This is a genomic window from Cellulomonas sp. WB94, from assembly GCF_003115775.1.
In the GTDB taxonomy this organism is placed as follows: domain Bacteria; phylum Actinomycetota; class Actinomycetes; order Actinomycetales; family Cellulomonadaceae; genus Cellulomonas_A.
Genome location: NZ_QEES01000002.1, coordinates 961,503 through 1,189,036, shown reverse-complemented (window position 1 = coordinate 1,189,036; position 227,534 = coordinate 961,503). Strand labels below are relative to the sequence as shown.

General features: G+C 71.8%; 211 protein-coding genes, 2 tRNA genes, 1 other RNA gene, 5 pseudogenes and 2 riboswitches (2 of these 221 cut by a window edge). Of the genes and pseudogenes, 113 read left to right on the top strand and 106 right to left on the bottom strand.

Features of this window, described 5'->3' with window-relative positions; translation table 11 throughout:
* Window positions 1-6, bottom strand: partial view of a DUF1801 domain-containing protein gene (locus DDP54_RS06660; protein WP_109131088.1) — the beginning only. It extends 369 nt beyond the left edge of the window; the window shows 6 of its 375 coding nt (coding positions 1-6); its start codon is at window positions 4-6; the stop codon falls past the left edge of the window.
* A gap of 204 nt (window positions 7-210) precedes the next feature.
* Between DDP54_RS06660 and DDP54_RS06655 the strand changes: the two genes are divergently transcribed.
* The 3 genes from DDP54_RS06655 (at window position 211) to DDP54_RS06645 (ending at window position 3,307) form a co-directional block, all read left to right on the top strand.
* Window positions 211-1,008, top strand: coding sequence for a PhnD/SsuA/transferrin family substrate-binding protein (locus tag DDP54_RS06655; RefSeq protein ID WP_109131087.1), 798 nt, complete (start codon window positions 211-213; stop codon window positions 1,006-1,008).
* A gap of 170 nt (window positions 1,009-1,178) precedes the next feature.
* Complete coding sequence (locus tag DDP54_RS06650; RefSeq protein WP_109131086.1) at window positions 1,179-2,738, top strand: long-chain fatty acid--CoA ligase; 1,560 nt, start codon at window positions 1,179-1,181, stop codon at window positions 2,736-2,738.
* Between the two features lie 101 nt (window positions 2,739-2,839).
* Window positions 2,840-3,307: a DUF4825 domain-containing protein gene (locus tag DDP54_RS06645; RefSeq protein WP_158274470.1), complete on the top strand. Its 468-nt coding sequence runs from the start codon at window positions 2,840-2,842 to the stop codon at window positions 3,305-3,307.
* A 138-nt stretch (window positions 3,308-3,445) separates the two neighbouring features.
* Here DDP54_RS06645 and DDP54_RS06640 read toward each other — a convergent pair whose 3' ends face one another.
* Window positions 3,446-4,642 (bottom strand): TIGR04053 family radical SAM/SPASM domain-containing protein, encoded by a 1,197-nt coding sequence (locus tag DDP54_RS06640; RefSeq protein WP_242448261.1) that lies wholly within the window; start codon window positions 4,640-4,642, stop codon window positions 3,446-3,448.
* A complete protein-coding gene (hemG, locus tag DDP54_RS06635) occupies window positions 4,639-6,093 on the bottom strand; it encodes a protoporphyrinogen oxidase (RefSeq protein ID WP_109131084.1) in 1,455 nt (484 codons plus the stop codon). Before hemG ends, DDP54_RS06640 begins: the two co-directional genes overlap by 4 nt.
* A gap of 100 nt (window positions 6,094-6,193) precedes the next feature.
* On the opposite strand from hemG, the gene DDP54_RS06630 reads away from it, so the two are divergent.
* The 13 genes from DDP54_RS06630 to DDP54_RS06570 all read left to right on the top strand — a co-directional run bounded on the left by DDP54_RS06630 (window position 6,194) and on the right by DDP54_RS06570 (window position 18,616).
* Window positions 6,194-7,126: a phosphoribosylaminoimidazolesuccinocarboxamide synthase gene (locus tag DDP54_RS06630; protein ID WP_109131083.1), complete on the top strand. Its 933-nt coding sequence runs from the start codon at window positions 6,194-6,196 to the stop codon at window positions 7,124-7,126.
* 141 nt (window positions 7,127-7,267) lie between these two features.
* Complete coding sequence (locus DDP54_RS06625) at window positions 7,268-8,341, top strand: iron-siderophore ABC transporter substrate-binding protein (protein WP_109131082.1); 1,074 nt, start codon at window positions 7,268-7,270, stop codon at window positions 8,339-8,341.
* An 8-nt stretch (window positions 8,342-8,349) separates the two neighbouring features.
* Window positions 8,350-9,396 carry an iron ABC transporter permease gene (locus DDP54_RS06620; RefSeq protein WP_242448260.1) on the top strand — a complete coding sequence of 349 codons (1,047 nt, stop codon included), beginning with the start codon at window positions 8,350-8,352 and terminating at the stop codon, window positions 9,394-9,396.
* Window positions 9,393-10,424, top strand: coding sequence for an iron chelate uptake ABC transporter family permease subunit (locus DDP54_RS06615; RefSeq protein WP_242448259.1), 1,032 nt, complete (start codon window positions 9,393-9,395; stop codon window positions 10,422-10,424). The genes DDP54_RS06620 and DDP54_RS06615 overlap by 4 nt, the downstream gene beginning before the upstream one ends.
* Window positions 10,403-11,245: an ABC transporter ATP-binding protein gene (locus DDP54_RS06610; protein ID WP_109131081.1), complete on the top strand. Its 843-nt coding sequence runs from the start codon at window positions 10,403-10,405 to the stop codon at window positions 11,243-11,245. The genes DDP54_RS06615 and DDP54_RS06610 overlap by 22 nt, the downstream gene beginning before the upstream one ends.
* Window positions 11,246-11,314: 69 nt before the next feature.
* Window positions 11,315-12,172: an AraC family transcriptional regulator gene (locus DDP54_RS06605; protein WP_109131080.1), complete on the top strand. Its 858-nt coding sequence runs from the start codon at window positions 11,315-11,317 to the stop codon at window positions 12,170-12,172.
* 170 nt (window positions 12,173-12,342) lie between these two features.
* Entirely contained in the window at window positions 12,343-13,122 is a 780-nt protein-coding gene (locus tag DDP54_RS06600; RefSeq protein WP_109131079.1) for an electron transfer flavoprotein subunit beta/FixA family protein, read from the top strand.
* A complete protein-coding gene (locus DDP54_RS06595) occupies window positions 13,122-14,057 on the top strand; it encodes an electron transfer flavoprotein subunit alpha/FixB family protein (RefSeq protein ID WP_109131078.1) in 936 nt (311 codons plus the stop codon). The genes DDP54_RS06600 and DDP54_RS06595 overlap by 1 nt, the downstream gene beginning before the upstream one ends.
* Window positions 14,058-14,067: 10 nt before the next feature.
* Complete coding sequence (locus DDP54_RS18565) at window positions 14,068-15,351, top strand: FAD-dependent oxidoreductase (protein WP_109131077.1); 1,284 nt, start codon at window positions 14,068-14,070, stop codon at window positions 15,349-15,351.
* The gene (locus DDP54_RS06585; protein WP_109131076.1) at window positions 15,348-15,641 is read left to right on the top strand and encodes a ferredoxin family protein; all 294 of its coding nucleotides are present in this window, start codon (window positions 15,348-15,350) and stop codon (window positions 15,639-15,641) included. Before DDP54_RS18565 ends, DDP54_RS06585 begins: the two co-directional genes overlap by 4 nt.
* Window positions 15,642-15,709: 68 nt before the next feature.
* Window positions 15,710-16,867 (top strand): acyl-CoA dehydrogenase family protein, encoded by a 1,158-nt coding sequence (locus tag DDP54_RS06580; RefSeq protein ID WP_109131075.1) that lies wholly within the window; start codon window positions 15,710-15,712, stop codon window positions 16,865-16,867.
* Between the two features lie 53 nt (window positions 16,868-16,920).
* Entirely contained in the window at window positions 16,921-17,769 is an 849-nt protein-coding gene (locus DDP54_RS06575) for an SDR family NAD(P)-dependent oxidoreductase (RefSeq protein ID WP_109131074.1), read from the top strand.
* Between the two features lie 40 nt (window positions 17,770-17,809).
* Window positions 17,810-18,616 carry an enoyl-CoA hydratase/isomerase family protein gene (locus tag DDP54_RS06570; protein ID WP_158274469.1) on the top strand — a complete coding sequence of 269 codons (807 nt, stop codon included), beginning with the start codon at window positions 17,810-17,812 and terminating at the stop codon, window positions 18,614-18,616.
* Window positions 18,617-18,683: 67 nt separating this feature from the next.
* Here the strand turns inward: DDP54_RS06570 and DDP54_RS06565 are convergent, their stop codons facing one another.
* Together DDP54_RS06565 and DDP54_RS06560 are read right to left on the bottom strand one after the other, a co-directional pair.
* Entirely contained in the window at window positions 18,684-19,157 is a 474-nt protein-coding gene (locus tag DDP54_RS06565; RefSeq protein WP_109131072.1) for a DUF5680 domain-containing protein, read from the bottom strand.
* A gap of 69 nt (window positions 19,158-19,226) precedes the next feature.
* Window positions 19,227-20,105: an SDR family oxidoreductase gene (locus DDP54_RS06560; RefSeq protein WP_109131071.1), complete on the bottom strand. Its 879-nt coding sequence runs from the start codon at window positions 20,103-20,105 to the stop codon at window positions 19,227-19,229.
* 80 nt (window positions 20,106-20,185) lie between these two features.
* Between DDP54_RS06560 and DDP54_RS06555 the strand changes: the two genes are divergently transcribed.
* The 6 genes from DDP54_RS06555 to DDP54_RS06530 all read left to right on the top strand — a co-directional run bounded on the left by DDP54_RS06555 (window position 20,186) and on the right by DDP54_RS06530 (window position 25,635).
* Window positions 20,186-21,688 (top strand): amidohydrolase, encoded by a 1,503-nt coding sequence (locus DDP54_RS06555; protein ID WP_109131070.1) that lies wholly within the window; start codon window positions 20,186-20,188, stop codon window positions 21,686-21,688.
* A gap of 185 nt (window positions 21,689-21,873) precedes the next feature.
* Window positions 21,874-22,212 carry a hypothetical protein gene (locus tag DDP54_RS06550; RefSeq protein ID WP_146192376.1) on the top strand — a complete coding sequence of 113 codons (339 nt, stop codon included), beginning with the start codon at window positions 21,874-21,876 and terminating at the stop codon, window positions 22,210-22,212.
* 115 nt (window positions 22,213-22,327) lie between these two features.
* Window positions 22,328-23,383 carry a zinc-dependent alcohol dehydrogenase family protein gene (locus DDP54_RS06545; protein ID WP_109131068.1) on the top strand — a complete coding sequence of 352 codons (1,056 nt, stop codon included), beginning with the start codon at window positions 22,328-22,330 and terminating at the stop codon, window positions 23,381-23,383.
* A 211-nt stretch (window positions 23,384-23,594) separates the two neighbouring features.
* Window positions 23,595-23,861 (top strand): phosphoribosylformylglycinamidine synthase subunit PurS, encoded by a 267-nt coding sequence (purS, locus tag DDP54_RS06540; protein ID WP_109131067.1) that lies wholly within the window; start codon window positions 23,595-23,597, stop codon window positions 23,859-23,861.
* Window positions 23,861-24,556 (top strand): phosphoribosylformylglycinamidine synthase subunit PurQ, encoded by a 696-nt coding sequence (gene purQ / locus DDP54_RS06535; RefSeq protein ID WP_109131066.1) that lies wholly within the window; start codon window positions 23,861-23,863, stop codon window positions 24,554-24,556. Before purS ends, purQ begins: the two co-directional genes overlap by 1 nt.
* Window positions 24,553-25,635 carry a GNAT family N-acetyltransferase gene (locus tag DDP54_RS06530; protein WP_109131065.1) on the top strand — a complete coding sequence of 361 codons (1,083 nt, stop codon included), beginning with the start codon at window positions 24,553-24,555 and terminating at the stop codon, window positions 25,633-25,635. The genes purQ and DDP54_RS06530 overlap by 4 nt, the downstream gene beginning before the upstream one ends.
* 56 nt (window positions 25,636-25,691) lie before the next feature.
* Here the strand turns inward: DDP54_RS06530 and DDP54_RS06525 are convergent, their stop codons facing one another.
* Window positions 25,692-26,738, bottom strand: a complete 1,047-nt coding sequence (locus DDP54_RS06525; RefSeq protein WP_109131064.1) for an LLM class flavin-dependent oxidoreductase — start codon at window positions 26,736-26,738, stop codon at window positions 25,692-25,694.
* Window positions 26,739-26,973: 235 nt separating this feature from the next.
* Here DDP54_RS06525 and DDP54_RS06520 point away from each other — a divergent pair, with 235 nt between their 5' ends.
* Window positions 26,974-27,555 carry an LLM class flavin-dependent oxidoreductase gene (locus DDP54_RS06520; RefSeq protein WP_109131063.1) on the top strand — a complete coding sequence of 194 codons (582 nt, stop codon included), beginning with the start codon at window positions 26,974-26,976 and terminating at the stop codon, window positions 27,553-27,555.
* Between the two features lie 35 nt (window positions 27,556-27,590).
* Here the strand turns inward: DDP54_RS06520 and DDP54_RS06515 are convergent, their stop codons facing one another.
* The 5 genes and pseudogenes from DDP54_RS06515 to DDP54_RS06495 form a co-directional block, all read right to left on the bottom strand.
* The gene (locus tag DDP54_RS06515; protein ID WP_158274468.1) at window positions 27,591-28,313 is read right to left on the bottom strand and encodes an EAL domain-containing protein; all 723 of its coding nucleotides are present in this window, start codon (window positions 28,311-28,313) and stop codon (window positions 27,591-27,593) included.
* A 131-nt stretch (window positions 28,314-28,444) separates the two neighbouring features.
* Window positions 28,445-28,939: pseudogene (locus tag DDP54_RS18560) on the bottom strand (GGDEF domain-containing protein); the annotation flags it as partial.
* A gap of 836 nt (window positions 28,940-29,775) precedes the next feature.
* The gene (locus DDP54_RS06505) at window positions 29,776-30,951 is read right to left on the bottom strand and encodes an O-succinylhomoserine sulfhydrylase (protein ID WP_242448258.1); all 1,176 of its coding nucleotides are present in this window, start codon (window positions 30,949-30,951) and stop codon (window positions 29,776-29,778) included.
* Between the two features lie 103 nt (window positions 30,952-31,054).
* Window positions 31,055-31,480 (bottom strand): rhodanese-like domain-containing protein, encoded by a 426-nt coding sequence (locus tag DDP54_RS06500; protein WP_109131059.1) that lies wholly within the window; start codon window positions 31,478-31,480, stop codon window positions 31,055-31,057.
* Entirely contained in the window at window positions 31,477-31,719 is a 243-nt protein-coding gene (locus DDP54_RS06495) for a DUF1737 domain-containing protein (RefSeq protein ID WP_109131058.1), read from the bottom strand. Before DDP54_RS06495 ends, DDP54_RS06500 begins: the two co-directional genes overlap by 4 nt.
* Before the next feature lie 4 nt (window positions 31,720-31,723).
* A riboswitch (SAM riboswitch) is annotated at window positions 31,724-31,826 on the bottom strand.
* A 116-nt stretch (window positions 31,827-31,942) separates the two neighbouring features.
* Window positions 31,943-32,057: riboswitch (SAM riboswitch) on the top strand.
* A gap of 39 nt (window positions 32,058-32,096) precedes the next feature.
* Between DDP54_RS06495 and DDP54_RS06490 the strand changes: the two genes are divergently transcribed.
* Window positions 32,097-33,491 carry an aminotransferase class V-fold PLP-dependent enzyme gene (locus DDP54_RS06490; RefSeq protein WP_109131057.1) on the top strand — a complete coding sequence of 465 codons (1,395 nt, stop codon included), beginning with the start codon at window positions 32,097-32,099 and terminating at the stop codon, window positions 33,489-33,491.
* Window positions 33,492-33,514: 23 nt separating this feature from the next.
* Window positions 33,515-34,765, top strand: a complete 1,251-nt coding sequence (locus tag DDP54_RS06485) for an APC family permease (protein WP_277949584.1) — start codon at window positions 33,515-33,517, stop codon at window positions 34,763-34,765.
* Here the strand turns inward: DDP54_RS06485 and DDP54_RS06480 are convergent.
* Window positions 34,752-35,123, bottom strand: a complete 372-nt coding sequence (locus DDP54_RS06480) for a hypothetical protein (RefSeq protein ID WP_109131056.1) — start codon at window positions 35,121-35,123, stop codon at window positions 34,752-34,754. The two genes, DDP54_RS06485 and DDP54_RS06480, sit on opposite strands and share 14 nt — an antisense overlap.
* Window positions 35,124-35,348: 225 nt before the next feature.
* Window positions 35,349-36,643, bottom strand: a pseudogene (locus DDP54_RS06475) (integrase core domain-containing protein); the annotation flags it as partial.
* Window positions 36,644-37,536: 893 nt separating this feature from the next.
* Between DDP54_RS06475 and DDP54_RS06470 the strand changes: the two are divergent.
* Both DDP54_RS06470 and DDP54_RS06465 read left to right on the top strand, forming a co-directional pair.
* The gene (locus DDP54_RS06470) at window positions 37,537-38,163 is read left to right on the top strand and encodes a hypothetical protein (RefSeq protein WP_146192375.1); all 627 of its coding nucleotides are present in this window, start codon (window positions 37,537-37,539) and stop codon (window positions 38,161-38,163) included.
* Window positions 38,160-38,462, top strand: a complete 303-nt coding sequence (locus tag DDP54_RS06465) for a hypothetical protein (RefSeq protein ID WP_109131053.1) — start codon at window positions 38,160-38,162, stop codon at window positions 38,460-38,462. The genes DDP54_RS06470 and DDP54_RS06465 overlap by 4 nt, the downstream gene beginning before the upstream one ends.
* Here the strand turns inward: DDP54_RS06465 and DDP54_RS06460 are convergent.
* Together DDP54_RS06460 and DDP54_RS17955 are read right to left on the bottom strand one after the other, a co-directional pair.
* A protein-coding gene (locus tag DDP54_RS06460; RefSeq protein ID WP_109131052.1) for an IS3 family transposase occupies window positions 38,432-39,657 on the bottom strand; the annotation gives its coding sequence in 2 pieces (ribosomal slippage) (window positions 38,432-39,348 and window positions 39,348-39,657; 1,227 coding nt in all). The genes DDP54_RS06465 and DDP54_RS06460 overlap by 31 nt on opposite strands.
* Before the next feature lie 111 nt (window positions 39,658-39,768).
* Window positions 39,769-40,125 carry a hypothetical protein gene (locus DDP54_RS17955; protein WP_146192374.1) on the bottom strand — a complete coding sequence of 119 codons (357 nt, stop codon included), beginning with the start codon at window positions 40,123-40,125 and terminating at the stop codon, window positions 39,769-39,771.
* A gap of 284 nt (window positions 40,126-40,409) precedes the next feature.
* Between DDP54_RS17955 and DDP54_RS06455 the strand changes: the two genes are divergently transcribed.
* From DDP54_RS06455 to DDP54_RS06425, 7 genes are all read left to right on the top strand, one after another.
* Complete coding sequence (locus tag DDP54_RS06455) at window positions 40,410-42,056, top strand: glycoside hydrolase family 13 protein (RefSeq protein ID WP_109131051.1); 1,647 nt, start codon at window positions 40,410-40,412, stop codon at window positions 42,054-42,056.
* Window positions 42,057-42,178: 122 nt separating this feature from the next.
* Entirely contained in the window at window positions 42,179-43,345 is a 1,167-nt protein-coding gene (locus DDP54_RS06450) for an ABC transporter substrate-binding protein (RefSeq protein WP_242448257.1), read from the top strand.
* Entirely contained in the window at window positions 43,342-44,289 is a 948-nt protein-coding gene (locus tag DDP54_RS06445; protein ID WP_109131049.1) for a sugar ABC transporter permease, read from the top strand. Before DDP54_RS06450 ends, DDP54_RS06445 begins: the two co-directional genes overlap by 4 nt.
* The gene (locus DDP54_RS06440; protein ID WP_109131048.1) at window positions 44,286-45,134 is read left to right on the top strand and encodes a carbohydrate ABC transporter permease; all 849 of its coding nucleotides are present in this window, start codon (window positions 44,286-44,288) and stop codon (window positions 45,132-45,134) included. Before DDP54_RS06445 ends, DDP54_RS06440 begins: the two co-directional genes overlap by 4 nt.
* A gap of 11 nt (window positions 45,135-45,145) precedes the next feature.
* Window positions 45,146-46,549, top strand: a complete 1,404-nt coding sequence (locus DDP54_RS06435) for a glycoside hydrolase family 13 protein (RefSeq protein ID WP_109131047.1) — start codon at window positions 45,146-45,148, stop codon at window positions 46,547-46,549.
* Window positions 46,546-47,592: a LacI family DNA-binding transcriptional regulator gene (locus tag DDP54_RS06430; protein ID WP_242448256.1), complete on the top strand. Its 1,047-nt coding sequence runs from the start codon at window positions 46,546-46,548 to the stop codon at window positions 47,590-47,592. The genes DDP54_RS06435 and DDP54_RS06430 overlap by 4 nt, the downstream gene beginning before the upstream one ends.
* A 235-nt stretch (window positions 47,593-47,827) precedes the next feature.
* Complete coding sequence (locus tag DDP54_RS06425) at window positions 47,828-48,448, top strand: dihydrofolate reductase family protein (RefSeq protein WP_109131045.1); 621 nt, start codon at window positions 47,828-47,830, stop codon at window positions 48,446-48,448.
* Between the two features lie 231 nt (window positions 48,449-48,679).
* Here DDP54_RS06425 and DDP54_RS06420 read toward each other — a convergent pair.
* The 6 genes from DDP54_RS06420 to DDP54_RS06400 all read right to left on the bottom strand — a co-directional run bounded on the left by DDP54_RS06420 (window position 48,680) and on the right by DDP54_RS06400 (window position 53,836).
* Window positions 48,680-49,905, bottom strand: a protein-coding gene (locus tag DDP54_RS06420; protein WP_109130919.1) for an IS3 family transposase whose coding sequence is annotated in 2 segments (ribosomal slippage) — window positions 48,680-49,596 and window positions 49,596-49,905 — 1,227 coding nt in all. Because the reading frame shifts where the segments join, the coding sequence is not laid out codon by codon here.
* Window positions 49,811-50,317 carry a hypothetical protein gene (locus tag DDP54_RS17950; protein WP_146192373.1) on the bottom strand — a complete coding sequence of 169 codons (507 nt, stop codon included), beginning with the start codon at window positions 50,315-50,317 and terminating at the stop codon, window positions 49,811-49,813. The genes DDP54_RS06420 and DDP54_RS17950 overlap by 95 nt, the downstream gene beginning before the upstream one ends.
* 229 nt (window positions 50,318-50,546) lie before the next feature.
* A complete protein-coding gene (locus tag DDP54_RS06415) occupies window positions 50,547-50,777 on the bottom strand; it encodes an AbrB/MazE/SpoVT family DNA-binding domain-containing protein (protein WP_109132398.1) in 231 nt (76 codons plus the stop codon).
* Window positions 50,778-50,815: 38 nt separating this feature from the next.
* Window positions 50,816-52,000 (bottom strand): ABC transporter permease, encoded by a 1,185-nt coding sequence (locus DDP54_RS06410; protein ID WP_109131044.1) that lies wholly within the window; start codon window positions 51,998-52,000, stop codon window positions 50,816-50,818.
* The gene (locus DDP54_RS06405) at window positions 52,000-52,917 is read right to left on the bottom strand and encodes an ATP-binding cassette domain-containing protein (RefSeq protein ID WP_109131043.1); all 918 of its coding nucleotides are present in this window, start codon (window positions 52,915-52,917) and stop codon (window positions 52,000-52,002) included. Before DDP54_RS06405 ends, DDP54_RS06410 begins: the two co-directional genes overlap by 1 nt.
* Window positions 52,877-53,836 (bottom strand): EamA family transporter, encoded by a 960-nt coding sequence (locus DDP54_RS06400; RefSeq protein WP_109131042.1) that lies wholly within the window; start codon window positions 53,834-53,836, stop codon window positions 52,877-52,879. Before DDP54_RS06400 ends, DDP54_RS06405 begins: the two co-directional genes overlap by 41 nt.
* A gap of 45 nt (window positions 53,837-53,881) precedes the next feature.
* On the opposite strand from DDP54_RS06400, the pseudogene DDP54_RS18555 reads away from it, so the two are divergent.
* A pseudogene (locus DDP54_RS18555) lies at window positions 53,882-54,148 on the top strand (MarR family transcriptional regulator); the annotation flags it as partial.
* Between the two features lie 231 nt (window positions 54,149-54,379).
* Here DDP54_RS18555 and DDP54_RS06390 read toward each other — a convergent pair.
* From DDP54_RS06390 to DDP54_RS06380, 3 genes are read right to left on the bottom strand one after another with little or no spacing between them, the layout of a single operon-like run.
* Entirely contained in the window at window positions 54,380-56,224 is a 1,845-nt protein-coding gene (locus tag DDP54_RS06390) for a carbohydrate-binding domain-containing protein (RefSeq protein WP_109131041.1), read from the bottom strand.
* A 38-nt stretch (window positions 56,225-56,262) separates the two neighbouring features.
* A complete protein-coding gene (locus DDP54_RS06385) occupies window positions 56,263-57,042 on the bottom strand; it encodes a polyphosphate polymerase domain-containing protein (RefSeq protein WP_109131040.1) in 780 nt (259 codons plus the stop codon).
* Window positions 57,039-57,641 (bottom strand): DUF4956 domain-containing protein, encoded by a 603-nt coding sequence (locus tag DDP54_RS06380; protein WP_109131039.1) that lies wholly within the window; start codon window positions 57,639-57,641, stop codon window positions 57,039-57,041. The genes DDP54_RS06385 and DDP54_RS06380 overlap by 4 nt, the downstream gene beginning before the upstream one ends.
* A gap of 135 nt (window positions 57,642-57,776) precedes the next feature.
* On the opposite strand from DDP54_RS06380, the gene DDP54_RS06375 reads away from it, so the two are divergent.
* The 5 genes from DDP54_RS06375 (at window position 57,777) to DDP54_RS06355 (ending at window position 62,351) form a co-directional block, all read left to right on the top strand.
* Window positions 57,777-59,102, top strand: a complete 1,326-nt coding sequence (locus tag DDP54_RS06375) for an alpha/beta fold hydrolase (RefSeq protein ID WP_109132397.1) — start codon at window positions 57,777-57,779, stop codon at window positions 59,100-59,102.
* Between the two features lie 72 nt (window positions 59,103-59,174).
* Window positions 59,175-59,741 (top strand): TetR/AcrR family transcriptional regulator, encoded by a 567-nt coding sequence (locus tag DDP54_RS06370; protein ID WP_109131038.1) that lies wholly within the window; start codon window positions 59,175-59,177, stop codon window positions 59,739-59,741.
* 49 nt (window positions 59,742-59,790) lie between these two features.
* Window positions 59,791-60,561 carry an ABC transporter ATP-binding protein gene (locus DDP54_RS06365; protein ID WP_109131037.1) on the top strand — a complete coding sequence of 257 codons (771 nt, stop codon included), beginning with the start codon at window positions 59,791-59,793 and terminating at the stop codon, window positions 60,559-60,561.
* Window positions 60,561-61,334: an ABC transporter permease gene (locus DDP54_RS06360; protein ID WP_242448255.1), complete on the top strand. Its 774-nt coding sequence runs from the start codon at window positions 60,561-60,563 to the stop codon at window positions 61,332-61,334. The genes DDP54_RS06365 and DDP54_RS06360 overlap by 1 nt, the downstream gene beginning before the upstream one ends.
* A 78-nt stretch (window positions 61,335-61,412) precedes the next feature.
* Complete coding sequence (locus DDP54_RS06355) at window positions 61,413-62,351, top strand: DNA glycosylase (protein ID WP_109131035.1); 939 nt, start codon at window positions 61,413-61,415, stop codon at window positions 62,349-62,351.
* On the opposite strand, the gene DDP54_RS06350 is transcribed toward DDP54_RS06355, so the two are convergent.
* From DDP54_RS06350 to DDP54_RS18365, 10 genes are all read right to left on the bottom strand, one after another.
* Entirely contained in the window at window positions 62,341-65,820 is a 3,480-nt protein-coding gene (locus DDP54_RS06350; protein ID WP_109131034.1) for a hypothetical protein, read from the bottom strand. The genes DDP54_RS06355 and DDP54_RS06350 overlap by 11 nt on opposite strands.
* A complete protein-coding gene (locus DDP54_RS06345) occupies window positions 65,817-67,037 on the bottom strand; it encodes a family 1 glycosylhydrolase (RefSeq protein WP_109132396.1) in 1,221 nt (406 codons plus the stop codon). The genes DDP54_RS06350 and DDP54_RS06345 overlap by 4 nt, the downstream gene beginning before the upstream one ends.
* Entirely contained in the window at window positions 67,037-68,722 is a 1,686-nt protein-coding gene (locus DDP54_RS06340; RefSeq protein ID WP_109131033.1) for an ABC transporter ATP-binding protein, read from the bottom strand. Before DDP54_RS06340 ends, DDP54_RS06345 begins: the two co-directional genes overlap by 1 nt.
* Complete coding sequence (locus DDP54_RS06335) at window positions 68,719-69,672, bottom strand: ABC transporter permease (protein ID WP_109131032.1); 954 nt, start codon at window positions 69,670-69,672, stop codon at window positions 68,719-68,721. The genes DDP54_RS06340 and DDP54_RS06335 overlap by 4 nt, the downstream gene beginning before the upstream one ends.
* Window positions 69,669-70,649: an ABC transporter permease gene (locus DDP54_RS06330; RefSeq protein ID WP_109131031.1), complete on the bottom strand. Its 981-nt coding sequence runs from the start codon at window positions 70,647-70,649 to the stop codon at window positions 69,669-69,671. The genes DDP54_RS06335 and DDP54_RS06330 overlap by 4 nt, the downstream gene beginning before the upstream one ends.
* Window positions 70,650-70,780: 131 nt before the next feature.
* The gene (locus DDP54_RS06325) at window positions 70,781-72,394 is read right to left on the bottom strand and encodes an ABC transporter substrate-binding protein (RefSeq protein WP_242448254.1); all 1,614 of its coding nucleotides are present in this window, start codon (window positions 72,392-72,394) and stop codon (window positions 70,781-70,783) included.
* A gap of 222 nt (window positions 72,395-72,616) precedes the next feature.
* Window positions 72,617-73,735, bottom strand: coding sequence for a LacI family DNA-binding transcriptional regulator (locus DDP54_RS06320; RefSeq protein WP_109131029.1), 1,119 nt, complete (start codon window positions 73,733-73,735; stop codon window positions 72,617-72,619).
* A gap of 30 nt (window positions 73,736-73,765) precedes the next feature.
* Window positions 73,766-74,176, bottom strand: a complete 411-nt coding sequence (locus DDP54_RS06315; protein WP_158274467.1) for a VOC family protein — start codon at window positions 74,174-74,176, stop codon at window positions 73,766-73,768.
* A 10-nt stretch (window positions 74,177-74,186) separates the two neighbouring features.
* Window positions 74,187-74,846 (bottom strand): DUF1684 domain-containing protein, encoded by a 660-nt coding sequence (locus tag DDP54_RS06310; protein WP_109132395.1) that lies wholly within the window; start codon window positions 74,844-74,846, stop codon window positions 74,187-74,189.
* Between the two features lie 143 nt (window positions 74,847-74,989).
* On the bottom strand, window positions 74,990-75,160 hold the full coding sequence (locus DDP54_RS18365; RefSeq protein ID WP_197711328.1) for a hypothetical protein: 171 nt from the start codon (window positions 75,158-75,160) through the stop codon (window positions 74,990-74,992).
* A gap of 365 nt (window positions 75,161-75,525) precedes the next feature.
* Here DDP54_RS18365 and DDP54_RS06300 point away from each other — a divergent pair, with 365 nt between their 5' ends.
* From DDP54_RS06300 to DDP54_RS06290, 3 genes are read left to right on the top strand one after another with little or no spacing between them, the layout of a single operon-like run.
* Window positions 75,526-77,247, top strand: coding sequence for a cellulose synthase catalytic subunit (locus tag DDP54_RS06300; RefSeq protein ID WP_109131027.1), 1,722 nt, complete (start codon window positions 75,526-75,528; stop codon window positions 77,245-77,247).
* Window positions 77,244-77,975: an HlyD family efflux transporter periplasmic adaptor subunit gene (locus DDP54_RS06295; RefSeq protein WP_109131026.1), complete on the top strand. Its 732-nt coding sequence runs from the start codon at window positions 77,244-77,246 to the stop codon at window positions 77,973-77,975. The genes DDP54_RS06300 and DDP54_RS06295 overlap by 4 nt, the downstream gene beginning before the upstream one ends.
* Window positions 77,972-80,080 carry a glycosyl hydrolase gene (locus DDP54_RS06290; protein WP_109131025.1) on the top strand — a complete coding sequence of 703 codons (2,109 nt, stop codon included), beginning with the start codon at window positions 77,972-77,974 and terminating at the stop codon, window positions 80,078-80,080. The genes DDP54_RS06295 and DDP54_RS06290 overlap by 4 nt, the downstream gene beginning before the upstream one ends.
* Here DDP54_RS06290 and DDP54_RS06285 read toward each other — a convergent pair.
* Window positions 80,029-81,261 (bottom strand): glycosyltransferase 87 family protein, encoded by a 1,233-nt coding sequence (locus DDP54_RS06285; protein WP_242448253.1) that lies wholly within the window; start codon window positions 81,259-81,261, stop codon window positions 80,029-80,031. The genes DDP54_RS06290 and DDP54_RS06285 overlap by 52 nt on opposite strands.
* Window positions 81,262-81,485: 224 nt before the next feature.
* Here DDP54_RS06285 and DDP54_RS06280 point away from each other — a divergent pair, with 224 nt between their 5' ends.
* Window positions 81,486-82,850 carry a solute carrier family 23 protein gene (locus DDP54_RS06280; protein ID WP_109131024.1) on the top strand — a complete coding sequence of 455 codons (1,365 nt, stop codon included), beginning with the start codon at window positions 81,486-81,488 and terminating at the stop codon, window positions 82,848-82,850.
* 161 nt (window positions 82,851-83,011) lie between these two features.
* Here the strand turns inward: DDP54_RS06280 and DDP54_RS06275 are convergent, their stop codons facing one another.
* The 10 genes from DDP54_RS06275 to DDP54_RS06230 all read right to left on the bottom strand — a co-directional run bounded on the left by DDP54_RS06275 (window position 83,012) and on the right by DDP54_RS06230 (window position 94,816).
* Window positions 83,012-83,701, bottom strand: coding sequence for a LytR C-terminal domain-containing protein (locus DDP54_RS06275; protein ID WP_242448252.1), 690 nt, complete (start codon window positions 83,699-83,701; stop codon window positions 83,012-83,014).
* Window positions 83,698-83,994 (bottom strand): type II toxin-antitoxin system VapB family antitoxin, encoded by a 297-nt coding sequence (locus DDP54_RS06270; protein WP_109131023.1) that lies wholly within the window; start codon window positions 83,992-83,994, stop codon window positions 83,698-83,700. Before DDP54_RS06270 ends, DDP54_RS06275 begins: the two co-directional genes overlap by 4 nt.
* A gap of 87 nt (window positions 83,995-84,081) precedes the next feature.
* Window positions 84,082-85,344, bottom strand: coding sequence for a hypothetical protein (locus DDP54_RS06265; RefSeq protein ID WP_146192372.1), 1,263 nt, complete (start codon window positions 85,342-85,344; stop codon window positions 84,082-84,084).
* A 27-nt stretch (window positions 85,345-85,371) separates the two neighbouring features.
* Window positions 85,372-86,100 carry an SRPBCC family protein gene (locus DDP54_RS06260; protein WP_146192371.1) on the bottom strand — a complete coding sequence of 243 codons (729 nt, stop codon included), beginning with the start codon at window positions 86,098-86,100 and terminating at the stop codon, window positions 85,372-85,374.
* Between the two features lie 106 nt (window positions 86,101-86,206).
* On the bottom strand, window positions 86,207-87,289 hold the full coding sequence (locus tag DDP54_RS06255; RefSeq protein WP_109131020.1) for an ABC transporter ATP-binding protein: 1,083 nt from the start codon (window positions 87,287-87,289) through the stop codon (window positions 86,207-86,209).
* Entirely contained in the window at window positions 87,286-88,227 is a 942-nt protein-coding gene (locus DDP54_RS06250) for an ABC transporter permease (RefSeq protein WP_242448439.1), read from the bottom strand. The genes DDP54_RS06255 and DDP54_RS06250 overlap by 4 nt, the downstream gene beginning before the upstream one ends.
* Window positions 88,228-88,333: 106 nt before the next feature.
* Window positions 88,334-89,314, bottom strand: a complete 981-nt coding sequence (locus tag DDP54_RS06245) for an ABC transporter permease (RefSeq protein WP_109131018.1) — start codon at window positions 89,312-89,314, stop codon at window positions 88,334-88,336.
* On the bottom strand, window positions 89,311-90,441 hold the full coding sequence (locus DDP54_RS06240) for an ABC transporter ATP-binding protein (protein WP_109131017.1): 1,131 nt from the start codon (window positions 90,439-90,441) through the stop codon (window positions 89,311-89,313). The genes DDP54_RS06245 and DDP54_RS06240 overlap by 4 nt, the downstream gene beginning before the upstream one ends.
* An 85-nt stretch (window positions 90,442-90,526) precedes the next feature.
* The gene (locus tag DDP54_RS06235) at window positions 90,527-92,191 is read right to left on the bottom strand and encodes an ABC transporter substrate-binding protein (protein WP_109131016.1); all 1,665 of its coding nucleotides are present in this window, start codon (window positions 92,189-92,191) and stop codon (window positions 90,527-90,529) included.
* 90 nt (window positions 92,192-92,281) lie between these two features.
* The gene (locus DDP54_RS06230) at window positions 92,282-94,816 is read right to left on the bottom strand and encodes a glycoside hydrolase family 3 C-terminal domain-containing protein (RefSeq protein WP_109131015.1); all 2,535 of its coding nucleotides are present in this window, start codon (window positions 94,814-94,816) and stop codon (window positions 92,282-92,284) included.
* 97 nt (window positions 94,817-94,913) lie between these two features.
* Between DDP54_RS06230 and DDP54_RS06225 the strand changes: the two genes are divergently transcribed.
* From DDP54_RS06225 to DDP54_RS06185, 9 genes are all read left to right on the top strand, one after another.
* The gene (locus DDP54_RS06225) at window positions 94,914-95,555 is read left to right on the top strand and encodes a TetR/AcrR family transcriptional regulator (protein ID WP_109132392.1); all 642 of its coding nucleotides are present in this window, start codon (window positions 94,914-94,916) and stop codon (window positions 95,553-95,555) included.
* Window positions 95,556-95,616: 61 nt separating this feature from the next.
* Complete coding sequence (locus DDP54_RS06220) at window positions 95,617-96,630, top strand: LacI family DNA-binding transcriptional regulator (RefSeq protein WP_109131014.1); 1,014 nt, start codon at window positions 95,617-95,619, stop codon at window positions 96,628-96,630.
* A 302-nt stretch (window positions 96,631-96,932) separates the two neighbouring features.
* Window positions 96,933-98,630, top strand: coding sequence for a glycoside hydrolase family 13 protein (locus DDP54_RS06215; RefSeq protein ID WP_109131013.1), 1,698 nt, complete (start codon window positions 96,933-96,935; stop codon window positions 98,628-98,630).
* A gap of 10 nt (window positions 98,631-98,640) precedes the next feature.
* On the top strand, window positions 98,641-100,029 hold the full coding sequence (locus tag DDP54_RS06210; protein ID WP_109131012.1) for a sugar ABC transporter substrate-binding protein: 1,389 nt from the start codon (window positions 98,641-98,643) through the stop codon (window positions 100,027-100,029).
* 87 nt (window positions 100,030-100,116) lie between these two features.
* Window positions 100,117-101,082 (top strand): sugar ABC transporter permease, encoded by a 966-nt coding sequence (locus tag DDP54_RS06205; RefSeq protein ID WP_109131011.1) that lies wholly within the window; start codon window positions 100,117-100,119, stop codon window positions 101,080-101,082.
* On the top strand, window positions 101,079-101,990 hold the full coding sequence (locus DDP54_RS06200) for a carbohydrate ABC transporter permease (RefSeq protein ID WP_109131010.1): 912 nt from the start codon (window positions 101,079-101,081) through the stop codon (window positions 101,988-101,990). Before DDP54_RS06205 ends, DDP54_RS06200 begins: the two co-directional genes overlap by 4 nt.
* 147 nt (window positions 101,991-102,137) lie before the next feature.
* On the top strand, window positions 102,138-103,826 hold the full coding sequence (locus DDP54_RS06195) for a glycoside hydrolase family 13 protein (protein WP_242448251.1): 1,689 nt from the start codon (window positions 102,138-102,140) through the stop codon (window positions 103,824-103,826).
* 130 nt (window positions 103,827-103,956) lie between these two features.
* The gene (locus DDP54_RS06190) at window positions 103,957-104,829 is read left to right on the top strand and encodes an ABC transporter ATP-binding protein (RefSeq protein WP_109131008.1); all 873 of its coding nucleotides are present in this window, start codon (window positions 103,957-103,959) and stop codon (window positions 104,827-104,829) included.
* Between the two features lie 238 nt (window positions 104,830-105,067).
* Window positions 105,068-106,054, top strand: coding sequence for a hypothetical protein (locus DDP54_RS06185; protein ID WP_109131007.1), 987 nt, complete (start codon window positions 105,068-105,070; stop codon window positions 106,052-106,054).
* 19 nt (window positions 106,055-106,073) lie between these two features.
* Here DDP54_RS06185 and DDP54_RS06180 read toward each other — a convergent pair whose 3' ends face one another.
* The 5 genes from DDP54_RS06180 to DDP54_RS06160 form a co-directional block, all read right to left on the bottom strand.
* Window positions 106,074-106,442 carry an STAS domain-containing protein gene (locus tag DDP54_RS06180; RefSeq protein ID WP_109131006.1) on the bottom strand — a complete coding sequence of 123 codons (369 nt, stop codon included), beginning with the start codon at window positions 106,440-106,442 and terminating at the stop codon, window positions 106,074-106,076.
* A 175-nt stretch (window positions 106,443-106,617) separates the two neighbouring features.
* Complete coding sequence (locus DDP54_RS06175) at window positions 106,618-107,340, bottom strand: GAF and ANTAR domain-containing protein (RefSeq protein ID WP_109131005.1); 723 nt, start codon at window positions 107,338-107,340, stop codon at window positions 106,618-106,620.
* A 61-nt stretch (window positions 107,341-107,401) separates the two neighbouring features.
* Window positions 107,402-108,127: a GAF and ANTAR domain-containing protein gene (locus DDP54_RS06170; protein ID WP_109131004.1), complete on the bottom strand. Its 726-nt coding sequence runs from the start codon at window positions 108,125-108,127 to the stop codon at window positions 107,402-107,404.
* 59 nt (window positions 108,128-108,186) lie between these two features.
* The gene (locus DDP54_RS06165; protein ID WP_109131003.1) at window positions 108,187-108,804 is read right to left on the bottom strand and encodes a histidine phosphatase family protein; all 618 of its coding nucleotides are present in this window, start codon (window positions 108,802-108,804) and stop codon (window positions 108,187-108,189) included.
* 64 nt (window positions 108,805-108,868) lie between these two features.
* Window positions 108,869-109,828, bottom strand: a complete 960-nt coding sequence (locus tag DDP54_RS06160; protein WP_109131002.1) for a TetR/AcrR family transcriptional regulator — start codon at window positions 109,826-109,828, stop codon at window positions 108,869-108,871.
* A gap of 93 nt (window positions 109,829-109,921) precedes the next feature.
* Here DDP54_RS06160 and DDP54_RS06155 point away from each other — a divergent pair, with 93 nt between their 5' ends.
* Both DDP54_RS06155 and DDP54_RS06150 read left to right on the top strand, forming a co-directional pair.
* Entirely contained in the window at window positions 109,922-110,902 is a 981-nt protein-coding gene (locus DDP54_RS06155) for an ABC transporter ATP-binding protein (protein ID WP_109131001.1), read from the top strand.
* On the top strand, window positions 110,899-111,633 hold the full coding sequence (locus DDP54_RS06150; RefSeq protein WP_109131000.1) for an ABC transporter permease: 735 nt from the start codon (window positions 110,899-110,901) through the stop codon (window positions 111,631-111,633). Before DDP54_RS06155 ends, DDP54_RS06150 begins: the two co-directional genes overlap by 4 nt.
* Before the next feature lie 26 nt (window positions 111,634-111,659).
* Here the strand turns inward: DDP54_RS06150 and DDP54_RS06145 are convergent, their stop codons facing one another.
* Window positions 111,660-112,415 carry a Sir2 family NAD-dependent protein deacetylase gene (locus DDP54_RS06145; protein ID WP_109130999.1) on the bottom strand — a complete coding sequence of 252 codons (756 nt, stop codon included), beginning with the start codon at window positions 112,413-112,415 and terminating at the stop codon, window positions 111,660-111,662.
* Window positions 112,416-112,506: 91 nt separating this feature from the next.
* Between DDP54_RS06145 and DDP54_RS06140 the strand changes: the two genes are divergently transcribed.
* Both DDP54_RS06140 and DDP54_RS06135 read left to right on the top strand, forming a co-directional pair.
* On the top strand, window positions 112,507-113,007 hold the full coding sequence (locus tag DDP54_RS06140; protein ID WP_158274466.1) for a methyltransferase: 501 nt from the start codon (window positions 112,507-112,509) through the stop codon (window positions 113,005-113,007).
* Window positions 113,008-113,017: 10 nt separating this feature from the next.
* The gene (locus tag DDP54_RS06135; protein ID WP_109130997.1) at window positions 113,018-113,521 is read left to right on the top strand and encodes a DUF2231 domain-containing protein; all 504 of its coding nucleotides are present in this window, start codon (window positions 113,018-113,020) and stop codon (window positions 113,519-113,521) included.
* Between the two features lie 12 nt (window positions 113,522-113,533).
* Here the strand turns inward: DDP54_RS06135 and DDP54_RS18125 are convergent, their stop codons facing one another.
* Window positions 113,534-114,139, bottom strand: coding sequence for a hypothetical protein (locus DDP54_RS18125; protein WP_109130996.1), 606 nt, complete (start codon window positions 114,137-114,139; stop codon window positions 113,534-113,536).
* Between the two features lie 124 nt (window positions 114,140-114,263).
* On the opposite strand from DDP54_RS18125, the gene DDP54_RS06125 reads away from it, so the two are divergent.
* From DDP54_RS06125 to DDP54_RS06080, 10 genes are all read left to right on the top strand, one after another.
* Entirely contained in the window at window positions 114,264-114,944 is a 681-nt protein-coding gene (locus DDP54_RS06125; RefSeq protein ID WP_109130995.1) for a response regulator transcription factor, read from the top strand.
* A 29-nt stretch (window positions 114,945-114,973) separates the two neighbouring features.
* Window positions 114,974-116,227 (top strand): HAMP domain-containing sensor histidine kinase, encoded by a 1,254-nt coding sequence (locus DDP54_RS06120; protein ID WP_197711327.1) that lies wholly within the window; start codon window positions 114,974-114,976, stop codon window positions 116,225-116,227.
* Window positions 116,228-116,335: 108 nt separating this feature from the next.
* Entirely contained in the window at window positions 116,336-116,767 is a 432-nt protein-coding gene (locus DDP54_RS06115) for a hypothetical protein (protein WP_109130993.1), read from the top strand.
* A complete protein-coding gene (locus DDP54_RS06110; RefSeq protein WP_146192370.1) occupies window positions 116,760-117,212 on the top strand; it encodes a hypothetical protein in 453 nt (150 codons plus the stop codon). The genes DDP54_RS06115 and DDP54_RS06110 overlap by 8 nt, the downstream gene beginning before the upstream one ends.
* Entirely contained in the window at window positions 117,209-118,210 is a 1,002-nt protein-coding gene (locus DDP54_RS06105) for an FAD:protein FMN transferase (protein WP_109130991.1), read from the top strand. Before DDP54_RS06110 ends, DDP54_RS06105 begins: the two co-directional genes overlap by 4 nt.
* Window positions 118,203-118,943 (top strand): ferric reductase-like transmembrane domain-containing protein, encoded by a 741-nt coding sequence (locus tag DDP54_RS06100; protein WP_109130990.1) that lies wholly within the window; start codon window positions 118,203-118,205, stop codon window positions 118,941-118,943. Before DDP54_RS06105 ends, DDP54_RS06100 begins: the two co-directional genes overlap by 8 nt.
* Window positions 118,940-120,244, top strand: a complete 1,305-nt coding sequence (locus tag DDP54_RS06095) for an NADH-ubiquinone oxidoreductase-F iron-sulfur binding region domain-containing protein (RefSeq protein ID WP_109130989.1) — start codon at window positions 118,940-118,942, stop codon at window positions 120,242-120,244. The genes DDP54_RS06100 and DDP54_RS06095 overlap by 4 nt, the downstream gene beginning before the upstream one ends.
* Window positions 120,241-120,507, top strand: coding sequence for a ferredoxin (locus tag DDP54_RS06090; protein ID WP_109130988.1), 267 nt, complete (start codon window positions 120,241-120,243; stop codon window positions 120,505-120,507). The genes DDP54_RS06095 and DDP54_RS06090 overlap by 4 nt, the downstream gene beginning before the upstream one ends.
* A gap of 123 nt (window positions 120,508-120,630) precedes the next feature.
* The gene (locus tag DDP54_RS06085) at window positions 120,631-122,217 is read left to right on the top strand and encodes an alkaline phosphatase PhoX (protein WP_109130987.1); all 1,587 of its coding nucleotides are present in this window, start codon (window positions 120,631-120,633) and stop codon (window positions 122,215-122,217) included.
* Window positions 122,218-122,380: 163 nt separating this feature from the next.
* Window positions 122,381-123,352 carry an FAD:protein FMN transferase gene (locus DDP54_RS06080; RefSeq protein WP_158274465.1) on the top strand — a complete coding sequence of 324 codons (972 nt, stop codon included), beginning with the start codon at window positions 122,381-122,383 and terminating at the stop codon, window positions 123,350-123,352.
* Here DDP54_RS06080 and DDP54_RS06075 read toward each other — a convergent pair whose 3' ends face one another.
* Window positions 123,353-124,483 (bottom strand): sensor histidine kinase, encoded by a 1,131-nt coding sequence (locus tag DDP54_RS06075; RefSeq protein WP_109130985.1) that lies wholly within the window; start codon window positions 124,481-124,483, stop codon window positions 123,353-123,355.
* On the bottom strand, window positions 124,455-125,126 hold the full coding sequence (locus DDP54_RS06070; RefSeq protein WP_158274464.1) for a response regulator transcription factor: 672 nt from the start codon (window positions 125,124-125,126) through the stop codon (window positions 124,455-124,457). The genes DDP54_RS06075 and DDP54_RS06070 overlap by 29 nt, the downstream gene beginning before the upstream one ends.
* 362 nt (window positions 125,127-125,488) lie before the next feature.
* Here DDP54_RS06070 and DDP54_RS06065 point away from each other — a divergent pair, with 362 nt between their 5' ends.
* From DDP54_RS06065 to DDP54_RS06040, 6 genes are all read left to right on the top strand, one after another.
* A complete protein-coding gene (locus DDP54_RS06065) occupies window positions 125,489-130,936 on the top strand; it encodes an IPT/TIG domain-containing protein (protein ID WP_146192369.1) in 5,448 nt (1,815 codons plus the stop codon).
* 87 nt (window positions 130,937-131,023) lie between these two features.
* A complete protein-coding gene (locus DDP54_RS06060; protein WP_158274463.1) occupies window positions 131,024-132,298 on the top strand; it encodes a multicopper oxidase domain-containing protein in 1,275 nt (424 codons plus the stop codon).
* A 22-nt stretch (window positions 132,299-132,320) separates the two neighbouring features.
* Window positions 132,321-133,619: a multicopper oxidase domain-containing protein gene (locus DDP54_RS06055; RefSeq protein WP_109130981.1), complete on the top strand. Its 1,299-nt coding sequence runs from the start codon at window positions 132,321-132,323 to the stop codon at window positions 133,617-133,619.
* A 9-nt stretch (window positions 133,620-133,628) separates the two neighbouring features.
* Window positions 133,629-136,775 carry a multicopper oxidase domain-containing protein gene (locus DDP54_RS06050; RefSeq protein ID WP_109130980.1) on the top strand — a complete coding sequence of 1,049 codons (3,147 nt, stop codon included), beginning with the start codon at window positions 133,629-133,631 and terminating at the stop codon, window positions 136,773-136,775.
* 65 nt (window positions 136,776-136,840) lie between these two features.
* Entirely contained in the window at window positions 136,841-137,356 is a 516-nt protein-coding gene (locus tag DDP54_RS06045) for a hypothetical protein (RefSeq protein WP_109130979.1), read from the top strand.
* Window positions 137,357-137,370: 14 nt separating this feature from the next.
* Complete coding sequence (locus DDP54_RS06040) at window positions 137,371-139,248, top strand: copper resistance protein CopC (protein WP_158274462.1); 1,878 nt, start codon at window positions 137,371-137,373, stop codon at window positions 139,246-139,248.
* On the opposite strand, the gene DDP54_RS06035 is transcribed toward DDP54_RS06040, so the two are convergent.
* Together DDP54_RS06035 and DDP54_RS06030 are read right to left on the bottom strand one after the other, a co-directional pair.
* Window positions 139,232-139,453, bottom strand: a complete 222-nt coding sequence (locus tag DDP54_RS06035) for a hypothetical protein (protein WP_109130977.1) — start codon at window positions 139,451-139,453, stop codon at window positions 139,232-139,234. The two genes, DDP54_RS06040 and DDP54_RS06035, sit on opposite strands and share 17 nt — an antisense overlap.
* The gene (locus DDP54_RS06030) at window positions 139,450-140,355 is read right to left on the bottom strand and encodes an SPFH domain-containing protein (RefSeq protein ID WP_109130976.1); all 906 of its coding nucleotides are present in this window, start codon (window positions 140,353-140,355) and stop codon (window positions 139,450-139,452) included. The genes DDP54_RS06035 and DDP54_RS06030 overlap by 4 nt, the downstream gene beginning before the upstream one ends.
* 211 nt (window positions 140,356-140,566) lie before the next feature.
* Between DDP54_RS06030 and DDP54_RS06025 the strand changes: the two genes are divergently transcribed.
* The 3 genes from DDP54_RS06025 (at window position 140,567) to DDP54_RS06015 (ending at window position 143,609) form a co-directional block, all read left to right on the top strand.
* Window positions 140,567-141,019 (top strand): GyrI-like domain-containing protein, encoded by a 453-nt coding sequence (locus tag DDP54_RS06025; protein WP_242448250.1) that lies wholly within the window; start codon window positions 140,567-140,569, stop codon window positions 141,017-141,019.
* Between the two features lie 92 nt (window positions 141,020-141,111).
* Window positions 141,112-143,400, top strand: a complete 2,289-nt coding sequence (locus DDP54_RS06020) for a carbon starvation CstA family protein (protein WP_109130974.1) — start codon at window positions 141,112-141,114, stop codon at window positions 143,398-143,400.
* Window positions 143,400-143,609 carry a YbdD/YjiX family protein gene (locus DDP54_RS06015; RefSeq protein WP_109130973.1) on the top strand — a complete coding sequence of 70 codons (210 nt, stop codon included), beginning with the start codon at window positions 143,400-143,402 and terminating at the stop codon, window positions 143,607-143,609. The genes DDP54_RS06020 and DDP54_RS06015 overlap by 1 nt, the downstream gene beginning before the upstream one ends.
* A 72-nt stretch (window positions 143,610-143,681) precedes the next feature.
* On the opposite strand, the gene DDP54_RS06010 is transcribed toward DDP54_RS06015, so the two are convergent.
* Window positions 143,682-143,879 carry a hypothetical protein gene (locus DDP54_RS06010; RefSeq protein ID WP_109130972.1) on the bottom strand — a complete coding sequence of 66 codons (198 nt, stop codon included), beginning with the start codon at window positions 143,877-143,879 and terminating at the stop codon, window positions 143,682-143,684.
* A 17-nt stretch (window positions 143,880-143,896) separates the two neighbouring features.
* Here DDP54_RS06010 and DDP54_RS06005 point away from each other — a divergent pair, with 17 nt between their 5' ends.
* Window positions 143,897-144,544 (top strand): hypothetical protein, encoded by a 648-nt coding sequence (locus DDP54_RS06005; RefSeq protein ID WP_109130971.1) that lies wholly within the window; start codon window positions 143,897-143,899, stop codon window positions 144,542-144,544.
* A gap of 39 nt (window positions 144,545-144,583) precedes the next feature.
* Here the strand turns inward: DDP54_RS06005 and DDP54_RS06000 are convergent, their stop codons facing one another.
* Entirely contained in the window at window positions 144,584-145,672 is a 1,089-nt protein-coding gene (locus DDP54_RS06000) for an RDD family protein (protein ID WP_109130970.1), read from the bottom strand.
* A 211-nt stretch (window positions 145,673-145,883) separates the two neighbouring features.
* On the opposite strand from DDP54_RS06000, the gene DDP54_RS05995 reads away from it, so the two are divergent.
* The 6 genes and pseudogenes from DDP54_RS05995 to DDP54_RS05970 all read left to right on the top strand — a co-directional run bounded on the left by DDP54_RS05995 (window position 145,884) and on the right by DDP54_RS05970 (window position 152,956).
* Window positions 145,884-149,324 carry a hypothetical protein gene (locus DDP54_RS05995; protein ID WP_109130969.1) on the top strand — a complete coding sequence of 1,147 codons (3,441 nt, stop codon included), beginning with the start codon at window positions 145,884-145,886 and terminating at the stop codon, window positions 149,322-149,324.
* 178 nt (window positions 149,325-149,502) lie between these two features.
* Window positions 149,503-149,895, top strand: coding sequence for a cupin domain-containing protein (locus DDP54_RS05990; RefSeq protein ID WP_109132391.1), 393 nt, complete (start codon window positions 149,503-149,505; stop codon window positions 149,893-149,895).
* 146 nt (window positions 149,896-150,041) lie between these two features.
* Window positions 150,042-150,233, top strand: a pseudogene (locus DDP54_RS05985) (ATP-binding cassette domain-containing protein); the annotation flags it as partial.
* Window positions 150,234-150,268: 35 nt separating this feature from the next.
* Complete coding sequence (locus tag DDP54_RS05980; protein WP_158274461.1) at window positions 150,269-150,775, top strand: ABC transporter permease; 507 nt, start codon at window positions 150,269-150,271, stop codon at window positions 150,773-150,775.
* A 72-nt stretch (window positions 150,776-150,847) separates the two neighbouring features.
* Window positions 150,848-151,726, top strand: coding sequence for an ATP-binding cassette domain-containing protein (locus DDP54_RS05975; RefSeq protein ID WP_109132390.1), 879 nt, complete (start codon window positions 150,848-150,850; stop codon window positions 151,724-151,726).
* Between the two features lie 3 nt (window positions 151,727-151,729).
* Window positions 151,730-152,956, top strand: coding sequence for an ABC transporter permease (locus DDP54_RS05970; RefSeq protein ID WP_109130966.1), 1,227 nt, complete (start codon window positions 151,730-151,732; stop codon window positions 152,954-152,956).
* 1 nt (window position 152,957) lies between these two features.
* On the opposite strand, the gene DDP54_RS05965 is transcribed toward DDP54_RS05970, so the two are convergent.
* Window positions 152,958-153,695, bottom strand: a complete 738-nt coding sequence (locus DDP54_RS05965) for a hypothetical protein (RefSeq protein WP_109130965.1) — start codon at window positions 153,693-153,695, stop codon at window positions 152,958-152,960.
* Between the two features lie 163 nt (window positions 153,696-153,858).
* On the opposite strand from DDP54_RS05965, the gene DDP54_RS05960 reads away from it, so the two are divergent.
* The 4 genes from DDP54_RS05960 (at window position 153,859) to DDP54_RS05945 (ending at window position 157,859) form a co-directional block, all read left to right on the top strand.
* Window positions 153,859-154,332, top strand: coding sequence for a hypothetical protein (locus DDP54_RS05960; protein ID WP_109130964.1), 474 nt, complete (start codon window positions 153,859-153,861; stop codon window positions 154,330-154,332).
* A 211-nt stretch (window positions 154,333-154,543) separates the two neighbouring features.
* Window positions 154,544-155,530, top strand: coding sequence for an ABC transporter ATP-binding protein (locus DDP54_RS05955; protein WP_242448249.1), 987 nt, complete (start codon window positions 154,544-154,546; stop codon window positions 155,528-155,530).
* A gap of 20 nt (window positions 155,531-155,550) precedes the next feature.
* Entirely contained in the window at window positions 155,551-156,699 is a 1,149-nt protein-coding gene (locus DDP54_RS05950; protein WP_109132388.1) for an ABC transporter permease, read from the top strand.
* A complete protein-coding gene (locus DDP54_RS05945; RefSeq protein WP_109130963.1) occupies window positions 156,696-157,859 on the top strand; it encodes an ABC transporter permease in 1,164 nt (387 codons plus the stop codon). Before DDP54_RS05950 ends, DDP54_RS05945 begins: the two co-directional genes overlap by 4 nt.
* A 76-nt stretch (window positions 157,860-157,935) precedes the next feature.
* Here DDP54_RS05945 and DDP54_RS05940 read toward each other — a convergent pair whose 3' ends face one another.
* From DDP54_RS05940 to DDP54_RS05920, 5 genes are read right to left on the bottom strand one after another with little or no spacing between them, the layout of a single operon-like run.
* Window positions 157,936-159,093 (bottom strand): aminotransferase class I/II-fold pyridoxal phosphate-dependent enzyme, encoded by a 1,158-nt coding sequence (locus DDP54_RS05940; protein WP_109130962.1) that lies wholly within the window; start codon window positions 159,091-159,093, stop codon window positions 157,936-157,938.
* Window positions 159,090-159,548 carry an MmcQ/YjbR family DNA-binding protein gene (locus tag DDP54_RS05935; RefSeq protein WP_109130961.1) on the bottom strand — a complete coding sequence of 153 codons (459 nt, stop codon included), beginning with the start codon at window positions 159,546-159,548 and terminating at the stop codon, window positions 159,090-159,092. The genes DDP54_RS05940 and DDP54_RS05935 overlap by 4 nt, the downstream gene beginning before the upstream one ends.
* Window positions 159,549-159,558: 10 nt before the next feature.
* Window positions 159,559-160,044 (bottom strand): hypothetical protein, encoded by a 486-nt coding sequence (locus tag DDP54_RS05930; protein WP_109130960.1) that lies wholly within the window; start codon window positions 160,042-160,044, stop codon window positions 159,559-159,561.
* Complete coding sequence (locus tag DDP54_RS05925; protein WP_109130959.1) at window positions 160,041-160,790, bottom strand: NAD(P)H-binding protein; 750 nt, start codon at window positions 160,788-160,790, stop codon at window positions 160,041-160,043. The genes DDP54_RS05930 and DDP54_RS05925 overlap by 4 nt, the downstream gene beginning before the upstream one ends.
* Window positions 160,791-160,831: 41 nt before the next feature.
* Complete coding sequence (locus DDP54_RS05920) at window positions 160,832-161,725, bottom strand: RNA polymerase sigma-70 factor (RefSeq protein ID WP_109130958.1); 894 nt, start codon at window positions 161,723-161,725, stop codon at window positions 160,832-160,834.
* An 89-nt stretch (window positions 161,726-161,814) separates the two neighbouring features.
* Here DDP54_RS05920 and DDP54_RS05915 point away from each other — a divergent pair, with 89 nt between their 5' ends.
* Window positions 161,815-162,465: a hypothetical protein gene (locus DDP54_RS05915; RefSeq protein WP_109130957.1), complete on the top strand. Its 651-nt coding sequence runs from the start codon at window positions 161,815-161,817 to the stop codon at window positions 162,463-162,465.
* Between the two features lie 131 nt (window positions 162,466-162,596).
* Here the strand turns inward: DDP54_RS05915 and DDP54_RS05910 are convergent, their stop codons facing one another.
* From DDP54_RS05910 to DDP54_RS05880, 7 genes are all read right to left on the bottom strand, one after another.
* Window positions 162,597-163,136, bottom strand: coding sequence for a hypothetical protein (locus tag DDP54_RS05910; RefSeq protein ID WP_197711326.1), 540 nt, complete (start codon window positions 163,134-163,136; stop codon window positions 162,597-162,599).
* Between the two features lie 150 nt (window positions 163,137-163,286).
* Window positions 163,287-163,658 (bottom strand): hypothetical protein, encoded by a 372-nt coding sequence (locus DDP54_RS05905; RefSeq protein ID WP_109130956.1) that lies wholly within the window; start codon window positions 163,656-163,658, stop codon window positions 163,287-163,289.
* Window positions 163,659-163,714: 56 nt separating this feature from the next.
* A complete protein-coding gene (locus DDP54_RS05900; RefSeq protein ID WP_109130955.1) occupies window positions 163,715-164,305 on the bottom strand; it encodes an ATP-binding cassette domain-containing protein in 591 nt (196 codons plus the stop codon).
* A complete protein-coding gene (locus tag DDP54_RS05895; protein WP_109130954.1) occupies window positions 164,302-165,099 on the bottom strand; it encodes an ABC transporter permease subunit in 798 nt (265 codons plus the stop codon). The genes DDP54_RS05900 and DDP54_RS05895 overlap by 4 nt, the downstream gene beginning before the upstream one ends.
* Window positions 165,077-166,144 carry an MqnA/MqnD/SBP family protein gene (locus tag DDP54_RS05890; RefSeq protein ID WP_242448248.1) on the bottom strand — a complete coding sequence of 356 codons (1,068 nt, stop codon included), beginning with the start codon at window positions 166,142-166,144 and terminating at the stop codon, window positions 165,077-165,079. Before DDP54_RS05890 ends, DDP54_RS05895 begins: the two co-directional genes overlap by 23 nt.
* On the bottom strand, window positions 166,141-169,329 hold the full coding sequence (locus tag DDP54_RS05885) for an NAD(P)-binding protein (protein ID WP_109130953.1): 3,189 nt from the start codon (window positions 169,327-169,329) through the stop codon (window positions 166,141-166,143). Before DDP54_RS05885 ends, DDP54_RS05890 begins: the two co-directional genes overlap by 4 nt.
* 181 nt (window positions 169,330-169,510) lie before the next feature.
* The gene (locus DDP54_RS05880) at window positions 169,511-170,071 is read right to left on the bottom strand and encodes a TetR/AcrR family transcriptional regulator (RefSeq protein ID WP_109130952.1); all 561 of its coding nucleotides are present in this window, start codon (window positions 170,069-170,071) and stop codon (window positions 169,511-169,513) included.
* 200 nt (window positions 170,072-170,271) lie between these two features.
* On the opposite strand from DDP54_RS05880, the gene DDP54_RS05875 reads away from it, so the two are divergent.
* Entirely contained in the window at window positions 170,272-171,780 is a 1,509-nt protein-coding gene (locus tag DDP54_RS05875) for an MFS transporter (RefSeq protein WP_109130951.1), read from the top strand.
* An 89-nt stretch (window positions 171,781-171,869) separates the two neighbouring features.
* On the opposite strand, the gene DDP54_RS05870 is transcribed toward DDP54_RS05875, so the two are convergent.
* Window positions 171,870-174,110, bottom strand: coding sequence for a 6-phosphofructokinase (locus DDP54_RS05870; RefSeq protein WP_109130950.1), 2,241 nt, complete (start codon window positions 174,108-174,110; stop codon window positions 171,870-171,872).
* Between the two features lie 120 nt (window positions 174,111-174,230).
* Between DDP54_RS05870 and DDP54_RS05865 the strand changes: the two genes are divergently transcribed.
* Window positions 174,231-174,743: a gamma carbonic anhydrase family protein gene (locus DDP54_RS05865; protein ID WP_109130949.1), complete on the top strand. Its 513-nt coding sequence runs from the start codon at window positions 174,231-174,233 to the stop codon at window positions 174,741-174,743.
* A gap of 62 nt (window positions 174,744-174,805) precedes the next feature.
* Window positions 174,806-175,825 (top strand): zinc-binding dehydrogenase, encoded by a 1,020-nt coding sequence (locus tag DDP54_RS05860; protein WP_109130948.1) that lies wholly within the window; start codon window positions 174,806-174,808, stop codon window positions 175,823-175,825.
* A gap of 24 nt (window positions 175,826-175,849) precedes the next feature.
* Here DDP54_RS05860 and DDP54_RS05855 read toward each other — a convergent pair whose 3' ends face one another.
* Entirely contained in the window at window positions 175,850-176,080 is a 231-nt protein-coding gene (locus DDP54_RS05855) for a 4-oxalocrotonate tautomerase family protein (RefSeq protein WP_109130947.1), read from the bottom strand.
* Window positions 176,081-176,250: 170 nt separating this feature from the next.
* On the opposite strand from DDP54_RS05855, the gene DDP54_RS05850 reads away from it, so the two are divergent.
* From DDP54_RS05850 to DDP54_RS05835, 4 genes are all read left to right on the top strand, one after another.
* Window positions 176,251-177,324: an alpha/beta fold hydrolase gene (locus DDP54_RS05850; protein WP_109130946.1), complete on the top strand. Its 1,074-nt coding sequence runs from the start codon at window positions 176,251-176,253 to the stop codon at window positions 177,322-177,324.
* 109 nt (window positions 177,325-177,433) lie between these two features.
* Complete coding sequence (locus DDP54_RS05845; RefSeq protein WP_109130945.1) at window positions 177,434-178,033, top strand: DUF6448 family protein; 600 nt, start codon at window positions 177,434-177,436, stop codon at window positions 178,031-178,033.
* Window positions 178,034-178,043: 10 nt separating this feature from the next.
* Complete coding sequence (lepB, locus tag DDP54_RS05840) at window positions 178,044-178,565, top strand: signal peptidase I (protein WP_109130944.1); 522 nt, start codon at window positions 178,044-178,046, stop codon at window positions 178,563-178,565.
* Window positions 178,562-178,786, top strand: coding sequence for a hypothetical protein (locus DDP54_RS05835; protein ID WP_109130943.1), 225 nt, complete (start codon window positions 178,562-178,564; stop codon window positions 178,784-178,786). The genes lepB and DDP54_RS05835 overlap by 4 nt, the downstream gene beginning before the upstream one ends.
* 73 nt (window positions 178,787-178,859) lie before the next feature.
* On the opposite strand, the gene DDP54_RS05830 is transcribed toward DDP54_RS05835, so the two are convergent.
* Window positions 178,860-179,540 (bottom strand): Crp/Fnr family transcriptional regulator, encoded by a 681-nt coding sequence (locus tag DDP54_RS05830; protein WP_109130942.1) that lies wholly within the window; start codon window positions 179,538-179,540, stop codon window positions 178,860-178,862.
* A gap of 33 nt (window positions 179,541-179,573) precedes the next feature.
* A complete protein-coding gene (locus DDP54_RS05825) occupies window positions 179,574-180,254 on the bottom strand; it encodes a hypothetical protein (RefSeq protein WP_109130941.1) in 681 nt (226 codons plus the stop codon).
* Window positions 180,255-180,546: 292 nt separating this feature from the next.
* On the opposite strand from DDP54_RS05825, the gene DDP54_RS05820 reads away from it, so the two are divergent.
* The 6 genes from DDP54_RS05820 to DDP54_RS05795 all read left to right on the top strand — a co-directional run bounded on the left by DDP54_RS05820 (window position 180,547) and on the right by DDP54_RS05795 (window position 189,153).
* Complete coding sequence (locus tag DDP54_RS05820; RefSeq protein WP_242448247.1) at window positions 180,547-181,584, top strand: LacI family DNA-binding transcriptional regulator; 1,038 nt, start codon at window positions 180,547-180,549, stop codon at window positions 181,582-181,584.
* Between the two features lie 44 nt (window positions 181,585-181,628).
* The gene (locus DDP54_RS05815) at window positions 181,629-183,011 is read left to right on the top strand and encodes an extracellular solute-binding protein (RefSeq protein WP_242448246.1); all 1,383 of its coding nucleotides are present in this window, start codon (window positions 181,629-181,631) and stop codon (window positions 183,009-183,011) included.
* A 70-nt stretch (window positions 183,012-183,081) separates the two neighbouring features.
* On the top strand, window positions 183,082-184,041 hold the full coding sequence (locus DDP54_RS05810) for a sugar ABC transporter permease (RefSeq protein WP_197711325.1): 960 nt from the start codon (window positions 183,082-183,084) through the stop codon (window positions 184,039-184,041).
* Window positions 184,038-184,991 carry a carbohydrate ABC transporter permease gene (locus DDP54_RS05805; protein WP_109130939.1) on the top strand — a complete coding sequence of 318 codons (954 nt, stop codon included), beginning with the start codon at window positions 184,038-184,040 and terminating at the stop codon, window positions 184,989-184,991. The genes DDP54_RS05810 and DDP54_RS05805 overlap by 4 nt, the downstream gene beginning before the upstream one ends.
* A 26-nt stretch (window positions 184,992-185,017) precedes the next feature.
* Window positions 185,018-187,147 (top strand): beta-galactosidase, encoded by a 2,130-nt coding sequence (locus DDP54_RS05800; RefSeq protein ID WP_109130938.1) that lies wholly within the window; start codon window positions 185,018-185,020, stop codon window positions 187,145-187,147.
* Entirely contained in the window at window positions 187,117-189,153 is a 2,037-nt protein-coding gene (locus tag DDP54_RS05795; protein WP_242448245.1) for a beta-galactosidase, read from the top strand. The genes DDP54_RS05800 and DDP54_RS05795 overlap by 31 nt, the downstream gene beginning before the upstream one ends.
* Before the next feature lie 23 nt (window positions 189,154-189,176).
* Here DDP54_RS05795 and DDP54_RS05790 read toward each other — a convergent pair whose 3' ends face one another.
* The 6 genes from DDP54_RS05790 to DDP54_RS05765 all read right to left on the bottom strand — a co-directional run bounded on the left by DDP54_RS05790 (window position 189,177) and on the right by DDP54_RS05765 (window position 195,916).
* Entirely contained in the window at window positions 189,177-190,244 is a 1,068-nt protein-coding gene (locus DDP54_RS05790) for a LacI family DNA-binding transcriptional regulator (RefSeq protein ID WP_109130936.1), read from the bottom strand.
* 120 nt (window positions 190,245-190,364) lie between these two features.
* Window positions 190,365-191,303 carry a carbamate kinase gene (gene arcC, locus DDP54_RS05785; RefSeq protein WP_109130935.1) on the bottom strand — a complete coding sequence of 313 codons (939 nt, stop codon included), beginning with the start codon at window positions 191,301-191,303 and terminating at the stop codon, window positions 190,365-190,367.
* 9 nt (window positions 191,304-191,312) lie between these two features.
* Window positions 191,313-192,323 (bottom strand): putrescine carbamoyltransferase, encoded by a 1,011-nt coding sequence (gene ptcA, locus DDP54_RS05780; protein WP_109130934.1) that lies wholly within the window; start codon window positions 192,321-192,323, stop codon window positions 191,313-191,315.
* 148 nt (window positions 192,324-192,471) lie between these two features.
* A complete protein-coding gene (gene aguA, locus DDP54_RS05775) occupies window positions 192,472-193,569 on the bottom strand; it encodes an agmatine deiminase (RefSeq protein WP_109130933.1) in 1,098 nt (365 codons plus the stop codon).
* A complete protein-coding gene (locus tag DDP54_RS05770) occupies window positions 193,566-195,077 on the bottom strand; it encodes an APC family permease (protein ID WP_109130932.1) in 1,512 nt (503 codons plus the stop codon). The genes aguA and DDP54_RS05770 overlap by 4 nt, the downstream gene beginning before the upstream one ends.
* 209 nt (window positions 195,078-195,286) lie before the next feature.
* Window positions 195,287-195,916, bottom strand: coding sequence for a TetR/AcrR family transcriptional regulator (locus tag DDP54_RS05765; protein ID WP_146192367.1), 630 nt, complete (start codon window positions 195,914-195,916; stop codon window positions 195,287-195,289).
* 278 nt (window positions 195,917-196,194) lie between these two features.
* On the opposite strand from DDP54_RS05765, the gene DDP54_RS05760 reads away from it, so the two are divergent.
* Complete coding sequence (locus DDP54_RS05760; protein ID WP_109130930.1) at window positions 196,195-197,439, top strand: TIGR03862 family flavoprotein; 1,245 nt, start codon at window positions 196,195-196,197, stop codon at window positions 197,437-197,439.
* Window positions 197,440-197,463: 24 nt separating this feature from the next.
* Here DDP54_RS05760 and DDP54_RS05755 read toward each other — a convergent pair whose 3' ends face one another.
* The 4 genes from DDP54_RS05755 to DDP54_RS05740 form a co-directional block, all read right to left on the bottom strand.
* Window positions 197,464-197,898 carry a hypothetical protein gene (locus tag DDP54_RS05755; protein ID WP_242448244.1) on the bottom strand — a complete coding sequence of 145 codons (435 nt, stop codon included), beginning with the start codon at window positions 197,896-197,898 and terminating at the stop codon, window positions 197,464-197,466.
* Window positions 197,899-197,986: 88 nt separating this feature from the next.
* Window positions 197,987-198,265 carry a hypothetical protein gene (locus DDP54_RS05750; protein WP_109130928.1) on the bottom strand — a complete coding sequence of 93 codons (279 nt, stop codon included), beginning with the start codon at window positions 198,263-198,265 and terminating at the stop codon, window positions 197,987-197,989.
* Complete coding sequence (locus DDP54_RS05745; RefSeq protein ID WP_109130927.1) at window positions 198,262-198,930, bottom strand: sigma-70 family RNA polymerase sigma factor; 669 nt, start codon at window positions 198,928-198,930, stop codon at window positions 198,262-198,264. Before DDP54_RS05745 ends, DDP54_RS05750 begins: the two co-directional genes overlap by 4 nt.
* 2 nt (window positions 198,931-198,932) lie before the next feature.
* On the bottom strand, window positions 198,933-199,169 hold the full coding sequence (locus tag DDP54_RS05740; RefSeq protein WP_109130926.1) for a hypothetical protein: 237 nt from the start codon (window positions 199,167-199,169) through the stop codon (window positions 198,933-198,935).
* A 214-nt stretch (window positions 199,170-199,383) separates the two neighbouring features.
* Here DDP54_RS05740 and DDP54_RS05735 point away from each other — a divergent pair, with 214 nt between their 5' ends.
* Window positions 199,384-200,085 carry a hypothetical protein gene (locus tag DDP54_RS05735; protein WP_109130925.1) on the top strand — a complete coding sequence of 234 codons (702 nt, stop codon included), beginning with the start codon at window positions 199,384-199,386 and terminating at the stop codon, window positions 200,083-200,085.
* A gap of 35 nt (window positions 200,086-200,120) precedes the next feature.
* Entirely contained in the window at window positions 200,121-200,588 is a 468-nt protein-coding gene (locus tag DDP54_RS05730; RefSeq protein WP_109130924.1) for a hypothetical protein, read from the top strand.
* Between the two features lie 258 nt (window positions 200,589-200,846).
* Here the strand turns inward: DDP54_RS05730 and DDP54_RS05720 are convergent, their stop codons facing one another.
* The 6 genes and pseudogenes from DDP54_RS05720 to DDP54_RS05700 form a co-directional block, all read right to left on the bottom strand.
* Window positions 200,847-201,236: a VOC family protein gene (locus tag DDP54_RS05720; RefSeq protein ID WP_109130923.1), complete on the bottom strand. Its 390-nt coding sequence runs from the start codon at window positions 201,234-201,236 to the stop codon at window positions 200,847-200,849.
* Between the two features lie 7 nt (window positions 201,237-201,243).
* Window positions 201,244-201,408 (bottom strand): ArsR family transcriptional regulator, encoded by a 165-nt coding sequence (locus tag DDP54_RS05715; protein WP_197711324.1) that lies wholly within the window; start codon window positions 201,406-201,408, stop codon window positions 201,244-201,246.
* A complete protein-coding gene (locus DDP54_RS18120) occupies window positions 201,405-201,572 on the bottom strand; it encodes a hypothetical protein (protein ID WP_158274460.1) in 168 nt (55 codons plus the stop codon). Before DDP54_RS18120 ends, DDP54_RS05715 begins: the two co-directional genes overlap by 4 nt.
* 93 nt (window positions 201,573-201,665) lie before the next feature.
* Window positions 201,666-202,364 (bottom strand): class F sortase, encoded by a 699-nt coding sequence (locus DDP54_RS05710; RefSeq protein ID WP_109130922.1) that lies wholly within the window; start codon window positions 202,362-202,364, stop codon window positions 201,666-201,668.
* Window positions 202,365-202,375: 11 nt separating this feature from the next.
* Entirely contained in the window at window positions 202,376-203,188 is an 813-nt protein-coding gene (locus DDP54_RS05705) for an ice-binding family protein (RefSeq protein ID WP_242448243.1), read from the bottom strand.
* A 533-nt stretch (window positions 203,189-203,721) separates the two neighbouring features.
* A pseudogene (locus tag DDP54_RS05700) lies at window positions 203,722-204,778 on the bottom strand (serine hydrolase domain-containing protein).
* A gap of 306 nt (window positions 204,779-205,084) precedes the next feature.
* Here DDP54_RS05700 and DDP54_RS05695 point away from each other — a divergent pair.
* Window positions 205,085-206,089, top strand: a complete 1,005-nt coding sequence (locus DDP54_RS05695; protein WP_158274459.1) for an HNH endonuclease signature motif containing protein — start codon at window positions 205,085-205,087, stop codon at window positions 206,087-206,089.
* Between the two features lie 132 nt (window positions 206,090-206,221).
* On the opposite strand, the gene DDP54_RS05690 is transcribed toward DDP54_RS05695, so the two are convergent.
* On the bottom strand, window positions 206,222-207,664 hold the full coding sequence (locus DDP54_RS05690) for an ATP-binding protein (RefSeq protein ID WP_242448242.1): 1,443 nt from the start codon (window positions 207,662-207,664) through the stop codon (window positions 206,222-206,224).
* A gap of 548 nt (window positions 207,665-208,212) precedes the next feature.
* On the opposite strand from DDP54_RS05690, the gene DDP54_RS05685 reads away from it, so the two are divergent.
* Window positions 208,213-209,438 (top strand): IS3 family transposase gene (locus tag DDP54_RS05685; RefSeq protein WP_109130919.1). Its coding sequence is split into 2 segments (ribosomal slippage): window positions 208,213-208,522 and window positions 208,522-209,438, totalling 1,227 coding nucleotides; the frame shifts between segments, so codons are not numbered across the junction.
* 178 nt (window positions 209,439-209,616) lie between these two features.
* Here the strand turns inward: DDP54_RS05685 and DDP54_RS05680 are convergent.
* The 5 genes from DDP54_RS05680 to DDP54_RS05660 all read right to left on the bottom strand — a co-directional run bounded on the left by DDP54_RS05680 (window position 209,617) and on the right by DDP54_RS05660 (window position 212,863).
* Window positions 209,617-209,701: transfer RNA gene (locus tag DDP54_RS05680), tRNA-Ser, on the bottom strand.
* Between the two features lie 237 nt (window positions 209,702-209,938).
* Window positions 209,939-210,349, bottom strand: a complete 411-nt coding sequence (locus tag DDP54_RS05675; protein ID WP_109130918.1) for a hypothetical protein — start codon at window positions 210,347-210,349, stop codon at window positions 209,939-209,941.
* An 80-nt stretch (window positions 210,350-210,429) separates the two neighbouring features.
* On the bottom strand, window positions 210,430-211,239 hold the full coding sequence (locus tag DDP54_RS05670; RefSeq protein ID WP_158274458.1) for an LLM class flavin-dependent oxidoreductase: 810 nt from the start codon (window positions 211,237-211,239) through the stop codon (window positions 210,430-210,432).
* A gap of 59 nt (window positions 211,240-211,298) precedes the next feature.
* Window positions 211,299-211,943 carry a GyrI-like domain-containing protein gene (locus DDP54_RS05665; RefSeq protein ID WP_109130916.1) on the bottom strand — a complete coding sequence of 215 codons (645 nt, stop codon included), beginning with the start codon at window positions 211,941-211,943 and terminating at the stop codon, window positions 211,299-211,301.
* Window positions 211,940-212,863, bottom strand: a complete 924-nt coding sequence (locus tag DDP54_RS05660; protein WP_146192366.1) for a MerR family transcriptional regulator — start codon at window positions 212,861-212,863, stop codon at window positions 211,940-211,942. The genes DDP54_RS05665 and DDP54_RS05660 overlap by 4 nt, the downstream gene beginning before the upstream one ends.
* Window positions 212,864-213,048: 185 nt before the next feature.
* On the opposite strand from DDP54_RS05660, the gene DDP54_RS05655 reads away from it, so the two are divergent.
* Window positions 213,049-213,786 carry an AAA family ATPase gene (locus DDP54_RS05655; protein ID WP_109130914.1) on the top strand — a complete coding sequence of 246 codons (738 nt, stop codon included), beginning with the start codon at window positions 213,049-213,051 and terminating at the stop codon, window positions 213,784-213,786.
* A 4-nt stretch (window positions 213,787-213,790) separates the two neighbouring features.
* Here DDP54_RS05655 and DDP54_RS05650 read toward each other — a convergent pair whose 3' ends face one another.
* From DDP54_RS05650 to DDP54_RS05640, 3 genes are read right to left on the bottom strand one after another with little or no spacing between them, the layout of a single operon-like run.
* Entirely contained in the window at window positions 213,791-214,654 is an 864-nt protein-coding gene (locus DDP54_RS05650; protein ID WP_109130913.1) for an FAD:protein FMN transferase, read from the bottom strand.
* Complete coding sequence (locus DDP54_RS05645; RefSeq protein ID WP_109130912.1) at window positions 214,651-215,133, bottom strand: FMN-binding protein; 483 nt, start codon at window positions 215,131-215,133, stop codon at window positions 214,651-214,653. The genes DDP54_RS05650 and DDP54_RS05645 overlap by 4 nt, the downstream gene beginning before the upstream one ends.
* Before the next feature lie 6 nt (window positions 215,134-215,139).
* A complete protein-coding gene (locus DDP54_RS05640; RefSeq protein WP_242448241.1) occupies window positions 215,140-216,618 on the bottom strand; it encodes a ferredoxin reductase family protein in 1,479 nt (492 codons plus the stop codon).
* 163 nt (window positions 216,619-216,781) lie between these two features.
* On the opposite strand from DDP54_RS05640, the gene ffs reads away from it, so the two are divergent.
* The 4 genes from ffs (at window position 216,782) to DDP54_RS05620 (ending at window position 220,810) form a co-directional block, all read left to right on the top strand.
* An RNA gene (gene ffs, locus DDP54_RS05635) (signal recognition particle sRNA small type) lies at window positions 216,782-216,878 on the top strand.
* Between the two features lie 106 nt (window positions 216,879-216,984).
* Complete coding sequence (locus DDP54_RS05630; RefSeq protein ID WP_109130910.1) at window positions 216,985-219,528, top strand: DNA polymerase III subunit gamma and tau; 2,544 nt, start codon at window positions 216,985-216,987, stop codon at window positions 219,526-219,528.
* A 54-nt stretch (window positions 219,529-219,582) separates the two neighbouring features.
* Window positions 219,583-220,182 carry a recombination mediator RecR gene (gene recR / locus DDP54_RS05625; RefSeq protein ID WP_109130909.1) on the top strand — a complete coding sequence of 200 codons (600 nt, stop codon included), beginning with the start codon at window positions 219,583-219,585 and terminating at the stop codon, window positions 220,180-220,182.
* 13 nt (window positions 220,183-220,195) lie between these two features.
* Window positions 220,196-220,810 carry a DUF5063 domain-containing protein gene (locus DDP54_RS05620; RefSeq protein ID WP_109132384.1) on the top strand — a complete coding sequence of 205 codons (615 nt, stop codon included), beginning with the start codon at window positions 220,196-220,198 and terminating at the stop codon, window positions 220,808-220,810.
* 70 nt (window positions 220,811-220,880) lie between these two features.
* Here the strand turns inward: DDP54_RS05620 and DDP54_RS05615 are convergent, their stop codons facing one another.
* Together DDP54_RS05615 and DDP54_RS05610 are read right to left on the bottom strand one after the other, a co-directional pair.
* Window positions 220,881-222,053 carry an ABC transporter permease subunit gene (locus DDP54_RS05615; protein ID WP_109130908.1) on the bottom strand — a complete coding sequence of 391 codons (1,173 nt, stop codon included), beginning with the start codon at window positions 222,051-222,053 and terminating at the stop codon, window positions 220,881-220,883.
* Window positions 222,050-223,072: an ABC transporter ATP-binding protein gene (locus tag DDP54_RS05610; RefSeq protein ID WP_109130907.1), complete on the bottom strand. Its 1,023-nt coding sequence runs from the start codon at window positions 223,070-223,072 to the stop codon at window positions 222,050-222,052. Before DDP54_RS05610 ends, DDP54_RS05615 begins: the two co-directional genes overlap by 4 nt.
* A 228-nt stretch (window positions 223,073-223,300) precedes the next feature.
* Between DDP54_RS05610 and DDP54_RS05605 the strand changes: the two genes are divergently transcribed.
* Both DDP54_RS05605 and DDP54_RS05600 read left to right on the top strand, forming a co-directional pair.
* Window positions 223,301-224,584 (top strand): aspartate kinase, encoded by a 1,284-nt coding sequence (locus DDP54_RS05605; RefSeq protein ID WP_109130906.1) that lies wholly within the window; start codon window positions 223,301-223,303, stop codon window positions 224,582-224,584.
* A gap of 2 nt (window positions 224,585-224,586) precedes the next feature.
* Window positions 224,587-225,648 (top strand): aspartate-semialdehyde dehydrogenase, encoded by a 1,062-nt coding sequence (locus DDP54_RS05600; protein ID WP_109130905.1) that lies wholly within the window; start codon window positions 224,587-224,589, stop codon window positions 225,646-225,648.
* Window positions 225,649-225,851: 203 nt separating this feature from the next.
* Here the strand turns inward: DDP54_RS05600 and DDP54_RS18115 are convergent, their stop codons facing one another.
* The 4 genes from DDP54_RS18115 to DDP54_RS05585 form a co-directional block, all read right to left on the bottom strand.
* Window positions 225,852-225,989 carry a hypothetical protein gene (locus DDP54_RS18115; protein WP_158274457.1) on the bottom strand — a complete coding sequence of 46 codons (138 nt, stop codon included), beginning with the start codon at window positions 225,987-225,989 and terminating at the stop codon, window positions 225,852-225,854.
* 309 nt (window positions 225,990-226,298) lie between these two features.
* Window positions 226,299-226,372, bottom strand: a tRNA-Pro gene (locus DDP54_RS05595).
* 110 nt (window positions 226,373-226,482) lie between these two features.
* On the bottom strand, window positions 226,483-227,439 hold the full coding sequence (locus tag DDP54_RS05590) for a metallophosphoesterase (RefSeq protein WP_109130904.1): 957 nt from the start codon (window positions 227,437-227,439) through the stop codon (window positions 226,483-226,485).
* A protein-coding gene (locus tag DDP54_RS05585) for a transglycosylase domain-containing protein (protein ID WP_109130903.1) crosses the window boundary here: on the bottom strand, window positions 227,436-227,534 show its end. The gene runs 2,337 nt beyond the window's last position; 99 of the gene's 2,436 nt are visible here — the last part of the coding sequence; its start codon lies off the right edge, out of view; it ends in the stop codon at window positions 227,436-227,438. The genes DDP54_RS05590 and DDP54_RS05585 overlap by 4 nt, the downstream gene beginning before the upstream one ends.

Below are 227,534 nucleotides of genomic sequence, written 5' to 3'. Positions count from 1 at the left end.
GCCCACGCGCCGAGCCTATGCCTCGGACGAGAACAACTGGAGCCCTGCGCTGGACCCGGCCACGGAGAAGGGGCGTGGCGTCCGGGCTAGCGCAGTCCGTCGCACTCGTAGCCGCGAGGGGCTGAGGCGAGTCGGAGGGCGGGGCTGACCGCGGGCGCCTCACACGGGTGAGTCGGTACCGTTGTCACATGACGTGCGAGAACCGCGCTCATGGCTGACCTGCGCTTCGCGACGTATCTCGCCCCCGACATGCTGGACGTCTACCGGGCCATCACGGATCGGGTCGGCACGGTTCTGGGGTGTACCACCGAGCTTGTCGTCGAGACGGACTACGAGTCCTGCCGTGCGGACGTCAACGACGTCTGCTTCGTGTGCAGCCTGCCCTACGTCATGTTCGAGCGTGAGGGCATCGACCTGGCGGTTCCCGTGGCAGCGCCGGTGCTCGCCGGTGCCCGCTACCGCGGCCAGCCGATCTACTACTCGGATGTGATCGTCCGAAGTGACAGCCCGTTCCGGGCGTTCGCCGACCTGAGGGGCCGTTCCTGGGCGTACAACGAGCGGCTGTCGCAGTCCGGCTACGGGATCACGCGGTACACGATGGTCGAGAGAGGGCTGACGGGCGGCTTCTTCGGCGAGATCGTCGAGGCGGGCTTCCACGAGACCGCGATCCGACTCGTCGCCGAGGGTGAAGTCGACGCATCGGCGATCGACTCGCAGGTGCTCGGGGTCGAGCTGCGCCACCACCCCGAGCTGGCGGCACGGCTTCGCGTCGTGGAGACCCTCGGGCCGTCGACCATCCAACCGGTCGCCGTCAGCAGGCGGATCGACTCGGTCCTGCGCTCGCGGATCCAAGACGCACTCGTCTCGATGCACCGGGACCCCGGGACCCGACGAGCCCTCGCGCGCGGCATGATCGCTCGCTTCGTCCCCGTGGGGCCCCAGAGCTACGACGACATCAGGCGGATGGTCGACGCCTGCCAGCGAGCCGGGTTCTTGGAGCTGAGATGACGGCCCCTCGCCGATCTCGTCGGCTCCGCCGTCAGACGGTCTCGAGGAGACCCACAGCGCGGCCGTGGAGCGACCCCGCCGCTGACGTCTCGCCAAGGGCCGCTGATCGCGGCCCTGATGCCCCGTGAGTACGTTGGGCATACCAGCCCCGATGATGGAGGTGTCGCCCCATGTTGTACAACCTGGCGTCCCTGCTCGAGGACAGTGCCGACCGATTCCCCGAACGTGACGCGATCGTCGTGGGGGACACGCGCCTGACCTACGCCCGGCTCGACGGCGCCGCCAACCAGGTCGCCAACCTGCTGGTGGCCCGGGGGATCGCGCCAGGAGACAAGGTCGCGCTGAGCTGCCCGAACCTCCCGTACTTCACCATCGTCTACTTCGGGATCCTGAAGGCCGGGGCGACAGTGGTGCCGCTCAACGTGCTGCTGAGGGGTCGCGAGGTGGCCTACCACCTGAGCGACTCGGAGGCGAAGGCCTACTTCTGCTTCCAGGGCACGCCCGAGCTGCCGATCGGGGCGGAGGGGTACGCCGGGTTCGGCCAGGTCGAGTCGTGCGAGCACTTCTTCGTGATCACCGCAGACCCCGCCGCCGCGTCCCCGATCGACGGCACCGAGACGCTGGGGTCGGCCATGGCCTCACAGCCCGCGACCTTCGAGACGGTGGCCACCGACGAGGACGACACCGCGGTGATCCTCTACACGTCCGGAACGACCGGGCAGCCCAAGGGCGCTGAGCTGCGGCACCGCAACATGCGCGACAACGCACTGGCCTGCGGGGCACTGTTCGATGTTGACGTCAACGCCCCGGACACCTACCTGTGCGTGCTCCCGCTGTTCCACTCCTTCGGGCAGACCGTGATCCAGAACAGCGCCTGCGCCTTCGGCGGTACCGTCGTCATGCTGCCGCGCTTCGGTGCCGTCCCGGCGTTGGACCTGATGATGAAGGCAGGAGTGACGTTCTTCGCCGGCGTGCCGACGATGTACTGGGCCCTGCTCGATGCTCTGGAGGAGGGCGTCGACGTCTCCTCGATCGCCAAGTCCCTCCGGGTCGCCGTGTCGGGCGGCGCCGCGCTGCCGGTGGAGGTGCACAAGAACATCGAGAAGAGGTTCGGCGTCACGATCCTCGAGGGGTACGGCCTGTCCGAGACGTCGCCGGTCGCGAGCTTCAGCAAGCCGGGCGAACCGGCCCGGGTCGGCTCCATCGGGGTCCCGATCCCCGGCGTGGAGATGAAGCTGATCGACCCGGTCGGCTGGTCGGAGATCGAGGACTCACCCGACGCGGTCGGGGAGATCGCGATCAAGGGCCACAACGTCATGAAGGGCTACTACAACCGTCCTGATGCGACCGCGGAGGCCATCCAGGACGGGTGGTTCCGGACAGGCGACCTCGCGCGGCGCGACGAGGACGGCTGGTACTACATCCTCGACCGGTCGAAGGACATGATCATCCGCGGCGGCTACAACGTGTACCCCCGCGAGATCGAGGAGGTCCTGCTCACCCACCCGGCGGTCTCGCTGGCCGCGGTGATCGGGGTGCCGGACGAGAGGAACGGCCAGGAGGTCAAGGCCTACGTCATCCTCGAGAAGGGCGCCTCGCTCACCCCCGACGAGCTGATCGCGTGGGGCAAGGAGCAGATGGCCTCGTACAAGTACCCGCGGATGGTCGAGATCGTCGAGTCGCTGCCGACGACTGCGACCGGGAAGATCCTCAAGCGCAAGCTCACGTGACGTGCCCGTAGATCGCGAGCGGCCCGGTCATTCATTTCGGGGTCTGGGTGCGGAAGGTCGTGGATACCCTGTGCGCACGTGTGGCGCCGAGGAGGGGTCGTGTGCTGAGAGCTCAGGTGGCCGTGGGTGCGCTCCTCATCGCAGTGACGCTGGGCGGGTGTGCCCCGTCGGGCGCCGAGAAGTCAGATCCGCCGAACAGGGTGCAGTCCCTCTGGTCGGCCCGCACCGACTTCGTCGGTGACAGCTCGCGTGTGGCCGAGTTGGCGGACCAGGCAGGATTCGGGCCCGCGGGCACGTACAGCCTCGCGCTCCAGACGAAACAGGCGCCGTACGCCATGACCGTGGCCTTCGATCATCTCGACAAGCCGTTCGACGACGTCGACTTCAGCGCCAACGCGACACTCATGCTCGGCTTGGTCTCCAACCTCGACATGGTGTCCGTCACGGCGGACGACCACTCCTACTCGTTGACCGCGTCCGCGGCATCCACGAGCCTCGGCTTCGACGTGAAAGAGCTCGGCCGCGACGAGACCAAGCTCGAGGCGTACCTCGACCTCGCTCGCGACTGACCGTCCGCGTCATCCCGCCTGCTGCGGACCCCGCCGGGCCGACGAGAAGAGCGACCCCTGTGGCCCAGCTCAAGATCTACGGTCGCGACGACGTCCTGCGTCGGACGACCGTCACCCGGGCCGCCGGCCACGTCCCAGTCAGCTCGGGACGGATGCCTCCGTGAGGTCCCCGACCGGCTCGTAGATGCACGCCGGGTCCTCGCCGAGCGGGTTGCCGTCGACCGCGAAGGCCCGCGCGCGAGACCCGCCGCACAGGTCGGCGTACTCGCACCGCCCGCACCGTCCCTCGAACGAGGTCCCGCGGATCTCGCGGAGCACGTCGTTGTCGCGATAGATCTCGCTCAGGGGACGCTCGCGCAGGTTCCCGAGCCCGAGCGGCAGGAACCCGGCCGGGTAGACCTCGCCGTCGTACGCGACGAACAGGATGCCCTTGCCGTCCCGCGTCGCGGCCGTGTGCGCGCTCGGCTTGCGGGTCGGTGCGCCGAGCTGGTCGCTCAGGCGCGCGGTGAGCGCGCGGTACGTGGCGGACGTGGGGGCGTCGTCACCGGCTCGCCGAGCGGCGACGACGCGACGGAAGAACGGCGCCTCGACGGTCCGGACGATGAACTCGTAGGCGGACGCGTCGAACAGGAAGTGGCACACGTCCTCGTGCTCGGCGGGGGTGATCGCGTTCGTCGCGACGCCACGGCCGACGTGGACGAGGAAGAAGACCTCCCAGACGTGGGCGCCGGTGCTCCGCACGAGCGCCGCGATGTCGGCGAGCTCCTCGAGGTTCTCGCGCATGACGGTCGTGTTGATCTGGACGTCGAGCCCCGCGGCGACGAGCGCCCGGATGGCCGCGACGGTGTCGTCGAAGTGGTGCTCGATCGCGCGGACACCCTCGTGGGTCGGTGCGGTCGCGCCGTCGAGGCTGATGGAGACGGCCCGGACGCCGCTGGTCGCGATGCGCTCGATCATCTCCGGGGTGAGCGAGGGGGTCACCGAGGGGGAGAGCGCCACGGGGATCCCGAGGTTCTTGGCGTGCTCGACGAGCTCGAACAGGTCGGGGCGCAGCAGGCAGTCGCCGCCCGTGAGCACCAGGATCGGGTACGGGCGACCGAACCCGGCGACCTGGTCGATGAGGTCGCGTCCCTCGGTGAGGTCGAGCTCGCCCGGGAGCGGCTTCGTCAGCGCGGACGCACGGCAGTGCCGGCACGCGACACCGCACGCCCGTGTCGTCTCCCAGAAGACGAGCATCGGGCGCTGGGCGAAGTCCACCTTCGACATGGGCACGCCGGGGTGGCCGCCACCGCCGTGGCCGTGGCCGTGCGGGCGATCGGTCGTCGGGATGGTCATGCGAGTCCTCTCGTGGGGTCGCCGGCGCTCACGAGCCCGGCCAGCACCTCGTCGGCGGTGCGTCGTGCCACCCCGACGCACGTGGCCACCCCGACGCCGGTGCTGGCGGCGCCGATGACGTGCACGCCGGGGACCTCGCCGAGTGCGCGCGCGATCCGGTCCAGCCGGCCACGGTGGCCGACGGTGTACTGCGGCATGGCCCGGGGCCAGCGCTGGACCCGGACCTCGACGGGGTCGGCGCTCATCCCCATGGTCCGGACGAGGTCGGCGTGGACGCGTGCCACGAGCTCGTCGTCGTCCATGTCCATGAACCGGCGGTCGCCGTACCGGCCGACCATCGCGCGCAGCAGGACGGTCGAGGGGTCGGCGAGGTGCGGCCACTTGGCCGCGAGCCAGCTGCAGCCGACGAGCAGCAGGTCCTCGTCGGCCGGGACGAGGAACCCGGTGCCGTTCAGCTCGCGGGTCAGTGCCTCGCGCGGATAGAGCAGCGTGACGCAGGCGGCATCGACGTAGGGCACCTCGGCGGCGGCCGCGGCGGCATCGGGCGCGAGGTCGGCGAGCAGGGGAGCGGTGACGAAGGCGGGCGTCGTCAGGACGACCGCGTCCGCGGCGAGCTCGCTCCCGTCGGAGAGGGTCAGGAGGTAGCGGTCGCCGTCGCGCCGCAGCGACTCGACCTCGGTGCCGAGCCGCACCCGGCACCCGTCGATCGCCTCGATCGCGCCGGTCAGGGACTCGACGAGCCGGGTCAGGCCGCCGTCGAGGGACACGAGAGCGGGGCCCTGAGGGACCTCCCGCCGCGGCTGACGGCGCAGCGCGAGGTAGATGCTGCGGCTCCGACGGGCCAGCGCGTCGACCTCCGGGACGGTGCTCCGCGCACTGAGCAGGTCCGCGCGACCGGCGTGGATGCCGCCGAGCAGCGGGTCGATGAGCCGGTCGAAGACCTGCGAGCCGAACCGGGGACGCACGAGGGCACCGATCGAGAGGTCCTCGTCGTCGGGCACAGTGCGGCGCGGGAGGACCAGGTCGAGGCCCGCGCGGGCGATGCCCAGGGGAGAGAGCAGGCCCGACAGCAGCAGGGGCAGCAGCCGCTGCGGGATGCCGAACATGGTGCTCGGCGGGAGGGTCCGCAGCCGACCGCGCGACCACACGAACGAGCCGCCCGCACCGGGCGCGACGGTGGCGTCGGCCAGGTCCAGGTCCTCGAGCAGCGCACGCATCGCCGGTGCCCGGACCATGAGGGCGTCGGGTCCGGTGTCGACGAGGTGCCCGCCGATCGCCTGCGTCCGCACCTTGCCGCCGAGCCGGTCGTCGCGCTCGACGAGGACGACCTCGAGGCCCGGTCGGCCGGCGCAGCCGAGGTGGTAGGCGGCGGCCAGCCCGCTGACGCCGCCACCCACGACGACGACGCGCTGGGGGGTGGTGACGGGGGGCTGATCTCCGGGCAGGGGCATCTGGGCGAAGGTAGTCCCGCACCCCCGCCGCCCGTGGGCCCTAGGTCCCGGGCGTCCGCACCCCGAGGGCCACCCGTGCGCGGAGCGCAGGTACGGCAGGATGGGCCTCGTGACCGCGTCGATCGAGCTACCCGGTTGGACCCCCACGTACTCCGGCAAGGTCCGGGACCTCTACGTCCCGGATCCCGCCCACCCGGTGGGTGCGTCGGTGCTGGCGAGGTTCGGAGACGTCCTGCTGGTCGTCGCGAGCGACCGGATCAGCGCGTACGACCACGTGCTGCCGACCCTGATCCCTGACAAGGGCGTCGTGCTCACGCAGCTCAGCCGGTGGTGGTTCGACCAGCTCGCGGACCTCGTCCCGAACCACGTCGTGGCCGGCTCCGACGACGCGGTCCCGGCGGCGGTCGTGGGCCGCGCGATGGTCTGCCGCCGGCTCGAGATGTTCCCGGTCGAGTGCGTCGCGCGCGGGTACCTGACCGGTTCCGGGCTCGTCGAGTACGTCGCGAAGGGCGAGGTCACCGGCATCCCGCTGCCCGCGGGGCTGGTTGACGGCTCGCGGCTGCCCGAGCCGATCTTCACGCCCGCGACCAAGGCGGCCCTCGGCGACCACGACGAGAACGTCAGCTTCGACGTCGTCGCCGGGCAGATCGGCGTGGACGACGCGGCGCGGCTGCGTGACCTGACGCTCGCGGTGTACGCGCGGGCCGAGGGGATCGCGCGTGAGCGGGGCGTGATCCTCGCGGACACCAAGCTCGAGTTCGGCGTCGACCCGGCGACGGGTGCGACGGTGCTGGGCGACGAGGTGCTGACCCCCGACTCGTCGCGGTTCTGGCCCGCCGGCGACTGGACGCCCGGCCGCGCCCAGCCGAGCTTCGACAAGCAGTACGTGCGCGACTGGCTCACCTCGCCGGCGTCCGGGTGGGACCGCTCGGGTGTCACCCCGCCGCCCCCGCTGCCCGACGACGTGGTCGAGCGGACCCGGTCCCGCTACCTCGAGGCGTTCGAGCGGCTGACCGGGCACCCGCTGCGCTGAGGGTGTGGCGCCGTCCCCCGGCGTCTGCGGGGCGGCCGTTTGCTGACGCCGTGCTGTGATCCATCCCGCGGTCGACGAGGCGTTCGGCCTCGATCCATTAGGTTAGCCTTGCCTCACTAACCTCCTCGGATCGGAGCCCTTGTGCACCTCAGCACGGCACACCCCACCGCGCGCACCCGCCGGGTCACCGCCGCCGTCGGCGCCGGGCTCGTGGCCTCCACGCTCGCCGCGTGCGGCGCGGGCGCGTCGTCGGACGCCGCGACACCGGCAACGACCGTGTCGCCCGCGTCGTCGGCTGCCGCGTTCCCCGTCACGGTGAGCTCGGCGCTCGGCGACGCGGTCATCCCCGCCGCACCCGAGCGCGTCGTCGCGCTCGGCTGGGGTGCCGCCGACATCGTGCTGGCGCTCGGCGTCGTGCCCGTCGGCATCGAGGCGGACACGTGGGGCGGCGACGCCGACGGCTTCGAGCCGTGGTTCCGCGACACGGTCGAGGCGCAGGGCGCGGCGCTTCCCGCGACCATCACGATGTACCCCGAGATCGACATCGAGGCGATCATCGCCCTCGAGCCCGACGTCATCATCGCGCCACAGTCCGGCATCGACCAGGCGACGTTCGACAAGCTCTCCGAGTTCGCACCGGTCGTCGCCCACCCGGGCGTCGCCTGGCAGACCTCGCCCGAAGACCAGGTGCGCATCGCGGCGAAGGCGCTCGGCGTCCCCGACAAGGCCCAGGGCCTCATCGACGACACCGACGCGGCCCTCGCGGCAGCCCGTGACGCCCACCCCGAGCTCGCCGGGAAGACCTTCGCGTACGTATGGGGCGGCACCCCCGGCTCGCTCGACGTCTACCTCGAGGGCGACTCGCGCGTGGCGCTCCTGACGGACCTCGGGCTCATGCTCGCGCCGTCCGTCGCCGACCTCGCGCCCGCCACGGGATCCATCGGGACGTCGCCCCTCGGGCTCGAGAACGCCGACCGGCTCGCGGACGTCGACGTGCTGTTCACGTGGTTCAACGACGAGGCCGAGCAGCAGGCGACCGAGGCCCAGCCGCTGTGGGCGCAGATCCCCGCGGTCCAGCGCGGCTCGTACGTGCCGATGATCGACCGGCAGCTCGGCATGGCCGTCTCGGTCGCGTCGCCGCTGAGCATCCCGTGGGCGCTCGACGCCTACGTGCCGCAGATCGCCGCGGCGATCGCCCAGGTCCCCGCGGCCTGAGCCCCACGGTGACCGCTCTCGACCTGCGAGCGCGGCCCCAGCACCCGTCGGGGGTGCGGGGGCCGCGCTCGCGGTCGCGGGCGCTCACGGCCGGTCTGGTTGCGGCGGCCGGGCTGCTCGTGCTCATGGTCGGCCTCAGCGTGGCCGTCGGCTCGAAGCCGGTCCCCCTCGGGGACGTCTGGCACGCGCTGCGGTCCCCTGACGGGTCGTACGCCGCGACCGTCGTCGGCTCGCGCATCCCGCGCACGCAGCTCGGGCTCCTCGTCGGCGCCGCGCTCGCCGTCTCGGGAGTGGTCATCCAGGCCATCACCCGCAACCCGCTCGGCGACCCCGGACTGCTCGGGGTCAACGCGGGCGCGTCGGCGTCGGTCGTCGTCGTCACGGCGCTCGCGGGGGCGGGGATCGGCCGGTCGGTGTGGGCGGCGATCCCCGGTGCGCTGCTCGCGGCCGTCGCCGTCTACGCGATCGGCACAGGCAGGCGCGGACCGACCCCGGTGCGGCTCGTGCTGGCCGGATCGGCGATCTCGGCGGTCCTCGTGGCGGTCGTCGCCGCGATCTCGCTCACGCGTCCCGAGGTCTTCGACAGCTACCGGTACTGGGTCATCGGGTCGCTCGCGGGCCGCTCGCCCGGGACCCCCGGACAGGCGCTCCCGTTCGTCGCGGCCGGCCTCGTCGCCGCGCTGCTGCTCGCGCGTCCGTTCAACGCGCTCGCGCTCGGGGACGAGACTGCGACGTCGCTCGGTCTGCGCGCCGGTCGGACGAGGGCCGTCGGCGCCCTCGCCGCCACGGTGCTCGCGGCGGCCGCGGTCGCCGCCGCCGGACCGATCGCCTTTGTCGGGCTCGCCGTCCCGCACGTGGTCCGCTCCTTCACGGGCGCCGACCACCGGTGGCTGCTGCCGTACTGCGCGCTTCTCGGCCCCGTCCTGCTGCTCGGCGCCGACATCCTCGGCCGAGTCGTCGCCCGGCCCGGTGAGCTCCTCGTGGGGGCGGTCACGGCGTTCGTCGGCGCGCCGTTCCTCGTCGCGGCGGTCCGCCGCGGGGGGTCGGGCCTGTGAGCGCACCGGTCGTGCGCCTCGGCGCGGGCGTGACGCTGCGGTGGCACCGCCGGGCCGTCCTCGTGTGCGCCGCGACGGTCGTCGTCGCGCTCGTCGCGATGCTCGTCACGCTCACGGTCGGTGAGCTCGGCATCCCGCTCGCCGACCTGCCCGCCGTCCTCGCGGGCGACGGGAGCCGGGCCCAGCAGTGGGTGCTGCGCACCAACCGGATGCCGCGGCTGCTCGTCGGGCTCGGTGCGGGCGCGGCGTTCGGCGTCGCGGGGTCGATCTTCCAGAGCGTCACGCGCAACCCGCTCGGCAGCCCGGACGTCATCGGGCTCGGGGCGGGCGCGGCCGCGGGCGCGGCAGCCGCGTCGCTCGTCTGGCCGGGTGTGGTGCCGGCTCCCGTCGGGGCCGTTCTCGGGGCGCTCCTGGCCGTGGTCGCGGTGTTCGTCGGATCTGGGCGCGGGTTCGCGTCGCCGTACCGGATGGTCGTCACCGGCATCGCCGTCGGTGCGATGGCGCTCGCGTTCGTGCAGCTCGCGCTCGTGCGCGCGACGCGCGAGGACGCCCAGGTCATGGCCGCATGGCTCAACGGCTCGCTCGCGTCCCGCCGCTGGAGCGACGTGGCGGTCATCGCGGCGGCGCTCGTGCTGCTCGTCCCCGCGGCGCTCACGCTGACCCGCCCGTTGCAGGCCCTCGAGCTGGGCGACGACTCCGCGACGTCGCTCGGCGTCTCCCCGGGCCGGACCCGGCTCCTGGCCGTCGGGGTCGGGGTGCTGCTGACAGCCGCGGCCGTCGCGGTGTGCGGCCCGGTCGCCTTCGTCGCGCTCGCGGCGCCGCAGGTCGCCCGCCGCCTGACCCGGTCGACCGGTCCGGGCATGGTCGCGGCCGCCTGCGCCGGCGCGGCGGCCCTCGTGGTCGCCGACCTGATCGCCCAGCGGCTGCCGTTCGGCGTGCAGTACCCGGTCGGGGTCGTCACGGCCGGCCTCGGCGGGGTCTACCTCGCCGCCCTGCTGGTCCGTGAATGGAAGAGGAGCTCGCTGTGACGACCCCGACCGAATCGCTGGTTGCCGGAGCGCCGGCCGCCGACGCGCTCCGTGCCGATGCGCTGACGCTCGCGTACGACCACGCGGTCGTCGTGCAGGACCTGAGCGTCACCATCCCGCGCGGCTCGTTCGCGGTCGTCATCGGCCCCAACGGCTGCGGCAAGTCCACCCTGCTGCGCGCGTTCGCCCGCACGCTCCCTCCGCGCTCCGGGCGCGTGCTGCTCGACGGCGTCCCGCTCTCGCGGCTGCGCACCCGGGACGTCGCCCGTCGTCTCGCGCTGCTCCCGCAGGCCCCCCTCGCGCCCGACGCGATCACGGTGGGCGACCTCGTCGCGCGCGGCCGCTACCCGCACCAGGGGCTGCTGCGGCAGTGGTCGCCCGCGGACGAGGTCGCCGTCGCCTCCGCGCTCGCCGCGACCGAGGTCACCGACCTGCGCGGCCGGCTCGTGAGCGAGCTCTCCGGCGGGCAGCGCCAGCGCGTGTGGCTCGCGATGGCCCTCGCGCAGGAGACCGACCTGCTGCTGCTCGACGAGCCCACGACGTTCCTCGACATCGCCCACCAGGTCGAGGTCATGGACCTGTGCGCGCGCCTGCACGAGGACGGTCGCACGCTCGTCGCGGTGCTCCACGACCTCAATCAGGCCGCGAGGTACGCGACCCACCTGATCGCGATGAAGGACGGCCGGGTCGTCGCGCAGGGAGCCCCCGCCGACGTCGTGACCGCGGAGGGCGTCGAGGAGATCTTCGGGCTCGGCTGCCGCGTCATCGCCGACCCGGAGACCGGCACCCCGATGGTCGTGCCGCTGCGCCGGGCGTCGTGACCGCTGGGTCGTCGGTGGCGGGCCGATGGTCCCGACCCGACCCCCCGTGACGCCCCTAGCGTCTCGGGCATGGCAGTGCAGCCCACGATCGGCCGGCTCGGCGCGGTCCACCCGACCCGGTCCGAGCTCGGGGTGTGCCTCGCGCCGCTGCGCCCGACCGGCGGCTGCATGGACCGGAACCGCGCGTTCGACCTGGTACGCACCGAGTTCCACGTGATCCTGCTGTGCTCGGGTGGTGCGGCCGACCAGATGGTCGACCTCGAGATGCACCACCACGAGCCGGGCTCGCTCCTGTGGATCCGTCCGGGGCAGGTCCACGAGCGTCCGCCCGCGGTCGAGGGGACGGCCGTGTGCTTCACCGACGAGTTCCTCGGTGCGGACTCCTCGATGCGCGTGGGTCCGACGTCGTGGAACCTCGGCGCCGACGACCTGGGTGATGTCCGCGCGCACCTCGCGGTCCTCGAGGGCGAGTACGAGCGGTACGTGTTCGGCCCCACCGGCCCGCACCTCGCGCAGGGCGACACGATGCTGCGGCACCTGCTGCTCGCCTTCCTCCTGCGGCTCGGCCAGGCCCCCGCTCTGCACGCCGGGAAGCCCGTCGAGCCACACCCCGTCGCCCAGGCGTTCTTCGACCTCGTCGAGCGCTCCTTCAGCACGCTGCACACCGCCGAGGAGTACGCGGCCGTCCTCGGGTACTCGTCGAAGACCGTGGCCCGCGCGAGCGTCGAGGCGAGCGGCCTCACCCCGAAGCGTGTCATCGACGCGCGGCTCGCCCTCGAGGCCCGGCGCCTGCTCGCCTACACCGACCTGTCGGTGAGCGTCGTCGGCCGACGGCTCGGCTTCGACGACGCGGCGAACTTCTGCAAGTTCTTCACGCGGGCGACGGGCACGACGCCAGGCTCCTTCCGTGCGTCGCGTCGCGGCTGAGCGGTACTGCGGCGGGTCCGCGCCGGGCCGTGTCCCGAACTGACCACGACCGGTCCCGTTCCTACCGCACCGGCGCGGTTCCGGGCGGTGCCCGGCCGCGAGGGTAGGAGGGTCAGCCCGGTACCGCGACGAACGCGTCGCCGGGACGCGCTCGTGGTGAGGATCCGGCCTTGGCCAGGACAGTCGTGTGCTTCAAGTGGGTCGCCGCCGAGGGCGAGCTGCGGGTGGACCCCGTGACGCGTGCCGTCGACGCGAGCCGCGCGCGACGCAAGATCTCCGACTACGACCGCAACACGATCGAGTCCGCGCGCATCGTCGCCGGGTCGATGGGCGGTGAGCTCGTCGGCCTGACGTTCGGCGGCCCAGACGCCCGGACGGGTCTGAAGGACGCGCTGTCCCGGGGCGTCGACCGCGCTGTGCACGTGGTTGCCGACGAGGGCACCCGGGCGGACGGCCACGTCACCGCGCAGGTCCTCGCGGCGCAGGTCCGTCGGCTCGACGACGTCGACCTGGTCCTGTGCACCGAGGGCGCGTCCGACACCTACGCCCACGAGACCGGACCGCGCCTCGGCGAGCTGCTCGGCTGGCCGGTCGTGACCAACGTCCGTGAGCTCACGGTCGAGGGCCGCACGCTGCGGGCGGTGCGCGTCGTCGGCGTCGACCTCGAGACCGTCGAGTGCGACCTGCCCGCGCTCGTGACGGTGGTCCCCGAGGTCGCCCCGGCACCGATCCCCGGGCTCCGGTCGGTGCTCGGCGCGGCCAAGAAGCCCAGCGAGCAGGTGCCCGTCGCCGACCTCGGGCTGCCGGTGGCTGCCGTGACGGCCCGGACGACCGTCACGTCGTTCCTCGGGTACGTCGCCGCGCGCCGCCGCGTGGTGCTGGCCGACGGCGACGCACAGGACAAGGTCGACGCGCTCGTCGCGGGCCTGGCCCAGGACGGGGTGCTCTGATGACCGGGATCTACGTCTTCTCCGAGGACCCGCGGCTCGCCGCCGAGCTCGTGACGAGCGCCGCGGCGCTCGCGGACGAGGTGCACGCCGTGTGCCTCGGTGCCGACGCGGCCGGCACGCTCAGCGCGACGGGCGCTACGTCGGTCGTCGTGCTCGAGGCCCGCGGGACGACGGGCGCCGCACGGCCCGAGGCGTACGTCGCTGCGCTCGCCGGTCTCGTGCGCGACCGCGGCGCCGACCTGCTGCTCGTCGGTGCGACCGTCAGCGGCTGGGAGGTCGCGGCACGGGTCGCGGCACTCCTCGACTGCGCGCTGGTCAGCGAGGCGAGCGTCATCACGGCCCTGCCCGACGGCGCATGGCAGGCCGAGCGCGTCATGTACGCGGGCGGTGCCGTGCAGACCGAGACGTGGACCGGGACGGCCGTCGTGACGGTCGCGGCGGGACGCGCGGTCGCAGCCTCAGCCTCGGGCAGCGCGAGTCCCGTCGAGGTGGTCGCGGTCGACGTCGACGAGCGCGTCCGGGTCCTGTCGCGGACCGCTCGAGTGCGCGCGGGGGTCGACCTCGCGAGCGCCGCCCGCGTCGTGTGCATCGGCATGGGGCTCGCCGAGCCCGGCGACCTCGAGCTCGCCGGCGACCTGGCCGAGGCGCTCGACGCCGAGGTGGCCTGCACGCGCCCCGTCGCAGAGGACCGCGGGCTGCTGCCGACCGAGCGGTACATCGGGATCTCGGGTGCCCACGTGCACCCCGACCTCTACGTCGGGCTCGGTGTCTCCGGGCAGGTCCAGCACACAGTCGGGTTCAGGGACGCGAAGGTCGTCGTCGGCATCAACACGAGCCCGACGGCGCCCCTGTTCGCAGTGTGCGACTACGCGGTCGTGGGCGACGCGCACGAGATCGTGCCACTGCTCGCCGCGGCCGTCCGCGCGCGGCGCTGAGGGCCGGGACATGGGCGAGGACACGGAGGCCGTCGACGTCATCGTCGTCGGCGCGGGACTGGCCGGGATCGCGTGCGCCTACCGGCTCGCGCTCGCGGGCCGGTCGGTCGTGCTGGTCGAGCGCGGGACGACCGTCGGCTCGAAGAACGTCAGCGGCGGGCGCCTGTACACGTACGCGCTCGAGGCGGTTGAGGCGGGGCTGACCCGCGAGGCGCCGTTCGAGCGGTCGGTCGTGCGCGAGCAGATCGTGATGATGGACGACGACCGCTCGATGACCGTCTCGCTCGCGGGTCCGCCCGCAGCGGTCGACGACCTGCCGACGTCGGTCACGGTCCTGCGCTCGCGGTTCGACGCGTGGTTCGCCGACCGGGCCGAGGCCGCCGGGGTCATGCTCGCGACCGGCATCCGGGTCGACTCTCTGCTCGTCGAGGACGGTCGGGTCGTCGGGATCATGGCGGGCGGCGAGGAGATGCGCGCCGGGGTCGTGGTGGCCGCGGACGGGGTCAACTCGTTCCTGGCGCGTGAGGCCGGGCTGGTCGGCGAGCTGTCGGCGCACGCGGTCGGCGTCGGGGTCAAGGAGGTCATCGCGCTCGACGCCGCGACGATCGAGGCACGGTTCGGCGTCGGTCCCGGTGAGGGTGCGGCGACCCTCATGCTCGGCTGCACCGCGGGGGTCCACGGCGGAGCGTTCCTCTACACGAACGCTGACAGCGTCTCGCTGGGCATCGTCGTCTCTCCCGAGCAGGTGACCGCGAGCGGCACCACGACCCACGGGATGCTGCAGGCCCTCAAGGCCCACCCCGCCGTGCGACCGCTCGTCGCGGGCGGCACGACGCTCGAGTACGCGGCGCACCTCGTGCGCGAGGACGGCTGGCGCGGCGTGCCGAAACGGCTCGCGCGCGACGGGTTCCTGGTCACGGGGGAGGCTGCGGGGTTCGTCCTCAACCTCGGGTACACCGTGCGCGGGATGGACCTCGCGCTCGTGTCGGGCGTCGCGGCCGCCGAGGCGATCGTCGCGGGCGGCGACCTGGAGATCGCGTACCGCACGGCCCTCGACCGGTCCGGCCTGCCCGCGACGATGCACGCGGCCGACGGCTACGCGGACCTCATGGGCATCGAGCGCCTCTACCGGACCTACCCAGGCCTCGTGCTCGACGTCGCCCAGTCGCTGTTCACCGTCGACGCCCGCGCCCCACGGCCGATCCGCACGCAGGTCCGCGCGGCGATGCGCGCCCACCACGTGCCGTTGCGCGCCGTCCTGCGCGACGGCCTCGTCGGAGTGAGGTCGATATGAGCGCCCAGCCCCTGAGCGTCCCGGAGCTGCTCGGGCGCGACCAGTTCGAGGTCGACGAGGACGAGCCGCACATCGTCGTCGACGCCCGGATCTGCGCGACGTGCGTCGACAAGCCGTGCGTCGCGGTCTGCCCCGCACAGCTCTACACGCTCGGCCCCGACGGCGAGCTGACCTTCGACCACGCCGGGTGCCTCGAGTGCGGCACCTGCCGGGTCGTGTGCCGGACCGGCGGGATCGTCCGGTGGACCTACCCGCGCGGCACGTTCGGCGTCAGCTACCGGCAGGGCTAGCGCCGCTCCGGGCAGACCCCGGTGTCGCGCGTCATCAGCAGAGATCGATCAAGTGAAGGAGCACGACGATGTGGTACCTGAATGAGGAGCGCGAAGCGATCCTGCGCACCGTCCGGGAGTTCGTCGCGACCGAGGTCGCGCCGCAGGCGATGGAGATCGACGCGAGCAACGAGTTCCCGCTCGCGCTGTTCAAGCGGGCGGGTGAGCTCGGGCTGCTCGGGGTGTCCGTACCCGAGGAGTTCGGCGGGCTCGGCGGCGACCAGACGACGCACGCGCTGGTCTACGAGGAGATCGCCAAGGCCCTGCCGGTCCTGACGGTCGCGATGGGTGCGCACAGCCTCCTCGCGGGCGGCCTGCTCGAGATGCTCGGCACCGTCGAGCAGAAGAAGCAGTACCTCGTGCCCGCGGCGGCCGGCGAGATCATCATGGCGTGCGGCTCGACCGAGGCCGTCGGCGGCGACAACCAGGTCGAGTTCCAGACGCGGGCCGTGCTCGACGGCGACGAGTGGGTGCTCGACGGCGGCAAGGTGCTCATCTGCAACATCGGCGTCGCGGACCTCTACGTCGTCATCGCGGTCACGGCCGACCACGTCGACCCCGTGACGAAGGCCGGTCTGAGCGCGTTCCTCGTCCCCGCCGGCACGCCCGGCCTGGGGATCGGCAAGCCCGAGCACAAGCTCGGCTGGCACGGCTCGGCGACCGGTTCGCTGTCGTTCACCGGCTGCCGCATCCCGAAGGAGAACCTCCTCGGCCCGCTCGGCGGGTGCCTGCAGGCGATGTTCGTCAGCGCGACCGCCGAGTTCCTCAGCTGCGGCCCGGTCAGCCTCGGGATCGCCGAGGGCGCCTACCAGATGGCGCTCGCCTACAGCCTCGAGCGTGAGCAGCAGGGACTCGCGCTGTTCGACCGGTTCCAGGTCACGCGGCACAAGCTCGCGCGCATGTGGGGCGAGATCGAGTCGTTGCGCGCTCTCGTGTACTCGACCTACGCCGAGCGGGACCGCGGCGAGCTGTGCCTCGCGACGGGCCGTCTGCTCAAGGTCAAGGGCGCCGAGGTCTCCGAGTACGTCGGCCGCGAGGCCATCCAGCTGTTCGGCGGCGTCGGCACGGTCGTCGACACCGGCGTCGAGCGGTTCTGGCGCGACGCCAAGGTCATGGCGATCGGCGGCGCCTCGGTCGAGGCGCTCCAGGACGTCATCGCCGGCCTGATCAAGCGGAAGCTCGCCTGACCGCACCCCCTCGGTTCACCCAACTCACGCAGCACTGTTCAAGGAGGAACGTCATGCAGGACTACCAGGGCAAGGTCGTCGCGATCACGGGTGCGGCGAACGGCATCGGCAAGGAGCTCGCGCTCCGCTTCGGGGCCGCGGGCGCACGTCTGGCGCTCGCGGACATCGACGCCGACCACCTCGGCGCGCTGCGCAAGGAGCTCGAGGACTACGGCGTCGAGGTGTTCGAGTCGGTGTTCGACGTGCGCCACTTCGCCGACATGGAGGCGTTCGCTGTCCGGACCGTCGCGACGTACGGCGCGGTCGACCTGTTCTTCAACAACGCGGGCGTCATCTCGGTCGGAACGATCTGGGACCAGCCGCTCGCGGACTGGGACTGGCTGTTCGACGTCAACGTCAAGGGCGTCGTGCACGGCATCAAGGCGTTCGTGCCAAAGATGATCGCGCAGGACACCCCGTGCCGGATCATCGACACCGCGTCGATCGCCGGACTGCTCACGGTCGAGAACTCGCCCGCGTACGTCGCGAGCAAGTTCGCGTCGCTGTCCCTGACCGAGGTGCTCGAGCTGCAGCTGCAGGGGATCGGCTCGAAGGTCACGGCGCACGTCGTGTGCCCCGCCGTCGTGCAGACCGACCTCGACAACTGCCTGCGGCACCGCGACCCGAGCACGTACGACGCGAACGACCCGTACTACGCGACCGACGACTTCCGCGCGAAGACCGCGGTCGTCACGGGGTCGATCCCGCTCGGCCTGCCGGTCGCGGACGCGGTCGAGACGATCATCACCGAGATGGAGAAGGGGACCTTCTACATCCTCACGCACCCCGCCTACAACCCGGCGATCACGGGCCGGACCGCGGCGATCGTCGCGGGCGTGCGGCCCAAGCTCGTCGTGCGCTGACCTGACCCGACCGACCGGACCCTGGCAAGGAGCAAGCACCGTGTACCCGTATGAGAAGAAGTACGACCACGTCGTGACCGTCGAGAAGGACGGCCACGTCGCGACGATCACGCTCGACTGCGCGGAGAACCTCAACCGGTTCGGCGAGCAGCTCATCGACGAGCTGGGCGCCGCGCTCGACGACGTCCACTGGGACGACGAGATCCGCGTCGCGATCCTGCGCGGCACCGGCCCGGTGTCGTTCGGGCCCGGCGACCTCGACATCATCAAGACCAAGCTCGCAAAGGACCTGAAATCCGCGCGCGAGGTCATGTTCGAGATCTCGGGCCTGCTGAAGAAGCTGTACACGATCCCGGTGCCCGTCATCGGGCTCGCGGAGGGCGCGTGCCTCGGCGGTGGCTGCAACCTGGTGCTCTCGACCGACATCGTCGTGGCCTCCGAGAAGGCCTCGTTCCACGAGCTGTTCGTCAACTACGCGCTCAGCCCCGACACGGGTGGGCTGTGGGCGCTCCAGCGTCTGGTCGGCCCGATGAAGGCGAAGGCGCTGTGCATGCTCGGCGAGCCGATCGGCGCGCAGGCCGCACTCGACATGGGCATGGTATACGAGGTCGCCCCTGCCGACGAGGCGTACGCCCGGGCCCGCGCCCTGGCCGACAAGATCGCCGAGAAGTCGCCCGTCGGCATCAACCACGTCAAGCAGATCTCGAACCGGCTGCACGACTACTCGATGGACACGTACTTCCAGATCGAGGGTGACTACCTCGCGCTCGGTGCACTGAGCGCGGACTTCATGGAGACGAACGTCGCGGCGGCACAGAAGCGGGCTCCGGAGTACAAGGGGTTCTGAACCCAGCTGAGAACGACGACGGCGGCGCCGGAACCTTCGGGTACCGGCGCCGCCGTGGACGCTGGCGTCAGCGCTCGCGCACGAGCCCGCCGTGGTAGACGAGCTCGTAGACCCGCTCGTCGCCCCGGCCGATCCACTCGGTGCCGGTGAAGTGCGTGACGTCGCCGTCGTTCGTGTCGGTGTACGTGTAAGGGTCGACGTCGAAGCTCCAGCCGCCCAGGAAGCGGCCCTCGGCGTACAGCGCCGTGAGGCACGCCTTGATCGTCGCGCCCGACGTGGCCGCGTCGATGAGGTCCGGACGCAGCAGATACCCGTAGTAGTTGAGCGCCCAGACGGGGTGCCCGTCCCGCACGACGAGCTCCTGCCCGAGGAAGTCCGCGCCGCCCACGTACGTGTCGATGTAGGTGAACGGTCCGTCGGCGAACTGCAGGTCGTGCGACCCGGGACGCGACGACGCGACCATGCCGCTGCTGGCCGCGTACGTGTGCGCCTTCGCCCGGACGATGAATCGCGTGAGGTCGTCGAGGTCGGTCGTCGTCATGGGGTGCTCCGGGGTCGTCGCGGATCTCGGTGCAGAGGCTAGGACGGGGCACCGACACGGACGAGCACGTCAGAGCGCGAGCGGCGCCAGCAGCTCGCGGAGCGTCATCGAGCGCCGGCCCGTGAGCCGTTCGACCGTGTCGGTGACGAGGGCCAGCTCGCCGGCGGCGATCGCGGTGTAGGTGGAGACCCAGGCGTCGACCTGCCAGTCGGGGGCGCCGTAGGACGCGCGCGACGCGTACGCCTCCTCGATCGTCTCCGGGACGTAGGTCGTCGCGCGGCCGGTCACCTCGGTGATGATCTGGGCGGCTTCCGTCAGGGTCAGGGCCTCGCTTCCGGTGAGCTCGTAGGTCGCCCCGGCGTGCTCGTCGGCGGCAAGGAGGATGCCCGCGGCGACTCGTGCGACGTCGGCGCGCGCCACGGCACCGACCACGCCGTCGTCCGCGGGGCCCCGGATGACGCCGTCGGGCCCGGCCAGGTCGGGCAGGAAGTCGAGGTAGCAGCTGTCGCGCAGGATCGTGTGCGGCACCCCGGCTGCCCGCAGGTGCTCCTCGGTGGCCCAGTGGTCCCGCGCGAGCGTGAAGGTCGCATCGGGCGCGGCTCCGAGGAACGACGTGTAGACGACGTGGTGGACCCCCGCCGCGACCGCCGCGTCGATGAAGGTGCGGTGCTGGTCGAGCCGGTCCGCGCTCTCCGCGGCCGAGACCATGAGCAGCACGTCGACCCCGGCGAGCGCAGCGACCGACCGGTCGTGGTCGCCGTACGTCGTCTCCACGACCGTCGCTCCGGGGAGCTGCGGTGCCCGAGCGGCCGACCGGACGACGAGTCGCAGCCGTGCCCCCTCGCGCGCCAGGTCGTGCGCGACGAGCCCGCCGACGTGGCCGGTCGCGCCGGTCACTGCGATGAGGCCCGCCGTGGCAGGGGGGAGGGGTGATCCGGTCGCGGTCATCCCCCCATGATGGATCGGCCTCGCCGCGGCCGCCCGCCACACCGCGCCCGGCCGCTGCCCCCGAGTGGTTCGATGACCACATGAACGGATCTCCGGTCGAGGCTGTCCTGCTCACCGACGCGCGGCTCGTGGGGGCTGCGCGCCCGGTCGATGTGCTCGTGCGCGACGGCCGGATCGTGGCGGTCGGACCTCGGGACACGGCGGACGGCCGGGCGGGTGCCGAGCGGATCGACCTCGACGGCCGGACGGTCATCCCTGGCCTCTGGGACGCGCACACGCACATGACGCAGTGGGCGCTCGCGCGGCGGCGGGTCGACCTGTCCGGGGCGTCGTCGGCCGCCGAGGCTGTCGCGATCGTCGCCCGTCGGCTCGCCGAGCAGCCGCCGCCCGCCGGGGTGCCACTCGTCGGGCACGGGTTCCGCGACGGGCTGTGGCCCGACGTCCCGACCGCGGCCCTGCTCGACGCGGCCGTGGGGGAGACGCCCGTCGTGCTCGTGTCGGGCGACCTGCACTCCGGGTGGCTGAGCAGCGCCGGGCTCCGGCTCGTCGGCGCGGGCGAGGGTTCGACCGGGGTGCTGCGCGAGGGTGCGTGGATGCCGTTCACGGCCGCGATCGACCACGTGCCCGACGACCTCGCGGACGCCTGGGTCGACGAGGCCGCCCGGGCTGCGGCAGCCCGCGGAGTGGTCGGTGTCGTGGACTACGAGATCGCCGACAACCTCGACGTGTGGCGCCGCCGGATGGCGCACGGCTCGACAGCGCTGCGGGTCCGGGCCGGCGTGTGGGAGGCGTTCCTCGACCGCGTCGTGGCCGAGGAGCTCGCGACGGGCGACGTGGTCGTCGGCACGGGCGGGCTGCTCGCGCAGGGCCCGCTCAAGGTCATCACCGACGGTTCGCTCAACTCGCGGACGGCGTTCTGCGTCGAGCCGTACCCGGACCTCACGGGCGACGGCGCGCGCGGCGTGCTCTCGATCCCGCCCGAGCTGCTCGTCCCGCTCATGGGCTACGCGCACGCGCATGGCCTGACGTGCGCGATCCACGCGATCGGCGACACCGCGAACACCCTCGCGCTCGACGCGTTCGCCGCGACGGGTGCGCGCGGCAGCATCGAGCACGCGCAGCTGCTCGACCCCGCCGACATCCCCCGGTTCGCCGAGCTCGGCCTCGTCGCGAGCGTCCAGCCCGAGCACGCGATGGACGACCGCGACGTCGCCGACCGGCACTGGCACGGGCGCACCGACCGTGCGTTCATGTTCCGCTCGCTCGTCGACGCCGGGGCCACGCTCGTGCTCGGCTCCGACGCGCCGGTCGCCCCGCTCGACCCGTGGATCGCGATCGACGCTGGCGTGACGCGCGCTCGGGACGGCCGCGAGCCGTGGCACCCCGAGCAGCGCATCGACCTGCGCACCGCGCTCGCGTCGTCGACCGATGGCCGTCCGCTCACCCTGGCCGTGGGTGCGCCCGCGGACCTCGCGGTGCTCGACGTCGACCCGGACGACCAGGTCGACGCACCGGGCGGGCTGCGGGCGATGCCGGTCGCGGGCACGTTGCTCGGCGGGCGCTGGACGCACCGCACGTTCTGAGCAGTCCGCCTCCGATCGCCATGGAAGGGAAACCTGTGCGTCGACGCCAGCTCGTACGTCAAGCTCTCGCGGCGGTGGCGATCGCGCTCGTGGTCGCCGCCTGTACCGCGTCACCGTCGGCCTCGCCGGCTCCGTCGGTGATCTCCGCGACCTCGGATGCCCCCCCGCCGCGCTCGACTCCGACCGTGGCGCCGCTCGTCGTCCCCACGCCGGTGCTCGGTGAGGTCGCGCGCGTGGACTACACCCAGGCGTCCGGAGTCGTGAGCTCGAGAACCGAGTCGCCACCGCAGGCCGCGGTGGACTACGTCGTCACGGCGTCCTGCCGGGCGACGGCAACCGTCGAACTCACCTTCGTCGTACACCAGGGCGACATCGTCGTGGCCTCGGGAAGCGTTCCGTGCGGACCTGACATCGTTCGCGACACCGTGGGGGACGTGCAGCCGGGACCCGCGGTCGACATCACCCTGACCGGAGATCTCACCGACGTGACCGCTGCCTTCGCCACCGTCGGCCCGTCGATGTGACCTCGGCGCTGGCATCGGATGATCGACCAATAATTGCCAGTGGTCGCGGCAAGGAATGGTTGTCACCGGATGGCAGGTCGCGGCTCGGCGACCGCGCGTGCCCCAGGATGTACCCGTGCGCGCCGTCATGATCGAGGAGTTCGGGGCCCTGCCCACCGTCCAGGACGTCCCGACGCCCGCGTGCCCGACGGCGGGCGTGGTGGTGAAGGTCGAGGCCACGGGCGTGTGCCGCAGCGACTGGCACGCGTGGCAAGGCCACGACTCGGACGTCACGCTCCCGCACGTCCCGGGCCACGAGCTCGCAGGAACCGTCGTCGAGGTCGGGCCCGACGTGCGCAACTGGGTGGTCGGCGACCGGGTCACGGTGCCGTTCGTCAACGCGTGCGGCGACTGCGCGGCGTGCCGGGCGGGCGAGCAGCAGGTGTGCGAGCGCCAGACGCAGCCGGGTTTCACGCACTGGGGCTCGTTCGCCGACCTCGTCGCGCTCGACCACGCGGACGTCAACCTCGTCCGGCTGCCCGACGGGATGTCGCCCGTGACGGCCGCGGGGCTCGGCTGCCGGTTCGCGACGGCCTACCGCGCGCTGACCGTGCACGGGCGGATCCAGCCCGGGCAGTGGGTCGCCGTGATCGGCTGCGGCGGCGTGGGCCTGTCGGCCGTCATGATTGCAGCCGCCCTCGGCGCCCGGGTCGTCGCGGTCGACGTCTCGCGTGCGGCCCTGGTCGCGGCGCACAAGTTCGGTGCGACGCTCCATGTCGACCCCCGGACGCTGGGCACGGGCTCCCCGGCGGACGTCGGCGCGGGGATCCGCGCGCTGACCGACGGTGGCGCCCACGTCTCGCTCGACGCGCTGGGCTCGCCCGCAACCGCTGCGGCGTCTGTCCTGAGCCTGCGTCGGCGCGGCCGGCACGTGCAGGTCGGGCTCCTGCTCGGGGACCAGTCCGCGCCCCGCCTGCCGATGGACCGGGTCATCGCCTGGGAGCTCGAGCTGTACGGCAGCCACGGCATGGCCGCGCACGAGTACCCCGCGATGCTCGAGCTGATCGCCGCGGGCGTGCTGCGCCCCGAGCAGCTCGTGGGGCGGGTCGTCCGGCTCGACGAGGCACCCGAGGCGCTCGCGGCCATGGGCGGGCCGGTGGGGTCGACGGGGATGACGATCGTCGTGCCGTGAGCTGCCAGCCACCGCTCTCGAGGCGCTATCCAGAGGAATCGGTCCTCCGGGCGCGCAGGATCCTCTGAATCCCGTGACGGTGGCGGCTTTCCGGACCGAGGGGGTACGAGTCCTGCGGCCCGGGTTCTCGCCATGCGGCCCGACGACGAGACCTGGTCCGCAACTCGGTAGTCTGGCTCCTGCCCCTCCACCGCGAACTCAGGAGCCACCCGTGGGACGAGTCGTCGTCGATGTGATGCCGAAGCCCGAGATTCTCGACCCGCAGGGCAAGGCCGTCGCCGGTGCGCTGCCCCGGCTGGGGTTCGTGCAGTTCACGAGCGTGCGCCAGGGCAAGCGGTTCGAGCTGACGTGCGACGGTCCGGTGACCGACGAGATCCTCGCGGCCGCCCGTGAGGCCGGGGAGCACGTGCTCTCCAACCCGGTGATCGAGGACGTCGTCGCGGTCTACGCGGACGAGTCGGTCGCGGCGGACGCCTGATGACGCGCATCGGCGTCGTCACGTTCCCGGGCACGCTCGACGACCGGGATGCCGCCCGCGCGGTCACGCTCGCTGGCGCCGAGCCGGTGGCGCTCTGGCACGCGGACGCGGACCTGCATGAGGTCGACGCCGTCGTGCTGCCGGGTGGTTTCTCCTATGGCGACTACCTGCGCGCGGGTGCGATCAGCCGGTTCGCGCCGGTCATGAGCTCGATCGTGGACGCCGCGAACGGTGGGCTGCCCGTGCTGGGTATCTGCAACGGCTTCCAGGTCCTCACCGAGGCGCACCTGCTGCCGGGGTCGATGATCAAGAACGACCATCTGCGCTTCGTGTGCCGCGAGCAGGTGCTGAGCATCGAGAACATCGACACGGCCTGGACGCGCGACTACACGCGCGGCGAGCGCATCACCGTGCCGCTGAAGAACCAGGACGGCCAGTACGTCGCCGACGAGCGCACGCTCGACGAGCTCGAGGGCGAGGGCCGGGTCGTCTTCCGCTACGAGGACGTCAACCCGAACGGGTCGCGGCGCGGCATCGCCGGCATCACGAACGCCGCGGGCAACGTCGTCGGCCTGATGCCGCACCCCGAGCACGCGGTCGAGGTGGGCTTCGGGCCCGACGGCGCCAAGGGCCCGCGCACCGGGACGGACGGGCTGCGGGTCTTCACCTCGGTCCTGCACGCACTGGTCGGATGACCGCGCAGAGCGCCCAGGAGCCCGACGTCTCGATCGACCTCGTCGACTGGGACGACCCCGACGCGACCCGGCTCCGGGACGCCCAGCAGGCCGAGCTGCGCGCGATGTACGGGGACGACGACATCGGGCACACCATGACCGGCGAGCAGATCGTCGCGATGGTGCTGGTCCGCGTGGACGGGGTGCCCGCCGCGTGCGGGGCGCTGCGCGACGTGAGCGACGAGCAGGGCGCGGGCGTCGGTGAGCTCAAGCGGATGTACGTCGTGCCGGGCTACCGCGGTCGTGGGCTGTCGCGGCTCGTCCTGACGGACCTCGAGGAACGGGCGCGCGCGCTCGGGTTCGGTCGGCTCATCCTCGAGACCGGCGTCCTGCAGTCCGAGGCGATCGGCCTGTACCTGACGTCGGGCTACCACCCGATCGAGAACTTCGGCGAGTACGCGGACGTGGCCGAGTCCCGGTGCTTCGCGAAGAACCTGCACGCGACGCCGCGGCGCTCGGCCCGGGGTGCGGCTGCCCGCGGCTCGGCTCTGCCCGCCGGGGACGACGGCCAGGACGCCCTGCCCGACGACGACGACGTGCACGTCCGCCACGCCGTCACGCTGCGCGCCGTCGGCTGGGACGACCCGGACGCCGTCCGGCTGCGGCGCGCGATGTACGACGAGGAGAACCTGCCGCGGTACCCCGAGCTCGGGCAGGCCGTCGAGCGGCGCGGTGGCTACGACGTGCACGACGCGGCCGAGGGCGAGGGCGCGCTCACGACCCTCATCGCCGACGTCGACGGGGAGCCCGTCGCCTGCGTGACGCTGCGGGCGGCCGGACCGGGCATCGGCGACCACGCCGGAGAGCTCAAGAAGGTCTTCGTGCGGGGGAGTGCACGCGGGCTCGGGCTCGCCCGGACGCTGCTCGCCGAGGTCGAGGTCGAGGCGCGCGCTCGCGGGCTGGACCGGCTCGTCCTGCACACCGGGCGGCGTCAGCCCGAGGCCATGACGCTGTACCTGTCGGTCGGGTACCGGCCGATCCCGCCCTTCGCGCCATACGTCGGCGACCCGATCGCGATGTGCTTCGCGAAGGACCTCTGAGCAGGTCAGGCGGGCCGGTCAGGCAGCAGGTCAGGCGAGCCGGTCGGCCGACCCGGTCACACCGCCGGCGCGTCGTGCGCGAGCGCAGCGCGGACGCGGGGTGCGACCACCGTCCCGTACAGCTCGATCGCCCGCATCGTGTGCTCGTGCGGGAGGGCGCCCTGCGAGATCTTCAGGTCGAACCGGTCGAGCCCGAGAACCCGTGCGGAACGGAGGATCTTCTTCGCGACGGTCGTCGGGGAGCCCACATACAGCGCACCGTCGGGCCCGGCCGCCTCCTCGAACGAGGCACGCGTCGGGGGCGGCCAGCCCCGCTCACGGCCCAGGCGCCCGACGTACGTGCGGTAGTGCGGCCACACCTGCTCGAGGGCCTCGTCGTCGGTGTCGGCGATGTGACCCGGCGAGTGCTGCCCGACGAGGCCCGGCCCGGTCCCGAGCTCGGTCAGGGCACGGTGGTACAGCTCGACGAACGGCTGGAAGCGGACGGGGTCGCCGCCGATGATCGCGAGCATGAGGGGCAGCCCGTACCGCGCCGCGCGCACGACCGACTCGGGGCTGCCGCCGACCCCGACCCAGGTGCGCAGGCTCCCGCGCTCGATCGGCGGGTAGACGTGCTGGTCGGTCAGCGGCGGTCGGGTGGTGCCGGACCAGGTCACCGGACCGCCCGCGAGCAGGTGCGTGAACAGGTCGAGCTTCTCCTCGAACAGCACCTCGTACTGGTCGAGGTCGAACCCGAACAGCCCGAACGACTCGACGAACGACCCGCGCCCGACCGTCACCTCGGCGCGCCCGCCCGAGATCGCGTCGAGGGTCGAGAACCGCTCGAACACGCGGATCGGGTCGTCCGACGAGAGCACCGTCACGGCGGACCCGAGCCGGATGTGCTCCGTGCGGGCGGCGATCGCGGCAAGGACCACCTCGGGTGCGGAGACCGCGAAGTCGTCGCGGTGGTGCTCGCCGACCCCGATGGCGTCGAGCCCGACCTGGTCCGCGAGGACCCCCTGCTCGACGACGTTGCGCAGCACCTGCGCCTGGCTGAGGGGGGTGCCGTCGGCGTCCTGCGTGACGTCCCCGAACGTGTCGATGCCGAGCTCGATGGCCATGCGTCCTCCCTCAGAAGCGACTCCGGCCGCGCGGACGGCGGTCAGGTGCCCACGCAACGACCGTAGCAAGCAGGTGTCGACGTTCTGGACGTGGTCTGGGCAGGCGCGACACGACCGGTTAGTATCGGCGCGTGCTCCCGATGCAGACGTGTTGTCGCTGACCTGACAACCCCGCGCGCCCGCGGCCGACCGGCCCCCGCTGCGCACCTGCAAGGAAAACTCCAGGACGCGACCCATGCCTCAGCTCATCCTTGACCGTCCCCGCACGGTCGCCGCCGCACCCGAGTCGGCCGCCGCAGTCGCCGGTCGACCCCGACGGGCGCTCGGCACCGCCGTCGCCGTCGCCGTCCCGTCCCCCCAGCCGGACGGCTCCGCGCCGCTGCAGTTCCGGCCGGAGTCCGAGGCGGGTCTTGCGCTCGGCGCCGCCCGGGCCGACGTCGTGCGGCTGGGGTTCTCGTCGCGGGTCCCGTCGCTCGCGGCGATGCGCCAGCTCGTCGCGGCGGTCGAGGAGGAGATCGCCGCCGTCGGCCGGGACCGCTCGAGCATCCGGATCGTCCTCGACGTCGAGGTCGTGGTGACCGACGACGACGCCGCAGCCCGTCGCAAGCGCGCCCTGCTCGACCACCTCGACGCGCTGGCCGGGATCGCCTGGGCGCCCTCGGTGACGAGGGCCGTCGCGGCACCCTCAGGGCTCGTCGACGCCGCCATGACGCTCGGTGAACGGGTGGGAGTCGATGAGGTGGTGCTCGTCCCGCTCGCCGGGGGCGCGGACGTGCAGCGGCTGCGTCTCCTGGTCGGCGACCTGTGCGCAGCCTGACGCGTCGGCCGTCGGCCGTCGGCCACGGGAGACGGCTACGCCACGTCCAGGGGGACGACGAGGCCGAGGTGGCGGCTGACGCACCACGCCTCGAAGGCGTCGGCGGCGAGCGCCGGCGAGAAGTGGTACCCCTGCGCCTCGTCGCACCCCATGTGCGCCAGGGCGGCGAGGGTCGCCGCGTCCTCCACGCCCTCCGCCACGAGCGTCAGGCCGAGGCTGCGTCCGAGGTCCACGACGCTCCGCACGATCAGTGCCGCGCCGGGCTCCCGGGCCATCGGGATGACGAGTGACAGGTCGATCTTCAGCTCGGAGATCGGCAGCGTGCGGAGCTGGCCGAGGCTCGTGTACCCCGCACCGAAGTCGTCGAGCGAGATCCGGATGCCCAGCGCCGCGAGCTCGCGCAGGACCCGCTCGGCCCGCACGGGCTCGATCATGATCGCCGTCTCGGTCACCTCGAGCTGAAGGAGCTCCGGCTCGACCTCGTGGATGGCGAGGAGGTCCGCGACCTGCACGGCGAGGTCGGGGTCGAGCAGGTTCCGGGCGGACAGGTTGACCGAGACCGGCGTCCGTCGGCCGGCGGACGACCAGGCGCGCACCTGGGCGAGCGCGGTGTCGAGCACCAGGTACATGAGCGGGGAGACGAGGCTGGTGTGCTCGGCGAGCGGGATGAACTCGCCCGGCAGGATGAGCCCGCGTTCGGGGTGCTGCCACCGGACGAGGGCCTCCGCGCCGACGAGTGCGCCGTCCCTGATCCGCACCTTGGGCTGGTAGTGCAGCACGAGTCCTCGTGGTCGATCGCGCGGCGGAGCTCACCGAGCAGCGCGAGCCGCGAGGGGGAGTGCGCGTCGCCGGTCGGGTCGTACACCGACACCCCGATCTGCTCGGTCTTCGCGACGTACATCGCGACGTCAGCGCGCTGCATCAGCGTCGTGCTGTCGCGTCCGTGCTGGCCCGAGACGACGACGCCGATGCTCGCGTCCACGTCCAGGTCGACACCCTCGACGCGGAACGGCGTCCGGAGCGCAGCCAGCACCAGCCGTGCCGCGCGGGTCGCCGCATCGACGCTCGGGACGTCGGGAAGGAGGATGGCGAACTCGTCGCCACCGAGGCGGGACACGGTCGAACGCTCGCCCGCGAACCCGGCCAGCCGCTGCCCGGCCTGGCGCAGCAGCTGGTCGCCGTAGCCGTGCCCGAACGTGTCGTTGATCTCCTTGAACCGGTCGAGGTCGATCAGGAGCAGCGCGGTCTCGGTCCGAGGTCCGTCTCGGTCGTCGGTGTCCAGCGCCTCGTCGAGGCGAGCGGTGAGAAGCGTCCGGTTCGGCAGGCCGGTCAGGGCGTCGTGCAGCGAGTCCTCGACGGCGCGAGCCCGCTCGGTGTCGAGCATCCGGCGGTGCGACCGGATGACCGACAGCAGGCCGGCCGCCACGAGGAGGCCGACGAGGAGGACGGTCGGTGCCAGCCAGCTCGTGATGCTCTCGAGCCGGTTGAGATCGGCGAGCTGGGCGACGGCGGCCTGCTCCCTCTGCGTGGCTGCGCCGGAGACGGTCGTGGACATCGTCTCGAACGCCGGCTCCATCTTCGAGCTGTCGATGAGAAGCACGGTCGCGAGGTCGCCGTCGTCGACGGCCGCGAACATGTGGTCCATCCACATCAGATAGGTGGTGTGGGCGACGCCCACGACGCGCACCCGCGCCCTGTCGTCCGCGTCGCCGTGGATCTCCACCTCGGCGAGCGCTGCGGCGAGGTCGGCCGACGCGTCGTCGAGGCGTGCGCGCACGTCCGGCCCCGGTTCGAGGCGGTACTTGCGCTCGAACGACTCCTCGGCCGCGATGGCGGTCGCGGCGTGGGCGTAGGCACCCGAGAGGTGGATCGCGGCGAGAGCACGGTCGGCTCCCGCCTCGAGCTCGCGCGACGACCACAGGCCGAACACCCCGACCACCGCGATCACGGTGGCGAGGCCGGCGCTCGCCACGGCGACGACCCGCGCCCGAGGGCGCGCATCGCCCGCGGGGTGCGTCATCGACACCCGTCTCCCGGTCATGTGGCTCACGTTCGCGTGCAGGACGACTTCAGCGGTCGATCCCCTGATCGGTCACGGGCGCTCGGGTATGAGCGGCGCGAGGGGCCGTGCCAGGGCACGACTCCTGGGCTCACCCTCGCAGCAGGTGGTCGAGCGCGCGAGAGTGCAGCCTTACCTGAGCCGGATGAAATCCGATCGGCCTACGCGGCTGGACGGCCCGCCCCGAGGCCGTCGAGGGCGCGGGACAGGTCGTCGACGAGGTCCGCGGGGTCCTCGAGCCCGACCGACAGCCGCACGGTCGCCTCGCCGATCCCGACCGCGGCGCGCCCCGCGGGTCCGAGCTTGCGGTGCGTCGTCGTCGCGGGGTGCGTGACGATCGACTTCGCGTCGCCGAGGTTGTTCGAGATGTCGATGACGCGCAGGGCGTCGAGGAAGCCGAACGTGGCCTTCTTGGCGTCGTCGGCGGACGCGTCGTCGGGCACGGCGAGGGCGAAGGTGACAACGGTGCCACCGGCCGTCTGCTGGCGCAGCGCGAGCTCGTGCTGCGGGTGCGAGGCGAGGTACGGGTAGCGGACCGTCGCGATCGCGGGGTGCTGCTCGAGCCACGTCGCGAGCTGCAGCGCGGACGCCGTCTGGTGGCGCACCCGCAGCGACATGGTCTCGAGACCCTTGAGCAGGACCCAGGCGTTGAACGGGCTCAGCGACGGTCCGGTGTTCCGGATGAACGTCTGCACCGACCCGTGGATGAACTCGTCGGTCCCGAGGATCGCGCCGCCGAGCACCCGGCCCTGGCCGTCGATGTGCTTGGTCGCGGAGTACACGATGACGTCCGCGCCGTGCTCGAGCGGCCGGGACAGCACGGGCGTGGCGAACACGTTGTCGACGACGACGACGGCCCCCGCGGCGTGCGCGAGCGCGCTGACGGCCGCGATGTCGACGAGGTCCTGCATCGGGTTGGACGGCGTCTCGAAGAACACGACGTCCGCCGGGGTGGCGAGCGCGGCCTCCCACTGCTCGGGCACGTGCCCGTCGACGTAGTCGGTCCGCACCCCCCACTTCGCGAGGATCTCGTCGAAGATCACGACCGTCGAGCCGAACAGCGCGCGCGACGCGACGATCCGCGACCCGGACCGCACGAGGGCCGCGAGCGCCGTGAAGACCGCCGACATGCCGCTGGCCGTGGCGTACGCGGCCTCGGCGCCCTCGATCAGGCGCAGCCGCTCCTCGAACGTCGAGACCGTCGGGTTGCCGTAGCGCGAGTACAGGAAGCGGTCGACCTCGCCGCCGAAGGCCGCCTCGGCCTCGCCGGCGCTCGGGTACGCATAGCCCTGCGTGAGGAACAGCGCCTCGGACATCTCACCGAACTCGCTGCGCACGAGGCCGCCGCGGACCGCGAGAGTGTCGGGTCGTAGGGAGTCCCGGGGGAGCGGCGGGCGTCCCAGTCGCCCGGACCGGGGGTGCGACGCGCGCCGCCCGCGCTCACGGCTGGGTCCAGGGCAGGCCGGCCGCGCGCCAGCCGTGCGCCCCGCGGTGGCCGTCGGGCCCGACGTCGCCCTCGAACCCCTGGAGCACGTTGTACGCAGGGCCGAAGCCGGCGGCGGTCGCGGCCGTCGCCGCGGCGACCGAGCGCACGCCCGACCGGCACAGGAAGAGGACCGGCCGCTCGTCGCCCGGCGCCAGGCCGGCGGCTGCGAGGGACGCCACGAAGTAGGGGTTGGGCAGGCCGCTCGGGTACGTCACCCACTCGATCAGAGCGGGGCGTCGGCCGAGGGACGACGTGTCGGGGACACCCACGTAGCGCCACTCGGCGTCGGTGCGGACGTCGACGAGCACCGCGCGCTCGTCGGCCGCGAGGACGTCCCAGGCCTGCTGGGGGGTCAGGTCGCCTGCGTACTGCGTGCTCATACGAGCCTCGTCTCGGGGGTCGGGTTGGTGGGCAGGACGACGGCCTGCCCGGCGATCACGCGGTCGCCGTCGAACGTGAGCGTCGGTCCGCCGTGCAGCACGTAGCCGTCGTCGAGCGCGGCACTGATGCGCTCGCAGAACGTCCTGTCGTCGGGTCCGGTCAGCAGGCGGTAGCGGAGTCGGGTCTGGGTCGCCGTCCTCGTGCCGTCGTCGGTCGTGGGGTCAGGTGTCGTGCTCATCACGCCTCCATCGGTCCTGGCGGTAGCACCCTCGGCCGAGCACGGTGCGTGCTCGCGGGTTGCTGCGGCGTCGTCGAGCCAGATCTCTCAGCCGCTCTGGATGGTGACCGCGATCGTACGACCGTCCGGGGATGTGGTCCAGTCCGCGGACAGAGTGTCCGCGATCCGAGACTTCCCGGTTCTCCGTTGACACTGCCGTGCGGGAGCGGCGATCCTCGTCGCAGGTCACGAGTGCCAGCAGAAAGCCCCGGCTTGCTGGCCGGCAACCCTCCTCCGCGGTGGGGTGCCCCGGGTGACGACCTGGCCGTCCGCCGTTCGGTGGACGGCAAGCGCGGGGTGCTGGCCGTCGGCTCCCCACAGATCTGCCGAGGAGTGCCATGTCTGTCACCGCCGAGCGCGCCGTCTGGGCGACCCCGTCCACGCAGCTGCCGCTGCTCCCCGTCGTCGGCTCCGGCACGCAGGTGCCGCTCGTCGACGGCACCGCACGGACCTACGCGAACCTCGACTACGCCGCGAGCGCGCCGGCCCTCGAGGCGGTCGCGGCCCGGGTGACCGAGGTCCTGCCGCTCTACGCCTCGGTGCACCGCGGCGCCGGCTACCTCTCGCAGGTGTCCACGGCGCTGTACGAGGCGTCGCGGCAGACCATCGCGCGGTTCGTGGGCGCCCGGTCCGACGACGTCGCGATCATCACGCGCAACACGACCGACGCGCTCAACCTGCTCGCGAACGTCGTCCCCGCGGGGCCGGACGGCACCCCGGGTCGCGTCCTCGTGCTCGACCTCGAGCACCACGCGAACCTGCTGCCGTGGGGACTGGGGACGGGCCGCGCCTCGACCGTCCTCCCCATCGAGCCGACGGTCGCCGCGACCCTCGCCACCCTCGCCGCCGAGCTGGCGTCCACCGCCTACGCGCTCGTCGCGGTGACCGGCGCGTCCAACGTCACGGGCGAGGCCCTGCCGGTCGCGGATGTCGTCGCGCTCGCGCACACTGCAGGGGCGCGGGTCGTCGTCGACGGCGCGCAGCTCGTCCCTCATCGCGGCTTCTCGCTCACCGCGACCGGTGCGGACTACGTCGCCTTCTCCGGCCACAAGACCTACGCGCCGTTCGGTGCAGGCGCCCTCGTGGGCCGCCGTGACTGGCTGGACGACGGTGCGCCGTACCTCGCAGGGGGAGGTGCGGTGCGTGACGTACGGGCCGACCGGACACTGTGGCAGCCGGCTCCGGCCCGGCACGAAGCCGGGTCCCCGAACGTCATCGGAGCCATCGCGCTCGCCGAGGCCTGCGAGGTCCTTGCTGCGCTGCCCGACGGCGCGCTCGCGGCGCACGAGGTCGCGCTCCGGACCCGACTCGTGGCCGGCCTCGACGCGATCGCCGGGGTCGAGGTCCTGCGCATCTGGCCCGACTCGACCGAGCCCGTCGGGGTCGTGACGTTCACGGTCGAGGGCCACGACCCGGGCCTCGTGGCCGCCTACCTCGCCGCCGAGCACGGCATCGGCGTGCGCGACGGGCGTTTCTGCGCGCACCCGCTGCTCGTGCGGCTGGGGGCACCGGGCGGCGCGATCCGCGCGTCGGTCGGTGTCGGCACTCCTGGCGAGGCGGTCGACCGGCTCCTGAACGCGCTCACCGACTACCTCACGAGCGGCCCCCGCGCCCGGTACGTCGTCGAGGACGGCTGCTGGGTCGTCGCCGACGACACGCGGCCGCTCATCCCGGTGCACGGTCTCGACGGGCTCGCGGCGACCGCGGCGGCGTGCGGCCCCGCCGTCGAGTGAGTGCGGCGCGCTAGCGTCGCACCGTGACGGACCAGCTCGCACGGAGGCTCGGCACCGGCTCTGCCGTGATGATCGGACTCGGCTCGATGCTGGGCGCCGGGGTGTTCGCGGCGTTCGGTCCCGCGGCCCGAGCGGCCGGCAGCGGGCTGCTCGTCGGTCTCGCGATTGCCACCCTGGTCGCCGTCGCCAACGCGACGTCGTCGGCGCAGCTCGCGGCCGTGCACCCGACGTCGGGCGGCACCTACGTGTACGGGCGCGCGCGGCTCGGGCCGTGGTGGGGGTACCTGGCCGGGTGGGGCTTCGTCGTCGGGAAGCTCGCGTCGTGCGCGGCGATGGCGCTCACGTTCGCCGCGTACGTCGCACCGCCCGGGTGGCAGCGACCGTTCGCGGTGGCGGCCGTCGTGGGGCTCGCGGCCGTGAACTACCGCGGGATCACGCGGACGGCGCGGCTGACCGTCGTGCTCGTCGTCGTCGTGCTCGCGGCGCTCGCTGTCCTCGTCGCGGCCAGTGCGGCGGGCGGCGGCGCCGACGTCGACCGGATCGGGCTCGACGGCGTCCTGCACGGCGGGCCGTACGCGATCCTGCAGGCCGCGGGGCTGCTGTTCTTCGCGTTCGCCGGGTACGCGCGGCTCGCGACGCTCGGCGAGGAGGTGCGTGACCCGGCGCGGACGATCCCGCGGGCGATCGTCCTCGCGCTCGCGATCACCGTGGTCGTCTACGGCGTCGTCGCGGTCACGGTCCTCGCGGTCCTCGGGCCCGACGGTGTCGCCGCCGGCTCGACCCCGCTGGCCGCCGCGGCGGCGCGCTCGGGAGCCAGCTGGGTTGGCGCGGTCGTGCGCGTCGGGGCTGCCGCGGCCGCGCTCGGGGCCTTGCTGGCGCTCGTGGCGGGCATCGGGCGGACGACGCTCGCGATGGCCCGTGAGGGTGACCTGCCGCGCTGGCTGGATGCCGTGCACCCGCGCTACCGCGTCCCGCACCACGCCGAGGTCGCGGTGGCGGTCGTCGTGTCAGCGCTCGTCCTGGTCACAGACCTGCGCGGCGCCATCGCGTTCTCGTCGTTCGGGGTCCTGCTGTACTACGCGGTCGCGAACGCCTCGGCTCTGACGCAGCCGGTCGAGCAGCGGCGCTACCCGCGTGCGCTGGCCTGGACCGGGCTCGTGGGGTGCGTGGTGCTCGTCGCGACGCTGCCGCTCGGTGCGGTCGCGACCGGGGTCGCGGTGTTCGCCGTCGGGGTCGCGTTGCGGTGGTGGCGGCTGCGCGTCAGGAGCCGATGACCAGCGCGACGACGACGCCACCGATCCCGAGCAGCACCCCCGCGATCGCCTGGACCCTGCCGACCGGCGCGTACCCGTGCGACGCGAGGGTCGACGCCCGTGGCAGCGCGGCCGCCGAGCACACGATCGCAGCCAACGCCGCCCAGGGGCCGAGGATGAACGCCAGGGCGAGGCCCACGATCCCGAGGGCCAGGCCGACGGTCGCGAGGGTGTTGTTGATGACGGGCGCCGGTGCCGACGGCCCGCTCGCGCCCGGCTGCCGGCCGCTCGACCACACCGGCTCGCCGGTCGACGGGTCAGGGTGCCACCCGGCGGCGGTGGTGCCCGCATCGTCGTCGTGCTCGGAGATCGTCGACATGCCAGCACCCCTCGTCGTGCGTCGACGGCCATTATGGCCGGACGCCGGCAGCCACGCCCGACGCGTCCGACCCGCAGGGCCGAGCAGCGTGCCCGAGGTCAGAGCGACATGGCCCGCATGACGAGCCCCGCGGCGTAGCAGACCATCCCGACGGTGGCCCCCCAGATCGCCAGGGACCTCCCGACGGGTGTGATGTCTCAGGACGTCGGTGACAGTTCTGCGTCGGGACATCGGTGACGGTTGGTGTGTCAGGACATCGGTGAAGGTTCGGGGGTCTTGGGTCGTCGGCCGCGGGGCCGACCGTTGCCGACGTACCTGATGCCGGGCGCCGGGCGGGTGTGCTCGATGAGGATGGTGCCCTGCAGGTCGGTGACCAGGATCTTGTCGCCGTCCTGGACGACGAGGACTTCCTCGCCGGCGCGTTGTCCGTCGACCATGTAGGTGACCTTGCGCAGGCGGATGGCGCCGTTTGGGCGTAGTCGCGTCACGCGGGTGTCGTCGCCGAGCGTCTGCGGGCGTCGTGAGGGTGCGTGCGCGTGCTCGTGTCGCGGCCGGGGTCGGTCGGGCTTGGGGCGGGGCGCGTCGACCGTCGGGGTCGCTTCCCAGGCCGTGCGCGGCGTGATGCGGCCCGGTAGCCCCTGGTGGGGCCGTTCGGTGTTGTAGATGCGGTCGAACTCATCGACCTGGGCCTGTAGCTCGGCGAGCGTGCCGGCCATCGGCTGCTTGTCGAGGTAGCGGAACAAGGTCTGGTGGAAGCGTTCGTTCTTACCCTGCGTGGTCGGCTTGTAGGGCTTGCCGGTGATCGCCTGGACGCCGAGCGCGGACACGTGCGCGACGAGCTGACCGACGTACCCGCGCCGGGACGGGTTCAGCGCGACCCCGTTGTCCGAGAGCAGGCGTTGGGGCACCCCGTGGGCGGCGATGGCCTTGTCCACCACGGTGATGGCGGCGTCCGCGGTCTCGCCCCACGCGACGTGGGACGCGACGGCGAAGCGGGAGTGGTCGTCGATGAGCTGGAAGATCACGCACTTGCGACCGCCGGTCAGTACGTACTCGGTCGCGTCCAACTGCCAGCACGCGTTGGGTGCCGGATACACGAAACGGCGATAGGACACCCTCGGCTTCTTCTTCGGCTCCACCCGCGCGACACCGGCCTCGCGGAAGATCCGGGCCAGCGACGCCGTGGACGGCACCTGCGCGAGGCCCATCGTGTGCATCTTCTCGTGCACGCTGATCGGGCCGTGATCCAGTCCGGAAGCCTCCAGCGCAGCCCTGACGCCGATCGCCTGCGACTTGACCTCGTCGGTCAGCCTCGACGGACTCGACTTCGGACGCCGGGACCGCGGCTCGAGCACCGCAGCCGGCCCCTCGAGCTCGCCGCGCTTGCGCAGCTCGTAGAACGACTTGCGCGATATGCCATGCTCGACGCAGAACGTCGAGACCGCACCCCTGGGCGCGTCATCCGGCCACCGGGCGATCGCGAGACGGACACGGGGATCGATGGGTTCACTGGCAGCCATCCGCCCACCCTCAGGGCAGAAGTGTCACCCCGCAGACCACCAGAACCGTCACCGATGTCCTGACGCAGAACCGTCACCGATGTCCTGGGAGATGACAGGTCAGGACTCGGCGCTGGCCAAGAAGAACTGGGCGCGAGCATGGCTGGCGGCCGGGATGACCGCGCATCCGGTAGTGGACGGCCACCAGCGCACTGTGAGCGCGGTTCGATTCATCCCGATGCCTGACCGGGATTCGTGGTGGTGGCGACGCGAGCGGCTGCGAGCGAGTGCCGGGGGCTGACGACGCCTCGCCGGGGGTCGCTGCTTCAGGGGTGGCCGTCCAGCCTTCGGCGGCGTCGAAGGCGGCCAGACGCGGCATTGGTGGGCGCGGCCTAGCAGAGAGCCGACCAAGAGCCCTACGGGTGTGCGCCAGGACGGCCCAGCTGGTGGCGCGGCGCGATGGGATGCGCGACCAGCGGTCACTTCTGCAGAACCTGTCAAGGGCGGAACGGGTCCAATTTCTCGAGAGGTGGCCCGTTCCTTTGTCGGAGAGCAGGTAGTGACGACGCATCGGAGTGTGAGCAACGTCGCAGGTCACGGTGTTCACTTCGCCATCGGATGAGTTCTCCGCACCGAAATAGATGGCTCCAAGTATTGCTGCCGCCCGTCGGTCGTATATGCCATTATCAAGTGTGCATGAGTCACCCTGAACCTTGAGGTGAACCCGGGCACTGCGCCCCGGACGAACCAAGGAGCACTGCATGTACCAGACGGCGACATACCCGGCCGAGGCGCCGGTGCTGGACTCGGAACCCTCGAAGCGATCCCGGCTTCCACTCATCCTGTTCGGCGCCAGGTCGAAAGCTGACAGCACCGGCTGGACTCACGAGGAGCGCGCCGTTCAAGCCGGCAGCGTGCCGAACGCATCCCACCAGGTCTACCTCGGCCCGCAGATCCCCTACGACCACGCCGGGTCCGACGAGAGCTGGCGTGAGGCAATGGCGGACCTCATGGTCTGGCGCTTCGAGGCAGGCATCGTCCGACTCGGTGGGGTAGTGATCCCCCACTGGGGCCAGTACGACGTGAAGCACCAGCAGCAGCTCGCGGTCGCCGTCCGACACGTGCTGACTCGCGATGAGCACAGCAGCTTCGCCCTGATCGCCGCTGAACCCGCGGGCACCTTCAGGCTCAAGCGGGCTGAGTCACCGCTGCCGATCTACCGAGCGCCCGGCGGCCGCCTCCAGGAGATCCTGCGACCCCCGGCACCCCATAGCGAGGCGAACGTCCTGGAAGACCTCCAAGCACTTGCCCCCACCACTGCACAGCTGATCACGGCCGTCATGTCGAACAGAGCCATCGATCGCCCCACGCGGGGGTTCGCCGCAGCCTGCGAGGTAGCGCGCGTCGCATCGGCGGCCGGCCGGTCCGGACGGTGGATCCGGGCGTACCTGGAGACGTTCGGGTACGTGAACCGCGCGGGCACTTCAGGGCGCTGGCATCCTGCGCGTCTCGCCGAGGCGCTGAACGGTGCGGTCCGATGAGCGCGCTGATCGACCTGCGTGGCACCTACGGATGGCGGCTGTGTGCGCACGCTCGCCGATGCGCGGCTGAACGCGCCGTCCCCGTGCGCACCGTCCTCGAGGTCGTCGCCGACCCGCAGATCACGCGCTCCGCCAACGACTACGGCGAAGGCCGCTTCATCTACACCCGAGGCGACATCTCCGTGGTCGTGGCCCCGGCCACGCGTGTGGTGATCACCGTCCTGTGGCACACGGGGCTTGACCCCCGATGGTGGACACGCGGTGGGTTTCACGCGGCGGTGGCCAGCGTAGCTGCGTAGTGGGTGTTCTCGTAGGCGACGGGGCTGAGGTAGTCGCAGTAGGAGTGGCGGCGGCGGGTGTTGTAGCGGGTGATCCACGCGAACACGACCCGACGTGCGGTGGTCGCATCGGGCCACCCGTGGGAGCCGGCGAGGGTCTCGCGCTTGAGGGAGGCGTTGAAGGACTCGGCCATCGCGTTGTCCGCAGAGGTCCCCACCGCGCCCATCGAGCGGGTCACGCCCAGCCGCTCGCAGAGCGCGGTGTAGTCCTTGGCGACGTACTGACCGCCGTGGTCGCTGTGAAAGATCGCCCCGGCCAGCGACCCGCGTTCGCGGGCAGCTGCGCGCAGGGCGTCGGCGACCAGGTCGGTGCGCATGTGGTCGGCGATCGACCAGCCGACCAGGCGCCGGGAGTAGCAGTCGATCACGGTGGCCAGGTAGAGGAACTGCCCGGCCCCGCAGGGCAGGTACGTGATGTCCCCGACGTACTTCATGTTCGGTGCGTGGGCCGTGAAGTCCCGGCCGAGCAGGTCCGGGACCAGCTGGCCGTCCGGGTCGGGCACGGTGGTGCGCACCCGCCGGCGCAGCCGGATCCCGGCGATGTGATGGGCGCGCATCACCCGGGCGACACGCTTGTGGTTGACCCGCTCCTGCTCGCCGGCGCCGTCGTTGAGCTCGGCGGTGATCCGCGGCGCCCCGCACGCACTGTCGGTGGCGTGCACCGCGGCGATCCGCGCGGCCAGGGCCGCATCGGCCGCCTGGCGTGCCGCGCGGGCCGGGGCTGCGGACAGCCACTTATAGAACGAGGACCGTGCGACCTGAACGACCTGGCACAACCGCTTCACCTCGAAGGTGGACTGGTGGTCGGCGACGAACTGGAAGCGGCTCACCAGTTCGTCTCCCCGGCGAAATACTTCGCCGCCGCGCGCAAGATCTCCCGCTCGGTGCTCAGCTTGCGCTCGGAGTCCTCCAGCTCACGCACCCGCGAGCGAAGTCGCACGAGCTCCTGCTCGGGTGTCTCACCCGGCGGCGGGGCCGTCGATGCCGGCCGGGACTGCCCGCGGATCGCCACCCCAGCGGCCTTGATCCAACCCGACAGGGTCGTGTCCATGATCCCCAGATCAGCCGCGATCCCCGCGACCGTCGCTGTCGGCGTCGAGCGGTACAGCTCGACCGCATCGCGGCGGAACTCCGCCGAGTACGTCTTCCTCGCCATGATCAGATCTTCTCGCTTCCTCCAGGCCAGACCTGGAATCAGCGTGTCCACCCTCAGGGGTCAAGGCCCCACCTACGACGTGTGGACCACTGAGGAGTTCCGCGCCCGCAGTCACCCGCTTGCGATACGCCGGGCGGACTCCGGGCCCGGGTGCGGATCGGGGCTGGCGTCGTCAGCGACCGGTCGTTCGGCTGCGTGACTCATCGGCACCTCAAGCTGAGTCCCGAGCACGGTGCTCACATCCATCCGCTCATCACCGCAGGTCAGCGGTCTGCAGGTGGCAGTCCGCCGACGCCCTGCATTGGATCTGCCGATTCGCCCTTGCTGCAGCGCGCACACGAAGTCGTCGCGATGCGTGTCGGTCACGTCGATCTCTAAGCCCGCGTCCGGCCGGCCGAACCGGCAGGTCCGTGCATCGTGGCCGCCGTCGGGGTCGTCAGCAAGTTCGATGCAGGGGTGAAGAGCCACCCCGCAACCATGATGGGCCGAGTCCCGCGCCATGCCGGGCAGGCGCCCTTGCAGACACCGCTTGGCCGTCGAGGGACAGCTCCAAGACAGGTGCCCCGCGTCGCCAACTGGGTCTTGACACCGGTCGCACTCCCTCTGCTACGGTGTTAGTAAATCGAATTACTAACGCAGCGGCGAGCCGTGAGGTGGGCCGTTCCACCGTCCCAGCTCACGGTCCCCTCCCGGGTCGTGGCCCGGACTTCTCGGACGAACCAACAGGAGTGCAAGGCAATGGAGCGTGCGTCGTGAGTTGGATCGACGAGGCGGTCGTGTACCAGGTGTACCTCCGCTCGTTCGCGGACGGGAACGGGGACGGGGTCGGTGACTTCGCGGGCTTGACCGCTCACCTCGACCACGTGGCGTCTCTCGACGTCGACGCGCTCTGGTTGAGCCCGTGCTTCCAGTCACCGCAGGCAGACCATGGGTACGACGTGGCGGACTACACGCAGATCGATCCCCTGTTCGGGACCGTTGCGGAGCTGGAAGCCTTCGTGACCGCCGCACACGCCCGTGGGCTGCGCGTGATGCTCGACCTGGTCCCGAACCACTGTTCGGTTGAGCACGCATGGTTTCGTGAGGCCGTCGGCGCACCGGCTGGCTCCCAGGCCAGGTCCAGGTTCCATTTTTCCGACGGGCGCGGACCCAACGGGGCGCTCCCGCCGAACAACTGGGGCAGCGTGTTCGGCGGCGCTGCCTGGACCCGGCTTCCCGACGGGCAGTGGTACCTGCACTCGTTCGACTCCTCCCAGCCGGACTTCAACTGGGGCTGCGACGAGGTGCTCGAGATGATGGATGACGTCTTGAGGTTCTGGTTCGACCGGGGCGTTGACGGGTTCCGCGTCGATGTAGCGCACGGGCTCGTCAAGCAGGACGGGCTTCCGGACTGGAACGGTGCACCGGGGACGAGCAACGAGTTCATGTGGAACCAGCCCGGCGTGCACGACGTGTACCGGCGCTGGCGCAAGATTGCTGACGAGTATGGCGCGTGCTTCGTGGGTGAAGTCTGGGTCGCGTCGACCGCAGACCTGGTCGCGTACGCATCCCCGGATGAGCTTGGGCAGGCGTTCGACTTCCACTTGCTGGTGCAGCCCTGGCATGCCGCGTCGATCCGCGGTGCCGTTGAGCACGGTCTTCGGCCGGGCACCGCGTGGGCCCTGGCCAACCACGACGTGCACCGGCCGGCAACCCGTTACGGGCAGCAGCAGGTGATCCAGGCGCCAGATCCGGCGGACATGCTTGCCTCCGCGCGCCGTCGCGGGCCGGTCGATCTGCCGCTTGGTCGTCGCCGCGCGGTCGCCGCTTCTTTGCTGATGCTGGCGCTGCCGGGCGCTGCGTACCTGTACCAGGGTGACGAGCTGGCGCTCCCGGAGGTCCTTGATCTGCCGGATCACGTACGGCAGGACCCGATCTGGGTCCGGTCCGGTGGATCCGAGCTGGGCCGTGACGGGTGCCGCGTACCGATGCCGTGGACTGCAGAGCCGGCGACGTTCGGCTTCACTGACGCGGCCAGCGCGTGGCTGCCGCAGCCCGGGCTGTTCGGGGCGCTCAGCGTGGAGGTCCAGGAGCGGGACCCGTGGTCCCCGCTTGGAGTGGTTCGCCGGGCCGTACACGCCCGCACGCGTACGGGGTTGTTCGCCGGCGATGACCTGACGTGGCTGGAAGCCGGGCACGACGTCGTCGCCTTCCGCCGCGGCGACGGCGTGTGCGTGGTCAACACCTCAGCGCGCGAGCTGGTCCTTCCCGACGCCTGGGGCACCGTGCGGGTGTCCAGCGCGCCGATCAACGGCAGGATTCTCCCCACGGATGCCTGCGCGTGGTTGTCCGTCGCCGAGTGCGACGGCGTTTCACCTTCACCTACGCCGGCGACCGTCGGCATGACAAAGGAGCAATGATGCTTCGCAGGACTGCACTGGCATCGAGTATCGCCATTGGTCTGTTGACCGTGGCTGCGTGCGCACCTGGATCGACACCAACCAGCGCGGCGACGACGAGCGCGCCCGCCAAGCCCGTCACCGTGAACGTGTGGCACTACTGGGACGGCGCCAATGCCGACACCTTCCAGGCCATGGCCGACGAGTACTCCAAGAGCCACCCCGGCGTGACGGTCAAGGCAGTGAACATCCCCAGCTCGGACCTGATCACCAAGATCCAGACGTCCGCCAAGACCGACACGTTGCCGTCGATGGCGATCATGGACCTGGTCTCGGTCCCGCAGGTCGCACAGACCGGCAAGCTCGTCGACCTCAAGCCGCTGATCGACTCGGCAACGATGTCCGACATCTACCCGGCGCTGCTGGACTTCGGCAAGGACGGGGACAAGCAGTACGCCGTCCCGGTGTCCACCAACAACCTCGGGTACATGTACAACAAGGACCTGTACAAGAAAGCCGGGCTCAACCCGGATAGCCCTCCAAAGACCTGGGAGGACCTGGTAACCCAGGCGCAGCAGATCAAGGACAAGACCGGCGAACCCGGTGTCGAGCTGTACACGCAGGCGGGGGACTCCGGGGAGGGTCTGACCTGGAACTTCCAGGTGAGCCTGTGGCAGGCCGGTGGTGAGTTCCTCAGTGCCGACAACAAGACCGCGGCGTTCAACACCGCGGCGGGCAAGAAGGCGCTGCAGTTCTGGGTCGACCTGCTGAACAAGGGCCTGGCGCCTCGCACGCAGTGGGGCGCGTTCGAGAAGGGCAACGCCGGCGGCGCGCAGGAGGGTGCCTGGATGGTCGGGATCTGGAAGTCCGACCCGCCGTTCGACTTCGGCGCGGCCACCGTCCCGTACCCCTCGGACGGCAAGCCCGCCACGAACATGGGTGGTGAGCGTGCCGTCGTCTTCACCTCCGACGAAGCCACGCAGAAGGCCTCTGCTGACTTCCTGACCTGGTTCCTGGCCCCCGAGCAGGTCACCTCCTGGAGCGAGAAGACGGGCATGCTGCCCGTGCGCAAGGCCGTGGGCGACTCCGCCGCGTACAAGCAGTGGATCGCCACGACCGAGCCACGCATGCAGCCCTTCGTCGACCAGCTGGCCACGGCCAAGTCCCGGCCCAACACCCCGCTGTACCCGCAGGTGTCGCTGGCCTTCGCCAAGCAGATCGAGAAGGCTCTGGCCGGTCAGGTCTCCGTGGACGACGCGCTGAAGGGCGCCGAGACGGACGTCAACGCTGTTCTCACCACCGGTCGATGACCATCGTGTCGACCACCGCGCCGGCCGTCGGGAGCTCCCTGGAGCGCACCCGGCGGTCGGTGCGGGACCGGTATAGCCGGCGCGAGGTCCTCACCGCGGTCGGGTTCCTCGTCCCGGCGCTGATCATCCTGGGCACGTTCGTGATCTACCCCATCGTGTCGGGCGGGTTGCTCAGCCTCACGTCGTGGAACGGCTTCGGCACTGCCCAGAAGTTCGTCGGCCTGGACAACTACGCCCGGATGCTCGCCGACCACGAGTTCTGGAACTCCCTCGTCGTCACAGTCATCTACGCCTTCGGTGTCAGCGTCCTGTCAGTGGCCTCCGGTCTGGGCATCGCCTTGCTGCTGGACGCACCGTTGCGTGGCCGGGCGATCTACCGCGGCATCTACTTCCTGCCAGTCGTCACGTCATCGGTGGCGGCGGCAATCGTCTGGCGGTACATGCTCGACCCGTCCGGCGTGATCAACAGAGCCCTGGAATGGATCGGCATGCCGACCGTCGACTGGCTCAACCAACGCTGGACGGCACTGGGCGCACTGACGTTGCTCACCGTCTGGAAGAACCTCGGCTTCAACGCGATCTTGTACCTGACCGCGCTGCAGGCCCTGCCGGTCTCCTTGACCGAGGCGGCGCAGCTGGACGGAGCGAGCCTTTGGCAACGGATCCGCTGGATTACCGTGCCGCTCCTGCGGCCCATGACCTTCTTCGTGGTCATCCAGGCCCTCATCACCGCCTTCCAGTCCTTCGATCTCGTCTACGTGCTGACCGGAGGCGGACCCACCGGAGGAACCGAGGTGCTCGGGATGCTCATGTACCGCTACGCCTTCAAGCTCGGCGAGTTCGGCTACGGGGCGGCGATCGCCTTCGCGACCCTCGCGCTGATGCTGGGCGTCACGCTCGTGCAGTGGAAGGCCACCGGCTCGGGGGAGTCTGATCTGGCATGAGCGCGACCTCGACCACGACCGCTCGGCGCCCCGGGCACACCCGCTGGGGCACTGCGGCCCGTCACACGCTACTGATCTTCGGCAGCGCCACAGTCATCGTGCCGTTCGTGTGGATGTTCCTCACCTCGGTGAAGAAGCGCTCGGAGATATTCACCCGGGTCTGGCCCACTGAGTGGCACTGGGAGAACTACGTCCACGCATGGCAGGCGGCCCCGTTCAGCCGCTACTACTTCAACAGCATCGTGATGACCATCGGCATCGTCCTGGGACACCTCGTGCTGGACTCGCTGGCCGCATACGCCTTCGCGCGATTGCGCTTCCCAGCGAAGAACGCGATCTTCCTGCTCCTTCTGGCCACGATGATGGTGCCGCAATTCGTCACGATCATCCCGGCGTTCTCCCTGGTCGTGCAGTTCCACTGGACGGACACCTACTGGGCGTTGATCGTCCCGAGGCTGGCCGACGTGTTCGGCATCGTCCTGCTGAGACAGTACTTCTCGACCATCCCGAAGGAGATCGAGGAGGCCGCTCAGCTGGACGGCTGCGGACGCGTGCGCACGTTCCTTCAAGTGGTCGTCCCGCTGTCCACGGCGTCCCTGGCCACGCTCGCGATCTTCGCGATGCTGTTCGCCTGGAACGACTTCCTGTGGCCCCTGCTGGTCACCAACGGCGATGACATGCGCACCATCCAGATCGGGCTAGCGGCGTTCCAAGGCCGCTACGCCACCTCGTGGAACTATCTGATGGCGGGCACCTTGACGTCCGCTATCCCGACTATCGTCATGTTCTTGATCTTTCAGCGGGCCCTGATCCGCGGTGTCGCCGGTACCGGCGTGAAAGGATGAACCCGCACATCATGAGCAGCTCGCAGGCCGCCACCCCGGCGTCCGTACCAGCCTGGGTCCAGGACGCCGTCTTCTACCAGATCTTCCCCGATCGGTTCGCCAACGCCGACCCCGCGCTCAACCCGCCCGACGTGCGGGCCTGGGACTCACCCCCGGCCCGGGACGGATTTCTTGGTGGTGACCTGGCGGGAATCGTCGCGCATCTGGACCACATAGTCGACCTGGGTGCGAATGCCCTGTATCTGACGCCAATTTTCGCCGCGGGCACCAACCACCGCTACGACGCCCACGACTACTTCACGATCGACCCCCTCTTGGGAGACCTCGGCTCGTTCCGCGAACTGATTCGTGAGGCGCACGCACGAGGCGTCCGGGTGGTGCTCGACGCCGTGCTCAACCACTGCGGCGTCGGCCACTGGGCATTCCAGGACGTCGTCGCCAACGGTGCCCAGTCCCCGTACGTGAACTGGTTCTACGTGGAGGACCTTCCGGTGGTGCAACGGCCGGTCCCCAACTACGGCACGTGTTCGGGCTGCTGGTACCTGCCCAAGTGGAACCTGCACAACCCCGAGGTCCGCGAGCACCACCTGAAGGTGGCCCGCTACTGGCTCGAGCAGGGGATCGACGGGTGGCGGCTCGACGTGCCGTACTTCGTCCCCACGGCCTTCTGGCGGGAGTTCCGCCGCGTCGTCAAGGAGGTCAACCCCGAGGCGTACATCGTCGCCGAGGAGTGGCGCTCGCCGACCCAGTGGTTGGCCGGCGACACCGCCGACGGGACCATGAACTACACGCTGCGCGACCTGGTGCTCGGCTTCACCGCCGACCGCAAGCAGGACGCGAGGACCTTCGCCGCCGGAATGAACGACCTGCGAGACCAGGTCCCGCACCACGCCCGCCCGAGCATGCTGAACTTGTTGGGCAGCCACGACACCGAACGACTCGTCACCCGGCACGGGGACGACGCGGTCGCGACTCGGCTCGCGCTCACTCTGCTCACCACCGCACCGGGAGTGCCGATGGTCTACTACGGCGACGAGATCGGCATGGCCGGGGACAACGACCCGGGGTGCCGGGCGGGCATGGAGTGGCAGAAGGATCGCTGGGACACCGAGACGCTGCAGTGGCTGACCTCACTCCTGGCGCTTCGGGCCAAGCTGCCGGCTCTTCGCAAGGGAACGGACGAGTACCCCTACGCGGTAGGCGACGTCGTGGTGCGGCGCCGGACGCTCGACGACGACGTCGTTCTCGTGGCGGTCAACCGTGGACCGGTCGATGTGGACGTCCCCCGGTCAGCCGTCGGGAACGTGGACCTGGTCGAGGCGTGGCCCGCTGCGGGCCCATCCATTCCGGCCGATGCAGCACTGCGGGTCCCGGGACGTTCGGCCGTGGTCTGGACGACAGGGCAGCGCCCGTGAGCCCCCGCCGAGCCACGATGGCCGACGTCGCGGCCAAGGCAAACGTCTCCAAGACCGCGGTCTCGTTCGCCTTCAACAACCCGTCGCGACTGTCCGAGGCGACCCTCCAGCAGATCCTCGCGGTTGCCGAGGAGCTCGGCTACGTTCGTGATCCGGCCGCGCGGATGCTGCGGACAGGCCGCACCAACTCCCTGGGGGTGCTCCTGCCGCAGCAGATCGACGCAACTCTCGAGAACCCCTACTACACCCAGTTCTTCCGAGGCATCGGTCAAACGTGCCACCAGGAAGGGCTGTCCATGCTCCTCGTGCCTCCGCTGCGCGGATCCATGCTCAAAGCGATCCCCTACGCGGCGGTCGACGGCTTCGTCGTCTGCGGCCTGGAAGCCGACCGCGGCGAGGTCCAGGCGCTGCGCCAACGGTGCATCCCGTTCGTGCTCGTCGACAGCGACGAGACCGACGGTGTCTCATGCATCGACGTGGACGAAGAGAACGGGATGCGGGAGGTCGCCGAGTACATCCTCAGCCAGGGCCACCGCCGAATCCTCGTGCTCGCATTCGAGTCCGGAACCACAGGCGGCCCGACGGGCTGGCACGGACCTCTCTCTCGACGCAAGCGTGGAGTTGACCAGGCTCTCGAGAACTACGGCCTGGCGATCGACGATCCTCGGGTTCAGATCCGCGAGATCCCGTGTACCCGCGCGGGCGGTGCGGCGGCACTGCGGGACGTCTGGCTGCATGGTGAGCACCCGACTGCGGTGATCACCTTCTCCGACATCATCGCCTTCGGCGTGCTCGACGCGGCGCATGAGCTAGGCATCGACGTGCCCGGCGAGCTCTCCGTCACCGGATTCGACGACCTGCCCGAGTCCGAGTGGGCGCGCCCCGGACTGACCACTGCACGCCAACCCATAGAGGCAAAGGGACGACTGGCCTCCGAGTACCTCGTCGACGCCATCGCAGCCCACGACAGCCAGTTGCACCGTCGTCGGCTCCACACCACTCTCGTGATCCGAGACTCCGTAACAGCTCCCCGCCCCGCCTGACGAGTCGAGACAACACAACCCCCAGCATCAAGGACGTGTTGCGACGTCCGCTGGAACCCACCCCTCGGATGGAAGGCCCCGATCGACGTCTTCACCCCCGCACTGGCACGATGAACACCGTCAACGTTGCGACGATGACTCGAATCCGCCCCAGAATCCGCCCAGCACCAGGGGGTCAATATTCGCCCGGCGTTGACACGAGGTGCGGGCGCGGTGACGACCCCGGAGGATCCCCATGGCAACGATCGTCTCGACCTTGTTCATGTCGCTCGACGGTGTCGTCGAGATCGACCCGGCATGGCACTTCCCGTACTTCGACGAGCACATGGGTGCGGCCGTCGGCGAGGACTACGAGGGCGCGGACGCGCTCCTGCTTGGGCGCGTGACCTACGACAGCTTCGCGGGAGCGTGGCCGGAACGGGAGACTGCTGGCGGTGAGGACGCGACCTTCGCGGCGCAGCTCGGTGACACCCGCAAGGTCGTCGCGACAAGGGGGGACCAGGACCTCGGCTGGCGGAACGTCGAGGCGGTGCACGACGACCTGGTCGGGGCGGTGCGGGCGCTCGGGGCCGAGCCCGGCGTCGACAAGATCGTCGTCCCGGGGTCGATCTCGATCGTGCGGCAGCTGCTCGCGGCGGGCCTGCTCGACGAGCTGCGCCTGCTGGTGCACCCGGTGGCGGCCCGCAAGGGCGAGCGGCTCTTCGACGAGGGCGAGCCGATCTACCCGCTGCGGCTGCTGCGCTCGGAGACGTTCCCGACCGGAGTCGTCCGCCTCATCTACGCGCCGAGCGCACTTCCCGGCACGCAGCAGTACGAGGACGTCACCGACAATCTGTCGGGCGCAGGCCTGGACTGATCGGATCGGCGCGAAGCACGCCGACAATGCCGACTCTTCGAATACAACCGGGGTACCGAACAGGCCTGTCGGCTCATGCCAACCAAGGCCCACATCTGCTGTCTGGTGGCCAGGTCATACACCTTCGGCCGGTGTGAACCGCACATCGAGAAAGTCCCGGTTCCACTCAGGCCCAGTGCTCGCCCAGGAGGTCGGGGGGCTTGACCCCCGGTGGTGGACACGCGGTGGGTTTCACGCGGCGGTGGCCAGCGTAGCCGCGTAGTGGGTGTTCTCGTAGGTGATGGGGCTGAGGTAGTCGCAGTAGGAGTGGCGGCGGCGGGTGTTGTAGCGGGTGATCCACGCGAACACGACCCGACGTGCGGTGGTCGCGTCGGGCCACCCGTGGGAGCCGGCGAGGGTCTCGCGCTTGAGGGAGGCGTTGAAGGACTCGGCCATTGCGTTGTCCGCAGAGGTCCCCACGGCGCCCATGGAGCGGGTCACGCCCAGCCGCTCGCAGAGCGCGGTGTAGTCCTTGGCGACGTACTGACCGCCGTGGTCGCTGTGAAAGATCGCCCCGGCCAGCGACCCGCGTTCTCGGGCGGCTGCGCGCAGGGCGTCGGCGACCAGGTCGGTGCGCATGTGGTCGGCGATCGACCAGCCGACCAGGCGCCGGGAGTAGCAGTCGATCACGGTGGCCAGGTAGAGGAACTGCCCGGCCCCGCAGGGCAGGTAGGTGATGTCCCCGACGTACTTCGTGTTCGGTGCGTGGGCCGTGAAGTCACGCTCGAGCAGGTCCGGGACCAGCTGGCCGTCCGGGTCGGGCACGGTGGTGCGCACCCGTCGGCGCAGCCGGATCCCGGCGATGTGATGGGCGCGCATCACCCGGGCGACGCGCTTGTGGTTGACACGCTCCTGCTCGCCGGCGCCGTCGTTGAGCTCGGCGGTGATCCGCGGCGCCCCGCACGCACTGTCGGTGGCGTGCACCGCGGCGATCCGCGCGGCCAGGGCCGCATCGGCCGTCTGGCGTGCCGCGCGGGCCGGGGCTGCGGACAGCCATTTGTAGAACGAGGACCGTGCGACCTGAACGACCTGGCACAACCGCTTCACCTCGAAGGTGGACTGGTGGTCGGCGACGAACTGGAAGCGGCTCACCAGTTCGTCTCCCCGGCGAAATACTTCGCCGCCGCGCGCAAGATCTCCCGCTCGGTGCTCAGCTTGCGCTCGGAGTCCTCCAGCTCACGCACCCGCGAGCGAAGTCGCACGAGCTCCTGCTCGGGTGTCTCACCCGGCGGCGGGGCCGTCGATGCCGGCCGGGACTGCCCGCGGATCGCCACCCCAGCGGCCTTGATCCAACCCGACAGGGTCGTGTCCATGATCCCCAGATCAGCCGCGATCCCCGCGACCGTCGCTGTCGGCGTCGAGCGGTACAGCTCGACCGCATCGCGGCGGAACTCCGCCGAGTACGTCTTCCTCGCCATGATCAGATCTTCTCGCTTCCTCCAGGCCAGACCTGGAATCAGCGTGTCCACCCTCAGGGGTCAAGGCCCCGGGACCGTGGGTGAGCGGTTCTTGCGCGAGCTTGCGACGTCGCGCGGCGATCTGTGCACGCATCGCCCGATACAGGTTCTCGCCCCCGGGACTCGGCACGGGTCGCCAATAGATCTGGACGTTGTCCGCGATCGCCTCGGCGAGAGCCTCCGCCTGCCTCGTCGTGTACTCGCGCGACGGACGCCCACCCTCTGAAACCACCCAGATCGCGGTGGGCCCCTCGTGGCGTAGATGCCATGAAGAAACGGCGCCGACCTCAAGCAGGTAATCGAGAAAGTCGCCGAGATGCTGCTGGCGGCCCAATTTGTACGGCTTGCGCAAGTAGCGGGCGTAGCTGTCCATCGTCTGCCCTTCCGAAATCGTTAGCTGACTCTCGGTGGATCCAGTGGGGGGGTAGCTTGCCGCGCCGGTGAGGCGGGGGAACGTCGTGAGTGCCGATCTCGGGTGACCATGCAAAGCGCTGTGTGGCTGACGGCCGCCGGGACGGCTCGGCGTGCCCGGATGCCGGTGTCCGCACGGGGCTTTCGGTGAACAACTCCGCGCATTGGTTGCGCCGCGCCCGGCGGCCCGCTCACCACGGTTCTGCGGTGTACTCGCGCTCGGCAGCCTTGCGACGTTCGGTGAGCAGCTGAGGGACAAGCTCGGCGTCGGCCAGCTGAGTGCGCACCTGGTCGCGCGCCTGCTCCCGGGTCATCACCACCAGACCGGACGTCGTCTCGAGCAGGATGAGAGGCGCACCCACGGCCAGGCCGGCGCGTTCGCGTACCTGCGCGGGGACGACCAACCGTCCTCGCGAGCCCATCGTCACGGCGTGCGCCCCCCTCGTCCCGCTCGGCAGCGTCACTGGCTCACCGGCCGGCGCCCGATGACCTCGCGCAGCTTCACGCGGTGGCCGGTGATGAGCAGGGCCCGGCGGTAGATGGACGACGCGAGCGAGACGAGCAGCACCGCGGTGCCGGCCGTGAGCGCCATCGCGAGCAGCAGCTGGTAGAGCGGGACCTCGCCCGCGGCCCACCGGATCGGCATCGCCAACGGTGCGCTGAGCGGGAACATCGACGCCGCCACGCCCCACCCGCCGTTCGGGTCGCCCGCGACGACGGTGAGCGCCAGGAGGTAGCCCGCGAGGAGGGTCATGGTGACGGGCAGGATCGCCGAGCCGACCTCGGTGACCTTGTTGACGAGCGCCGCGGTCGCCGCGAACAGGAACGCGTAGAGCAGGAACCCGAGGACGAACCACACGACGGCGAGCGCGATGTCGCCCCCGGCGACCGGTGGCAGCCCGATGTCGTCGGTGACCCGCAGGGCGACCACGAGCGGTGTCGCGAGCACGAGCATCTGCAGGAGCGTGGCCGCACCGACGGCCAGCACGGTGCCCACGAGCACCTGGCTGGGGCGCAGGACGGCGAGCAGCACCTCGGAGATGCGGGTGGACTTCTCCATGGCCACGGTCGTGGCGATCGCGCTCCCCGCGAAGGTCAGCGCGAGGTACAGGAGGATGCCGACGGCGATCCCGACGCCGGCGCGTCCCTCGTCGGCCACGCGGCCGACGCTGATCTGCGTGGGCGGCCGCACGGACTGGATCTCGGCGACCTGCGCGGCACTCAGCCCCGCCTCGGCGAGGCGGCTCGACATCTCGAGAGTCATCACGGTCTGGGCCACGAGGGCCGGGAAGGTCAGGCCCGCCTGGGACGACGTGTAGAGGTTGTGCCCGGCGAGGCCCGCGGTGGCGTCACCGTCGCGGACCGCGAGCCGGACGGCGTCCTCGGTGTCGCGGGTCACGAACGTCACCGTGAACCCGCCCGACGAGCCCGCCGCGTCGAGCGTCGCCACGACGGCCGCCGGCGCGTCGCCGATCGTCGCGAGCGTGTACGTCGTGGGGCCGCCACCGAGCAGCCGCGGGAGGACGACGGCAGCGATGGAGACGAGCAGCAGCAGGCCGGTGACGACACTGAACGACCGCGACCGGACGTTCTCGACGAGCCCTCGCTCCGCCACCAGGCGGGTGCCCTGCCACCAGGCGCGCATCAGCTCGCTCCGTCCCAGTCGACGGTGCGGTCGGCCGCTGCCAGGAACAGCTGCGAGAGGGTGGGCAGCTCGAGCCCGAAGTCGACGACCCGGCCGCCCGCCCGGGCGGCGTCGAGCAGGTCGAGGGGCTCGACGTCGTGCGGGACCTCGAGGCGCAGGTCGTCGGCCTCGGCGCTGATGACCGTCACGCCGGGCCAGGCGTCGAGCCAGGAGCGGTTCGGCGCGTCGACGTGCAGCCGCAGCTGGCGTCGGCCCGACGACGCGCGCAGCGTGGCGACGTTGCCCTGGAGCACCGCGCGCCCGCGGTCGATCATCGCGATGTCCTCGCAGAGGTCCTGGACGAGGTCGAGCTGGTGGCTCGAGAACAGCATGGTGCAGCCGGCGTCGGCACGCTGGCGCAGGGTCTCGGACAGGCTCGCGACGGCCACCGGGTCGAGGCCGGCGAACGGCTCGTCGAGGACGATGACCTCGGGCTCGTGCACGAGGGCGGTCGCGAGCTGAAGGCGCTGCTGCATGCCGCCGGACAGCTTGTCGGTGCGGTCCGCCCACCGGTCGTCGAGGTCGAGCTCGGCGAGCAGCGCGTGCGCCCGGGTCGTCGCATCGCGCTTGGACAGCCCGTGCAGCCGCCCGAAGTGCACGACCTGGTCGCCCGCCGGCATCCCGGGGTACAGCCCGCGCTCCTGCGGCATGTAGCCCCACCTGCGGCGGTCCTCCTCGACGACCGGACGGCCGTCGTACCGCACCTGCCCGTGGTCCGGGCTCAGCACGCCGAGCAGGATCCGCAGGAGGGTCGTCTTGCCGGCGCCGTTCGGGCCGAGGAGGCCGGTGAGCACGCCCGGGACGACGTCGAGACTCACTCCGTCGAGGGCCACGCGGTCACCGAAGGCGTGCTGGACGTCTCTGATCTCGAGCGTCATGACCCGACCCTACCCACGCGAGCACGGGCCGCGACGGCCTTTCGTCGTGGGCAGCGGCGGCCCGTGCTCGGCACGGGATGACGGCGGTGAGGATCGAGGTGAGGACGATCGCGACCCCGGCGACCTGCGCTGCGGCCATCGCCTGACCGGCGAGCAGCCAGCCGAGCAGAATGGCGACGACAGGGCTCAGCAGGCCCAGGAACGAGGGGATCCGCGTGGGCAGGCGGGCGATCCCGCGGAACCACATCACGTACGCGAAGGCCGTCCCCAGCAGCGACAGGTAGGCGTAGCCCGCCAGGTTCCGCGCCGTGAGGAGTTCCGGCGGCAGCCCCTCGATCGTCAGCAGGAGGGGGACCAGCGTGAGGCCGCCCGCGACGAGCTGCCAGCTCGTGGTCGTCAGCGGGGGCGCCGGCTGACCCCACTTCTTCGCCAGGACGATCCCCGTCCCCATCGAGAGTGCGCCGCCCACGGCAGCGACGAGACCGAGGGCGTCCAGCCGCGCCTGGGCGCGCAGCACGATGAGGGCGACACCGGCGAGGCCGGCGACTGCGGAGAACACGGCGCGGGTGGTCACGCGTTCGCCGAGCACCCGGTGCGCGAGCAGTGCGACGAGGAGCGGCTGGATCGCCCCGACCATGGCGGCCACGCCACCGGGGAGGCGGTAGGCGGCCACGAAGAGCAGCGCGAAGAACGCGGCGATGTTGAGCGTGCCGAGAACCCAGGACCTCCACCACCAGATGCCGTGAGGCAGTCGTCGGCACATGAGGAGAAGGAGGACGCCTGCGGGCAGGGCGCGCAGGGTTGCCGCGAGCAGGGGACGGTCGGCGGGCAGCAGCGTCGTCGTCGCCAGGTAGGTCGAGCCCCAGAGCGCGGGCGCTGCGGCTGTGCCGATCAGGAGGGCCGGGTATTTGCTAAGCACTTAGTGATAGTAACTAAGCGCTTAGCGTTTGGCTAGCATGGCGGGATGACCGACGACGTCGACCGCATCCTCGAGCAGTGGCACAGCGAGAAGCCGGGTCTCGACGTGTCCCCGATGGGCGTCGTCGGGCGGCTGAGCCGGGCCTCCGCGGCCGTCGACGCACGCCTCGCGCGGACCTTCGCCGAGCACGGGATCGACGCCTCGTCGTTCGACGTCCTGGCCACCCTGCTGCGCAGCGGCCCGCCCTACCGGATCTCGCCGCGCGTGCTCGCCCGCGACGCCATGATCACCACCAGCGCGGTCGCTCAGCGTCTCAACAAGCTGGAACGCCGTGGCTTCGTCCGCCGGGCCCCCGACCCCGACGACGGCCGCGGCACGGTCATCGCCCTCACCGAGGCGGGACGGGCGGCCGTCGAGACGACCCTGCCCGCCCACCTCGAGACCGAGCAGGCGATCCTGGCGACGCTGAGCCCCCCGAGCGGGTCCAGCTGGCGACGCTCCTGCAGAAGATCCGGGACGCCGCACAGCCGGAGCGCTGAGAGCTCAGCCCCGACCGCCGGGACGCCCGGCGCCCATCTGCCCGCCGCCGCCCATCCCGGCCGCGACCTCACCGGCCGTCCCGGTGGCCGCGATGCTGGACCCGGCCGTCCCGAGCGCGTCGGCCGAAGCGAGCCCGCCTGTCGTGCCGGTCACGGTCCCGCCGACCGCCGCCTGGTACTCCTGGCCGGTCACCACCGCGGGGGAGGAGTAGACGACCGAGCTGAAGGTCTTCGTCGAGTCGAACGCGGCGACGACCGAGCCGTCCGCGGCCAGGATGTTCACGACCGTCCCGGCGGGCTGCTGCGCGGAGAACGTCAGGCCGACGAACGACTGCGTGGAGGTCGCGGACGGGGTCTGCGCCATGCCGGACGAGCCGACCGCGATGAGCTCCCCGCCGGAGATGTCGAACGTGCCGTTGTAGTCGAGCGAGCCGTTGCCGCTGGTCGTGGGCCCGGACACCACGACCGTGCCGCCCGACATCGTCATCGACCCGTTGGAGTCGAGGCCGTCACCGTCGGCGTCGACGACGAGGGTGCCGCCGGTGATGGTCAGGGAGCTGCCGTCGGCGCCCATCGACCCGCCACCCGCCCCGCCCGCGCCGGCGGACGTCGTGCCGGTCGACGCGTTCACGCCGTCGTCGCTCGCCACCACGGAGACCGTCCCGCCGCCCACGGTGATCGCCGTCGACTCCAGGCCCTCGTACGAGCGGGTCACGTCGACCGAGCCGGCGCTGATCTGCAGCGCGTTGTCCGCGTGGATGCCGTCGTCGCCCGCGGCGATCGTCACCTCGCCGCCCGCGACCGACACGACCCCGTTGGAGTGGATGGCGTCGTCGGCCGAGTCGAGCATGACCTGGCCGCCGCCGATGACGACGGACACGTCACCGACCAGGCCCTTCGGGGTGGCGTCGGCCGCGAGCTGGGCCGTGCTGCCGCCGCCGGCGACGACCGTCAGGGTCCCGTCGCCGACGATCACGTCGGTCGCTGCGGCCACGCCGTCGTCCACGGACGTCACCGTGATCTCGCCGCTCGCGACGTACACGTAGCCGAGGGCGGCGTCGTCGGCGTTGTCGGACTTGAGGCCGTCCCCGCCCGCGTCGACCGTCAGTGTCCCGCCGGACACGACGAGGTAGTCCTTGCCGCGGATGCCGTCGTCGGCCGCGGTGACCGTGATCGTGCCGGACTCGATGACGAGGCCGTCCTTGCTGGAGATGCCGTCGTTCGCGTTGCCCTCGACCGTCAGCGCGCCCGTGCCGGTGATGGTGAGGTCGGCCGTCGAGAACAGGGCCGCGTTGGGCTCGTCGGTCGTCGCATCCGGGTACACGTACGTCGCGGCGTCGGACAGGTGGTTCGTGGTGCCGTCCGCGAGCACGACGACGGCCTGGTCGGCGTCCATGATCTGCAGCGGAGACGTCGTCGAGCTCGAGACGTCGGCGCCCGCGAGCACGATCCGCACGAGCCCGTCGGCCGCGCTGCTCACGACGACCTGCCCGTCGTCGAGCGTCCCGGTGATGCGGTAGGTGCCGGGCGCGGTGATCGTCACGGTCGAGCCGTCGACGGTCACGCCCTCGCCGGTCACCGTGGCGGACGAACCCGTGAGGGCGATCGCGACCTCGGCGGACTCGTCCCAGGTGGACTCGGCGGTGTGGGCCGCCGTGTTTGCGGCGAGCGCCTGCTCGACCGTGAGGTTCGCATCGGTGGCCGCGATGGCGGTCGTGGTCGTGCCGGACGACGTCGAGGAGGTGGACGTGCTGGTCGTGCCGGCGGGCGTCGCCGTGGACGAGCAGCCCGCGAGCAGCACCGCGACGATCGCGGCGGGGGCAAGGAAGGTGGCAGTGGGACGTCGCATCGTGAGCTCCAGGTGAGGGGAAGGGGTGGGGGAAAGGGTCAGTGCAGGGCGAGCGTGAGGTGCCGGTCGAGGACGCGTCGCCACGGGGCGGCCGGCAGCTCCGGGTGCAGGGCCGCCATGCCGGTGCCGTACTTCGACATCCGCAGCGGGCGGTAGCCGTGCCGCCACAGGAGGCGGTCGGTGGACGACGGGGTCGAGCCGGTCTTCGTCTCGACGACCGCGAACCCGCGCAGTGCGAGCTCCTCGCCCGTGTCGGCGGCCGTCCAGACGAGGTCGGTGTCGAGCGTCGTGCGGCTCTGGGTGCCCGGCAGGTAGAGGGTCGTGCGGCGGTACCGGCTCACGAGCGTCGGCGCGAGCGGGCCGTCGACGGCCTCGGGCAGGTGCGCGTCGTCGAGGACCCCGTCGGCGAACCGGCGGGCGTCGGTCGTCAGCCGCTCCCGAGCGTCCGGGTCGTGCTCCTGCCGCGTCTTGACGGTGCTGCCGCGCGACCCGCGCGTCTTGACCTCGACCCAGCACTCGGCGGAGTCGACGTACGTGCGGGTGCGGACCTTGTAGCGCCGACGCCGACGCCGGGCCGCTCCCAGGTAGCTCGTCAGGTCGGGCGTGTCGAAGTACACCGACTCGTACGCGAAGTCGCGGTCGGCGCCGATCTGCAGGATCCGGGCGCCGGGCTCGAGCTCCTGCAGCAGTCCGTCGAGCGCCACGAGCGGCACGAGGTACTTGCGGTCGATCCGCGTCTGCAGCGCAGCCAGGGCGTTGAGCTCGTCGAGGTCGATCGGGGCGAGCGCGTCGAGGGCGCCCAGGATGGCGGTCGTCATCGCGTCGCGCCCGGCCAGGAGGGCTGGTCCTCGGCGGGTGTGCGGGCCGTGGGGCCCGTGCCGAGCTCGTAGCGGACCTCGAGCGACGTCGTGTCGTTGACGAGGTCGACGCGCTGGACGGCCACCCGGTGCACGCGCGCGCCCAGCAGCTGCTCGAGGTGCGCGACGAGCGCGACCTCGTCGGTGATGGCCCGGTCGAGGACCATGACCTGCTGGCGGTAGCGGGGGAACAGGCGCGGGCTGTCGCCGACCGCGAGGACGACCACGAGGAGCGCCATGAGCGCGATCGTCAGCCCCGTCGAGCTGCCCGGCAGCCCGCCGAGCAGGCCCAGCGCGAGCGCCGAGAAGTAGTACGCCACCTCGTGCTGGGTCAGCTCGGTGGACCGCAGCCGGATGATCGACAGCACACCGAACAGCCCCAGCCCCAGTCCGGCGCCGACCGTGCTCTGCCCGAGCGCCCCGGCGACGGCCAGCACGCCGACGTTGACGCCCAGGTAGGCGACGACGAGGTCGCGGCGGCGGTGACGGGGGAAGTACAGGCCGAGGACGAGGACGCTGATCGCGACGAGGTCGACGGCGTAGAGCAGGTACTGCGACATGGGACGCTCCCGGGTGGGTCTCGTGGTGTGGCCTCTATCCAGCGCCCCGGGCCTGTGGCTCGTCTGTGCGGGGCCTGAGACGGGGGTCAGGATGTGGGCCCCTCGGCGACCACTGCAGTGGCCTACGGTGGGCCGATGAGCGAGATCACCCAGGTCGGGGACGCAGCGGCGGGGGAGTACCGGGCGGCGGGGCTGCTCGTGCGCGAGCGCCGGGTCCAGGTCCCGGTCGACTGGGCGGACCCCGCGCGGTTCGGGTCGATCGAGGTGTTCGCCCGCGAGGTCGTCGACCCGAAGCGGGCGGCCGACGACCTGCCCCTGCTGCTGTTCCTGCAGGGCGGCCCGGGCGGCCAGGGCCCCCGGCCGATGCCCGGTGGCTGGCTCGCGACCGCCACCAAGACCCACCGCGTCGTGCTGCTCGACCAGCGCGGGACGGGCCGGTCCTCGCGCGTCGACGGCCGGGTGATCGGCCGGTTCCCCACGGCGGACGTGACCGCCGACTACCTTGCGTGCTTCCGTGGCGACGCGATCGTCGCGGACGCCGAGCACCTGCGGGCGACCGTCTACGGCGGCCGGCAGTGGTCGACCCTCGGCCAGTCGTACGGCGGCTTCCTCACGCTCGTCTACCTTTCCCGGCACCCCGAGGCGCTGACCGCCTGCTACGTGACGGGCGGCCTGCCGGGCACGACCGCGACCGCCGAGGACGTGTACCGCAGCACCTACCCGCGTCAGGCGGCGCGCAACCGTGAGCTCGCGCGGCTGCACCCGTCCGACGTCGACGCGCTGAACCGTCTCGCAGACCGGCTCGCCGTCGGGGACGTCACCCTGCCGACCGGCGAACCGTTCAGCGTCTCCCGCCTGCAGATGCTCGGCATGCCGTTCGGCATGAGCACGGGCATCGATGCGCTGCACTGGCTGCTCGACACGGCGTTCGACGACGGCACGGACGACCCGTCGTCGGCGTTCGGCGCCGCCGTCGCGCACGAGACCGCGTTCGAGGCGAACCCGCTGTACGCCGTCCTGCAGGAGGTCATCTACCACCAGGGCGAGCGCGCCGGCGGCTGGGCGGCCCAGGCCGAGCACGACCGGTGGCCGTCGTTCGCGGTCGGTGCGAGGCCGCTGCAGCTCACCGGCGAGGCGATCTTCCCGTGGATGTACGCCGAGCACCGCGCGCTGCAGCCGTTCGTGGCGGCCGCCGACGTGCTCGCCGCGCGCACGTCGTGGCCCGCGCTGTACGACCTCGACCGGCTCGCCGCCAACGACGTGCCGGTCGCTGCCGTGCAGTACTTCGACGACCCGTACGTCGACCTCGACCTCGCGCTGGGGACGGCCGCGGGGATCGGCAACGCGCAGGTCTGGGTCACCAACGAGCACCTGCACGACGGGCTGCGCGTCGCGGGCGACGTGATCCTGCCGCGGCTCATCGACCTGGCCGCGGGGACCTGGACCGTGACCGGGCGGTAGGCGCCGAACCGGCTCGCGGTGGTGCGGGACACTCTCTTGCCTCGCGCGATGTTAGTCACTAACATTTGAGCGGTGACGACTCGCGCTGAACGCAGGTCGGCGTTGCTGCAGAGCACCGCCCTGCGGCTCTTTCTCGAGCGTGGCTACGACGAGACGACGGTGGCCCAGATCGCCGCCGCCGCCGGTGTCTCGCACATGACGTTCTTCCGGCACTTCCCGACGAAGGAGTCCGTCGTCGTCGGCGACCCGTACGACCCGCTCATCGCCGAGGCGGTCCAGCAGCAGCCTGTCGACCTGCCTGCCTTCGAGCGGGTCCGGCGCGGCCTGCTCGCCGCGTGGAGCCAGATGCCCGAGATGGCGATGGGCGAGACGCGCGACCGGATCCGGCTCGCTGTTCGCCACCCCGCCCTGAGGGCTGCGAGCCAGGAGAGCAGCCGGGCCACCGAGGCGATCGTCGTGGCCGCGCTCGAGGACACGGGTGTCCCGCACGTCGAGGCGATCGTCGCGACCGGCGCCTGTCTCGGCGCGATCATGGCCGCCCTGGTCGACTGGGGTGTCGACCCGGACGCCGGGCCGCTCGGCCCACGCGTCGTCGCGGCACTCGAGGCCCTGCCGCACGCACCCGACGCGGCGCGGTAGCCGGCGCACGCGCAACCGAACCACAGTCCACACCGTTCAGGAGCCCACCATGGCTGACCCGATCCAGCTCGCCTCCGCGAGCACGGGGACCGCAACCCTCGAGGCGCGCGGCCTGAGCCGTGCCTTCGGGGACATCACCGCCGTCGACGGCGTCCACCTCCAGGTCCTCCCGGGCGAGATCCACGCGCTCGTGGGGCTCAACGGCGCCGGCAAGACGACCCTCATGCGCCTGCTGCTCGGCATGGTGCACGCCGACTCCGGCACCGCCACCGTGCACGGCCACGAGGTGGCCGCCTGCACCCCGGACGACTGGGCGCGCGTCGGGCACCTCATCGAGACGCCGTTCGCCTACCCCGAGCTGACGGTCACCGAGAACGTCGTGGCGGCCGCGCGGCTGCACCTGCTCGCCCGCGAGGACGCCGAGCGGGCCGCTGCGGAGGCGGTCACGGCGCTCGCGCTCACGCCGTGGGCCGGTCGCCGCGCCCGGGTGCTCTCCCTCGGCAACCGCCAGCGCCTCGGCCTCGCGTGCGCGCTCGTGCACCGGCCGACCGTGCTCCTGCTCGACGAGCCGACCAACGCCCTCGACCCGCGCGGCGTCCTCGTGGTCCGCAGGGTGCTCCGGGACGCGGCCGAGCGTGGCGCCGCCGTCCTGGTCTCCAGCCACCACCTGGACGAGGTCGCACGCATCGCGCACACGATCACGGTGATGCACCGCGGCGTCGTCATCGGCCGCCTCGACCCCGGCGGTGCCGACCTCGAACGGCGCTTCTTCGACATGGTCTACGCCGCCGAGCCCGACCTTCCGGAGGGCGTGCAGTGATGCGCGCCGCCCTCGCCGTCGAGCTGCTCAAGATGCGACGCTCCCGCGTCGTCGCGGTGGCGAGCGCGCTCATGGTGGTGCTGATGCCTGCCCTGGCCGCAGGCTTCATGGCGGCGTACCTCGCCGGCGGTGACAGCCAGCTGTCCGCGAAGGTGAGCACGATGATCACCGGGTCGACCTGGTCGGACTACCTCGGCCTGATGGCCCAGCTGCTCTCGGTCGGTGCGTTTCTCGGCGTCGGCTTCGTGGTCTCGTGGGTGTTCGGCCGGGAGTACTCGGACGGCACCATCGGATCGCTGTACGCGCTGCCCGTGAGCCGTGACCGCATCGCGTGGGCGAAGGGGCTGCTGGTTCTCGGCTGGGGCTGTGCGGCCTCGGTGCTGGCCGCCGTCGTCGCGGTGCCGATCGGCCTGGTGATCGGGCTCGACGGCCCGGCCGGTGTCGACGACATCGCGCGGGCGGTCGCGTTGCCCGTCACCGTCGCGGTGCTCACCACGTTGCTCGCCCTGCCGCTCGCCCTGGTCGCGAGCGCCGGGCGGGGGTACCTGCCGGCCGTGGCGGCGCTCATCGGGATCGTCGTCGTGACCCAGGTCGTGACCGTCTTCGGGGCCGGAGCCTGGTTCCCGTGGGCTGCTCCCGGGCTGTGGTCGGGGATGGGCGGTGCCGAGCTCGCGTCGAGCGTCACCCCGGTGCAGCTCGCGCTCCCGGTGCTCGTCGGGGTGCTCGGGCTCTGGGCGACCGCGGCCTGGTGGCAGCGGGCCGAGGTGGTCTGACCCGCGACGGTGCTGCACCCGGCCTCGCAGGCGTAGCCGTAGCCGTCCAGCAGACGCAGCCGTCTACGCTGGGCGACCGTGCCTGAAGGTCATACCGTCCACCGCATCGCGCGGCAGCTCGACCGCGACTTCGTCGGGCACCGGCTGACCGTGACGTCCCCGCAGGGACGGTTCGCGGCGGGGGCCGCACGCCTCGACGGGCGCGTGCTCGTGGCGTCACGCGCGGTCGGCAAGCAGCTGTTCCTCACGGTCGAGGGCGGCGACGTGCTGCGCGTCCACCTCGGCCTGTACGGCGCGTGGGACTTCTTCGGGCGGATCTCGCCGCTCACCGAGGGCGGCGTCGCGTTCGGCAGCATGGGCGCCCCGCGGCTGCGCCGGGCCGTGCGGATGGGCGAGGGCGAGCTCGACCTCGCGGTGCGCTCCGACGGGCAGCCCGACGTGTTCCCGCCGCCGCCCGTCGGGCAGGTGCGCGTCCGGATCGCGACCGGGGAGAGCGTCGCGGACCTGCGGGGGCCGACGGCGTGCGAGGTGCTCGACCCGTCGGCCGCGCAGGTCGCGGTCGCGCGGCTGGGACCGGACCCCGCGACCGAGCCTGACCTTGAGGCCGCGGGCGAGGTCGTCGTGCGGCGGCTCACGACGCGCGCGACGCCCGTCGGGCAGCTCCTGATGGACCAGTCGGTCGTCGCGGGGATCGGCAACATCTACCGCGCCGAGCTGCTGTTCCGCGCGCGGCTCGACCCGTGGACCCCCGGTCGCCGCGTCCCGACCGACCTGGCCCGGGCGCTGTGGCAGGACTGGGCGACGCTGCTCGACGACGGGATCGCCACCGGCGTCATGCTGACGCGCGAGGACCTCGACGACGCGGGCCGGGCGGTCGCGCTCGTCGACCGCGACGAACGGCACTGGGTCTACGGTCGCGCGGGCCGGCCATGCCGGGTGTGCGGCGCACCGGTGCTCGTCGAGCTCATGGCCGCGCGCAAGCTCTACCGCTGCGTGGTCTGCCAGCTCACGCCGTGAGCGTGCTGCGGTCGGTCCCGACGTGCACCTCGATCACCGCCGCGGCGTCCGTCCCGAGCTCGGCCAGGTCGATCCGCAGGCCGCCCCGCCGGTAGGCCGCGGGCACCTCGACGCCCGGCAGCGGCCAGCCGCCGATCTCCACGCGCACCGGGGCGTCGCCGGGCTCGACGTGGTACCGCACGGTGCGGTGGACCCCGCCGAGGTCGATCCCGATCGTCGTGCCGTCGTCCTCGAGCGCGAGGACCGGGTCGACGACGACGGCGCCCGCGCGCTCGACGATCCCGAGCGCGCCCTGCACGACCTGCCGCAGATAGATGCCCGGGCCGCTCGAGTAGACGCGCCAGCCGCCCTTGACCGCCACGGTCCCGTCCCGCAGCCCGTCGAAGTGGGCCGCGGCGTCGTACCGGTCGGTGAAGGCCGCGTCGGACGACGAGTAGTAGCAGTTGCGCTGCCGTGGCGCGCTCGTCGCGAGCCGGTCGTGCTGCCCGACAGGGCTGATCCGCAGCAGCTCGGTGACGAGCCGTTCCCGGCCGAGCGTCGCGAGCGCCTGCGTGTAGCGGACGTGCGCGTGCGTGTACATCAGCCCGACCTCGCGGCCGAAGTTCGCCGCCTGCTCACCGCGCCGGAAGTACCGCGTGATCCCGTCGTGGAACGGTGCGGGCCGGTCCATGAGCCGGACGCCGTCGGGGAAGTGCAGGTGCTCCTCGACGAGCGCCTCGTGGTGCAGCGCCTGGTCGGGCGTGAGCAGCCCGGCGATGATCGACCGGGTCATGGGGATGAGCCGGTAGTGCAGACCGGTGCGGTCGTCGGTCGGGTGGATCACCGGCCACGGGCCCTCGGGCGCGAACACGACGTAGCCCGCGAGGACGCCGTCGATCACGAACCGGTCCGTGAACTCCGCGGCGATCGTGTCGGCCTCGGCGCCCAGCTCGGCCGCGAGGCCGGCGTGCGCGGTGCCGCGCAGCTGGCCCTCGAGCGTGCGGGTCGCCTGGTACAGCAGCGCGACCGTCCACGCCGACGCCATCTCCTCGCGCATCGAGGCCTGCGCCGGTTGCAGCGTGTCGTCCCAGTCGCCCTCGCCGTACGAGAGCAGCTGGGTGCCGGGTGCGCGGTGCGAACGGATGTGGTCGAGCGACCGGCGCACGTGCTCGGAGACCGGGACGGGGACGGTCCCCGGGCTGCGGTGGGCGTGGTCCCAGAACGGGACCTCGGCGTCGAGGACCCCGGTGTCACCCGTCGCGGCCAGGTACTCGCCGAGCGCCATGAGCGGCCAGACGACGACGTCGCCGTGCGCGTCGTCCTGGTAGCGCTCGCGGTAGGCGTCGAACATGAACCACTGCGGGAGCGTGCCGTCGACGAGCTGGTGGGCGAAGACCCGCAGCACGATGTCCCGCACGGTGTCGAGGTGCCCGAACGCCAGGTTGAGCTCGAGCGGGCCCTGACACACGTCGCGCGTGCCCCACGCCGCACCCGAGAACTGCTCGAGCCCGTGCGGGACGAGGAAGTGCACGAGGGCGTTCTGGGTGAACCACGGCAGCAGGAGATTGAGCTCGGCGAGCCGGCCGTCGCCCTCGACGTGCAGGTGACGCGTGAAGTCGGCGACGTACGCGCGGTGCGCGGCGAGCTCGGCCTCGACGTCGAGCGGGTGGTCGATGCCGTCGCGGGCGACCTGGAGCGCGGCCGCGCTGCCCTCGAGGTCACCGGTCAGGACGATCGACGCGCTCGTCGCGGCGTCGAACTCGACGGTGACGACCGAGGTGTCCCGCGCACGCGCGTCCGGGAACAGCACGGCGTCGTCACCGAGGCGGCCCGCGGCGGTCGCGAGCACGTAGGCGAGGTCGGGGCAGTGTGCGGCGACGTCGGTCCCGGCATCGGCCGTGAACACGAGGGCCCGGCCGTCGAGCTCGCTCGTCGCGGACCAGCGGCCCTCCCCGAGCTCGACGTCGACCGTGACGAGCAGGTCGAGGGCGTGCTCGGCGTCGACCCGCACCTCGAGGCCCCGCGCGTCGGACCGCACGGTCGTCCGCACGTCGATACGCCCCGCCCCGGTCGCGTAGGCCCAGTGCAGCCCGCCGAGGTCCAGGACCAGGGCCGACGGCACCCCGAGCAGCCGCCACGCACCGTCGATCCGGGCGAGGACGCGCACCCCGCTCGACCGCAGCAGGTTGAGGTGGTTGCGCTGGACCGACACGAACCGGTTGGCCGACGTGTTGCCGACGACGACGTGCGACGCGAACACCCCGTACGCGTAGGCGGTCGCGGAGAACACGTCGACGTTCGGGGTCACGTCGGAGCCGGCCTTGAGCACGTGGCCGTGCGGACGCTCGACGAGCAGCTCCTTGGCCCGGCTGACGACGTGGGTCGCGTCGGCGGTGAAGTACGACAGGAGCGTCCCGTCGGGGGCGGTCTCGGGCCGCAGCACCTCGGCAGCACCCGCCGACGTCGTCGTGAGGCCGACGAGCTCGTCCGTCGTCAGGTCGTCGCCTGCGAGCAGTCGGGCCGAGACGAGCAGGGACCGCTGGGACGGCACCCGGACCCCGGCGGCGCCCTGGTGGTCGGGCTCGGCCTCCGGGTCTGAGTGCCGGCCCGGGGTCGCCGACGACGACATGGGCGCGGTCGTAGCAGCGAGCGCGGCCGCGCGGTCGAGCAGGTCCGGCACGGCGTGCTGCGCGTCGGCGAGCTCGCCGCGGTAGTCGGGCACGAACGCGGTCACGGCATGCACCGTGCGCGGAGCCGTCAGGTCGAACGACGGCCCGAGCAGGGTCGGCATCGCGAACTCGTACTGGTAGGTCAGCGACTCCCAGTCCGCGTCGTCGAGAGCCGCGGCGTGCCCGTCGAGCTTGGCGCCGAGCCCGTAGAACGAGAACCCGTCGGTCAGGTACGCGCGGGCGCCCTCGACCACCGCCGTCAGCGCGAGCGGGAGGACCGGTGCCGTCGCCATGGTCTGACGGCTGGCGACGACGGCTCCCGCGCGCGGGTCGTCGATCACGTGGTGCACGACGTACTGGCTGACGTACGGCTCGTTGCTCGTGGACATCGCCTCGGGGGCGAGCGCGAGGTCCTGGGCGACGACGACGTCGTACGTGGCGCCGTCGTCGGGCGCCCGATCCGCGTCGGCGGTGTCCGCCGAGACGTCGACCCGCCACACCCAGAGCACGCCGTCCGGGTCGAGCGTGAGCGTGACGGCGTACTGCGCGCCGAGGGCCCGGCCGGACCAGCGCGCGCACCGGTCGTCGACCGCGAACGTGCCGTCCGCGTGCCCGCCCACGAGTGCGGCGGACTCGACGGTGCCGTCCGGCGCGCGACGGCGCAGGAACACTCCGCCCACCATGGCGTCGTGCGCCGTGGCGAGGTACTGGCTCACGAGGGTGGCGTCGCCGTGGCGGATCGCCCGGACGTCCCCCGCCGCGGAGAGCTCGATGCGGGTGGCCCCGCCGCGCAGCACGCCCGCGAGCGCCGACGTCGTCACGCGTCGGCCTCGGCAGAGGTGGGGTCGGCCGCGGTGGGGTCGGCCTCGACCGCGTTGGCCCGCGCGACGTCGCCGAGCCAGCGCGCGCTCGGCTTGACGGTGCGCGCGAACGTCTCGCGGTCGACGGCGACGAGACCGAACGTCGGCCCGTACGACCCCCACTCGTAGTTGTCGAGCAGGCTCCAGTAGAGGTAGCCCTCGACCTGGATGCCGTCCGCGATCGCCGCGTGCAGGCCGGTGAGCGCGCCTCGCGTGTAGGCGATCCGGCGCGTGTCGTCGGCGGTCGCGATGCCGTTCTCGGTGACGAGGACGGGGACGCCGGGCACCATCGCGTGGGCGAGGCGGACGCCGTCCTCGAGCGCCCGGGGGTAGAACTCCCACCCGGTGAGGGTCTTCTCGGCGTCGGCAGGGACGGGCAGCGGGCCGCCGGGCCCGATCTTCGTGCGCGTGTACGCCTGCACCCCGACCCAGTCGTCGCCGCGGGCGGCCTCGAGGAACCACGCGTCGCGCGGGTAGCCGTACGCGCGGGCGAGCTCCTCGCAGCCGGGCTCGGGCTGGAAGTCCTGCGTCGCGACGGTCCAGCCCGAGCGGAACGGTCCCGCGGCGGCGAGCACCTCGCGGGCGGACTGGTGGGCGGCGAGCAGCGTGTCGGCGACGCGAGGGTTCGGCGCGGGCTGGCCGAACGCCTGCAGCGTCGTGGGTTCGGCGTGCGCCGGGTCGTCGCCCGCGAACATCGCGACCATGTTGGGCTCGTTGATCGTGCAGACCAGCTCGACCCCGTCGAGCACGGGCAGCACCGCCTCGGTGAACCGTGTGAACCGGTCGACCGCGTCGAGGGCGAGCCAGCCGCCCTCGGCGTCGAACCAGCGGGGGATGGTGAAGTGGTGCAGCGTGACCATCGGCTCGATGCCGAGCTCGCGCGCGGTCTCGACCATGCGGCGGTAGTGGTCCAGCTCGGCCCGCGACACGAAGCCCTTCTCGGGCTCGATCCGCGCCCACTCGAGCGAGAACCGGTAGGTGCCGAGGCCGACGTCGGCCAGGACCTCCATGTCCTCGCGGTAGCGGTGGTAGCTGTCGCACGCGTCGCCGCTCGGCTCCGCGATCGTGGTGCCGGGGGCGTGCTCGCGAGCCCACCAGTCGGTGTTGAGGTTGTTGCCCTCGATCTGGTGGGCCGCGGTCGCGGACCCCCAACGGAACCCCTCGGGGAAGTGCAGCATCATGCGGCGCCTCCGGCCCGGGCCGGCTGGGGGATCGCGTCGAGCAGCTCGACCGTGTACTCGTCCTGGGGGAACCGCAGCACCTGCGCGGTGTCGCCCGACTCCACGACGCGACCGCGGTTGAGCACCATGATCTGGTCGGTCACGAGGCGCGCGGAGAGCAGGTCGTGCGTGATGTACAGCATCGAGACCCCGAACTGGACGCGCAGGTCGTCGAGCAGCGCGAGCACCCCGGCCCGCAGCGAGACGTCGAGCATCGAGACGGGCTCGTCGGCGATGAGGACCTGCGGGTCGCACGCGAGCGCGCGGGCGATGACGACGCGCTGCCGCTGGCCGCCCGAGAGCTGGTGCGGGAGCTTCGCGGCGAACTGCTCGACGGGGGTCAGGCCGACGGTGTCGAGCAGCTCGAGGACGCGGCGGCGTGCCTCGACGCCGCGCAGCGCCGTGTAGTTCACGACGGGTCGCGTGAGCGTGTACTCCACGGTGTGCAGCGGGTTGAGCGCGGAGTACGGGTCCTGGAAGACCATCTGCATCTCGCGCCGCAGGTCCTTGAGCCCCCGGCGGCCGAGGGTCTCGACGCGCACGTCGCCGAACTGCACGCTGCCCGACGTGGGCTTCTCGACCCCGGTGATGAGCTTGGCGATCGTGCTCTTGCCCGAGCCGCTCGCACCCACGAGCGCCATGGCCTGGCCGGGCTCGAGCGTGAACGACACGTGGTCGACGGCGGTGACCGGGTCCTGGCCGCGTCGGGGCGGTGGGTACACCTTGCTGACGTCGTCGACGACGATCGGCGAGTGGGCGAGGCGCGGGGCCTGCGAGCTCCCCGACGACGCCGCGACCGACCGGCCCGAGGTCTCGATCGTCCCGCCGCGCACCGCGAGGCCGGGCAGCTCGACGACCTCGGCGCGGGGGTCCGCGTAGTGGCTGAGCAGCATCCGCGTGTACTCGTGCCGCGGGGCGTGCAGGATCTGCTCGGCGGGCGCGTCCTCGACGATCACGCCCTCGTGCATGACCATGACGCGCGACGTCGACTCGAGCACGACGCCCAGGTCGTGGCTGATGAGCAGCGCCGTGAAGTTCTCGGAGCGCTGCAGCTCGCGGATCGTGTTCATCACGGCGTGCTGCACGAGGACGTCGAGCGCGGTCGTCGGCTCGTCGAACACCATGAGCTGCGGCTCGAGCGACAGGGCGAGCGCGATCGAGACGCGCTGACGCATCCCGCCGGACAGCTCGCCGGGGTACCGGTCGAGCACCGACACGGGCAGCTCGACCTTCTCGACGAGCTCGCGCGCCCGGGCGAGCCGCTTGTCCCGCGGCACGTGGCCGTGCGCAGCGAAGATGTCACCGAAGTGGTGGCGGATCGAGCGCACGGGGTTGAGCGCGTTCATGCCCGACTGCAGCACCATCGCGAACCCGCCCTGGCGCTGGCGCCGCAGGTCCTCGGCCTCGATGCCGGCGATGTCCGTGCCGTCGAACAGGATGCGTCCCGCCGTGACGCGGGCCGGGGGCTTGGACAGCCTCGTGATCGCGAACCCGATCGTCGACTTGCCCGACCCCGACTCGCCCACGAGCCCGACGAACTCTCCGCGCTCGAGCGAGAACGTCGCGTCCTTCACGGCGTACGTCGGCTCGGCTCCGCGCGGCTCGTACACGACCGACAGGTCGGTGACTTCCAGCAGGCTCATCGACCCGCTCCTTCCCGCAGTCGGGGGTTCGACAGTCCGTCGACCCCGAAGTTGATGAGGGTGAGTGAGGTCGCGAGCAGCGCGATGCACAGGCCGGGCGCGAAGAGCAGCACCCACTGGCCGGTGAGGATCGCGTTGGAGTTCTGGGCCCAGAAGAGCATCGAGCCCCAGCTGACGGTCGTGGTGTCCCCGACGCCGAGGAACGACAGACCGGACTCGGCGAGGATCGCGGCGGTCGCCGCACCGAAGAAGCTCCCCGCGATGAGCGAGGTCATGTTCGGCAGGATCTCGCGGAAGACGATCCGCCAGGAGCCCTCGCCCGCGAACTGCGCCGCGGTGACGAAGTCCCGGCCGCGCAGCGACTGGGTCTGCGAGCGCAGCACGCGCGCACCCCACGCCCAGCCGGTGATGACGACGACGAAGATGATCATCGCCAGCCCGCCGTTCTGCAGGTAGGCCGCGACGACGATCATGAGCGGCAGGCCCGGGATCACCAGGAACAGGTTGACGATGAAGTTGACGACGTCGGCGAGCGGCCCGCGCACGTAGCCCCACGAGAGCCCGACGAGCACCGCGATCAGCGTCGACAGCAACCCGGCGAGGAAGCCGACGAGCACCGAGATCCGCGCGCCGAAGACGACCTGGGACAGCACGTCCTCGCCGGCTGCGGTCGTCCCGAACCAGTGCGCGGCGCTGCCGGGCTGGTTGCGACCGAAGCCGTTCTCGGACGCGCCGTAGGGGGCGATGAGCGGTGCGAGGACCGCGAGCAGGACGAAGACGCCCAGGACCACGACGCCGAGGCGTGCCTTCTTGTTGCTCCAGATGGTCTCGACGGCCCGGGTCAGCACGCGCCACGGGGACGCGGGCCCCTTGAGCGGGGGGACGACCGTCGACCCGATGTCGCGTCGGGGTGCACCGGTGGGTTCGGGGAGCATCGCTTGCGTCGTCATCGCCGTGTCCTCGGGTCCAAGAAGCCGTACAGGATGTCGACGATGAAGTTCGCCATCAGGACGCTGATGGTGATCATCAGGAACAGGGCCTGCATGAGGGGGTAGTCCTGGTTGGTCACGGCGTTGTAGAGCAGGTAGCCGACGCCGGGGTAGTTGAAGACCCGTTCGACGAGCAGCGACCCGCCGACGACACCGCCGAGCGCGAGGCCGAAGCCGGTGAGGCTCGGCAGGATCGCGTTGCGGGCGGCGTACCGCAGCGCGACGGTGCGGCTGCGCAGGCCGTTGGCCTCGGCGAACGTCACGTAGTCCTCGCCGAGGGTGTTGATCATCGTGTTGCGCATCCCGAGGATCCAGCCGCCGAGCGACGTGATGAGGATCGTCAGCGCGGGCAGGACCGCGTGGTGCAGGGCGTCGACGAAGAACGTCGCGCTGAGGTTGGGGCTCACGGACGCGCCGTACGCGCCCGACGTCGGGAACCAGCGCAGCACGTACCCGAGGAAGAACAGCAGCAGCAGGGCGGTCCAGAAGTACGGGAACGCGGAGGTGAACGTGCCGCCGAGCGTGGGCAGCGTGTCGAGCCACGTGCCGCGCTTCCAGGCCGCGAGCACCCCGACGAGCGTCCCGATGAGGAACGCGACGATGGTGACGAGCCCGACCATGACGAGCGTCCAGGGCAGCGCCGACGTCACGAGCGACGAGACGCTCTGCGGGAAGAACGTGTACGACACCCCGAAGTCGAGATGGGCGACGTTGCCCAGGTACTGCACGTACTGCGACCAGGCGCTGCCGGTCGGCACGCCGAGCTGGGCCTCGATCGCGGCCTTGGTCGCAGGGCTCACGGGACCGGCCTGGGCGAGCTTCGCGAGGGCCGCGTCCGCCGGCGAGCCGGGCATGAGCCGGGGGAGCAGGAAGTTGAGGGTGATCGCGGCCCATGCCGTGAGCAGCAGCAAGCCGAGCTTGCGCAGGATGTACCGCACGGGGTTCTCCCCTTCGTCGGGACGTTCGTGATGCGGGGACGAGGGTGCCGGACGGGCCGGCGTCCGACCAGGCTCGCGGGAGGGGCGAAGCATGATGTCGCCCCTCCCGCGAGCCTGGTCGCGCGGGTCGGTCAGCTACCGGCCTTGGTGATGTTCGTCAGGACGAGCAGCGGGTTGGAGCCCCACGTCGCCGGGGTGGCGTAGGGGTTGTCCTTGCTCGGCCAGTTGGTGAAGGCCTTGTCCGAGAACAGGCCCCACAGGCCGCCGTAGAACATCGAGATCACGGGCACCTGGTCGTACATCGCCTGCTGGAGCTTGTTGGCGATGTCCTTCTGCTTGGCCGGGTCGATCGTCACCTTGAGGTCCGCGAGCAGGGCGTCGACGGCCGGGTCGGAGAACCGCTGGAAGTTCGCGGTCGTGCTCGTGCCGACGGGCTGCAGGAACTCGCTGCTCAGCAGGTTGTTGAAGTCCTGGTAGACCGATCCGGTCCCGCCGAACGACCCCATCGCGAGGTCGAAGTCGCCGTTCTGGATCGCCTGCTGGTAGGCCGCGGGCTGCGGCTGGTTGATCGTGACGGTGATGCCGACAGCCTGGAGCTGCTTCTGCACCTCCTGGACGCCGCGCAGCCAGTCGGTCCAGCCGTTGGCCGTCGTGATCGCGATCGTGAGCGGCTGGCCGGCCTTGTCGACGAGCTTGTCGCCCGACTTCGTGTAGCCGGCCTTCGCGAAGAGGTCGGTCGCGGCTGCCGCGTCCTGCGTGATCGCGCCGCCGTCAGGCAGGGCCGAGTTGAGCCAGGCCTCCTGGTTCGGCAGGAGCAGGCCCGACTGGCCCGCGGCCTGCACGTAGCCCTCCTCGGCGACCTCCGCGATCGACGAGCGGTCGAGCGCAGCAGACAGCCCCTTGCGGAAGTTCACGTCGTTGAACGGTGCCTTGGTGAGGTTCGGCAGCAGGCTGATCGTGCCGCCCGGCGGGAACCAGTACGTGTTGCCCTTGCCGGCCTTGACCCACGTGTTCTCGACGTCGGACATGAACGCGTACGCCCAGTCGTAGCCGTTGTTCACGACGTCGAGCTGCGTGTTCGACGCGGGGATCACGAGCTCGGTCGCGGCGACCTTGTCGGCCTGCCAGTAGGTCGCGTTCTTCTCGAGCTTGTACTGGTTCGGGCCGAACTCGCCGAGCGTGTAGGGGCCGGTGCCGACGGGCTTCTCGTCCGTCGCGGTCACCGGGTCGGCGACGTCCTTCCACAGGTGCTCCGAGACGATCGGGACGCTGAGCACGATGGCCGCGGCCGGCACGTCCTCGGCCGTCAGCGTCATCGTGACCTTCGAGCCGTCGGCCTTGACGTCGGCCAGGTGCTGCCAGACGCCGGTCGTGTCGAGGGCAGGGAACTTCTTGAGCAGGTCGTAGGTGAAGGCGACGTCGGCGGCGCTGAAGGCCTCGCCGTCGGACCATGTCACGCCCTGACGGATGTCCACGACGATCGTCTTCGCGTCGGGCTGCGTGAACGCGGTCCCGAGGAACGGCACCGCCTTGCCGTCGAGCGAGTTCGTCACGAACAGGGGTTCGTAGATGATGGTCGCGGTGTTCCGCTTGCTCGGCGAGTACGGGTTGAAGTTCCGTACGAACGTGGGCGAGCCGTTGTCGGCAGCGACGAGCAGCGACCCGGTCGCGCTCGAGGCGCTGCCTTCGGGTGTCTGGACGTTCGCCGAGCATCCTGTGATCGCCAGGGCGGCGGTGAGAGCCACCCCGAGCGCAGTAGCGAGTCGCCGTGGCGCCCGCCGGGAGCCATTGGTCATGGCGTCCTTCTCCTTCGTGTCGTCGTCGTCACGAGAGCTGCGTGAGGCGCTGCTCCTGCGCGCGAGCTTCGGTGCTCGGCGCCTAGGTGCAATGTATGCGCATACATTGCACCGTGCAACCGGGGGGTGCGCGCGTACATCAGGGGGATCCGGGGGCCGGGGATCCGGGGACTAGCTGAAGTCGGTCGCGCTCGACACGACAGGAAGGCACCCGCAGCTCTCTCGGAGCAGGACCTCCACCGGCAACGTGCGGGACTCGGGTGCCTGCTGCGGATCACTCAGCCGACGCAGCAGGGTGTCCACCGCTGCACGGCCTAGCTCGAGCATAGGCTGGTGCACCGTCGTCACGCGCGGGCTGGACTGCTGGGTCCCGTCGATCCCGTCGAAGCCCGTGAGCGCCACGTCCTGCGGGACCCGCACGCCGGCCTGGGTCAGCACGTCGAGGATGCCGAGCGCCGTCTGGTCGTTCGCGCAGATCAGCGCACGTGGCAGGTCGCCCTCGTCCACGAGGGCGCGGCCGACCGCGCGCCCACCCGCCCGCGTGAAGTCCCCGCGCATCCGGGGCCCGCGCGGCACGCGCAGGCCGGCCGCACGCAGCGCCTCCCGATGACCGTCGAAGCGGTCCTTGGCGTCCGGAGAGTCGGCCGGCCCGCCGATGAACGCCAGGTCGGTGATCCCGTGCGCCGTGATGACGTGCTCGGTCATCGCCCGCATCCCGGCGGCGTTGTCCGTGGTGACGTGGTCGTAGTCGTCGTTCGTGCGCGGACCCGCGATCACCACCACGGGGATCCGCCGCGCGATGTGGGCGAGCAGGTCGTCCGGCACCGTCCGCGACAGCGTCACCATCCCGTCGACCCGGCCGGCGAGGTTGTCGAAGATCTCGGTCCGACCGGTGCCACGAGCGACGGCGATCGTCACGGCCAGACCGTGGCGCCACGCCTCGATCTCGGTCCCGCGCATGACCTCGCTGATGTACAGGTCACCCGTCGGCTCGAAGTCGCCGGCAGGATCGGGGACGACGCGGACCGGCCCGCTCCTGAACGTCACCGGGCCGAGCTCGTCGATGCCGTCGAAGTCCGGGAAGCACAGGCCGATCGCCCCGGCACGCCGGGCGGCGAGCCCACGAGCGCTCGCGCTCGGCACGTACCCGAGGTCCCGGACGGCTGTCTGCACGACGTCCTTGGTGGCCTGCGTGACCTGGTCCGGGCGCCGGAAGACCCGCGAGACGGTCGCGATCGAGACCCCGGCGAGCGCCGCGACGTCGTAGACGGTCGGCACCTTCCGCGTCATCGCCCCGCCGTCCGCATCACGCCGGGGATCCTACGCCGGGGGTTCCGGCGCGGCGTCGAGAGCGGCGCGGATGCTCGCCGTCCAGGTGCCGCCGTTGTCGATGACGAAGCAGAACTCGTTGCCCTCGGGGTCGGCCAGCACGACATAGCCGTCGCCGCCAGGTCCGACCTCGGGCTCGCGCAGGACGCGCGCCCCTCGTGCCGTCGCGCGCGCGATCGCGACACCGGCGTCGGCCACCTGGACGTCGAGGTGCAACCGGTTCTTGGGCGAGGACTTGGGCTCGGGCACGCGCTGGAACGCCAGGAGCAGCGGGTCGGCGTCGACCATGGCCCAGGACTCGTCGCGCACCGCCCACCGGGCCTCGAGCAGGCCGCCCCAGAACTCCGCGAGCGCAGCCGGGTCGGCACAGTCCACGACGATCTCCTGCAGGCGCGGTCGCATGGCGACGACGCTAGCGCTGGTCCCCGAGGTGCACGGCGGGCTCGGGCACGAGCTCGCCGACGGGGACCTCGGCGACCAGCACGTTCCCGCGGGTCGCGAGCGGGCACGCCCAGGCCGGGTCGTAGGCGCACGACGGGTTGTAGGCGAAGTTGAGGTCGACGACGAGCGGTCCGCCGGGCATGTCGCGTCGGCCCAGGTCGGCGCCCTTGATGGTGTCGAGCACGTACCGTCCGCCGCCGAACGTGCCGCCGGGCCGGCCGGCCAGGCCGTCCTTGACGGGCAGGAACAGCCCGCCGCCGTAGCCGCGCAGCGCCCACACCGACAGGCTCCCGAGGCCGGCCAGCTCGACGCGTCCGATGCGCTCGAACGGCACGATGCCGTCGGTCCCGGTGGCGACCTCGAGCCGCTGGTTCGACGCGGCCCGGACCCGGACCTCGAAGCGGAACGCCGGGTCGTACGGGGCGACCACGAGCCCACGGAAACCGCCGCGGGCCTCGGGGGTGAGCGGAGAGGCGGGGTGCTCCGCGAACAGCTCGTCGCGGCCCTCGACCCACGTCGCGTGCGCCGCGGCGGGGTCGGTCGCGGCGATCCGGCGGACCTCCGCGTAGAGCTCCGCGGTGCGTCGGCGCCAGTCCGTCGTCGCGAGCACGTCCGAGGCCGTCGGCGGCAGGCTGGTCGCTCGGTTCGGCGTCGGGACGACGGAGAGGTTCACCTGTCCACCATGCCACCGCGACGCGCGCCCGAGCGCTGCTGGAGGCGGTCGGAGCGAGTGAAAAATGGGCGCAGATCCGGTGGCTGCCGGGCCGCGCGGGGTCAGTGGCCGTGGCGCTGGAGGACACGCACCTCGCGGAAGCCGATCGCCGTGGCGAGGAGCCCGGGGAGCGCCGCCCAGGTCCGTCCGCGCAGCACCGCGACGAGGCAGACGAGCGCGAGCAGTGCGCAGCCCGCGACGGTCGCGACGCTCGCCCAGCGCACGGAGGTCATGGGCATCGACGCTACCCCGTCTTGCTTGTTGAGACGGATCTCGTCGCCTGTCGGATGAACTCCGTCGGAGGCGCTCGCAGGCGTGACCTGCAGGAACATCGGTCGGAACGGACACCGCGCTGCTATCCGCCCATACCGGTGTGATTCGGGTCACGCGCGGTGGAGTGGACACACCTAGGACCTTCGTCCACCGTGGTAGTTCATCCATGGGGGATTCGGACCGGTTCCTACCGGTGCGCCGGGCGTTGCCCGGCACCCGTTCGACCGTCCCCCGTGAACGTGACGCCAGCGTGGCCGTCGCACCGGTGGACGGGCCCGCGAGGGGTCCGCCGCCGTTCTGCGTAGGACGACGGTGGAGGCTTGACATGTCCGAGACCACATTTGGGCGGCTCGTCTTCGAGCCGCGACCGACAGACGACCCGAGAACGACCCCGGCGCGCACGCCGGAGAACGAGGCGGCCCAGTCGCCGTCGCTCATGCTGCTCGTCCTCGTGGCGAGCGCCGGCATCGTGATGTACGCGGTGTTCCTGCTCAACCCGGGCAACCGCGGCGACTGGCTGCCGTTCAGTCTCGTCGTCGGCGCCGAGGCGATCCTCGTCGGGCAGGCCCTGCTGTCGATGTGGACGATCCTGTCCAGCGGGCACAACCCGCGCGGCTTCGACTTCCACCACGCGCAGGACGGCCTCTACGACGTCGCCGACATCCTGCGCCAGCGCATCGACGACACCCCGTCCCGGTGGCGGATGTACCTGCGCAACCGCCCTGCCACGGTCGACGTGTTCATCACGACGTACGGCGAGGACCTCGGCACCATCCGGCGCACGGTCAGCGCGGCCGTCGCGATGCAGGGTGAGCACCTGACCTGGGTGCTCGACGACGGTCGCTCCGACGAGGTCCGCGACCTGGCTGCCGAGCTCGGGGCGCGGTACGTCCGGCGTCTGACGAGCAACGGCGCCAAGGCCGGGAACGTCAACCACGCGCTGTCGCTCAGCAACGGCGAGTTCTTCGTCATCTTCGACGCCGACTTCGTCCCGCTGCCGACGTTCCTCCACGAGACGGTGCCGTTCTTCGCGTCCGACGACGTCGCGTTCGTCCAGACCCCGCAGACGTACGGCAACCTGCACAACCTGATCTCTCGCGGCGCGGGGTACATGCAGTCGGTGTTCTACCGGTTCATCCAGCCGGGCCGGAACAGGTTCAACGCGGCGTTCTGCGTCGGCACGAACGTGATCTTCCGCAGGGCTGCGATCGACCAGATCGGCGGGATGTACTCCGACTCCAAGTCCGAGGACGTGTGGACGTCCATCCGCCTGCACGAGCGGGGCTGGCGGTCGATCTACATCCCCACGACGCTCGCGATCGGTGACACGCCCGAGACGATCGAGGCGTACACCAAGCAGCAGCTGCGGTGGGCCACGGGCGGCTTCGAGATCCTGCTCACGCACAACCCGCTGTCCCGCAAGCGCCGGCTCACGCTCGACCAGCGCCTGCAGTACCTGGTCACCGCGACGCACTACCTCGGCGGGATCACCCCGCTGGCGCTGCTGCTGGTGCCGCCGCTGCAGATCTTCTTCGACCTGACGCCGATGAACATCCACCTGTCCCCGCTCGCGTGGGCGGCGTTCTACGCGGGCTTCTACGGGATGCAGATCCTCGTCGCGTTCTACACGCTCGGGTCGTTCCGGTGGGAGGTGCTCATGCTGGCCACCGTCTCGTTCCCGATCTACTGGCGTGCGTTCGTCAACGCCGCGTTCCACCGCGAGCAGAGCTGGCACGTCACGGGGAGCAAGGGCAAGGCGTCCTCGCCCTTCAACTTCATCATGCCGCAGGTCCTCTTCTTCGCCCTCCTGCTGATCACCTCGGTCATCGGGGGATGGAAGGACTGGTCCCACGGGTCCCTGAGCCTCGCGCTCTTCTGGAACCTCACGAACACCGTGATCCTCGGTGCCTTCGTCCTGACGGCGGCCCGCGAGGGTCGCCGCACCAAGCGAGCAGCGGCCGCTGAGCGTCGCGCGGTCGCCCGTCCCCGACGGTCCGCCGCCGCGCGCGAGCCCGTCCTCGCCGGAGCACCTGGAGGTGCCGCATGACCTGGGGAAACCGCATCCGACTGTTCTTCGGCCTGATCATCGTCGTCGTCGGCGCAGCCTTCGCGACCTATCACCTCAACGAGTCCGAGGCCCTCGCGGCCAGCTCGTCCGCCCAGATCGCCGCCAAGACGTACGACGTCGGGTCGCCCTACGCGGGACTCGTCGTCGACCAGCCCATCGAGATCGGCGACACCGTGGAGACCGGTGACCCCCTCTTCGTGATCGACAGCGCGGCGCTGCAGCACGACATCGCGATCGGTCTCGGCCCGGCGTCCTCTGCTGCGTCCGAGGTCGACGCCGACGGCCACCTCGTCATCCGGGCGACCGGACCGGGTGTGGTGCGCCAGCTGACCGCGACCCGCGGCTCGTTCGTCCAGGCGTCCGGCCAGCTGGCCGTCGTCGAGAAGGCCGAGACGCTGTACGTGCTCGCCGACTACGTCCTGAGCCCGAAGGAGTACGCGCGCATCGGCGACCAGGCCGCCGTGACGATCGTGCTCCCGAACCAGCAGCAGCTGTCGGGTCACGTCGAGCGGGTCGACGTCACGACCGTCGCCAACCAGGCGCAGGCGACGATCACCATCGCGAGCGACGAGCTCGTCGCCGGCGACGCCAACGGTCTCGTGACGGCCGGGACCCCGGTCACCGCGGAGCTGCACCTCACGAACGACGGGGTGGTGACGACTGTCGCCGACTCGGTCAAGCGCTACCTGAGCGGGATCCGGCTGTGACGGCTCGCACGCGGGTCGGCCTGGCCGTGATCGCCGTGGTCGCCGCCGGTGCGGTCGCGGGGGGCGCCTACCTGGTGACCTCCGGAGACCCCGACACGGCCGGGCCGGCCGTGGCGAGCGGGGTCGCCGCGGGTCCCAGCGACGCCGTGCTGCCCGTCGTCGACACGGCCGCGCTCGTCGCGGGCGTCGACCAGTCCGCCGCGGGCAAGCTCACGCCGGTCCGGCTCGCCGACGGTCTCGTGCCGCCCACGAACCGGTGGTTCAGCGGTCTCGTGTTCGGCGACCAGCCGCAGCCGGTGTTCCCGCTGCCGCTGTCGTTCTCGCTGACCGCCGACGGGTTCTCGCTCGGGCTGCCGAAGCCGGTCGTCAGCGAGAAGGCCATCGTCGGCCCGCACCTGCCGGCCGTCGCGGTCGGCGCCGGTGCCACGTCGGCGCGCGTGAGCGCCTACGACGCGGTCACGGTGACGATCGAGCTGCTCGACGCGGGCGGCGGCGTGATCGGTCGCGTCGTGATCGCCGAGGGCTCGCCGTTCGTCAGCTTCACCTCGGTCACGGACACCGACCTGACCCTCGCCGTGCCGTTCGCGGCGGCGGCGTCGGGTGCCCCGGTCGGGTCCGCGCTCGCGACCGCGACGGTCGCCGGGACGCAGTACGCGGTCGTCGCCCCGAGCGGTGCGATCGCTGCGGGCGGGGTCCGGCTGAGCGCCGGGCAGTCCGCCTCCTGGTACGCGGTGCCCGACGGCGCGGACGCGTCCGTCAGCTCGGCGCTCGCGTCGGCCGCGGTGGACCCCGTCGTCGGCTCCGAGTCGACCTACGGCGTCGACGACACCGTGGCGCGCACCACCATCGGCTACCGCACGGCCACGGGCGGTTCGACCGCCTACGTGACGATGCCGCACCAGCGCGCGGGCAAGCAGCCGGACCGCACGGACTGCGGGGCGGCGTCCTACCCGAGCGTCTACGGAGCGCTCGAGCTGTGCACCGGCTCGATGCTCACGTCCTGGGCGCCCGTCGTCCCGGCCTCCGGCGGCCTCGACCTGACGTCCGTGCCGCAGGACCGCCTCGACGTCGTCCGGACCCAGCTCGCGGCCGACGTGGCCTCGACCCCGGCCTTCCCGTCGGACACCTACTTCGGTGGCAAGGCCCTGTACCGCGCCGCGACCCTCGTCACGCTCGGCCACTCGCTCGGGGCGGACGACGTCGTCGCACCGCTCAAGGAGAAGGTCGTCGCTGCTCTGCGCGAGTGGGCGCAGCCCGACGGGTGCACGCAGCGCCAGGCCCGGTGCTTCGTGTACGACGCGGCAGCGCGCGGGGTCATCGGCCTCACGCCGTCGTTCGGCTCCGACGAGTTCAACGACCACCACTTCCACTACGGCTACTTCCTGGCGACCGCGGGTCTCCTCGCGGCCGACGACACCGCGCTCGCGGACGAGCTCGCCCCGGTCATGAACCTGCTCGCGCAGGACGTCGCCGCGGCGCGCCCGAGCGACCAGCTGCCGCAGCTGCGCGTGTTCGACGTGTACGCGGGCCACTCGTGGGCGTCGGGCACCTCGCCGTTCGCCGACGGCAACAACCAGGAGTCCACGTCCGAGGCGGTCAACGCCTGGAACGGCCTCGGACTCTGGGCGAAGGCGTCGGGCCAGGACGCGCTGGGCGTCGAGGCGACCTGGCTCGCGTCGACCGAGGCGGCCAGCGCGCGCGCGTACTGGACCGACCCCGACCTGTCCGAGCCCGTGTACCAGGGGTTCGGGCACAAGATCTTCGCGCTCGCGTGGGGCGGGAAGCGTGACTACGCGACGTGGTTCAGCGGGGAGCCGAGCGCCATCCTCGGCATCCAGCTCATCCCGATGAACCCCGCCGCCGGGTACCTCGCGGGCGACCCGGACCGCATCCGGGCCAACGTCGCCGAGGCGGCTCCGGGCGGGTACGGCGTGCAGTTCGGCGACTACCTGCTCATGTACCTGGCCCTCGCCGGACCGCAGGACGCCGACAGGGCCTGGACGACCGCGCAGCAGCTGCCCGACACGGCGATCGACGACGGCGACTCGCGCGCCTACCTGCTGGCGTGGCTCGCGGCGGCCTCGACGAACCCGGGCGGGGTGTAGCTGTCCTCGGACCTGCGGCTGTCGCGCACCAGGTCGCGGACGGTCTCCACGAGCAGGACCACGAGGAGCACGTTGCGCGCGACCAGGACGAGCGAGACGGGCACCTGCCCGTTGAGCAGCGCGCCGTAGTCGAGCGGGAACACGATCTGCGTGAGGAGCGCGAGGGCCGCCACCTGCCAGGCGGTCGAGCGCCACCCGGGCAGGCGCAGCGCGAGCGCGAGCGCGACGGGTGACGCGAGCCAGGCGAGGTACTGCGGCGAGCCCACCTTGTTGAGCACGATGAGGACGAGGAGAACGAGCAGCGCGGCCCGCACGAGGAACGCCTGCAGGTGCATCCCGGTCCCAGCACGCCGGTGCAGCCACCAGAACAGCGCGGCCAGGAGCGCGATGCCGAGCGGCAGCGCGAGGCCGAGCACGTCGACCGCGAAGTTCGAGCCCGGGCCCGTGATCTCCCACGTGACGAGCTCTTGGTTCAGGTAGCGCGTGACCGACGTGGTGAACAGGCCGGCGAGCACCCACGGGGTCGCGCCGACCGACTCGATCTGCAGCCCGCGCGTGCCCTGCTCCGTCAGGAAGCTCGCGACGTGCGACGTCCCGCCGCCGACCGCGACCTCGAGCACGATGAACGCCGACACGAGACCCGCCGGGACGACGACGTCGCGCCACGGCCGCCGGGTGACGAGCACCAGGGGGATGATGATCGCGCCCGGTGCGACCTTGATCCATGCCCCGGCCGTCAGGAGCGCAGCCGCGAGCCGCGGCCGCGAGAGCAGGACCGCGAGCGCGACGATCATGACCGGCACGATGATCGCGTCGAGGCGCCCCATGGACACCGGGCCCAGCAGCACGAGGAACGCCATCCACCACCAGACGCCGGCCGTGGACCGGCGGTGCCGCAGGAGCACGACGACGGCGAGCGCGTCGAGCAGCGTGACCATCACGCACCAGGCGAGCGCGTACGTGTGACCGTTCGTGGTGCTCGCGACGGCGGGGATCAGCATCGGCACGATCGCGCCCGCGGGGTAGACCCAGTCGCTGCTCAGGACCGGCCACTGGCCCAGGTGCGCGCCGAGCCACATCCAGTACCGGTACAGGTCGACGTCGTGGAACGAGCTGTTGAACATCAGCTGGACGCCCATGAACGTGATCCAGGCGTGCGCGACGACGAACGCGGTCCACACGGCGCCGCGGGACTTGAGGAGACGATCGGGGCTCAGAGGATCCTCCGGGAACGCGCGCGGGTGAAGGGCCAGAGTAGCGCCCCGGCCTGTACCGCCACTGTGCGCGTCCTGGGCGTGGAACACCGCCACCGGGCGAGGCGTCCGCCGCTACCCTTCCGCACAGGGCTGCGGTGCTTCGCGCCGCGGGGGCGGCCCGCACCGACCCAGGACAAGGAGAACCGCGAGTGAGCGGCATCGGATGGCGTGTGCACGGCGACGGACGCACGATCAGCCCCGGGGCGGTCGTCGCCCCTGATGAGCGGCTCAGCTGGCCGCGCACGATCGGCATCGGGATGCAGCACGTCGTCGCGATGTTCGGGGCGACGTTCCTCGTCCCGCTCCTGACGCACTTCTCCCCGGCCACGACGCTGTTCTTCTCGGCGATCGGCACCGTCGCGTTCCTGCTGATCACCGGCAACAAGCTCCCGAGCTACCTCGGGTCGAGCTTCGCGTTCATCGCGCCCATCACGGCAGCCATGGCCTCCGGCGGGCAGTCGGTCGCGCTCGGCGGCGTCCTCGTCACGGGTCTGCTGCTCGCCGTCATCGGCGGGATCGTGCACATCGCCGGCTCACGCTGGATCGACGTCGTCATGCCCCCGGTCGTGACAGGCACCATCGTCGCGCTGATCGGGTTCAACCTCGCGCCCGTCGCGTGGGGCACCTGCCAGCAGTCCGTGGTCGACGGCGCGATCGCGACCTCCTGCACCAGCGGCTTCCGAGCGGCTCCCGTGACCGCGTTCATCACGCTCATGGCGATCGTGCTCACCGCGGTCCTGTTCCGCGGGATCCTCGGGCGCCTGTCGATCCTCGTCGGCGTCGTGATCGGCTACGCCGTCGCCTCGATCCGCGGCGAGGTCAGCTTCGACGCCGTGCGCGACGCGAGCTGGATCGGCTTCCCGACCTTCGTCACGCCGACGTTCGACTTCACCGTGCTCGGCCTGTTCATCCCCGTGGTGCTCGTCCTCATCGCCGAGAACGTCGGCCACGTGAAGTCGGTGTCCGCCATGACGGGCCACGACCTCGACCCGCTCGTGGGTCGCGCGCTCTTCGCCGACGGCGTCGCGACGACGCTCGCCGGTCTCGGCGGCGGTTCCGGCACGACGACCTACGCCGAGAACATCGGGGTCATGGCGGCCACGAAGATCTACTCGACCGCGGCCTACTGGGTGGCCGCCGGGGCGGCGCTCGTCCTGAGCATGTCGCCCAAGTTCGGCGCGCTGATCGCGACCATCCCCCAGGGCGTCCTGGGCGGGGCGACGACGGTGCTCTACGGCATGATCGGCCTGCTCGGCGCGCGTATCTGGGTGCAGAACAAGGTCGACTTCTCCGACCCCGTGAACCTCATGACCGCGGCCGTCGCGCTGATCATCGGCATCGCGAACTACTCGTTCTCGGCCGGCGACCTGCGGTTCGAGGGCATCGCGCTCGGCAGCGCCGCGGCGATCGGGCTCTACCACCTCATGCGCGCGCTGGCCCGCTGGCGTGGGACGAGCCAGGAGCCCGCGAGCCCCGCGTCCGTTCCCGGCGGCGACGAGATCAAGGCGGTCTGACTGACGCCCTCTCACCGCCACGATCACAGAGCCGCCGACCGGACCCTCGGGACCGGTCGGCGGCTCTGTGTCTGCGGTTGTGTCTGAGGCTCTGCGACTGTGTCCGCGACTGTGTCCGCGGCGGTGAGTCGGTGCCGGGCCGGTGGTGAGGTTCGGGCGGCTCAGCCGGCGGCGGGGGTGTCTTCCGGCGCCGGGGTCTCGGCGCCGTCCTGCGGGGGCTCCTCGGTCGCCGTGTCGGTCGTCGGCGCCGGCGCCGGGGCGAGCGTGATCTGGGAGATCGGCACGCAGCCGGCGGGCGCCGCGAACGGCACCGCAGGGTCGAGCAGGATCAGGTCGGCCGCGACGAGCCCGTTGTAGCCGGAGCCGACCGTGATGTCGACGCTCGCGTCGGCGCGGGCGTCGAGCACGAGGACGGGCTTGTCGAGCTGTGCGGCGAGCGTGTATGCCGCCGCGACGCCCGCGGCGCCGAACGTGAGGCGCGCCGTGCCCGCCAGGCTCTCGGTCGAGTTGGTGGTCGTGGCGACCACGAAGCCGCGCGCGGTCAGGGCCGCGGCCGTCTGAGCGGCGAGCCCGGGGACCTTGGCGCCGTTGTAGACGTTGACGGTGACCTGCGCGTACGGCACCGGTGCGGCGCCCTCGGGCGGGCACGGCGGGGCGGTGACCCCGGCCTCGGGCGGCGGGGAGCTGAACCCGCGGGAGAGGAACGGGATGCCCAGAGTTCCGGTGTAGACAGCCGCGGCGCCGAGGCCGGCGACGGCGAGACCGGCCAGCAGCACGCCGAAGATGACGGCCTGCCGCTCGTGCATGTGCCGCCGGCGCAGCGTGCGGGCGCGGTCCGGGTCGGTGCTCACGAGATCACCAGGACGCGGGCGTGCAGAAGTGGGCGCTGCTGGAGCGCTGCCCGGACGGCTCGGTGCAGACCGTCCTCGAGGTACATGACCCCGCGCCACTGCACGACGTGCGCAAACAGGTCGCCGTAGAAGGTCGAGTCGTCCGACAGGAGCGTGTCCAGGTTGAGCGTGACCTTGGTCGTCACCAGCTCGTCGAGCCGCACCTGGCGCGGCGGGACCTCGGCCCACTGCTTGGACGTGACAAGGCCGTGGTCGGGATAAGGCCGACCGTCGCCCACCGCCTTGAAGATCACCCGGCGAGTCTAGGTGAACGGGGGCGGGGCGTACGGGTGCCACGCGAGGGTGGACACCCCAGGCGTCCGTGCGGCGGAGCGCACGGGTCAGGTCGCCGACGTCGCGGTGGCGGGCGACGTCGCCGGGTCGAGCATGGCCTGCAGGGCCTCCAGGTCGGCGATGAGGCCGTCGACCCGTGCGTGCTCCTGGGAGGCCGTGGCCTCGTCTGCCTGGATGGCGGCCTCCTGGGCCGGCAGCGCTGCGTCGTCGCGCGCCAGCAGGGCAGCGGCGTCCGCAAGGGTCTGCTCGGCCGGTGCCATCGGCAGCTCCGTGCCGTCCCACCACACCCACGACAGCCTGAGGCGCTGTCGCTGGCTCGCCGGCATCGCCGCGACCTCGGCCGCCTTGGCCCGGTAGGCCTCGCGGTAGTAGTCCACCGAGGCCGCGTCCGCCGTGTGCTGCGCTCGGCGCTGCGCGTTCGCGGCGTCCCGCACGGCAAGGGCATCCCATGCCGTCTGGATCTCCGTGCCCATCCCGTCGAGCAGCCCCTGCCAGCCGGTGTGCACCGCGACCAGTGCGGCCCGGTCCGAGATGAACCGGGCGTACGTCGCCTCGAGCTGCGCGCTGATCCCGCCGGGGCGCCAGACCTGTGTGCCGACGTACGCGAACAGCTCCGTGGGGCGGCTCTCGGGGTGCGTGCCGACCGACGCGTCGATCTGCTCGTGGATCGGGTCGTCGGCGGCGAGGGCGAGGACCTCGGACTCCAGGAGCGCGGCCAGCCGCGGCTGCTCGTCCGTGCTCAGCTGCGCCCAGGCGGCGTGCAGGGTCTCGTGGGCCGCGGTCTCGACGACGGACCCGTGCAGGCGCGGGTCGGCGGGCTCGAACAGGACGATCGAGCTCGGGCCCTCGAAGAAGCAGCCCACCGCGCTGCCGGCCGACACGGCGGGTCGAGCCGGGCCGTCCACGCATCGACCTGCGAACGCCTGGCGGTCCAGGATCTCGGGGTGCGCGCCGTAGAACAGGTCCCGGCCGTCGGGGGACAGGTGCGCCTCGTCGGCGAGCGCGACGACCGCGGGCGACGGCGCCGGCGCCGAGACGGGCTGGAGTGCCGAGGCGAGGTCGCGGGACGCAGCGGGGAGGTTCGCGGTCAACCAGGAGGCGCCCGCCAGCGCCGCGACGACGACGAGGCTCACCGTGACCGAGGTCGGGACCCGGCCGCTCCGACGTGCCGGTGCGGGTGGCGCCGGTGGTGCCGACCAGGCGACCCGCAGACCCGGGGGCTCGGCGGACCGGGCCGCCGCCTCGTCGAGGACCCACTGAGGAACTCGACCGGTGGGGGACGCCGGGATGTCGTCGGGCGGAAGGGGCACACCCTCAGCATCGGCCGGCGGGAGGTGTCAGGTGAGGCTGTCGGTGCCCTCACCTGTGAGGTCGGCCGGCCGCTCGGCCCGTTCCTTGATGCCGAGCAGCATGCGCCGGCTCATGAGGAAGCTGATCAACGAGACCGGCTCGACGAGCAGAGGGGCCCAGTCCTTGACGTACCCGTAGCGCTCGCGGACGAGCAGCCGCACGCTGCCACGGGGCGCATCCTGGACGACGAAGGTCCACGTGAAGTCGTACGGCGGCGGCGTCGCGCCCATCGGGACCCCGCCGCGCAGGACGAGCGCGCGCCCGGGGTCGACCAGGGCGACCCGCAGCCCACCGTCGGGATGCAGCCGGACCTCGTCACCGACCGCGATCGACTGCCACTCGGGGACGATGTCGTCGGCACTGTGGATCTTGCAGCCGACGAGGTTCTCGAGCGCGTCATAGCTGTAGAACCCGCCGCGGCCCTGACCGAGCTGCGCGACCCACGGCCACACCGCGCCCGCGTCGGCCCGGATGGTGATCGCTCGCGTGGCCGAGAGCCCGGGATGCAGGATGAGCTCGTCGCCCGGCAGCGCCGAGTCCACCTCGGCGCGCGTCGCGCCCCAGCGCAGGGCCCTGGACCGCAGCGTGGCGACCGTGCCCGCGACCGCCGCCGCGGTGAGCGCCCCGGTCGCGGCCGCCCCCGAGGGCCGACGCGGCCCGCACGTGCACGCCCGACCGTCACGTGCGCGACCCCGGCATGAACGACACCTGGACATGGGACCACCTCCTGCGCCTACTCGACCTCGCGCAGCTCGCCGATGCCAGAGCCGAAGGTCCCCGCACAGGTCAGCCGGGCACGACAGGTCGAGCCGGCGCCACAGGTCAGGCCGGCACGCCCACGGTGAGCTCCGGGGGCACGACACCACCCGAGTGCAGGTGGCACGCGACGAGCCTGGACGGCTCGGTGGCCGTGAAGGCCGTCGGGCCGAGGACGGGCCGGTCGGTCCGGCAGAGGTCGAACGCGTGCGGGCAGCGCGCCGCGAACGGGCAGCCGGGTGCGAGGTGCAGCAGGTCCGGCGGTGACCCCGGGATGCCCCCGAGCTCGCGGCGCGGACCGTGCAGCGGCGGGAACGAGCGGAGCAGGCCGTGCGCGTACGGGTGGCGCGGGCGGCGGTAGACGTCCTCGGCGGGGGCGTCCTCGACGATCTCGCCCGCGTACATGATCGCGATGCGGTCGGCGATCTCGATGAGCAGCGAGACGTCGTGCGTGATGAAGACGACCGAGAACCCGAGACGCTCGCGCAGCTCGGAGATCTGCTCGATGATCTGGCGCTGCATCACGACGTCGAGGGCGGTCGTCGGCTCGTCCATGATGAGCACCTGCGGCTCGAGGGCGAGCGCCATCGCGATCATCACGCGCTGACGCATGCCGCCCGAGAGCTGGTGGGGGTAGGAGCGCAGGCGGTCGGCGGCGATCCCGACCATCTCGAGCGTCTCGGCTGCGCGCTCGGCGCTGACCTGCCGGGGCTCGTCGGGCCGGTGCGCCCGGATGGCGTCCGTGAGCTGCCGACCGATCCGGAAGACCGGGTTGAGCGAGTTCATCGCGCCCTGGAACACGATCGCGGTGTCGCGCCAGCGGGACGCGCGCAGCTGGGCGTCGTCGAGCCGCAGCAGGTCGACGCTCGTCCCGGAGCGGTCGGTGAAGATGACCTCCCCGCCGGTGATGAGCCCCGGCGGCGGCAGCAGCCGGGTCGCGGCGTACGCGAGCGTCGACTTGCCGCAGCCCGACTCCCCGGCGAGGCCGAGGACCTCGCCGCGGTGCAGCGTGAGCGAGGTGTTGCGCAGGACGTGGGTCGGGGAGTCGCCGTACCCGTAGTCGACGCTCAGGTTGCGGACCTCGAGCACCGGGACCCGGTTGGCTGCCGGGACGCCGGGCGCGCGCGGGGTCGTCGTCGTGGCGGTCATGCCTCGTCCTTCCGTCCGGGTCCGGCGGGCTGTGCGGGGGCGGCAGGCTGCGCGAGCGGCGCGGGCTGCGCGGGAACGGCGACGGGTGTGAACCCGATGCGGGCCCGGATCCCGCGGCGCCGCATCGTGCGCGCGTTCTGCCCGGTGTTGCGCAGGCGCGGGTTCACGAACTCGTCGATGCCGAAGTTGATCAGCGACAGCGCCATGCCGAGCAGCGCGATGCAGAGCCCGGCGGGCACGAACCACCACCACGCGCCGCGGGCGAGGGCCTGGTTGGACTGCGCCCAGAACAGGATCGTGCCCCAGTTCCAGTCGCTGATCGAGGTCACGCCGATGAACGCGAGCGTGATCTCCGAGAGGATCGCGAACGTCACGGTCCCGACGAAGCTCGACGCGATGATCGCCGTGAGGTTGGGCAGGATCTCGAACATGACGATCCGCCACAGCGACTCGCCGTTGGCCCGGGCGGCCTCCACGAAGTCGCGCCGCCGCAGCGAGAGCGTCTGGGCCCGCAGGATGCGCGACCCCCACGCCCACCCGGTGATCGAGATGACGAACGCGACCGTCAGCTCGCCCGACGAGGGCAGCTGCCCCGCGATGATGATGATGAGCGGCAGCGCGGGGATGACCAGGAAGATGTTCGACAGAGCCGACAGCAGCTCGTCGCCGACGCCGCCGATGAAGCCCGCGGTCACGCCGATGATCACGGCCAGCGCGGTCGCGATGATGCCGGCCGCGAGCCCGACGATCATGACGCCCCGGGTGCCGACGAGGATCTGGGACAGGATGTCCTGGCCGAGGTTCGTCGTCCCGAGCCAGTGCTGCGCCGACGGCGGCGACATGGTGGCGGCGCTGAGCGCGCTCGGGTCGTACGGCGAGATCCAGCTGCCGATCACGGCGAGCACCGTGAAGACCGCGAGGATGACCAGCCCGGTCATCGCCTTGGTGTTGCGCAGGAACACGAGGTGGTGACGCGCCGCGGCCGCGGGGACCGCGTCGGGCACGGTGACGCTCGGATCGAGCGTCATGGAGTTGACGGCCATGTCAGCCCTCCTGCCGGGTGCGCGGGTCGAGCAGCGCGTAGATGAGGTCCGCGAGCATGTTCGCCACGAGGACGGAGAGGGTGATGATGAGGAAGACGCCCTGCATGAGCGGGTAGTCCTTGGCGCTCACCGCCTGGTACAGCACGTAGCCGATGCCGGGGTAGGAGAAGACCATCTCCATGACGAGCGTCCCCGAGACGATGAAGCCCAGCGACAGCGCGAACCCGGAGACCTGCGGGAGGATCGCGTTGCGCGCGGCGTACCCGAACATGACCCGGCGCTCGCTGAGCCCCTTGGCCTGTGCGACCGTCACGTAGTCCTCGGAGGACACCGTGACCATCATGTTGCGCATCCCGAGGATCCAGCCGGCGACCGACGAGATGACGATGGTCGCGGCCGGCAGCAGCCCGTGCTGCAGGACCGAGCCGATGAACTCACCGCTGAACGTCGGGACCAAGCCGCCGTCGTAGCCGCCGGACGCGGGCAGCACCTGCCACACGACGCCGAACAGCATGATCGCGAGCAGCCCGAGCCAGAAGTACGGCACCGCGGAGAAGAACGTCGTGATCGGCAGGATCGAGTCGGCCCACGTCCCGCGCCGCCACCCGATCGCGGTCCCGATGAGCGTGCCGATGACGAAGCTGAGGATCGTCGACAGCCCGACGAGGCCGATCGTCCACGGCAGGGACTGCGTGATGATGCCCCCGACGGGCGTCGGGAAGAACGTGAACGACAGGCCGAGGTCGCCGTGGAACAGCAGCGACCAGTAGTGCAGGTACTGCTGGAAGGTGCTGGACGTGTCGTCCATCCCGAACAGGACGTTGAGCGACGCGATCGCGTCCGAGCTCATCTGGCCCTGGTAGCGGTTGATGAGCGCGTCCACCGGGTTGCCCGGCATCATCCGCGGGATGAAGAAGTTCAGGGTGACCGCGGCCCAGGCGGTGACGAGGTAGAAGCCGATGCGGCGGGCGAGGAAGGTCATCGGTCCCCCTCCTTGGTGGCGGACGGGGCGGCAGACGCGGTGGTGGAGGCGGTGGCGGTGGCGAGCACCGGTGCGCCGGGGGTGTCGGGCGAGTACAGCCAGCACGCCGTCTCGCGCCCGGGCCCGACGTCGATCAGCGGCGGCACCTCGGTGCGGCACAGCGCGGTCGCGTGCGGGCAGCGGGGGTGGAAGCGGCAGCCGGGCGGAGGGGTCACGAGGCTCGGGGCCTCGCCGCGTGCCTCGCCGGCACCGAGCGGCGACAGCTGGTCCGGGTCGGGGGCCGACCGCACGAGCAGCTGCGTGTACGGGTGCCGGGGGTCCTGCGTGACGGACTCGCTGTCGCCGGTCTCGACGATGCGCCCGGCATACATGACGACGGTCCGGTCGGCGAAGTACCGGGCCGAGGCGATGTCGTGGGTGATGTAGAGGATCGCGAGGTGCAGGTCGTCGCGCAGCTCGCGCAGCAGGTTGAGGATCCCGAGGCGGATCGACACGTCGAGCATCGAGATGGGCTCGTCGGCGAGCAGGACCTCGGGCTCGGCGGCGAGCGCGCGGGCGATCGCGACGCGCTGGCGCTGACCGCCGGACAGCTCGTGGGGGAACTTGTCGACGTAGCGGGACGCCGGGTGCAGCTGGACGCGCTCGAGCAGCTCCGTCAGGGCCAGCTCGAGGTTGTCGCCGCGCAGCCCACGGTGGTGGATGCGGAGCGCGCGCGTGAGCGTGTACCGCACCGTGTGGATCGGGTTCAGGGACGCGAACGGGTCCTGGAAGATCATCTGCACGCGACGGCAGTACGCGCGGAACTGGCGGCGCCCGCGTGCGTCGACGACCTCACCCTGCAGGCGGACGGTGCCGCCGGTGTGCGGGAGCAGCTGCGCGAGGAGCCGCGCGACGGTCGACTTGCCCGAGCCCGACTCGCCCACGAGCGCGACGACGGTCCCGCGGCGCAGCTCGAGGTCGAGGTCGTCGACCGCGTGGACGACGCTGCGCCGGCGGGCCGAGCGCAGCGGGAAGTGCTTGGTGAGGCCGACGGCCTCGAGCACGACGTCACCGGGTCGGCTGTCGGTCGCCGTCGCCGTCGCCGTGGCTGTCGCGGGCGTCGGCGGGGTGGGGCTGGGTGCGCTCATGGGTCACCAGTCAGGAGAGGGGGCAGGGCCGGGTGCGGACGGTCCGCGTCGGGCGCGAGGTGCACGCCCGACGCGGACCGAGACGTCACTTGGACGCGGGCTTCAGCTTCATGAGGATCTGCGAAGCCTGCGGACCGGTCGGCTGCGGCTGGTTGTACGGGTCGTCAGCAGACGGCCAGCCCACGTAGTTCTTCGTGGAGTACTCCGCCGCGGTGGGCCGGGCGACCATCCCGATGGCCGGGACCTGCTCGACGAACACCTTCTGGACGGTGTCGAGCGCGGCCTTGCGGGTCGCCTCGTCGGGTGACGTGGCGAACGTCGCGAGCGCCTTGGTGGCGTCGGCGTCCTGGAAGCGACCGAAGTTCCAGTTGGCCTTCTCGCCGAGGGCGACGTACTGCGCGCCGTCCATGATGTCCGAGTACATGTCCCACGGGGTGGCGCCGGAGTCGGTCCAGTGCATCGTGGCCTGGAAGTCGCCGTTGGCGATGGCCGTGAACCAGGCGTCCGCGTTCATGCCCTCGACGGTCGCCGTGATGCCGAGCGGCTTGACGGCGTCCGCGACGAGCTGGAGCGACGTGAGGTAGTCGGACCAGCCGGTCGGGTCGGTGAGCGTGAAGGTCACCGCGGTGCCGGACGGGTCCTTGAGCGTGGAGCCGTCGAGCGTGTACCCGGCGTCGGCGAGGACCTTCTTGGCCCCGTCGACGTCGACCGCGAACTTCTTGCCAGCGTAGGCCGACGCGACGTAGTCGTCACCGGCGGGGGTCGGCAGGCCCGTGATGCTCTCGAGCTGCGGGAACACCCCCGAGGTCGCCGTCGTGTGCACGGCCGCACGGTCGATGACCATGTTGAGCGCCTTGCGGAGCGCGACGTCCTTGAACGGTGCGGTCTCGGTGTTGAGGTACAGCGTGTCGATGCCGAGGCCCGCGGGCGCCCAGAACGTGTTGTGGTCCTTGTCCTTCGAGATGTAGACGTTCTCGTAGTCGGCGATGAACGTCCAGCCCCACTGGGCGTCGCCGTTGACGAGGGCCGTGGTGAGCGCGTTGTTGTCGTTGTACGACGTGTAGCGCAGCTCGGGGACCGCCGGCTTGCCGCCCCAGTAGTCGGTGTTCGGGACGAGGATCGCGGCCTGCGGGGTCCAGGACTTCAGCGTGTACGGGCCCGAGCCGATCGGCTTCTGGTTGAGGTCGGTCGTCGGGTCAGCGATCGTCGACCAGATGTGCTCGGGGACGACGAACAGGTTGAGCACCTTGTTCTGGTTGACGTACTGCGACGAGTCGAACGTGACCGTGACGGTCTTGCCCTCGGTCGCGACGTCCTTGTAGGGCAGCGCCGCCGTGTTGAGCGCGTCGTTGTCCTTGCGCAGGCTGATCGAGTACGCGACGTCCTTCGCGGTGAGGGCCTCACCGTCCGACCACTTCACACCGTCCCGGATCGTGAACGTGATCGACGTGAAGTCGTCGCTCCACTTCCACGACTCGGCGAGCCACGGCACGGGGTCCTGCGTCGGCTGGATCGGGTTGACCTGGACGAGGGGCTCGTAGATCGCGAACGCGTAGCCCAGCGACATCGCCGACGACGTGTTCATGAACGGGTTCGAGTTGTCGGTCTGCGACCCGTTCGGCATGCCGATCGTCAGGGTCTGGCCTGCGGTGGTCGTACTGGCGGTAGCACCTCCGGCCGAGCAGCCGGTGGCGACGAGCGCCAACGCTGCCAGGCCGAGGGCCGCGGACGTGAGCCTGCGGTTCAACACGGTGTGCCTCCTTGCACTGTGGATGATGCTGTTCTGCTGGTGACGAGCGGGTGCCGATGTGGTGCTACCGCCCCGGCGGGGGCGGGGTCCTTACCGGTCGGTCGCGGTGGCGAGACGGAGATCGCGCACAGAGCGACCGACACGGAAGAGGTAGGTGCCGGGCGGTGTGACCCAGCGGTGGGCGGTGACGTCCCAGGTCTCGAACGCCCGGCGCGCGACCCGCACGGTCGCGGTCACGCGGTCGCCCGCGTCGGCCTGCACCGTGGCGAAACCCGCGAGCCACCGGACGGGGCGGTCGGGTGCACCTGGGCCCGGTGCCTCCGCGCCGGCGTCGGGTGCCTCGAGGTAGACCTGGACCACCTCGGTGCCGCGGCGGGGCCCGACATTCGTGACGTCGACGGCCAGGACGACGTGCTCGGCGGTCTCCTCGACGACCGTCACGTCCTCGTACTGCCACGAGGTCCAGCCCAGGCCGTGACCGAACTCGGCGGCGGGCCGGGCGCGTGACAGCTCCCAGCCGCGGTACCCGACGTGCACGCCCTCGCTGTACTCGAGGACGCCGTCGGCGCCCGGCCGCGCGTGCGGCACGGGGACGTCGGCCTCGCGGGCGGGCAGGGTCCAGGGCAGGCGGCCGGCCGGCTCGGTGACGCCGAGCAGCACGTCGGCGAGCGCGTTGCCGCACTCCTCGCCGGGGAACCACGTCCACAGCACCGTCCGTGCGGTCTCGAGCCACGGGAGCAGCACGGGCGCACCGGCGTTGACGACGACGACGGCGTCGGGGGCGACGGCCAGGACGCGCGCGACGAGGTCGTCCTGACGGCCGGGCAGGGCGAGCGACGTGCGGTCCCAGCCCTCCGACTCGACCTCGTCGTTGGTCCCGACGACCACCACGACGAGGTCGGCCTGCGCGGCGGCCTCGACGGCGGCGTCGATCTCGTCGTCGACGCTCAGACCGGGCAGGGCGTGGCGCAGGACGCCGCGCGCGAAGCTGCCGTAGGCCTGCGCCCGGATGTTCTGGAGCGTGGCTCGGAGCTCGACGTCGCGCGGGGCGGCGACCAGCACGACCGCCGGCTCGCCGTCCGGGCTGTTGACCGACGAGTCGAGCACGACCTCGGCGCCCGCGGGGCGATCGCCGCGCGCGACGGTCACGCCGTCGACCTCGAAGGTCCACGTCCCGACCGTGCCGAGCCCGATGCGGTGCTCGCCCGGCTCGGCCAGGTGCACGGTCGCCTCGACCAGCACGGCGGCGGCGACGTCGGGCAGCTCGCGCTCCCAGCCGTCCCAGTCGGTCGTCACGCGGCTCGCGAGGACGGTGCCCGCGGCGTCGAGGGTCGAGATGCGCAGGCCGGGCTCGCCCGTGCGGGGGTCGCGGGCCCGCCCGACGATGTCGAGGTCGGGTGCGTGCCGCCGGGCGTCGCCGCCGCGCAGCACGGTCACCTCGGCGTGCGGGAGCGCGGCGCGAAGGCCCTCCGCGGGGCTGACGACGTGCGCGGCGTTGACGTGCGCGCTCCCGCCGCCCTGCACGAACGCCTCGAACGCGTTGGGTCCGATGAGCGCGACGCGGCGCACCGCGGCGGGGTCGAGCGGCAGGCGGTGGTTCTCGTCGTGCACGACGACGGTCGCCCGGGCGGCGAGCTCGCGCAGCAGCGTCTCGTCGGTCGCCGGAGGCATGGGCTCGGGGGCGAGCTCGGCCAGGGCGCCGACGCGCACGGCGAGGCGCAGCACGCGCCGGACCTTGTCGTCGACCACGGACTCGTCGACCCGCCCCGAGCGCACGGCGGCGACGAGCCGGTCCTCCCACGGACCGCCCGGCCCGGGCATGACGAGGTCGAGCCCGCCGTTCGCCGACTCGGCCGTCCGGCGGGTCGCGAGCCAGTCGCTGACGACGACGCCGTCGAACCCCCACTCCTCCTTGAGCACGTCCCGCAGGAGGTGCGTGTGCTCGGTCGCGGGCGCGGCCAGCACGCCGTCGTCGACCTGGTTGTAGGCCGCCATCACGGTCCACGCGCCGACCTCGCGCACGGCGTGCTCGAACGGTGCGAGGTAGACCTCGCGCAGCGTCCGCTCGTCGACGTGGGCCAGGTACTCGGTCCGCTGGGTCTCGGAGTCGTTGGCGACGAAGTGCTTGAGGCAGGCGCCGACGCCGCCGTCCTGCATCGCGGCGATCACGTGCCCGGAGATCGCGGAGGTCAGCAGCGGGTCCTCGGAGTAGCACTCGTAGTGCCGGCCCGCGACGGGCGTGCGCTGGAGGTTGACCTGGGGGGCGAGCACGACGTCGACCCCGTGCCGGCGCGCCTCGGCGGCGAACAGCGAGCCGAGACGGGACGCGAGCGCGGTGTCCCAGGTCGCGGACAGGGCGCTCGGCGACGGGAAGAGCAGCGACGTCTCGCCGGGCACCTCGCCCGTGCCGCGCACACCGACCGGGCCGTCGGACACCGCCATGGAGCGCAGGCCGATCTGCTCGTGCGCGAACAGGCGCCAGGAGGTCTCGCCGGTGAGCAGCCGCACCTTGCCCTCGAGGTCGAGGGCTCCCAGGAGCTGCTCGATCGACGCCTCGGCGTCGAGGCGCGCGGTGGCCTCGGGCAGCACCGAGGTCTCCGTGGAGCTGGTGGGGCGGGGCGTCATTGGGGGCTCTCCAGTCCGGACGGCTGTGTCGGGAGACATGCAACCACAGACTTACTGACTAGTCAGTAAGTCTTAAGATCACAGTATGGTGACGGTCATGACCACCAGCACTCCTCGCCGCGCGCAGCGCCCACGTGAGGAGACTGCGCGCCGTCGGGAGGACATCCTGCGGGCGGCCATGGCGACGTTCGGGAGCCACGGGTACACCAACGGCTCGCTCGCCGAGATCGCCGACCAGGTCGGCATGACGCACGCGGGCGTGCTGCACCACTTCGGCTCCAAGGGCCGGCTCCTGCTCGAGGTGCTCGAGTTCCGTGACAAGACCGACGTCGAGCACCTCGAGGGCAAGCACATCCCCGGCGGCCTCGACCTGTTCCGCCACCTCGTCCTGACTGCCGAGCTCAACGCCGAGCGCCGCGGCCTCGTCCAGACCTACGCGGTCCTGTCCGCCGAGTCGTGCACCGACGACCATCCCGGCAAGGACTGGTTCCGCAACCGGTACACCCAGCTGCGCCTCGAGGTCGGCGAGGCCCTGCGTGAGGTGTGCGACCCCGACGACCCGCCGCTCGACCAGGACGTCGCCGCCGCCGCGGCCGCGATCCTCGCCGTGATGGACGGGTTGCAGGTCCAGTGGCTGCTCGACCCGGACGTCGTCGACCTCGCGCACGCCTCGGCGTTCGCGATCGAGGCGATCCTGGCGTCGGCCGTCGCGGGCCGGAAGCGGGACCGCCTGCTGTAGCTCGCCGACGCGAGCTCTGTTCACGCAAGCCGCTTGCGTGAATGGTCGTAGACTTGCGTGCATGTCACGTCGACTCGCCGAGGTTGCCCGCAAGGTCGGTGTGTCCGAGGCCACCGTGAGCCGCGTGCTCAACGGCAAGCCCGGAGTCTCCGAGGCCACCCGTCAGGCGGTGCTGACCGCCCTCGACATCCTCGGCTACGAGCGGCCGACCAAGCTGCGCGGCGAGAAGGCGCGGCTCGTCGGGCTCGTCCTGCCTGAGCTGCAGAACCCGATCTTCCCGGCGTTCGCCGAGGTCGTCGGCGGCGCGCTCGCCCAGCAGGGGTTCACGCCGGTCCTGTGCACACAGACCGCGGGCGGGGTCTCCGAGGCCGACTACGTCGAGCTGCTGCTCCAGCAGCACGTCTCGGGCGTGGTGTTCGCCGGTGGCAACTACGCGCAGCGCGACGCCTCGCACGGGCACTACGCGCGCCTGACCGAGCGTCACCTACCTGCCGTCCTGATCAACGCCTCGATCGACGCGCTGCCGTTCCCTCGGGTGTCGTGCAACGACGAGGTCGCGGTCGAGCAGGCGATGGGCCACCTGATCTCGCTCGGCCACACCCGGATCGGCGTGCTGCTCGGGCCGGCCGACCACGTGCCGTCGGAGCGCAAGCTTGCCGCCGCCCGGGTCGTCGCCGCGCGCGCGGGCCTCGAGCTCGGCGCCGACCAGGTGGTGCACAGCTCGTACTCGCTCGAGTCGGGGCAGGCCGCGACGGGCCGGTTGCTCGCGGCCGGGGTCACGGGGATCGTCTGTGCGAGCGACCCGCTCGCGCTCGGGGCGATCCGGGCGGTCCGGCGGGCCGGCATGCGGGTGCCCGACGACGTCTCGGTCGTCGGCTACGACGACTCGGCGTTCATGAGCTGCACCGAGCCGCCGCTGACGACCGTGCGGCAGCCGATCGAGCCGATGGGCCGGGCCGCGATCGAGCTCCTCGTGGGCCTCATCGGCGGCGCGAGCGTGGCGCAGGACGAGCTGCTGTTCGAGCCCGAGCTCGTCGTGCGCGGGTCGACCGGGCCGGCGCCGACCGCCGCCTGACGACCTCGATGCGGCCCGATCGGGCCCGCGCCGCGCCTGACCGGGACCCGCCCGGCCTCGTCAGCTCGTCAGCCTCCGGCTCTCTGCGTGCTCGTCGCGCCCCTGGGTGCTCTCCGGTGTCCCGGCCGCTGCCGCGGTGGCCTCTGCGCGCGACCCAGCGCCATCGGAACATCACGTTTCGGTAACCGTCTTGTCGAGTTCTTGCGTTGATTCAGTCGGGAGGTTTAGCGTCCTGGCTATCGACAAGGACGTCACCGCAGCCTCCGAGCCTGCGGGTGTCCTCCGGATGAGGCGAGGCACGAGTGGGCGAGCAGGGCGGACGAGCACCCCGGGACGACGCGGCGTGGTGGCGTGGGGCGGTCATCTACCAGGTCTACGTGCGCAGCTTCGCGGACGGCAACGGTGACGGCACGGGCGACCTGACCGGGGTCCGGGAGCACCTGGAGTACCTGCGGGACCTGGGGGTGGACGCGATCTGGTTCAACCCGTTCTACGTCTCCCCGCTGGCCGACGGCGGGTACGACGTCGCGGACTACCGCGCGATCGACCCGGCGTTCGGGACCCTGGAGCAGGCCGAGCAGGTGATCCGCGAGGCGCTCGCGCTGGGCATCCGCACGATCATCGACATCGTCCCCAATCACGTCTCGGACCAGCACCCGTGGTTCCAGGCCGCGCTCGCGGCAGCCCCCGGGTCGCCCGAGCGCGCCCGGTTCTGGTTCCGGTCCGGCAAGGGTGACGCCGGCGAGCAGATGCCGACGCACTGGGTCTCGAGCTTCCAGGGCAGCACCTGGACGCGGACGACGAACCCCGACGGGACGCCGGGGGAGTGGTACCTGCACCTGTTCACCCCGGAGCAGCCGGACCTGAACTGGGACCACCCGGACGTGCGCCGCGAGCACGAGGACATCCTGCGGTTCTGGTTCGACCGCGGCGTCGCAGGGGTGCGCATCGACTCCGCAGCCCTGCTCGTGAAGGACCCCAGCCTCCCCGAGGTCCCCGAGTACCCGGTTCCAGGGGCGCACCCGCACGTCGACCGCGACGAGCTGCACGACGTCTACCGCGCCTGGCGCGCGGTCGCCGACTCGTACGACGGCTCCCGGGTGCTGGTCGGGGAGGTGTGGCTGGACGATGCGGAGCGGTTCGCGCGGTACCTGCGCCCCGACGAGATGCACACCGCGTTCAACTTCGACTTCATGGCCCGCCCCTGGAGCGCCAAGGAGCTCCGCGACTCGATCGACATGACGCTCGCCGCGCACCGCCCCGTGGGCGCCCCCGCGACCTGGGTGCTCTCCAACCACGATGTGACCCGGCCGGTCACCCGGTACGGACGTGCGGACAGCTCCTTCGACTTCGGCTCGAAGCGGTTCGGCACCCCGACCGACCTCGCCCTCGGGCTGCGCCGCGCCCGAGCGGCGGCGCTGCTGACCGCGGCCCTGCCGGGCTCGCTGTACGTGTACCAGGGCGACGAACTCGGTCTGCCGGAGGTCGAGGACCTGCCCGCCGACGCGCTGCAGGACCCGATGCACTTCCGCTCGGGCGGGGTCGACCCGGGCCGCGACGGCTGCCGGGTGCCGCTGCCGTGGTCGGGGAGCACCCCGCCGTTCGGGTTCAGCCCGTCGGGATCGACGAGCCCGGCCTGGCTGCCGCAACCCGAGTCGTGGGCGTCCCTGACGGTCGAGGCCCAGGCCAGCGAGCCGACGTCGACGCTGTCGCTGTACCGCGCCGCGTTCGCGCTGCGCCGGGCCGAGCCGGACCTCGGCGACGGCCCGATGCAGTGGCTGGATGCCCGCGACCTCGGCGACGACGCGGTTCTCGCGTTCAGGCGCGGACCTCGGTTCGCCTGCGTCGTCAACCTCGGGCCGGTCGCCGTCGACCTGCCCCCGCACACCGCGGTCCTGCTCGCGAGCGGCGAGCTCCGAGACGGCCGGCTCCCGGCCGACACCGCGGTCTGGCTCCGCACCACCCCCGCTTCCCCCGAGTTCCCGGTTCCATCCGAGTAGAGGAGTGACAATGAGGTCAACACGGAACAAGGCGGCGCTGGCAGTAGCCGGCGTCGTCGCGATCGGGCTGCTGACGGCCTGCGGGTCGAGCGGGACCGCCGCCACCAGCAGCGACTCCCCCAGTGCCGGGGGCAAGGTCGAGATCACGGTCGTCAGCCTCAAGCCGGGCAGCGAGAAGTCGGCGTTCGACGCGTTCGACCAGCAGGTCGCGCAGTTCGAGACGGCGAACCCGGGCATCACCGTGAAGTCCGAGGAGTACGAGTGGACGGGCCCGACGTTCGCGGCCCAGCTCGCCGGCGGCACGCTGCCCGACGTCTTCACCATCCCGTTCACGGACGGCAAGACGCTGATCGAGAACGGCCAGCTCGCGAATCTCGACGCGCAGGTGCAGACGCTGCCGTACGCGAAGCTGTTCAACCCGAACGTGATCCAGGCAGGCCAGGGCGAGGACGGCAAGGTCTACGCGATCCCGTACGCCGCCTACGGCATCGGCCTGCAGTACAACCGGACCCTGTTCACGCAGGCCGGTCTCGACCCGGACAAGCCCCCGACGACGTGGGACGAGGTCCGCAAGGACGCCAAGCAGATCGCGGACAAGACCGGCCAGGCCGGCTACGCGACCATGAGCCAGTCCAACACCGGCGGCTGGCAGCTCACGGTCGCGACCTACGCACGTGGCGGCCGCGTCGAGACCATCGACGGCACCAAGGCGACCGCGACGCTCGACAACGCGGGCACCAAGGCGGCCCTGCAGTACCTCAAGACGCTGCGCTGGGAGGACAACTCCATGGGCAGCAACTTCCTCTACGACTGGGGCAGCATCAACCAGGCCTTCGCGGCCGGCCAGATCGGCATGTACACCGGCGGGTCCGACGTCTACACGTCGCTGCGCACGTCGAATGCGATCAACCCCGGCGACTACGGCCTCACGGTCCTGCCGCTCGAGGGCAAGGACGCCGGCGTCCTCGGCGGCGGCACGCTCGCCGCGGTCAACGCCAAGGCGTCCGAGGCGGTCAAGGACGCGGCCGTCAAGTGGATCGACTTCTACTACATGCAGAAGCTGACCAACCAGGATGCCGCGGTGCTCGACGCGAAGACCCTGTCGGAGGCCGACCAGCCCGTCGGCACCCCGTCGCTGCCGATCTTCGACAAGGCGACCTACGACACGTCCCTGACCTGGATCAAGGACTACATCAACATCCCGACCACCCAGGTCGCAACGTTCAACGACAAGATCTTCGACCAGCCGCTCGTCGCCGAGCCCGGACGCTCCACCCAGGAGCTGTACGCGGCCCTCGACACCGTCGTCCAGGCGGTCCTCACCGACCAGAACGCGGACATCGACGCGCTCCTCAAGCAGGCGAACACCGACGTCCAGGCGCTGCTCGACAAGGGCTGACCTGCGCTGATGGCCGGGGCGGCACACGTCGCCCCGGCCCCCCGTCGGCAGCACCGCCCAGCCCCACGCCCCGAAAGGTCCGCCCGCATGAGCGTCCTCGCGCGCACCGTGCCCACCGCGCCACCTGCGCCCGCCGCGCCGCCGCGTCGTCGCCCGGCCCGAACGCCGACGACCTGGCTCCGCAGCGGCGGACTGAGCAACCTCGTCTTCATGCTCCCGGTGCTCGTCATCTTCGGGGCGTTCTCGTGGTTCCCGATCGTCCGGGCGCTCGTCATGAGCGTCCAGGAGACCAACCTCGTCACCGCCCCCGTGTTCGTGGGCCTCGACAACTTCCGCACGGTGCTCGACGACCCGCTGCTGTGGACGGCCGTGAAGAACACGGTCTACTTCGCCTTCCTCGCGCTCGTCATCGGCTACCCGGTCCCGCTGCTGCTCGCGGTGCTCATGAGCGAGGTCCGCCGCTTCAAGGGGCTCTACTCGGCGCTCGCGTACCTGCCCGTCGTCGTCCCCCCGGTCGTCGCGGTGCTGCTGTGGAAGTTCTTCTACGACGGCAGCACGACGGGCGTCTTCAACACCCTGCTCGGGACGGTGGGTCTCGGCCCGTTCCCGTGGCTGCAGAACGCGTCGTCCGCGATGCCGTCGCTCGTGCTCGAGGCGACCTGGGCCGGAGCCGGCGGGACCGTGATCATCTACCTCGCGGCGCTCACGTCGGTGCCGGCCGAGCTGTACGACGCGGCCGAGGTCGACGGTGCGAACGTCTGGCGCAAGGTCTGGCACGTCACGATGCCGCAGCTGCGCGGCGTCCTGTTCATCACGCTGATCCTGCAGATCATCGGGACCGCGCAGGTGTTCCTCGAACCGTTCCTGTTCACCGGCGGCGGTCCGGCGCACGCCACGATGACGGTCCTGCTGCTCATCTACAACTACGCGTTCGCGAACAGCCTGGGCGGCGATTACGGCGCTGCTACCGCGCTGAGCGTCATGCTCGCGGGCTTCCTCGCGGTGTTCTCCGTCGTCTACTTCCGGCTCACCCGGTCCTGGAGCACGTCATGACCGCCACGCGCACGGCCCGGCCCGACGACGCGACCGAACGCGGTGTCCTCTCGCAGGCCGACTGGCACCGGCCTCTCGTGCGGCGCTCGATGAGAACCGTGCACGCCGTGCTGCTCGTCCTGCTCGTGTTCGCCGGCCTCGGCCCGATGGTGCTGCTCGCGAAGTTCGCGATCACCCCGACGCAGGACATCCTGCGCACCCCGATGGCGCTGTTCCCGCACGGCGCGGCCTGGGGGAACCTCTCCGAAGCGTGGAACGACGTCCACGTCAGCCTCTACTTCGTCAACACCGTGGTCATCGCCGCGGGCTCGTGGTTCATGCAGCTGCTGGTGGCGACCACGGGCGGCTACGCGCTCTCGGTGCTGCGACCGCGGTACGGCCGGCTCATCTCGGGCGCGGTGCTCACGACGATGTTCGTGCCCGCCGTCGTCCTGCTGGTCCCGCTGTACCTGACGATCCTCGACCCGCCGGTCCTCGGCCGGTCGCTCATCAACACGTTCTGGGCCGTCTGGCTGCCCGCCGGGGCGAGCGCGTTCAACGTCCTGCTCGTGCAGCGGTTCTTCGACAACCTGCCGCGCGAGGTGTTCGAGGCCGCCCGGGTCGACGGCGCCGGGCCGTTCCGGCTCTTCTGGTCGATCGTCCTGCCCATGTCCAAGCCGATCCTCGGGGTCGTGTCCGTGTTCGCGATCATCGCGTCGTGGAAGGACTTCCTCTGGCCGCTGCTCGTCCTGCGCGACCCCGACCTCCAGCCGCTCTCGGTCCGCCTCCCCACGCTCGCGCACACCACCGACCTCGGGGTCTTCCTCGCTGCGCTCGCGATCTCCACCCTCATCCCGGTCGCGATGTTCGTCGTGTTCCAGCGGCAGTTCCTCACCAGCGCCGGGCTCGGGGGCGCCGTCAAGGGCTGACCGGCGGGCCATCGCACGGTGTCTCGCCAGCCGTCCTCGTGAGTTCTTGCGTCGATCCAGTCGCTAGATTGGGCATCGGGCGTAACCAACGGGACGTGACCGCGGCTACCTGAGCCTGCGGGTGTCCTCCGGATGAGGCGAGGCACAGTGGGCGAGCAGGTCGGACGAGCACCCCGGGACGACGCGGCGTGGTGGCGTGGGGCGGTCATCTACCAGGTCTACGTGCGCAGCTTCGCGGACGGCAACGGTGACGGCACGGGCGACCTGACCGGGGTCCGGGAGCACCTGGAGTACCTGCGGGACCTGGGGGTGGACGCGATCTGGTTCAACCCGTTCTACGTCTCCCCGCTGGCCGACGGCGGGTACGACGTCGCGGACTACCGCGCGATCGACCCGGCGTTCGGGACCCTGGAGCAGGCCGAGCAGGTGATCCGCGAGGCGCTCGCGCTGGGCATCCGCACGATCATCGACATCGTCCCCAATCACGTCTCGGACCAGCACCCGTGGTTCCAGGCCGCGCTCGCGGCAGCCCCCGGGTCGCCCGAGCGCGCCCGGTTCTGGTTCCGGTCCGGCAAGGGTGACGCCGGCGAGCAGATGCCGACGCACTGGGTCTCGAGCTTCCAGGGCAGCACCTGGACGCGGACGACGAACCCCGACGGGACGCCGGGGGAGTGGTACCTGCACCTGTTCACCCCGGAGCAGCCGGACCTGAACTGGGACCACCCGGACGTGCGCCGCGAGCACGAGGACATCCTGCGGTTCTGGTTCGACCGCGGCGTCGCAGGGGTGCGCATCGACTCCGCAGCCCTGCTCGTGAAGGACCCCAGCCTCCCCGAGGTCCCCGAGTACCCGGTTCCAGGGGCGCACCCGCACGTCGACCGCGACGAGCTGCACGACGTCTACCGCGCCTGGCGCGCGGTCGCCGACTCGTACGACGGCTCCCGGGTGCTGGTCGGGGAGGTGTGGCTGGACGATGCGGAGCGGTTCGCGCGGTACCTGCGCCCCGACGAGATGCACACCGCGTTCAACTTCGACTTCATGGCCCGCCCCTGGAGCGCCAAGGAGCTCCGCGACTCGATCGACATGACGCTCGCCGCGCACCGCCCCGTGGGCGCCCCCGCGACCTGGGTGCTCTCCAACCACGATGTGACCCGGCCGGTCACCCGGTACGGACGTGCGGACAGCTCCTTCGACTTCGGCTCGAAGCGGTTCGGCACCCCGACCGACCTCGCCCTCGGGCTGCGCCGCGCCCGAGCGGCGGCGCTGCTGACCGCGGCCCTGCCGGGCTCGCTGTACGTGTACCAGGGCGACGAACTCGGTCTGCCGGAGGTCGAGGACCTGCCCGCCGACGCGCTGCAGGACCCGATGCACTTCCGCTCGGGCGGGGTCGACCCGGGCCGCGACGGCTGCCGGGTGCCGCTGCCGTGGTCGGGGAGCACCCCGCCGTTCGGGTTCAGCCCGTCGGGATCGACGAGCCCGGCCTGGCTGCCGCAGCCCGCGTCGTGGGCCGGGCTCACGGTGGAGGCGCAGGCGAGCGACCCGACGTCGACGCTGTCGCTGTACCGCGCCGCGTTCGCGCTGCGCCGGGCCGAGCCGGACCTCGGCGACGGCCCGATGCAGTGGCTCGATGTGGACGACGACTCCGTCCTGGCCTTCACGCGCGGACGGCAGTTCGCGTGCGTCGTCAACCTCGGCTCGGTCGCGGTTGACCTGCCTCCGCACACGGCCGTCCTGCTGGCGAGCGGGGAGCTCACCGACGGCCGGCTGCCGGGGGATACCGCGGTCTGGCTCCGCACCGCGACGTCCTCCCCTGAGATCTCCGTTCCCTCCGAGTAGAGGGGGCGACGCGCTCGGGGGCCCTCACGGGTTGAGGGCCCCCGGGACCATCGTCACTTGAGGCGCGGCCCCGTCCCGGGAAGCGTCGGAGGCGAAGGCCGTCCGCTCGCTCGACGAGGGAAGGGGAGCCATGTCACCCCCGGCGATCGCCACCCACGACCTGACCAAGCACTTCGGGTCGGTCGTCGCCCTCGAAGGGATGGACCTCGAGGTCCATCCCGGTGAGACGTTCGGGTTCCTCGGCCCCAACGGCGCCGGCAAGTCGACGACCGTCCGGCTGCTGCTGAGCCTCATCCGTCCCACCCGGGGGACGGCCGAGATCATGGGGATCCCGGTCGGCGACGTCGAGAGCGCGCACCGGCACGTCGGCTACGTCGCCGGAGACGTCGCGCTCTGGCCGCAGCTCACGTGCGCCGAGACGCTGGACCTGCTCGGCAACCTGTCGGGCGGCATCGACACCGCGTTCCGCTCCGAGCTCTACGAGCGCCTCGAGCTCGACCCGTCGCACCGCGTGCGGTCGTACTCCAAGGGGAACCGGCAGAAGATCGCCCTCGTCGCGGCCCTCATGTCGCGACCGGACGTCCTGCTGCTCGACGAGCCGACGGCCGGCCTCGACCCGCTCATGGAGGCCGAGTTCCAGGCCATCGCGCGCGAGGCGGCCGCCCGCGGGCAGACCGTCTTCCTGTCGTCGCACATCCTCGACGAGGTCGAGAACCTGTGCGACCGCGTGGGGATCCTGCGCAGCGGCAAGCTCGTCGAGGTCGCGACGCTCGAGGATCTGCGGCGCCTGCACACGACCGTCGTCGAGGTCGTCCTCGACGGTCCCGTCCCCGAGTTCGCGGACGTCCCGGGCGTGAGCGACGTGGACCTGATCCCCGGCGGGGCGCGGCTGTCGGTGACGGGCTCTCCCGGTCCGCTGCTGACCCTCCTCGCGACGCTGCCCGTCGCCCGGCTCCGGACCGAGGAGCCGTCGCTCGAGGAGATCTTCCTCACCTACTACTGACCGCGACCGCCGCGACCGACCGCCGGGAGGACGCCCATGAGCCTCGACCGATCGCCCACCTGGGCCGTCGTCCGGCTCACCGCACGCCTGATCCGACGGTCGGTGCTTCGGCGGGGCCATCGCGGGCTTCAGCGCGGCGTTCATCGGCCTGACGGCGGTCGGGGCGCAGGTCTTCGCCTCGCGCACGCGCGTCCTCGGGGTCAGCGCGACGCTCCTCGGCGCGGCGCTCGTGCTCCGCATGACGGCCAACAGTGCCGACTCGCGCGCGTGGCTCGCGTGGTTCACGCCGTTCGGCTGGATCGACCACCTCCAGCCGTTCGGGGCGAACCGGGTGGTCGTCCTGGTCGTCCCGCTCGCCGTCGTCGCCGGGCTGGTCGCGTGCGCCGTGTGGCTGCGCACGCGTCGTGACTCGCAGGCCGGTCTCGTGGCCCAGCGCGCCGAGCGCCCGACGCGGGCGTGCGGACTGACCAGCCCGCTCGCGTTCGCCTGGCGCGCCAACCTCGGGACGCTCGTCGGCTGGGCCGTCGGCCTGACCGTCTGGAGCCTGATCGCCGGTGTCCTGATCCCCAGCATGAACGGCTTCATCGAGTCCGACCCGTCCTACCAGCGCATCCTGGCGGTCATGGGCATGGACGTGACCGACCTGACGAACGCCTTCGTCGCGATGCTGGCGACGATCGTGGGCGTCGCGCTGGCGGTGTTCGCCGCCTGGCGGATCGGTGCCGCGCGGGCGGAGGAGGCCTCGGCGCGCCTCGAGCTGATCGTGACGCGGCCCGTCCTGCGCCGACGCTGGCTCGCCGGTCACATCCTGCTCCTGGCCCTCTCGGTCCTGCTGCTGGCGACCGTCTCCGGTGCGGCCACGTGGGCCGGGGCGGCCGCGGCGGGCTCGGACCTGACCGCGAGCGACTCGCTCGCGGCCGTGCTCAACACCCTCCCGGCGGTGGTCGTGTTCGGTGGCCTCGCGGTCCTGGTCCTCGGGCTCGCGCCCCGCGCGACCGTCGGCCTCGTGGCGTCCGCCGCTGTCCTGGCCTACGTGCTGCAGATCGTCGGGCCCGCGCTGGACTGGCCCGAGGCGGTCGTCGCCGTCTCGCCGTTCCGGCACCTGGCACTGGTCCCGGTCGACTCGTTCGAGCCGGGCTCGACCGCGGTGCTGCTCGTCATCGGCATGGTCGCGGCCGTGATCGGCACCGTCGCCTTCGAGCGCCGCGACCTGGTCGGCGCCTGAGCAGCTCAGAGCCCGCGGCTCACCTGATCGGCCAGCGTCGCGGACCGGCCGCCCTGCCGGTCGATGAGCCGACGACGTGGAGAGGTCCGAGGGCCGCGCGCAGCGTCGTGAGCTCGAGCAGCTTCAGGACGGCGACCGAGGGCCCGCGCAGCGACAACCGTCTGCCGAGACTGGCCTGCGCGCCGAGGAGGGCGCCGAGACCCGCGCAGTCCACGAACGACACGCCCGACAGGTCCACGACGACCTCACGTGCCGGGTCGTGGGCGGCCCGCGCGATCCGGGCGCGAACCCAGGATGCGCTCGCAAGGTCCAGCTCACCGACCACGCGGACGACCGACACCCCGTGCCAACCGTCGTCGGGCGTCGGGCCCGTCGCACCACTGCTCATACCGTCCGGCTTCCGCTCGCATGCAGGCGATCCACGCGCTACCGGGTCCGGGGCAACACAGCGGGTGACTCATCAGGTGAGACTCTGGGCGTCGTCGACGCGCTGCTCAGGCGAGCATTCGCGATCCACGGCGACCGCGCCGAACATAGCGCGGCGGCTCCCTGCCGAGCAAGGGTCAGGCGCTCCCGACCGTGCGCAGGTCGAGCGACTTGTCGATGACGCTCCTCGCGACGACGGACAGCGTCATGCCCGTGCTGCGGGCGTGGTGACGCATCTGGTTGAACGCCTCGTCGACGCTGAGGTCGGCACGCGCCGACAGGACGCCCTTGGCCTGCTCGATGAGGATCCGGCTCTGCAGCGCCGTCTGCAGCTGCTCGGAGAGCCGCACCTGCTCGTAGTGGGTGCGCTCGTTGAGCAGCCCGATCGTGGCGATGTCCGCCATCGCCTGCCCGACGGCGATGTCGTCCTCGCTCAGCGGCACGGCCTTCTCGGTGAAGATGTTGAGCACGCCGATGATCTGCCCGCGCAGCCGCATGGGCAGCGCGTGCGTGGCGCGGAACCCGGCCTCGACCGCCACGGGCGTGAAGCGCGGCCAGCGCTCCATCGCGTCGCTGAGGTCGACGTTCGTGATCGGCAGACCGGTCGTGAAGCACTCGCGGCACGGGCCCTCGGCCACCTGCAGCTCGAACAGCTCGACGAGGCGGGCACGCTCGAGCGTCGAGGCCATGAGCTTCAGGTCGCCGCGCTGGTCGGCGAGCATGAGACCGGAGGCGTCGGCGTCAAGGAGCTCGACCGTGCGGTCGGTGAGCGTCTGGAGCAGATCGACGACGTCGAAGTCGTCGACCAGGGTGTCGGCGAGCTCGACAAAGACCTCCGCGAGACGTTGCTGCGTGGTCATCGGATTCTCCTGAGATCGTCGGGACTCGTCCGTCCGGTGTGGCCGCCCGGGCCCGCTGTCATTACCCATTGTCGATCTCCCCGCCCCCGTTCGTGAAGTGCACGAGGCCGGCGACGACGTCATGAGCCAGCGCGACGATCGGTCGGTCGGCGGCGAAGGCCCGGGCGCGGAGCAGGCCGAGCGCCTCGGTGAGCGTGACGTCCGCGTGCACCGAGACGATGCCCGTGGCCTGGTGCACGGTCGCGTGGTCCTCGACCACGGGGATGAGTCCCGCCCCTGCCCCGTTCGCCGGGGTGCGGGCCTGGAGGTGCAGCAGGATCGCGGTGGCGGCATCGGCGTGGGCCAGGGCCTCGGTCAGCTCGAGGGACGTCAGAGCGCCCGGCTGGTCGCGGTACAGGTCGAGGACGCCGAGTCGGATGCCTCCGACCCGCAGCGGCAGCGCGAAGACGGCACCGATGCCGGCCTCGAGCGCCCCGGCGCTGAACCCGGGCCAGCGTGCGGGACCCGTCGTGGCCAGGTCCGGCTCCAGCACCGGGCGGCCCCACAACGACGAGTCCACGCACGGCCCCTCGCCGAGCGTGAACTGCAGGTCCTCCATGAGTGACGCGACGCGGTCGGTGACGGCGACCGTCCCGGCGGGTCCCGCGTCGGTCATCAGCGCGATGCCCGCACCGGAGACCGGGAGCGCGTCGGCGCACGCGTCGACGAGCCGCTGGGGGAGGGTCGTGGTCGCGGACACATCACCCGCGACACTCGCAAGGATCTGCGCGACGCGTAGGGACGACACTGCCGCTCACCTCGTCTCCGCGGGACCTCGAAGGTTCTCATTCGACCTTATCGCCGCAGCTACGCCTCGACACGGTGGACGGCCCGACCCTCCCAGGTCAGCGCGCGCCAGCCGGCGCTCGGGCTGCCCTCGAGGACGACCGCGCCGGTGTTGGCCAGCGCGTTCCTGGCCGCGAAGTCCGCCGTGACGTTCTCGGCTCGCGCCGCCGTCCACGTCCTGATGACCGAGCCGTGGCTCACGATCGCGGCGGTCCCGGCGCCCGAGGCGGCGATCTCCGCGACGACGGCGTCGTACCGCGCGAACACCTCGGCCCCCGACTCGGCCCCGGGCATCCGGGCGTGGAGGTCGCCCGAGCTCCAGGCGAACGACGTGGTGAGGTACGTCTGGACGGACGCCTCGTCGCCGAGCATCTCGAGCGAGCCGGCGCGGACCTCGCGGAGCCCGTCCCGGATGCGGATCTCGAGGCCGAGGAACGACGCGAGCGGTGCCACGGTCTGCTGGGTGCGCAGCAGCGTCGAGGCGTAGAGCACCTCGATCGGCTCCGCGCCCAGCACGCCGGGCAGGGCGGCTGCCTGCTCGAGCCCGAGGCCGGTCAGCCCGGCGCCCGGCTCGTCGGTGTCGAGCAGCCCGGCGACGTTGGAGCTGGTCTGGCCGTGGCGGACGAGGATCAGGCGCATGGCTCCATCTTCCCGCATCGCGCGCGGCCGGTGGCAGGACCGAGGGCCGGCTCGGGCGGTCCGGTCAGGGTGCCAGCAGCCGTGCGACGAGGCGTCCGCCGGCTGACGCGACGGTGCGCGGGTCGTCGGTGATCGCGGCGAGCATCGCGGAGACGTTGCTGACCGCGAGGAGCCCGAGTGCCGTGTCGAGGTCGTCGCGCGTCACGCCCGGGGTCGCGGTCTCGGGCGCGTCGGGCTCGCTGCCCTCGCTGCGGCTCCGCGCGAGCCGGTCGTCGCGCACGCGCTCGGCCAGTGCGTGCAGCGAGGCGTCGAACAGTGGGCCGAGGTCGTTGCGCGCCTCGGGGTGGCGGACGGCGTAGGCCAGCATCTCGAGCGCGAGCAGCATCGACGGGTCGTCGCCCGTGGCCGCGACGCCTGCCGACAGCTCGTCGGCGAGACTGCCTGTGGCGGGGCCGGCGACGGGCCCGGCCGGGCGGTCGCAGTCGAGGCGCTCGCGGGCGAGCGCAACGAAGAGGTCGCTCTTCGACCCGAAGTGCGCGTACAGCGCGCCCTTGGTGTAACCGGCCTCGGCGGCGATGTCGCCGACGGAGGCGCCCTCGTACCCGTGCGCCGCGAAGACCCGCCCGGCTGCGGCCAGCAGGTCGGTGCGAGTGCGGTCGACGCGGGCTCGGCGCCGCTCGTCGGCGCGCTGCCCGCCGGACCTGCGCTCGACCGTCTCGGAGGCGTCAGCAAGACCTCGTGCCGCGTCGCGCAGGCTCGTCGCGATCGCGTCGCCGAGCTCGGTGCTGACGCTCGCGAGCTGGTTGCCGAGCAGCTTGGTGAGGGCCTCGGTCGCGTCGGCGATGGCGCGGGTCGCGGCGCCGACCGTGTCGTCGTCCGGGCGCGCCGGCTGGTCGTCGCGCCCGGTGCCGCTGCGCCCCGTGTCGTCGCGCCCGGTGTCGCTGCGCCCCGTGTCGTCGCGCCCGGTGTCGTCAGGCCGGGTGTCGTCAGACCGGTGGTGGTCGTGCCAGCTGGAGCGTGCCATGCGGAGATCATACGCCGAAGAGCTCTTCTATATACCAGGCGGTATCTGCTACGTTCTGGCATATACCAACCGGTACGTCGACAGGAGACAGTCATGGAGCCGAGCGCCGTGCTCAGCATCCGCGGGTTGAGCAAGAAGTACCCAGGACGCCGGGGCGTCCAGGCGAACGACGGGATCGACCTCGACGTCCTGGCCGGTCAGGTCGTCGGCCTGCTCGGTCACAACGGTGCGGGCAAGACGACTCTCGTCAACCAGGTCGTGGGCCTCGTGCGCCCCGACGCGGGCTCGATCCGGCTTGCCGGCATCGACGCGGTCGCCGACCCGGACGGGGCCCGGCGCCTCGCCTCGATCCAGGCGCAGGCCAACGTCCCGATCACGGGGCTCACCCCGCGCACCGCGATCCAGCTCGTCGGGCGCATCCGCGGCGGCAGCCGGCGTGCGGTCGCCGAGCGCACGCAGCGGCTCATCGACATCCTCGACATCGGGAGCTGGGCCGACATGCCGTCGCAGAAGATCTCCGGCGGCATCGCGCGGCTGACCGCGTTCTGCATGACCGCCGTCGTGCCCGGCCGCATCGTCGTGCTCGACGAGCCGACCAACGACGTCGACCCCGTGCGACGCCGGCTCCTCTGGGACGCGATCCGTACCCTGGCCGACGACGGCGCCGGGGTGCTCCTCGTGACCCACAACGTGCGTGAGGCCGAGCGCGTCGTCGACCACCTCGTCATCCTCGACCAGGGCAAGGTCCTCGCGGCCGACACCCCCGCGGGTCTCGCGGCGTCGACCCGCGGAGTCCTGACCGTCGAGCTCGACCTGGCTCCCGGGCTCGCCGGTGGTGGCGTCGGCTGGCCGCCCGGCGTGACGGAGACGAGCCGTGAGCGCCTGCGCGCGGCCGGCACGGTGCCGGCCGACCTGGCCGCCGACGTCGTGCGCTGGGCGCAGGCGGAGGTCGACGCGGGCGCCGTCGAGCGGTACGCGCTCACCGCGGCGTCCCTCGAGGACGTCTACGTGCGCCTCGTCGGGTCCGACCGCGGGGCGACCTCTGCCGAGCCCGAGCTGGCGGTCGTGGCATGACCGCCGTCCGTCAGGGCCTCCTCCTGCTCCAGTGGCAGCTGCGTCGCGGGTCGACCGTCATGCCGCTGCTCGTCGTCGTCCAGATCGGCATGGCCGTGGCGACCGTCGTCGGCTACGGCCTCCTCGTCGGCGACCCCACGCCCGACGTCGGTCTCTACCTCGCGACCGGCGCCCCGACGATCACGCTCATCACCGTGGGCCTCGTGCTCGCGCCGCAGATGCTGGCCCAGGCCAAGACCGAGGGCAGCCTCGACTGGATGCGCACGCTCCCGGTACCGCGCTGGACCTTCCTCGCGAGCGACCTGCTCATGTGGACGATCATCGCGCTCCCCGGGATGGTGCTCGGCATCGTCGCCGGCGTCGTGCGGTTCGACGTCCAGCTGTCGATCGCGCCGTGGCTCGTCGGGTCCGCGCTGCTCGTCTCGCTCACGTCGGCGTCCGTCGGGTACGCGATGGCAAGCGTCCTGCCGCCCATGCTCGCGGCGCTCCTGACCCAGGTGCTCGTGTTCGTCGTCCTGCTGTTCTCGCCCGTGAGCTACCCCGCGTCGCGCATGCCCGAGTGGCTCCAGCACGCGCACGCGTACCTGCCGATCGAGCCGATGGCGCAGGTCGTGCGGGCCGGGCTCGCGAACGCCGACTTCTCCGTGCCGGGCCGCTCGGTCGTCGTGCTCGGCGTGTGGTGCGTCGTGTCCGTCGGTGCGGCGCTCGCCGCGCTGCGTCGGCGGGCCTGAGGCCGGCGCCGTCAGCCCGGCGCCCGTCAGCCCGTCGTCAGCAGCTCCTTGACCAGGTCCGGCAGCGCCTCCTGGATGGGGCGACGGTCCACCCGGTCGGCCATCCGGTCGAACGGGGTGGGCTGCGCGTTGACGACCAGCACGCGCGCACCCGCCTCGGCAGCGACCGCGGTGAGGCTCGCCACGGGTTGCACCGTCAGCGTCGAACCGACTGCGACGAACACGTCGCACGACGCCGCAGCCTCGACCGCGGCATCGAGCACGTCGCCCGGCAGGGCCTCGCCGAACATGACGACGTCGGTGGCGAGCGGACCACCGCACGTCGCGCAGTGCGGGTCGGGGTCGACGTCGAGACGGGCGAGGACGTCCGCCGTGCGCTCGCGGGCATCGCAGCGCAGGCACCGCGTCCAGGTCAGGCTGCCGTGCAGCTCGAGCACGGCGGCCGCGCTCGACCCGGCCCGCTGGTGCAGACCGTCGAAGTTCTGCGTGCAGATCGCGGCGAGCAGGCCGGCCCGCTCGAGGTAGACGAGGCTGCGGTGCGCGGGCGTCGGCCGGGCGTCCCACACCGGGCTGTCGCGCCACATCTGCCAGGTGCGTCGTCGGATGTCGGGGTCGGACACGTACGGTCTGCGCTCGAGGAGCCGCGCGGCCTGCGGGTCGCGGGTCCACACGCCCTGCGGCCCGCGGAAGTCGGGGATGCCGGAGTCGGTCGAGATCCCGGCGCCGGTCAGCACCGTGACCCGCGGTCCGCCCGTCCCCTCCGGTCTGCTCGTCGGTTGCACGGGATCGACCGTACGCCGCGCCGAGCGGGCTCAGCTGCCGCGTAGCGTGGGGCAGGTGTCGTCCCCCGAGCGGAGAGCTGGTCGAGTGCGGGTGCCTGACGACCGCGTGGTCGCGCGCCTCCTCGTCGCGGGCCAGGGCCTGCTGCTCGTCCTGCTGCTCGTCGTGCCCGGACGCGGCGGCTGGGCGGTGCCCCGGCCGCTCGCCGTCGTCAGTGGCGTCGTCGTGGCCGTCGGCCTCGGGATCATGGTGGCCGCCGGAACGGCACTCGGTCGCGGGCTGACCGCGACACCGTTGCCGAACGAGCACGCGCAGCTGCGCACGAACGGCCTCTACCGGTTCGTCCGGCACCCCATCTACAGCGGCCTCCTGCTCGCGTCGGCGGCGTTCACGGTCGGGACGGGCAGCGTGACCCGGCTCGTGGTGCTGGTCGTGCTGGTCCTGCTGCTCACCCTGAAGGCGCGGTGGGAGGAGGTCCGCCTCGCCCGGCGGTTCGACGGATATGCCGCGTACGCGGCCACGACGCCGCGATTCGTCCCGGTTCGGCTGCGCCGTTCACCCGGCCGTCGCGCCGACGACGCGACCCTGACGTAGGTTGCTCCGCATGTTCGACACCATCGCGGGGCTCCCGCTGCACCCCCTCGTCGTCCACGCGACCGAGGTGATCGTGCCCGCCGCTGCCCTCGCGCTCCTGCTCGCTGTGCTCTGGCCGAGGTTCCGCCGCTGGGCGGGTTACCTGCCGCTGGGCCTGTCGGTCGTCGCGGTCGTCCTGGTCCCGCTGTCGACCGAGTCCGGCGAGGCCCTCGAGCACCGCGTCGGGGGGAACGGCCTCATCGAGACCCACGCCGAGCTCGCCGACGGGCTGCTGCCCTGGGTCCTCGCGCTCGCGGTCGTCGCGTTCGCGCTCGCGGTGTTCCACCGCACGGACTCCTGGTCGCTCGGCTACCGCAACCTGACGTGGGTCCCGGTCGCACTCATCGTGGCCGGCGTCCTCGTGGCCGGCGGGACGACCGTGCAGGCCGTGCGGGTCGGTCACAGCGGTGCGACCGCTGTGTGGTCCGGTGACGTGGCGTCGCCGTCGTCGTCCGGCGACAGCGACAAGGGCTGATCAGCCGATCTTCTACCGGACGCCGCTGGTCGGCTCGTCGGCGTCGGTGTCCTGCGTGGGGACACCGTCGATGCAGTGGGCGTGGACCGTGGTCTCAGCGTCGTGCTGGCGGAACGCGACCTCGAGCTCGTCCGACCCCGCGTGCTTCACCTCGACCGTCCAGCCGTCGAGCGGGGTGGCGTAGAGCAGGCGCAGGACCGGCCCGGTGCAGCTCGCCCCGACCTGCCCGCCCGCGACGTCCCAGGTCCGGGCGACCTCGGCCGGCGCCGGCGCGGGGGGCGGCGTGGCGGGCGCGCTGGGGGCCGGCGCGGTCGACGGCGTCACGGTCGGCAGGGCCGACGGCTCTGCGTCGGGGGTAGCCGCGGGGGACTGCGGCGCGGCCGGGGTCACGGCGGGCGTCGCGCTCGTCAGGGCCCGCTGCGCGGCGAGCTCGGCGGTGACCTGCGACTCGGCCAGCACGCGGTCGCGCGCCGGTCCCTGCTCGTTGCTGATCACCCCGACGGCCCACGACGTGACGGCACCCGCGACGAGCACGGCCAGCGCCCACGCGAGGACGACGACCACCCGCGACGCGCGGGGCACGACCGGACCGTCCTCGTCGACCGCGCGCTGGGGCATACCGGCATCGTGCCGCACCTGTGCGTGAAGGCGGGGTAAAGGGACCGACAAGGTCCGCGGACGACGGGCGCGGCCGTGGGCGTGCTCCCCCCGCCGCCGGCTCCGAGGGCTTACCGTCCGTGGTGTGGCCGACGTGCTGATCATCGAGGACGACGCAACGATCCGGACGGCGCTCGTGCGCGCGCTGACGGCCCGTTCGCACTCGACGATGACCGCCCCGACCGCGATGGCCGGGCTGCAGAGCCTCGTCGCGGCCCGGCCCGACGTCGTCCTTCTCGACCTCGGCCTGCCCGACCTCGACGGCGCCGCGCTCCTCGCGATGATCCGGGCGGTCAGCGACGTCCCGGTCATCGTCGTGAGCGCTCGCGACGACGGCGCCGGCATGGTTGCGGTGCTGGACGCCGGCGCCGACGACTACCTCGTCAAGCCGTTCGCCGCCGACCAGCTCGACGCGCGGATCCGTGCCGTGCTGCGGCGCTCCGAGCCCGGCAAGGCGCCCGGGCCGATCACCGTCGGAGGGATCGTCATCGACGCGCGCGCCCGCTCCGCGACCCTCGACGGTGCGGCGCTCGACCTCAGCCCCAAGGAGTTCGACCTCCTGCTCTACCTCGTGCAGCGCACGGGCGAGGTCATCGGCAAGCGCGAGCTGCTCGCCAAGGTGTGGAACCAGCCGTACGGGGGTGCCGACAAGACCGTGGACGTGCACCTGCACTGGCTGCGACGCAAGCTCGGTGAGAGCGCCGACGCGCCGCGCTACCTGCACCGGGTCCGTGGCGTCGGCGTGAAGCTCGCGCCACCGACATGAGGCGGCTCCTCGTCTGGTACGGGCTCGCCATGACATCGATCGTGCTCGTGGCGTTCCTGGTCCCGCTCGGGCTCCTCGCGCGCAGCCTGGCGCAGGACCGCGCGCTGTCCGCCGGCCGGCAGGACGCCCAGAGCGTGGCGGTGTTCGCGGGCGGCACCGCAGCCGACGACGTCCGGCTGGAGGCGGCGGTCCTCGCGGTCAACGGTGACGCACGACGCACGACGGTCTTCCTGCCGGACGGCACGCGCGTGGGGGCGCCCGCGGAGCTGTCGCCGTCGACCGACCTGGCCGCCGTCGGGCGCGCGTTCACGGCCCGCACCGCGGGTGGCGTCGAGGTGCTGCTCCCGGTCGGGGGAGCGGACGGCGTCGCGGTGGTCCGGACGTTCGTGCCGGACGACGAGCTGACGCAGGGCGTCCGGGAGTCGTGGCTGGTCCTCGCGGGCGTCGGCGTCGTGCTCATCGGCGCGACCGTCGTGGCCGGTGACCGGATCGCGGCGCGCCTCTCGCGGTCCGTCCTGGACCTCTCCCAGGTGGCTGGTCGCCTCGGCGCGGGCGACCTGACCGCGCGGGTGGAGCCGTCGGGACCCGCCGAGGTCGCCTCCGTCGGCCGCGTGCTCAACGAGCTCGGCGCCCGCGTCGCCGGGCTGCTCGCGGACGAGCGCGAGCTCGTCGCGGACCTGTCGCACCGGTTGCGGACACCGATCACCGCGCTGCGGCTCGACGTCGAGATGCTCGACGACTCCCCAGAGCGCGAGCGGCTGACCGACCACATCGACGACCTCGTCGGCGCGGTCGACGCCATCGTCTGGACCGCCCGGCACCCCGCGCACGACGCGCCGGCGAGCCGCTGCGACGCCGCGTCGGTGGTCGCCGACCGAGCCATGTTCTGGGGGGTCCTGGCCGCCGACCAGGGCCGAGACCTGCGCGTCACCGTCCCGGATGTCCCCGTCGAGGTTCGGGTGAGCGCCACGGAGCTCGGGGCGGCGCTCGACGTGCTGGTCGACAACGTGTTCAGCCACACCCCGGTCGGGACGGGCTTCGCGCTCGAGGTGCAGGCCGCCGGTGGGCCCGGCGGGGGACCGGCCCTGGTCGTCGTCGAGGACGACGGTCCCGGCCTTGCCACGCTCGACCTCGCCGAGCGCGGGCGCAGCGGCGCAGGGTCGACCGGGCTGGGGCTCGACGTCGCGCGCCGGACGGCCGAGCGCGCGGGCGGCCGACTGACGCTCGCGTCCGGAAGGTCCGGTGGTGCCCGGATCGTCCTGGAGCTCCCGGGCGGGCCTTAACCGAGCCTTAGCGGTGACTTGCCGCGACCCTCACCCCGGTGCCGCGACAGTGGCCGGGACGCGAGAGCCGCGCCACGCCGCCACGGCGGAGTCATCGGGGGACCAACCATGAACCGGAAGAGCCGCACCGTCGTCGGGATCCTCACAGCAACGGTCCTCACGGGCGCCGGGGTCGCCACCATGGCGAACGCCGTGGCGACCGCGCAGCCCTCCGCTCCGGCGGTGTCGGTCGAGACGTCCTCGCCGCCGGCCTCGCCCACCGGGCTGCCCGCGGACCAGCAGCGCACGGAGCAGCTCGCGCGGTCGGTCGACGACCTGGTCGCGCAGATCGGCGTGCTCGAGCAGGCGGTCGCGGCAGGGACCCCGACGCCGAGCCCGACGCTGCGGTCCGGACGGGACGGGTCGACGGACGACCCGACGGCTGAACCTGAGCCCGAGCACACGACCGCGCCCCCGCAGGTGGGGACGGCACCCACCGACGACCTCTCCGATTCCCACGAGTCCGAGTCCCAGGAGCCGGAGGAGCCGTCGGATGACTGAGTCCCGGGCCCTGCGGCGCAGGGTGACCGCGCTCGCCATGATCCCCGCGACGGCCGGGGTGTTCGGCGCGACGGTCGCCTGGGCGAGCGCGCACGACCCGCTCGCCGCAGCAAGCTCGGCGACCGCGTCGGAGTCGGCGCTGCCGCAGGCTTCCCCGACTGCCGAGGCGGTCGTTCCCCAGGCGGCGGTCGACCAGCGTCTCCTCGAGCTGAACCGCCAGGTCGTGTCGGCCGAGGCGCGCATCGCCGAGCTGCGGGCGGCCCTCGCTGCGCAGGCCGCGGCGGCAGGTGCGGCCGCCGCGTCGGCCGCTGCGGTACCGGCTCCGGTGGCCGCTGCACCCGCGCCTGCCCCGGCGCCTGCTCGCGCAGCCCCGGCCCCCGCGCCCGCCGCTGCCGCCCCAGCCCCGCCCCCGCCCGTCAACGTCGTGACCAAGGCCTCGAAGTGACCGTGGTCCGCGACGCGCCGGCGCCGGCGACCCGTCAGCTCGCCACCGCTGCGTTCGAGGCGATGGCGAGCCCGATCGCGCTGACCGTCGTGGGGCCCGGCCCGGACGCCGCCGAGCGCCTGGACCGGGCCGAGCAGGTCGTCCGCGACGTCGAGCGCACCTGCTCCCGGTTCGACCCCACGAGTGCCCTCTCGCTCGCCAACCTTGAGCCCGACCGGTGGCACGACGTCCCCGTGACGCTCGCCGCGGCGGTCGCTGAGGCCGCCCGGGCGCACACGGAGACTGACGGTCTGTTCGACCCGCGCGTCCTCGACGTCCTGCTCGGCTGGGGGTACGACCGGTCGCTGCCGTTCGCGTCGGGCACCGTGGATCGCGGCCCGGCCGGCGTCCCCGACGTGAGCGGCCCGGACCACGACGCGATCCGGGCGCCGTGGCGACCCGAGATCGTGGAGACCGCCACGGGCTGGCGGCTGCACCTCGGCGGGACACCGATCGACCTCGGCGGCATCGGCAAGGGGCTCGCCGCCCGGTGGGCCGCCGCGGAGCTGGCCGGAGCAGGTGCGGGCTCTGCCGCGGACCTCGGCGGCGACTGCGCGTGCGGCGGCGCCGGCCCGGACGGCGAGAGCTGGCGCGTCGGTGTCGAGGACCCCACGGGGCAGTCCGAGCTCGTCCTCGTGCTGGACCTGACGGACACGGGCTGCGCGACGTCGTCGACCAAGCTGCGCCGGTGGCGGTCCGGCGGTGTGCCGGTCCACCACCTCGTGGACCCCCGGACCCGTCGTCCGGGCGGCGAGGGGCTGCTCGCGGTGACGGTGGTCGACCCGGACCCCGCGTGGTCGGAGGTCTGGAGCAAGTCGGTGTTCCTCGCGGGGGCGACGGGCGTCCGCGCGCGGGCCGAGGAGCTCGGCCTGGCAGCAGCGTGGGTGCGGGCGGACGGGACGGTGGGCACGACGACCGCCCTGGACGACCGCGTGATCTGGCGGCGCGGAGATGTCTGAGCCGCGGTCGGCGCTGGGGGTCGTGCTTGGCGCGGTCGTCGCCGTGATCGCGGGGGTCGCGGCCCTTGGGTTCGCCGCGTGGACCGCGATCGCCGCGATCGGTGGCACGTCACCCGTCCTGTGGGTGTTCGCCCGCGCGAGCGGTGTCACCTCCTACGTTCTGCTCGTCGCGCTGGTGGCGACCGGCCTCGTCCTGTCCCATCCCTGGTCACGCGGGCTCCGGCGGCCGTCCGCGCGGACCCGCCTCGGCCTGCACGTGTCGCTCGCGACGTTCACGCTCGTCTTCACGGTGCTCCACGTCGTGGTGCTCGCGACGGACCCGTGGGCGCAGGTCGGCTGGCGGGGTGCGGTCCTGCCGATGGCGTCGGCCTACCGGCCGGTCCCCGTCACGCTCGGCGTCATCGCGCTCTGGGCCGGCCTGGTGACCGGGGTGACCGCCCGGCTGGCCGGCTCGATCGCCGCCCGCGTGTGGTGGCCGGTGCACAAGGTCGCTGCCGCCGCGCTGGTGCTCGTGTGGGGGCACAGCGTGCTCGCCGGGACCGACGTCGTCGGCCTGCGCGGCTTCTACCTCGCGACCGGGCTGGCGGTCGTGGCGCTGGCCGTCACCCGGTACGCCGCGCGGACCCCGACCGACCGGGTCTCCGAGCTGAGCCGCGACCTCGACGCGCCGACGGCCGTCCACGAGGTCCGCGTGACCTCGCCGCGAGCGCGGACCGGGGGTGCGGTCCGATGACCGCCGACGCCCTCGCCCGGGACCGTCCGCGCGACACCCCGCGCACCCGCGCCGACGCGGCGGTCGGCTCGCTCCTGCTGCACCCCGTCCAGCTCGACCGCTCGGGCCCGGCCGTGCCCTGGGAGCGGGCCGCGACCGAGCTGCTGGACGACGTCTTCGACGACGTGGGTCCGCGGCCCCGGGGGACGGCCGAGCTGCTCGGCGTGATCGAGCGGCACGGCCTGACGGGCCACGGCGGCGCGCACGTCCCGACGGCGGCCAAGTGGCGTCGGGCCCTGCGCGCCGGGGGACCCCTCACGGTCGTCGCCAACGGCGCGGAGAGCGAACCGCTGTCCGCCAAGGACGCCACGCTGCTGCAGCAGCGCCCCCACCTGGTCCTCGACGGCCTCGCGCTGACCGCCGAGGCCCTGGGCGCGAGCCGCGCGGTCGTGTGGCTGCACGGTTCGGACGCGCCGACCCGGACGGCGGTGCTCGCGGCGGTGGCCGAGCGCCGCGCGGCACGCCTGGCCGAGCCGGTGCTCGAGGTGGTGACGGGTCCGACGCACTACCTCGCCGGTGAGTCCAGCGCGATCGCCCGGGCCCTGGCCGGCGGGCCGACCCTGCCGACCGCCCGCCGCGGTCCGAGCTCCGACCCCCGCGCGCCTCGCACCCTGGTGCAGAACGTCGAGACCCTCGCACGCCTGGCCCTGCTGGCGCGCGGGTACCCGCCGGCGCCGACGATGCTGCTCACGGTCCTGACCGGGGTCGGCCGCGACGTCCTCGAGGTCACGCGCGGGACGGCGCTCGTCGAGGTGCTCCGCATGACGGGTGCGCTGCACGGGCGCCCGCCGAAGGCCGTGCTGCTCGGCGGGTTCGGCGGCGTGTGGGTCTCGTGGCAGGACGCCGAGCGCCTGACGTTCGACGAGGGCCGGCTGCGGTCGGTCGGTCTCAGCGCCGGGGCCGGGGTCGTCGCACCGCTGTCGGCCGGGGCCTGCGGCCTGACGGAGACGGCCGCGATCGCCGACTACCTGGCGTCGATGAGCGCGCGGCAGTGCGGACCGTGCCTGTTCGGGCTGCCCGCCCTCGCCGAGGGTGCGCGCCTGCTGGCCGCGGGCACGGCGAGCCGTCGTGACCGGCTGCAGGTACGGGCAGACCTCCGCGCGGTCGCGGGTCGAGGGGCCTGCCACCACCCCGACGGTGCGACCCGGCTCATCGCATCGGCGCTCACCGTCTTCGAGCGCGACCTCGACCAGCACGCGCACGGGCGGCCGTGCGCGGGGTCGGCCGAGATCACGCTGCCCGTCCCGTCGGGTGACCGATGACGGCCCGCGGCACCCGTCGCCCCGCCGCACCGACCCGCCCTGCGACCGAGCTGCGGCTGCGCGTCGACCCCGTGGCGTGCGACGGGATCGGGCTGTGCGCGCACCTGGCCGCCGGGGTCGTCGAGCTCGACCGGTGGGGGTACCCGATCGTCTCGTCGGACCCGCTCCGCCGCGGCGACGTCGGCGATGCGCGTGCGGCCGTGCGAGCGTGCCCGCGACGCGCCCTGTGGCTCGAGACGGTGCAGCTCCGCGCCGTCACGTGATCCGCACCTGACAATTCGGTCAGTGTTCACGTAGCCGCCCCATCCCGGGAACCCGCGGGCGGCCGGCCCGGCGTTGACTGCCGCGGTCAGGGCGATCGGGCCCTGCTCTCGGGAGGTAGTCACATGAGTGCATGGCAGAAGTCCGGCTGGGTGGGAACGACGGTGACGCTCGTCGGTGCGGCGCTGGCCGCCGGCTCGTTCTCGGGCGCGTCGACCGTTCAAGGTTCCTTCGGCAACGTCGCGAGCGCGAACCCGCGCACCGGTGTCCAGAACAACGTGCTGAGCGCGGGCCTGACGCAGACCTCGGTCGCGTGGGGCTCCCTGCCGCTGACGAACCCGGACACCGCCAACGGCGTCACGTACTACGGCTACGACACGGCGAACGGCGGCTCGCTGACGCAGGACGCGCACGAGGCGTACAAGACCGAGCCCGACAAGAACGTCTACCTCGTGCTCAACGGTCACCACTACCTCTACCAGGGCCATGAGACCGGCCCGCGCGGCTACGTCACGCGCATCGACCTCGACCAGACGGACCCGGCCAAGCGCGTCTCCCTCGTGTCCGACGTCGACGCCGCGGGCGCCGCGCTGCCGACGTTCGACGGCATCACGTGGGACCCGTTCAGCCAGCAGCTGCTGCTCACGGCCGAGGCGAAGGCTCCCAAGGGTGGGGTGTGGGGCGTGACGCTCGACGCCGATGGCAACCCGACCACGGGCGCGGCCGTCGCACTGCCCGCGCTCGGCTCGGGCGGCTTAGAGGGCATCCAGAACGACGCCGACGGCAACGTCTGGCTGGTCGAGGACATCGGCGGGGCGAACGTCGCGGGCGCCAACGGCAAGAAGCCGAACAGCTACGTCTACCGGTTCGTGCCCGTGGACAAGGCCGACCTGACCAAGGGCGGCGCGCTCCAGGCGCTCCAGGTCGCCCGGGCGGACGGCTCGCCGGTCACCGCGAGCCAGCTCTCGGCCAACCCGTCCGACCAGGTCATCACCGACCTGCACACCTACGGCTCGACGTTCGCGACGACCTGGGTCACCGTGCACGACGGGACCGCGGCGTTCGACGCGACCGGCGCGGCGGCGACCGCCGGTGCGACCCCGTTCAAGCGTCCCGAGAACGGCGTGTTCCGGCCGGGCACCGCGTTCGGGGAGTTCTACTTCACCGAGACCGGTGACACGTCGGCCACCTCGACGCTGCCCGGCGCATTCGGAGCGGTCTTCCGGCTGGTCCAGTCGTCGCCGAGCGCGGCCACCGGCACGCTGAGCCCGGCGTGGGTCGGGGACGTGACGCACACGGGCTTCGACAACATCGCGTTCGCCGGCAGCGACCAGCTGCTCGTGGTCGAGGATGCGGGCGACGCGCTGCACCAGCAGCGCAACGCCCTCGACTCGGGCTACGTCGTGGACCTCCGTGGCAGCGACAACAAGGCCAAGAAGGTCACACGGTTCCTCGCCGAGGGGCGCGACGCCTCGGCGCTGTTCGACGCGACGACGAACCCCGGCTACAACGACGGGGACAACGAGATCACCGGCATCCACGTGTCCGACGGCGACCCGACGGTCGCGGGCATCCTCGGCGCGAAGACGCCGAAGCTCACGGATGGCTCGTGGCGCACGTTCTGGACCCAGCAGCACGGTGACAACGTCACGTGGGAGGTCTCCGTCGCGGGCGGCCGCCACGGCGACGAGGACCACTCCGGCAAGAGTTGACCTCAGCACCAGGCAGGACCGAACGCCCCGGCCACGCGGCCGGGGCGTTCGGTCGGCGGGCGCCTTAACGGTCCCTTAGTGGTCCGTTTCCATGCGCCTCACCCGGTCGGCGTCACGGTGGACGTCGGGCGCCACGACGCGTCCCCGAGCCGAGGGGTCCGCCATGCGCCCGACGAGTCGTTCTCCGGTGCCGCCCGGCACCGTCCCCCGGCAGGACGGTCGCCGCACCGCAGCGACGACCGGTGCCGCAGCGGCGATCGGCGGTCGCTTCGCGGTCCGCTCGCTCCAGGTCCGGTCCGATCCCGTCTCGCTCGCCGTCGTGGGTGCCGGCCCGTCGGCGTTGGCGTGCCTCGACCAGGCGGAGCTGGTGATCCGCGAGGTCGAGCGGTCGTGCTCGCAGGCCGATCCGTCGAGCCCGCTGTCTGTCGCCAACGCCACACCCGACCGGTGGCACACGGTGCCGGCGTCGCTCGCCGTGACCGTCGAGACCGCCGCGGCGGCGCATCGGCGGACGGGCGGGCTGTTCGACCCTCGATGTCGGGCCGACGCCGGTCGGCTGTGGTCGCCTCGCGTCGTCGAGGACGACGGACGGTGGCAGATGCACCTCGACGGGCACGCGGTCGACCTGGGCGGGGTGAGTCAGGGGATCGCCGTGCGCAGGGGCGCAGCCGAGCTCGCGGGGGCCGGGGAGGGTTGGATGGTTGATGTCGGCGGCGACGGGTGCTTCGCGGGTGCGGGGCCGGACGGCGACGGCTGGCAGATCGGCATCGACGACGCCGCTGGCGGGATGCGTCCGGTCCTCGTCCTGGACACGACCGATGCCGCCTGCACGACCTCAGCGACCCGCATCCGCCGTTGGCGGGCCGACGGTCGGCCCGCCCACCAGGTCGTCGATCCGCGCGTGGGGTGCCTGCGGGGCGACGGTCTGCGGTCCGTGACGGTGCTCGCGGCCGACGCCGCCTGGTCGGAGGCGTGGAGCAGGGCACTGCTCCACGCCGGCGCCCGGGGGATCCGGCAGCGAGCCGAGGCGCACGGCGTCGCGGCGGCGTGGCTCGGGCCGGAGGGTGCCGTCGAAACGACGCGGCTGCTCGATCCGCGCGTGGTCTGGCGCCGTCCGGTCAGCCGCTCGGCGTAGTCAGGCCGACCGTCGCGACAGGGTCGCGCCGCTGGTCTGCTCGACGTCGAGCACCGTGGGGACCACCGGCGACGGACCGCCGTCGGCCGGCGCGAGCGGCAACTGCAGGACGAGCAGCGCGCCGCCCTCGGGGGCGACGCCGGCGAGCAGCCGGCCTCCCCGTGCGGTCACGAGCCCCCGCACGAGACCGAGACCGAGCCCGGTCTGGGACAGCTCGTCGCGCGGGGGCTCGACCTCGTCGGCCGCCTGGTTGATCGCCTCGACCTGCTCGTCGGACAGGCCCGACCCCGAGTCGGCGACGCTGACCTCGAGCTGCTCCGCGCCTCGCGTGGCCGTCAGCCGCACGGTGTCGCCGTCGACCGTGTAGCGCAGGGCGTTCTCGATGAGCGTGTCGAGGCTCGCCCGCATGCGCTCGGCCGAGCCCCGGTACTCCCCGGCACGGGCGTCGACGACCCAGGTCCGGTGGGCGACCTGGGCCCAGCGCTCGACCGTCTGCCGCAGGAGCGCGTCCAGGTCGACGGGAGCGAGCTCAGCGCCGCCCTGCAGGCGGATCGCGCGCAGCAGCCGCTCCGTCACCCGCGTGAGCCGATCGAGCTCGTCGTCGATGACGATCAGGTCCCGACGCTGGTCCGGCTCCTGCTCGCGGGCCAGCAGGAGCTCGATGTACCCGCGCGAGATCGTCAGGGGGGTGCGCATCTCGTGGGACGTCAGGCGCGTCAGGTGCTCGCGCGCGCGGGCTTCCTCGCGTGCGCGCTCGGCCATCAGCGTGACCGTCGCGAGGGCGATCTGACGCCGGCGGACGTGCCAGACCATGAGGACCATCAGCAGAGACATCAGCGGGATCTCCGCTGTCTCCTGCCACGGGATCACGCCGGTCGCCGCGCGGACGACAAGCACTCCACCGGTGGCGAAGGCGCACAGCGCGAGCCCCGTGACCGCTCGGCGCAGCGGCCAGTTGCCGAGCCCGTACTGGAGCGCGAACGCCGCCCAGGCCACGTGGTACGGGATCGTCTCGTCGCCCGGCCAGATCCACATCAGCGCCGAGCACACGGCCGCGATGCCCAGCCATAGGTAGAACAGGTCGCCCCAGGGGGCGTCGCCGTCAGTCGCCGTAGAAGCAGTAGCCGACATTGCGGATCGTCTCGATCGGCGGGTCGGGGTGCAGCTTGCCCCGCAGTCGGCGCACGCACACGTCGATGACGTTGCTCCCGGGGTCGAAGTCGAGGCCCCACACGTCGTGCAGGAGCTCCTCGCGGCGGCACACCTCACCGCGCCTGCGCATGAGGTGGGCGAGGAGCGAGAACTCCCGCTCCGTGAGCGTCACCTCGTGGTCCCCGACGTGGGCACGACGTCGGTCCAGGTCCAGCCGGATGCCGCCCGCGGTGAGGAAACGACGGTCGGACTGCGGTGCCCGCGGTCCGGTGAGGTGGCGGCGGCAGCGCGCGATCAGCTCGACCAGGGAGAACGGCTTGGCCACGACGTCGACAGCCCCGCGCTCGAAGGCATCGAGCCGCGCGGCGATGTCCGTGACGCCCGACAGCACGATCACGGGTGTCACGTCGTGCCGCTCGCGCATCGCCGCCAGCACGGTGAGACCGCTGCAGCGCGGCATCACGAGATCGAGCAGCACGAGGTCGACCTGCTCGGCAGCGAGTCGGTCGAGGGCCGCGGCGCCGTCGTTCGCGGACACGACGCGGTGACCCTCGGACGCGAGCGAACGGGTGATGAGGGCGCGGATGCGCTCCTCGTCGTCCACCACCATGACCGTACTCATCGTGGTACCCCTCTCCCCTTCGTGAACATACGGGTCCATGTGCCGCGACCGCGGGAGCCGTATGGGTGAAAAGTTCTCATCTGCCACAGAACGGGACGAAAGGCCGTTGCGGCCGTGCATGAGCCGCAACGCGAGGCGAACCTGCTGGTGGGCGGGCCGCAGGGTGCGCGCTCATGACCGCCGGATGACGGCCGCGTGGCCGCTGATGACGGCGCGATGGCGACAGCCGCTCAGCGACATGACGAGCCCGTGAGGCTCGGGGTACGAATCGGTCAGATCGGGACATCGCGACCTCGCGCACCGCCACAGTGAGCTGCGGACCCCGGACTGGCGGGGGCCCACACCCGTGAGTGGAGGGCATCATGCGGAGTCCTGCGGCGTTGAGGCGCACGATCGGGTCCGTCTGCGCGGTCGCGATGGCAGTCACGCTGTTCCCGCTGGCGTCGGCGTCGATGGTGACGTCCGCCGTCGCGGCGCCCGTCCGTGCTGCCGCAGCGGCGACCGGACCCGGCAGCATCACGCTGCAGGTGCGCAGCTCCCGATCGGTCAACACCGGCCCAGGGTTCGTGCACGAGGGGGATGCGGTCACGGCGTACCGCTGGATCATCAACGCCGACGACACGGGCAACCCCGGCACGATCGCCGACCAGGGGACGACCTCGTGCCTGCCGGCGCGCGCGATCGGCGGCAGCGCCGACCCGCAGTGGGCGGACACCTGCCAGTGGCCCTCGATCCGCAAGACGTCGGGGCTCGCGCCGATCATGGCGCAGGGCGACGCGACGGACCTGAGCACGACCACGGCCCTCGACGGCCTCCCGGCAGGCAAGTACCTCATCTCGGTGATCTCCGACAGCTTCAAGATCGACGGCCAGCACTTCACGGTGACCCCTGGCGTGACCACCCCGGTCACGGTCTCGATGAACCCGACCCCGCTGCCGCTGACGACGTTGCGCATCGCGGTCTTCAACGACAACGCACCGGTCGACGGCACGTACGAGGTCGACGCCGAGCGCGGGCTCGCGGGCTTCACGGCACACCTCAGCGACGTCTTCGGCACCGTGAGCGTCGACTACTACGGCAACGCCCTGTGCACCGTCTACCAGCACCAGAACGCCAACGGCACCGGGCCGATCCTGTTCGATGCGAACAACCACCCGATCGTCGACACCACACGGTCGACCGGTGCGTGCACGAGCGACAGCACGGGGCTGATCGTCATCCCCAACATGGGACCGAACCGGTTCGCCGCGACCGTGACGCCGCCGGCCGTCCAGGCCGGGCAGACGTACCAGTGGGTCCAGACCACGACCCTCGAGGGCGGTCACGACCACGACATCTGGAGCCAGGAGGGCGCGACCGGGTTCGACACCGAGCAGACCAAGGGTGCCGAGCTGGTGCCGTCGGTCCAGTTCGGGTTCGTCCGGACGCTCGCGCTACCCGTCCTCGCGACGCCCCCGACGGGAGAGATCAAGGGCGTCGTCGTCGCCGGCCTGCCGTACATCGGCGGCCAGAACGGGCAGGTCGTGCCCGAGACCGGGCAGGCCGGGGCCAAGCTCGCCGGCCCGATCCGCCAGCCGTGGGTCGCGCTGTCCGACCTCGGCGCGGGTGACGCGGAGGTCTACCTCGGCCGCGGCGCCGACAACGGCTCGTTCGACATCACGGGCGTTCCGGACGGCACCTACCAGCTGACGGTGTGGGACGACGACCAGGACTACATCCTGTGGAGCTTCAACGTCGAGGTGTCCGGGGGCCAGACCGTCGACGTCGGCAACAAGATGCTCGTCGGCTGGTTCACGCACCTGCACGGGCACGTGTTCGTGGACTCCAACGGCAACGGCAAGCTCGACACGGGAGAGCGGGGCGTCCCGCTCTTCGCCCTCACCGTCCGCGAGCGCGACAACTCCCTGATGGACCAGGCGACCAACACCGCTACGACGGACACGACCGGCGCGTACGACATCCGCGAGGTGTACCCCCTCGGCAAGTGGCTCGTGCTCGAGGCGTTCAACACCCGGTACAAGACCACCGGCATCACCTACAAGGGTGAGAACGAGACGACGGCCACCACGAAGCTCGGCAGCCTCGTCGACCTGAGCGTCCTGCCCATCATCGGACTCGGCGGCCAGATCGACTGGGGCGTCCAGCCGTACGACGCCGGGACCAACGGCGGCATCGTCGGCACGGTCAGCTACGACACGACCCGCAACGAGCTCGACCCCGCCGACGCGGTCTCCGAGTCCTACCAGCCCGGCATCCCGGGCGTCGGGGTGCGGCTGTTCGCGACCGTTCCCTGCACCGCCACGACGGACGCCGACAAGGCCAACGCGTGCCGCCAGGACAAGGCGATCGTCCCGCTGCAGATCCCGGACCCGGCGTTCGTGCAGCCCGACCCGGCAGCGCCGGTGCCCGTCCCGCTCATCGCCAACCCCGACCCGCACCGCGGCGCCCTCGTCAAGGGTCCCGAGCTGCAGGACGCGGTCACGACGGAGGAGTGGTCCGCACCCCGCGGCTGCACCGCCCGCCAGTTCAACGGCAATGTGCTGACCGACCAGCAGGCACTGCCGGACTTCGGCGCAGCCGCGAACACTCTGTGCGTCGAGGCGCCCATGATGGGCGTCGCGATCGGCCCGAGCGACACGACCGACCCGACCTCCGCCGGCCAGACGGTCAACGGCAACTACGGCTTCACGACCTCGAAGCTCAACCAGTGGCCCGCGACGGACACGGTGCACAACCCGGCCGGTCTCGACCTGTACGCCCCACTGCCCGCCGGCGAGGAGCAGGACCTGCGTCCGCTCGACTACATCGTCTCGGTCGACATCCCGACCGACCCGGTCGACGGCAAGCCGATGTACAAGGTGACGCGCGAGGAGGACGTCAACGTCTTCGACGGGGACACCTACCTCCCGCAGGAGAACTACCCACCGGCCACCCCGGCAATCGCGGCGGACCCGTCCGGCCCGCCGCTCGGTACTCCCACGCCGCCCTCGCAGCCACCGTCCCAGCAAGCTGGCATCATCTCGGCCTGCGCGGGCGACCTGCACACGGTCACCGTGACCAACTCCGCGTTCCTGGCCGCGGGCGGCAGCCCGTTCCAGGGTCTCGAGCGGCCGCTGTGCATCGACAAGCTCGTCACGGTGCGCTCCGGTCAGGCGACGGCGCCCAACTTCAACCTCTTCACCGACGTGCCCCTCCCGACGCACTTCTGGGGCCTGACGCTGAACGACCTGGGCCTGACCCTCGACAAGCGCAGCGTCAACTACGGCGAGGCGCAGGGCCTGCCGTTCGTGCCGGTCGGCCTCTACGACTGGTCCGGTCGGCTCGTCGACACGACGCACACCGACTTCAACGGGCTGTACGAGGCGCTCGAGCCCTCGACGGACACGTTCAACTGCCCGGTCCCGGCCGGCCCGTGCCCCAACATGTATCGCTTCGTGGGCAACGACCCGGGTCAGCCTGGTGCACTCAACTCCGACTACAACCCGCGGTTCCGAACCATCGCGACCAACTTCCAGGCGTGGCCCGGTCTGTACACGGTGACCGACGAGGCGCCGACCCAGGTCGCCGCGACGGTGCTCGCGCCGGACACGACGACCGCGAACCCGCTGGTCTGCGACCTCGGCACGGCGTCGCCGCAGCTCCTCGCGGTCGACCGCCCGTACATCCGGCAAGGCACCCCGGCCGACACCCGGGTCGTGACCGTCACGGGCTTCGGCTTCGGGACGGCCGCCGGGACGCTGAGCCTCAACGGCACCGCGGTGCCCACGACGAGCTGGACCGACGGGACCATCACGTTCAGGGTTCCGGCCGGCTCGACCGGCGCGCTCACGCTGAGCCTGACCGCGGCGGACGGCCTGTCCACCTACAACGGGATCACCATCCAGGCGATCGGGGCGTCGAGCAGCACCACGGTCGGCAGGTCGGCCACGACGCCGCGGCTCGCCGAGGTGGGGCCCGGCAAGCAGTTCTCGACCATCCAGGCAGCCCTCGAGGCGGCCCGGCCGACCCGGACTCAGCCGTACTGGCTGGTCGTGGTGTGGCCCGGCGCGCAGTCCTCGGCCAACCCGCAGGGTGAGTACACCGAGAACGTGATCGTGCACCACCAGGTGCGCATCCAGGGCGTCGGCCCGGGCGGTTTCCGTCCCGACAGCTCGTTCGTCCGTGGCTCGATCATCGACGGGTCCGGCTTCAACCCCGACAACCCCAGCGGTCTCGCGTGGGTGACCCTGCTGGGCGGCCTGCGGTACTCGGGCAACCCGGCGGTGCCGGACGCGGCCGTGGTCACAGTCCTCGACGACCCGGCGCTGGCCGGCGTCGTCCCGGTCTCCTACCCGACGACGCTCGATGGGTTCACGGTGACCGGTGGCGCGCAGTCGGACTTCCCGGCCAACGTCAACCTCATCACGGGCGGCATCAAGACGCCGTACGGCGCCGCAGGCGCTCTCGTGACGCAGGGCGGCGGCGTGTACGTGCACGCCGGGGTCATCGGGATGCGGGTGACCGACAACGTCATCCGCGGCAACGGCGGCTCCTACGGCGGGGCCGTGCGCGTCGGCACCCCGTACGTGGGTGACAACCGCAACTACGGGTTCGTGCTCGCGCACAACCAGGTCCGCGACAACGGAGGCACCAATCTCGCGGGCGGGATCGGCCTGTTCGCGGGCGCCGACGGCTACCAGGTCGACGGCAACGCGATCTGCGGCAACTTCTCCGCCGAGTACGGCGGCGGTGTCAGCGCCTTCGGCTACCAGTCGAACCTCGGCTCGCTGGTGTACGGGGTCGCGCGCGGCGGCAGCATCACCAAGAACCGCATCTGGTTCAACGCGTCCTACGACGAGGGCGGCGGCATCATGATCGCCGGCGAGCTGCCGGCCGACCCCACCGCGCTCTCCGAGGGCTCCGGTCCGGTGACGATCGACTCGAACATCATCCAGACGAACCTTGCCAACGATGACGGCGGCGGGGTCCGGCTCCTGCAGACGAGCGGGTCGCACATCTCCCGCCTCACGCCCGAGACGATCACGCTGACCAACGACACGATCGCGAACAACGTCTCGGCGCACGAGGGCGGCGGCATCGCCCTGGACGACGCGGCGTTCGTGAACATCGTCGACAGCACCGTGGTCAAGAACCTCACGACGGCCACGGCCGTGACGAGTGACGGGGCCGCCGCACCTGCCGGGCTCTCGACGGGCGGCAACAGCGACCCGCTGCAGGCACGGCTGCGCACCGCGGCGCTGTTCCCCGCGTCGGCGACCCTCGGCACGACCGAGTTCAGCAAGCCGACGCTCCTCGACGACGTGTTCTGGGACAACCGAGCCGGCAGCTTCAGCGGCGGCTACGTCTACGGGATCGGCGGGACGCTGCCCGACGGCACCGACGCCGGGATCGAGAACTGGGACATGGGCGTGACGGGCCTCCCCGGGACGCTCTCGCCCATCGGCTCGGTCATCCAGACGACGACCGGGACCGACGGCGGGACGAGCACGACGGTCACGGACGACCCCGTGCTCAAAGCCCCCTACGACGTGACGGTGAACGTCCTCGCGTCGCGCACCTACCCGGCGTTCCGGCAGGCCGTGATCGTGGCCCAGCTGCTGCCGCCGAGCCTGCTGGGCGACTACCACCTGCGCGACGCGACCTCACCCGCTGTCGGACGGGGCCTGGCCAGCACGACCGTGCGCTGGGGCACGGGTTTCCTCGGCTGGACCTACGCCGTCGCCGCACCGCGCGTCGACATCGACGGCCAGACCCGTCCGTCCCGGACGCCCGGCCAGTACGACGCCGGCTCCGACCAGCTGTACCCGTGATCCACCGGTGGCCTGCCGGTCCCCCTCGGCAGGCCACCGGTTTCGCCCGCAGTGCCTGCTCCGCCCGCTCCGACCGTGGAGATGACCATGAACGTCAATGCCTCGCCCCAGGGACCCTCTCGCCGGTCCGTCCTCTTCGGTGGCGTCGGTCTTGCCAGCGCCGCCCTGTTCGGGGGTCGGGTCCTTGACGCGCCGCGGGCGGCGGCGGCCCCCAGTCGCGCGGCGGCGGCCGCCGTGGCCCACCCCCAGAAGCAGCTGCACCTCGCGGGGACGGACGGCTGGGTCTCGATGCCGCAGGGCGCACCGGCGGACCCGCCGTTCTACCCCGACGCGCTCGCGCCGAACCCCTTCGACACCTACGTGTTCGGGTTCCGCGACGTCACGGGCATGACCTCGACCCAGATCGCCGCGCAGCGCGGCAAGGCGCAGATCAGCGCGCCGATCCTCGCGTTCGACGAGGAGGACGACATCACGATCACGCTGACGAACCTGGGGCTGCTGCAGCGACCGGACCTCTTCGACGGGCACACCCTGCACTGGCACGGCTTCGTCAACGCGATCCCGCTGTTCGACGGCGTCCCGGAGCTCTCCCTCGCGGTCCCCGTCGGCCGCGACCTGTCCTACTTCTACCGCCCGCACGACGCCGGGACGTACATGTACCACTGCCACTTCGAGGACGTCGAGCACGTGCAGATGGGCATGACGGGCATGGTCCTGGTGCGGCCCAAGCAGAACCTGACGCCGGTCGGCACGGACCCCGTCGGCTCGAAGTACGCCTACAACGACGGCGACGGCTCGACGCGCTATGACCGCGAGTTCACGTTCATGCTCACCGAGCTGTGGTCGGCCGCGCACTACCGCGACGCCCACATCCAGGTCAGCGACTGGACGGACTACGACCCGAGCTTCTGGCTGCTCAACGGGCGCGGCTACCCGGACACGGTCCAGCCCAACGGGAACCCGAACCTGAGCGCGGCCGGTCGCCTGCAGTACCAGCCGATCTCGTCGCTCGTGACGTGCAACGCGGGCGAGCGCGTGCTGCTGCGGATGTCCAACCTGGGCTACCAGAACCACGCGATGTCGGTCGACGCCATCGACCTGCAGGTCGTCGCCAAGGACGCGAACCTGCTCAAGGGCCGCGACGGCACCACGAACTACCTGACGACCAGCTCCGTCGACGTGGGCCCCGGGGAGAGTCGCGACGTGATCTTCGTCGCTCCCGGCCCGGGGGAGTACCTGCTGTACGACCGGCAGTACTCCTACCTCGACAACGGCGGCGGCGCCGGCTACGGCGGCATGATGACGAAGATCCTCGTCGGGCCGCCGGGCACCTACGGACCCCAGACCGTCGTGAACGCGTGACGACAGCGACCGAGGAGACCTCATGAGTCCCGCACTGCGTGTGAGCACCCGACGGCTCGCCGTCGCCGCGACGGTCCTGGCGGTGGCCCTGGCCGCATCCGTCGCGACGCTGCGCCCGGCCGAGGCCGCGACGTCCGAGGGTCTGGCGTGCGACAGCAACGCCCAGCAGACGTTCTCGTTGACCGCCCGGGACGGCTACATCTCGACGCCCGACGGCAACTCGATCTACATGTGGAGCTACAGCAACAGCTCGCGCGGCTTCCAGCTCCCGGGGCCGACGCTCTGCGTGACCGCCGGGCTGCCCGTCACCGTGATCCTGCACAACACCCTGCCCGAGGCCACGTCGATCGTCTTCCCGGGCCAGAAGAACGTGAAGGCGAACGGCAACCCGGCCCAGCCCCAGCTCGACCCGGGTGGCTCGCTGACGTCGCTCGTGCAAGGGGCCGAGGCCCGGAACGGCTCGGTGACCTACACGTTCACGCCCGGCAGCCCGGGCACCTACCTCTACGAGAGCGGCACGGACGCGAACAAGCAGCTCCAGATGGGGCTGTACGGCGCACTGGTCGTCCGGCCGAGCGGCCACCCCGACCAGGTCAACGACCGCGCCGACTCGGTGTTCAGCCCGGCGCACGAGTACGTGTTCCTGCTGTCGGAGATCGACCCCGACCTGCACCTGGCGGTCGAGCGGTCCCAGCCCGTCCGCTGGGCGACGTTCCACCCGCGGTACTACCTGATCAACGGCCGGAGCATGCCGGACACGCTCGCCCCGAACTACGCGTCCTGGCTGCCGAACCAGCCGTACGGCGCGTTCGTGCACATCCGTCAGTGGGACGCGACGAGCAACCCGCTGCCCGCCGTCATCCGCTACCTCAACGCGGGCACGGTCAACTACCCGTTCCACCCGCACGGCAGCGACGAGCGCGTCGTCAACAAGGACGGCCGCACGCTCGCGGGCCCGGCAGGTCAGGACCTGTCCTACGAGAAGTTCGACCTCGACGTCCAGCCCGGGCAGACGGTCGACGCGCTCATGGACTGGCGCGACGTCGAGCAGTGGGACGCCGCGACCAACCCGATCCCGACGCAGATCCCGGCCATCACCGACCAGCTCCTCGTGGGCACGGACACGTGGTTCAGCGAGAGCCCGTACCTCGGCACCAAGAACGCGTTGCCGCCGACCATCACGTCGAACAACGAGTGCGGCGAGTACTACCACATCGCCCACAGCCACGCCCTGCAGCAGGCCACCAACTACGGCGCGACCTTCGGAGGGATGATGACGGTCTTCCGCATCGATCCTCTCGCCGGTTGCCTGGCGAAATGAGGACCGGCGATGACTCTCGTCCAGTGGGCTGAATCGTCGACCACCCGCCCGAGCAGGCGCCGACGCACGGTCGGCGCGGGCGTCGTGAGCCTCGCGCTCGCGGTCGCCCTGGTGGGCGCGTCCACCCCGGCGTCGGCAGTGCCGACGCGGCTGCCCGCGAGCGTGCCGGCCGTCGTGCCGGCCACGGCGCACGGTGCCGAGCTGCACGCCGCCGCGGCGGGCAAGCTCGCGCCGCAGGGCTGCACGAGGAGCGGGACGACCGCGACGTGCGACCTGTACGCGATGACCGGGACGGCGTCGCTGCTCGGGCAGGAGATCCCGATCTGGGGGTTCTCTCCCTCGGGCGCTGCCGGGACCGCGACCGCGCCCGGACCCTTGCTCGTGGTCGCGCAGGGCGACACCGTGTCCGTCGTCCTGCACAACGGGCTCGCCGAACCGGTGTCGCTGGCGTTCCCGGGCCAGCCCGCGTCCGCCTTCACCGCCGGCCTGTCGGCCCAGGCCGAGGAGACCGGCGCAGCACCCGGCACGACCCAGACCTACACGTTCACGGCCGCCCGTGCGGGGACGTTCCTCTACGAGGCGGGGCACACGTCGGGCGGTGCCCGGCAGGTCGCGATGGGGCTCGGCGGAGCCCTCGTCGTGCAGGCACCCGACGGCACGGCCTACGGCTCGCCCGCGGGCTACCCCAGCACCGCGTACGACGACGCCGCCGTCGTCGTGCTCAGCGAGGTCGACCCGGCGCTCAACGCGGCACCGGCGACGTTCGACATGCGCAGCTTCCACCCGGCGTACCGGCTCATCAACGGCAAGCCGTACCCGTCGACCGACCCGATCAGCACCGACCAGGGCCACAGTGTCCTGCTGCGCTACGTCAACGTCGGGTCGAGCACCCACGTCATGAGCCTGCTCGGGGCCGACCAGACGCAGGTCGCCGAGGGCGGGCACCCCCGGCAGTTCGCGGAGAACGCCGTCGTCGTCGCGGTCGGACCGGGCATGACGGCCGACACGGTCGTGACGATGCCCACCGGCCCGGAGGCCAAGATCGCGCTGTACGAGGCTGCGGGGCACCTGGACAACGACGGCCAGTCGACGGCCGACCCGCTGTCTCTCGCGTTCGGCGGCATGCTCACGTTCCTCGACACCGCCGCGCCACCGCCCAGCACCGATCTCGTCGGGCCGGTATCCACGAACGTCGTGGCCGCGCCCAACCCGTCGGACGGACTGGCGCCCGTCGTCGTGACCGCGGACCTCAGCGACGCCACCACGGGTGGCTCACCCGTGACGCAGGCGGAGCTCGTGATCGACGACGCCGTGACCGTCGGTGTCGGCTTCGGCACCCCGATGACCGGGGCCTTCGGCGGTGTGGACGTCGTCGGCGCCTCGGGCACGATCACCCCGGCCGTCCTGGCCGCGCTCGACGCAGGCAAGCACACCGTCTTCGTGCGCGCCCTCGACTCCGCAGGCAACTGGGGCGTCGTCGGCGGCGTGATCCTCAACCTGCCCAAGGTCGGGCCGCAGACGGTCAACGGCACGGTGAGCCCGACGCCGGCCGACGGGACCCTCGACGTGGCGGTCTCCGCCACCGGCGACGACACCACGGCCGAGGGCACCATCACCGACGCCGAGTACTTCCTCGACACGCTCGGCGCCGCGGGCACCGGCGCGACGTTGACCCGCAACCGCACGGCCACCGTCGTCTCGGAGGACGCGACCATCCCGGCCGCGACCGTGCACGCGCTCGGCGAGGGCGTGCACCACGTGCTCGTCCGCAGCAAGGACTCCCTCGGGCTGTGGGGCCCGGAGCTCGACATCCCCCTGACCGTGGACCTGACGGGTCCTGGAGTGGAGGCGGCCAGCGTCGGACCCAACCCGACGAACGGCGTGCTGACCGATCGGAGCCAGCCGGGGTACCTCGTCGTCTCGGCCCGGATCACGGACCGTGACGCTGGCGGCGGCCTCCAGAGCGTCGTCAGCGACGCGGAGGGCTTCCTCGACCCGAACGCGGGCATCCCCGCCGGCGGGACTGACTTCCAGATGATCGCCGTCGACGGGCTCATGGACAGCCAGACCGAGACGGTCTACGGGCTCATCCCGATCTCGCAGATCCGGCCGCTGGCCGACGGCACGCACCACGTGCTCGTCCGCGGCCAGGACGCTGCGGGCAACTGGGGTGCGCTGTTCGGGATCGACCTGGTCGTGGACAAGGCGGCGCCTGTGCTCGGGGCCGTGGTCGGCACACCGAACCCGACGCTCGGAGCTGCGAGCCTGACGCTCACAGCTCCGGTCAACGAGGTCTCCTTCGCCGCAGCCGAGTTCTGGCTCGGCACGACCGACCCCGGTGCGGGCAAGGCGACGCGGGTCCCGGTGAGCCTCGTCGGGACGAGCATCGTCGCCACGGTGCCGCTCGCGACGATCGCTCTCGGCGCGCAACGGTTCAACCTGCGGGTCCAGGACCTCGCAGGCAACTGGAGCAACGCGGTCAGCACGACAGTCACGGTCAGCCGCCCCAACGCGATCTTCTCCGACACGTTCGACTCGGGGACCTTCGCGGCCTGGTCGGCGTTCACCGGCGGTGTCGCGGTCACCTCGGCGGCGGGCATCCCCGTCGGCGGCGCGAACCGCGGCCTGCAGGTGACCCTGCCCGGTGGGTCCGCCAACCGGCTGAGCTACGTGACCGACACCTCACCGACCGGTGAGACCGGCTACCACGCGCAGTTCAGCCTCAACCCGAACACGCTGACCTCCGGCTCGGTCGCGAGCACCGTGCTCACGCTCTTCGAGGCGCGCACGGCGGCAGGCGGCCAGGTCCTCGCGGTGCAGTTCCACCGCACGGGTGCCGGCGTCAACCAGGTCCGGACCGTCATGGCCCGGTCGGGTGCCGCTGCTCTGACAGGCACGTGGGTGACGCTGCCGAGCGGTTCCCACACGGTCCGGGTGGACTGGCTGGCCGGCCCGGCGACGGGCGCCGCCGCGGGATCCCTGCGGCTGCTCCTGGACGGCTCGGTCGTCTCGACCCAGACCGGCAACTCGAGCACGCTCCTGGTCGACACTGCGGTCCTCGGTGTGACAGCCGGGGTCACGTCGACGGCGGGCTCCACGATGCGGGGCTCGGCGTACATCGACTCGTTCGTCTCGACCCGCTACACGATGCCGTAGGCCGTGGGTGCCCCTGGGCCGTGCACGCCGCGGCCCAGGGGCACCGACCCAGGAGGAGGCTCACCATGCTCGAGCTCACCGCGCCGGACACCACGCCGGGCGACGCGCCGGACGCCCTGCCGGGCGCCGTCGCAAGGAGGCGTCCGGCCGTCCGCTGGAGCGTGGTCGTGGTCGTGGTCATCGTCCTGCTCGTCACCGTGGTCATGGGCGGCCTGGCCAGGACCCGCGCGGCGGCGGACGGCGGCGTGCCGCAGGACGCCGCGATTGAGGCCGCGCTCGGGGTCCGGTTCTCGCGCGTCGCGGTCGTCGGGGACGGTGGTCTCATCGTCGTCAGCTACGTGGTGCTCGACGCCGAGAAGGCGACCCGGTTCCAGTCGGACACCGCCCACGCGCCGGTGCTGGTCAGCGAGGCGCGCGACCTGAGCACCAGGCGCGTGTCGCTCATGAAGCAGGGCCACGGCATGCGGCCGGGGCAGACCTACTACCTCGTCTACGAGAACACCGCCGGCGCGCTGCGGCCCGACGAGCACGTCTCGATCGAGACCGACACCCTCCAGCTCCGCCACATGCCCGTGCTGTGAGAGGCGGCGCTGCGGTGCGTGCGCGGTCGACCGTGACGCGGATCGGTCTGGCAGGTCTGGTCGCGGCCCTGGCGGTGCTCGTCGGCCCGGTGCCGGCCGCCCAGGCGCACGCGTTCCTGGCTGGCAGCAGTCCTGCCGACGGGCAGGTGCTCGTGGATCCGCCGGCCCAGGTCCGCCTGGACTTCAGTGAGTCGGTCGTGCTGAGTGCGACGCGCATCGACGTCGTGGACGCCACCGGCCGGCACCTGGACCTGGCGGGCCTGCGGATCGAGTCGGGCGCCGACGCCGCCGACCTCGAGCAGCCCGTCGAGGTCGTCGTGGACGTGCCGGCGATGGATCACGGTGCGTACCGGGTGTCCTGGTCGACGCTGTCGAGCGACGACCTGCACGCGACCGAGGGGGTGCTCGTCTTCGGCGTCGGTCAGGCCGTGACTGCGGGCGGGCTCGACGAGCCGTCGCCGCGACCGGTCGAGGCGACGCTGCGCTGGTTGCTCCTGCTCGGGCTGTCGGGAGCGCTGGGCGGCCCGCTCGCGCTGCGTCTCCTGGTGCGCGCGGATGGGTCGGACCGGGCCGCGTCGTTCGCGCGTCGGGCGGCGTCCGGCGGTGCCGTCGGCGGTGCCGTCGTCGCGGTGCTCCTGCTCGTCGACCAGCTGACCGCCAGCGGAGCAGACCCGGTCCGGCTGCTCGGCGGCGACTACGGCGGGCGGTGGGCAGTCCGCGAGGTGGGCCTCGTGGTCCTCGCGGTGTCGGGACTGAGCCGGGTACGCGCGTCCCGGCGTCACGCGCTGCTGCTCGCGGCCGGTGCGACGCTCGCCTGCCTCGGTACCGCCGTGCTCGGGCACTCGGCAGGCGGCGGCGGGCTGGATCTCACGCGGATCGCGGCGTCGGCCGCGCATCTCGCTGCGGCGACCACGTGGTCGGGATGCCTTACGGTCCTCACCGTCGCCGTGGTCCTGTCCGCGCGGGGCGGCCCGGCGGCGCGGCTCGTCGGCAGCCGGGCACTCCGCGCCTTCGGGCCGCCCGCCGCCGTGTGCGTGAGCGTCATGGTCGTGACGGGGGTCTACCTGAGCAGCGGGGTGGTGGGCTCGGTCGACGCGGCACTTGGCACAAGCTACGGACGTGCTCTCCTGCTCAAGGTCGGCCTGGCAGCAGTCGTCGGAGCGCTCGCCCTGGTCAACACGTCCCGGCTGCACCGTGCGGGCGGGTCGCGCACGCAGAGCACGCAGAGCACGCCGCGCCTCCCGCGACGCACCATCCTGGCCGAGGCCGTCCTGGGGCTCGTGGTGCTCGGGCTCGCCGCGGTCCTCACCAGCGGTCAGCCCGCCATGGAGCCGCAGCTCGTGCAGAGCGCGAACGGTCCGACCGACGGCCCGGTCGTCCGTCAGGTCGTCGACCTGCAGGAGACCCTCGACATCCGGCCCAACCGGCCCGGACCGAACGTCGTCATCGTCGAGGTCTTCGACACGCGTCGGCCCGCGCCCGCGCCCGTGCGCACGGTCGAGGTCACCGTCGCCGCTGCGGACGGGACGGTCGGGACGCCCGCACCGGCGGAGCCGCTGGGCAACGGGCGGTGGTCGGTCAACGTGACGCTGGCGAGCGCGGGGAGCGCGCAGGTGCAGGTCGTTGCGCATCGCGACGGGCTGGCCGACGCCGCGGTCGACTATCCGTGGTCGATCGGCAGCCTGACGGGCCCGCCGATCGCCCGCGTGTCCACGGCGCCGATCCGTGCCCAGCTGAGGGCCGCGGCGCTCGCGGTGTCCCTCGCTGTCCTGCTCGCCTGGTGGGCCGCGCTGGCCGTCGCGGAGCGTCGCAGAAGCTCCCGGACCGATCCGACAGGCGACGCAGCGGCGTCCGTGCTGCCCGACGAGCGGACGATCAGGGGTCGGACGTAGGTGGCTCCCCCTCGCGAGCCCGGGGCCGACCGCGCGGGGGGATCGGCGCGGCGTGCTTCGGCATGCGTCCCGCGTCGGCGAGCGCCCGACGCAGCAGCATCTCCACCTGGGCGTTGAGGCTGCGGAGCTCGTCGTCGGCCCACCGGACGAGCGCGTCGTGGACGGCAGGGTCGATGCGGAGCAGGACCTGCCGGCGCTCGCTCATGTGTACAAGGAGCCGGCGTTCACGACCGGCGACGGCGGCTGGTCCCCGCACAGCACGACCATGAGGTTGCTGACCATGGCGGCCTTCCGCTCGTCGTCGAGGCTGACGACACCGTTCTCCTCGAGCCGGTTCAGGGCGAGCTCGACCATGCCGACCGCACCCTCGACGATGCGCGAGCGGGCGGCGACGACGGCGCTGGCCTGCTGGCGGCGGAGCATCGCCTGGGCGATCTCGGGGGCATAGGCGAGGTGGGAGATCCGCACCTCGACGATCTCGACGCCGGCGATGGCGACCCGGGTGGCGACCTCGGCGGCCAGCTGGGCCGCGACGACGTCGGTCGAGCCGCGCAGCGAGGTGCCGGCCTCGGTGGTGTCGTCGTAGGGATGGGTCGTGGCGACGTGGCGCAGCGCCGACTCCGCCTGCACGGTGACGAAGTCGAGGTAGCTCTCGACCGCGTAGGTCGACTTGGCGGTGTCGGCGATCTGCCAGACGACGATCGCGGCGATCTCCACCGGGCTGCCGTCGGCGTCGTTGACCTTGAGGTGGGCGGTCTCGAAGTTGCGGACCCGGACGCTGACCTTGCGGCGCTTGGTCAGTGGCAGGACCCACCAAAACCCGGGCCGCTGGACCGTGCCGATGTAGCTGCCGAAGAACTGGATCACCGACGTCTGCCCCGGCGTGACGACCACGAGGGACGTGATGGTCAGGACGGCGACGACCGCGGGTACCCAGAGCCACGTCTCGGCGCTCTGCTGACCGACCGCGACCCACACCGCGCACCCGGCCAGGACCAGGACGCCGAGCCAGCCGCTGACGGCGAGGGCCGGGCGCTGACTGATGACGAGCCGAGCTCCTTGGAGCCCGACGGGCTCGGCCTTCAACGGTGACTCGATGGTGCTCACGGTCTGTTCCCTTCGCTCAAAGTGATATCACATTGATAGCACTCCCGTGAGCTCGCCACCAGCCCTTTCGCCAAGCGTGCGCGCGGTGGCCCACCCTCTCGAGTCGGACAATCGGGACGTTCGGTCCTACCGCCCCGACCTGACAGGTGGGTAGGGCTGAGGTAGCAAGCGCCGACCCAGGGCCCGCACGAGCGGACCGAGGTGTGCCATGATGATCGAACGAGCCGAGCGGAACCCGCAGCCGATCCTCGGGGTGCGCGAGGTCGTGCGGATGACGGCGTTCCAGGACTTCTTCGGCCGCGCCTTCGGTGCTGCGGCAGCTGACCTGGGCCGGCAGGAAGCCGCGCCGGCCGGACCCCCTGTCGCGTTGTACCGCGGTCCCGTCACCACGACGGTCGACGTCACCGCGGGCTTCCCCGTCGGGCAGCCCGTCACGCCGGGTGACGGTCTCGTCACCGCCACGCTCCCCGGCGGCCCGACCGTTGAGGCGGTCCACACCGGGTCGTACGACTCGCTGTCGACGACCTATGCCGAGGTCAACGCCTGGATCGCCGAGCAGGGGCTGACCCCCGAGGGGGAGATGTGGGAGGAGTACCTCGTCGGACCGGACGCTGAGCCCGACCCGAGCCGTTGGCAGACCCGGGTCGTCTTCCCCGTGCGCTGAGCAGACGTCGTGCCGAGGCGCTACACCTCCACGGCGAGGGGGTAGCGTCACTCGGGCAGGGGGATAATTCTTGCGGATTTCGGGGAGCAAAAATGGGCGCCAGCGTCGACGCACCGTATGGATCACCAGACAATTCGGACGTATTGAAGCAGGATCCGGGACTGCCACCCGTCGCACTCGACGAGGCAGCACTCGAGTCGCAGGACACCCACTGGACGCCGGCCAAGATCGCGATCTGGGTCGCCATCGCCCTCCTGGGTGGCGTGAGCTGGGTCGTCATCGCCGGAATCCGCGGCGAGACGGTCAACGCGGTGTGGTTCGTGTTCGCCGCCGTGTGCTCCTACCTCATCGCCTACCGGTTCTACTCCCGGTACATCGAGAAGCACCTGCTCCGGCCCGACGACAGGCGCGCGACGCCCGCCGAGTACGACGGGGACGGCAAGGACTACGTCGCGACCGACCGTCGCGTCCTGTTCGGCCACCACTTCGCCGCGATCGCCGGCGCCGGGCCGCTCGTCGGCCCGGTGCTCGCCGCACAGATGGGCTACCTGCCGGGCACGATCTGGATCATCGCCGGCGTGATCGTCGCGGGCGCGGTCCAGGACTACCTGGTGCTCTTCTTCTCCATGCGTCGCGGCGGCCGGTCCCTCGGCCAGATGGCGCGTGAGGAGCTCGGGGTCATCGGCGGCACGGCGGCCCTCATCGCGACGCTGACCATCATGGTGATCATCATCGCGATCCTCGCGCTCGTGGTCGTCAACGCGCTCGCCGCGAGCCCCTGGGGCGTCTTCTCGGTCGGCATGACCATCCCGATCGCCCTGCTCATGGGCTGCTACCTGCGCTTCTTCCGCCCGGGCAAGGTGTCCGAGGTCTCGATCATCGGGTTCACGCTCCTCATCGCCGTGATCATCGGCGGCGGCCTGATAGCCGACACGTCGTGGGGCGTGAGCTTCTTCACCATCGACAAGGTCGCGATCGGCTGGGGCATCATCGTCTACGGCTTCATCGCCGCGATCCTGCCCGTCTGGCTGCTCCTGGCCCCGCGCGACTACCTGTCGACGTTCATGAAGGTCGGCACGATCGTGATGCTCGCCGTCGCGATCGTCCTGGTCCGCCCCGTCATCAACGTCCCGGCCGTGAGCGAGTTCGCGTCCACCGGCAAGGGCCCGGTCGTCGCCGGCTCGCTGTTCCCGTTCCTGTTCGTCACGATCGCGTGCGGCGCGCTGTCCGGGTTCCATGCGCTCATCGCGTCGGGCACCACGCCCAAGCTCGTCGAGAAGGAGCGCCAGACGCGCTTCATCGGGTACGGCGGGATGCTCATGGAGTCGTTCGTCGCGATCATGGCGCTCGTCGCCGCGCTCTCGATCGACCGCGGGATCTACTTCGTCATGAACGCGCCGGCCGCGCTCACAGGCGGCACGGTCGAGTCCGCCGCCGCGTGGGTCAACGGGCTGGGTCTCTCGGGGGTCAACGTGACCCCGGAGCTGCTCACCGAGACCGCGAAGAACGTCGGCGAGTCGTCGATCATCTCGCGCACCGGCGGCGCCCCCACCCTGTCGGTCGGGCTCGCGCACATCATGCAGCAGCTCGTCGGCGGCACCGGGATGATGGCGTTCTGGTACCACTTCGCGATCATGTTCGAGGCGCTGTTCATCCTCACCGCAGTCGACGCCGGGACCCGCGTGGCCCGGTTCATGCTGCAGGACAGCCTCGGCAACTTCATCCCGCGGTTCCGCGACACGTCGTGGCGCGTGGGGGCCTGGATCACGACCGCGGTCATGGTCGGGCTGTGGGGCGCGGTCCTGCTCATGGGTGTCACCGACCCGCTCGGCGGCATCAACACCCTGTTCCCGCTGTTCGGGATCGCCAACCAGCTGCTCGCGGCGATCGCGCTCGCGGTCTGCATGGCCATCGTGGCCAAGCGGGGGGCGTTCCGGTACCTGTGGATCGTCGCGGTGCCCCTGGTCTTCGCCGCAGCGGTGACGATCACGGCGTCGTTCCTGAAGATCTTCTCGTCGGTGCCCGCGGTCGGGTACTTCGCGCAGCACGCGGCCTTCGGCAAGGCGCTGGCCGACGGCAAGACGAGCTTCGGGTCGGCCGCGACCGTCGAGGCGATGCAGGCGGTGTTCCGCAACACGATGATCCAGGGCGTCCTGTCGGTGCTCTTCGTGGTGCTGTCGATCATCGTGATCGTCGCGTCGCTCTGGGAGACCTGGAAGGCCTTCCGCCTCGGCGGTGGCCCGAACGCCGAGGACAAGGCGGTGCCGTCCCGGATCTTCGCGCCGGCCGGCTTCGTCGCGACCCCGGCCGAGAAGGTGCTCGAGCAGCAGTGGGCCGCGCACACCGGTCCCGCCGGCCGCGTCCGAGCGGGTGGCCACTGATGGGGGTGGCCGCGGCGGTGCGCCAGGGCGCACGAGGGGTGTCCTGGTTCGTCAAGGGGATGCTCCGTGAGGACGCGTACGAGAGGTACGTCGAGCACGTCGCGGCCCAGCACGACGGCGGGCACGGCGGACGCGTCATGACCGAGCGCGAGTTCTGGCGCGACGTGACCGACCGGCAGGACCGCAACCCGCAGGGCCGGTGCTGCTGACCCACCTCACGACGGTGTGAGACCCGACGCCGGTCGGCTCCTCTCGGGGAGCCGGCGGGCGTCGGCGTCAGGTCAGGCGGCGCCGTCCTCGTCGTCGTCGGTCGCAGCGCGGGTGTGCACGGCGTCCACCTCCGCGACCCGGGCATGCAGCCGGTCGCGGATCTCTTCAGGGGTGTAGGCGCGTCGACGGCGCTCGTCCTTCGCGATGAGCACACCGCCCGCGGCGACGCCGGCGAACGCGGCGACCCCCAGGACCTTCCACCACTTCATCCGCCTAGGCTACAGACGTGCCCGCGGACCGGATCGACCTGGACGAGGCCCTCGACGCCACGCGGACAGGCGACCTGTGGCTGTTCCGGGGCCACACGATCGCTGACCGCGCGATCCAGCTGACGACGAACAGCCCCGTCAACCACGTCGGCATGGCGGTGGTCATCGACGACCTCCCCCCGCTCATGTGGCACGCCGAGCTGGGCCGGTCGCTGACCGACCAGTGGACGGGCGACCACCACCGCGGCGCGCAGCTCCACGACCTGCGCGAGGCGGTCGTCGTGTGGGGCAACCGGTACGACCAGAAGGCGTGGCTGCGCCAGCTCGACCAGCCGGTGACCCGCGAGATGGAGGACGCCGTGCTCCGCACGATCGCGCGCCTCGACGGCACCCCGTTCCCCTCGACGGTGCAGCTCGGGCTCCGCTGGCTGGGCGGCCGCGCGCCGAGGCCCGCGTGGACGCGCCGCGAGGAGCACCTGGAGACCGTCTACTGCGCCGAGGTCGTGGCCCTGACCCTCGAGGCCATGGGGCTGCTGCCGGGCGGGCACCACTCGAGCTGGTTCGACCCGGGCACGTTCTGGAGCGGCGACGACCTCGGCCTGACCGGCGGGGCGACGCTCGGCACGGAGATCGCCGTGGAGATCCCGGCGCTCGCTGCGCGCTGAGCCCGGCGACGGTCGCACGCGCCGACCGACCAGGGCCCGTCAGCCGGTCGAGACCGACCCGGTGCAGGCGGGGGACTCGACGCCGTCGACGACCACGCTCTGACTCCAGCTCCACGAGGTCCCGAGGCCCGCGAGCGCGTCGACGGGGAGAGCCCTTGACTCGGTCCACGGCCCCGAGACGCCGCCGTACGTCGGGAAGTCGTAGGAGCGGGCGTCGGCCGTGCCCTGGGACGTGAACGCGATGCGGACCACCACGTCGGACGAGGCGTCGGTGGAGCCCGACAGCTCCCACTCCACGCGCGGCGCCGGGTCGACGGTCGCGTGGCGCGTCACCCCGAGCCGGGTCTCGGTCGCAGGGTAGAGCGAGGCGGACAGCGTCCCCCCGGTGAGGCCGAGCGACCCGGGGTCGCCCGACGCCATCTCGCAGGCGAGGTCCACCGGCCCGGCGAACATCTGCGACGAGCCGAGCGCGCCGGAGAAGAGTGCCAGGCCGGCGCAGGCCGTCGCCGAGAGCGTCGTGGCGACCGGCACCCACCGGGGCACGGCCGGCAGCTCCCACGAGACCGGCGGGCCGGGGTCGGACAGCGAGTCGGGCCCGGCGGGCCACCGGTACGGACGCGGTCGACGCGTGTGCAGCACGACCGTCGAGGCGAGCCGGTCCGCGATGGTCAGCCGCTCGGTGGTCCACAGGGGGAGCAGGAAGCCGATGAAGAGGATGGCGTCGAGGAGGTGCAGCACGTACCGGACGAGGGTCCGCACCAGCCCGATCGGTCGGGCGTCGGCCCGCCGCACGACGGCGAGCCCCATGACGAGCTTGCCGGGCGTCGCGCCGAGGTAGGCCTGCATGAGCACGGCGACCAGCACCGCTCCGACGGCCCACCCGCTGCTCGTCCAGGCGGTCACCCCGGCGTGCTCGCTGCCGTTGTACCCGAACGCCACGCCGAGGAACGGCAGGGTCAGCGCCGGCGCGCCGAGGGCGAGGAAGGCGATCCCGCTGCCGAGCAGGCCGTCGAGCACGGACGCGATGACGCGTCGGCTCCACGCCGCGTACGGCGGAACGGGCAGGCCGAGCCCCGGAGACGGCCGCGACCCCGGCGTCTCGACCTCCGCACCCCCTGCGACAGTCATGAGGGCATCGTGGCAGACAACGGCTCGCACCGACGGGGGATTCGCGGGGGGTTGTCCTTCCCGTCGGGGGCCGCGCCCGCACGCCGCTCCGCACACGGCCCCCGGGGTGGCATGCTGGTGCGTGGGAGCGCTCCCCCGTCATCGCTGACGGGGGGACCCGATGAGCATCCGCACGACCCGACCCACCGGCACCACCACAAGGAACGCCCTCATGTCCCCGCAGGCAGTCGCCCCCGCCCAGTCCGTCGACCACACCGCCGTGACCGGCCGGTCCCTCGACCTGGACGGGCGCCGGTTCTACCAGATCAGCGCGTATGACCAGATGCCGCCGTTCTTCATGACGCTCGTCGGTGCGAGCGACCTGTGGCTGTTCATCTCGAGCACCGGCGGGGTCACGGCCGGCCGGGAGCACGCCGACCGCGCGCTGTTCCCGTACTACACGGAGGACAAGGTCGCCGAGGGCGCGGGGCGCACGGGTGGACTGAGCGTCCTGCGGGTCACGCTGCCCGACGGCGGCGTCGTGTGCTGGCAGCCGTTCGCCGAGACGCGTCCCGGCGACCCGGCGGTCGAGCGGAACCTTGCGAAGGACTACCTCGGCACGACCCTCGTCTTCGAGGAGAGCCGCGCGGACCTCGGCCTGCGGCTGCGCGTGTCCTGGCAGACCAGCGCGCGGTACGGCGTCGTGCGCAGCTGCGAGCTGACGTCGCTCGCGGACGGGCCGCGGACGGTCGAGATCCTCGACGGGTTCGTCAACCTGCTCCCGGCCGGCGCCACCGCGCAGGTCCAGAACGAGCTGAGCGCGCTGCTCGACGCGTACAAGCGGACCGAGGTCGACGACGCGACCGGCCTGGGCATCCTCTACATGAACTCCAAGCTCACCGACAAGGCCGAGCCGAGCGAGTCGCTGCGCGCGAACGTGGCCTGGCACGTCGGTCTCGGACGGGTCGACCACCTGCTGTCCGACCGTCAGGTCCGGGCGTTCGCGGCAGGCGACCGGGTCGCGCCGGACACCGAGCTGCGGGGCGAGCGCGGCGCGTACCTCGTGCGCTCCCGCGTCGTCCTGGCTGCGGGCGAGCAGCAGCGGTGGAGCGTCGTGGCCGACGCCGACCTCGACGCGGCGCAGGTCGTCGCGCTGCAGACCGAGCTGGCCGACCCGGCGGGTGCCGGTGCACGGCTCGCGGCCGACATCGACCGCACCCGGACCGACCTCGAGGCGCTCATCGCGACGTCGGACGCCGCCCAGCTGACCGGCGACGAGCTGGCCGCCGCGCACCACGGCGCCAACGTGCTCTTCAACTCGATGCGCGGCGGTGTGCCCGCGGACGGGCACGCCGTCGAGGCCGCCGATTTCCGGCTGTTCGTCGCGCAGCGCAGCCCGCGCACCGCGCAGCGCTGCGCGGACGTGCTCGCCGGGCTGCCGGAGCGGCTCCCGGTCGACGCGCTGGTCGCCCTCGCCGAGCGGGACGGCGACCCGGACCTGTGGCGCCTGGCCCGCGAGTACCTGCCGCTCACGTTCAGCCGCCGCCACGGCGACCCGAGCCGGCCCTGGAACGTGTTCCGGATCGCCCTGCACGACGAGCGCGGCAAGCTGAAGGTCGACTTCCAGGGCAACTGGCGCGACATCTTCCAGAACTGGGAGGCGCTCGCCTGGTCGTTCCCGGAGTACGTCGAGTCGATGGTCGCGGTGTTCCTCGACGCGAGCACTGCCGATGGCTACAACCCGTACCGGATCTCCCGGACCGGCATCGACTGGGAGGTCCCGGAGCCGGGCAACCCGTGGTCCAACATCGGCTACTGGAGCGACCACCAGATCGTCTACCTGCTCAAGCTGATCGAGACCTCCGAGCGGTTCCACCCGGGCGTGCTCGCCGGGCTCGTCAACCGCCCGGTGCTCACGCACGGCGACGTGCCGTACCGGATCGCGTCGTACGAGCAGACGCTGCTCGACCCGGGCGAGACGATCACGTTCGACCAGGCGGCAGCCGCGGCCATCGCGCGCCGCGTCGCGGTCGAGGGGGCCGACGGCAAGCTCGTGCACGGCCCGGACGGCGAGCTGGTGCGGGTGACGCTCGGCGAGAAGCTCCTGCTGCTCGTCCTGGCGAAGCTCGTCAACCTGGTCCCGGACGGCGGGATCTGGATGAACACCCAGCGCCCCGAGTGGAACGACGCGAACAACGCGCTCGTCGGGCGCGGTCTCTCGGTCGTGACGCTGGCCTACGTGCGCCGCTACCTGGGCGTGGTCCGCGAGCTGCTCGCGGAGGACCTGTCCCTGACCACCGAGCTGCGCGACCTGCTCACGGACGTGCACGCGGCGCTCGCCGGGCACGCGGACGGCGTCGCCGCGGGGTTCGACGACGCGTCCCGCAAGTCGGTCATGGACGCGCTGGGGGCCGCCGGGACGGCGTACCGCACGCGGGTCTACGCCGGGTTCCGCGGGAGCCGGACGACGGTCGACGCCGCCACGGTGCACGAGTTCCTCGACCTGGCCGAGCGGTACGTCGACGCAGGGCTGCGGGCCAACCGCCGCGCCGACGCGCTGTTCCACTCCTACAACCTCCTCGACCTGCGCCAGGGCGGGGCGGGGATCCGCCGGCTCCAGGTGATGCTCGAGGGTCAGGTCGCCATCCTGTCGTCGGGCCTGCTCGGCCCGCACGAGTGCCTCGGCCTGCTGCACGGTCTGCGCCGGAGCGCCCTGTACCGCCCTGACCAGCACAGCTACATGCTCTACCCCGACAAGACGTTGCCCAGGTTCCTCGAGCGCAACCTCCTGCGCGCCGACCGGGCCGCCGGGGTCCCGCTGGTCGCCCAGCTCGTCCGGGCGGGGGACACCTCGATCGTCCTGCAGGACGTCGGGGGCGACTTCCGTTTCGCGCCCGACATCCACAACGCGGGGGACGTCACCGCGGCGCTCGCGGCTGTCCCGGCCGATGCCGTCGCGCCCGAGGTCGTCGAGCGCGGCCGGGAGGCGCTGCTGGCGGTCTTCGAGGACGTCTTCCAGCACGCCGAGTTCACGGGCCGGTCGGGGTCGTTCTTCGCGTACGAGGGCCTCGGCAGCATCTACTGGCACATGGTCTCCAAGCTGCTGCTCGCGGTCCAGGAGAACGTCGAGCGGGCGGTCGCCGAGGGCGCCGACGCCACCGTCGTCGACCGGCTGCGCGACGCCTACGAGGACGTCCGCATCGGGCTCGGGTACTCCAAGACCCCCGAGGTCTACGGCGCGTTCCCGGTCGACCCCTACTCGCACACGCCGGCGGGCCGCGGCGCGCGCCAGCCGGGCATGACCGGCCAGGTCAAGGAGGAGGTGCTGACCCGGCTCGGCGAGCTCGGGCTGCGCGTCGAGCGCGGCCGGATCGCGTTCCGACCGGTCCTCCTGCGTCCGCAGGAGTGGACGACGCGCCCCGAGACGTTCCGGTACCTCGACGTCGCCGGGCGGCCGCAGTCGATCGACCTCGAGGCCGGCTCGCTCGCGTTCACGTTCTGCCAGGTGCCCGTCGTCTACCGCCGGAACGACCGGAGCGAGGTCCGGGTGGACCGTGCGGACGGGACGCAGGTCGTCCTGACGGGGGGGAGCCTCGACGCCGAGCTCAGTGCCCGCGTCTTCCAGCGACTCGGTGACGTGGTCCGCATCGTGGTGGACACGCCGGCCGGCTGAGGACCGGCGGCGCCGGGCGGGCGGCGCCCGTCCAGGCGGACGAGTCGGGCGGACGAGCAGGCCATACCGGGCACGTGGACGACGCCTCCGGAGCAGAATGGTGAGCGTCGCCTCGCCGGCCCACGTCCGCGGACCGCGCGCCTGCGCAGCACCGAAGGGAACCCGAGCCATGGCCGCCATGCCGCACTTCTCCATCGACTTCGTCGCCGAGCAGAGCGCCGACTTCAGGCAGGTCCTGTGGACGGGCGTGCATGCCCAGCTCGTGATCATGACCATCCCGCCGGGCGGCGAGATCGGTGCGGAGACGCACGAGCACACCGACCAGATCCTCACGTTCGTCAGCGGGGCAGGCGAGGCCGACGTGGCCGGCGAGACCAAGCCGGTGGGGGCTGGCGACCTGGTGGCCGTCGCCGCCGGAGCGCTGCACAACGTCCGCAACACCGGCGTCAACCCGCTCGTCCTGTACACGGTGTACGCCCCGCCGCAGCACGCCGAGGGGGCGGTGCACGCGACGAAGGCGGAGGCCGACGTGGCCGAGGAGTCCGGGCAGGACGAGCCGCCCGCGCGCTGACCAGCGGCTGCCCGCCGGCGCCGTCGGTCGGGGCGGCAGCGCTGTCGCGGGACCCCGCGGAGCGGTAGAACAGACGCAAGGGCAGCTGCTGCGCCCGCGCGACACCGCCGTACGGCCGCGGCTGCCGGACCGGGAGGGGTGACCCCATGCCGACGGTCGTCGTCGAGGGGCTGCGCAAGAGCTACGGCGCTCTCGCCGCGGTGGACGGGCTGGACCTGACGATCGAGGCCGGCGAGGTGATCGCCCTGCTCGGACCGAACGGCGCCGGCAAGACGACCACCGTCGAGATCCTCGAGGGCTACCGCAAGCCCGACGCGGGCACGGTCTCGGTGCTCGGCAGGCCCTGCTGGCCGGCCGGGTCGCCGGGACCCTCGTGGTCGCCCTGCTCACGTTGGCGGTCATCTACCTGGTCGCCGGGCTGATGTATGGGGTCGGCGTCCCGCCGGCGTGGCCCGCGGCGCTCCTGACGTTCGTGGTCGCCACCGCCTGCTTCGCGGTGCTGGGCCTCGCCGTCATGTCGCTGCTCCAGTCCGCCGAGGCCGTCATCGGCGCCACGCTCGGCACGCTCCTGCCGCTGTGCTTCATCTCCGACGTCTTCGTCGTCGGCGTGACGTTCCCGCCGTTCCTCGACCGCCTCGCGTGGGTGTTCCCGCTGCGCCACGCCACCCGGGCGATGTCCCTCGCGACGGCGACCGACGTCGTCGGCTCGGGGCTGTCGTGGGACCACCTGGGCGTGCTGCTCGCGTGGACCGTCGGGGGGCTCGTCGTCGTGGCGTGGCGGTTCAGCTGGGTCAACCTCGAGCCGAAGCCCAAGCCGAAGCCGATCCCTGAACGGGCCACGGCGGCGCGTCCCGTCGCTAGGCTCGGCCGTGGTTCGTGAGGCCGTCGGGCCGACGACGTGAGCAGGGGGAGCTCGGTGGCTGAGCCGCTGGTGCACATCAGGAACTTTCGGATGGACTTCGGGAGCCAGACGGTGATCCGTGACCTCTCGTTCGACGTCCGAGCGGGCGAGACCTTCGGGTTCCTGGGGAGCAACGGTTCGGGCAAGACGACCACGCTGCGCGCGCTGCTCGGGATCTACCAACCGACCGCGGGCGTCCTGCACATCGACGGGAAGGTCTTCGAGCCGCGCGACGGCGCCCGGCTCGGGTACCTGCCGGAGGAGCGCGGGCTCTACAAGAAGGAGCCCGTCCTCGACGTCATGGTGTACTTCGGCCGGCTCAAGGGCCTCAGCCGGGACGCCGCCGCTGCCTGGTCGCGGGCCTACCTCGAGCGGGTCGCCCTGGCCGACAAGGCCGCCATCCGGCTGGACAAGCTGTCCGGCGGCCAGCAGCAGAAGATCCAGCTCGGCGTGACGATCATGAACGACCCCGAGCTGCTCATCCTCGACGAGCCGACGCAGGGCTTCGACCCGGTGAACCGCCGGCTACTCATGGACATCATCGAGGAGCAGAAGCGCGCGGGCGCGACCGTCATCATGGTGACCCACCAGATGGACGAGGTGGAGCGGCTCTGCGACCGCGTCGTCCTGCTCAAGGACGGCACCGCCGAGGCGTACGGGACGGTCGAGGACGTGCAGGACCAGTACGGCGGGACGGTCATCCGCGTCTCCTGCACCGGTGCGCTCCCCGACTCGAACCTGTTCGACGTGGTCTCCTCCGACGACACCTCCGCCGTCCTGGCGCCGCGGGCGGGTGTCGACCTCGCCGAGATCCTGCACGAGCTCGTCGCGACGGGTGTGACGGTGCGCAGCTTCACGCCGGTCCGAACCTCCCTCGAGGAGATCTTCCTGCGGATCTACGGCAGCCAGAACGACCGAGCGGAGGCCTGAACCGTGGCGCAGCACAACCTCGGCACGGTCGTCGGCTTCGAGTTCCTCCGGGTCGTGACGAAGAGGCGGTTCTGGGTTGCCGCCCTCGCGATCCCGCTCGTCCTCGTCGCCGTGTTCTCGCTCGTGTTCATCAGCAGCTCGAGCACCGACAACGCCTCGCAGGAGCAGAAGAACGCGCAGCTCGACTTCACCTACACCGACGACTCCGGCCTCGTGACCGACGTGGTCGCGGCGGCATTCGGTGGGACGAAGGCGGCGAACGGCGACGAGGCCCTCGTCGACGTGAAGAACGGCACGGTGGACGCGTACTTCGCCTACCCTGCCGACCCGACGACGCAGCCGGTCCGGGTGTACGGGGTCGACCGGGGCATCTTCGAGAACGGCAAGTACGACGCCGTCGCGCGGCAGATCCTCGTGACGGGCGCGCAGCAGAAGATCGGGTCGCCCGAGCTCACCACGATGGCGCAGGGCGACGTCAGGGTCACGGCTCTGACGTACAAGGACGGCCAGGTGTCCGGCGGTCTGGACACCGTCATCCCGCCGCTGCTCTTCCTGGTGGCCTTCTACCTCAGCATCGTGATGCTGGGGAACCAGATGCTCAACAGCACGCTGGAGGAGAAGGAGAACCGGGTCACCGAGATGATCCTCACGACGATGAACCCCACGACCCTGATCGTCGGGAAGGTCATCTCGCTGTTCATGGTCGGCCTGGTCCAGATGCTGACCTTCGCGGTGCCCGTGGTGGTCGGCTACGTCTTCTTCCGGTCGAACCTCAGCCTGCCCGACATCGACCTGTCCCACCTGGTCCTCGAGCCGCAGCCGATGATCGTCGGGTTCCTGCTGCTCGTCGGCGGGTTCGTCCTGTTCACCGGCACGCTGGTCGCGATCGGCGCGATGGTCCCGACCGTGAAGGAGGCCGGCACCTACTTCGCCCCGCTGATGATCATGATCTTCGTCCCGTTCTACGTCGTGAGCGTCATCGTCAGCGACCCGCACGCCGTGATCGTCCAGGTCTTCACGTTCTTCCCGTACACGGCGGCTGTCACCGCGATGCTCCGCAACGGGTTCGGGACCCTCACGCTGGCGGAGTCCGCGATCGTCATCGTCGAGCTGTTCGGGCTCGGGTTCGTCGCGCTGCGGCTCGCGGTCTACCTGTTCCGCTACGGCTCGATCGAGTACTCGAAGAAGCTGTCGTTGAGCAGCGTCCTGCGCCCCAGGCGCCGCGCCTGACTCACGGCAGGTACTGCTCCTCGATCGCGTCCACGGTGCCGTCGGTGATCGTCAGCCGGTAGAGGCTCGAGAGGAACCGGCCGGCATCGGTGCCGGTGATCCGCCCGACCCAGTCCACCGCGCTCAGGTCAGAGCCGGCGGGGTCCAGGCTGCCGTCGGCGTTCGTGACCACGCGGACCGTGACGTCCGCGGCGAGGGGCAGCTCCCGCAGCAGGGAGCTGTCGTTGACGATGTAGTAGTCGTTGGGCGGCGGCGACTCGTCGCCGTGAGCTGCCGCGGCCGTGCCGGCGGCCTCGCCCGTGAGGAGCTGGACGTAGTCGACCGTCAGGTAGCGCGTGCCGCCGGCCGTGTACGTGCCCATGACGTACGCGGCCTGCCGGGTGACCTCAGGTGCCTGGGCCGTGACGGCCGGTGCCGGGCTGGTCGCCTCGTTGTCCGGGGTCGTCGCAGTGCCCGGTGTGGTCGCACCGACCTCCGGGGTGCACGCTGACGCGCTCGCCTCGGGGCCGGGCGACGCGCAGGGAGGTGTCGCAAGGAGGGTGTCCAGCCGAAGCTCCGCGGCCGCGACGCGATCGTCGAGGTCGCGCGTCGTCGCGGTGCGGGCGAGCCAGCCCCCGGCGGCCCCGACCACCAGAGCGCCGAGCGCGACAAGGACGACCGAACGTCGTCGCCACCCGCTCGTCCCGTGCGTCCCACCGTCGTGGAGCTGCTCGTCCGCACCGGCCTGCACCGTCAGCACATCCCGTGGTTGTGACCTACCGCCAGTCTGCTCTGCGCGGTGCCCGCACGCGGCTCGGATCCGGCTCGGACGCGGCTCGGAGGCGACGGTGTGCGGTTGGGACCTTCGGCACGTCCGGGACATTTCGACCGACTGCGAGCGTGGGTAGTTGAGGGGAGGCGCGATGACATCCCAACGCCAGGACCGCGCGCCGGCGCCGGCCCGGAAGTTCGGCTATCTCGTCGGTGCCGTTGTCAATGCGGTCCTGCTGTACCTCGCGAACGTGCGCCCGGGCTGGCGTGAGCTGCCGTTCCTGACGGAGCGCATGAGTGACGTGCTTCCGTTGATCAACCTGTCGCTGCTCGTGAGCGTCGCCGCGAACGTCCTCTACCTCGTGTTCGACCCCGTCTGGTTCCGGTCGCTCGGCCAGATCGCCGTGGCCGCGACGGGGCTGGTCGCGGCGCTGCGAACGCTCCAGGTGTTCCCGTTCGACTTCTCGCCGTACGAGTTCGACTGGGCGACCGTCGCGCGCGTCGTCCTGGTCGTCGCCGTCGTCGGGTCGGCCATCTCGATCGTGGTGGAGCTGGTCCGGCTCGTCGCGCACGCGGGCCACGCCACGATCGGCGGCGGCAGCGCCCGGCCGCGGGGTGCCGTCTGAGCGGACGTCACGGCCGGACGGGACTCACGGCCGGGCTGCGAGCTCCCGCACCGGGTCGGCGATCCGGGTCGCACCGTCGGCGACCTCCGCGAGGCCCGTCGACCCCACTGGGGTCCGGGCGGATTCTGGTGCAAAGCCTCCGAGATCGGGGCACGCCCTGTGCCAGACTGGCCCGGCACCCAGACATCAGTCGACGACGGACGGTCGGAACGTGAGCACCGAGGCAGCGGCCGAGAACGCATCCCTGTCAGCTCCTTCGCAGGACCACGTACTCGTCGCGAGCGACCTCGTCCGTCGCTACGGGGACCTGACCGCCGTCGACGGCGTGTCCTTCCACATCGACCCGGGTGAGACCTACGGGCTGCTCGGCCCGAACGGTGCCGGCAAGACCACGACGATCTCGATCGTCGCCGGCCTCATCCCCGCCCACGGCGGCACCGTCACGGTCGCCGGTCGGCCGATGGGACCGAGCGAGGTCGGCGCCAAGCGGGCGATCGGCCTCGTGCCTCAGGACCTCGCCATCTACCCCGAGCTCAGCGCCCGGGAGAACCTCGCGTTCTTCGGCCGGCTCCAGGGCATGCGGGGCAAGCCGCTGACGCGACGCATCGACGAGGTCCTCGACCTCATCGCGCTGTCCGACCGCGCCAAGGACGCCACCAAGGAGTTCTCCGGCGGCATGAAGCGGCGGCTCAACATCGGCATCGGCCTGCTCCACGCGCCCACGCTGCTGATCCTGGACGAGCCCACCGTCGGCGTCGACCCGCAGTCGCGCAACGCGATCCTCGAGTCCGTCGAGGCGCTGTCCGGCGGCGGCATGGCCGTCCTGTACACGACGCACTACATGGAGGAGGCCGAGCGCCTCTGCGACCGCATCGCGATCATCGACTCGGGGCGCATCCAGGCCGAGGGCACCCGCGATGAGCTCATCACACTGACGGGCGGGCTGGACTACGTCCGGCTGACGGGGGAGGGCCAGGTCGAGGCTGCGGCGACGGCGCTGCGCGGGCTCGACGCCGTCCTGCAGGTCGTCGTCGACCGCCGACTGCTCACCCTGACCGTGCGCGACGCACCCACCGCCGTGGCTGGCGTCGTCACCACCGCCACGGCCAGCGGGATGACGCTGAGCGAGGTCGAGATCATCCGCCCGGACCTCGAGTCCGTGTTCCTGCACCTAACCGGGAAGGCCCTGCGGGACTGACCATGCGCCAGCTGTGGACCATGACCGCGTCGGACCTACGGCAGCGTGTCCGGGACAGGTCCGTCGTCATCTTCGGCCTCGTCGTCCCCCTCGCGCTGATGTTCGTGTTCAACCTGACGATCGGCAGCACCGACGACCTCGCCCTCGAGCCGATCACCGTCAGCGCCTCCGTCCCCGCGGGCGACCAGCTCGCCGCGACACTCGTGAGCGCCCTGGCGCAGGTGGACGCCTTCGCCATCACCGTGGACGAGGTGCCGGCCGACGAGGCCAGGTCGCAGGTCCGGTCGGGAAAGGCGCAGCTCGCCGTCGTCGTGCCGGACGGGTTCGGCGAAGCCGTGCAGCGGGGCGGGCCCGCCGTCGTCGACGTGACCGAGGGCGAGGGGTCGGGCATCGAGACGCAGATCGCGTTGTCGGTCATGCAGGGCGTGCTCGACCACCTGTCCGCGAGCGCGGTCGTCGTCAACGCCGGGCTGCAGTCGGGGGTCGCGCCGGACCAGCTCGGGGCACTCGCCCAGCAGGCGGGCGCTGCGACGCCGACCGTCACGCTGACCGAGGGGAAGGCCTCGACCGAGCAGCTCAGCACGTCCGGAGCGTTGGTCGCCGGCCAGGCCGGCCTGTTCCTGCTGTTCACCGTCGGCTTCGGGGTTCTCGGGCTCGTCGCCGAGCGCGAGCAGGGCACGATGGCTCGCCTGCGGTCCATGCCGATGCGGCCCGGCCTGATCGTGGCCGCCAAGGGGCTGGTCAGCTACATCCTGGGAGTCGTCGCCACGACGGTCCTGCTCACGGTCGGGGCGAGGTTCTTCGAGGTGTCGTTCGGCTCGCCGGTCGCCGTCGCCGCGCTCGTGCTCTGCGCGGTCGCGGCCGCCACGTCGTTGATGTTCATCATCGCCCGCGTGGCCCGGACGGCCGAGCAGGCCAGCGTCGCCCAGTCGATCCTCGCCCTGGTGCTGGGCGTCGCCGGCGGGGCGTTCTTCCCGCTCACGGCCACGGGGCTGGCCGGCCGGCTCCTCGACCTCAACCCGATCGCCGCGTTCACGCGCGGCCTCGGCATCACGTCGGGAGGCGGAGGGCTCATGGACATCGGGGTCCCCGTGGTGATCATGCTCGGCTTCGCCGTCGTCGGCCTGGCGGTCTCGCGGCTGGTGCCGGGCCGGGGGCGTGAGCTGTGAGGGCCGCGCTCGCGATCGCCGGGGTCGAGCTGCGCCGGTTCCTGCGCGACAGGTCCAACATCTTCTTCGTCTTCATCTTCCCGCTGCTCCTGGTCCTGGTCATCGGCTCGCAGTTCGGCGGGGGCGGCGGGAACGGCCGCGTCGCGATCGCCGGCAGCGACACCGGGCTGCGCAGCGCGGTCACGGCAGCGCTCAAGGACGACGGCGTCACCGTCACCCTGACCAGCGCGGACGTGGTCCGGGAGCTCCTCTCGCGCGGTCGGTCCGACGTCGGGGTCTTCATCTCGCCCGACGCGGCCACCGCGTTCGACGCCGGGGACGACGTCGTCCTCGAGACGGTCACGGGCTCGCAGCAGGGCACGGCGGCGGTCCTCCAGCGGGTGCGGACGGCCGTCGGGGGACTCCTCGCCACGAAGGGTCAGGTCACCGCCCTGGCAGGCGCCGGGGTCGCGGAGCCCGAGGCGGGCGCGGCCCTGGCCGCAGCCTCCGCGTCGGTGACGAGACCGAGCCTCGAGGTCGTCGACATCGACCGGATCGCGCAGGAGTTCTCCGGGCTCGGCATGTTCGACCTCGGCGCGGCGGGCGAGACGCTGCTGTTCGTCTTCCTGGCCTCGCTCGCCGGCTCATCGACGCTCATCCAGACCCGCCGGCTCGGGGTCATGGCGCGGACCCTCGCCGCGCCTGTCTCGACGCGGCAGGCGATCGCGGGCCAGGCGCTCGGACGGCTCACGATCGCCGTGTTCCAGGGCGCCTACATCATGCTGGCCACCGCGGTGCTGTTCCGGGTCAGCTGGGGCAACCTGTGGCTCTCGCTGCTCGTGCTGGCGACGTTCAGCGCGGTCGCCGCCGGTGCCGCGATGCTGATCGGCTCGCTCATCGACAACGACGGTGCCGCCGGTGGCATCGGTGTCGGCCTCGGCCTCGTGCTCGCGGCCATGGGCGGGTGCATGCTGCCGCTCGAGCTGTTCCCGGCGACCCTGCGGACCATCGCGCACATCACCCCGCACGCCTGGGCGTACGACGCGTTCGCGAAGATCCGGCGCCACGACGCCGGCCTCGTCGACATCCTGCCGCAGCTCGGTGTCCTTGCTGCGATGGCCGCGGTGCTGCTCGTGGTCGGCACGTGGACCCTGCGCCGGAGCATGGCCCGGGCGATCTGACGTCGCCGTCTGATCGGCGGTCGTGGCTGGACGGTCGACATCCACGCCTGCTGACCGCCCGGCGGGTCCGCGAGGTTCAGCGCGCGGCGAGCGCCCGCGCCATGGCCTCGATCGTCCGCTCCATGATCGGTCGCGGCGTCGCGAAGTTGTACCGAACGAAGCCCTGGCCGGCGTCCCCGCACAGCCCGCCGTCGATCATCGCGACCCCGGCGCGCTCGAGGAAGAACTGGGCAGGTCGTTCGCCCAGCTCTAGGTCGCGCACGTCGAGCCAGGCCAGGTAGGTGCCCTCGGGGGGCACGTACCGCACGCCGGGGAGCTGCTGGCGGACGAGGTCGTCGAGCGCGCGCCGGTTGCCGTCGAGGTAGGTCAGGACGTCGTCCAGCCACGGGCTGCCGGCCGTGTACGCGGCCGTGTTGCCGATCACGCCGAGGTTGGCGGCGCCGTGCTCGGCGGCCGGACCGATCGTCGTCCACAGCTCGCGGTCCTCGTCGTTCGACAGGATCAACTGCGCGCACTTCAGGCCCGGAACGTTCCACGCCTTGGAGGCCGACGCCGCGGTCAGGGTGTGCGCCGCGGTCACGTCGGAGATCGAGGCGTAGGGGGTGTGCCGGTGCCCGGGGAAGACGAGCGGGGCGTGGATCTCGTCGGAGAACACCCGCCCGCCGTGCCGCGCGACGACCTCGGCGATCGCCTCGAGCTCGCCGCGGTCCAGCACCCGGCCGACGGGATTGTGCGGGTTGCACAGGACGAGCAGGTTGCCGCCGGCCGCGAAGGCCGCGTCGAGGGCGTCGAGGTCGTAGGAGTACCGGCCACCGACGGAGGCCATCGGGACCTGGATCAGGTCGCGGCCCAGTGCGCCCGGCACGGTGAGGAACGGCATGTAGGCGGGCGTCGGGATGATGACGGCCGAGCCGGGGGCCGAGAAGCGCCGGATCGCGACCTCGAGCCCGGCGATCACGTCGGCCAGCGGTCGGACGTCGTCGGCCGCGACGTCCCACCGGTACCGGTCGCGGGCGAACTCGCTGTACGCGAGCGACATGCTCCGGGCCACGGCGGCCGGGAGGTAGCCGAACGCTCCGGCGTCGACCGCTGCGTGGAGCGCGCGGGTGATCGGCGGCGCGATGCCGAAGTCCATCTCGGCGACGAACGCGCCGATCTTGTCGGGGAAGGCGCTCCACTTGAGCCCGCCGGTCGCGCGCAGCTCCTCGATCGTGATGTCGTCGAAGCCTGTCATCGGTCCGTCCTCGTCGATGGAGTGGCGCCCAGCGAACGCAGCGAGGACCGCAGCCGCAGGGGCAGGCCCGCTACCACGTTGTCGTAGGAGTCCTCGATGAGCTCCTCGACGAAGCCCAGGTCGGCGGCCGGGCACAGCTCGACGGTGATCCAGTGCCGCTTGTTCATGTGGAACCCGGGCCCGACCACCTCGTGCGTCGCGATGAGCAACGGCACCTCGTCGGGCTCGGCCTTGAGGTTGACGATCATGTGCTCGCTCACCCGCGGGTTGTGCCAGAGCAGGGCGAACATCTTGCCGTGGATCTTGAACACGTCGCTGTCGGGGCCGAAGGGCCAGTCGACGAACGCTCCCGGGAGCGCGAGGCACGCGGCGCGACACCACTCGGCATAGCCCTGCGGGGTCTGGGGTGCCGGCAGGCCGCCGAGCCCTGCACGGTGCACCGGTCGATCGCCCATGGGGACCACCCTAGCTTCGCGGCTGTCCGTCAGGCCCGGTTCCGTGACCTGAAAACGACCCCTGGCCTGGGACGATGCCTGCGGTTCGTCCCGACCCGGTGCGCTGCAGCCCGTCCTTCGTCCCGAGCGCGACGAGCAGGATCCCCAGCGCGGCCGCGGTCGCGTTGGCCGCGGTGAGAACGATCGCCTGAGCGGACGAGGCGCCGTCGAGGTGCTCGAGGTGGAAGACGAGGTGCGGGACGGCGAAGACCGTGGACGCCAGCCCGGCCGTGACGACCAGGACGGGCCGTGGCGACACGAGCGCGGCGACCAGCACGACGGCGATGCCGATTGTCGCGCCCCCGAAGTCCCGGGCGTAGTGCTCGCTGAACGGTGGTGTCAGGGCGACCGTCGGGAAGTCACGGTAGAAGCTGTCCGGGAACCACTGGTTCCAGAGCCCGACGACGAGCTCGACGAACGCGAGGACGACGAGAGCGAGCCAGGTGACCAGGGTCATCGACCGGCCACCGTCTCGTCGGCCAGGAACGCCTCGAACGTGCGCCCTCCTGCTCGCGAGCCCGGAGCGAGGTGATGGCCGGCCGCGTAGCCCGCGAAGGTGCGCCCCGGCATCGACAGACGGACGATCGGGCGGTGCCCGCCACGGTTCGCGCGGTACAGCTCGGCGAGCCGACGGCCGTCGAGCACCTCGGGACCGCCGAGCTCGGGTGCACGGCCCTGCGGCCGGTCGAGGGCCAGGTCGGCGAGGTGCGCACCGACCGCGCGGGTGTCGATCGGCTGGATCGAGATCGCGGGTGCGAGCAGCAGCGGCGACCAGCGCTGCGCGGCGAACAGCCCGGCCACCAGCTGGTGGAACTGCGTCGTGCGGAAGACGGTCCAGGCGACCTCACCAGCGGTGATGAGTCGTTCGGCCGCGAGCTTCTCGCGGTAGTACGCGAGAGGGATCTCGTCGATGCCGATGATCGAGATGAAAACGAGGTGCGCGACGCCCGCGCCGGCGGCCGCGTCGACCAGGTGGCGTGTCTCGCCCGGCTGGTCGCGTCCTGCGGCGAGATGCACCACGGTGTCGACACCTGCGAGGGCCGCGTTGAGGCCGGCGCCGGTCGCGAGGTCTCCCGTCCGACGGTCCGGGGCGGTGCTCGGCTGACGGCTCAGCACGCGGACGTCCGCGCCGCGGGCCCTCAGGACGGGAACGGTGTCACGGCCGAGCCTGCCTGTTCCGCCGGTGACGAGAATCGTGGTCATGGTGTCCTTTCTCGGGTGTCAGCACTCTGACCGGACACGGCTCAGGAATGTGACAGCGCAGCCGCGGTGAACCGCGCGAGCTTGTCGGGGTTCAGCACGATGAGCGCCCGCCGGATGCCGTCCGGCGCGATCTCCACGGACCAGATCGCGACCGGGGAACCATCCCGCACGCCGAGCACGGCGGGCTCGCCGTTGACCTCGATCGGCACCGCCTCGACGCCACGGCCGAACTTCGCGAGCACCCCCACGAGGAAACCGGCGGTGCGGACCCGTCCGTGCACGGACTTCCGCGCGGCAGTGACCCGACCTCCGCCGTCCGCGAGCGCGAGGACGTCGCCGCTCAGCACCGCCTCGAGCCCCGCGAGGTCACCCCCCTGCGCAGCGGTGAGGAACGCGCCGAGCAGCCTGTCGCGGGGCCCGGGCTCGACCGGCGCAGCACGTTCGGCGGTGACGTGCGCGCGGGCCCGGCTCACGAGCTGCCGGGCATTCGCCTCGGTGGTCTCCAGGACGGCTGCGATGCCGCGGTGGCTGTAGACGAACGCCTCGCGCAGGACGTAGGCGGCCCGCTCGGCGGGGGTGAGTCGTTCCATGAGCAGCAGCACGGCGAGCGAGAGTGCCTCCGCGCGCTCGGCACCGAGTGTCGGGTCGTCGGTCGTCGAGACGGGTTCGGGGAGCCAGGGACCGACGTACAGCTCGCGGCGGGCGCGCGCCGACGACAACGCGTTGAGGCACAGGCGCGTGACGGTCGTCGCCAGGAACGCCGCGGGCTCGCGCACGCTCGCACGGTCCGCACCCTGCGACCGCAGCCAGGACTCCTGGACCATGTCCTCGGCCTCGCTCGCCGAGCCGAGCATGCGGTAGGCGATGCCGAACAGCCGGCGCCGCTGCGGCTCGAACGCGGCAAGCGCGTCCCGCGTCAGTGCCACGTCCGTCACGGGGACATCGTGGCATCACTCACCACCGCGCATGGCGCCGGCGGGCACCGTCCTTGACCGGCATCGGCCGGCACGGAAGGGTCGGAGGCATGCACACCGTGGTGTTCGGTTCGAGCGACGGCCGGGACGACGAGGCCGCCCAGGCGGCGATGGACGCGTGGCGGCGGCGGATGCCGCCCGACAACGAGCTCGCGGGAACCCTCCCCGTGGACACCGTGCTGACCCGCAACGCCGACGTCGCCTTCACGCTGAGGTCGCTGCAGGTGCTCAGCAACGGCGCGCTGCTGAGCTTCATCCTGCATCACCGGCTTGACGACGAGCCGGGGCCGATCGGCCCGCAGCGTCTTGCGTTCGATCGCGAGGTGCTTGTCGGGGTCGAGCTGGCCGACGGCTCGACGGCGACGTCGTTCCAGGGCGACGCGCTCGCCGGCCTGGGCCAGGGCGCGTCGGGTGGCCCGAGCCTCCAGCCTCAGAGCAGCGGCGGTGGCGGCCGCAGCTACGAGATCAGCTACTGGCTCACGCCACGGCCGGCCGGTGACCTGACTGTCGTCGCGGCCTCGGTGACGCACCACCTGCCCGAGGGTCGTGTCGTCATCCCGGGGGAGGCCATCGCCGCCGCGGCCGGCCGCGGCCAGATGCTGTGGCCGCGCGAACCAGACCGGCAGTTCCGGCCGGACGACGTGGGGCCGCCCGACGTGCCGCCCGGGGGATGGTTCGCGCGCGTGCTCGGCGACGCATAGCCGTCGCCGGCCGGCCGGGTGCCCCGTCACAGGCCGGCTGCCTCCGCACGCGGCCCGATGCGCGCGAGCGCACCGGATGCCCGCGTCGGTGGTCGTTGCGGGCATCCGGTGCGAGTCCGAGGGCCGGTGGGTCAGCTGGTCGTAGTGGCGGACTGCGCGTCGGTGGGGGCGGTGCCGCGGGCTCCGTCGGACGCGCCGTGCTTGTCGCTGCCGGCCGCCCCGCCGCCGGGGCCACCCGTCTGGGTTCCGGTCACGGTGAACGAGGCGTCCATCTGGACGATCAGGCGCTCTCCGGCTGCCGTGACGAGGTGGGCCTCGTAGACGCCGTCGCTGTCGGTCTCGACGCGCTGGATGGTCGCGCCGGGGTACGCGGCCAGGGCCGCCGCGGTGGCGCTGTCCGCGTCGGTGCCGGTGAGCAGGTGCTCGTCGGACCGGACGCTCTTGCTCTCGTCGACGGTGCCGCTCGGTGCGGGCGTGCCCGCGCCGGAGTCGGCCGTGCCGGCGTCGGAGTCCGCCGTGCCCGACGAGGTCGAGGTCGAGGTGGCCGGCGCGGGCGTGGCGTCGGTCGCGTTGGCCGCGACCGAGGCTGCGATCACCCCCGCTCCGGCGATGGCGCCGATGAGGGCGACGCCGGCGATGCGCTTGCGGACTGTTGACGGTGCGGTGGTCATGGGATCTCCTGAGGTCGGTCGTAGGGTGCGGTGTCCGATCAGGATGTGGAGCGGACCTGACAGCCGGACCCGGTCCCCGGTATGCGCAGCCTGGGAGTCTCGCGAAGTCTGGGAGCCCGGTGGGCAGGGCTTCCCGCGGCGCGCGGCGCGTCATCCCTGCGGAGGCTCGGGTGCCGTCCGGTCGATCGTCTCGAGCAGACCCGTGCGGATCGTGCTCATGGTCTCGGTGAAGGCGCCGTCGATGTCGACGCCGAGCTTGTCGGCGAGGACGAAGGTCCACCACAGGGACTCGGCCAGCTTGTGCTTGAGCTCGGCGGTCACGTCGCCGTCGATCGGCCAGGTGCCGTCGTGGGCGAGGACGAGGCGCCCGATGTGCCCGACGTCGTTCGAGAAGCCGATCATCAGCTCGTGCAGCGACCAGGTCCTGCCGTTGAACCGGGTCTCGAGCGTCTCGTAGAGCGCGCGGACGATGAGGGCCTCCCCGCTGGCTGCCGCCAGCGACGTGGGGGTCGTATCTGCCATGGGTCACTCCTGGCTCGTGGGGGGTGAACGCCGTCCGGGTGGGCCCGACGAGCGTGTCACGCCTCGCTGCGGCGAACGAGCTCCACCGGGCGGATCCCGAACCACGCGGCCTCGGCGGGATCATGGGTGATCAGGAGCGTCGTCCGGCCGTCGCAGCGCTCGCGGACGTAGGCCATGACCAGGGTCTTCGCCTCGGCGTCGAGTCCCTTGAAGGGTTCGTCGAGCACGAGGAGGTCGGCGTCGGCCATCAGGGCCCGGACGATCGCGACCCGTCGACGCTGCCCGCCGGAGAGGTCACGCACCGGCTTGATGAGCGACTCACCGTCCAGGCCGACCCGGCGCAGCTCGGACACGACGGCCGACGCACGCGTGGCGCGGTCCAGGACCAGGCGCACGTTGCCGACCGCGGTGAGCTGCTCGCACAGCCGGTCCTCCTGGAAGACGGCCGCGCGTCGCAGCCTCTCCAGACCGCTCACCGTGCCGCCGTCGGGCGCGGCCAGCCCCAGCAGCAGCCGTGCGACCGTCGTCTTCCCGGAACCGTTCGGCCCCATCAGCACCGTGACCCCGTCGTCGACCAGGTCGAGATCGAGCCCGTCGAGCACGACCTCGTCCCCGAACCTCTGGGTCAGCCCGCGCAGCGTGATCACGTCGTGCGCCCGCGGGCGACCCGGACCTGCGCGCGCGTGAGCGTGGCGAGCACGAGGCGCTCGAACCCGTAGCTGACCGCGACGATCACGACCGTCCAGGCGAACAGGTCCGCGGTGCTGAGGAAGAGCTTCGCCTGGTAGAGCTGCTCGCCGATGCTGCCCCTCGGCAGTCCGATGACCTCGGCCGCGATGCCGCTCTTCCACGCGAGGCCGACGCCGACCTTGCAGCCCGCGACGAAGAAGGGCAGGACGGCGGGGACGTCGATGGCGGGGAGCCGGCGCAGCAGCGGCACCTCGAACACCTGCGCGACGTCCAGCAGCGACCGGTCGCGGTGCCGGATCCCCTCGAGGACGTTCGTGTAGATGATGGGCAGGACCATCAGGAAGCTGATGACGAGAGCCAGCTGGCCGCTGCTCGCCCACATCAGCACCAGGATGATGAAGCTGACCACGGGCGTGCTGCGGATCGCCGTGACCATCGGCGTCACCAGGGCGTCGACGACCCGTGACGCCGCCGCCAGGGCCGCTCCCAGGACCCCGACGACCGCAGCGAGCAGGAACCCCGCCGAGATGCGGACGAACGAGTGCGCGACCGTTCCCCAGAAGCCCGCCGTGGGGATGAGCTCCACGAGCCGGACAAGCACCCCTGCGGGTGAGACGAGCAGGATCTCCTGGTGGACGATGACCGTGGCGACCTGCCACACGCCCACCCAGAACGCGACGACCAGTGCCGGGCGGACGACCCGCCACGGCACGAGCCCGGTCGGCGCGCTAGCTGCCGAAGTAGAAGTCATCGCCCGGCAGGCTTCCGCCGACCGAGGCCGGGTCGGCCCCGAACAGCACCTGCAGGTACCCGCCCAGGGTGGTCTTGAGCTCGGCGCCGTCGATGTAGGTGATGTTGCAGGCGGGGATCGCCGCCTCGGCGATGGGAGCTGAGGGCACGATGCCGACCTCGGCGATCAGCGCCGCGGCCTCCGCCGGGCTGGAGTTCGTGAACTCGGTCGACGCCTGGTAGTCGGCCAGGAAGTCGGCGAAGGCGTCCGGGTTCGCCTCGGCGAACGCCCGGCGGACCACGACCACACCCGTGACCATCTGGGAGTCCGTCGTGACCTTGGCCCACTCGTCGGTGAGGGTCAGCGCGGTGCGGATGGTGGGGCTCTTCGTCTTGAGGACGGTGACGTACGGCTGCGGGAGGACGCCGATGGCCCCGGGTGTGCTGGCGAGCACCGCAGCGACCTCGGTGGCCTCGCTCTTGAACTCGACGGTGACGTCGGTCGCCGGGTCGAGGCCGTTCTCCTTCAGCAGGTAGTCCAGGACGTACTCCGGCGACGCTCCCTTGCCGGTGCTGTAGACCGTCTTGCCCTTGAGGTCGGCGATGGTCGTGACGGTGTCGCCCGACTCGAGGACCTCGAGCATCCCGAGGGTGTTGATCGCCGCGACCTGGATCGCCGCGTCCGGCGTCGCCTTGAGCTTGTTGTAGAGCACGCCGGCGAGGTTGGCCGGGAGCAGGGCGACGTCGACGTCGCCCTTCATGAGCAGCGGCACGACCTCGTCGGGGGTGCCGTACATCGTCGCCTCGTAGTCCTGCTTGCCCTGACCGGCCTCGGCGTCGCTCGTCAGCTTGACCAGGCCCATCGTGGTGGGGCCCTTGAGTGACGCGATGCGGATCGTCGTCTTGACGACGGGGGCCTCGGGGCTCGGTGTCGCAGAGGCGGTCGTCGCCGCAGCCGTGGTCGCCGCCGCGGGCGTGGAGCCGGCACAGCCGGGCAGCAGGGCGAGCACCAGCATCATGCCGGCTGCCGCGGTCGCGAGTCGCTTCATGGAGGTCGGGCCCTTCATCGGGTCGGGACGATCGGCTCGTCCCGGAACGGGGCGTAGCTCGTGTGGAGCAGGTGGTGGGCGGTGTCCGAGTTGGGCTCGCCGTAGTACTCGTCGTAGAGCCGGAGGATGTCCGGGTTCTCCTGCGACTTGCGGTACCGCGAGGTCTGGTCGATGTTGACGAGCACCTTCTGCCGGGCCGCCATCTCGCCGACGCGGTCGGGCACGGGATGCCCGGCGCCGTTGACGCAGCCGCCCGGGCAGGCCATGACCTCGACGAGGTCGTAGCCCACGTCCTCGCCGGCCACGATGCGCCGCACGAGCGGGTCGACGTTGTTGAGACCGGAGATCACGGCGACCCGGACGGTCGTGCCGCCCGCGGTGACGGTCGCCTCCTTGAAGCCCTCGAACCCGCGGACCTCGTGGAAGTCGAGCTGGTCGACCAGGGGCTCGCCGGTGAGCTTCTCGACGGCCATCCGCAGGGAGGCCTCCGCGACCCCGCCCGACGCGCCGAAGAGGACGCCGGCTCCGCTGACCCGCGCGTACGGCGCGTCGAACTCGCCGGGCGTGATGTCGTCGGCCTTCAGGCGCAGCATCTCCGCCATCTCGATGAACTCCGTCGTCGTCAGGACGGCGTCGACGTCGCGGATCCCCTCGGGCGCGAACTCGGGCCGGGCCGCCTCGTACTTCTTCGCGAGGCACGGCACGATCGACACGACGTACAGCTCGTCGAGGCTGATGCCCGCCTGCTGGGCGAAGTGGTTCTTCACCGTGGCGCCCATCATCTGCTGGGGCGACTTGCAGCTCGACAGGTGGGGGATCATCTCCGGCCACCGCCGCTCGACGAGGTTCACCCAACCGGGGCAGCAGGACGTGAAGTGCGGCAGCACGCCGCCGGACGTCACGCGTCCGAGGAACTCGGTCGTCTCCTCCATGATCGTGAGGTCGGCGGCGAACGAGAAGTCGAACACCTTGTCGAAGCCGATCTTGCGCATCATGCCGGCGATGAAGGCCGACGCCTCGTCGAACGGGATCCCGTACTCGGCGGCGATCACGCTGCGCACCGCGGGAGCGACGAACCCGACCACGACCTTCGCCGGGTCGTTGATCGCCGTGAACACCGGGCCGCGCTCGCGCACGTAGTCCAGGGCGCCGCACGGGCAGGCCCGCACGCACTGCCCGCACGAGACGCAGTCGGTCTGTCCGAGCGGGAGGCCGGTGGTGGTTCCGACCGTCATGCGTCCGCCGCTGAACTGGAACGCGAGGACGCCGGGGCCCTCGATCTCGGCGCAGGCCGCGACGCACCGACCGCAGCCGATGCACTTGTTGTTGTCGCGGACGATGAACGGGTGGTCCGCCACGATCGGCGAGTACGGGCGGATGTGCAGCGGCGTCGCGAACGCCACGCCGTGGTCGGTCGCCTCCTGGCGCAGGGCGCAGTGGTTCTGCTTGGCGCACCCGCACTTGAGGCAACGGGCCGCCTCGGCGCGGGCCTCCGCCTCGGTCAGCCCTGTCTCGACCTCGACGAAGCTGTCGATGCGCGCCGCGGGCGCCAGGCCCGGCATGCTCGCGCGGACGAGCTTGGGGATGTCCTCGAACTCGGCCTTCGGCAGGTCCTCGAGCGTCCCCCGGCTGCACGTGTAGTCCTCCGTGCTCGGGCGCACGTAGCCGCGGGTGACGAACTCGTCGATCGCCATGGCGGCGCGTCGTCCGGCCGCGACGGCCTGGATGACGGTCGCCGGGCCGGTCACGCAGTCGCCGCCGGCGAAGACGTTGTTCTCCGACGACTGCATCGTGAAGCCGTCGACGTCGATGTCGCCCCACTTGTTGAGGCGCACCGGCAGGTCGTTGTAGAGGAAGCCGGTGTCGGTGCTCTGGCCGATGGCACCGATGATGGTGTCGGCCTCGATGACGAAGTCGCTGCCCTCGATCATCACGGGCCGGCGGCGGCCGGACCGGTCGGGCTCGCCGAGCTCCATCTTCGTGCAGTGCAGCTGCTTGGTGCCGTCGTCGGTCTCGGTGATCTTGGTCGGTGCGGTGAGGAAGACCATCTCGACGCCCTCGTGCAGCGCCTCTTCGACCTCGAACGCCTCGGCGGGCATCTCGGCGCGGGTGCGCCGGTAGACGAGCTTGACGCTCTTGGCTCCCTTGCGCAGGGCCGTCCGGACGCAGTCGATCGCGGTGTTGCCGCCGCCGATCACGACGATGTTGTCGCCGCGCGAGCGGGTCGAGCCCTTGGTGATGTGCCGCAGGTAGTCGATGCCGAGCTCGACGTGCTCGAGGCGGTCACCGTCGATGCCCAGCGGCGTCGCCCGCCACGAGCCGATCGCGAGGTACACGGAGTCGAAGTCCCGCTTGAGGTCCTCGAGGTTGAGGTGCGTGCCGAGCGCCTTGCCCGTGACGATCTGGACGCCCAGGGACTGGATGACGCCGATCTCCTGGTCGAGCGTGGCCTTCGGGAGCCGGTACTCCGGGATGCCGTAGCGCATCATGCCGCCGGCGTGGTCCTGCTTCTCGAACACGGTGACGGCGTGGCCGGCGATCGCGCTGTAGTACGCGGCGGACAGGCCCGACGGACCGGCGCCGACGACGGCGATCCGCTTGCCGGTCGGCTCCTCGACCCGGGGGAGCCAGGGGGAGTCCTGCGCCATGTCCCAGTCGGCCGCGAACCGCTTCACGTAGTTGATCGCGACGGGCTCGTCGACGAGGCTGCGGCGACACTCGGACTCGCACGGGTGGGGGCACACGCGGCCGCACACCGAGGGGAACGGGTTGCGGTCCTTGATGACGTGGACGGCGGCCCGGAAGTTCCCGTCCGCGACGTGGCTGAGGTAGGTCTGGATGTCGATGTTGGCCGGGCACGTCTCGACGCACGGTGCGACGCAGTCGGCGTTGTGGTCGCACAGGAGCTGCTGGAGCCGGACCTTGCGGTACTCGACGAGCCGCGGGGAGTGGGTCGTGATGACCATGCCGGGCGTGACCGGCGTCAGGCACGCCTTCACGTCGCGCGGCGCCTCGGCCCCGACCTCCACGACGCACAGCCCGCAGTTGCCGTTGGACCGCTCGAGCCGGATGTCGTGGCAGAGCGACGGCACCTCGATGCCCTCCAGCACGAGCGCCTCGAGAATCGTCAGGCCCTCGAAGACCTCGATCTCGCGGCTGTTCACCGTCACGGTGAAGCGGTCGCTCTCAGACAGTTCGCGCACGTCAGACCTCCATTGGTGTGATCGCAGGCGCAGCGACAGCTCTCCGCGCCGTCCGCCACATCGCGTCCAGCACGGTGGTGCCGACGCTGGCTCCTGGGAGCACAGTAAGGTCGCGCTTGAACAGGTTTGCCGGACTTCTGACCTAGGTGACGGGACCGCAGCGTCGAGGCGTCAGGTCAGGTCAGGGCATGATCTCGAAGGCGATCCGCAGCGCTGCGTCCGTCCGCTCCTGGTCGGTCCCGCCGAGCTCGGCCGCGCCCTTGCCGGCGATCAGAATCGTCATGATGGCGATCCTCGCCCGGAGCTTGTCCTCGAGCGTCGCGTCGGGGGGCGTGCACGCGCGCCACAGCTCTTCCTTGTAACGGTGCACGACGTCGGTGGCCTGCGGCAGCGAGGTCAGTGACGCCTCGTTCTGCTGGACGCACCGCATGAGGTCGCCGACGCCGCTCTGGGCGAGGGCCGCGAGCCGGCGCAGCAGCTCCTGCCGGCGCTCGCGGGTGGACGGTGCGGAGCCGGCCCAGGCGACGAGGTCGTCGACGGACTTGCCGATGTCGGTGACCAGGGACTCGAGGATGTTCTCCTTGGTCCGGAAGTGGTAGTAGAGCGCGGCCTTGGTGACGCCGAGGTCCTCGGCGATCTCCCGCAGGGACGTCTTGTCGTAGCCGTCCTCGGTGAAGCGGCACAGCGCGACCCGCTGGATCTCGCTGCGCGTGTCGCCGCGGCGACGGGTGTCCGCCTCCATGTGCCGTCATCTCCCTGTTCGCGATTGCCCATCGTACTTACTTGACGACCGGCAAGTATGGATCTATCTTCGAGTCTACAACTTGCCGGCCGGCAAGTAGATGAGCACTCCGTCACATGTCGCTCGGTCACACGACGCGAGCCACCCGGCCCCCCATCGAGCGTCGCTGCTCTCCCACACCTTTTCAGGAAGGTCCTCTCATGGACTCTGCCACGCCCTCGTCCGCGGCGGTCGACGCGCCGCGCGACACCGCGCCTGACCCCCGCCGCTGGTGGGGCCTTGCGGCCATCGCCCTCGCCCAGCTCATGGTCGTGCTCGACATGACCATCGTGAACATCGCCCTCCCGTCCGCCCAGGCCGACCTCGGCATCAGCGACGGCAACCGTCAGTGGGTCGTCACGGCCTACACCCTGGCGTTCGGTGGCCTGCTGCTCCTCGGCGGTCGTGTCGGTGACCTGATCGGGCGTCGCCGCGCCATGATCATCGGCCTGCTCGGCTTCGCCGGCGCCTCGGCCCTCGGCGGGATCGCCGCGTCCGGCGGCATGCTGCTCGCCGCGCGCGGTCTGCAGGGCGTCTTCGCGGCGCTCCTGGCGCCCGCGGCCCTGTCCCTCGTGAGCACCACGTTCACCGAGCCTCACGAGCGCGCCCGCGCGTTCGGCATCTACGGCGCCATCGCGGGCGGCGGCAGCGCGATCGGACTGATCACCGGCGGTCTGCTCACGGAGTACATGAGCTGGCGCTGGACCCTCCTCGTCAACGCACCGATCGCGATCGTCGCGGTGATCGGGGCGCGAGTGTTCCTGCACGACCGCCGTCGGGACAGCGAGTCGCGGCTCGACGTCGTCGGCGCCGTCCTGGCCAGCGCCGGGCTGCTCTCGATCGTCTACGGTCTGAGCGAGGCCACCCAGCACGGCTGGACCTCCGGGCTCGTGCTGTCGCTGCTCGCGGGCGGGCTGGTGCTGATCGCCCTGTTCGTGGTGGCCGAGGGTCGCGTCGCGCACCCCCTGCTGCCGATGCGTGTCCTGCGTGACCGCAACCGCGCCGGCGCGCTCCTCAGCGTGGGGCTGGTCACCGTCGGCATGTTCGGCATGTTCCTGTTCCTGACCTACTACCTGCAGGTCACCCTGGGTTACTCGCCGGTGCGCACCGGCCTGGCGTTCCTGCCGCTCACCGCGGGGATGATGACCGGCGCTGTCGGGATCGCCAGCCGCCTGCTGCCGCGGGTCCCGGCGCGCATGATCATGGTGCCCGGACTGCTCGTCGCGGCCACCGGGCTCGTCCTGCTGACCCGCATCCAGGTCGACTCGAGCTACGCGACGCACGTCCTGCCGTCGCTGCTCCTGCTCGGGCTCGGCATGGGCTCGACGTTCATGCCCGCGATGAGCACGGCGACCTTCGGTGTCGCACCGCGGGACGCCGGCGTCGCGTCGGCGATGGTCAACACGTCGCAGCAGGTCGGGGGGTCGATCGGGATCGCCCTGCTGAACACCGTCGCCACGTCGGCCACTGCGAGCTACCTGACCACGCACGGCACGAGCCAGCTCGCGATGGCGACCGGCGTCGTGCACGGGTTCTCCGTGGCGATCTGGTGGGCCGTCGGGTTCCTGCTCGCCGCGGCCGTGATCGCGGGCGTGCTCATCACGGCTCGGCCCGCCGCGACGCGCACCGACGTCGAGGTCGCCGAGGAGCGGGTGCCGGTCCTCGTCTGAGGTCCCCGGCCCGCCACGAGCAGGCCGGGGTGGACGAGAGCGGGGCGACGCCTGACCAGGCGTCGCCCCGCTCGTCGTGCAGGCCGTGGCTACTCGGGCGGCTCCGTCGCGAGGGCCTCCATGATCGGCTGCAGCTCGAGCCACCACTGGTCGACCGGCCGGCGGAACTTCGCGTCGACGAGGTCGGTCATGGCCTTCATCGGCACGGTGGCCAGGGCCCCGTCGTCCAGCCCGACGAAGCCCCACTCGCGCTTGCCCGCGTCGATCTGACCCGAGAGCCAGTCCACGCAGTACGCGGCGAGCCGGGTCGCGTGGACGCGGTCGTAGGGCGTGGGGTTCCCACCCTGCTGCAGGTGGCCCAGGACCATCGGGCGCACGTCGAAGTGCCCGTCCGACTCCTCCGTGAACAGCTGGCAGAGGAACTCCGTCGTGTACCCGACGCTCGCGGCCTCGTTGCGGATCGCGAGGTGGAAGCTCCGGCCGGCCGCGAAGCCCGCCACCATCTTCGCGACGTCCTCGGTGAGGTCGGCCAGGTGCACGCCCTGCTCGTGCAGGTAGACGCGCTCGGCACCGACGGACAGGGCGCCCATGAACGCGAGGTAGCCGCAGTACCGGCCCATGACCTCGACGACGAAGCACCGGCGCGACGCCATCGCCGACTGCTTCAGCCGGTCCACGGAGCTGACGATGGAGCACAGCGCCGTGTCGGCGCCGATGGCCATGTCCCAGCCCGGCAGGTTGTTGTCGATCGTCGTCGGCAGGCAGATGACAGGCACCTGGAACCCGGGGTAGCGGTCCCGCTCCTGGAGCATCCGGTGGATCGTCTCGTAGGCGCGGTGCCCGCCGATCACCAGGACCGCCTGGATGTCGTGGTTCTCGAGTGCCCGGCTCACGGCGTAGTACTGCTCCACGCCGGGCGCTGCCCGGCTCGTGCCGAGCTCCGCACCGCCGATGCCCACCCAGCCGTCGACGTCCCCCCAGGTCAGCTCGCTCACGTCGCCGTCGATGAGGCCCTGGAAGCTGCCCCGGACGCCCAGCATCGTGTGCCCGCGGGACAGGCCGAGGCGCACGGCGGCCCGCACAGCGGTGTTCATGCCGGGCGCGAGCCCGCCCGCGTGCAGGATGGCGATCCGGGAGCCGGCCGGCAGGTCCGTCGGCGCCACCTGGGCGATGCGCTGGAAGACCTGCACCATCTCGCTGAAGGACGAGCCGCGGGCGGCCATCGCGCCTTCGTAGTCGCCGGCGTCGATCAGCCCGGGGATCTCCCGGGTGCGCTGGACGGCTTCCATGAGCGGGGTCCGGTGCACCCGGTTGTTGCTCACCCCGATGAGCTGCGGCTCGTCGTCAGGTCCGGCGCCCAGGACCTCCATCGCCGCCGCGTGGCCGACGAGCGTCGGCATCCACCGGTCGTACGCGCTGGGGGTGCCGCCTCGCTGCACGTGGCCGAGGATCGTGACGCGCGTGTCCTCCCCGAGCCGCTCCTCGAGCAGGTCGCGGACGCCCTGGCTCGTGATGGGCTCTCCGGACCGGGACCGGGCACCCTCGGCCACGACGACGATGCTGTCGCGACGTCCGGCAGCGCGCCCCGCCCGGAGCCGGGCGCACATCTCGTCCTCCCAGCCGTCCGGCGGCGGGTTCTCCGGGATGAGCACGTAGTCGGCGCCGCCGGCGATGGCGCTCATCAGGGCGAGGTAGCCGCAGTGGCGGCCCATGACCTCCACGACGAACGACCGCTGGTGGCTCGCCGCGGTGCTCGAGAGAGCGTCGATCGCCTCGATGATCCGGTGCAGCGCCGTGTCGGCGCCGACCGTCATGTCGGTGCCGACCATGTCGTTGTCGATCGAGCCGACGACGCCGGCCACCATGAGGGTGCCGTGCCGCCCGGCCTGCTCGGCGGTGATCTCACCCGCGGTGGCGAGCTCCGCGAGCAGCCCGGTCCACTCGCCGCGGAACAGGTCGGTACCGGACAGCGAGCCGTCCCCGCCGATCACGACGATCCGGTCGATGCCGTGCTGCACGAGGTTGCGGGCGGCCTTGAGCCGCCCTGCACGCTGCCGGAAGTCGGCCGACCGGGCGGTCCCGATCACGGTGCCGCCGCGGTGCAGGATCGAGCCCACCGACCCCCAGTCGAACTTCTTGATCCGGTCGCCGCCGTCGACGAGGCCCTGCAGGCCCTCGTAGACCGCGTACACGTCCGCCCCGGCACCGATGGCCGTCCGGACCACTGCCCGGACCACCGCGTTCATGCCCTGGGCGTCTCCGCCGGAGGTGAGGACCGCAATTGCGGGCCTCGGGCTCACCGTCTTGTCGACGGGCGCCGTGCTGCCCATGTCTGATCCCTTGGTCGGCGCTTGGCTCTGACGAGGAGCCTACGGCGACGACGGACTGCAGGGCATAGGACCCTTGGGCCGATGCGTGGGGGCGACGCCCGGCGAACTAGCCTGGTCCGCATGATCTTGCTGCGGTTCGCCGGACGGACGCCCGAGGTGCACGAGACCGCGTGGATCGCCGAGAGCGCCGCCCTGATCGGCAAGGTGCGCGTGCACGCCGAGGCGAGCGTGTGGTTCGGTGCGGTGCTGCGCGGCGACATCGACGAGATCGAGATCGGACCCGGGTCCAACCTCCAGGACAACGTCGTCGTGCACACCGAGCTCGGGTCGCCGGCGGTCGTCGGCAGCGGCGTGAGCGTCGGGCACGGAGCGGTGGTGCACGGTTGCACCATCGAGGACGGCTGCCTCATCGGCATGAACGCGACGGTGCTGACGCGGGCCGTCGTCGGGCACGACTCGCTGGTGGCTGCCGGGGCGGTCGTCCTCGAGGGGACCGTGATCCCGCCGCGCTCGCTCGTGGCCGGCGTGCCAGGCAAGGTGCGCCGTCAGCTCACCGACGCCGAGGTCGAGGCGCTGCATGGCAACGCGTCGCGGTACGTCACCCGTGCGGACGACTACCGCGCGCAGGGCTGAGCCCTACGGTTGCCTGGAGATCTGCAACGGCGCAGCTGGAAGGGAAGTCCACGATGGCGCGGATGAGCACGGTGGTGGTGACCGGACCGGGCACGACGGAGGTCCAGGAGGTCGATCGTCCCTCGGCCGGACCGAAGGACGTCCTCGTCCGCGTGCGGGCCTGCGGCATCTGCGGGTCGGACGTGTTCTACATCCACATCGGTGGGATCCCGCCGCGCCAGGGCGCCACGCCGCTCGGCCACGAGATCGCCGGTGAGGTCGTCGAGGTCGGCGACGACGTCGTCGGCATCGCGGTGGGCGACCACGTCGTCATCAACCCCATGGCGGCACCGACCGGGATCATCGGCAACGGCGGCTCCACGGGTGGGCTCGCGGACTTCCTGCTGATCCAGGACGCCACGGTCGGGGTCAGCCTCGCGATCGTGCCCGACGAGATCCCGTTCGAGGTCGCGGCGCTCAACGAGCCCATGGCCGTGGCCCGGCACGCCGTCAACCGGGCAGCGCCGGTCGCCGGTGAGCGGGCCGTGGTCTTCGGCGCCGGACCCATCGGCCTCGGCGCCCTCATCGACCTCAAGCTCCGCGGCCTGGCGAGCGTCGTCGTCATCGACGTGCTCCCGGCGCGGCTCGCGAAGGCTCTGAGCATCGGCGCGGACGCCGTCATCGACTCGTCGACCGAGGACGTCGCGGCGCGCCTCATCGAGCTGCACGGCGGGGTCCCGCTCCGCGCGGGCGACCTCCGGCGGGGCACCGACCTGTTCATCGACGCCGCGGGCGTGCCCGCCGTCATCCAGACCGTGCTGAAGATCGCGAAGAAGGGTGCCCGGCTGAGCATCCCTGCCGTCCACAAGAAGCCCGTCGAGGTCGACTTCGGCGCGATCCTGTCGACCGAGCTCTCCATCCACATGGCGATGGGGTACCCGACCGAGATCTTCGAGGTCACCGCCGACATCGTCGCGGCCTGGGAGAAGTACGCCCAGATCATCAGCGACCGCATCCCGTTCGACAGCGTCCAGGACGCCCTGACGCTCGCGATGACGCCGGGGGCGGCCGACAAGGTCGTGGTGACGTTCCCTGCGGGGTAGCCACCTCGACCTCGCGGCGGTCGCTCAGACCGTGGCGGGCACGCCGGCGGCGAGCTCTCTGACGTCCTGCGTCGTCAGGGGCTTCCCGCCGATGCCCCAGTCGCCGCTGCGCACCTCCTCGACGACGCACCAGGTGACGGGCCGCATGTTCTCGCCCTCGATCCCGACCATCGCGTCGGTCAGCCGCTCGACGATCTGACGCTTCTGGTCCGCGTCGAACACGCCCTCGATGATCTTCACGTTGATGAGTGGCATCGCGTTGTCCTTTCGTGCTGGTCGGCCGGCCGGCCGACCAGCACGACGCTAGGGGCTCGGGGCCGGGCGCCGCGTCCGAGCCGGCACCCATCTCCTGGGCTCTCCGCTGCCGACCGTGTCGGCCGGCACGCAGGTGCTGCCCGCCGACCGCGCTTGTACAGTCCAGAGGCATGCGGCAGGAGCTGCGGTTCTGCACGGCGGCGGACGGCACCGGGCTGGCGTACGCCGTCGGCGGCCGTGGTGCCCCCGTGGTCAAGGCGGGCCACTGGCTCACCCATCTCGAGCGGGACTGGACCTCGCCGGTGTGGCGCCACTGGCTGGAGTTCCTGAGCGGTCGCAGCACCGTGGTGCGCTACGACGAGCGCGGCTGCGGGCTCTCGGACCGGAGCGACCCGGAGCTCTCCCTCGCGCGCTGGGTGGGTGACCTCGAGGCGGTTGTCGACGCAGCTGGCGTCGACCGTTTCGCTCTCCTGGGGATGTCGCAGGGCGGTCCGACGGCGATCGCGTATGCGGCCCGCCACCCCGAGCGGGTGAGCCGTGTGGTCCTCTACGGGACCTACGGGCGTGGGCGGCTGCGGCGCGACCCGAGCCCGCAGGCGCGCGAGGAGGCAGCCGCGCTCGTCGCCCTGACGAGAGCGGGCTGGGGTGGTCGGAACCCCGCGTACCGGCGGATGTTCACCACGCTCTTCGTGCCGGGCGGCTCCGAGGAGCAGATGGCGTGGTTCGACGAGCTCCAGCAGGTGTCCTCCTCCCCGGAACAGGCGGCGCGGGCGCGCGCGATCCGGTCCGAGCTGGACGTCAGCGACCTCGCGGCCGGTCTCGACGTCCCGACGCTCGTCCTGCACGCCCGGGGGGACGGGCTGGTGCCGTTCGAGGAGGGCCGGCGCCTCGCCTCGCTCATCCCCGGGGCCTCGTTCGTCCCGCTCGAGAGCGACAACCACATCCTGCTGGCGGACGAGCCGGCCTGGACGGCGTTCACCGACGAGATCGCTGCCTTCCTGGGCGGTCCGGAGGGCGCTGCCTCGTCGGCGGCCCGCAGTCTTGCGGGTCTGACCTCGCGTGAGCGCGAGGTCCTCGGGCTGGTCGCACGGGGCCAGGGGAATGACGAGATCGCCGACGCGCTCGTCCTCAGCGTGCGCACCGTCGAGCGGCACCTGTCCAACGTGTACGCCAAGCTCGGTCTCACCGGCCGGGGAGCGCGAGCGGGCGCGGCCGCCCGGTTCGTGGCAGACGCCGGGCGTTAGCAGGCGCACGCGGTCCACCGAGACCACCCGGACGGGACTTGACCGTCGTCAAGGCGGCGCGGCGGCGATCTTCCTAGCGTGGGGACAACTCAAGCGAAGGAGAGCCCCCATGTTCACCACCCTCATCACCGGTCTCGCCGGTCTCCTCGGCGCGCTGAAGCCGTCCACGGTGCACGCCCACTGCGACACCGCCGAGGGCCCGGCCGTCAAGGACGGACGGAGGGCGCTGGAGACGGGCAACATCAACCATGCGCTGAAGTGGATCCCCGCCGACGGCGAGGCCGAGCTGCGCGACGTCTTCGAGAAGGCGCTGAAGGTGCGCAGCCGTGGAGCCGATGCCGCCGAGCTGGCCGACCGACTCTTCCTCGAGACGTTGGTCCGGATCCACCGGATGGGCGAGGGCGTCGGTTTCACCGGCATCCAGCCCGTCGGTACCCGGGTCGACCCGGTCGTCGAGGCCGCCGACGAGGCCATCGCCCGCGGCTCGGACGCTGCGCTGCTGCCGATGGTTCCCGCGGAGCGCCGTGCCGAGCTCCACGAGCGCTTCCAGGCCGCGCTGGCCGTCATGGACTTCGATGTCGACGACGTCGCGGCCGGCCGGCGCTACCTCGCCGCGTACGTGAGCTTCTTCACGTACGCCGAGGGTGAGGAGCACGAGCACCACGAGCACGGTCACGAGCACGGGCACGAGCTCAGCCACGCGCACTAGGTCAACGGTCATGACCCGCCTCGTCAGGGTGGCCGGCGAATCGATGGCCCCTACCTACCGCGCGTCCGACCTGCTGCTCACGCGGCGGGTCGGCCGGGCGGGGGTGCGGGCGCGCCGGGGTGACGTCGTGGTGTTCCACCGCGGCGGGCTGCGGATGGTCAAGCGCGTCGTCGGCCTGCCGGGGGACCTCGTCGAGCTCGAGGCCGGACGGCTGTTCGTCAACGGGGAGTCCGTCGATGGACGCTCCCGGGTGCGGGGCGCCTTCACCCAGACCCGGCACGTCCCTGCGTCGAGCTACTTCATGGCCGGCGACAACGTGGACGTCTCGGACGACTCCCGCATCTGGGACGAGCCTTTCGTCGGGGTCGAGAGTGTCGACGCGGTGGTGCTGCGCAAGCTGTGGGGGCGCAGGCGCGTCTGGGGGCTCGCTCCTGGGCGACGAGCTCCTGGCCCTTTGACACGTCCGACGGGGCGGCGCACGGTAGAAGTCGCGATCCCGGCCAGACCATCGAACGGAAGGGCGGCACCATGAGCACCGAGGCTGTGCGGGACGGACGGGCCCCTGACCCGACCGGCCCCGTGGACGTCGACGACCCGCGCGAGGCCGTCGCGGTGGGCGTCCTGATGGCAGACGGGCGGCTCGCGCCGCGCACGTTCGCCACGCGAGCACAGGCGGAGGCGTGGGCCAGGCCCGACGAGGGTGATCGGGTGGTGGAGTTCAACGTGCTGTGCGAGTGCGGATTCACGTCCTGAGGTCAACGCACGCGGTGGGAGACCGCGTTGCTGGCGTCTGCGGGGAGTCGAACGTCTGCGGGGAGTCGACGCGTCACGCCACCACGTCGACCAGCCGCTGGAGCCGGTCAGGCTGCGTGATCGACACCGACCGCCCCGCACCGACGACGATCAGCCCCTGGGCGGCGAGGCCCTTCAGCGCCCGGCTGAAGCTCTCGGGGGTCGTGTCGAGCAGCGCGGCCACGTCCTTCTTGGCCAGCGGCAGGGTCACCGTCGCGATGCCGTCCCGCCAGGCGCTGGGTAGGCCGAGGAGGTAGTCGGCCAGACGGCCCTCGACGCCGCGGGAGGTCAGTGAGCCGAGTCGGCGCTCGGTGTCGGAGAGCCGCTCGCTCACCGCGGCCAGCATCCGCAGGCCGATGTCGGGGTGCTGGGTGATCAAGGCCCTGAGATCGTCATGGCGGAACACGCAGAGCCGGCTCTCGTCCAGCGCGGTGGCGTAGCTGTCGGGCCGCTGCCCCGTGAACACCGAGGCCTCGCCGGTGAACTCGCCGGGCAGCAGCACCCGGACGAGCTGCTCGGACCCGTCGGCCGAGAGCCGGAAGATCTTGAGGCGGCCCGTGTGCAGGACCATGAGCTGCGACACGTCGTCGTCGGCGGAGTACGCCGTCTCACCCGCATGCAGGTGGGTCGGCCGCGCCAGGGTCTCGACCCGGTGCTGGTCGTCCGGCGAGAGGCTCGCGAAGACCGGGACGCGCGCGACGCAGGTGTCGGCCATGCCCCCAGCCTACGAATCCCGCGTCGGCCGAGCTCAGCTGGCGAGCACGACGACCAGGGTCCGCGGTTCGGCCTGGTCTGACCAGGTGCCGGACAGCACGGCCGACGGCGCGCCATCGACCGGGTCGAGGGTGCCGAGGGGGCGGGCAGAGCGGCCGCCGGCGCGGACCGTACGGACGATGACGAGGCGCAGGTCGCCCGCCTCCACGACGGTCGACCCCTGCTCGTTCCGCATCGACACGGTGTCGGCCGGCACCGTGGATGGCACAGGCGTGCCGCTCGTGCCGCTGCCGACGACGAGAGCCGTCGGCTCGCGGAAGACCAGCTCGCCGCCCGAGTCGACGTACTGGTCGGCCTGGCGGCCGCCCGTGAGCGCAGCGGTCGCGACAGCGGTCAGGTAGACGGGGTCCCCGGCGCCGTCGTACACCCACCGCTCGCCCAGGACGGAGTGCTGCATCGTGCCGATGAGCCACGCGTCGCCGCCGTCGAGCGGCGATCCGCGGTAGGTCAGGGGCACCTGCATCACCGGGCCGTCACCCGCCCGGACGAGCAGCGTCTCGATGCCGACCTCGCCCGCGGGGTCGTCGAAACGGAAAGAACCGACGGTCGCCAGCTCTGCGCCGGCGCCCGCCTCGAACCAGGGCTGGGTCGGTGCCCAGCTCGCGACGAGCTCGATCTTGGACGGCCGCAGCTCGGCCCGGTGCAGGAGCGCCATGGACCGATGCTACGGAGAGCCTCCGATCCGTGTGCGGACTCGCGCCCGGCGCCGCGCACGGGGCCGTGCCCGAGGGCGGTCCGACGGCGGTCCGACGGCGGTCCGGCCGCGGTCCGACCGCGGTCCGACCGCGGTCCGACGGCCGTCCGCGGGACTGGCGGTGGTGGTCACGCTCCCGCGGCCCCCGGGCTCCGGATCGATGCAATTTTGTGACCTAGATCACTTGACTACGTAGACATCCAGTAGTTGACTACGTAGTCATTCGACATCGACGTTGAAAGGGGACGAGATCGTGACCGACGGGCTCGTCGCCAGCAAGCCGCACCCGGTCGTGGCCATGGACGTGGCCCGGGCAGCAGGGGTGTCGCAGAAGACGGTGTCCCGCGTCATCAACGGCGACCCGCACGTCAGCGCTGCCGTGCGCGAGCGCGTCAACGGCGCCATCGTCGCGCTGGGCTACCGGCCCAACCGCGCCGCCCGCAACCTGGTCCTCGGTCGCAGCCGCACCATCGGGGTGCTGTCGGTCGGGTCGACGGACTTCGGCCCGTCCTCGCTGATGCTGGCGGCCGAGAGCGCGATCCGCAGGGCCCGGTACGCGATGTCGGTCATCAACACGTTCGAGGACGAGCCGGCGACGATCACGAGGTCGCTGCGCTCGCTGGTCGACCAGGGCGTCGACGGGATCGTCGTCAACGAGCCCGACGGGGCGTTCACCCTGGACGCCGGTGCCCTCGGTGACCTGCCGGTGCTGAGCCTGTCGGGCTCGTACGGGCTGTCGACCAGCGAGATCGTGGCAGATGTCGACGTGGCGTCGGGCGCCCGGCTCGCGACGGAGCACCTGCTGGGGCTGGGGCACCGCACCGTGCACCACATCGCCGGCCCGGGGAACTGGCGGACGGCCCAGCTGCGGCTCGAGGGCTGGCGCAGCGCGATCCAGACCGCCGGCGCACCGGAGCCGGCCGTCGTGCGCGGCGACTGGAGCGTCCGGTCCGGCTACGAGCTGGGAGGCCCCCTGGCGGCCGACCCGGAGGTCACTGCGGTCTTCGCCGCCAACGACCAGATGGCGATCGGCCTCCTGCGCGCGTTCGAGGAGGCCGGACGCGACGTGCCGGGTGACGTGAGCGTCGTCGGTTTCGACGACGTGCCAGAGGCCGCCTACCTGTCGCGGGCCCTCACCACCGTCCGACAGGACCTCGCTTACCTGGCCACCTTCGGCGTCGGCATGCTCATCGACGCCATCGAGAACCCGCGGCCGCAGGACCGCCGCGAGAACGTCCCGGTCGAGCTCGTGATCCGGGAGACAACGGCCGCACCGCCAGCCCGGCGATGACGGACCCCACCAGAACGCCCGCATGGAACACGAAGGAGTGGAGCATGTCGAGAACGAAGATCACGTGGCGTCGTCAGGCCATGGGACTGACCGCAGGGATGGCTGTCGCCGCACTGGCGCTCACGGCGTGCAGCGGTGGTGGCTCGGGCGACAAGGCGACCGGCCCCGCAGCGGCGATCAGCCAGGCGGACATCGACAAGGCGATGACGACGCCGACGAAGCTCACGTTCTGGACGTGGGTCCCGGACATCGAGAACGAGGTCAAGCTCTTCGAGGCTGCCTACCCGGCGATCACCGTCGACGTCGTCAACGTCGGCCAGGGCGCCGACCACTACAAGAAGATGCGCAGCGCGCTGCAGGCCGGCAAGGGCGCGCCTGACGTCGCCCAGATCGAGTTCCAGCACGTGCAGTCGTTCGCCCTCGGTGACAACCTGCTCGACCTGACGCCGTACATCCCGGCGAGCACCAGCGCGGACTACGTGCCGTGGGTGTGGAAGCAGGTCCTGTCGACGGACGGCTCGAAGATCTGGAGCATCCCGCAGGACTCGGGCCCCATGGGAGGGCTGTACCGCGACGACATCCTCAAGGCCCACAACATCGCCGTGCCGACGACGTGGGACGAGTTCGCCACCGCCGCGAAGACGCTGCACGCGGCCGACCCGAACGTCTACCTGACGAACATGCCGGGCAACGACATGGGCCAGTTCACGGCCATGCTGTGGCAGGCCGGCGCCCGGCCGTTCGGCTGGGACGGCGACAAGCAGGTCACGATCAACGTCACCTCGCCGGAGGCGACGAAGGTCGCGCAGTACTGGCAGGACCTCATCCAGGCCGGTGACGTCTCGGTCGACCCGGACTTCACCGACACCTGGTACCAGGGGCTGGCCAACGGCAAGTACGCCGGCTGGGCGCCGACGGCGGCCTGGGCCCCGGTGTTCCTGCAGGGCACGGCGGCCAACACCTCCGGGCTGTGGCGTGCCGCGAACATCCCGCAGTGGGACGCGTCCGGCTCGCCGGTCTCCGCGAACTGGGGCGGCTCGTCCGACGCGGTGATGAAGAGCACGCAGAACCCGATCGCCGCGGCGCAGCTCGCGCTCTGGATCAACCACGACCCGGCGTCGACGCTGATGCTGGCGAACACGCAGTTCCTGTTCCCGACGACGAACGCCACGCTCACGAGCAAGGAGTTCAGCGACCTCGCGCCCGAGTTCTACGGGGGCCAGAAGGTCAACCAGGTGTTCGCGGACATCTCCAAGACGGTGCCGGAGGACTTCAGCTGGCTGCCGTTCATGGACTACGCGTACTCCGCCGGCCAGGAGTCGGTGGGCAAGGCGATCGCTGACAAGGGCGACATCGTCGGCGCGCTGAAGGCGTGGCAGGACGCCCTGACCACGTACGCCAAGCAGCAGGGCTTCACCGTCAAGTAGTGGAAGGTGCCGCCCCACGCCCGCTGCGTGGGCGTGGGGCGGCACACCCCGCTCGATCCAGGAGACCACCATGACTGCAGCTGATGTCCGTCTGCCCCAGGGGCCGCCGACGACGCCCACCGAGCCGGTCAGACGCCGGGGCCCGTCGCCGATGCGCCGTCGCGAGAACGCGGCCGCCTACATCCTGATCACGCCCTTCGTGGTCGTGTTCGCCCTGTTCATCGTCGTTCCGCTCGTGTACTCCGGCTACCTCAGCCTGTTCCGCGACCAGCTCGTGGGCGGCACCACCTTCGTCGCTCTCGACAACTACACGCGGGCCCTCACCGACTCGTCGTTCCTCACCGGCGTCGGCCGGATGGCGATCTTCCTGCTCATCCAGGTGCCGATCATGCTCGGCCTCGCGCTGGTGTTCGCCCTGCTGCTCGACTCGGGCGTCCTGTACCTGCAGCGCTTCGTCCGGCTCGGCATCTTCATCCCCTACGCCGTGCCGAGCGTCATCGCCGCGCTGATGTGGGGGTACCTCTACGGCCCGGACTTCGGTCCCGCCGCCCAGATCGCCAAGAACCTGCACATCTCCGCGCCGCCGTTCCTGTCCCAGAACTGGATGCTCGGCTCGATCATGAACATCGTCTCGTGGGAGTTCATCGGCTACAACATGATCATCTTGTACGCCGCCCTGCGGTCCATCCCGAGCGAGCTCTTCGACGCCGCGGCGGTGGACGGCGCCGGCCGGGTGCGCACGGCCTGGAGCATCAAGATCCCGGCCATCCGCCCGGCGATCATCCTCACGGCGATCTTCTCGGTGATCGGCTCGTTCCAGCTCTTCAACGAGCCGAACCTCCTGCGGACCATCGCCCCCAACGTCATCGGCATCGACTACACGCCGAACATGTACGCGTACAACCTCGCGTTCATCAACCGGGACAGCAACTATGCGGCCGCGATCGCCTTCATCCTCGGCGTCGTGATCATGGTCGTGTCGTACTCCGTGCAGCTGTCCACCCAGCGCAAGGAGCGTGCAGCACGATGACCACGCAGACCGCCGCCGGCGGGCCGACCCGGACCGGCAGCCCCCTCGACCGCCCCTCGCCCCCTCGGCAGCGCAGCCGCAGGTCCCGCGCGTACTCCTCCGACCGGCCGCGCCGCAGCATCGTGCTGACCGTCGTGATGTGCGCCGTCCTGCTCTACTTCCTCATCCCGCTGTGGTGGCTCCTGGTCGCATCGACCAAGTCCAACGCGAACCTGTTCTCCACCTTCGGGCTCTGGTTCTCGAGCACGAACTCGTTGTGGGTCAACATCCAGACGGTGTTCACGTCGGACAACGGCGTGTACCTGCTCTGGCTGCGGAACTCGCTCGTGTACTCCGTGACCAGCGCGGTGGGCTCGGCGTTCCTGGCGACGATGGCCGGGTACGCGTTCGCCAAGTACCGGTTCCCCGGTGGCAACGCGATCTTCAGCGGGATCCTCGGCGCGATCATGATCCCGATGACGGCACTCACCATCCCGACCTACCTGCTGTTCGCCAACGCCGGCCTCACGAACACGCCGTGGGCGGTCATCCTGCCGTCGCTGGCGAGCCCGTTCGGGGTCTACCTCATGCGGGTCTACGCCGCCGACTCGGTCGACGACACGCTGATCGAGGCCGCACGCGTGGACGGCGCGGGCGAGCTGCGCATCTTCTTCACCGTCGCCCTCCGGCTGCTCTCCCCGGGCCTGGTCACGGTGCTCCTGTTCGCCCTGGTGTCGACCTGGAACAACTACTTCCTGCCCCTGATCATGCTCAACAGCCCGGACCTGTACCCGCTGACGGTCGGCCTGGCCCAGTGGCAGGCGACCGCCGCCGGCGGCTCGGGTTCGCGGGCCCTCTTCTCGAGCATCATCACCGGCTCCTTCCTCTCGATCATCCCGCTCGTCATCGCCTTCCTGTTCCTTCAGCGCTACTGGCAGTCCGGCCTCGCCAGCGGTGCCGTCAAGGGCTGACCCCCGACAAGGTGGAGAACACACACATGGCAATCCAGCACCAGACCGTCCTCTTCGGCGCGGCCTACTACTACGAGTACGCCGGGCCGGGTCAGGACCCGAAGCCGGAGACCCTGGAGCGGGACCTCGACCTGATGCAGGCCGCCGGGTTCTCGGTGATCCGCGTCGGGGAGTCGGTCTGGTCGACGTGGGAGCCCGAGGACGGCAGCTTCGACCTCGACTGGCTCGAGCCGGTCCTCGACGGGGCGCACGCCCGCGGCATCGACGTCGTCATCGGGACCCCGACGTACGCGGTCCCGATGTGGCTGGTCCGGCGGTACCCGGAGATCGCGGGCGAGGACCGCACCGGGCACCGGATGGGCTGGGGCGCCCGCCAGGAGGTCGACTACACGCACCCTGCCTTCCGCTTCCACGCCGAGCGCATCCTCACGCAGATCGTCGAGCGGTATCGCGACCACCCCGCCGTCGTCGCGTACCAGGTCGACAACGAGCCCGGCCTGCACCTGCTGCACAACCGGGGCGTGTTCGAGCGGTTCGTCGACCACCTCCGCGACACCTACGGCGACGTCGAGACCCTCAACCGGGAGTGGGGGCTCGTCTACTGGTCGCACCGGCTGTCCACCTGGGCGGACCTGTGGACCCCGGACGGCAACGCCCAGCCGCAGTACGACCTGGCCTGGCGGCGGTTCCAGGCGGTGCTGACCACGGAGATGATCGACTGGCAGGCCCGTGCGGTCCGCAAGCTCGCGCGCCCGGACCAGGTCGTCACCACCTGCATCTCCTACGACCGACCCGCGCTCGAGGACGCCGACCTCGCGTCGGTCCTCGACGTGACCAGCGGCAACCCGTACTACGCGATGCAGGACGGCCTGACCCACCCGAACGCGTCGCAGCGGCTGCAGTACTGGACGACGAACGGCACGTGGGCCCTGTTCCAGAGCGGCGACACGATGTTCTCGAGCCGCGGCGAGCCGTTCTGGGTGACCGAGACCGACGCCCAGTCCATCGGCGGCCCGAGCACCAACAACCCGGCCTACCCGGGCCAGTGGCGGCAGGCCGCCTGGGCGCTCGTGAGCCGGGGCGCACGCATGGTCGAGTACTGGCACTGGCACACGCTGCACTACGGCGCGGAGACGTACTGGGGTGGTGTGCTGCCGCACAGCGGGGTGCCCGGCCGGGCCTACCGCGAGATCGCGCTCCTCGGCGCCGAGCTCGCGCGGACCGGGAGCGTGCTGGCTGACGCGACCCCGGATGCCGACATCGCCATCCTTGCCTCGACCGGCGCGCGCTTCGCGCTCGCCGCCCAGCCGCCGCTCCAGAAGCCCGACGGCACCGGGGACCCGAACAGCTACCCCCGGATCGTCGGCGCGTTCTACCGGGGCGCCTTCGATGCCGGCCTCCAGGTCCGGGTGGTCCGCCCGCGCTACCTGTTCGACGAGGACCCTTCCGACGTCGTGCGCCGCCTGCCCGTGCTCGTCGCCGCCGGCTACTACCCGGCGTCGGACGCCGACCTCGACTGGCTCCTGCGGTACGCGGACGGGGGCGGCCACCTCGTCGTCGGCCCCCGGACCGCGTACGCCGACCACGAGGCCCGGGCCCGCGACGAGGTCCAGCCGGCCCGGCTGTCCTCGCCGGCAGGCGTCTGGTACGACGAGCTCAACAACCTCCCCGACCCCGTCCCGGTGGCGGGCGCGCTGACGGGCGAGGCGACCGCGTGGGCCGAGGGCCTGGTGGCCGACGGTGCCGAGGTGCTCGCGCGCTACGTCCACCCCCACCTGGGCGCGTGGTCGGCAGTGACGACACACCCGCACGGTGCCGGCCGGATCACTGTCGTCGGTACGGTTCCAGGTGTCGGGCTCGCCCGCTCGCTCGCCGCGTGGCTCGTCCCGGAGCCGCTCGCGGCGTGGGCCGACGTCCCGGCAAGCGTTACCGTCCACACGTCGACCCGACCGGACGGCACCCGCGTGCACGTCGTGCACAACTGGTCCTGGGAGGCCGCGACCGTGACAGCCCCGATCGATCTCGACGTCCTCGTCGCCGCGCGCGGTGACGCCCCGGCGGACCCGCCGCCCGCCGACGCCCCCGGTGGGACGCTCGCTGCCGGCGACTCCGTGACCCTCGGCTCGTGGGACGTCCTCGTGGCGGTGACCCGATGACGCGCTGGGCGGGCCCGTGGCCCACGGACGGCATCGCGTACGGCGCCGACTACAACCCCGAGCAGTGGCCCGAGGAGGTGTGGGCCGACGACGTCGCGCTCATGCGCCAGGCCGGCGTGAACCTCGTGAGCCTGGGCATCTTCTCGTGGGGTCAGCTGGAGCCGGAGGAGGGACGGTTCGAGTTCGGCTGGCTCGACCGCATCGTCGACCTGCTGCACGAGGCCGGGATCGGTGTCGACCTCGCCACGCCCAGCGCCGCACCGCCCGTGTGGCTGCACCTGGCCCACCCCGAGATGCTGCCGGTCGACGCGGACGGTCTGCGCTACACCCATGGCAGCCGCGAGTCGTGGTGCGTGAGCTCCCCGGTCATCCGCGAGCACGCCACCCGGATCGCGCGCGTCGTCGCGGAACGCTACGGCCACCACCCCGCGGTCCGCATGTGGCACGTGTCCAACGAGTTCGCCTGCCACAACGGGCGCTGCTACTGCGACGTGTCGGCGGCCGCGTTCCGCGACTGGCTGGCCGCGAGGTACGCCGACATCGACGCTCTCAACCTCGCCTGGGGCACGGCGTTCTGGGGTCAGCGCTACGCGTCGTTCGAGCAGGTCCTGCCGCCGCGTCGCACGACAACGATCTCCAACCCCGGCCAGACGCTCGACTTCGACCGGTTCTCGTCGGACGCGTTCGTCGACCACCTCGAGGCCGAGGCGGCCGTGCTCCGCGAGGTCACGCCGCACCTGCCGGTGACCACCAACTACATGGTCATGGGCGACTTCCACCAGATCGACTACACGACGACCACCCCGCTGCTCGACATCGTGTCGAACGACCACTACCTCAAGGCCGACGACCCGCGCGGCTGGGCCGAGCTGGCGTTCAGCGCCGACCGGCTCCGGGGGCTGGCCGGCGGTGACCCGTGGCTGCTCATGGAGCACTCGACCAGCGCGGTGAACTGGCAGCCGCGCAACCTGGCCAAGGAGCCCGGCGAGATGCTGCGCAACTCCCTGCAGCACGTGGCCCGCGGTGCGGACGGGGTGCTGTTCTTCCAGTGGCGGCAGTCCCGGGCGGGTGCCGAGAAGTACCACTCCGGCATGGTGCCGCACGCCGGCGCCGACTCCGACCGGTTCCGTGAGGTCGTGGGCCTCGGTGCCACGCTCGGACGCCTGGCGGAGGTGCGGGGGAGCGTCGTCGAGAAGGCGCGCGTCGCGCTGCTGTGGGACACGCAGGCCTGGTGGGCGACCGACCTCGAGGCCCACCCGACGGTCGACCTGCACTACCTCGACCTGGCCCGGCGCCTCCACGGCGCGCTGCTCGACGCGGGCGTCGTGGTCGACGTGCTGCCCGCGACGTCGGACCTCGACGGCTACGACGTCGTCCTGGTCCCGACGCTCTACCTCGCGCCGACGGACCTGTCCGACCGGCTCGCGGCCGTGGTGGCGCACGGCGGTCACGTGCTCGTCTCGTACTTCTCGGGCATCGTCGACGAGTCCGACCGCGTGCTGCTGGGCGGCTACCCCGGAGCGTTCCGGGACCTGCTCGGCGTGCGGGTCGAGGAGTTCGCCCCGCTGCGCGAGAACGGCACGGTCCGGCTGAGCGACGGGGCCACCGGCGAGGTGTGGACCGAGCGGTTCACCGCCGCCGACGCCGAGGTGCTGGCCACGTACACCGACGGCCCGGCGGCCGGCGGTCCCGCGATCACGCGGCGAACCGTGGACGGCGGAGGAGCGGCCTGGTACCTGTCGACGCGGCTCGACGGACCGGCGCTCGCAGCCCTCGTCGGTCGCGTGGTCGACGCCGCGGGGGTCGCGCCCGTCGTCGAGCAGCCTGGTGGGCTCGAGGTCGTACGGCGGACGGGGGAGTCGGGCCGCTGGCTGTTCGCCCTCAACCACACGGACGCCGACCTTCCGCTGCAGGCGGTCGGGGTCGACCTCGTCGGAGGCGGCACGCACGGGCGCGGTGACCTCGTGCCCGCCCGCGGCGTCGTCGTCCTGCGCGAGGGTGCCTGACGGCGGGCCGGGGCCGGTCCCGCTCAGTCTGAGGGAGCGGGTGCCGGCCCGGTGGTCTCACGGACGACCAGATGGGTCGGGATCGCCTCGAGCAGGCCGTGGTCACGTCGCCCTTCGAGGACCTGCACGAGGAGCTCGACGCCGCGCACGGCCGCGACGGTGAGGTCCTGGCGCACGGTCGTCAGCGCGCGCAGCAGGAAGGCGGCCTCCGGCACGTCGTCGTAGCCGACGATGCTGACGTCGTCGGGCACGCGCCGACCGGCGTCCTGGAGCGCGCGCGCGAGACCGATGGCCATGTGGTCGTTCGCGGCGAAGACCGCCGTCACGCCGGGCCGCTGGGCGAGCGCGCGGCCGGCCTCGAAGCCGGAGGCCAGCGACCAGTCACCCTGCAGCACGTCCGGCACGTCACGGCCCGCGGCCTGCAGGGCTGCTCGCCACGCGTCCGTCCGTCGCACGGCGGACGGCCAGTCCTTGGGCCCCCCGATGTGGTGGACGGTGACGTGCCCGAGGCCGAGCAGGTGGTTCACCGCTTCGGTGACCCCGCTCGTCTCGTCGGTCGCGACGACGAGCTCGGTCGCGGACAGGTGGAGGGGTCCCGACAGGCTGAGCACGGGAACGGCCAGGCCGTGGCGTCGCGACCGGAACATGGCCGTCGGCTCGTTGACCACGATCGCGTCGACCCCCTGGTCGAGCAGCGACACGAGACCGTTCTCCAGGGTCTCCGCGTCGAGGTCGAACGTGTTGACGACGCGCAGCCCGTAGCCCGCGGCGCTGACCGCCCGACCCGTCGCGATGGCGAGCGACGCCGGACCGTAGGCCGCGCTGCCGAGGGTCAGCAGCCCGACCGTCCGGCTGCGGCCCAGCAGCAACGACCGGGCCGCCGTGTTGGGGCGGTAGCCGAGCGACTCGATGGCCTCCTGGACGCGCCGACGGACGTCGGGGCTGACCTGCGGGTCGTGGTTCACGACGCGCGAGACGGTCTTCTGCGAGACGCCGGCGGCGCGGGCCACGTCCGTGCCGGTGACGCGGCGGATGCCGGCGGGTGCCGGGCCCGTGGGCCGCACCCCGAGGGGCGAAGCGTCGACCGACATGCGGCGTCTCCTGCGACCGGCGGCCGAGGCCGTCGCTAGTTCCGGAAGGTGAGGTCACTCTAGCGAGCCACAGCCTGGTTCTCGGTCGAGTCGGCCCACCCGCGCCAGCACCGTCGAGGGCTACCCGTGGATCACGGTCCCGCTCTCGCCGCGCATGGCGAGCGGGGCCTTCTCGAGCGAGCAGATCACGGCCCTGCGGCCGGGGCCGCTCGCGGCGAACTCCATCGCCGCCTGGACCTTGGGCAGCATCGACCCTGCGCCGAAGCACCCGTCGTCCACGTAGCGCTGCGCCGTGACGAGGTCGAGGTCCTCGAGGTCGCGCTGCTCGGGGGTGCCGAAGCCGATCGCGACGCGGTCGACCGCGGTGAGGATGAACAGGAAGTCGGCACCGACCACCTCGGCGAGCTTCGAGGATGCGAAGTCCTTGTCGATCACGGCCGGCACCCCGTGGTAGTCGCCCGCCGCGTCCTTGACCACGGGGATCCCGCCGCCGCCGCACGCGACCACGATGAACTCGTGGTCCAGCAGGTTGAGGATCGAGTCCCGCTCGACGATGTCCACCGGGCGCGGTGACGCGACGACGGTCCGCCACCCCCGCCCGGAGTCCTCGACCATGACCAGTCCCGGCTGCGTGGCCATCATGGCCCGCGCGTCGGCCTCGTCGTAGAACCCGCCGATGGGCTTGCTCGGCGCAGCGAAGGCCGGGTCGTCGGCCGCGACCTCGACCTGCGTCACGACGGAGGCGACGTGCCAGGGCATGCTGACCCGCCGCAGCTCCTTCGCGATCCCCTGCTGCAGGTGGTACCCGATGTACCCCTGGCTCATGGCCGTGCACTCGGGCAGCTCCATGCGCGGCACCCGGTCGGTGTGCTGGGACGCGACCTCGAAGGCCAGGCTGATGGCGCCGACCTGCGGCCCGTTGCCGTGGGACACGATGATCTCGTGCCCCTGGGCGATCAGCCCGACGAGGGACGGGGTGGCCGCGTCGATGCAGGTGCGCTGCTCCTCCGCGGTGCTGCCCAGCGCGTTGCCGCCCAGGGCGATGACGATGCGTGACATCGCCGCGCCTCAGAGGATCCCGGCGAGGAGCGTCTCGAGCTCGGCCTTGGCCGCGTCGACCTTGATCGGGTTCGACAGCTCGGGGCGCAGGAAGTACACGAGCAGGGCGCGCTGAGCGGTGAGGCGGTTACCGGCCTCGTCGAACGCGATCGAGTGGTCCCCGTCGAGGACGTCGTCGGTGACCTCCTCGCCGCGGGTCGCCGGCAGGCAGTGCATGAACTTCGCCGCCGGGCTCGCGATCGCCATGAGCTCGGCGTTCACCTGGTACTTCGGCATGAAGGCCGCCAGCCGCTCCGCCTCGCCGAGCTCCGCCTCGTAGTCGCCGTACCAGACGTCGGTGTAGACGAAGTCGGCACCCTCGAGGGCCGTGTGGGGGTCGTCGGTCACGAACATGCTGCCTCCTGAGACGACGCAGTTCTGCTGCCCGATCTGCTGCAGCTCGTCCCGGAGCTGGAAGCCCTCCGGGCCGAGCTGGACGAACTCCATGCCCATCTTCGTCGTGATCATCATGAGCGACGCGCACACCTGGGTCGCGTCACCCACGAAGACCACCTTGCAGTCCTCGAGCCGCTTGCCGCGCGGCAGGTGCTCGACCATCGTGATCAGGTCGCCGATCTCCTGCGTGGGGTGGTTGTAGTCCGACATCCCGTTGAGGACCGGGACCGTGGCGTACCGGGCGAGGTCGACGACGGTCTGGTGCCGGGCGACGCGCGCCATGATGACGTCGACGAGCCGGGACAGCACGCGGGCGGTGTCCTCGATCGACTCGTGCCCGCCGAGCTGGATCTGGCCGGGGGCCAGGTACTGCGCGTGCCCCCCGAGCTGGGACATCGCGGTCTCGAAGGACACCCGCGTCCGTGTCGAGGACTGCTCGAAGATCATCCCGAGGGTCCGGCCGTGCAGCAGCGGCGGGAAGTAGCCGACGGCGACGCACTTCTTGAGGCTGAGCCCGAGGTGGACGATGTCGAGGATCTCGTCCTTCGTGAGGTCCTGCGTGTCGATGAAGTCGCGTGCGGTCATGGTCGTGTCCTTTGCAGGGTCGGTGTGAGGGCATGGCAGAGCACGGCCGGGTGTCGCCGAAGGTCGGGACGTGGACCGCGGAGCTGCGGGGGAGAGGCGTGGGCGGGGGTCGGACGGGGCGCCGCGTGACGCCCCGTCCGCTCCCGCGTCAGCGACCCGAGGGCTGCTGCTGGGTGATGCAGTGCACGTTGCCGCCGCCGAGGAGGATCTCCCGGCCCGGGACGGTGACGACCCGCCGCGGGGCGAACAGCTCGGTGTAGGCGGCGACGGCCGCGTCGTCGTGCGGGTCGTCGAACACCGGGAGCACGACGACGTCGTTGCCGATGTACGAGTTGACGTACGAGCCGGCCAGCCGGTCGCCGGCCTCCCGCGGGAGGGTGCCCGCGATCGAGTCGACGCCGCCGGACTCCTCGTCGGTGATGAAGATCGGTCCGGGCTGGTGGATCTTGACGACCTCGATGCTGCGCCCGCGGGCGTCGAGCGTCGACTCGAGGACCTTCAGGGCGGCCGCCGACCGCTCGTACTGCGGGTCGGTCGGGTCGTCGGTCCACGTGAGCATGACCTTGCCGGGCTCGACGAACCGGCAGAAGTTGTCCACGTGGCCGTTGGTCTCGTCGAGGTAGACGCCGAACGGCAGCCACACCACGACGTCGACCCCGAGGTGGTCACGCAGCAGGCCCTCGATCTCCGCCTGCGTCAGGTCGGGGTTGCGACCGGGCGACAGGAGGCACTCGGCGGTGACGAGGAGGGTTCCCTCGCCGTCGACGTCGATCGACCCGCCCTCCAGGACGAAGGGCGCCTTGTAGCGGTCGATCCCCTCGATCTCGAGGACCTTGCGGGCGACGGCGTCGTCGGCGGCCCAGGGGAAGTAGAGCCCGTCGACGAGACCGCCCCAGGCGTTGAAGTCCCAGTCGACCCCGCGCACGTCGCCGTCGCCGTTCACGACGAAGGTCGGGCCGCAGTCCCGGATCCACGAGTCGTCGTTGGACATCTCGACGACCCGGACGGTCTCCGGGAGCTCGCTGCGGGCGTTGTCGTACTGCCGGGCGGACACCGCGACGGTGACGGCCTCGGTGCCGGCGATCGCCGTCGCGACGGCGGTGAACGCGGCCTGTGCCGGCTTGCCGCCGAGGCGCCAGTTGTCCGGCCGCTCCGGCCAGATGAGCCAGCAGCCGCTGTGGTGAGCCCACTCCGCCGGCATCCGGTAGCCGTCTGCCGCGGGGGTGGAGGCGAGGGTGTGCGTCATGGTGCGTTTCCTTCCAGGGCCAGCGGGGCGACGTCAGCGAACTGACGCGCCGTCTCGGGGTCGTCGCCGCGCTCGAGGGCGCGCAGGCGGGTCCACTCGGGCGACTTCAGGCAGAAGTACTCCTGGATGCCGACCGTCACCGCGAGGCCGATGAGGATCGAGCCGGTCACCGCGAAGGAGAAGTCGTACGGGTTCCAGACGAAGAACACCGCGGCCGCGGCGAGGAGGACCGCCGGGATCCAGGTCACGAGCCAGGTGACGACGACGCCACCCGGGACGCGGTACGGCCGGGGGCGGTCCGGGTCGAGACGGCGCAGCTTGCCGAACGCCAGCATCATCACGATGTACGGCAGCAGGAAGATGACCGAGGAGAACGCGAACAGGTTCCAGAAGACGTCGTCGATCGCCCCGCCGGTCAGCGAGAACAAGCCGGCGTACCCGAGCGTGAAGACCGTGCCGACGACCGAGCAGAGCATCGCCGCACCGACCGGGGTGCCGCGCGTCGCGTGCGTCTTGGCGAAGATCGGGGGGAGGTCACCCTGCTGGGCGGCCTCCGCGGCGGCGAGGTTGGCTCCGATGGTCCACGGCACGAGGCTCGCGAAGAAGCAGAAGAGCGCGCCGATGCCGAGGATCGAGACCACGACGCTCGCGACCCCCGAGTCACCGAAGCCGCGACGCAGCGCGTCGACGAGGCCGGTCGTCTGGGAGATCTCGTCGGCCGGGAAGATCAGCTGCATGCCGATCGTGGCGACGAGGTAGAAGCCGCCGATGAGGACGCCCGCGATGGCGATCGTCCGGGGGACGTCGCGCTTGGGGTTCTCCATCTGCGTCGAGGCCGACGACATGAGCTCGAAGCCGAGGAAGTTGTAGATCACGATCGGCAGCGCGGCGATGAAGGCGGGGAGCGCGTCGGTCGGGATGACGCTGCTGACGGTCCACGAGGTCGCGGAGCCGTGTGCCGAGGCGTAGATCCCGCCGGCGATGGCGAGGGCGACGATCACGGCGATCGTGATGCCGGCGCCGACGTTGGACACCCACGTGCCCGTCTTGAGGCTGCGGATGTTGACCCAGAAGTTGATCCAGATCAGCGTGACGGTGATGGCCACCTGGACCCAGAAGTTCAGCTCGCCGCCGAAGAACATCGACGAGATCGCCCCGGAGAACATCAGGTACACGCTCGGGACCCAGAGGCCGACGTTGAGCCAGTACCACCACGAGACGCGGCTGCCCCACCGGTTGCCGAACGCCCGGACGACCCAGGCGTAGATGCCGCCGGCGTCGGGGTAGGCGGACCCGAGCTCGCTCGTGACCAGCCCGTACGGGATGAAGAACACGATGATGATCGCCACGGTCCAGAAGATCGCGGTCGGGCCGACGGCGGCGGTCACGGTCAGCTGCGAGAGCAGCAGCATCGCCGCCACCGAGAAGAGCACCATGTCGAACATCCGGAAGGCCGGGCGACCAGTCGCTCGACCCTCCGTCGGAGGCCTGTCTGTCTGCACGGTCATTGCTCTGCTCCTTTGCGTGACGAACCGTTGCTACGAGGTGCGCTCGGACGCGGCACGTCAGGCAGAGATCAGATCGGGCGGGCCGTGATCGGGGTCACTGCGGCTCGTGGTCTGACATGTACAAACGTACAACATTCGATGTTGTACAAAAGTACATGTGGCGGCCGCTGCCCCAAGGGACCAAGGTCCTTACGGCGTCGACGGCATGGCTACGGCGCGAGGCACAGGCGCCGGACGACGACACGCAACCGGTCCGACAGGTCGGCGACCGTCAGCTCGCCGTTCGAGACCGCCTCGAGCATGAGCCCGTCGACCAGGCACGCGACGATCTGCACGACGCTGTCCCGGGGGAGTTCGGGGTCGCTCGGCGGCAGGACGCGGTCGACCAGCGAGCCGATCATGCGCGACCACTCGCGAGCCTCCTCGCGCACCGTGACGTTCCGGGTCGCCTCCATGAACATCTCGAACAGTGCGAGGTCGTAGAGCGGGTCCGCGACGGTCTTGTCGAAGAACATCTCGGTGAGCACCTCGACCGACCGGTCGATCGTCAGGGCCACGTCGAGCGCGTCGACGATCGACGCGAGCCGGACCGCCTCGCTCGCCCGCGCGTGCGCCATGGTCTGCAGCAGGAGGTCGTCGCGGTCGGTGAAGTAGTACGTCGTCGACCCGAGCGGCACGTGCGCGACCTTCGCGACGGCCCGGTGGGTCACCGCGCTCGCGCCACCGGTCCCGAAGACCCGGACGGACGCGTCGAGGATCTGCTCCCGCTTGCGTTCGCCCGTCGACGTCCTGGGCCGCGGGCCCTCGCCCCGCACCGGCACTGTGTGCGCCCCGCTCATCTGGTCCACTCCTGTGCTCGATGCCGACCGTCGCGACCGTTCGGGCCAGGGGCACCGCCACGCGATGTCGACCGACGGCGGAGCCCGTCGCGTGGTCAGGTTACCGCCGTCGAGCCGCCCGACCCGTGACGGGCCTGGTGGGCCGATCGGTCGACACGTCGCGTCGGATCGGCCGCTGGGCGTCGCCGCGGGACGACGTCTCGCTGGTACGGGTCGTCGCGCGTGGGCTACGTTCGGCCGGTGCCGCTACTCACCGTCCAGCTCGTGAGGTACGGCCGATGAGCACGGCGGCCGTCATCGGTGGCGGCCCTGCGGGCCTGATCGCCGCCGAGGTGCTGGCCCGGGCCGGAGTGACCGTGACGGTCTATGACCGGATGCCCTCGGTCGGCCGCAAGTTCCTCCTCGCGGGCCATGGCGGGCTGAACATCACGCACTCCGAGGCCCGGGACCGGATGCTGGGTCGGTACGGCCGATCAGCCGACCGGCTCGCGCCGATGCTCGACGTGTTCGGCCCGGAGGATCTCCGCGACTGGTGCGCCGGTCTGGGCGAGCCGACGTTCGTCGGGTCGAGCGGGCGGGTGTTCCCGCAGGCGTTCCGGGCGACACCGCTGTTCCGCGCCTGGCTGGCGCGCCTGGCCGAGCTCGGGGTGCGGATCGAGACACGGCAGCGGTGGACCGGGTGGACGGGCGAATCGGGTCGGCTGAGCTTCACCGGGGCCGACGGCGGCACGATCGAGGTCACCCCGGACGCGGCGCTCTTCGCGCTGGGCGGCGCGTCGTGGCCGCGTCTGGGTTCCGACGGCGGGTGGGTCGGCCCGTTCTCCGATCGAGGGGTGGCGGTGACGCCCCTGCGGCCGGCGAACGTCGGGGTGCGCGTCAACTGGTCGGACGTGTTCGCGGAGCGGTTCGCCGGGACACCGCTGAAGAACGTCGGGCTGACCGTCCGTGGCGGGCCTCGCGGTCAGCAGGTGCGCGGTGACGCGATGGTGACGCGGACCGGCATCGAGGGCGGCCCGGTCTACGCGATCGGCGCCGCGATCCGCGACGCGCTCGATACCGACGGTCGGTGCGTCCTCGAGGTCGACCTCCGCCCCGACCTGACCGTCGACCAGCTCGTCGGCCGGTTGCAGCACCGCCGGCCGAAGGACTCCGGCTCGACGTGGCTGCGTCGGTCGATCGGCCTCGACCCCGTCGGCATCGCCCTGCTGCGGGAGTCGAGCGGCGGCGGGCTGCCGAGCGACCCGGCGGCGACGGCCGCGCTGGTCAAGGCGGTCCCGGTCGTGGTGACGGGGACGATGCCGATCGACCGGGCCATCTCCACGGCGGGCGGGATCGAGTGGTCGGAGGTCGACGAGGCGCTGATGCTGCGCCGGTTGCCCGGCACGTTCGTCGCGGGCGAGATGCTCGACTGGGAGGCACCCACCGGCGGTTACCTGCTGCAGGCCTCGTTCAGCACCGGCGTGGTCGCAGCGCGGGGCGCGCTGGCATGGCTCCGGCGCGAGGCCGCGTCCGGCTCCCGGTAGAGCCTGGGTGCGACGGTCCCGGCCTCAGCCGCAGTCGTCGCAGATGCCGGTCGCGGGGAGGGTCATCGAGCACGTCGGGCAGATCGCGGGGGCAATCTCGCGGGCGGCGGCGGCCCGCGCGACCGGGGTCCGCGTGGCCGAGGTTCGCGTGGCGCGCGGGGCACGGGTGGCACGCACGGACGCGAGGCGCGACGCCGACGCCGGCTCGGACACCTCGAAGCCGCGCTTGCGCAGGATCGCGACGGCGCCGTGGCGGTCGCTGCTGAACTCGTCCGGCGGCGCGAGCCTCCCGGTCGCGAACCGGTGGGCGACCCCGAGGATCGCCGCCACGTCGTAGCTGCGGCCCTCGTGGAGGAGCGCGTATCCGGGGGACGGAGAGAACCCGTAGACCTCGAGGAACTGCTCGGCGCCGCGGACGTCGTACTCAGCGATCGCCTGGAGCAGGTGCTGTCTCGTCACAGAGGAGAAGGTGGCCACGACCAACGAGGGTACGTCGGACTTTCCCGATCCGCGGTCGACCGGCACGATCCAGAGGCAGTCGCGAGGCTCAGGCCGGGCCGTCGCCGAGGTGCCGCAGGGCGGGTGCGGGATCGAGACCGCGCTCCTCGGCGACCAGCCACATGAGAGACCGCGCCTCCTCCGCGCATGCAGCGCAGCCGGCGAGGTGGATGCGCATCGCGGGATGGTCGTGGCTGGGGTCGGACAGCAGCGCTTCGACGTAGCGGTCGACCAGGTCGAAGCAGTCGTCGCAGGACAGGAACGGCTCGGTGTCGAGGATCAGCCGTTGCGCGGCCTGCAGGCTCAGCGGCCTGGGGGCTTGGCTCATGGTGTGCCTGCCTGTGGGTGTGGTGCGGCCAGATGGCCGGAGGCGATCAAGGTGGCGCGCAAGCGGGTTCTCGCGTCGTGCACGGTCTTGTACAAGGCGTTGCGGCTCGTGCCCAGCCGGTCAGCGAGAACGTCGATCGGGACGTCGTTGACGAGCAGGGCGAGGGTGACCCTGCGCTGGTGCGGGGTCAGCGCGACATCGATCGCGTTGCGGACCGCCGACGCCAGATCCGCGGCTTCGGCATAGCCGGCCGGCGAGAGGCTGTGTGCTGGGAGCTGAGCGTAGTCGTCGAGCTCGACCTCGCGGTGCTGCCACGCGAATCGGCGTACTTCGGTGGCGGACTGGAGGATGGCGAACTTGTAGGCCCACGTGGTGAATCGGCTCCGGCCTTCGAAGGTGGAGAGCTTGGCCAGCACCGCCATCATCGCTTCGTCGGCCGCTTGGTTGGCGATCTCTTCGAGGCGATCGTCGCCAACCCCGGCAAGCGTCGAGCGCATGCGCCGGACCTGGTGACGCGAGGCCCGGAGCATCAGCTGGTGGAGATGGACCATGGCATGGTCCTGGCGCGGTCCGGGAGTGCTGAGAGCTTCGACCCAGTTCTCCGGCGCAGCAGCGTGCTGGTCGAGGTCCGGCGGGACGCGGTCGTCCGCGCTGACCCGGCTCATGGTCAGACGTCCGAGGGTGCGACGGGCGACAGGATCCTGGCTGCGAGCTCGGGAGGGCACCCGCGGTCGACGAGCTGAAGCAGGGCATGCAGGTCAACGGTGCGCGTCGACGCGAGCCGCTGGGCGAGCCCTTGCGGGAAGCCCGACTCCAGCAGACGGCACAGTCGCCAGGTGGTGACGTCGACCGGCGGACCGTCCACACAACAGGCTCCGCGCGGAGCGAGGGACGTGGTCGTCATGCCTTGTTGGTGTCGTGGGGCGGGTCGTGTCTTACCGACGTCGGGGATGCCCGGTAAGAACTCACGCCGCGCTGACGCCAACATGTCGTGGCCCTCTCGACGACACGCAGTCTCCACCTGGCTCCTGCCGGGGTCAACGTCGCCCTCCGCTGCGTCGTCCGGCCCGGGTGCCCTGCTCGCAGAAGTCTCCGGTGATCATCCGAAGGGAACGACGATGAACCGCACGAGAACTCTCCGGCGACAGCCGATCGCGCTGGTCGCGCTGATCTTGAGCGCCCTCCTTGGCGTGACGCTCGCGTCCGGCGCCGCCGCGGCCCGCGCCAACGGCACGTCCGCAGGGGCACCGGCCCTTGTCATGCGCATGGGGCCACCTGTCGCCGCCCGCGACGCGTTCCACGACCAGATGCGCAAGCTCTGGGAAGACCACATCACGTGGACGAGGCTGGCGATCGTGACCTTCGCGGACGGGTCACCCAGCTTCGGCGTCACGGCAGGTCGGCTGCTGCAGAACCAGAGCGACATCGGTGACGCGATCAAGCCGTTCTACGGCGACGCCGCGGGCGACCGGCTGACCGCGCTGCTGCACGATCACATCACCATCGCCGTCGAGATCCTGCAGGCGGCCAAGATCGGCGACACCGACGCGTTCAACGCCGCCAACACCCGCTGGTATGCCAACGGCAACGACATCGCCGACTTCCTCGCCACCGCAAACCCCAGGTCCTGGCCGGACGACGTCATGCGTGCCGACATGAAGGAGCACCTCGACCAGACCCTGACGGAGGCCTCCGACGAGCTCCACGGTCAGTACGCCTCGAGCGTCACCGACTACGAGGGCATCCACGCCCACATCTTGATGATGGCCGACCAGCTCAGCGCAGGCATCATCGCCCAGTTCCCGTCCCGGTTCCGCTGAGTCTCGTGACACCCCCACGGAAAGGCAGAACCGCCATGACCACGACCCAGCCCCGGCCGGCCTCCTCCACGGCCGACGATGGCCTCCTGGCGCGGATCCGGCACGCGGACGCGGCCGAACAGGCGTTCATGATCCTGCGGGCCGCGTTCACCGTCGCGCCCATCCTGTTCGGCGCGGACAAGTTCCTGCACCTCATGGTCGACTGGGACAAGTACCTGGCCCCGGCGCTGTCTGGCCCGCTGCCGTTCACGCCGCACCAGCTCATGTACGCCGTCGGAGGCGTCGAGATCATCGCCGGTCTGGTTGTCGCCATCCATCCCCGCCTGGGCGGGCCGATCGTCGTGGCGTGGCTCGCCGGGATCATCGTCAATCTCCTTCTCATCCCAGGGTTCTACGACGTGGCGTTCAGGGACTTCGGACTCCTCCTGGCAGCCATCGCCCTCAGCCGACTTGCCACCATGTACGACCCGCGACCACTCCTGTGGTTCACCTCCGGGCGCTGAGCCGAAGCGCGACCTGAGCTGCGACGGACCTCGGCAGGCGAGGTCGCTGGTGCACCGGAACAGCTGGTGGCCCGGTGCGCCAACGGAGCGTGCGGTGGACAATCGATCCACGCCCGCAGCAGGCCGGCCTCACGGAGCGGACAGCGCGATGAGCGAGGAACGCGTGGCCCCGCAGACGCGAGGTGTCACGTCGGAGCTGCTGGCCCTTGTTGATCTCGGGGCCGAGATCGAGGGCGGAGCAGCTGAACCAGCCGCCGGCTACACCCTCGAAGCGATCTGGATGAGGTTTCCGCAGGTGTCGTCCAGCACCGCGGTCACCACCGGCCCCATCTCGAGCGGCTCCTGAGTGAACTGCACGCCGAGGGCCACGAGCCGGGCGTGCTCGGAGCGCGCGTCGTCGACGCCGAACGACGTGAACGGGATCCCGTCGGCCACCAACGCCGCCTTGAACACCCGCGCGGCCGGATGTGCGTCCGGCTCGAGGAGGAGCTCGACGCCGTCAGGCTCGCCCGGGCCGACGACGGTGAGCCAGCGGTGGTCGCCGAGCGGCACCTCCGTCTTCTTCACGAAGCCGAGAGTCTCGGTGTAGAAGCGCAGCGCCTTGTCCTGGTCGTCGACCAGGACGCTCGTGACAGTGATGCGTGGCATGAGGTCCTCACTTCGAGGTCGGCCACCGCCGGGCGATCTCGCCGAGCGGTGTGGTGTCGAGACGATGGAACGTGTAGCGGCCCTGACGATGCCGCGAGACCAGCCCGGCGTCCTCCAGCACGTCCAGGTGCTGGGAGATCGCCTGACGGCTGGAGGTCAGGCCGTGCTTCATCCCTCTGCGGCCGCATGCATGACGCCGCCCATCCCGCCGGTGACGATCGTCGCCCCCGCGCGCGCCAGCGCCTCGGCGATCTGCGCCGCGGTCGCGACGTCGTCGGACGTCGCGCCGGAGCCGGGTCCGACGACGGCGACGTATGCCCCGATGAGATCCGCCACGCTGACCTCCTGTGAGTGCTCGCTCCGACGAGACGGTCACCGCATGGGCTCCGTCTGCCCGCCGGCAGTGAGTCGCGTCGCTTGCCCGAGCGACTACGACCCGGGTGGGACGAAATCGGCGAACGCAATGATGTTGTCGTCATAGTGATGCGTCTGCGCATTCCACGACCCACCACAGGTGATCAGTCGCAGTCCGGCGACGTCGATGTTTCCGTAGACAAGATCAGTGGGGAACGTGTCCTTGGCGAACTGCTCGACCCGAGTCACCCGGAACGCGGCGATGCTGCCGTCCTCGCGCGTGACGGAGACAGTGTCGCCGGGCTTCAGGTTGCGTAGCCGGTAGAAGACGCCGGGCCCCTTCCAGTCGACATGTCCCGCGATGATCGCGGGGCCCAGCTCGCCGGGAGTTGGTGCACCGGTGTACCAACCGGCGGGGAATCCGCTCGGCGGAACCTCCATCGTCCCGTCGGCCTTCAGCCCGAGGTCCATCAGCGGGGAGTCCACCCCGACCGCCGGGATGTGCAGTCGGACGGGCTTGGATTTTGCCAGGTGGGGTGCTTCGACCGGGGTCGGCGCGGGGACGCTTGGCGCGGCAACGCTCGGGGAGGAGTCGCTCGGGGAGGGGGCGCTCGGCGACAGAACACTCGGACCGACAAGCGGCGCCGACGGCACGCTGCCCGCCGGACCAGAGCAGCCGGCGACCGCGAAGGTGATCGCAGCGATCAGGGCGCCGCGCGCCACCACCCGAGCGCCGGTGTGACGCGGCGAGAGCCGCTCGGTGTGGTGGCGCATGCGGTGCGGAGTCAGCTGTCGAGGCGGCGACGCCGAACGACAACCACGGTCGCCCCGGCGATGGTCGCGATTGCCAGCGCGCCGATGGCCGCCGACGGAGCAGTGCTCGTTCCGGCAGCGGTGCTGCCATCACCTGTGGAGACCGCCCCCGCGGGGACCGCGGCGACCTGTCGCGTCGGCGTCGGAGTGGGCGCGGGTGTGGGGGTGGTCGTGGGCGTCGACGTCGGAGCGGGAGCGGCCGCGCACGTCGGCCTCGTGATCGTGTTCGCGTCCAGGGTCACGGCGCCGTTGCGGGCCAGGACCCGGCCTTCAACCGTCGCGCCGGTGTTGAGGGTGATGCTTGTCAGCGACAGGATGGTTCCCAGGAAGTGCGAGCCGCTACCGAGGGTTGCGGAGCTGGCGACCTGCCAGAAGACGTTGCAGGCCTGGGCGCCGTTGATCAGGGCGACGTTGCTGTCCGATGCCGTGATGAGCGTGGAGGCGGCAGTGAAGACGAACACCGCGCTCGGGTCACCCTGGGCGTCGAGCGTGAGCGTGTTGGTGATGCCGAAGGTGCCTGAACTGTAGACACCGGGCAGAAGTGTCGAACCACCCAGCTCGGTGGGGAGCGCAGTCGCAGGGGACTGACCAGCGGCATTGAGGTAGGCGACGGTGAGATCGGCCTGGGCGCCGAGAGCGACGGCATCGGCGGCGTGGACGGTGCCGGTCGGCTGTGTCACCGTGCCGAACCCGGTGATGGCGGCGGCGGCCCCCGGGGACAGCCCCACGTCACCACTGAGCGTGGTCGCGCCGGTGTTGCTGATGAGCGTGCCCGCCAGGACCACGAAGCTGTCGGCGGTACCGAGGGCACAGCGGTGGCCGCCGCCTGAGCTGTTGCCGGCAGCGCCACCAGCAGCGCCAGTGCTGCAACGGAGCCGACACCGAATCGCGCGTTTCTCGCATTCGTCTGGATCCTGGAGCGCTTCATCGTTGATCCTCCGTGGTCCGACCCGCGTGAGACCGAACCCGGTGCACGCGGCGTATCGAAGTCTTCTGATCTGATGGCTCGCGCGTCGGCCACGGTGGATAGGGATCACCACCTGACGAGTTCGAGGGAACTCGGCGCTGACAGGCCCCTTCCCGCGCGCGAACTTGCGCTCTGTAGCACTTGATGCTACCGACTGGTCCAGAATCTCGCTCCTCGGCCGCGCCGGGCAGGCTTGGCCGAGAGGGCACCGTGTCCGCTGCACACGGCCACTCGCCCGCCTCGGAGCGTCCGTCGACCGGGTGCGCTCCGGCGACGTCGGCGGCAGGTTCCTTGCCGTCCGTCAGCGCTTGGCTGGTCGATGAGGTCGAGCGGGGCGGCACTGCGGTGGCATCACAGTGCGCGAATTATCGCGTGGATAGCGCGGCCCGGTGCCCAGACACCGTCGGACGTGTTCGACAGCAGCACGATCGTGAGGTCGGCGCCCGGGTAGTACCGCAGGAGTGCGCTCGTGCCGGCGTTGATTCCATCCTTCTGGATGAACATGAGGTCGTCGTTCGGGTCGGAGACGAACTCCAGCCCCAGCCCGAATCTGCTGATGGCGGTCTCGGTGGTCGAGTGCAGGACGTGGGCTTGGAGGAACTGCTTGGTCAGGCGCGCCGAGAACAGGCGCCCGGTTCGGGCGGCACGCAGGAACGTGTCGAGGTCGTGGGCAGTGACGTGCGCGCCGCCGTCGGGCGAGCCGACGGGTGGGTAGGAGTAGATGTTTCGGCGCCAGGACGCGATCTTCCCGTCGGTGTCGCGGACGGGGTCGGCGCCCTCCGCCACATCGGGCGCCACGTCGTCCATCCGGAAGAAGTCGGACCGGTTCATCCCTGCGGGCGCGAAGACGCGGGATCGGACGTAGTCGGTAGCTCGAACCGCTGGCGCGTTCGACGCACAGCCCGAGCAGTACATAGCCGACGTTGTTGTAGCGGCAACCGGCGCCGGGCGCGAAGTTGGCGGGCTTGGTCGCGAACTGTGGGAGGAAGTCAGCGGTGTCGATCACCGAGTAGTTCGGCTTGTCTCGCCACAGGTCCTCGTACTGCTCGCCGGCCTCCTCATCGGCGTCGTCGCCGATCCCTGACGTGTGGGTGAGCAGGTGGCGCACCGTCACGTCAGAAGAGATCGTGGTCTCACTGAGGCCGAGGTACGCCACGACCGGGGTGTCGAGCTCCAGCCGACCCGCGTCGATCAGCTGCAGCACGGCGGTCGCGGTGAACAGCTTGGTGATCGAGGCCGTGTCGAACCGGGTGTCAATCCTGTTGGGCACACCCCACGCGCGACTCGCAAGGCCGAATGCCCCCTCGTAGAGGGTGGTCGCGCCGTCGGTGACCAGAACGACGCCGGAGAACGCGTCCCGGACGTCGAGGTCCGCGAAGTAGGTGTGCAGCTCGTCACCGACAGACATGACGTTCCCCCAGAAGACCGGTAGCGCAAGGAGCCGATCGCGGACACGCGGCGATCCCGCGCGGCCCGGGCTCCCCTGAGCTCGGGTCCGAACATACAACGCGCTCAATTCGCCGGGGCGAGGAGCTTCCGCATCTCGCACGCCATCCGAGTCCGGGTGGCCGACGGTCTCGACCGCGCGTCGCATCCCCACCACCCCCGCCGGTTCGCCTGGGAGATGCGTCGCCGGCCATGCGTCCAACAAACGTGAGGTCGCCCGACCACGTTCATGCGTGAAGCCATGAGTGGCTGTGCCAAGCTGTGGTACATGGAGGGCGGCGTCCCACAGCGAGCCTGGCTGCTCATGGCCGCCGGGAACAATCGCGGCCACGGTGGCAATTCCGGCTATGACGACCAGGTCGACGCGTACTACTCCTGGGACAGCAACGTTCCGAACCACAAGAACCTTGCCGTCGGCGATCCAATCGCGCTGTGGGACAAGGAGCACTTGCTCGGCGTCTCAGTCATCGAGGAGATCGAGACTTCGCGCGGCACCAAGATGCTCGGCCGCTGCCCACAGTGCAACACGACCCGGATCGCGTTGCGCAAGAATGTCGAGCCGCCATACCGGTGCATGAAGTGCCGTCACGAGTTCACTAGTCCGCGCGCTGACGTCGTCGAGGTGGTGCAGTACAAGGCGAGGTATGACGCGGCCTGGACGTCACTGGATGGGCGTTTCGATGCACGCGAGATCCGATCCTTGGCGGTCAACGCTGGAGAATTCAACGCGATGCGCCAACTCGATTGGGCCGCTTTCCGCGAGACGCTCATCGCCAAGGACGCAGCTCGCGCCGTCGACCGTGTGGCGGCGCGCGTCGACTTGAGCTGGCAGGCAGACCCCGGCTGTCTCGTCGATATGCCCCAGGGGTTCAGCCACGCACTCGTTCGGGTCCGGAGAGGACAGCAGCAGTTTCGTGAACGCCTCCTTGCAGCCCAGGGAAGCATGTGCGCCTTCACCGGAGGTGCTCCAACCCGCGTCCTGGAGGCCGGGCACCTGTACAGCTACGGCCAATTGGGCACGCACTTCGAGCACGGCGGCCTCATGCTGCGACGGGACATCCATCGACTATTCGATGACGGGTTGCTCGCGGTCCAGCCGTCGAGCCTTTGTATCGACGTCGCGCCAGCACTCGCGACGTATCCCCAGTACGCACGACTCCACGACGAGCCCCTGACCCTGCGGCTCAAGGACGAGCAGGTCGATTGGCTGGGCAAGCACTGGAACGAACACCGGGTCGACGCTCAGGCGCTGGGGAACGGGAATCCGGTATGACCGAGGCGCGGGTGCCGGCATCTTGTCCGTCCACGACGGCCCACGAGGCTCCGCCAGGTGGATCAGCGAGCGGTTCGGTCTGGTGTCCGACTGATGCCAGAGCCGCTACTACCGCGCGCATTCGGCTGGCCCTTACGGCTCCGACCAGAGACGGTCGATCGGAACGGTATGCAGCCGGTCTTCGTGGGTGTAGGCCCGCTCGCCTGTGTACAGCGCGACGCCGGCGATGAAGGCGTCGCCGAGCGTGTCGCGGAGCTTGCGCATCCCGCGGAAGTCATCTCCGGGCACGCGCCCGGCAGCTTTGATCTCGAACGCGACCACGGCGCCGTCGTCACGTTCGACGACCAGGTCGACCTCGTGTCCGTCGTAGGTGCGCCAGTGGCCGGCGCCGGCGATCCCGTCCATCCAGGACGCTTCCTTGAGCAGCTCGCCGACGACGAAGGTCTCCAGGAGGTGACCGAACTCGGTCAGCGATGTCGCGTCGCGGCGGGCGAGCTTGTCGGGGGTGAGTCTCAGGAGTCGTCCGGCGACTCCTGAGTCGAGGACGTGGAGCTTGGGGGCGTTGGCTGAACGGCTGGTGAGCGTCGTACCCCAGGCGGGGAGGAGGTAGATGAGGAAGACGCTCTCCAGTAGCCGGATGTAGTCCCGGGCCGTGTGCGGATCGATCCCGACGTCCGTCGCTGCGGCCGTTGCATTGAGGACCTGTGCGGTCTGTCCGGCCAGGCGTTGGAGGAGGGCTGGCAGGGCGCGCGCCTGACGCACCTTGCTCAGCTCGCGGACGTCCCGCTCGAGCGTCAGGCGGATGTAGTCGTCGAACCAGCGGTTGCGGGCGGGCTCCGTGTGCCGGGCCAGGGCGAGGGGGAACCCGCCTCGAGCCAGGCGCGCGATGTAGTCCTCGCGGTTGGTCGATGACAGCCGTCCAGTGGTCGCCACATCTGACCCTGCGAACAGTCGAGCGAGCAGATCGGGTGCCGTCCCCTCGAGCTCGCTCTGTGCGAGCGGGTAGATCGCCATACGGTGCAGCCGACCGGTCAACGCCTGCGCGGCTACCGGCAGGGACTCATGACGGGCCGACCCCGTGAGGATGAACTGGCCCGGCCGCGTCGACCGGTTGAGCTGCGCTTTGATCGCGTCGAGGACGGCCGGTGCGTGCTGATACTCGTCGATGCAGGTCAGCCCGCTGGAGGCGATCATCGTGGTCGGGTCCGTGAGCGTGGCATCGCGGGTCGCGAGATCGTCCAGATCGATGAGCTCTCCGTTGAGGTGTTCGGCGAGTGTCCGCAGCGCCGTGGACTTCCCGACGGCTCTCGGTCCCTCCAGAAGGATGACCGGTTCGTCTGTGAGTCGGTCCAGCACGATGCCGAGGATGCGTCGCTCGACCAGGCCTTGGGGCAGATCCATGCTCCGATCGTAGCGTGAAGTCCCTTTTTCGCAGGCATCGAACCCCTGATTTCGAGGGAGTTGATCCCCTGATCTCGTTGAGTTCGGGTCCTCGCCGCATAGGGCTTCGCATGAGGTTGCTGCGCCGGGGCCCCAGCAAATGGAGCAGAGCAACAGCGGCCCGCCGACCGACAACAGGACGGACGGCCGTCAACCTCGCGCACCACCTCGGCGGGACTCGAACTGCTACCAAAGCCCAGGTCAGCAACCTGTGAGAAGCGGCTTCCCCAGCGTCCGCCACGCGGAAGGGCCCGCCACCCACATCGCTGCAGGTCACGGGCCATACACCAGCGGAGGATGGGGGATTCGAACCCCCGAGGGCTTTCACCCAACACGCTTTCCAAATGGCCCGACGGGGTCGCGGGTGGGCATGTGTGGACGCGTTTGCGCAGGTCAGCTGGCTACGCGGAGAGGGGCGGACTGACGCGAGCGGCTCGGTTCAGCGGCGAACTGCTACCGGAACTGCTACCGACGGCCGCCGGCTCGCCATCGAGGCTGTCCGATGCGGCCCACTTCTTACCGAAGCGCAGTGCTACAGGCCTGGGAACGCTTCTCGGAGGGCTTTCATCAGGTCGCTCGCAGCAGTCCGGTCGAGTTGGATCGTCTGGCTGACCGGGCCTTGACCCCTGAGGGTGGACACGCTGATTCCAGGTCTGGCCTGGAGGAAGCGAGAAGATCTGATCATGGCGAGGAAGACGTACTCGGCGGAGTTCCGCCGCGATGCGGTCGAGCTGTACCGCTCGACGCCGACAGCGACGGTCGCGGGGATCGCGGCTGATCTGGGGATCATGGACACGACCCTGTCGGGTTGGATCAAGGCCGCTGGGGTGGCGATCCGCGGGCAGTCCCGGCCGGCATCGACGGCCCCGCCGCCGGGTGAGACACCCGAGCAGGAGCTCGTGCGACTTCGCTCGCGGGTGCGTGAGCTGGAGGACTCCGAGCGCAAGCTGAGCACCGAGCGGGAGATCTTGCGCGCGGCGGCGAAGTATTTCGCCGGGGAGACGAACTGGTGAGCCGCTTCCAGTTCGTCGCCGACCACCAGTCCACCTTCGAGGTGAAGCGGTTGTGCCAGGTCGTTCAGGTCGCACGGTCCTCGTTCTACAAATGGCTGTCCGCAGCCCCGGCCCGCGCGGCACGCCAGACGGCCGATGCGGCCCTGGCCGCGCGGATCGCCGCGGTGCACGCCACCGACAGTGCGTGCGGGGCGCCGCGGATCACCGCCGAGCTCAACGACGGCGCCGGCGAGCAGGAGCGTGTCAACCACAAGCGCGTCGCCCGGGTGATGCGCGCCCATCACATCGCCGGGATCCGGCTGCGCCGACGGGTGCGCACCACCGTGCCCGACCCGGACGGCCAGCTGGTCCCGGACCTGCTCGAGCGTGACTTCACGGCCCACGCACCGAACACGAAGTACGTCGGGGACATCACCTACCTGCCCTGCGGGGCCGGGCAGTTCCTCTACCTGGCCACCGTGATCGACTGCTACTCCCGGCGCCTGGTCGGCTGGTCGATCGCCGACCACATGCGCACCGACCTGGTCGCCGACGCCCTGCGCGCAGCCGCCCGAGAACGCGGGTCGCTGGCCGGGGCGATCTTTCACAGCGACCACGGCGGTCAGTACGTCGCCAAGGACTACACCGCGCTCTGCGAGCGGCTGGGCGTGACCCGCTCCATGGGCGCCGTGGGGACCTCTGCGGACAACGCAATGGCCGAGTCCTTCAACGCCTCCCTCAAGCGCGAGACCCTCGCCGGCTCCCACGGGTGGCCCGACGCGACCACCGCACGTCGGGTCGTGTTCGCGTGGATCACCCGCTACAACACCCGCCGCCGCCACTCCTACTGCGACTACCTCAGCCCCATCACCTACGAGAACACCCACTACGCAGCTACGCTGGCCACCGCCGCGTGAAACCCACCGCGTGTCCACCACCGGGGGTCAAGCCCCCCCTGGTGCGCCACGACGCAGCTAGGGCGCAATCGCCTCGAACTGCTACCAGAACTGCTACCGCATCCCGTCGGCCCCACGCTCCTGGATATGACGAAGGGCCCGTCACCCACATCGCTGCAGGTCACGGGCCCTTCACCAGCGGAGGATGGGGGATTCGAACCCCCGAGGGCTTTCACCCAACACGCTTTCCAAGCGTGCGCCATAGGCCACTAGGCGAATCCTCCCGGCCACCAGAGGTTACTAGATCCGCAGAGTGGACCGGTACCGGGGTCATCCCGAGCGGGCGACCCCGGGCTGGGGGTCTCGAGTCGGGCACCGCGTCGGCGTGATGAGGGGTCGTCGGAGCATCCGCGCCGAGACAGGCCAACGGTGCAAGGTCGTCAGGCGCGTGGCCGTATTGATCGCGAGATCGCCCGCGTCGCGGTTCGTGGAGGAGCGTGTTGGCGGGGGCCGGGGTTGCCCTACTGTCCCGAGACCAGCCACATCGGTCGGCCGACGCACGCCGCCGGTACGTCTGCCATTGCAGACGCGCTCTGTTCAGAGAGCTCGCCACCACCGAACTCCGCATGCTCGCCGAGCCGGTACTTGGTGCCCCCAACGACGAGAACGTCGCCGTTCCAGTGGGCCCCGCGGGGGAAGACCGGGACGTACTCGCGGTCCGTCGCCATGTCGATGCCGTCACCGCGAACGACGACGCAACCATCGACACGGTCCAGGACGCCAGCCAGCAGCGCGGCGAACCCGCCCGGGCCGCCAGTCGGGTCGTAAACGGCAACGTCGGTCGGATTGGGCGCCGGCGTCGAACCGCCAATCCATCCGCATCCTGCCGTCAGTGAGAGCGCCGCCATGCCGATGACGGTCGTCCGCGCCATTGTCCTCACCGCACGAGCCTGGCACGGAATGCGGAGCTGGACGCCCAGGACTCGGCCTTCGTCGCGCCGTCCCGGGAGCGTCACCGCGGCGGCCCAGCGGCCACCCGCTCGAGCATCTGCGCGTGCGTCCCGCGCAGCCCGAACAGCGACTCGAACCACCACGTCGCACCGATGTCGGCGTAGGCGGGCGCCAGACCGGGCGATCCGCCGGGGGTGACACCGCTCACCGCCACGTCGAACCCCTCGTGCGGGCCGAAGGAGCGCAGGTACGCGAGGTCGTTGGCCACGTTCTCGGGCGGGAACGTGACGTTCTGCGCCTCGTCGATCGAGCTGGTCACCCAGCCGTCCCAGCGGGCGGCTCGGCGCAGTGCTGGGTGGCTCGAGCCGCCGACCCACACGGGCACGCGCGGTGACTGCGTCGGGCGGGAGGCGATCTGCGTTCCCGCCGACGTGTAGTGGGGGCCGGCGTGGGTCACCGTCTCGCCGTTGCACCAGCGCGTGACGAGGTCGACCGCCTCGTCGGCCATCGACGCGCGGGTGCGGGCGTCGTGCAGCTCGCCGAACGCGCCCAGGTCGAACTCGACCCCGAGCCCGACCCCGAGCGTCACCCGTCCGCCGCTGAACGCGTCGAGCGCGTGCACGGACCGGGCGAGCAGGTGCGGCGCGTACCGCGGCAGGGGGCTGACCGTCGTGACGAGCCGCAGTCGGCTCGTCGCCGCGGCCACCGCCGTCAGCGTCACCCACGGGTCGCCGACGCCGCCCCAGAAGTGGGCGTGGTCCCAGATGGCGAGCGCCTCCCAGCCGGCGGCCTCCGCCGCGACGGCCAGCTCGACCACAGGACCGGGTTCGGCGTACGTCCCTAGCGGCACGACCTCGATGCCGTATCTCACCGTCTCCTCCAGATGCCTCGACTGGTCCGCCGCGGCGCCGCGAACCTCCTGCCCCCCGGTCAGCGCTCCGCGACGGGCTGGCGCAGGATCGTCCGCAGGGCGGCCGGGGCCACGCGCCGCGGGTCGTTGAGGTAGATCTCGTGGTGCTTGCCGCGCAGCACCAGTCCGAGGTCGGCGACGGCCCGGTGCAGCGCCGCGATGGTCGGCGCCTCGTCGGCGTACGGGCCGTGGTGCATCACCTGGACGGCGTCGCCCTCGTCGTACACGTCGAGCCTCACCAGAGCGGCTGCAGGCGCCCGGCCCTTGGCCGTAGCGGCTGCCACCGCAGTCGCGACCATCTCCGCCGTGACCACGTCCGGCTGGGCGATCATCATCGTCCACCGCCAGCCGCGGCGGTCGTCGGTGCTGAAGGTCGCCATGTCGTCGGCCCACCACAGGCCCTCGAGCGGCATGACCGTCCACGGTTGACCGCCGGCGGCCTTGACCATCCCGCGGAGGCCGTAGCTCACCGCGTAGAGGGTGCCGACCGCGTCCGCGTAGCCGGGTGCGGTGTTGGGGTCCCCCTCACCGTCGACCATGAGCAGGCGCAGGGGAGGAACGGTCAGCCGGGCGGGAGCGTCCCCAGCCCGGTACAGCGCGGGGTGCGCACGGCGGAGGTCGTTGCTCTGCGCGTCGGCGCCGCGGACGTCGCTGCCCGACGTCATCGTGCACCGACCAGACCATCGCCGGTCGTCGTCGCTGCGGCGGCGCTGCCGGCCGCACCCTCGGCCGCTCTGTCGGCCGCGCGGTCGGCAGACGCGGCAACCGGTGCGCACACGTCGGTGACCCACCGCGCGGGGTCCGGCTCGTCCGGCGGCCCGACGACGTAGATGTTGAACATCGGTCCGTCGAACCGGTACCCGCGCTCGCCGACCCACTGCGCGATGGCCACCATGACGGAGCCGATGCCGTCGAAGCCGCCGTGCAGCGTGCCCACGGCGACCTGCTGCTCGGGCACGTCGAGGACGCGGACGTCGCCCGCCTCCGTGACCGGCCCGACGACGTCGAGCCGGACCTCGACGTCGGGCCCGGACTCGACGAAGGCGTCGTCGTGGAACACGGCCACGGTCAGCGGCGACGGCGCCACCCGGCCGCCCGTGGCGGCCAGACCTGCCATGAGCCGCTCCCAGAGCAGCCCCTCGTCCTGGTAGCCGGGGATGGTGTCCCGCACCGATGCGACGGTGCGGGCTGGGATCGTGCGGTGCGTGATCTCGACGGGCATGAGCGGAACCTCCAGCTCGGTGATGAGGCGGTCCACCTCCCGGACCCGGTCCGCGACCGTCGCCGCATCGGTGAGCAGGCGGGCGCGCTGACGCTCCAGGACCGGTCGTAGGGCCGCGGCGTCGTCGAGCACGGGCGCGCACGCGGCGAGCTCGTCGACGCGCAGGCCGACGTCGCGGAGGTCCCGGATCCGCCCGGCGGCGCGCAGCAGGCCCGGCGAGTAGTGCCGGTAGCCCGAGAACGCGTCGACGCGGGTGGGGTGCAGCACGCCGTGCTCGTCGTAGTGCCGCAGCATCCGGATGGTGATCCGGGAGAGCCGCGAGAACTCGCCGATCGACAGCAGGTGCTCGCCTGGGGGAGGCATGCTCACAACTCCACACTCTGACACCGTGTGAGACGCAAGGGGAGCGTTCCCGACGTCTGCTCGCGCCCGGGTCCGTGCCCGGGTCCGACGATCGTCGAACGCCTCCGGCCGTCAGCGGCACCTGCTAGAGATGTCTGCGTGACGTCACCGGAGGACGACCGCCCCGCAGCACTCGGCGCGCAGCTGTGAGCCGCCCGACGCTCGCCGTCCGTCGGGTCCGCGGCGACGAGGGTGAGCCTCCGCCGCGCGGGTCGTGGTTCGAGCGGGTCCCGGCGGTCGCCCAGGTGCTGCGTGACGGCTGGACGCTCGCGCCCGTGACGGTCCTCGTGGGGGACAACGGCGCGGGCAAGTCGACGCTCGTCGAGGCGCTCGCCCGGGCCTTCGGGATGGCGGCCGAGGGCGGCTCGACGGGGTCACGGCACGTCACGCGCGAGACGGAGTCGGAGCTCTGGCGCCATCTCGTCCTCGAACGGGACCTCGGGGCGCCGCGCCGGGCGTTCTTCGTGCGGGCCGAGACGATGCACTCGTTCTACACGTACCTCGAGGACAACCCCGGCGGGAAGCCCGAGCCGCAGTTCCACCGGATTTCGCACGGGGAGTCGATCCTCGCGCTCGTCATGGACCGCATGGTCAAGCCGGGGTTCTACGTGTTCGACGAGCCGGAGTCGGCGCTGTCGTTCGCGGGTTGCCTCGCCCTGCTGACCCACCTGAGCGGCCTCGTGGCCGACGGTTCCCAGATCGTCCTCGCGACCCACTCACCCGTGCTCGCCGCGATGCCGGGGGCGGACGTGTGTGAGGTCGGGGAGTGGGGGATGCGCCGCTGCGACTGGGAGGACCTCGATCTCGTCCGGCGCTGGCGCGGGTTCCTCGACGACCCGGGGCGGTTCCTGCGTCACGTGCTCGGTGGCGGGACCGTCGACTGAAGGGTCAGTCGGGCTGCGACCACCGGTGCACGGTCCCGTTCGCGAGCACGACCATGCCCGACGTGCCGTGCAGCGACTCGGTCCACTCGACGGCCCCGACCCCGCGGGCCACGGCGGTGGTCGCCCACACGTCGGCCCAGACGATGGACGGTCCGATGACCGTCGCGGAGAGGATGGACTCGACCGGCTCCTTCGTGAACGGGTCGACGATGTGCGTGCCGCGGGCGGCGGTGCCGGACGTCGCGACCGCGCCGTCGTGCAGCTCGACCGTCGCGAGGACCTGGGTGCGGTCGCGCGGGTCCTCGATGCCGATGCGCCAGGGCGCGCCGTCGGGGTCGGCGCAGCGCACGAGCACGTCGCCGCCGGCGTCGATCGCCACGTCGCAGTCGTCCAGTGCCGCGAGCACGAGGCCCGCCCGCCCGATGGCCCAGCCCTTGACCAGGCCCGTCGGGTCGAAGACGCCCGCGCCGCGCCAGCCCCAGGCGTCGAAGTAGCCCGCGGTGCGCTCGAGGGCCGTGCAGCAGAGCGTGTAGACGTCGCGGATCTCGACGGAGCAGTCGGCGAGGGTCAGCTCGTGGCGCTGGAGCCGCGAGATCTCGGAGTCGTCCTTGTAGGTGCTGAACATCGCGTCGACCACGTGCAGCGAGGCGAAGGCCGCCTCGACCGTGCGGGCCACGTCCGCGTCGTGGGCGCGCGGCCCGCGCACGTGGATGCTGACGGGCATGCCCATGAGCTGCTCGACCCAGGCGCGGCGCGCAGGGTCGCTGCGCGGCGCGCCCGTCGAGGCCGGCCCGGCGTCGGGCAGCACGCCGGCCAGCCCGCCCGTCCGCACCGGCGCCAGCTCGTCGGGTTGCACGTCCGCGGTCATGCCGGGAACGCCTGGTCGATCGCGTCCTGCAGCGACTTCAGGTACCCGCCGCTCGTGACCGTGGCGCCGGAGACCATGTCGATCTTCGCGCTGCTCGCCGCGACGGCCTCCGAGTTGAGCACCGGGATCGCGTAGGAGTTGATCTGCTGGTCGCGACCGTTGCTGTTGGGGTACTGGATCGCCTCGGCGGACGTGACCTTGCCGTCCGCCACGACGATCTGGACCTGGACCGTTCCCCAGCGGGTCTGGACGGCCGCGCCCGTGAACGTCCCGGACGTCGCGGCGGCAGCGGGTGCCGCTGCGGCGGCGGTCGGCGCCGCGGTGGCCGCCGTGCCGGCAGCTGCCGAGCCGGTCGTCGTGGCGGTCCCCGCGGCTGGCACGGTGTCGGCGGTGACCGACTTGTTCGTGCTCGTCGGGTAGGAGAACAGCAGGACCAGCCCGCTGATCGTGCTCAGCACTGCGATGACGATGCGTTTCATGAGGACCTACCAGGAGAAGTTCTCGACATGGAGCGCCTCGGGCGGGACGCCCGCGGCACGGAGATCAGCTTCGATGGCGTCGGACCACGGCCCCGGACCGCACACGAACACGTCGTGGTCGTCGAGGTCGGGGACGAGGAGCCGGACGGCGTCGGGCCCGGCGACGTGCCCGAGCTGTTGGGGGAGCCACGGCGTGCCGACGCGGCTCCGGGGACCGACGAGGGGGATGTGGCGCAGCCCGGTGTTCTGGACGAGCCAGTCGATGTCGGCGGCGAGCACCTCGTCGTCTGCGCGGCTCATCCGGTAGACGAGCGTCGCGGGTCCCTCGGTGGGGATGTGCTCGTGCAGCAGGGACATGAGGGGGGCGATCCCGAGGCCGGAGGCGAACACCGCGACGCGGGGTCGGGTGCGGACGTCCGCCGTCATCCGCCCGTACGGGCCCTCGATGAGCACCCGGGTGCCGGGCTTCAGCGTCGCGATGCGCTCGCCGTCGTCGCCGCCCGTGCCGATCGTGAGGCGCAGCCCCGCGGTGGTCGGCGCGCCCGACAGGGAGAACGGGTGGCCCCGCGACCAGCCGGGACCGGTGAGGAAGCGCCACACGAAGAACTGCCCGGCGGCGACCCGCATGTCCTTGAGGTGCTGCCCGGTGAGGTGCACCGTGACGATGTTCGGGCCCTCGTGCACGACGGCGGCCACGCGCAGCGAGTGTCGCAGCGACAGCCACGCGGGCTGCCCGACGCGGTAGATGAGGACGCTGGCCAGCGCGAACGCGTAGAGCGACCACCAGTAGATCGTGGCCCAGCGGTGCCCGATGAAGTCGGTGCCCGTCCACAGCTGGTGAGGCAGCGCGAGCGCGATGCCGAGGTACGCGTACAGGTGCAGCAGGTGCCACGACTCGTACCGGAGCTTGCGTCGGGCCACCCGGATGGACGTGACGACGACGAACCAGATCATGAGCGTGCCGGCGGTCGCGATGAGCATCCCGGGGAAGGTCAGGATCATCGACCAGGCCTCGCCGAGGAAGGTCTGACCGCTCGAGCCCGCGTACCCGATGACGATCGTCACGAGGTGCGCGAGCAGCAGGTAGAACGACCACAGGCCCATGAGGCGGTGCCACCTGGCGAGCCGGTCCTGACCGAACGAGCGCTCGGCCCACGGGATCCGGGCCATGCCCAGCACCTGCAGGAGCATGAGGTCGCTCGCGAGCAACCCGCTGAGCCGGCCGAGGGAGCTCATCGTGTCGGCGCCGAGCGGCAGGAGCGCCTGGATCCCGCCCCCGGACACCCAGAGCGCGACGACGATGAGCGCAGTCACCCAGGTGAACGTCCCGACCGCGTCCGGCCACCAGCCCCGACGAGGGGGTGCCGTGAGCATGCGCGGGGCACGTGCCCCGGCAGCGACGTCGGCTCGTGCCGCCCGGAAGGCTGCTGAACGGGCGGCCGGCGGGATCGACACGGGCCGGCCGCGGGTTGTCGCTGCGCTCATCGGGGCTCCTCGGACGTTCATGGCGGTGGACCAACGCGGCCCGAACGCCGTTGGTTGATGATTCATCGTGACGGCCGTGCCTGGGCTCTTCCTGAGAGCCGGCTGAGCCCCACCTTCCAATCGAGGGGGCCACCGCGAAGGCCTCGGGCTGCGTTACGCTTGTGGTGACCCCTCGTACGGCGTCATCTCGCTGAACTCCCCCAGGGCCGGAAGGCAGCAAGGGCAGGCGGGCTCTGATGGGTGTGCGGGGGGTCCTTGCATGCCCGGCGCCGGTCGCCTGCCCGACGTCGGGCCCCCACCTGCTGCTTCGCGGGCAGGCGCGTCCGACGGATCACGGTGTGGGCTCGGGCATCTACAGTTCGGTGCGTGACCACTGCGCTGTACCGCCGCTACCGGCCCGAGACCTTCGCGGAGGTCATCGGTCAGGACCACGTGACGGCACCGCTCCGCCAGGCGCTGCGCAACGGTCAGGTCAACCACGCCTACCTGTTCTCCGGACCCCGCGGGTGCGGCAAGACGTCCTCGGCGCGCATCCTCGCCCGCATCCTCAACTGCGAGCGCAACACCGACGCCTCGCCGACCGACACCCCGTGCGGCGTGTGCGCGTCGTGCCGCGAGCTGGCCCGTGGTGGCCCCGGCAGCCTGGACGTCGTCGAGATCGACGCGGCGAGCCACGGTGGCGTCGACGACGCACGTGAGCTGCGCGAGCGGGCGACGTTCGCGCCGTCGCGCGACCGGTTCAAGGTGTTCATCCTCGACGAGGCCCACATGGTCAGCCCGCAGGGCTTCAACGCCCTGCTCAAGATCGTGGAGGAGCCGCCGCCCCACGTCATGTTCATCTTCGCGACGACGGAGCCGGACAAGGTCATCGGCACGATCCGCTCGCGGACGCACCACTACCCATTCCGGCTGGTCCCGCCGGACGTGATGCTCAGCTTCCTGGAGCAGGTGGCCCAGGCCGAGGGCGTCACGGTCGGCGCGGGCGTCCTGCAGCTCGTCGTGCGGGCGGGCGCGGGCTCGGTCCGCGACTCGTTGTCGGTGCTCGACCAGCTCATCGCGGGCTCGGGTCCGGCCGGTCTCGACTACGAGGGTGCTGTCGCGCTGCTCGGGTTCACGCACGCCTCGCTCCTCGACGACCTCGTCGACGCGATCGCGGCGGCGGACGGCGCGAGCGCGTTCCGGGTCGTCGAGCGCGTCATCTCGACCGGTCACGAGCCGCGACGGTTCGTCGAGGACCTCCTCGAACGTCTCCGGGACCTGATCGTCATCGCCGCATCCGGTGACGCGGCGAGCGCCGCACTGCGCGACGTCCCGGCCGACCAGCTCACCCACATGCGCACGCAGGCCGTCCACCTCGGGGCCTCCGAGCTGTCCCGGTCCGCCGACCTGGTCAACGCCGCGCTCTCCGAGATGACCGGCGCCACCTCGCCGCGGCTCCACCTCGAGCTGCTGATGGCCCGCCTGCTGCTGCCCGGCGCCGACGACTCCGTCGCCGGGTTCGGTGCGCGGCTCGACCGGCTGGAGCGCGGCGGCATCGTCTCGACCGCGACGCTCGCACCCGCTCCGCTCCTGCCGGCGGCAGTGCCGGCTGCTCCGGTCGCGGCCGCTCCGGTCGCGCCAGTGCCGGTCGTGCGCGAACCGGTCGTGCCTGCGCCGGTCGTGCGCGAACCGGTCGTGCCTGCGCCGGTCGTGCGCGAACCAGCCGTGCCTGCGCCGGTCGTGCCAGAACCCGCCGTGCCAGAACCCGCCGTGCCCGCGCGGGCCGTCAGCGAACCCGTCGTGCCGGAGCCCGTGCCGACGCCGGTCGTGACCGCTCGCGTCGAGCCCGCACCCGTTGCTGCTCCTCCGGCTGTCGTGTCGCCGACCCCGGCGCCCCCGGCGGCCACCGGCCCCGACACCGAGGTGCTGCGCCGCCGCTGGCCTGAGGTGCTCGAGACCCTCGGCCGGCTGAAGAAGGCCACCTGGGTGCTCGTCAGCCAGAACGCGCTGGTCGCGGACCTCGACGCGACGACCCTGCGTCTGTCGTTCACCGCGCCGGGTCTCGCGACGGCGTTCCGGGGCGGCGCCCACGCGGACGTCGTGAAGCAGGCCGTCCGCGAGACGCTCGGGTTCGAGGTGCGGGTCGAGTCGATCCTCGCGGAGCCGGGCGGGGGCGCGCCGGCGTCCACCGACGGCTCGGGCGACCACGACGCCGACCCGGCCCACAGCTCGAGCAGCCCTCGCGGCCGCGGCCGTGGGACGGGTGACACGACCGTGCGCAACGGTCGTCCGGGCGGCGCAGGGTCGATGACCCCGGCTCAGGCGGCGGCGTCCTGGGACAGCCCGAGTGCCACCGCGAGCCAGAGCGCCGCCGCAGGGGTCCCGGCTGCCGGCGGCTCGGCGGTGAGCCGGTCAGGCGTCCCGGGTCGCGGCGCGGTGCGCCCCGACGCGTCGATGCCCGACGGGTCCCCGAACGCCCGGCCCGCCAACGACCGAGCCGCGAACGACCGGGCCGCGAACGACCCTGCCCCGACCGATCGGTCCGCCGCCGGCCCGGCCGCCGACGGCCAAGCCCTCGACGGTGTGACCGCGGCCTCGCGCGCCGTGGCCGTCGACCCCGACGCGTATGCAGCTCCGGACGAGGACCCCGGCGCCCCCGAGCCGTACGACGACGACCCGGGCGAGCCGGCCCTCTACGCAGCCCCCGAAGGGCACGACCACGCACCCGTCGAGCATGCGCTCAGTGCCCGCGAGGCGGCCGAGCGGGCGTACGCGGCGGGCCGCGAGAGCGCACACCGAGCCCAGGTCGAGGACGACCCGTCGCCCGACGACCCGGACCTCATGTCGACCTCGCTGACGGGTGCCCCGCTGGTCGCCCAGCTCCTCGGCGGCACGGTCATCGACGAGCAGCTCGACGACCCCACGAGGTAGCCGGGCGGCCGGTCGGTACCGGTCGTCGTCAGGTTCAGGACGTAGGGTGAGCGCGTGTACGAGGGTGCGGTCCAGGATCTGATCGACGAGCTCGGGCGGTTGCCCGGGATCGGTCCGAAGAGCGCCCAGCGCATCGCGTTCCACGTGCTCTCGGCGGACCAGGCGGACGTCCGCCGGCTCATCGACGCGCTCACCGAGGTCAAGGCCCGCGTGCGGTTCTGCTCCCTGTGCGGCAACGTCGCGCAGGAGGAGCTGTGCCGCATCTGCCGCGACCCGCGCCGGTCGCTCGCGACGATCTGCGTCGTCGAGGAGCCCAAGGACGTCGTCGCGATCGAGCGCACCCGGGAGTTCCGCGGCAGGTACCACGTGCTCGGCGGCGCGATCAACCCGATCGCGGGCGTCGGCCCCGACGACCTGCGCATCCGCGACCTGCTGACCCGCCTCGCGGACGGCTCCGTCACCGAGGTCATCCTGGCGATGGACCCGAACGTCGAGGGGGAGGCGACAGCCACCTACCTGGCGCGCATGCTGGTCCCCATGGGACTCACCGTCAGCCGGCTCGCCTCGGGCCTGCCGGTCGGCGGGGACCTGGAGTACGCGGACGAGGTGACGCTCGGACGGGCGTTCGAGGGCCGACGACGGATCAGTGCGTAAGGGAGCGATGACCATGGCAGACGTCACACCGGCGGGCACCGCAGCGGACACGTCCCTGGACGCTCCCGACACCGAGGCCGACGACATGATGGGCGTCGCGCACGCGGTGGCCGACGAGGCCCGCAGCTTCCTGACGACGGTCACCGAGGTCGGCTCCGGCACGAACCCCGAGGCCGCCATCCCCTTGCTGCTGCTCGCCGTCTCGGACCTGCTGGCCGCCGGTTCGCGGCTGGGCGCGATCGTCGACGTCGTGCCGCCGGAGCGCTATGAGCCGGACATCGGCCCGGATGCCGACGTCGACCCGCTGCGGGTGGCGCTGGCCAACACGCTCGAGGGCATCGACGACTACGCCGAGGTCGTGGACCCCCTGCTGGGCTCCGAGGTGACCGCGTCGACCGTGTCGGGTGACCTCGTGACGGTCGCGGGCGCGCTGGTCCAGGGCCTGCGCCACTACGAGTCGGGCCATGAGCTCGAGGCGCTGTGGTGGTGGCAGTTCTCGTACCTGTCCCACTGGGGCGAACGGGCGTCGAGCGCGCTGCGCGTCCTGCAGACGGTGCTCGCCCACCTCCGCCTCGACGTGGACGACGACGTCGCCGCCGAGGCGGAGTACGACGCCCTCCAGATCTGACGCGCACGCCTCAGCGCTGAGGCGTGCCCGCCGTGATCCGTCGCGGCCACTGGGGGCTGGCCGGACGCCCTCAGGCGACGCGGGTCCCGCGGGGGAGCGTGCGCTGCGGGATCCGTAGCCGTCGGACGGCCAACCACACGCCGGCCGCACCCAGCAGCAGGTTCGCCCCGAGCCCCCACGGCCACACGGCGCTCGTGCTGACATCCGGCTTCGCCACGGGCGAGACGTAGTCGCTGGTCAGGGACTGCTGCGACCAGCACTGGTCGACCTCGTACGCAGGTCCGGCCCGCAGCGAGCGCACCCCGTTGCGGATCGACCCGAGCGGGTCGCCGCTGACCGTGCGGAACGTCTCGGAGCCCGGCTGGGGCGCGGCGTCCGCGACGATCACGAACGGGTTGATGGCGAGGAGCCACCAGGTGCGCTCGGTGTGGCTCACCGACTGGACCTGCTCGTCCCAGACGCAGGCGGGCGCGGTGTCCGCGTTCCCGTCCCATCCGGACTCCGACATCGTCCAGACCCGTACCGTCTCGTCGTGCGTGGTCGTGAGGTAGGTGAGCCCGAAGACGATGGGGCTCAGGGCCGAGAGCGAGGCGACCGCGATGTAGGTCAGGACCGCCGAGCCCGACGTACGCGCGGTGAGCGCCGAGAACCCCAGGCCGATCGCGCAGACGGCCGCGAGGAGCAGCGCGAGGACGCCGAGGCACACGAACATCGCGAGGACCGGGGTGCCGCCCAGGCCCACGGCGATCCCGATGAACGGCACGCTCACCACGAGGAACGCGAGCGCGGCGGCCCAGGAGGCGAGCAGCTTGCCGAGGACGATCTCGAACGGCGAGAGCAGCGTGACCTGCAGGATTGCCAGGGTTCCGGCGGAACGGTCGCCGTTGATCGAGGTCGCACTGAGGGTCGGCGCGACGAGCAGCCCGAGGAACAGGACGAAGAACACGACGAGGCCGAACACGAGCGGCCCCTGGAAGCTGCGCGCCGGCGAGTCGAGCCCGTCCGCCAGCCCCATGACGTTCCGGGTGCTCAGCCACACGAGCCCGGTGATCGCGCCGACGACGACGAACCAGACGACGAGCGCCACGATCCACCGCGTGGACCGGATCCGCTGACGCAGCTCGAGCTCCGCGACCGTCCGGACCCCGTGCCACGTCAGGCTCCAGGTCCGGGGCAACGTGGTGGGCGCCTGCGTCCCGGAGGTGCCGGTCGGGACTGCGCCCTCGTCGATCACCGTGCTCATCGTCGCTCCTCGTCCAGGGCCAGGTAGGCCTGCTCCAGCGCGCCGCCCGCGGGGGCGATCGACGTGAGGGCGACCCCGGCGGTCACCGCGTCCCGCACGAGCCGCGCGGCGCCCTCCTCGTCGGCGATGTCGACGAGGACCCCACCGGGTCGGTCGGGCGCCGGTCGGGGTGGCCCGAACCCGGTCGGGGCCGGGGTGTCGTCGGCGTCCGGCTGCCACACCGCGCCGACCGACGTGAGCCACGAGGTCAGGGTCGCGAGCGACAAGGCCCGGACCCGCCAGGACCGGCGCGCGGACTCGGCGGCGACGAGCGTGCCTGCCGTGACGGTCCGCCCGCCCGAGAGGAACACGGCGTCGTCCACGAGCTCGTCGAGCTCGGACAGGACGTGGCTCGAGACGAGCACGGTCGTGCCGCGCGCGGCCAGGGACCGCAGCAGCACGCGCAGGTCGACGCGGCTGCGCGGGTCCAGCCCGCTCGCGGGCTCGTCGAGCAGCAGGACGTCGGGGGAGTGCACGAGCGCGCGCGCGAGCCCGAGCCGCTGCTTCTGCCCGCGCGACAGGACGCTGGCCGGGCGGTCGGCGAACTCGCTGAGGTGCACCGTCTCGAGCAGCTCGGCGACCCGGGCCTCGGCGGTCGCACGCGGCAGCCGGTAGGCCGCGGCGAACGTCAGGAGGACCTCGCGCGCGGTCAGCGAGTCCCAGGTGCCGAACGTGTCGGGCATCCAGCCCGTGCGGGCCCGGGCCCGGGCGCCGTCGGTCACGGGGTCGAACCCGCCGACGCTCACGTGCCCGGCGTGCGGGACGAGCAGCCCCGCGAGCACGAGCAGCAGGGTCGTCTTGCCGGAGCCGTTGGGCCCGATGAGTGCCGTGACGCGCCCCGGCCGGGCGTCGAGGTCCACGCCGGCGAGCGCATGCACCGCACCGAAGGACCGGTGCAGCCCGCGGACGGCGATCCCGTCGTGCGCGTCGATGAGCACGTCCTGGCCCGAGCTGTCCGTCTGACCTGCACCTTCTGCCATGGCGACAACATAGGGCGGGAGGTATGCCGCGCGGGCCGGAACGCTGTGCAGAGTCTGTGTGCGTCCCGACGGCGGCCGGTGCGCGGGTCGACCCCCGATCGTCCGGGATGCGGAACGCCTGCCGTCCACACCGTGGGCGGTTCTAGAATCGCGGCGACTGCGGGCATCCTCCGCGTGTCGCTCGTCCCCGAGTCCCTTCCCCGAGCACCTTCCCCGGAGCGCACCCTCGTGGCCCTCATCGTGCAGAAGTACGGCGGTTCCTCCGTCGCGGACGCGACCAGCGTCAAGCGCGTCGCGAAGCGGATCGCCGAGACGAAGCGTGCGGGCAACGACGTGGTCGTCGTCGTCTCCGCGATGGGCGACACGACCGACGAGCTCATCGACCTCGCGCACCAGATCACGCCGATCCCGCCGTCGCGCGAGATGGACATCCTCCTGACGGCCGGCGAGCGCATCTCGATGTCGCTGCTCGCGATGGCGATCGCGAACCTCGGTGTCGACGCGCAGTCGTTCACGGGCCAGCAGGCCGGTGTGATCACCGACGAGACCCACGGCAAGGCCCGGATCATCGACGTGTCCCCGAGCCGCATCCGCGCCGCGATCGACTCGGGCGCCGTGGCGATCGTCGCGGGCTTCCAGGGCGTCACGCAGCACACCAACGACGTGACGACGCTCGGTCGCGGCGGCTCGGACACGACCGCCGTCGCGCTCGCGGCCGCCCTGAAGGCCGACGTGTGCGAGATCTACACCGACGTCGACGGCGTGTTCACCGCGGACCCGCGCATCGTGCCGACCGCGCGCAAGATCGACCGCATCAGCTACGACGAGATGCTCGAGATGGCGGCGTCGGGCGCGAAGGTTCTTGTCCTGCGCTGCGTCGAGTACGCCCGCCGCTACGACGTGCCGGTGCACGTGAGGTCGTCGTTCTCCGGGCACACGGGGACACTGGTCACGGACGTCCCCGCACCGGGACCGGAAGGGGAAGGGCACATGGAGGAAGCGATCATCGCGGGCGTCGCGCACGACCGCAGCGAGGCCAAGATCACGGTCGTCGGCGTGCCCGACGTGCCCGGCAAGGCCGCGCGGATCTTCGAGGTCGTCGCCGGGTCCGGCGTGAGCATCGACATGATCGTGCAGAACGTGTCGGTCGCGAAGACCGGGCTGACCGACATCTCGTTCACCCTGCCGCAGGACGACGGTGCCGGGGCCCTGACGGCCCTCACCGAGCGCCAGGCGGAGATCGGCTTCGCGTCCCTGCAGTACGACGACGCGATCGGCAAGCTCTCGCTCATCGGTGCGGGCATGAAGTCGCACCCGGGCGTCTCGGCGCAGCTGTTCAAGGCGCTCGCCGGGGCCGGCATCAACATCGAGATGATCACGACGTCGGACATCCGCATCTCGGTCGTGACGCGCGCCGAGAACCTGGACGACGCCGTCCGGGCGGTTCACACCGCGTTCGAGCTCGACAGCTCCGAGGATCAGGCCGTGGTCTACGGCGGGACGGGACGGTAGTCATGGCTGAGGTCAAGGGCCTGCGGGTCGGGGTCGTCGGTGCGACCGGTCAGGTCGGCGCGGTCATGCGCCGTCTGCTCGAGGAGCGCGACTTCCCGGTCGCCGAGATCCGCTACTTCGCGTCCGCGCGCTCCGCGGGCCGCACGCTGCCGTGGAAGGGCACCGAGATCGTCGTCGAGGACGCCGAGACGGCCGACCCGACCGGCCTCGACATCGCGCTGTTCTCCGCGGGCGGCTCGACCTCGACGGTCCAGGCTCCCCGGTTCGCCGCGGCGGGCGCCATCGTCATCGACAACTCGTCCGCCTGGCGCATGGACCCCGACGTGCCGCTCGTCGTCTCCGAGGTCAACCCCGAGGCGATCCGCGAGGCCCGCAAGGGGATCATCGCCAACCCGAACTGCACCACGATGGCCGCGATGCCCGTCCTGAAGGTCCTGGACACCGAGGCGGGCCTCGAACGGCTCATCATCTCGACGTACCAGGCGGTCTCGGGCAGCGGCCTCGCGGGGGCGACTGAGCTCGACTCGCAGGTCCGCTCGGTCGTGGGCGGCGACACGCTCGGCCTCGTGCACGACGGCGGAGCCGTGGACTTCCCGGCCCCGGTCAAGTACGTCGCCCCGATCGCGTTCAACGTCATCGCGCTCGCGGGCAACCTGGTCGACGACGGCTCGCACGAGACCGACGAGGAGCAGAAGCTCCGCAACGAGTCGCGCAAGATCCTCGGCATCCCCGAGCTGCTCGTCTCGGGCACGTGCGTGCGCGTGCCGGTGTTCACGGGCCACTCGTTGTCGGTCAACGCCGAGTTCGCCCGGCCGCTGTCGGTCGAACGGGCGACCGAGCTGCTCGCGGACGCGCCCGGGGTCCGGCTCGTCGACGTCCCGACGCCGCTGCAGGCCGCCGGCATCGACCCGTCGCTCGTCGGCCGGCTGCGTCAGGACCCGGGTGTCCCGGGCGGCCGCGGCCTCGCGCTGTTCATCAGCAACGACAACCTGCGCAAGGGTGCCGCGCTCAACGCGGTCCAGGTCGCCGAGCTGGTCGCCGCGGAGCTCGCGTCGCGCGTGTAGCCAGCGCTCGGTCCCGTTCGGCCGCCCAGTGAGCGGCGGCGCCCAGGTCCGTTCCGCGCCTAAGCGATGAGGTCGCTGGTAGTTCATCTCTCGCATCTCCAAGGCATGGTCCAAGGTTCAGACGTACCTGAACGGTGGGGCTGCCCCGAGGTTCAGCTACACCGCTTCTGGGCACAGACGGCCGTCGCGACGGCCTACGCGGCCTACGACCGGCTGCTCTCCACGACGGTCACACCTACCCCGACGCCGACGCCGACGCCGACCCCGACCCCGACGCCGACGGTCACCCCGACCTCGACCCCGACGCCGACCCCCACGGTCACGCCGACGCCGACGGTCACCCCGACACGATCGCCCCGTCCGTGCCCCTGGGCCTGGCGTCGGCGGTCAGGACGGCGACGACCGTGTCGCTGACCTGGCAGGCGTCGCGGGGACCAACACCAGCCCGACCGCGTTCACGCTCAACGGCGCGGCCTGCACGATCGGCTGAGCAGGCGACCTGACCGAGAGGTGCAGGACGGGCCCCATCCAGCCGTGCGCTGGGTGGGGCCCTCCTGCATGCGCACGAGGCCGTCCGCACGCGGGCATCTGCACGCGCATGACAAAGGCCCCGACCAGCACAGGTGCTGATCGGGGCCTTCACTCACCGGTCGGGGTGGCGGGATTCGAACCCACGACCTCTTCGTCCCGAACGAAGCGCGCTACCAAGCTGCGCCACACCCCGGTTAAGCGTGCCCAGGATAGCCGAGGTCACCCCCTGCGACGAAACCGGGTCCCACCGCGGACGGATCGCCGACCGATCGGTCGCCGGACATCACGCGAGGGGTCGGTGGATCAGGGGGCCGACGGGCGGGCGACGAGCGTGAGCAGCGTCGCCTCGGGGCGGCACGCGAAGCGGACCGGGGCGTACGGCGAGGTGCCGAGCCCGGCCGACACGTTGAGCCAGCTCGAACCGGCACCGCCCGGGGCGTCCGGTCGGGGGCCCGGCCAGCCGTGCAGTCCCTTGGCGCGCTCGGTGTCGAGGTCGCAGTTGGTGACGAGGGCGCCGTAGAACGGCAGCGCGAGCTGGCCGCCGTGCGTGTGCCCGGCGAGGATCAGGTCCGCGTCGTCGTCGTGCATCGCGTCGAGGACGCGGCGGTAGGGCGCGTGCGTCACCCCGACGTGCAGGTCGACCGGGGCGTCGCCCGTGCGGGCGTCGTCGGGGCCACCCGCGGCAGGGAAGCGGTCAAGATCCAGGTGGGCGTCGTCGACGCCGACCAGCGAGATCCGTCGGCCCGCGACGTCGATTGCGGCCCGCTGGTTCGTGAGGTCCGTCCAGCCCGCGCCGGTGAACCGCGCGGCGAGCTCACGCCACGGCATGTGGGTGGTCTCGACCGGGCGACGGTCCCGCGCGTCGGGCAGCAGGTAGCGGGCGGGGTTCTTGGCCATCGGCGCCACGTAGTCGTTCGAGCCCATGACGAACGCGCCAGGCTTCGCGAGGTGCGGCTCGAGAGCCTCGAGGAGTGCGGGCATGGCGTCGAGGTGCGCCCAGTTGTCGCCCGTGTCGACGACGAGGTCCGCGTCGAGCGACGCCAGGTCACGCACCCAGTCGATCTTGCGACGCTGACCGGGCGTGAGGTGCAGGTCCGCGAGGTGCAGGATGCGCAGCGGCTCCTGCCCGGCGGGCAGCACCGGCACGGTGACCTCACGCAGGGCGTACCAGCGGACCTCGACGAGCGTGGCCCAGGCGAGCGCGGACGCGCCGGCGAGGGCCAGGGCGCCGAGCGTCCTGGCGGGGGTCGATGCCGTCACGGCTTCTTGCCGCCGCCGTTGCCGGGCGGATTCTGAGGACCAGGCTGAACCGGTTGCACCTGCGCGTTCGGGTCGACCGCAGGCGGCTGACCGTT

Coding starts and splice junctions, on each gene's coding strand:
- DDP54_RS06655 (WP_109131087.1), top strand. CDS start 211: ATGGCTGACCTGCGCTTCGCGACGTATCTCGCCCCCGACATGCTGGAC.
- DDP54_RS06650 (WP_109131086.1), top strand. CDS start 1,179: ATGTTGTACAACCTGGCGTCCCTGCTCGAGGACAGTGCCGACCGATTC.
- DDP54_RS06640 (WP_242448261.1), bottom strand. CDS start 4,642: ATGACCATCCCGACGACCGATCGCCCGCACGGCCACGGCCACGGCGGT.
- hemG (WP_109131084.1), bottom strand. CDS start 6,093: ATGCCCCTGCCCGGAGATCAGCCCCCCGTCACCACCCCCCAGCGCGTC.
- DDP54_RS06630 (WP_109131083.1), top strand. CDS start 6,194: ATGGGCCTCGTGACCGCGTCGATCGAGCTACCCGGTTGGACCCCCACG.
- DDP54_RS06610 (WP_109131081.1), top strand. CDS start 10,403: ATGGAAGAGGAGCTCGCTGTGACGACCCCGACCGAATCGCTGGTTGCC.
- DDP54_RS06605 (WP_109131080.1), top strand. CDS start 11,315: ATGGCAGTGCAGCCCACGATCGGCCGGCTCGGCGCGGTCCACCCGACC.
- DDP54_RS06595 (WP_109131078.1), top strand. CDS start 13,122: ATGACCGGGATCTACGTCTTCTCCGAGGACCCGCGGCTCGCCGCCGAG.
- DDP54_RS18565 (WP_109131077.1), top strand. CDS start 14,068: ATGGGCGAGGACACGGAGGCCGTCGACGTCATCGTCGTCGGCGCGGGA.
- DDP54_RS06585 (WP_109131076.1), top strand. CDS start 15,348: ATGAGCGCCCAGCCCCTGAGCGTCCCGGAGCTGCTCGGGCGCGACCAG.
- DDP54_RS06580 (WP_109131075.1), top strand. CDS start 15,710: ATGTGGTACCTGAATGAGGAGCGCGAAGCGATCCTGCGCACCGTCCGG.
- DDP54_RS06575 (WP_109131074.1), top strand. CDS start 16,921: ATGCAGGACTACCAGGGCAAGGTCGTCGCGATCACGGGTGCGGCGAAC.
- DDP54_RS06565 (WP_109131072.1), bottom strand. CDS start 19,157: ATGACGACGACCGACCTCGACGACCTCACGCGATTCATCGTCCGGGCG.
- DDP54_RS06560 (WP_109131071.1), bottom strand. CDS start 20,105: ATGACCGCGACCGGATCACCCCTCCCCCCTGCCACGGCGGGCCTCATC.
- DDP54_RS06555 (WP_109131070.1), top strand. CDS start 20,186: ATGAACGGATCTCCGGTCGAGGCTGTCCTGCTCACCGACGCGCGGCTC.
- purQ (WP_109131066.1), top strand. CDS start 23,861: ATGACGCGCATCGGCGTCGTCACGTTCCCGGGCACGCTCGACGACCGG.
- DDP54_RS06530 (WP_109131065.1), top strand. CDS start 24,553: ATGACCGCGCAGAGCGCCCAGGAGCCCGACGTCTCGATCGACCTCGTC.
- DDP54_RS06525 (WP_109131064.1), bottom strand. CDS start 26,738: ATGGCCATCGAGCTCGGCATCGACACGTTCGGGGACGTCACGCAGGAC.
- DDP54_RS06520 (WP_109131063.1), top strand. CDS start 26,974: ATGCCTCAGCTCATCCTTGACCGTCCCCGCACGGTCGCCGCCGCACCC.
- DDP54_RS06500 (WP_109131059.1), bottom strand. CDS start 31,480: ATGAGCACGCAGTACGCAGGCGACCTGACCCCCCAGCAGGCCTGGGAC.
- DDP54_RS06495 (WP_109131058.1), bottom strand. CDS start 31,719: ATGAGCACGACACCTGACCCCACGACCGACGACGGCACGAGGACGGCG.
- DDP54_RS06490 (WP_109131057.1), top strand. CDS start 32,097: ATGTCTGTCACCGCCGAGCGCGCCGTCTGGGCGACCCCGTCCACGCAG.
- DDP54_RS06480 (WP_109131056.1), bottom strand. CDS start 35,123: ATGTCGACGATCTCCGAGCACGACGACGATGCGGGCACCACCGCCGCC.
- DDP54_RS06465 (WP_109131053.1), top strand. CDS start 38,160: ATGAGCGCGCTGATCGACCTGCGTGGCACCTACGGATGGCGGCTGTGT.
- DDP54_RS06445 (WP_109131049.1), top strand. CDS start 43,342: ATGACCATCGTGTCGACCACCGCGCCGGCCGTCGGGAGCTCCCTGGAG.
- DDP54_RS06440 (WP_109131048.1), top strand. CDS start 44,286: ATGAGCGCGACCTCGACCACGACCGCTCGGCGCCCCGGGCACACCCGC.
- DDP54_RS06435 (WP_109131047.1), top strand. CDS start 45,146: ATGAGCAGCTCGCAGGCCGCCACCCCGGCGTCCGTACCAGCCTGGGTC.
- DDP54_RS06425 (WP_109131045.1), top strand. CDS start 47,828: ATGGCAACGATCGTCTCGACCTTGTTCATGTCGCTCGACGGTGTCGTC.
- DDP54_RS17950 (WP_146192373.1), bottom strand. CDS start 50,317: ATGGACAGCTACGCCCGCTACTTGCGCAAGCCGTACAAATTGGGCCGC.
- DDP54_RS06415 (WP_109132398.1), bottom strand. CDS start 50,777: ATGGGCTCGCGAGGACGGTTGGTCGTCCCCGCGCAGGTACGCGAACGC.
- DDP54_RS06410 (WP_109131044.1), bottom strand. CDS start 52,000: ATGCGCGCCTGGTGGCAGGGCACCCGCCTGGTGGCGGAGCGAGGGCTC.
- DDP54_RS06405 (WP_109131043.1), bottom strand. CDS start 52,917: ATGACGCTCGAGATCAGAGACGTCCAGCACGCCTTCGGTGACCGCGTG.
- DDP54_RS06390 (WP_109131041.1), bottom strand. CDS start 56,224: ATGCGACGTCCCACTGCCACCTTCCTTGCCCCCGCCGCGATCGTCGCG.
- DDP54_RS06385 (WP_109131040.1), bottom strand. CDS start 57,042: ATGACGACCGCCATCCTGGGCGCCCTCGACGCGCTCGCCCCGATCGAC.
- DDP54_RS06380 (WP_109131039.1), bottom strand. CDS start 57,641: ATGTCGCAGTACCTGCTCTACGCCGTCGACCTCGTCGCGATCAGCGTC.
- DDP54_RS06375 (WP_109132397.1), top strand. CDS start 57,777: ATGAGCGAGATCACCCAGGTCGGGGACGCAGCGGCGGGGGAGTACCGG.
- DDP54_RS06365 (WP_109131037.1), top strand. CDS start 59,791: ATGGCTGACCCGATCCAGCTCGCCTCCGCGAGCACGGGGACCGCAACC.
- DDP54_RS06360 (WP_242448255.1), top strand. CDS start 60,561: ATGCGCGCCGCCCTCGCCGTCGAGCTGCTCAAGATGCGACGCTCCCGC.
- DDP54_RS06345 (WP_109132396.1), bottom strand. CDS start 67,037: ATGCTGCACTTCCCCGAGGGGTTCCGTTGGGGGTCCGCGACCGCGGCC.
- DDP54_RS06340 (WP_109131033.1), bottom strand. CDS start 68,722: ATGAGCCTGCTGGAAGTCACCGACCTGTCGGTCGTGTACGAGCCGCGC.
- DDP54_RS06335 (WP_109131032.1), bottom strand. CDS start 69,672: ATGACGACGCAAGCGATGCTCCCCGAACCCACCGGTGCACCCCGACGC.
- DDP54_RS06320 (WP_109131029.1), bottom strand. CDS start 73,735: ATGACGCGGAAGGTGCCGACCGTCTACGACGTCGCGGCGCTCGCCGGG.
- DDP54_RS06315 (WP_158274467.1), bottom strand. CDS start 74,176: ATGCGACCGCGCCTGCAGGAGATCGTCGTGGACTGTGCCGACCCGGCT.
- DDP54_RS18365 (WP_197711328.1), bottom strand. CDS start 75,160: ATGACCTCCGTGCGCTGGGCGAGCGTCGCGACCGTCGCGGGCTGCGCA.
- DDP54_RS06300 (WP_109131027.1), top strand. CDS start 75,526: ATGTCCGAGACCACATTTGGGCGGCTCGTCTTCGAGCCGCGACCGACA.
- DDP54_RS06295 (WP_109131026.1), top strand. CDS start 77,244: ATGACCTGGGGAAACCGCATCCGACTGTTCTTCGGCCTGATCATCGTC.
- DDP54_RS06260 (WP_146192371.1), bottom strand. CDS start 86,100: ATGTCCAGGTGTCGTTCATGCCGGGGTCGCGCACGTGACGGTCGGGCG.
- DDP54_RS06255 (WP_109131020.1), bottom strand. CDS start 87,289: ATGACCGCCACGACGACGACCCCGCGCGCGCCCGGCGTCCCGGCAGCC.
- DDP54_RS06250 (WP_242448439.1), bottom strand. CDS start 88,227: ATGACCGGGCTGGTCATCCTCGCGGTCTTCACGGTGCTCGCCGTGATC.
- DDP54_RS06245 (WP_109131018.1), bottom strand. CDS start 89,314: ATGACCTTCCTCGCCCGCCGCATCGGCTTCTACCTCGTCACCGCCTGG.
- DDP54_RS06240 (WP_109131017.1), bottom strand. CDS start 90,441: ATGAGCGCACCCAGCCCCACCCCGCCGACGCCCGCGACAGCCACGGCG.
- DDP54_RS06230 (WP_109131015.1), bottom strand. CDS start 94,816: ATGACGCCCCGCCCCACCAGCTCCACGGAGACCTCGGTGCTGCCCGAG.
- DDP54_RS06225 (WP_109132392.1), top strand. CDS start 94,914: ATGACCACCAGCACTCCTCGCCGCGCGCAGCGCCCACGTGAGGAGACT.
- DDP54_RS06220 (WP_109131014.1), top strand. CDS start 95,617: ATGTCACGTCGACTCGCCGAGGTTGCCCGCAAGGTCGGTGTGTCCGAG.
- DDP54_RS06210 (WP_109131012.1), top strand. CDS start 98,641: ATGAGGTCAACACGGAACAAGGCGGCGCTGGCAGTAGCCGGCGTCGTC.
- DDP54_RS06205 (WP_109131011.1), top strand. CDS start 100,117: ATGAGCGTCCTCGCGCGCACCGTGCCCACCGCGCCACCTGCGCCCGCC.
- DDP54_RS06200 (WP_109131010.1), top strand. CDS start 101,079: ATGACCGCCACGCGCACGGCCCGGCCCGACGACGCGACCGAACGCGGT.
- DDP54_RS06190 (WP_109131008.1), top strand. CDS start 103,957: ATGTCACCCCCGGCGATCGCCACCCACGACCTGACCAAGCACTTCGGG.
- DDP54_RS06185 (WP_109131007.1), top strand. CDS start 105,068: ATGACGGCCAACAGTGCCGACTCGCGCGCGTGGCTCGCGTGGTTCACG.
- DDP54_RS06180 (WP_109131006.1), bottom strand. CDS start 106,442: ATGAGCAGTGGTGCGACGGGCCCGACGCCCGACGACGGTTGGCACGGG.
- DDP54_RS06175 (WP_109131005.1), bottom strand. CDS start 107,340: ATGACCACGCAGCAACGTCTCGCGGAGGTCTTTGTCGAGCTCGCCGAC.
- DDP54_RS06165 (WP_109131003.1), bottom strand. CDS start 108,804: ATGCGCCTGATCCTCGTCCGCCACGGCCAGACCAGCTCCAACGTCGCC.
- DDP54_RS06160 (WP_109131002.1), bottom strand. CDS start 109,828: ATGGCACGCTCCAGCTGGCACGACCACCACCGGTCTGACGACACCCGG.
- DDP54_RS06155 (WP_109131001.1), top strand. CDS start 109,922: ATGGAGCCGAGCGCCGTGCTCAGCATCCGCGGGTTGAGCAAGAAGTAC.
- DDP54_RS06150 (WP_109131000.1), top strand. CDS start 110,899: ATGACCGCCGTCCGTCAGGGCCTCCTCCTGCTCCAGTGGCAGCTGCGT.
- DDP54_RS06135 (WP_109130997.1), top strand. CDS start 113,018: ATGTTCGACACCATCGCGGGGCTCCCGCTGCACCCCCTCGTCGTCCAC.
- DDP54_RS18125 (WP_109130996.1), bottom strand. CDS start 114,139: ATGCCCCAGCGCGCGGTCGACGAGGACGGTCCGGTCGTGCCCCGCGCG.
- DDP54_RS06120 (WP_197711327.1), top strand. CDS start 114,974: ATGACATCGATCGTGCTCGTGGCGTTCCTGGTCCCGCTCGGGCTCCTC.
- DDP54_RS06115 (WP_109130993.1), top strand. CDS start 116,336: ATGAACCGGAAGAGCCGCACCGTCGTCGGGATCCTCACAGCAACGGTC.
- DDP54_RS06110 (WP_146192370.1), top strand. CDS start 116,760: ATGACTGAGTCCCGGGCCCTGCGGCGCAGGGTGACCGCGCTCGCCATG.
- DDP54_RS06100 (WP_109130990.1), top strand. CDS start 118,203: ATGTCTGAGCCGCGGTCGGCGCTGGGGGTCGTGCTTGGCGCGGTCGTC.
- DDP54_RS06095 (WP_109130989.1), top strand. CDS start 118,940: ATGACCGCCGACGCCCTCGCCCGGGACCGTCCGCGCGACACCCCGCGC.
- DDP54_RS06090 (WP_109130988.1), top strand. CDS start 120,241: ATGACGGCCCGCGGCACCCGTCGCCCCGCCGCACCGACCCGCCCTGCG.
- DDP54_RS06085 (WP_109130987.1), top strand. CDS start 120,631: ATGAGTGCATGGCAGAAGTCCGGCTGGGTGGGAACGACGGTGACGCTC.
- DDP54_RS06080 (WP_158274465.1), top strand. CDS start 122,381: ATGCGCCCGACGAGTCGTTCTCCGGTGCCGCCCGGCACCGTCCCCCGG.
- DDP54_RS06075 (WP_109130985.1), bottom strand. CDS start 124,483: ATGTCGGCTACTGCTTCTACGGCGACTGACGGCGACGCCCCCTGGGGC.
- DDP54_RS06070 (WP_158274464.1), bottom strand. CDS start 125,126: ATGAGTACGGTCATGGTGGTGGACGACGAGGAGCGCATCCGCGCCCTC.
- DDP54_RS06065 (WP_146192369.1), top strand. CDS start 125,489: ATGCGGAGTCCTGCGGCGTTGAGGCGCACGATCGGGTCCGTCTGCGCG.
- DDP54_RS06060 (WP_158274463.1), top strand. CDS start 131,024: ATGAACGTCAATGCCTCGCCCCAGGGACCCTCTCGCCGGTCCGTCCTC.
- DDP54_RS06055 (WP_109130981.1), top strand. CDS start 132,321: ATGAGTCCCGCACTGCGTGTGAGCACCCGACGGCTCGCCGTCGCCGCG.
- DDP54_RS06050 (WP_109130980.1), top strand. CDS start 133,629: ATGACTCTCGTCCAGTGGGCTGAATCGTCGACCACCCGCCCGAGCAGG.
- DDP54_RS06045 (WP_109130979.1), top strand. CDS start 136,841: ATGCTCGAGCTCACCGCGCCGGACACCACGCCGGGCGACGCGCCGGAC.
- DDP54_RS06035 (WP_109130977.1), bottom strand. CDS start 139,453: ATGAGCGAGCGCCGGCAGGTCCTGCTCCGCATCGACCCTGCCGTCCAC.
- DDP54_RS06025 (WP_242448250.1), top strand. CDS start 140,567: ATGATCGAACGAGCCGAGCGGAACCCGCAGCCGATCCTCGGGGTGCGC.
- DDP54_RS06020 (WP_109130974.1), top strand. CDS start 141,112: ATGGGCGCCAGCGTCGACGCACCGTATGGATCACCAGACAATTCGGAC.
- DDP54_RS06015 (WP_109130973.1), top strand. CDS start 143,400: ATGGGGGTGGCCGCGGCGGTGCGCCAGGGCGCACGAGGGGTGTCCTGG.
- DDP54_RS06010 (WP_109130972.1), bottom strand. CDS start 143,879: ATGAAGTGGTGGAAGGTCCTGGGGGTCGCCGCGTTCGCCGGCGTCGCC.
- DDP54_RS06000 (WP_109130970.1), bottom strand. CDS start 145,672: ATGACTGTCGCAGGGGGTGCGGAGGTCGAGACGCCGGGGTCGCGGCCG.
- DDP54_RS05995 (WP_109130969.1), top strand. CDS start 145,884: ATGTCCCCGCAGGCAGTCGCCCCCGCCCAGTCCGTCGACCACACCGCC.
- DDP54_RS05990 (WP_109132391.1), top strand. CDS start 149,503: ATGCCGCACTTCTCCATCGACTTCGTCGCCGAGCAGAGCGCCGACTTC.
- DDP54_RS05975 (WP_109132390.1), top strand. CDS start 150,848: ATGGACTTCGGGAGCCAGACGGTGATCCGTGACCTCTCGTTCGACGTC.
- DDP54_RS05960 (WP_109130964.1), top strand. CDS start 153,859: ATGACATCCCAACGCCAGGACCGCGCGCCGGCGCCGGCCCGGAAGTTC.
- DDP54_RS05950 (WP_109132388.1), top strand. CDS start 155,551: ATGACCGCGTCGGACCTACGGCAGCGTGTCCGGGACAGGTCCGTCGTC.
- DDP54_RS05940 (WP_109130962.1), bottom strand. CDS start 159,093: ATGACAGGCTTCGACGACATCACGATCGAGGAGCTGCGCGCGACCGGC.
- DDP54_RS05935 (WP_109130961.1), bottom strand. CDS start 159,548: ATGGGCGATCGACCGGTGCACCGTGCAGGGCTCGGCGGCCTGCCGGCA.
- DDP54_RS05930 (WP_109130960.1), bottom strand. CDS start 160,044: ATGACCCTGGTCACCTGGCTCGCTCTCGTCGTCCTCGCGTTCGTCGAG.
- DDP54_RS05925 (WP_109130959.1), bottom strand. CDS start 160,790: ATGACCACGATTCTCGTCACCGGCGGAACAGGCAGGCTCGGCCGTGAC.
- DDP54_RS05915 (WP_109130957.1), top strand. CDS start 161,815: ATGCACACCGTGGTGTTCGGTTCGAGCGACGGCCGGGACGACGAGGCC.
- DDP54_RS05910 (WP_197711326.1), bottom strand. CDS start 163,136: ATGACCACCGCACCGTCAACAGTCCGCAAGCGCATCGCCGGCGTCGCC.
- DDP54_RS05905 (WP_109130956.1), bottom strand. CDS start 163,658: ATGGCAGATACGACCCCCACGTCGCTGGCGGCAGCCAGCGGGGAGGCC.
- DDP54_RS05895 (WP_109130954.1), bottom strand. CDS start 165,099: ATGACTTCTACTTCGGCAGCTAGCGCGCCGACCGGGCTCGTGCCGTGG.
- DDP54_RS05890 (WP_242448248.1), bottom strand. CDS start 166,144: ATGAAGGGCCCGACCTCCATGAAGCGACTCGCGACCGCGGCAGCCGGC.
- DDP54_RS05880 (WP_109130952.1), bottom strand. CDS start 170,071: ATGGAGGCGGACACCCGTCGCCGCGGCGACACGCGCAGCGAGATCCAG.
- DDP54_RS05875 (WP_109130951.1), top strand. CDS start 170,272: ATGGACTCTGCCACGCCCTCGTCCGCGGCGGTCGACGCGCCGCGCGAC.
- DDP54_RS05870 (WP_109130950.1), bottom strand. CDS start 174,110: ATGGGCAGCACGGCGCCCGTCGACAAGACGGTGAGCCCGAGGCCCGCA.
- DDP54_RS05865 (WP_109130949.1), top strand. CDS start 174,231: ATGATCTTGCTGCGGTTCGCCGGACGGACGCCCGAGGTGCACGAGACC.
- DDP54_RS05860 (WP_109130948.1), top strand. CDS start 174,806: ATGAGCACGGTGGTGGTGACCGGACCGGGCACGACGGAGGTCCAGGAG.
- DDP54_RS05855 (WP_109130947.1), bottom strand. CDS start 176,080: ATGCCACTCATCAACGTGAAGATCATCGAGGGCGTGTTCGACGCGGAC.
- DDP54_RS05850 (WP_109130946.1), top strand. CDS start 176,251: ATGCGGCAGGAGCTGCGGTTCTGCACGGCGGCGGACGGCACCGGGCTG.
- DDP54_RS05845 (WP_109130945.1), top strand. CDS start 177,434: ATGTTCACCACCCTCATCACCGGTCTCGCCGGTCTCCTCGGCGCGCTG.
- lepB (WP_109130944.1), top strand. CDS start 178,044: ATGACCCGCCTCGTCAGGGTGGCCGGCGAATCGATGGCCCCTACCTAC.
- DDP54_RS05835 (WP_109130943.1), top strand. CDS start 178,562: ATGAGCACCGAGGCTGTGCGGGACGGACGGGCCCCTGACCCGACCGGC.
- DDP54_RS05830 (WP_109130942.1), bottom strand. CDS start 179,540: ATGGCCGACACCTGCGTCGCGCGCGTCCCGGTCTTCGCGAGCCTCTCG.
- DDP54_RS05825 (WP_109130941.1), bottom strand. CDS start 180,254: ATGGCGCTCCTGCACCGGGCCGAGCTGCGGCCGTCCAAGATCGAGCTC.
- DDP54_RS05815 (WP_242448246.1), top strand. CDS start 181,629: ATGTCGAGAACGAAGATCACGTGGCGTCGTCAGGCCATGGGACTGACC.
- DDP54_RS05810 (WP_197711325.1), top strand. CDS start 183,082: ATGACTGCAGCTGATGTCCGTCTGCCCCAGGGGCCGCCGACGACGCCC.
- DDP54_RS05805 (WP_109130939.1), top strand. CDS start 184,038: ATGACCACGCAGACCGCCGCCGGCGGGCCGACCCGGACCGGCAGCCCC.
- DDP54_RS05800 (WP_109130938.1), top strand. CDS start 185,018: ATGGCAATCCAGCACCAGACCGTCCTCTTCGGCGCGGCCTACTACTAC.
- DDP54_RS05790 (WP_109130936.1), bottom strand. CDS start 190,244: ATGTCGGTCGACGCTTCGCCCCTCGGGGTGCGGCCCACGGGCCCGGCA.
- arcC (WP_109130935.1), bottom strand. CDS start 191,303: ATGTCACGCATCGTCATCGCCCTGGGCGGCAACGCGCTGGGCAGCACC.
- ptcA (WP_109130934.1), bottom strand. CDS start 192,323: ATGACCGCACGCGACTTCATCGACACGCAGGACCTCACGAAGGACGAG.
- aguA (WP_109130933.1), bottom strand. CDS start 193,569: ATGACGCACACCCTCGCCTCCACCCCCGCGGCAGACGGCTACCGGATG.
- DDP54_RS05770 (WP_109130932.1), bottom strand. CDS start 195,077: ATGACCGTGCAGACAGACAGGCCTCCGACGGAGGGTCGAGCGACTGGT.
- DDP54_RS05765 (WP_146192367.1), bottom strand. CDS start 195,916: ATGAGCGGGGCGCACACAGTGCCGGTGCGGGGCGAGGGCCCGCGGCCC.
- DDP54_RS05760 (WP_109130930.1), top strand. CDS start 196,195: ATGAGCACGGCGGCCGTCATCGGTGGCGGCCCTGCGGGCCTGATCGCC.
- DDP54_RS05750 (WP_109130928.1), bottom strand. CDS start 198,265: ATGAGCCAAGCCCCCAGGCCGCTGAGCCTGCAGGCCGCGCAACGGCTG.
- DDP54_RS05745 (WP_109130927.1), bottom strand. CDS start 198,930: ATGAGCCGGGTCAGCGCGGACGACCGCGTCCCGCCGGACCTCGACCAG.
- DDP54_RS05740 (WP_109130926.1), bottom strand. CDS start 199,169: ATGACGACCACGTCCCTCGCTCCGCGCGGAGCCTGTTGTGTGGACGGT.
- DDP54_RS05735 (WP_109130925.1), top strand. CDS start 199,384: ATGAACCGCACGAGAACTCTCCGGCGACAGCCGATCGCGCTGGTCGCG.
- DDP54_RS05730 (WP_109130924.1), top strand. CDS start 200,121: ATGACCACGACCCAGCCCCGGCCGGCCTCCTCCACGGCCGACGATGGC.
- DDP54_RS05720 (WP_109130923.1), bottom strand. CDS start 201,236: ATGCCACGCATCACTGTCACGAGCGTCCTGGTCGACGACCAGGACAAG.
- DDP54_RS05715 (WP_197711324.1), bottom strand. CDS start 201,408: ATGAAGCACGGCCTGACCTCCAGCCGTCAGGCGATCTCCCAGCACCTG.
- DDP54_RS05710 (WP_109130922.1), bottom strand. CDS start 202,364: ATGCGCCACCACACCGAGCGGCTCTCGCCGCGTCACACCGGCGCTCGG.
- DDP54_RS05695 (WP_158274459.1), top strand. CDS start 205,085: ATGGAGGGCGGCGTCCCACAGCGAGCCTGGCTGCTCATGGCCGCCGGG.
- DDP54_RS05675 (WP_109130918.1), bottom strand. CDS start 210,349: ATGGCGCGGACGACCGTCATCGGCATGGCGGCGCTCTCACTGACGGCA.
- DDP54_RS05665 (WP_109130916.1), bottom strand. CDS start 211,943: ATGACGTCGGGCAGCGACGTCCGCGGCGCCGACGCGCAGAGCAACGAC.
- DDP54_RS05660 (WP_146192366.1), bottom strand. CDS start 212,863: ATGCCTCCCCCAGGCGAGCACCTGCTGTCGATCGGCGAGTTCTCGCGG.
- DDP54_RS05650 (WP_109130913.1), bottom strand. CDS start 214,654: ATGACCGCGGACGTGCAACCCGACGAGCTGGCGCCGGTGCGGACGGGC.
- DDP54_RS05645 (WP_109130912.1), bottom strand. CDS start 215,133: ATGAAACGCATCGTCATCGCAGTGCTGAGCACGATCAGCGGGCTGGTC.
- DDP54_RS05640 (WP_242448241.1), bottom strand. CDS start 216,618: ATGAGCGCAGCGACAACCCGCGGCCGGCCCGTGTCGATCCCGCCGGCC.
- DDP54_RS05620 (WP_109132384.1), top strand. CDS start 220,196: ATGGCAGACGTCACACCGGCGGGCACCGCAGCGGACACGTCCCTGGAC.
- DDP54_RS05615 (WP_109130908.1), bottom strand. CDS start 222,053: ATGAGCACGGTGATCGACGAGGGCGCAGTCCCGACCGGCACCTCCGGG.
- DDP54_RS05610 (WP_109130907.1), bottom strand. CDS start 223,072: ATGGCAGAAGGTGCAGGTCAGACGGACAGCTCGGGCCAGGACGTGCTC.
- DDP54_RS05600 (WP_109130905.1), top strand. CDS start 224,587: ATGGCTGAGGTCAAGGGCCTGCGGGTCGGGGTCGTCGGTGCGACCGGT.